201 protein-coding genes, 2 pseudogenes and 1 riboswitch (2 of these 204 only partly in view) are annotated in these 225998 nt (G+C 72.4%); of the genes and pseudogenes, 110 read left to right on the top strand and 93 right to left on the bottom strand.

The features are described 5' to 3' along the window. The 6 genes in view from ACF1G2_RS27295 to ACF1G2_RS27270 are tightly spaced (at most 42 nt apart) and all read right to left on the bottom strand, a layout consistent with a single transcriptional unit that may run on beyond the window. Positions 1–279, bottom strand: partial view of a contact-dependent growth inhibition system immunity protein gene (locus ACF1G2_RS27295; protein ID WP_391800812.1) — the 5' portion only. 360 nt of this gene lie to the left of the window's left edge; the window shows 279 of its 639 coding nt (coding positions 1–279); its start codon is at positions 277–279; its stop codon lies beyond the left edge, outside the window. 9 nt (positions 280–288) lie between these two features. Next, positions 289–648: an RNase A-like domain-containing protein gene (locus ACF1G2_RS27290; protein ID WP_391800811.1), complete on the bottom strand. Its 360-nt coding sequence runs from the start codon at positions 646–648 to the stop codon at positions 289–291. Position 649: 1 nt separating this feature from the next. Further along, positions 650–952: a WXG100 family type VII secretion target gene (locus tag ACF1G2_RS27285; RefSeq protein WP_391800810.1), complete on the bottom strand. Its 303-nt coding sequence runs from the start codon at positions 950–952 to the stop codon at positions 650–652. Positions 953–994: 42 nt separating this feature from the next. Further along, on the bottom strand, positions 995–1405 hold the full coding sequence (locus ACF1G2_RS27280; RefSeq protein WP_391800809.1) for a WXG100 family type VII secretion target: 411 nt from the start codon (positions 1403–1405) through the stop codon (positions 995–997). A gap of 28 nt (positions 1406–1433) precedes the next feature. Then, a complete protein-coding gene (locus tag ACF1G2_RS27275; protein ID WP_391800808.1) occupies positions 1434–2102 on the bottom strand; it encodes a hypothetical protein in 669 nt (222 codons plus the stop codon). 1 nt (position 2103) lies between these two features. Continuing rightward, positions 2104–3816 (bottom strand): RNase A-like domain-containing protein, encoded by a 1713-nt coding sequence (locus ACF1G2_RS27270; RefSeq protein ID WP_391800807.1) that lies wholly within the window; start codon positions 3814–3816, stop codon positions 2104–2106. 628 nt (positions 3817–4444) lie between these two features. Between ACF1G2_RS27270 and ACF1G2_RS27265 the strand changes: the two genes are divergently transcribed. Continuing rightward, a complete protein-coding gene (locus ACF1G2_RS27265; protein ID WP_391800806.1) occupies positions 4445–5812 on the top strand; it encodes an MFS transporter in 1368 nt (455 codons plus the stop codon). A 63-nt stretch (positions 5813–5875) separates the two neighbouring features. On the opposite strand, the gene ACF1G2_RS27260 is transcribed toward ACF1G2_RS27265, so the two are convergent. The 4 genes from ACF1G2_RS27260 to lnt form a co-directional block, all read right to left on the bottom strand. Continuing rightward, positions 5876–7768, bottom strand: a complete 1893-nt coding sequence (locus ACF1G2_RS27260) for a helix-turn-helix domain-containing protein (RefSeq protein ID WP_391800805.1) — start codon at positions 7766–7768, stop codon at positions 5876–5878. Positions 7769–7821: 53 nt separating this feature from the next. After that, on the bottom strand, positions 7822–8688 hold the full coding sequence (locus tag ACF1G2_RS27255; RefSeq protein ID WP_391800804.1) for a 3-hydroxybutyrate dehydrogenase: 867 nt from the start codon (positions 8686–8688) through the stop codon (positions 7822–7824). Positions 8689–8743: 55 nt separating this feature from the next. Then, entirely contained in the window at positions 8744–9226 is a 483-nt protein-coding gene (locus ACF1G2_RS27250) for an NUDIX domain-containing protein (protein WP_391800803.1), read from the bottom strand. A 137-nt stretch (positions 9227–9363) separates the two neighbouring features. Continuing rightward, on the bottom strand, positions 9364–10965 hold the full coding sequence (gene lnt / locus ACF1G2_RS27245) for an apolipoprotein N-acyltransferase (protein ID WP_391800802.1): 1602 nt from the start codon (positions 10963–10965) through the stop codon (positions 9364–9366). Between the two features lie 229 nt (positions 10966–11194). Here lnt and ACF1G2_RS27240 point away from each other — a divergent pair, with 229 nt between their 5' ends. Continuing rightward, a complete protein-coding gene (locus ACF1G2_RS27240) occupies positions 11195–12286 on the top strand; it encodes an O-antigen ligase family protein (RefSeq protein ID WP_391800801.1) in 1092 nt (363 codons plus the stop codon). Between the two features lie 17 nt (positions 12287–12303). On the opposite strand, the gene ACF1G2_RS27235 is transcribed toward ACF1G2_RS27240, so the two are convergent. Continuing rightward, positions 12304–12891: a hypothetical protein gene (locus tag ACF1G2_RS27235; protein ID WP_391800800.1), complete on the bottom strand. Its 588-nt coding sequence runs from the start codon at positions 12889–12891 to the stop codon at positions 12304–12306. Positions 12892–12952: 61 nt separating this feature from the next. Then, on the bottom strand, positions 12953–13738 hold the full coding sequence (locus tag ACF1G2_RS27230) for a glutamate racemase (RefSeq protein ID WP_391800799.1): 786 nt from the start codon (positions 13736–13738) through the stop codon (positions 12953–12955). A gap of 58 nt (positions 13739–13796) precedes the next feature. On the opposite strand from ACF1G2_RS27230, the gene ACF1G2_RS27225 reads away from it, so the two are divergent. Beyond that, the gene (locus tag ACF1G2_RS27225) at positions 13797–15110 is read left to right on the top strand and encodes a glycosyltransferase (RefSeq protein ID WP_391800798.1); all 1314 of its coding nucleotides are present in this window, start codon (positions 13797–13799) and stop codon (positions 15108–15110) included. 79 nt (positions 15111–15189) lie between these two features. Here the strand turns inward: ACF1G2_RS27225 and ACF1G2_RS27220 are convergent, their stop codons facing one another. After that, positions 15190–16521, bottom strand: coding sequence for a TerD family protein (locus tag ACF1G2_RS27220; RefSeq protein ID WP_391800797.1), 1332 nt, complete (start codon positions 16519–16521; stop codon positions 15190–15192). Positions 16522–16780: 259 nt separating this feature from the next. On the opposite strand from ACF1G2_RS27220, the gene ACF1G2_RS27215 reads away from it, so the two are divergent. From ACF1G2_RS27215 to ACF1G2_RS27200, 4 genes are all read left to right on the top strand, one after another. Next, positions 16781–17251 carry a DUF6643 family protein gene (locus tag ACF1G2_RS27215; protein ID WP_391800796.1) on the top strand — a complete coding sequence of 157 codons (471 nt, stop codon included), beginning with the start codon at positions 16781–16783 and terminating at the stop codon, positions 17249–17251. Positions 17252–17287: 36 nt separating this feature from the next. Further along, positions 17288–18112: an MOSC domain-containing protein gene (locus ACF1G2_RS27210; RefSeq protein ID WP_391800795.1), complete on the top strand. Its 825-nt coding sequence runs from the start codon at positions 17288–17290 to the stop codon at positions 18110–18112. Between the two features lie 158 nt (positions 18113–18270). Beyond that, complete coding sequence (locus tag ACF1G2_RS27205) at positions 18271–18879, top strand: hypothetical protein (protein ID WP_391800794.1); 609 nt, start codon at positions 18271–18273, stop codon at positions 18877–18879. Positions 18880–18960: 81 nt separating this feature from the next. Beyond that, positions 18961–21375, top strand: coding sequence for a right-handed parallel beta-helix repeat-containing protein (locus ACF1G2_RS27200; RefSeq protein WP_391800793.1), 2415 nt, complete (start codon positions 18961–18963; stop codon positions 21373–21375). Here the strand turns inward: ACF1G2_RS27200 and ACF1G2_RS27195 are convergent. Continuing rightward, positions 21345–23828, bottom strand: a complete 2484-nt coding sequence (locus ACF1G2_RS27195) for a hypothetical protein (RefSeq protein WP_391800792.1) — start codon at positions 23826–23828, stop codon at positions 21345–21347. The genes ACF1G2_RS27200 and ACF1G2_RS27195 overlap by 31 nt on opposite strands. Positions 23829–23963: 135 nt before the next feature. Here ACF1G2_RS27195 and ACF1G2_RS27190 point away from each other — a divergent pair, with 135 nt between their 5' ends. Genes ACF1G2_RS27190 through ACF1G2_RS27180 form a run of 3 tightly spaced genes read left to right on the top strand, consistent with a single transcriptional unit; the run spans position 23964 to position 25875 of the window. Beyond that, positions 23964–24884, top strand: a complete 921-nt coding sequence (locus ACF1G2_RS27190; protein WP_391800791.1) for a DeoR/GlpR family DNA-binding transcription regulator — start codon at positions 23964–23966, stop codon at positions 24882–24884. Then, the gene (locus ACF1G2_RS27185; RefSeq protein WP_391800790.1) at positions 24881–25318 is read left to right on the top strand and encodes an SRPBCC family protein; all 438 of its coding nucleotides are present in this window, start codon (positions 24881–24883) and stop codon (positions 25316–25318) included. The genes ACF1G2_RS27190 and ACF1G2_RS27185 overlap by 4 nt, the downstream gene beginning before the upstream one ends. A gap of 56 nt (positions 25319–25374) precedes the next feature. Then, the gene (locus tag ACF1G2_RS27180) at positions 25375–25875 is read left to right on the top strand and encodes an SRPBCC family protein (RefSeq protein WP_391800789.1); all 501 of its coding nucleotides are present in this window, start codon (positions 25375–25377) and stop codon (positions 25873–25875) included. Here the strand turns inward: ACF1G2_RS27180 and ACF1G2_RS27175 are convergent. Further along, positions 25835–26971, bottom strand: coding sequence for a PLP-dependent cysteine synthase family protein (locus ACF1G2_RS27175; protein ID WP_391800788.1), 1137 nt, complete (start codon positions 26969–26971; stop codon positions 25835–25837). The genes ACF1G2_RS27180 and ACF1G2_RS27175 overlap by 41 nt on opposite strands. A 176-nt stretch (positions 26972–27147) precedes the next feature. Here ACF1G2_RS27175 and ACF1G2_RS27170 point away from each other — a divergent pair, with 176 nt between their 5' ends. Both ACF1G2_RS27170 and ACF1G2_RS27165 read left to right on the top strand, forming a co-directional pair. Next, on the top strand, positions 27148–27507 hold the full coding sequence (locus ACF1G2_RS27170) for a hypothetical protein (RefSeq protein WP_391800787.1): 360 nt from the start codon (positions 27148–27150) through the stop codon (positions 27505–27507). Between the two features lie 206 nt (positions 27508–27713). Continuing rightward, positions 27714–28313: an ATP-binding protein gene (locus ACF1G2_RS27165; RefSeq protein WP_391800786.1), complete on the top strand. Its 600-nt coding sequence runs from the start codon at positions 27714–27716 to the stop codon at positions 28311–28313. A gap of 131 nt (positions 28314–28444) precedes the next feature. Here the strand turns inward: ACF1G2_RS27165 and ACF1G2_RS27160 are convergent, their stop codons facing one another. From ACF1G2_RS27160 to ACF1G2_RS27150, 3 genes are read right to left on the bottom strand one after another with little or no spacing between them, the layout of a single operon-like run. Continuing rightward, complete coding sequence (locus ACF1G2_RS27160; RefSeq protein ID WP_391800785.1) at positions 28445–30997, bottom strand: ABC transporter permease; 2553 nt, start codon at positions 30995–30997, stop codon at positions 28445–28447. After that, entirely contained in the window at positions 30994–31785 is a 792-nt protein-coding gene (locus ACF1G2_RS27155) for an ABC transporter ATP-binding protein (protein WP_391800784.1), read from the bottom strand. The genes ACF1G2_RS27160 and ACF1G2_RS27155 overlap by 4 nt, the downstream gene beginning before the upstream one ends. Further along, a complete protein-coding gene (locus ACF1G2_RS27150; protein WP_391800783.1) occupies positions 31782–32063 on the bottom strand; it encodes an SHOCT domain-containing protein in 282 nt (93 codons plus the stop codon). The genes ACF1G2_RS27155 and ACF1G2_RS27150 overlap by 4 nt, the downstream gene beginning before the upstream one ends. Before the next feature lie 170 nt (positions 32064–32233). Between ACF1G2_RS27150 and ACF1G2_RS27145 the strand changes: the two genes are divergently transcribed. Together ACF1G2_RS27145 and ACF1G2_RS27140 are read left to right on the top strand one after the other, a co-directional pair. Beyond that, positions 32234–32797, top strand: a complete 564-nt coding sequence (locus ACF1G2_RS27145) for a TetR/AcrR family transcriptional regulator (RefSeq protein WP_391800782.1) — start codon at positions 32234–32236, stop codon at positions 32795–32797. A gap of 40 nt (positions 32798–32837) precedes the next feature. Next, positions 32838–33422: a DUF4865 family protein gene (locus ACF1G2_RS27140; RefSeq protein WP_391800781.1), complete on the top strand. Its 585-nt coding sequence runs from the start codon at positions 32838–32840 to the stop codon at positions 33420–33422. A gap of 85 nt (positions 33423–33507) precedes the next feature. Here the strand turns inward: ACF1G2_RS27140 and ACF1G2_RS27135 are convergent, their stop codons facing one another. Continuing rightward, positions 33508–34734, bottom strand: a complete 1227-nt coding sequence (locus ACF1G2_RS27135) for an ROK family protein (RefSeq protein ID WP_391800780.1) — start codon at positions 34732–34734, stop codon at positions 33508–33510. An 84-nt stretch (positions 34735–34818) separates the two neighbouring features. Here ACF1G2_RS27135 and ACF1G2_RS27130 point away from each other — a divergent pair, with 84 nt between their 5' ends. The 3 genes from ACF1G2_RS27130 to ACF1G2_RS27120 are packed head-to-tail and all read left to right on the top strand — an operon-like array spanning position 34819 to position 37546. Next, a complete protein-coding gene (locus tag ACF1G2_RS27130) occupies positions 34819–35490 on the top strand; it encodes an endonuclease (RefSeq protein ID WP_391800779.1) in 672 nt (223 codons plus the stop codon). 32 nt (positions 35491–35522) lie between these two features. Continuing rightward, positions 35523–36740: an MFS transporter gene (locus ACF1G2_RS27125; protein WP_391800778.1), complete on the top strand. Its 1218-nt coding sequence runs from the start codon at positions 35523–35525 to the stop codon at positions 36738–36740. Between the two features lie 47 nt (positions 36741–36787). Next, entirely contained in the window at positions 36788–37546 is a 759-nt protein-coding gene (locus ACF1G2_RS27120; RefSeq protein ID WP_391800828.1) for a maleylpyruvate isomerase family mycothiol-dependent enzyme, read from the top strand. Positions 37547–37650: 104 nt separating this feature from the next. On the opposite strand, the gene ACF1G2_RS27115 is transcribed toward ACF1G2_RS27120, so the two are convergent. From ACF1G2_RS27115 to ACF1G2_RS27105, 3 genes are read right to left on the bottom strand one after another with little or no spacing between them, the layout of a single operon-like run. Further along, on the bottom strand, positions 37651–38316 hold the full coding sequence (locus ACF1G2_RS27115) for a response regulator (RefSeq protein WP_391800777.1): 666 nt from the start codon (positions 38314–38316) through the stop codon (positions 37651–37653). Next, entirely contained in the window at positions 38313–39551 is a 1239-nt protein-coding gene (locus ACF1G2_RS27110; RefSeq protein WP_391800776.1) for a sensor histidine kinase, read from the bottom strand. Before ACF1G2_RS27110 ends, ACF1G2_RS27115 begins: the two co-directional genes overlap by 4 nt. Positions 39552–39587: 36 nt before the next feature. Continuing rightward, the gene (locus tag ACF1G2_RS27105) at positions 39588–40046 is read right to left on the bottom strand and encodes a winged helix-turn-helix transcriptional regulator (RefSeq protein ID WP_391800775.1); all 459 of its coding nucleotides are present in this window, start codon (positions 40044–40046) and stop codon (positions 39588–39590) included. Between ACF1G2_RS27105 and ACF1G2_RS27100 the strand changes: the two genes are divergently transcribed. Beyond that, entirely contained in the window at positions 39928–40812 is an 885-nt protein-coding gene (locus ACF1G2_RS27100; protein WP_391800774.1) for an NADPH-dependent F420 reductase, read from the top strand. The genes ACF1G2_RS27105 and ACF1G2_RS27100 overlap by 119 nt on opposite strands. 233 nt (positions 40813–41045) lie before the next feature. Here the strand turns inward: ACF1G2_RS27100 and ACF1G2_RS27095 are convergent, their stop codons facing one another. Further along, a complete protein-coding gene (locus ACF1G2_RS27095; RefSeq protein WP_391800773.1) occupies positions 41046–41816 on the bottom strand; it encodes a transposase family protein in 771 nt (256 codons plus the stop codon). Between the two features lie 99 nt (positions 41817–41915). Further along, positions 41916–42617, bottom strand: a complete 702-nt coding sequence (locus ACF1G2_RS27090; protein ID WP_391800772.1) for a TetR/AcrR family transcriptional regulator — start codon at positions 42615–42617, stop codon at positions 41916–41918. A gap of 146 nt (positions 42618–42763) precedes the next feature. Between ACF1G2_RS27090 and ACF1G2_RS27085 the strand changes: the two genes are divergently transcribed. Continuing rightward, positions 42764–43225, top strand: coding sequence for a nitroreductase family deazaflavin-dependent oxidoreductase (locus ACF1G2_RS27085; RefSeq protein ID WP_391800771.1), 462 nt, complete (start codon positions 42764–42766; stop codon positions 43223–43225). Here the strand turns inward: ACF1G2_RS27085 and ACF1G2_RS27080 are convergent. After that, positions 43209–44822: a geranylgeranyl reductase family protein gene (locus ACF1G2_RS27080; protein ID WP_391800770.1), complete on the bottom strand. Its 1614-nt coding sequence runs from the start codon at positions 44820–44822 to the stop codon at positions 43209–43211. The genes ACF1G2_RS27085 and ACF1G2_RS27080 overlap by 17 nt on opposite strands. Positions 44823–44931: 109 nt before the next feature. Between ACF1G2_RS27080 and ACF1G2_RS27075 the strand changes: the two genes are divergently transcribed. Next, positions 44932–46296, top strand: a complete 1365-nt coding sequence (locus tag ACF1G2_RS27075) for a dipeptidase (protein WP_391800769.1) — start codon at positions 44932–44934, stop codon at positions 46294–46296. A gap of 117 nt (positions 46297–46413) precedes the next feature. After that, positions 46414–46647, top strand: coding sequence for an MBL fold metallo-hydrolase (locus tag ACF1G2_RS27070; RefSeq protein ID WP_391800768.1), 234 nt, complete (start codon positions 46414–46416; stop codon positions 46645–46647). Positions 46648–46703: 56 nt separating this feature from the next. On the opposite strand, the gene ACF1G2_RS27065 is transcribed toward ACF1G2_RS27070, so the two are convergent. Both ACF1G2_RS27065 and ACF1G2_RS27060 read right to left on the bottom strand, forming a co-directional pair. Beyond that, positions 46704–47741 carry an NUDIX domain-containing protein gene (locus ACF1G2_RS27065; RefSeq protein ID WP_391800767.1) on the bottom strand — a complete coding sequence of 346 codons (1038 nt, stop codon included), beginning with the start codon at positions 47739–47741 and terminating at the stop codon, positions 46704–46706. A 585-nt stretch (positions 47742–48326) separates the two neighbouring features. After that, entirely contained in the window at positions 48327–49256 is a 930-nt protein-coding gene (locus ACF1G2_RS27060) for an ROK family protein (protein ID WP_391800766.1), read from the bottom strand. A gap of 181 nt (positions 49257–49437) precedes the next feature. Here ACF1G2_RS27060 and ACF1G2_RS27055 point away from each other — a divergent pair, with 181 nt between their 5' ends. Continuing rightward, complete coding sequence (locus ACF1G2_RS27055) at positions 49438–50421, top strand: LacI family DNA-binding transcriptional regulator (RefSeq protein WP_391800827.1); 984 nt, start codon at positions 49438–49440, stop codon at positions 50419–50421. 111 nt (positions 50422–50532) lie between these two features. Here the strand turns inward: ACF1G2_RS27055 and ACF1G2_RS27050 are convergent, their stop codons facing one another. The 5 genes from ACF1G2_RS27050 to ACF1G2_RS27030 all read right to left on the bottom strand — a co-directional run bounded on the left by ACF1G2_RS27050 (position 50533) and on the right by ACF1G2_RS27030 (position 55035). Then, positions 50533–51822, bottom strand: a complete 1290-nt coding sequence (locus ACF1G2_RS27050) for a DUF6986 family protein (protein ID WP_391800765.1) — start codon at positions 51820–51822, stop codon at positions 50533–50535. A 152-nt stretch (positions 51823–51974) separates the two neighbouring features. Then, positions 51975–52937 (bottom strand): electron transfer flavoprotein subunit alpha/FixB family protein, encoded by a 963-nt coding sequence (locus tag ACF1G2_RS27045; RefSeq protein ID WP_391800764.1) that lies wholly within the window; start codon positions 52935–52937, stop codon positions 51975–51977. A gap of 56 nt (positions 52938–52993) precedes the next feature. Continuing rightward, positions 52994–53779, bottom strand: a complete 786-nt coding sequence (locus ACF1G2_RS27040) for an electron transfer flavoprotein subunit beta/FixA family protein (protein WP_391800763.1) — start codon at positions 53777–53779, stop codon at positions 52994–52996. Positions 53780–53969: 190 nt separating this feature from the next. Next, positions 53970–54485 carry a flavin reductase family protein gene (locus ACF1G2_RS27035; protein ID WP_391800762.1) on the bottom strand — a complete coding sequence of 172 codons (516 nt, stop codon included), beginning with the start codon at positions 54483–54485 and terminating at the stop codon, positions 53970–53972. Positions 54486–54717: 232 nt separating this feature from the next. Further along, the gene (locus ACF1G2_RS27030) at positions 54718–55035 is read right to left on the bottom strand and encodes a TlpA family protein disulfide reductase (protein ID WP_391800761.1); all 318 of its coding nucleotides are present in this window, start codon (positions 55033–55035) and stop codon (positions 54718–54720) included. Between the two features lie 226 nt (positions 55036–55261). On the opposite strand from ACF1G2_RS27030, the gene ACF1G2_RS27025 reads away from it, so the two are divergent. Continuing rightward, positions 55262–55984 (top strand): lysophospholipid acyltransferase family protein, encoded by a 723-nt coding sequence (locus ACF1G2_RS27025; protein WP_391800760.1) that lies wholly within the window; start codon positions 55262–55264, stop codon positions 55982–55984. A gap of 221 nt (positions 55985–56205) precedes the next feature. On the opposite strand, the gene ACF1G2_RS27020 is transcribed toward ACF1G2_RS27025, so the two are convergent. The 5 genes from ACF1G2_RS27020 to ACF1G2_RS27000 all read right to left on the bottom strand — a co-directional run bounded on the left by ACF1G2_RS27020 (position 56206) and on the right by ACF1G2_RS27000 (position 60886). Continuing rightward, a complete protein-coding gene (locus tag ACF1G2_RS27020) occupies positions 56206–56898 on the bottom strand; it encodes a B3/4 domain-containing protein (protein WP_391800759.1) in 693 nt (230 codons plus the stop codon). Positions 56899–56953: 55 nt separating this feature from the next. Next, on the bottom strand, positions 56954–57532 hold the full coding sequence (locus ACF1G2_RS27015) for a transglutaminase family protein (protein ID WP_391800758.1): 579 nt from the start codon (positions 57530–57532) through the stop codon (positions 56954–56956). An 83-nt stretch (positions 57533–57615) separates the two neighbouring features. Further along, positions 57616–58695 carry a threonine aldolase family protein gene (locus ACF1G2_RS27010; RefSeq protein WP_391800826.1) on the bottom strand — a complete coding sequence of 360 codons (1080 nt, stop codon included), beginning with the start codon at positions 58693–58695 and terminating at the stop codon, positions 57616–57618. Further along, positions 58692–59450, bottom strand: coding sequence for an SDR family NAD(P)-dependent oxidoreductase (locus ACF1G2_RS27005; RefSeq protein WP_391800757.1), 759 nt, complete (start codon positions 59448–59450; stop codon positions 58692–58694). Before ACF1G2_RS27005 ends, ACF1G2_RS27010 begins: the two co-directional genes overlap by 4 nt. A 29-nt stretch (positions 59451–59479) precedes the next feature. After that, the gene (locus tag ACF1G2_RS27000; RefSeq protein WP_391800756.1) at positions 59480–60886 is read right to left on the bottom strand and encodes a DUF6421 family protein; all 1407 of its coding nucleotides are present in this window, start codon (positions 60884–60886) and stop codon (positions 59480–59482) included. A 362-nt stretch (positions 60887–61248) separates the two neighbouring features. On the opposite strand from ACF1G2_RS27000, the gene ACF1G2_RS26995 reads away from it, so the two are divergent. Then, on the top strand, positions 61249–61932 hold the full coding sequence (locus ACF1G2_RS26995; protein WP_391800755.1) for a glycerophosphodiester phosphodiesterase: 684 nt from the start codon (positions 61249–61251) through the stop codon (positions 61930–61932). A gap of 56 nt (positions 61933–61988) precedes the next feature. On the opposite strand, the gene ACF1G2_RS26990 is transcribed toward ACF1G2_RS26995, so the two are convergent. After that, the gene (locus tag ACF1G2_RS26990) at positions 61989–62540 is read right to left on the bottom strand and encodes a GNAT family N-acetyltransferase (protein ID WP_391800754.1); all 552 of its coding nucleotides are present in this window, start codon (positions 62538–62540) and stop codon (positions 61989–61991) included. Between the two features lie 143 nt (positions 62541–62683). On the opposite strand from ACF1G2_RS26990, the gene ACF1G2_RS26985 reads away from it, so the two are divergent. From ACF1G2_RS26985 to ACF1G2_RS26970, 4 genes are all read left to right on the top strand, one after another. Then, positions 62684–63280 (top strand): DUF5134 domain-containing protein, encoded by a 597-nt coding sequence (locus ACF1G2_RS26985; protein ID WP_391800753.1) that lies wholly within the window; start codon positions 62684–62686, stop codon positions 63278–63280. A gap of 86 nt (positions 63281–63366) precedes the next feature. Then, the gene (locus tag ACF1G2_RS26980) at positions 63367–64302 is read left to right on the top strand and encodes a M56 family metallopeptidase (RefSeq protein WP_391800752.1); all 936 of its coding nucleotides are present in this window, start codon (positions 63367–63369) and stop codon (positions 64300–64302) included. 53 nt (positions 64303–64355) lie between these two features. Next, positions 64356–65057, top strand: a complete 702-nt coding sequence (locus ACF1G2_RS26975) for a phosphatase PAP2 family protein (protein WP_391800751.1) — start codon at positions 64356–64358, stop codon at positions 65055–65057. Between the two features lie 129 nt (positions 65058–65186). After that, on the top strand, positions 65187–65861 hold the full coding sequence (locus ACF1G2_RS26970; protein WP_391800750.1) for a TetR/AcrR family transcriptional regulator: 675 nt from the start codon (positions 65187–65189) through the stop codon (positions 65859–65861). On the opposite strand, the gene ACF1G2_RS26965 is transcribed toward ACF1G2_RS26970, so the two are convergent. Further along, positions 65837–67369: an LVIVD repeat-containing protein gene (locus ACF1G2_RS26965; RefSeq protein WP_391800749.1), complete on the bottom strand. Its 1533-nt coding sequence runs from the start codon at positions 67367–67369 to the stop codon at positions 65837–65839. The two genes, ACF1G2_RS26970 and ACF1G2_RS26965, sit on opposite strands and share 25 nt — an antisense overlap. Before the next feature lie 196 nt (positions 67370–67565). Here ACF1G2_RS26965 and ACF1G2_RS26960 point away from each other — a divergent pair, with 196 nt between their 5' ends. From ACF1G2_RS26960 to ACF1G2_RS26935, 6 genes are all read left to right on the top strand, one after another. Continuing rightward, positions 67566–68225, top strand: coding sequence for a DUF305 domain-containing protein (locus ACF1G2_RS26960; RefSeq protein WP_391800748.1), 660 nt, complete (start codon positions 67566–67568; stop codon positions 68223–68225). Between the two features lie 157 nt (positions 68226–68382). Continuing rightward, positions 68383–69762 carry an FAD-dependent oxidoreductase gene (locus ACF1G2_RS26955; protein ID WP_391800747.1) on the top strand — a complete coding sequence of 460 codons (1380 nt, stop codon included), beginning with the start codon at positions 68383–68385 and terminating at the stop codon, positions 69760–69762. Positions 69763–69901: 139 nt separating this feature from the next. Then, positions 69902–71044: a WD40/YVTN/BNR-like repeat-containing protein gene (locus ACF1G2_RS26950; RefSeq protein ID WP_391800746.1), complete on the top strand. Its 1143-nt coding sequence runs from the start codon at positions 69902–69904 to the stop codon at positions 71042–71044. A 34-nt stretch (positions 71045–71078) separates the two neighbouring features. Then, on the top strand, positions 71079–71756 hold the full coding sequence (locus ACF1G2_RS26945; protein WP_391800745.1) for a uracil-DNA glycosylase: 678 nt from the start codon (positions 71079–71081) through the stop codon (positions 71754–71756). Then, complete coding sequence (locus ACF1G2_RS26940; RefSeq protein WP_391800744.1) at positions 71753–72730, top strand: N-acetylglucosamine kinase; 978 nt, start codon at positions 71753–71755, stop codon at positions 72728–72730. The genes ACF1G2_RS26945 and ACF1G2_RS26940 overlap by 4 nt, the downstream gene beginning before the upstream one ends. A gap of 87 nt (positions 72731–72817) precedes the next feature. Beyond that, the gene (locus ACF1G2_RS26935) at positions 72818–73741 is read left to right on the top strand and encodes a sirohydrochlorin chelatase (RefSeq protein ID WP_391800743.1); all 924 of its coding nucleotides are present in this window, start codon (positions 72818–72820) and stop codon (positions 73739–73741) included. An 80-nt stretch (positions 73742–73821) separates the two neighbouring features. Here ACF1G2_RS26935 and ACF1G2_RS26930 read toward each other — a convergent pair whose 3' ends face one another. Both ACF1G2_RS26930 and ACF1G2_RS26925 read right to left on the bottom strand, forming a co-directional pair. Next, entirely contained in the window at positions 73822–74877 is a 1056-nt protein-coding gene (locus ACF1G2_RS26930) for a lactonase family protein (RefSeq protein ID WP_391800742.1), read from the bottom strand. 133 nt (positions 74878–75010) lie between these two features. Next, complete coding sequence (locus ACF1G2_RS26925) at positions 75011–76555, bottom strand: FUSC family protein (RefSeq protein ID WP_391800825.1); 1545 nt, start codon at positions 76553–76555, stop codon at positions 75011–75013. Positions 76556–76825: 270 nt separating this feature from the next. Here ACF1G2_RS26925 and ACF1G2_RS26920 point away from each other — a divergent pair, with 270 nt between their 5' ends. Further along, positions 76826–77308, top strand: coding sequence for an Lrp/AsnC family transcriptional regulator (locus ACF1G2_RS26920; protein ID WP_391800741.1), 483 nt, complete (start codon positions 76826–76828; stop codon positions 77306–77308). 41 nt (positions 77309–77349) lie between these two features. Next, the gene (locus tag ACF1G2_RS26915) at positions 77350–78045 is read left to right on the top strand and encodes an HAD family hydrolase (protein ID WP_391800740.1); all 696 of its coding nucleotides are present in this window, start codon (positions 77350–77352) and stop codon (positions 78043–78045) included. Positions 78046–78370: 325 nt separating this feature from the next. On the opposite strand, the gene ACF1G2_RS26910 is transcribed toward ACF1G2_RS26915, so the two are convergent. Next, positions 78371–80809, bottom strand: coding sequence for a discoidin domain-containing protein (locus ACF1G2_RS26910; RefSeq protein ID WP_391800739.1), 2439 nt, complete (start codon positions 80807–80809; stop codon positions 78371–78373). Between the two features lie 157 nt (positions 80810–80966). Continuing rightward, complete coding sequence (locus ACF1G2_RS26905) at positions 80967–81998, bottom strand: LacI family DNA-binding transcriptional regulator (RefSeq protein ID WP_391800738.1); 1032 nt, start codon at positions 81996–81998, stop codon at positions 80967–80969. Between the two features lie 123 nt (positions 81999–82121). On the opposite strand from ACF1G2_RS26905, the gene ACF1G2_RS26900 reads away from it, so the two are divergent. From ACF1G2_RS26900 to ACF1G2_RS26880, 5 genes are read left to right on the top strand one after another with little or no spacing between them, the layout of a single operon-like run. Continuing rightward, positions 82122–83414, top strand: a complete 1293-nt coding sequence (locus ACF1G2_RS26900) for an ABC transporter substrate-binding protein (RefSeq protein WP_391800737.1) — start codon at positions 82122–82124, stop codon at positions 83412–83414. A gap of 4 nt (positions 83415–83418) precedes the next feature. Then, positions 83419–84291, top strand: a complete 873-nt coding sequence (locus ACF1G2_RS26895; protein ID WP_391800736.1) for a carbohydrate ABC transporter permease — start codon at positions 83419–83421, stop codon at positions 84289–84291. A gap of 2 nt (positions 84292–84293) precedes the next feature. Further along, the gene (locus tag ACF1G2_RS26890; RefSeq protein ID WP_391800735.1) at positions 84294–85148 is read left to right on the top strand and encodes a carbohydrate ABC transporter permease; all 855 of its coding nucleotides are present in this window, start codon (positions 84294–84296) and stop codon (positions 85146–85148) included. Next, positions 85145–86434, top strand: a complete 1290-nt coding sequence (locus ACF1G2_RS26885; RefSeq protein ID WP_391800734.1) for a glycosyl hydrolase — start codon at positions 85145–85147, stop codon at positions 86432–86434. The genes ACF1G2_RS26890 and ACF1G2_RS26885 overlap by 4 nt, the downstream gene beginning before the upstream one ends. 32 nt (positions 86435–86466) lie before the next feature. Next, entirely contained in the window at positions 86467–89520 is a 3054-nt protein-coding gene (locus ACF1G2_RS26880) for an alpha-mannosidase (protein WP_391800733.1), read from the top strand. A gap of 98 nt (positions 89521–89618) precedes the next feature. Here the strand turns inward: ACF1G2_RS26880 and ACF1G2_RS26875 are convergent. The 3 genes and pseudogenes from ACF1G2_RS26875 to ACF1G2_RS26865 form a co-directional block, all read right to left on the bottom strand. Continuing rightward, positions 89619–90824 (bottom strand): annotated as a pseudogene (locus tag ACF1G2_RS26875) (MFS transporter); the annotation flags it as partial. 89 nt (positions 90825–90913) lie between these two features. Further along, positions 90914–91273, bottom strand: coding sequence for a metalloregulator ArsR/SmtB family transcription factor (locus tag ACF1G2_RS26870; RefSeq protein WP_352187616.1), 360 nt, complete (start codon positions 91271–91273; stop codon positions 90914–90916). A gap of 114 nt (positions 91274–91387) precedes the next feature. Continuing rightward, complete coding sequence (locus tag ACF1G2_RS26865) at positions 91388–91609, bottom strand: hypothetical protein (protein ID WP_383223567.1); 222 nt, start codon at positions 91607–91609, stop codon at positions 91388–91390. Between the two features lie 280 nt (positions 91610–91889). Between ACF1G2_RS26865 and ACF1G2_RS26860 the strand changes: the two genes are divergently transcribed. Further along, entirely contained in the window at positions 91890–92024 is a 135-nt protein-coding gene (locus ACF1G2_RS26860) for a hypothetical protein (protein WP_391800732.1), read from the top strand. Positions 92025–92068: 44 nt separating this feature from the next. On the opposite strand, the gene ACF1G2_RS26855 is transcribed toward ACF1G2_RS26860, so the two are convergent. The 3 genes from ACF1G2_RS26855 to ACF1G2_RS26845 all read right to left on the bottom strand — a co-directional run bounded on the left by ACF1G2_RS26855 (position 92069) and on the right by ACF1G2_RS26845 (position 94819). Then, positions 92069–92449: a VOC family protein gene (locus tag ACF1G2_RS26855; RefSeq protein WP_391800731.1), complete on the bottom strand. Its 381-nt coding sequence runs from the start codon at positions 92447–92449 to the stop codon at positions 92069–92071. Between the two features lie 90 nt (positions 92450–92539). Beyond that, complete coding sequence (locus ACF1G2_RS26850; protein ID WP_391800730.1) at positions 92540–93277, bottom strand: hypothetical protein; 738 nt, start codon at positions 93275–93277, stop codon at positions 92540–92542. Positions 93278–93646: 369 nt separating this feature from the next. Beyond that, complete coding sequence (locus tag ACF1G2_RS26845) at positions 93647–94819, bottom strand: BTAD domain-containing putative transcriptional regulator (RefSeq protein WP_391800729.1); 1173 nt, start codon at positions 94817–94819, stop codon at positions 93647–93649. Between the two features lie 485 nt (positions 94820–95304). Between ACF1G2_RS26845 and ACF1G2_RS26840 the strand changes: the two genes are divergently transcribed. Then, positions 95305–96018, top strand: coding sequence for a DUF6338 family protein (locus ACF1G2_RS26840; protein WP_391800728.1), 714 nt, complete (start codon positions 95305–95307; stop codon positions 96016–96018). Then, positions 95990–96157: a hypothetical protein gene (locus ACF1G2_RS26835; RefSeq protein WP_391800727.1), complete on the top strand. Its 168-nt coding sequence runs from the start codon at positions 95990–95992 to the stop codon at positions 96155–96157. The genes ACF1G2_RS26840 and ACF1G2_RS26835 overlap by 29 nt, the downstream gene beginning before the upstream one ends. 20 nt (positions 96158–96177) lie before the next feature. Here ACF1G2_RS26835 and ACF1G2_RS26830 read toward each other — a convergent pair whose 3' ends face one another. Both ACF1G2_RS26830 and ACF1G2_RS26825 read right to left on the bottom strand, forming a co-directional pair. Then, positions 96178–101163 (bottom strand): CHAT domain-containing protein, encoded by a 4986-nt coding sequence (locus ACF1G2_RS26830; protein ID WP_391800726.1) that lies wholly within the window; start codon positions 101161–101163, stop codon positions 96178–96180. Positions 101164–101248: 85 nt separating this feature from the next. After that, on the bottom strand, positions 101249–101944 hold the full coding sequence (locus ACF1G2_RS26825; protein WP_391800725.1) for a TetR/AcrR family transcriptional regulator: 696 nt from the start codon (positions 101942–101944) through the stop codon (positions 101249–101251). A 99-nt stretch (positions 101945–102043) separates the two neighbouring features. Between ACF1G2_RS26825 and ACF1G2_RS26820 the strand changes: the two genes are divergently transcribed. From ACF1G2_RS26820 to ACF1G2_RS26795, 6 genes are all read left to right on the top strand, one after another. Further along, the gene (locus ACF1G2_RS26820; RefSeq protein WP_391800724.1) at positions 102044–103678 is read left to right on the top strand and encodes an amidohydrolase; all 1635 of its coding nucleotides are present in this window, start codon (positions 102044–102046) and stop codon (positions 103676–103678) included. 225 nt (positions 103679–103903) lie between these two features. Next, positions 103904–105538 carry an ABC transporter substrate-binding protein gene (locus ACF1G2_RS26815; protein ID WP_391800723.1) on the top strand — a complete coding sequence of 545 codons (1635 nt, stop codon included), beginning with the start codon at positions 103904–103906 and terminating at the stop codon, positions 105536–105538. After that, positions 105535–106488 carry an ABC transporter permease gene (locus ACF1G2_RS26810; RefSeq protein ID WP_391800722.1) on the top strand — a complete coding sequence of 318 codons (954 nt, stop codon included), beginning with the start codon at positions 105535–105537 and terminating at the stop codon, positions 106486–106488. The genes ACF1G2_RS26815 and ACF1G2_RS26810 overlap by 4 nt, the downstream gene beginning before the upstream one ends. Further along, positions 106485–107363 (top strand): ABC transporter permease, encoded by an 879-nt coding sequence (locus tag ACF1G2_RS26805; RefSeq protein WP_391800721.1) that lies wholly within the window; start codon positions 106485–106487, stop codon positions 107361–107363. The genes ACF1G2_RS26810 and ACF1G2_RS26805 overlap by 4 nt, the downstream gene beginning before the upstream one ends. An 86-nt stretch (positions 107364–107449) precedes the next feature. Then, positions 107450–108448 carry an ABC transporter ATP-binding protein gene (locus ACF1G2_RS26800; protein WP_391800720.1) on the top strand — a complete coding sequence of 333 codons (999 nt, stop codon included), beginning with the start codon at positions 107450–107452 and terminating at the stop codon, positions 108446–108448. A gap of 65 nt (positions 108449–108513) precedes the next feature. Continuing rightward, positions 108514–109272: an ABC transporter ATP-binding protein gene (locus ACF1G2_RS26795; RefSeq protein WP_391800824.1), complete on the top strand. Its 759-nt coding sequence runs from the start codon at positions 108514–108516 to the stop codon at positions 109270–109272. A 39-nt stretch (positions 109273–109311) separates the two neighbouring features. On the opposite strand, the gene ACF1G2_RS26790 is transcribed toward ACF1G2_RS26795, so the two are convergent. The 3 genes from ACF1G2_RS26790 to ACF1G2_RS26780 all read right to left on the bottom strand — a co-directional run bounded on the left by ACF1G2_RS26790 (position 109312) and on the right by ACF1G2_RS26780 (position 112166). Then, a complete protein-coding gene (locus ACF1G2_RS26790) occupies positions 109312–110433 on the bottom strand; it encodes a hypothetical protein (protein ID WP_391800719.1) in 1122 nt (373 codons plus the stop codon). Positions 110434–110618: 185 nt separating this feature from the next. Continuing rightward, positions 110619–111035 (bottom strand): hypothetical protein, encoded by a 417-nt coding sequence (locus ACF1G2_RS26785; RefSeq protein WP_391800718.1) that lies wholly within the window; start codon positions 111033–111035, stop codon positions 110619–110621. 177 nt (positions 111036–111212) lie between these two features. Next, entirely contained in the window at positions 111213–112166 is a 954-nt protein-coding gene (locus tag ACF1G2_RS26780) for a hypothetical protein (protein ID WP_391800717.1), read from the bottom strand. An 816-nt stretch (positions 112167–112982) separates the two neighbouring features. On the opposite strand from ACF1G2_RS26780, the gene ACF1G2_RS26775 reads away from it, so the two are divergent. Genes ACF1G2_RS26775 through ACF1G2_RS26765 form a run of 3 tightly spaced genes read left to right on the top strand, consistent with a single transcriptional unit; the run spans position 112983 to position 115818 of the window. Next, positions 112983–113738 carry a (Fe-S)-binding protein gene (locus tag ACF1G2_RS26775; RefSeq protein ID WP_391800716.1) on the top strand — a complete coding sequence of 252 codons (756 nt, stop codon included), beginning with the start codon at positions 112983–112985 and terminating at the stop codon, positions 113736–113738. Continuing rightward, positions 113735–115168 (top strand): LutB/LldF family L-lactate oxidation iron-sulfur protein, encoded by a 1434-nt coding sequence (locus ACF1G2_RS26770; RefSeq protein WP_391800715.1) that lies wholly within the window; start codon positions 113735–113737, stop codon positions 115166–115168. The genes ACF1G2_RS26775 and ACF1G2_RS26770 overlap by 4 nt, the downstream gene beginning before the upstream one ends. Further along, the gene (locus ACF1G2_RS26765) at positions 115165–115818 is read left to right on the top strand and encodes a lactate utilization protein C (protein ID WP_391800714.1); all 654 of its coding nucleotides are present in this window, start codon (positions 115165–115167) and stop codon (positions 115816–115818) included. Before ACF1G2_RS26770 ends, ACF1G2_RS26765 begins: the two co-directional genes overlap by 4 nt. Positions 115819–115854: 36 nt before the next feature. On the opposite strand, the gene ACF1G2_RS26760 is transcribed toward ACF1G2_RS26765, so the two are convergent. Beyond that, positions 115855–116172 carry a hypothetical protein gene (locus tag ACF1G2_RS26760; protein WP_391800713.1) on the bottom strand — a complete coding sequence of 106 codons (318 nt, stop codon included), beginning with the start codon at positions 116170–116172 and terminating at the stop codon, positions 115855–115857. Between the two features lie 353 nt (positions 116173–116525). Here ACF1G2_RS26760 and ACF1G2_RS26755 point away from each other — a divergent pair, with 353 nt between their 5' ends. The 6 genes from ACF1G2_RS26755 to ACF1G2_RS26730 all read left to right on the top strand — a co-directional run bounded on the left by ACF1G2_RS26755 (position 116526) and on the right by ACF1G2_RS26730 (position 123620). Then, a complete protein-coding gene (locus ACF1G2_RS26755) occupies positions 116526–117293 on the top strand; it encodes a GntR family transcriptional regulator (RefSeq protein WP_391800712.1) in 768 nt (255 codons plus the stop codon). Positions 117294–117340: 47 nt separating this feature from the next. Next, positions 117341–117568, top strand: a complete 228-nt coding sequence (locus ACF1G2_RS26750) for a ferredoxin family protein (RefSeq protein WP_125741086.1) — start codon at positions 117341–117343, stop codon at positions 117566–117568. Between the two features lie 14 nt (positions 117569–117582). Next, complete coding sequence (locus ACF1G2_RS26745; protein WP_391800711.1) at positions 117583–118956, top strand: ABC transporter substrate-binding protein; 1374 nt, start codon at positions 117583–117585, stop codon at positions 118954–118956. Next, positions 118953–119864, top strand: coding sequence for an ABC transporter permease (locus ACF1G2_RS26740; RefSeq protein WP_391800710.1), 912 nt, complete (start codon positions 118953–118955; stop codon positions 119862–119864). The genes ACF1G2_RS26745 and ACF1G2_RS26740 overlap by 4 nt, the downstream gene beginning before the upstream one ends. Further along, positions 119861–120616, top strand: coding sequence for an ABC transporter ATP-binding protein (locus ACF1G2_RS26735; protein ID WP_391800709.1), 756 nt, complete (start codon positions 119861–119863; stop codon positions 120614–120616). Before ACF1G2_RS26740 ends, ACF1G2_RS26735 begins: the two co-directional genes overlap by 4 nt. 202 nt (positions 120617–120818) lie before the next feature. Continuing rightward, entirely contained in the window at positions 120819–123620 is a 2802-nt protein-coding gene (locus ACF1G2_RS26730) for a fumarate reductase/succinate dehydrogenase flavoprotein subunit (protein ID WP_391800708.1), read from the top strand. Here the strand turns inward: ACF1G2_RS26730 and ACF1G2_RS26725 are convergent. Both ACF1G2_RS26725 and ACF1G2_RS26720 read right to left on the bottom strand, forming a co-directional pair. After that, the gene (locus ACF1G2_RS26725) at positions 123617–124390 is read right to left on the bottom strand and encodes a class E sortase (RefSeq protein ID WP_391800707.1); all 774 of its coding nucleotides are present in this window, start codon (positions 124388–124390) and stop codon (positions 123617–123619) included. The two genes, ACF1G2_RS26730 and ACF1G2_RS26725, sit on opposite strands and share 4 nt — an antisense overlap. 110 nt (positions 124391–124500) lie before the next feature. After that, positions 124501–125676, bottom strand: coding sequence for an ABC transporter substrate-binding protein (locus ACF1G2_RS26720; protein WP_391800706.1), 1176 nt, complete (start codon positions 125674–125676; stop codon positions 124501–124503). A gap of 247 nt (positions 125677–125923) precedes the next feature. Here ACF1G2_RS26720 and ACF1G2_RS26715 point away from each other — a divergent pair, with 247 nt between their 5' ends. The 9 genes from ACF1G2_RS26715 (at position 125924) to ACF1G2_RS26675 (ending at position 139411) form a co-directional block, all read left to right on the top strand. Further along, entirely contained in the window at positions 125924–126967 is a 1044-nt protein-coding gene (locus tag ACF1G2_RS26715; RefSeq protein ID WP_391800705.1) for an iron-containing redox enzyme family protein, read from the top strand. A 56-nt stretch (positions 126968–127023) separates the two neighbouring features. Then, positions 127024–127710, top strand: a complete 687-nt coding sequence (locus tag ACF1G2_RS26710; RefSeq protein WP_391800704.1) for a 2OG-Fe dioxygenase family protein — start codon at positions 127024–127026, stop codon at positions 127708–127710. A 75-nt stretch (positions 127711–127785) separates the two neighbouring features. After that, positions 127786–128706 (top strand): diaminopimelate epimerase, encoded by a 921-nt coding sequence (gene dapF / locus ACF1G2_RS26705; RefSeq protein WP_391800703.1) that lies wholly within the window; start codon positions 127786–127788, stop codon positions 128704–128706. Then, positions 128703–129821, top strand: a complete 1119-nt coding sequence (locus tag ACF1G2_RS26700) for a pyridoxal phosphate-dependent aminotransferase (RefSeq protein ID WP_391800702.1) — start codon at positions 128703–128705, stop codon at positions 129819–129821. Before dapF ends, ACF1G2_RS26700 begins: the two co-directional genes overlap by 4 nt. Positions 129822–130191: 370 nt before the next feature. Continuing rightward, positions 130192–133365 (top strand): amino acid adenylation domain-containing protein, encoded by a 3174-nt coding sequence (locus ACF1G2_RS26695; RefSeq protein ID WP_391800701.1) that lies wholly within the window; start codon positions 130192–130194, stop codon positions 133363–133365. Continuing rightward, positions 133358–134815: a serine hydroxymethyltransferase gene (gene glyA, locus ACF1G2_RS26690; RefSeq protein WP_391800700.1), complete on the top strand. Its 1458-nt coding sequence runs from the start codon at positions 133358–133360 to the stop codon at positions 134813–134815. The genes ACF1G2_RS26695 and glyA overlap by 8 nt, the downstream gene beginning before the upstream one ends. Continuing rightward, on the top strand, positions 134812–137283 hold the full coding sequence (locus tag ACF1G2_RS26685; RefSeq protein ID WP_391800699.1) for an amino acid adenylation domain-containing protein: 2472 nt from the start codon (positions 134812–134814) through the stop codon (positions 137281–137283). The genes glyA and ACF1G2_RS26685 overlap by 4 nt, the downstream gene beginning before the upstream one ends. After that, positions 137280–138095 carry an alpha/beta fold hydrolase gene (locus tag ACF1G2_RS26680; RefSeq protein WP_391800698.1) on the top strand — a complete coding sequence of 272 codons (816 nt, stop codon included), beginning with the start codon at positions 137280–137282 and terminating at the stop codon, positions 138093–138095. Before ACF1G2_RS26685 ends, ACF1G2_RS26680 begins: the two co-directional genes overlap by 4 nt. Next, positions 138092–139411 (top strand): MFS transporter, encoded by a 1320-nt coding sequence (locus ACF1G2_RS26675; protein WP_391800697.1) that lies wholly within the window; start codon positions 138092–138094, stop codon positions 139409–139411. Before ACF1G2_RS26680 ends, ACF1G2_RS26675 begins: the two co-directional genes overlap by 4 nt. Here ACF1G2_RS26675 and ACF1G2_RS26670 read toward each other — a convergent pair. The 3 genes from ACF1G2_RS26670 to ACF1G2_RS26660 all read right to left on the bottom strand — a co-directional run bounded on the left by ACF1G2_RS26670 (position 139398) and on the right by ACF1G2_RS26660 (position 143372). After that, positions 139398–141368: a BTAD domain-containing putative transcriptional regulator gene (locus ACF1G2_RS26670; protein WP_391800696.1), complete on the bottom strand. Its 1971-nt coding sequence runs from the start codon at positions 141366–141368 to the stop codon at positions 139398–139400. The two genes, ACF1G2_RS26675 and ACF1G2_RS26670, sit on opposite strands and share 14 nt — an antisense overlap. Positions 141369–141844: 476 nt before the next feature. After that, on the bottom strand, positions 141845–142570 hold the full coding sequence (locus ACF1G2_RS26665) for a LuxR C-terminal-related transcriptional regulator (RefSeq protein ID WP_391800695.1): 726 nt from the start codon (positions 142568–142570) through the stop codon (positions 141845–141847). Beyond that, positions 142554–143372, bottom strand: coding sequence for a sensor histidine kinase (locus ACF1G2_RS26660; protein WP_391800694.1), 819 nt, complete (start codon positions 143370–143372; stop codon positions 142554–142556). The genes ACF1G2_RS26665 and ACF1G2_RS26660 overlap by 17 nt, the downstream gene beginning before the upstream one ends. Before the next feature lie 906 nt (positions 143373–144278). On the opposite strand from ACF1G2_RS26660, the gene ACF1G2_RS26655 reads away from it, so the two are divergent. The 3 genes from ACF1G2_RS26655 to ACF1G2_RS26645 all read left to right on the top strand — a co-directional run bounded on the left by ACF1G2_RS26655 (position 144279) and on the right by ACF1G2_RS26645 (position 148073). Further along, complete coding sequence (locus tag ACF1G2_RS26655; RefSeq protein ID WP_391800693.1) at positions 144279–145013, top strand: MerR family transcriptional regulator; 735 nt, start codon at positions 144279–144281, stop codon at positions 145011–145013. Between the two features lie 79 nt (positions 145014–145092). After that, positions 145093–146685, top strand: coding sequence for a M28 family peptidase (locus ACF1G2_RS26650; RefSeq protein ID WP_391800692.1), 1593 nt, complete (start codon positions 145093–145095; stop codon positions 146683–146685). A gap of 188 nt (positions 146686–146873) precedes the next feature. After that, positions 146874–148073 (top strand): cysteine desulfurase-like protein, encoded by a 1200-nt coding sequence (locus ACF1G2_RS26645; RefSeq protein ID WP_391800691.1) that lies wholly within the window; start codon positions 146874–146876, stop codon positions 148071–148073. Positions 148074–148276: 203 nt separating this feature from the next. On the opposite strand, the gene ACF1G2_RS26640 is transcribed toward ACF1G2_RS26645, so the two are convergent. Next, positions 148277–149203 (bottom strand): MurR/RpiR family transcriptional regulator, encoded by a 927-nt coding sequence (locus ACF1G2_RS26640; RefSeq protein WP_391800690.1) that lies wholly within the window; start codon positions 149201–149203, stop codon positions 148277–148279. A gap of 177 nt (positions 149204–149380) precedes the next feature. Between ACF1G2_RS26640 and ACF1G2_RS26635 the strand changes: the two genes are divergently transcribed. Both ACF1G2_RS26635 and ACF1G2_RS26630 read left to right on the top strand, forming a co-directional pair. Beyond that, the gene (locus ACF1G2_RS26635; RefSeq protein ID WP_391800689.1) at positions 149381–150157 is read left to right on the top strand and encodes a hypothetical protein; all 777 of its coding nucleotides are present in this window, start codon (positions 149381–149383) and stop codon (positions 150155–150157) included. Between the two features lie 54 nt (positions 150158–150211). Then, positions 150212–151030: an SDR family NAD(P)-dependent oxidoreductase gene (locus ACF1G2_RS26630; protein WP_391800688.1), complete on the top strand. Its 819-nt coding sequence runs from the start codon at positions 150212–150214 to the stop codon at positions 151028–151030. A gap of 33 nt (positions 151031–151063) precedes the next feature. Here ACF1G2_RS26630 and ACF1G2_RS26625 read toward each other — a convergent pair whose 3' ends face one another. Beyond that, entirely contained in the window at positions 151064–151606 is a 543-nt protein-coding gene (locus ACF1G2_RS26625; RefSeq protein WP_391800687.1) for an FABP family protein, read from the bottom strand. 199 nt (positions 151607–151805) lie between these two features. Here ACF1G2_RS26625 and ACF1G2_RS26620 point away from each other — a divergent pair, with 199 nt between their 5' ends. The 4 genes from ACF1G2_RS26620 to ACF1G2_RS26605 all read left to right on the top strand — a co-directional run bounded on the left by ACF1G2_RS26620 (position 151806) and on the right by ACF1G2_RS26605 (position 156954). Further along, positions 151806–153965, top strand: a complete 2160-nt coding sequence (locus ACF1G2_RS26620) for a DUF4139 domain-containing protein (protein WP_391800686.1) — start codon at positions 151806–151808, stop codon at positions 153963–153965. A gap of 6 nt (positions 153966–153971) precedes the next feature. Further along, positions 153972–155597: a DUF4139 domain-containing protein gene (locus ACF1G2_RS26615; protein ID WP_391800685.1), complete on the top strand. Its 1626-nt coding sequence runs from the start codon at positions 153972–153974 to the stop codon at positions 155595–155597. Positions 155598–155716: 119 nt separating this feature from the next. Beyond that, positions 155717–156190 carry a VOC family protein gene (locus ACF1G2_RS26610; RefSeq protein ID WP_391800684.1) on the top strand — a complete coding sequence of 158 codons (474 nt, stop codon included), beginning with the start codon at positions 155717–155719 and terminating at the stop codon, positions 156188–156190. Positions 156191–156282: 92 nt separating this feature from the next. Next, a complete protein-coding gene (locus ACF1G2_RS26605) occupies positions 156283–156954 on the top strand; it encodes a DUF4389 domain-containing protein (RefSeq protein WP_391800683.1) in 672 nt (223 codons plus the stop codon). 52 nt (positions 156955–157006) lie between these two features. On the opposite strand, the gene ACF1G2_RS26600 is transcribed toward ACF1G2_RS26605, so the two are convergent. Continuing rightward, positions 157007–157594 carry a hypothetical protein gene (locus tag ACF1G2_RS26600; RefSeq protein WP_391800682.1) on the bottom strand — a complete coding sequence of 196 codons (588 nt, stop codon included), beginning with the start codon at positions 157592–157594 and terminating at the stop codon, positions 157007–157009. A 149-nt stretch (positions 157595–157743) separates the two neighbouring features. Between ACF1G2_RS26600 and ACF1G2_RS26595 the strand changes: the two genes are divergently transcribed. Then, positions 157744–159876 carry a SpoIIE family protein phosphatase gene (locus ACF1G2_RS26595; protein ID WP_391800681.1) on the top strand — a complete coding sequence of 711 codons (2133 nt, stop codon included), beginning with the start codon at positions 157744–157746 and terminating at the stop codon, positions 159874–159876. A 24-nt stretch (positions 159877–159900) separates the two neighbouring features. On the opposite strand, the gene ACF1G2_RS26590 is transcribed toward ACF1G2_RS26595, so the two are convergent. After that, complete coding sequence (locus ACF1G2_RS26590; RefSeq protein ID WP_391800680.1) at positions 159901–161100, bottom strand: PP2C family protein-serine/threonine phosphatase; 1200 nt, start codon at positions 161098–161100, stop codon at positions 159901–159903. Positions 161101–161451: 351 nt separating this feature from the next. Here ACF1G2_RS26590 and ACF1G2_RS26585 point away from each other — a divergent pair, with 351 nt between their 5' ends. From ACF1G2_RS26585 to ACF1G2_RS26570, 4 genes are all read left to right on the top strand, one after another. Then, positions 161452–161769: a UBP-type zinc finger domain-containing protein gene (locus tag ACF1G2_RS26585; RefSeq protein WP_391800823.1), complete on the top strand. Its 318-nt coding sequence runs from the start codon at positions 161452–161454 to the stop codon at positions 161767–161769. A gap of 53 nt (positions 161770–161822) precedes the next feature. Further along, positions 161823–162422: a TetR/AcrR family transcriptional regulator gene (locus tag ACF1G2_RS26580; protein WP_391800679.1), complete on the top strand. Its 600-nt coding sequence runs from the start codon at positions 161823–161825 to the stop codon at positions 162420–162422. Continuing rightward, the gene (locus ACF1G2_RS26575; RefSeq protein WP_391800678.1) at positions 162419–163294 is read left to right on the top strand and encodes an oxidoreductase; all 876 of its coding nucleotides are present in this window, start codon (positions 162419–162421) and stop codon (positions 163292–163294) included. Before ACF1G2_RS26580 ends, ACF1G2_RS26575 begins: the two co-directional genes overlap by 4 nt. 176 nt (positions 163295–163470) lie before the next feature. Continuing rightward, entirely contained in the window at positions 163471–163977 is a 507-nt protein-coding gene (locus ACF1G2_RS26570) for a TspO/MBR family protein (RefSeq protein ID WP_391800677.1), read from the top strand. A 21-nt stretch (positions 163978–163998) separates the two neighbouring features. Here the strand turns inward: ACF1G2_RS26570 and ACF1G2_RS26565 are convergent. Then, a pseudogene (locus tag ACF1G2_RS26565) lies at positions 163999–164325 on the bottom strand (DUF6479 family protein). 426 nt (positions 164326–164751) lie between these two features. On the opposite strand from ACF1G2_RS26565, the gene ACF1G2_RS26560 reads away from it, so the two are divergent. Next, positions 164752–165201: a VOC family protein gene (locus ACF1G2_RS26560; RefSeq protein ID WP_391800676.1), complete on the top strand. Its 450-nt coding sequence runs from the start codon at positions 164752–164754 to the stop codon at positions 165199–165201. Positions 165202–165965: 764 nt separating this feature from the next. Further along, positions 165966–166844: a MurR/RpiR family transcriptional regulator gene (locus ACF1G2_RS26555; protein ID WP_391800675.1), complete on the top strand. Its 879-nt coding sequence runs from the start codon at positions 165966–165968 to the stop codon at positions 166842–166844. Positions 166845–166926: 82 nt separating this feature from the next. On the opposite strand, the gene ACF1G2_RS26550 is transcribed toward ACF1G2_RS26555, so the two are convergent. From ACF1G2_RS26550 to ACF1G2_RS26530, 5 genes are all read right to left on the bottom strand, one after another. After that, positions 166927–168216, bottom strand: a complete 1290-nt coding sequence (locus ACF1G2_RS26550; RefSeq protein WP_391800674.1) for a cyanophycinase — start codon at positions 168214–168216, stop codon at positions 166927–166929. 133 nt (positions 168217–168349) lie between these two features. Continuing rightward, positions 168350–169567, bottom strand: a complete 1218-nt coding sequence (locus ACF1G2_RS26545; RefSeq protein ID WP_391800673.1) for a M20 family metallopeptidase — start codon at positions 169565–169567, stop codon at positions 168350–168352. Continuing rightward, positions 169564–170328, bottom strand: a complete 765-nt coding sequence (locus ACF1G2_RS26540; protein ID WP_391800672.1) for an amino acid ABC transporter ATP-binding protein — start codon at positions 170326–170328, stop codon at positions 169564–169566. Before ACF1G2_RS26540 ends, ACF1G2_RS26545 begins: the two co-directional genes overlap by 4 nt. Then, the gene (locus tag ACF1G2_RS26535; RefSeq protein ID WP_391800671.1) at positions 170325–171290 is read right to left on the bottom strand and encodes an amino acid ABC transporter permease; all 966 of its coding nucleotides are present in this window, start codon (positions 171288–171290) and stop codon (positions 170325–170327) included. The genes ACF1G2_RS26540 and ACF1G2_RS26535 overlap by 4 nt, the downstream gene beginning before the upstream one ends. Before the next feature lie 2 nt (positions 171291–171292). Further along, complete coding sequence (locus tag ACF1G2_RS26530) at positions 171293–172234, bottom strand: ABC transporter substrate-binding protein (RefSeq protein WP_391800670.1); 942 nt, start codon at positions 172232–172234, stop codon at positions 171293–171295. Positions 172235–172543: 309 nt separating this feature from the next. On the opposite strand from ACF1G2_RS26530, the gene ACF1G2_RS26525 reads away from it, so the two are divergent. Next, a complete protein-coding gene (locus ACF1G2_RS26525; protein ID WP_391800669.1) occupies positions 172544–173974 on the top strand; it encodes a pre-peptidase C-terminal domain-containing protein in 1431 nt (476 codons plus the stop codon). 85 nt (positions 173975–174059) lie between these two features. Here ACF1G2_RS26525 and ACF1G2_RS26520 read toward each other — a convergent pair whose 3' ends face one another. From ACF1G2_RS26520 to ACF1G2_RS26505, 4 genes are all read right to left on the bottom strand, one after another. Beyond that, the gene (locus ACF1G2_RS26520; RefSeq protein WP_391800668.1) at positions 174060–175448 is read right to left on the bottom strand and encodes an aspartate ammonia-lyase; all 1389 of its coding nucleotides are present in this window, start codon (positions 175446–175448) and stop codon (positions 174060–174062) included. 96 nt (positions 175449–175544) lie between these two features. Further along, positions 175545–175745 (bottom strand): hypothetical protein, encoded by a 201-nt coding sequence (locus ACF1G2_RS26515; protein WP_391800667.1) that lies wholly within the window; start codon positions 175743–175745, stop codon positions 175545–175547. 271 nt (positions 175746–176016) lie between these two features. Beyond that, positions 176017–176694, bottom strand: a complete 678-nt coding sequence (locus ACF1G2_RS26510) for a response regulator (RefSeq protein WP_391800666.1) — start codon at positions 176692–176694, stop codon at positions 176017–176019. Next, positions 176691–177953, bottom strand: a complete 1263-nt coding sequence (locus ACF1G2_RS26505; RefSeq protein ID WP_391800665.1) for a sensor histidine kinase — start codon at positions 177951–177953, stop codon at positions 176691–176693. The genes ACF1G2_RS26510 and ACF1G2_RS26505 overlap by 4 nt, the downstream gene beginning before the upstream one ends. A 325-nt stretch (positions 177954–178278) precedes the next feature. Between ACF1G2_RS26505 and ACF1G2_RS26500 the strand changes: the two genes are divergently transcribed. Then, complete coding sequence (locus ACF1G2_RS26500; protein WP_391800664.1) at positions 178279–180444, top strand: MMPL family transporter; 2166 nt, start codon at positions 178279–178281, stop codon at positions 180442–180444. Between the two features lie 373 nt (positions 180445–180817). Here ACF1G2_RS26500 and ACF1G2_RS26495 read toward each other — a convergent pair whose 3' ends face one another. Further along, positions 180818–181237 carry a YjbQ family protein gene (locus ACF1G2_RS26495; protein ID WP_391800663.1) on the bottom strand — a complete coding sequence of 140 codons (420 nt, stop codon included), beginning with the start codon at positions 181235–181237 and terminating at the stop codon, positions 180818–180820. Positions 181238–181331: 94 nt separating this feature from the next. Between ACF1G2_RS26495 and ACF1G2_RS26490 the strand changes: the two genes are divergently transcribed. Further along, a complete protein-coding gene (locus ACF1G2_RS26490) occupies positions 181332–182438 on the top strand; it encodes an NAD(P)-binding domain-containing protein (RefSeq protein ID WP_391800662.1) in 1107 nt (368 codons plus the stop codon). A 77-nt stretch (positions 182439–182515) separates the two neighbouring features. Here ACF1G2_RS26490 and mltG read toward each other — a convergent pair whose 3' ends face one another. Next, positions 182516–183388, bottom strand: a complete 873-nt coding sequence (gene mltG, locus ACF1G2_RS26485) for an endolytic transglycosylase MltG (RefSeq protein WP_391800661.1) — start codon at positions 183386–183388, stop codon at positions 182516–182518. Between the two features lie 320 nt (positions 183389–183708). Beyond that, positions 183709–185544: an ABC transporter ATP-binding protein gene (locus tag ACF1G2_RS26480; protein ID WP_391800660.1), complete on the bottom strand. Its 1836-nt coding sequence runs from the start codon at positions 185542–185544 to the stop codon at positions 183709–183711. Between the two features lie 96 nt (positions 185545–185640). Here ACF1G2_RS26480 and ACF1G2_RS26475 point away from each other — a divergent pair, with 96 nt between their 5' ends. From ACF1G2_RS26475 to ACF1G2_RS26465, 3 genes are all read left to right on the top strand, one after another. Continuing rightward, positions 185641–186084, top strand: coding sequence for a MarR family transcriptional regulator (locus ACF1G2_RS26475; RefSeq protein ID WP_352190974.1), 444 nt, complete (start codon positions 185641–185643; stop codon positions 186082–186084). Between the two features lie 36 nt (positions 186085–186120). Further along, positions 186121–189048 carry an FAD-binding and (Fe-S)-binding domain-containing protein gene (locus tag ACF1G2_RS26470; protein WP_391800659.1) on the top strand — a complete coding sequence of 976 codons (2928 nt, stop codon included), beginning with the start codon at positions 186121–186123 and terminating at the stop codon, positions 189046–189048. 213 nt (positions 189049–189261) lie between these two features. After that, entirely contained in the window at positions 189262–190677 is a 1416-nt protein-coding gene (locus ACF1G2_RS26465) for a Gfo/Idh/MocA family protein (protein WP_391800658.1), read from the top strand. Positions 190678–190702: 25 nt separating this feature from the next. Here the strand turns inward: ACF1G2_RS26465 and ACF1G2_RS26460 are convergent, their stop codons facing one another. Beyond that, on the bottom strand, positions 190703–192331 hold the full coding sequence (locus tag ACF1G2_RS26460; protein WP_391800657.1) for a peptide-N4-asparagine amidase: 1629 nt from the start codon (positions 192329–192331) through the stop codon (positions 190703–190705). Between the two features lie 168 nt (positions 192332–192499). Here ACF1G2_RS26460 and ACF1G2_RS26455 point away from each other — a divergent pair, with 168 nt between their 5' ends. After that, entirely contained in the window at positions 192500–194308 is a 1809-nt protein-coding gene (locus ACF1G2_RS26455) for an ABC transporter transmembrane domain-containing protein (RefSeq protein ID WP_391800656.1), read from the top strand. Beyond that, a complete protein-coding gene (locus tag ACF1G2_RS26450; RefSeq protein WP_391800655.1) occupies positions 194305–196086 on the top strand; it encodes an ABC transporter ATP-binding protein in 1782 nt (593 codons plus the stop codon). The genes ACF1G2_RS26455 and ACF1G2_RS26450 overlap by 4 nt, the downstream gene beginning before the upstream one ends. A gap of 50 nt (positions 196087–196136) precedes the next feature. On the opposite strand, the gene ACF1G2_RS26445 is transcribed toward ACF1G2_RS26450, so the two are convergent. Beyond that, positions 196137–196928, bottom strand: a complete 792-nt coding sequence (locus ACF1G2_RS26445) for a metal-dependent hydrolase (protein WP_383297180.1) — start codon at positions 196926–196928, stop codon at positions 196137–196139. 71 nt (positions 196929–196999) lie between these two features. On the opposite strand from ACF1G2_RS26445, the gene ACF1G2_RS26440 reads away from it, so the two are divergent. From ACF1G2_RS26440 to ACF1G2_RS26425, 4 genes are all read left to right on the top strand, one after another. Then, positions 197000–199573, top strand: a complete 2574-nt coding sequence (locus tag ACF1G2_RS26440) for a DEAD/DEAH box helicase (protein ID WP_391800654.1) — start codon at positions 197000–197002, stop codon at positions 199571–199573. Positions 199574–199611: 38 nt separating this feature from the next. Beyond that, a complete protein-coding gene (locus ACF1G2_RS26435; protein WP_391800653.1) occupies positions 199612–200475 on the top strand; it encodes an acyl-CoA thioesterase in 864 nt (287 codons plus the stop codon). 50 nt (positions 200476–200525) lie between these two features. Then, positions 200526–201011 (top strand): glutathione peroxidase, encoded by a 486-nt coding sequence (locus ACF1G2_RS26430; RefSeq protein ID WP_391800652.1) that lies wholly within the window; start codon positions 200526–200528, stop codon positions 201009–201011. A gap of 181 nt (positions 201012–201192) precedes the next feature. Beyond that, positions 201193–202002 (top strand): putative protein N(5)-glutamine methyltransferase, encoded by an 810-nt coding sequence (locus ACF1G2_RS26425; protein WP_391800651.1) that lies wholly within the window; start codon positions 201193–201195, stop codon positions 202000–202002. 43 nt (positions 202003–202045) lie between these two features. Here ACF1G2_RS26425 and ACF1G2_RS26420 read toward each other — a convergent pair whose 3' ends face one another. Beyond that, positions 202046–203440: a cytochrome P450 gene (locus tag ACF1G2_RS26420; RefSeq protein ID WP_391800650.1), complete on the bottom strand. Its 1395-nt coding sequence runs from the start codon at positions 203438–203440 to the stop codon at positions 202046–202048. A 303-nt stretch (positions 203441–203743) separates the two neighbouring features. Between ACF1G2_RS26420 and ACF1G2_RS26415 the strand changes: the two genes are divergently transcribed. Next, positions 203744–204211 (top strand): DUF6325 family protein, encoded by a 468-nt coding sequence (locus ACF1G2_RS26415; RefSeq protein WP_391800649.1) that lies wholly within the window; start codon positions 203744–203746, stop codon positions 204209–204211. Between the two features lie 51 nt (positions 204212–204262). Then, a complete protein-coding gene (locus ACF1G2_RS26410; RefSeq protein ID WP_391800648.1) occupies positions 204263–204556 on the top strand; it encodes an SHOCT domain-containing protein in 294 nt (97 codons plus the stop codon). Between the two features lie 92 nt (positions 204557–204648). Here the strand turns inward: ACF1G2_RS26410 and ACF1G2_RS26405 are convergent, their stop codons facing one another. Further along, positions 204649–205878: an acyl-CoA dehydrogenase family protein gene (locus tag ACF1G2_RS26405; RefSeq protein WP_391800647.1), complete on the bottom strand. Its 1230-nt coding sequence runs from the start codon at positions 205876–205878 to the stop codon at positions 204649–204651. 163 nt (positions 205879–206041) lie between these two features. On the opposite strand from ACF1G2_RS26405, the gene ACF1G2_RS26400 reads away from it, so the two are divergent. Further along, positions 206042–206689, top strand: coding sequence for a TetR family transcriptional regulator (locus ACF1G2_RS26400; RefSeq protein ID WP_391800646.1), 648 nt, complete (start codon positions 206042–206044; stop codon positions 206687–206689). 124 nt (positions 206690–206813) lie between these two features. Here the strand turns inward: ACF1G2_RS26400 and def are convergent, their stop codons facing one another. Then, entirely contained in the window at positions 206814–207371 is a 558-nt protein-coding gene (gene def / locus ACF1G2_RS26395; RefSeq protein ID WP_391800645.1) for a peptide deformylase, read from the bottom strand. A gap of 126 nt (positions 207372–207497) precedes the next feature. On the opposite strand from def, the gene ACF1G2_RS26390 reads away from it, so the two are divergent. From ACF1G2_RS26390 to ACF1G2_RS26370, 5 genes are all read left to right on the top strand, one after another. Continuing rightward, positions 207498–208745, top strand: a complete 1248-nt coding sequence (locus tag ACF1G2_RS26390) for a MurT ligase domain-containing protein (protein WP_361437717.1) — start codon at positions 207498–207500, stop codon at positions 208743–208745. Between the two features lie 19 nt (positions 208746–208764). Then, on the top strand, positions 208765–209493 hold the full coding sequence (locus ACF1G2_RS26385; protein ID WP_391800644.1) for a type 1 glutamine amidotransferase: 729 nt from the start codon (positions 208765–208767) through the stop codon (positions 209491–209493). 176 nt (positions 209494–209669) lie between these two features. Beyond that, on the top strand, positions 209670–210695 hold the full coding sequence (locus ACF1G2_RS26380; RefSeq protein ID WP_391800643.1) for a 6-phosphofructokinase: 1026 nt from the start codon (positions 209670–209672) through the stop codon (positions 210693–210695). A 104-nt stretch (positions 210696–210799) separates the two neighbouring features. Further along, positions 210800–211768 carry a cytochrome c oxidase assembly protein gene (locus tag ACF1G2_RS26375; protein WP_391800642.1) on the top strand — a complete coding sequence of 323 codons (969 nt, stop codon included), beginning with the start codon at positions 210800–210802 and terminating at the stop codon, positions 211766–211768. Positions 211769–211827: 59 nt separating this feature from the next. Next, positions 211828–212034: a hypothetical protein gene (locus ACF1G2_RS26370; RefSeq protein WP_391800829.1), complete on the top strand. Its 207-nt coding sequence runs from the start codon at positions 211828–211830 to the stop codon at positions 212032–212034. A gap of 44 nt (positions 212035–212078) precedes the next feature. Here ACF1G2_RS26370 and ACF1G2_RS26365 read toward each other — a convergent pair whose 3' ends face one another. After that, positions 212079–213107, bottom strand: coding sequence for a DUF3048 domain-containing protein (locus tag ACF1G2_RS26365; protein WP_391800641.1), 1029 nt, complete (start codon positions 213105–213107; stop codon positions 212079–212081). Positions 213108–213193: 86 nt separating this feature from the next. On the opposite strand from ACF1G2_RS26365, the gene ACF1G2_RS26360 reads away from it, so the two are divergent. After that, positions 213194–213925, top strand: coding sequence for a lysophospholipid acyltransferase family protein (locus ACF1G2_RS26360; protein WP_391800640.1), 732 nt, complete (start codon positions 213194–213196; stop codon positions 213923–213925). A gap of 65 nt (positions 213926–213990) precedes the next feature. Then, a complete protein-coding gene (locus ACF1G2_RS26355; protein WP_391800639.1) occupies positions 213991–215025 on the top strand; it encodes an NAD-dependent epimerase/dehydratase family protein in 1035 nt (344 codons plus the stop codon). 50 nt (positions 215026–215075) lie between these two features. Here the strand turns inward: ACF1G2_RS26355 and ACF1G2_RS26350 are convergent, their stop codons facing one another. The 8 genes from ACF1G2_RS26350 to ACF1G2_RS26315 all read right to left on the bottom strand — a co-directional run bounded on the left by ACF1G2_RS26350 (position 215076) and on the right by ACF1G2_RS26315 (position 222054). Continuing rightward, complete coding sequence (locus ACF1G2_RS26350) at positions 215076–216653, bottom strand: alpha/beta hydrolase (RefSeq protein ID WP_391800638.1); 1578 nt, start codon at positions 216651–216653, stop codon at positions 215076–215078. A 128-nt stretch (positions 216654–216781) separates the two neighbouring features. Next, positions 216782–217525 (bottom strand): urease accessory protein UreD, encoded by a 744-nt coding sequence (locus ACF1G2_RS26345; RefSeq protein ID WP_391800637.1) that lies wholly within the window; start codon positions 217523–217525, stop codon positions 216782–216784. Continuing rightward, positions 217522–218211 (bottom strand): urease accessory protein UreG, encoded by a 690-nt coding sequence (gene ureG / locus ACF1G2_RS26340; protein WP_391800636.1) that lies wholly within the window; start codon positions 218209–218211, stop codon positions 217522–217524. The genes ACF1G2_RS26345 and ureG overlap by 4 nt, the downstream gene beginning before the upstream one ends. A 33-nt stretch (positions 218212–218244) precedes the next feature. Further along, the gene (locus tag ACF1G2_RS26335; protein ID WP_391800635.1) at positions 218245–218934 is read right to left on the bottom strand and encodes an urease accessory protein UreF; all 690 of its coding nucleotides are present in this window, start codon (positions 218932–218934) and stop codon (positions 218245–218247) included. Continuing rightward, complete coding sequence (locus ACF1G2_RS26330; protein ID WP_391800634.1) at positions 218934–220655, bottom strand: urease subunit alpha; 1722 nt, start codon at positions 220653–220655, stop codon at positions 218934–218936. The genes ACF1G2_RS26335 and ACF1G2_RS26330 overlap by 1 nt, the downstream gene beginning before the upstream one ends. After that, complete coding sequence (locus tag ACF1G2_RS26325) at positions 220648–220977, bottom strand: urease subunit beta (protein WP_391800633.1); 330 nt, start codon at positions 220975–220977, stop codon at positions 220648–220650. The genes ACF1G2_RS26330 and ACF1G2_RS26325 overlap by 8 nt, the downstream gene beginning before the upstream one ends. 16 nt (positions 220978–220993) lie before the next feature. Beyond that, the gene (locus ACF1G2_RS26320) at positions 220994–221296 is read right to left on the bottom strand and encodes an urease subunit gamma (protein WP_383226920.1); all 303 of its coding nucleotides are present in this window, start codon (positions 221294–221296) and stop codon (positions 220994–220996) included. Between the two features lie 137 nt (positions 221297–221433). After that, a complete protein-coding gene (locus ACF1G2_RS26315) occupies positions 221434–222054 on the bottom strand; it encodes a TetR/AcrR family transcriptional regulator (RefSeq protein ID WP_391800632.1) in 621 nt (206 codons plus the stop codon). A 104-nt stretch (positions 222055–222158) separates the two neighbouring features. Between ACF1G2_RS26315 and ACF1G2_RS26310 the strand changes: the two genes are divergently transcribed. Beyond that, entirely contained in the window at positions 222159–223154 is a 996-nt protein-coding gene (locus ACF1G2_RS26310; protein WP_391800631.1) for an ABC transporter permease, read from the top strand. Between the two features lie 169 nt (positions 223155–223323). Here the strand turns inward: ACF1G2_RS26310 and ACF1G2_RS26305 are convergent, their stop codons facing one another. Further along, the gene (locus ACF1G2_RS26305) at positions 223324–223608 is read right to left on the bottom strand and encodes a type II toxin-antitoxin system Phd/YefM family antitoxin (RefSeq protein ID WP_391800630.1); all 285 of its coding nucleotides are present in this window, start codon (positions 223606–223608) and stop codon (positions 223324–223326) included. Positions 223609–223663: 55 nt separating this feature from the next. Here ACF1G2_RS26305 and ACF1G2_RS26300 point away from each other — a divergent pair, with 55 nt between their 5' ends. From ACF1G2_RS26300 to ACF1G2_RS26290, 3 genes are all read left to right on the top strand, one after another. Beyond that, positions 223664–224287, top strand: coding sequence for a ClpP family protease (locus tag ACF1G2_RS26300; RefSeq protein ID WP_391800629.1), 624 nt, complete (start codon positions 223664–223666; stop codon positions 224285–224287). 7 nt (positions 224288–224294) lie between these two features. Further along, entirely contained in the window at positions 224295–224600 is a 306-nt protein-coding gene (locus ACF1G2_RS26295) for a hypothetical protein (RefSeq protein WP_391800628.1), read from the top strand. Between the two features lie 314 nt (positions 224601–224914). Beyond that, positions 224915–225112: riboswitch (cyclic di-AMP (ydaO/yuaA leader) on the top strand. 3 nt (positions 225113–225115) lie between these two features. Then, positions 225116–225592, top strand: a complete 477-nt coding sequence (locus tag ACF1G2_RS26290; RefSeq protein WP_391800627.1) for a C40 family peptidase — start codon at positions 225116–225118, stop codon at positions 225590–225592. A 58-nt stretch (positions 225593–225650) separates the two neighbouring features. Here the strand turns inward: ACF1G2_RS26290 and ACF1G2_RS26285 are convergent, their stop codons facing one another. Beyond that, positions 225651–225998, bottom strand: partial view of an ATP-binding protein gene (locus ACF1G2_RS26285; RefSeq protein ID WP_391800626.1) — the 3' portion only. 111 nt of this gene lie beyond the right edge of the window; 348 of the gene's 459 nt are visible here — the last part of the coding sequence; its start codon lies off the right edge, out of view; its stop codon occupies positions 225651–225653.

The following is a 225998-nucleotide window of genomic DNA, read 5'->3' as shown; positions in this document are numbered from 1 at the left end:
GAGGCCCGTGAGCCAGTCCCGGATCTCCTCCGGCGGCAGCCCCACGTCGGGCAGCCGGTAGTACTCGCCGAGCCGCAACCGGAGCCGCCCCGGCGGATTGTCGGCGTAGACGCGTAGCTGCTCGGCCGCGACGGCGATGGCCCAGGGCCGGGTGCGCCAGGTCTGCCTCAGATAGCCGGCCACCGCGTCGGGAGCGTTCGGGCCGAGGCCGAGGTGGGCGCGGACGACCTGGTCGAGCTCGCCGTACTTGCGGTCGTGCTCGGCAGGGTTCAGGGACACGCATGCCTCTTACAGGTCGACGGGCAGGGAGGAGTGCACGGTGAAGGGATACGCGCCGGGCTCGCCGGACACGGTCCGGCGGAGCACGACCCGGGCGGCGCGCACCGGGATCGGCTCCTGGCCGGCCAGCGCCATCCCGGTGGTGAGCAGCGTGCCCACCGGATCGGGCCGCGAGGGCCAGGCGGCCTCGATCACGAGCCGCTGCCGCGTGGACTGGGCGAGCCAGCGGTGGATGACCTGCTCGTTCAGCGCGATCACCTGCTGGGTGGCCCACTGGGCGGTCACCCGGTCCGGGTACGTCGCGGCGCGGTCGGCGCGGGCCGGGACGGGCGACGCGGGGGGTACGGGAGGTGTGGGAGGTGTCGTCATGTCACGCCCCGCCCCAGCCGCGCAGCGTGGCCCGCTGGGCGGCGGAGTAGTTGGCCTGCCCGGTGGTGACGACGGCGTGCAGCCACTTCTGCGCGGCCTGCAGGTCCTCCATCCGCCGGTCCCAGCGGTCGAGTTCGTCCACGAACACTTCGCGGGCCTCACCCTCCCAGGCGAGGACGACTGGCACCGTACGGTCGTACAGCACGCTCAGTCGCTCGTTGAGCTTCTTCACGATGTCCTCGAGGTCGCCTGCAATCTCGCGCAGCGCTACCACGTCGACGGATATCGAGCCGTCGTCGTTCACGTTTCCCCCTGCCTCACGACTGTTTCAGTTTCAGGTACGCCTTCAGATGTCGTTGATCCTGCTGGTCGGCGCCGCTCCGCCGGCCGGGCCCGCGCCGCTCGGTCTCTCGCCGGACAGTTCGCGTACCTCGGCGTCGATGTCGACCTTCCTCATCGCGGCCCGGAACCCCCTCAGGATGTCCAGCTCCTGGCGCGTGAACCCGTCCCGGCTCATCCGGACGGCGTTCGCCAGCACGCCCAGGATCTCCCGGACCCGCACGGCGTCGGCCCCGGCCTCGCGATGCAGCTTCCGGTACGCCGTCGCCGCCTCACTGCGCCACCGCGCCTCGGCCCGGTCCACGAGCGCGTCCATCCGGCGCACCACCCCGTCGATGTGCGTCCGAATGGCGTCCAGGTCGTCGGCGAGACGCTTCAGGTCCTCGTCCGACACGGCGAGGGTCGGCTCGATGGGCATGACGGAGGCTCCTTCCGGGGTTGGGGGGTCAGTGCTGTTCTGCGAAGTGGGCGTGGACGGCGTCGAGGAGGAGGCGGACGCGTGCCTGGGTCACATAGGGCATGACGGTGGCGAAGGCGGCGTCCAACTCGGCGGGGGTGCGGAACAGGTACAGGATGCGCTGCAGCTCGCCGGCGAGGTTGCCGAGTCGCTCATGGCAGTCCTCCGGGTGCTCGCTGGTAAGGATCTCCTCCAGGGCCTCGTCCACGTCGTCGTACTCGCCCGAGAACATCAACGAGAGGAAGTGCGATGTCTGCGAGAAGCGTCCGCGCGCCTCCCAGAAGGAGAGCGGCAATTCTGTCATGTCCGGGTAGGAGCGGAGCTGGCTGTCGCGGACGAGCGCGGCCAGCGATCGCAGGAAGTCCGCCGGCGTATCGTCTTCTGCCGCGCGCGCCAGCCTCTGGCGATACACGACGGGCCTTGCCTCGAAAGCCTCCGTGCCGACCTCGTCGGCGAGGAGGTCGAGCAGCGAGGCCAAGGCCACGAGTGGCATCACGTCGGTGATCGCCCTGGAGTCTTGCAGGAACCGGGACAGCCGCTGGAGTTCGTCCTCCAGCGGCGCGGCCCCCGGGTTGCGCGACGTGGCGGCGATGTCCAGCAGAAGCCCCACCGCGCCCTCGGTGAGGAACTCTTCGTGTTTCGTGGTCACGTGGCGCATGCTACGGGGGCGTGGGGAAGGCGGTCCGGACGTAGAACGTCCCGGACTCCGGCGAGTAGTTGAGGACCAGCTTGACACTGTGGACCTGGGTCGGCTGGGCGTTGAAGCCATGGGAGGCGAAATCGGACTGCGAGACGGAGGCTCCCGTCACTACATTGTTCCCGTTCGCGTCCCTCACGGTGAAAGCACGAATGTCCGGCGAGGAGGCCGGGCTGAACGTCCCGTTGGCCACCCTTCGCTTCTGCTTCTCCATCCAGTCTTCGATCGTCCGGATGTTGGCGGGGTCGTTGAGTGCGGCCTGCACGTGCTTCTGGGCGGCGGGCAGGTCCCGGAAGGCCGAGGCGTCGACGCCCTGGTCCCGTACGCGCATCCGCAACTGGTCCGGGGTGAGGCCGACGTGCCGGTCGATCGTGTGGGCGTCCTTCCCCGGCCTCAGCGGGTCGTTCGGGGTGGCCTGGTAGGGGTTGGTCTCCCACTCCATCGACGCGAGGTCGATACCGAACCGGTTGTTCGGGTCCCGTGACTGCTCGTTGAGCGGGACGATCGAGCGGTCGAACTCGAACAGAGAGCGTGCCCCGAACGCCTCCGCCCGCGCCGACTGCGACTGGAAGGCCGGTACCGCGCGCGAGGCCTCGCGCAGGGGTTCGAGCAGGGCTTTCACCTTCTGGATCTGGGCCCGCAACTCGGTCTCGTAGGTGTCGACCGCCGCGTTGACCGCGTCCGTGTCGATGGCGATGAGTACCGCCGCGCCCAGGCCCTTCCATATCTTCTTGAGGCGCTCGACGAAGTCCCCCAAGCTCTTGATGTCGGTGACGTCGAGGATTGCCAGGGCGTCCTTGATGGCCTTGTACAAGATCTCGCGCAGCTCGGTGCGTACCTTCTCCGCGGCCTCCGCGTACGAGCGGACGGCCTGGGCCAGGATCTGGGCCGTGGTGCTGAGGACGCCGAAGACCGGAAGGCTCGTGCCCGCGCCCGTCGGCGGCTTGTGCGCCCACTCGTAGCCGGCCGTGCTCTTGCCCCAGGCTGTCGTGCCCCACAGCGACGACACGAACTGCAGCATCGCCCCGTGCCAGTCCCCGTTGGCATTGTCCGTGATGGTGTCGATGGTGCCGGTGAGCTGGCCCTGGATGGTGCCGATGTTCGTCTGGTACGGCAGCCAGGCCTGTGAGAGCTCGTTGACCCTGAAGTAGTTCGGGAGCGGCAGGATCTCCAGGGCGCGGCCGGTGCGCAGCGCCTCCTCGATCACGGTGCGCATCAGGGAGCCGGGGATGTCGCCGTCGAAGACGTCGGCGAAGTCGTCGACGGGGTTGCCGTCGCGCACGCCGAAGGGTGGCGGGGCCGGGTACGCCGGCGGGGCGGTGATGACCTGCGGGGGCGGCTGTGGTGTGAAGGGCGGGTTGAGCGGGTGGGTCGCCGCGTCCGCCTGCCGGAAGTTGTTGGCCGTGGTGGTGAAGCCGACCGCCGCGCCGCCGACAGCGACCACGGCCTTGCCGTGCACCTCCAGGAGGAGGGTGACGACCGCGGCGTACTGGGTGGCGAACTCGGCTGTGACGGTGCCGGATCCGCCGACCTTGGAGTAGCCGGCGTGGACGTCGAGGAACTGCACGAGCGCCTTGTGGAACGACTGCTGCTCGACGGCGAGGGCCGCCGACACCTGGTACAGGTGGAACGGCTGTACGTCGAAGCCGCCGGGGGCCGTCCACGGGTTGGTCACCGAGGGCGGAGCCGACGGAGGCAGTTGGGGCGGCGGACCGGAGGTCGGCGGGGTCGGTGACGCGTTCGGGCTCGGTGACGGCGTCGGCTGGGGGCTGGACGTGTCCGACGGCTGACTCGGCGACGGCAGGTGCGTCGTGCCGGGCGTCGGTGTCGTACCGGGCGTGGGTGTCGTGGTGGGCTGCGGGCTCGGGCTGGTACTCGGTGACGCCGTGCCGGTCGGGCTCGGTGTGGGCGTACTCATCGGCGCGTACCGCCCGTTATGCCCGTTCCGCACGCCGCGCTCGCCACACCTGGGTACGCGTACGCACCCCTGCCCCGCCCCCGCACCATGAGTCCCCCGACTCCGTCTTCCTGGACCCGAAACTAACATCACGGCTCGTCAAACCTTTTGCTGAGCAGCACAGTTGACGGAAAGACGACGCTACCGACCGCCCGGCGCACCGAGTGACAGCCTTCTTCCCGGCCTCGCAGAAGCCGTCACGGAGCCCCCGAAACCGCCCTCATGGTGGCCGCGCGCACCCCAGCCCCCTGAACTATGGTGTCCCACCACATACGCCGGTGACCTGCATGTTTCTACGGTGTGGCGACACGAACACGTCCCCGTCACACGCCAGGAAGTGGTGCCGATGTCCTCCCCCGCGACCGCTCCACCCGCCGAGTCGAATCTCAGGCGCATCGTCGCCGCGAGTCTCATCGGCACCACCATCGAGTGGTACGACTTCTTCCTCTACGGATCCGCCGCCGCGCTGGTCTTCAACAAGCTCTTCTTCCCCGACTCCGACCCGCTCGTCGGCACCCTTCTCTCCTTCCTCACCTACGCCGTCGGGTTCGCCGCGCGGCCCCTCGGCGCCCTCGTGTTCGGGCACTACGGCGACCGGCTCGGGCGGAAGAAGCTCCTCGTCCTCAGTCTGCTGCTGATGGGCGGGGCGACGTTCGCGATCGGTCTGCTGCCGACGCACGCGACCGTCGGATCGGCCGCTCCCCTGCTGCTCACCGCGCTCCGGCTGGTGCAGGGCTTCGCGCTCGGTGGTGAGTGGGGCGGGGCCGTGCTCCTCGTCTCGGAGCACGGGGACGCGCGGCGCCGCGGGTTCTGGGCCTCGTGGCCGCAGACCGGGGCGCCCGCCGGGCAGCTGCTCGCGACCGGTGTGCTCTCCGCGCTGACCGCGCTGCTCTCCGACGCCGCGTTCCTGTCATGGGGCTGGCGCGTACCGTTCCTGCTCTCCGGTGTGCTCGTGATCGTCGGCCTGTGGATCCGGCTCTCCGTCGACGAGTCGCCCGTGTTCAAGGCCGCCCTGGCCGCCGCCGAGGAGCGCAAGGCGGCCGCCGGCCAGGTCGAGAAGATGCCGCTGGTCGCCGTGTTGAAGCACCACTGGCGGGACGTGCTGATCGCGATGGGCGCCCGCATGGCCGAGAACATCTCGTACTACGTGATCACCGCGTTCATCCTCGTCTACGCGACGACCCAGGTGGGCCTCTCCAAGCAGACCGCGCTCAACGCCGTCCTCATCGCCTCCGCCGTCCACTTCGCCGTGATCCCCGCCTGGGGCGCGCTCTCGGACCGGATCGGCCGCCGGCCGGTCTACCTGATCGGCGCCGTCGGTGTCGGCGCCTGGATGTTCCCGTTCTTCATGCTCATCGACTCCGGCACCTTCGGTGCGCTGCTCCTCGCCGTCACCGTCGGCCTGGTCCTGCACGGGGCGATGTACGCGCCGCAGGCCGCGTTCTTCTCCGAGATGTTCGCGACCCGGATGCGCTACTCGGGTGCCTCCATCGGCGCGCAGTTCTCCTCGGTCGCCGCCGGTGCGCCCGCGCCGCTGATCGCGACCGCGCTGCTCTCCGACTACGGCTCCTCCACCCCGATCTCCCTCTATGTGATCGCCGCCGCGCTTCTCACGGTCGTCGCGATCGCGTGCGCCCGCGAGACCCGGAACCGCGATCTGTCGGAGGTCGAGGACTCCGCCCAGGCCCCGGCCCCCGTGCGCGCCGACGCCTGAGCCCCGCAGCGCACCACACGCCGAAGGCGCCGGTCCCGGAAGGGGCCGGCGCCTTCGGCGTGTTCAGCGGGCGACCGCCGCCGACATCGCGTGGAGCCGCAGCGCCAGCTGGATCTCCAGAGCGCGGGACGGGGACTGCCAGTCGGTGCCGAGGAGGCGGCCGATCCGCTCGATGCGCTGCGCCACGGTGTTCACGTGGACGTGGAGGTCGTCCTTCGTACGCGCCGGGCTCATCCCGCTCGCGAAGTACGCGTCCATCGTGCGCACCAGGTCCGTGCCGCGGCGGCGGTCGTACGCCACGACCTGGCCGATCGTGCGGTCGACGAAGCCCTCGATGTCCCGGGTGTCGGCGAGGAGCAGGCCGAGGAAGCCCAGGTCCTCGGCCGCTGCGCCCTCGCCCGAGCGGTGCAGCAGGCGCAGGGCGTCCAGGCAGCGGCGGGCCTCCTCGTACGCGGTGGCCACCTGGCCGGGCTGGGCGAGGGGGGAGGTCACGGGGGCGGAGGCGCCCACGGTGACGGGCTCGCGCAGAGCGCCACCGAGGTGCTTGGCGGTCTGCCGGGCCACCTCGGCGGCGTCCTCACCGGGGCCGAGGGGCAGCAGCAGGACCGTTCCGCCGTCGCGGGCGGAGGCCAGGCCCTGCCGGGTGGCGGCCAGGTGCGAGGCCGCCGACCACAGGCGCTGCCGGTCGGCGCTCTCCCGCACGCCGGCGTGGTCCGTCTCTCCCCCGGTCCCGCCGCGGTCCATCCGGGCGGCGAGGACGACATGGGGCGCGTCGACGTCGGTACGGAGTCGGGCGGCGCGCTCGCGCAGCAGTCCGCGGTCGCGGTCGGGGGCGTCGAGGAGGTCGTCGAGCAGCTCGCCCCGTACGCGCTGTTCGGCCTCGCCCGCCGAGCGGCGGGCGAGCAGCAGGAGCGAGGTCACCAGGGCGGCGCGTTCCAGGGTGCGCTGGTCGACGGGGTCGAGGTCGGGCTGCCCGTGCAGGACGAGGGCGCCGAAGGATTCGCCGCCGGCCGAGACGGCCGCCACCCAGCGGTCGCCGTCACGCAGGGCATGGCCGTCGGCGAGCCGGCCCGCTTCGAGGCCGCTGTCGACGAACTCGACTCTCCCTCCGAGGACTTCGGAGACGGCCTCCGCCACGTCGTGGACGCCGCCGCCGTGCAGGACCAGTTCGGTGAGCCGGTCGTGGACGTCGGACGCCCGCTCGATGACGCCGCTGTGCTCCCGGATGATGTCGTTGGCCCGCTCCAGCTCCGCGAGCGCCGAGCGCGTCTCGGCGAGCAGGTTCGCGGTGTCGATGGCGACGGCGGCGTGTGCGGCGAGGGAGGCCAGCAGCGCGACCTGTTCCCGCTCGAAGACCCGGGCGCGCCGGTCCGCGGCGAACAGGACGCCGATCACCTGGCTGCCGAGGCTGAGCGGCACGCCGAGGATGGCGACGAGGCCCTCGTCGCGCACGGCGGAGTCGATGGTGGCGGTGTGCTGGAAGCGGGGGTCGTCGAAGTAGTTCTCGGTGACGTACGGCCTGGCGGTCTGGGCGACGAGACCGCCGAGCCCCTCGCCCATGCCGAGCCGGACCTGCTGGAAGCGCGCCGAGACCGAGCCCTCGGTGACGCGCATGTACGTGTCCCCCGCGCTCGGGTCGTTGAGGCTGAGGTAGGCGACCTCGGTGCCGAGGAGGGAGCGGGCACGCTGGACGATGGCCCGGAGCACCGCGTCGAGGTCGCGCAGTCCCGCGAGGTCGTGGGCGGTCTCGAAGAGGGCGGAGAGCTCCGCCTCGCGCCGCCGCCGCCCCTCCAGCTCGGCGCGGACGCGCAGGGCGTGCTGCTTGGCCCGCTCCAGTTCGGCCAGCGCCTCCGGGCCCGCGCCGCTCGCACGGGCGAGCAGCACGGGCCGGTCGTACGCCTCCGCCGCGGCGCCTCGTGCGAGGAGCTCCAGGTAGGAGACCTGTTCTTGGGACATGGACACAGGGATACCTGCCGAACGGGTGGGAGCACCACCCCTGTGGAAAACCGTCAGTGCGCGGTCCAGCCGCCGTCGAGGGCCAGGGACGTGCCGGTGATGAAGGAGGCCTGCGGGGTGCAGAGGTAGAGCACCGCCTCCGCGACCTCCTCCGGCTCGATCAGCCGCTTGAGTGCGGAGTCCTTGAGGAGGACCTCGGCCAGGACCCGCTCGGCGGGGATGCCGTGAGCGGTGGCCTGGTCGGTGATCTGGCGCTCGACGAGAGGGGTACGCACATAGCCGGGGTTGACGCAGTTGGAGGTGACTCCGTGCGGGGCGCCCTCGAGGGCGGCGGTCTTGGAGAGCCCTTCGAGGCCGTGCTTGGCGGCCACGTACGCGGACTTGAAGGCGGAGGCGCGCAGTCCGTGGACGGAGGAGAGGTTCACGATCCGGCCCCAGCCCTGGGCGTACATGTGCGGCAGGGCGCCCCTGATCAGCCGGAAGGGCGCCTCCAGCATCACGGTCAGGACGGTGTGGAAGACGTCCGGCGGGAACTCCTCGATGGGGCGGACGAGCTGGATCCCGGCGTTGTTGACGAGGATGTCGGTGCCGGCGGCCGCCTGTTCGGCTGCGTCGAGGTCCGTCAGGTCCAGGGTCTGCGGTTCGACCGCGCCCGGGAGTCCGTCGGCCGCCGCGGCGAGCTCCTCCAGCCCTTCGGCGGCCCGGTCGACGGCTCTGACCCGGGCCCCCGCCGCCGCGAGCCGGAGCGCGCAGGCCCGGCCGATGCCTCCGGCGGCGCCGGTGACGAGCGCCGTGCGGCCGGCGAGGTCGAGCAGCACGGAGCCGGGCGCGGGGACCGCTGCGGGGCCCTGCGCAGGAGCCTGGACGGGTGGTGCCGGTACCTGCGCCGGTACGGGCCCTGATGTGGTGGGGGCGCTCATGCTCCGCACCTTATGAAGCGCCTCACCCTCAACCGATGTGTTCCGAACCCACACTTCAGCTGCTGGGCATGGGGTCGAACCATGTGGGTTCGTCGAGGAGTGCCTGTTCGATCCGGAAGTGCGCGAACCGCTTCATCGGGGGCAGGTCGTTCACGTCGAACCAGGCGACCTCGGTCGACTCCTCGTCGTTGACCCGTGCCTCGCCGCCGACGGCGCGGCAGCGGAAGGAGACGTCCATGAACTGGCACCGGTCGCCGTTGGGGTAGACGACGGGCCTCCGCAGCGTCTGGACGATCACGACGCGCTCGACCTCGCAGCGGACGCCGGTCTCCTCGTACACCTCGCGCACGGCACAGGCGGCCGGCTGCTCTCCCGGTTCCACGATGCCGCCGATGACGGACCAGAGGCCGTTGTCGGCGCGTCTGCCGAGCAGCACCCGGCCCCGGTCGTCGAAGACGACGGCACTCGCGCCCGGGAGGAAGAGCAGCCGGTGGCCGATGTCGACCCGGAGTTCGCGGATGAAGTCAGGTGTGCCCATGCCCCGACCCTATGTCCCTGTGGATCAAGCTCCGACGGTCGCAGGCGTCGGGTCGTCGCGGTCGCGGCCCGGCGAACCAAGGCTTCGCCGTTCCGGGGCCGCCTGACCCGGGCGTCGCGGCTCCCGGAGCGGCAGACTCAGGCTTCCCGGCTCCGGCGGGCGCGGACCGCACGCAGCAGCGACCAGCCCAGCCCCGCGGCCGCCACGGCCACCAGGAGCGCCTCGGGCAGCGTGCCCATACGCGTCGCGGGGGTGAGGGAGGAGCGCAGCGGCACCTTCTCGACGAGGACGTCCGGGGTGAACATCCGCGTCTGCTCCACGATCCGGCCGTCCGGCGCGATGATCGCGCTGACCCCGCTGGTCACCGGCACGACCACGGCGCGGCTGTGCTCGACCGCGCGGACCCGCGACATGGCGAGCTGCTGGTACGTCATCTCGCTGCGGCCGAAGGTGGCGTTGTTGCTGGGGACGGAGATCAGCTGGGCGCCATGGGTGACGGTGTCGCGCACGGCCCAGTCGAAGGCCGCCTCGTAGCAGGTGGCGAGGCCGACCTTCGTACCGGCGAGGTCGAAGACGCCGATCTTGTCACCGGGGCCGAAGTCGCGGCTGACACGGTCCACGTTGCTGTTGAAGATCCGTACGAAGGACCGCATCGGGATGTACTCGCCGAACGGCTGGACGTGCCGCTTGTCGTAGGTCGTGACGGGGCCCTTCTGCGGGTCCCACTCGATGAGGGTGTTGCGCAGCTTGCCCGTCGGAGGAGCGACGACGGCGCCGATCACGGTGGGCACGCCGATCTTCCTCACGGCCCGGTCGATGGCGTCCGCGGCGTCCGGGTTCGCGTACGGGTCGATGTCCGAGGAGTTCTCCGGCCACAGGACGAAGTCCGGCTGCGGCTCCTTCTTCTGCTTCACCGCCTCGGCCAGCTCTTCCGTACGGGCGACGTGGTTGTCGAGGACCGCCCGCCGCTGCGCGTTGAAGTCGAGTCCGAGACGCGGCACGTTCCCCTGGACGGCGGCGACGGTCGCCGTGCCGTCCTCGGCGGAGTCGTCGACGAGCGGCAGGGCGGCGAGGGCGCCGGTGACCGGGACGAGGACGGTGAGGGCCGCCGCGGCGAGCGGGCCGCGCGGGACGGTGCCGGTCGCGCGGTAGGCGCGGACCTGGCGGATCACCTCGTACAGTCCGAAGCCGCAGAGGGCGATGGCGAAGCCGAGCACCGGGGTGCCGCCGACCGCGGCGAGGGGCAGGAAGACGCCGTCGGCCTGACCGAAGGCGATCTTGCCCCACGGGAAGCCGCCGAACGGGACACGCGCGCGTGCCGCCTCGGCGAGGATCCACACCGCCGCGGCGAACACCGGCCACGCGGGCAGCCGGGAGACGGCCGCGATCCCGAGTCCGGCCGCGGCGATGAACAGCGCCTCGACGGCCGACAGGGCGATCCACGGGAACCGGCCGACCTCGGCTCCGGTCCAGATCAGCAGCGGCAGCAGGAAGCCGAGCCCGGCGAGGTAGCCGAGGCCGAAGCCGGCGCGCGCCCGGCGGTCGCGCAGGGTCCAGCCGAGGAGGGCGAAGCCCGGCAGCGCGAGCCACCACAGCGGGCGGGGCGGGAAGCTCAGGAAGAGCAGAACTCCGGCCAGCACGGCGGCGCCGGGCCGCACCAGGCGTCGCAGCCGGGCGGGGCCGGGCTCGGGAGTGGCGGCGGGGCCGGAGGCGTCGACGGGCGTCATGGTGGTGCTCACGTTGCGGAGTCTACGGCGCGCGCCCACGCCCCCAGCATGCCGGGCGGAGGCCCGGGCGGCGCGGCCCGTACGGCGGGGCGGGGCGTCCGTGGGGCTCCTCCGCCATCCACGCCCGCGCCTGCGGCCCTCACGTGTTCTTCACTTCTGCCGCAACGTTTCTGCGCATGTGCTCCCCAAATCGCCGCCCCGCCGTTAGCGTGTCCGCCAGACGAAGCGGGGGTCCAGGGGGATGGCTGCAACTGCGGCTCAGGTGGCCGTCGTGCGCGAGCGCGGCCGCGCCGCGGACGTGGCCGGAGTTCTGGTCCTCGGCGCCTGCGTGCTCTGGTCGCTGGTCAGCGCCACGGGGCGGGACGCGCGCCCCGAGGGCGTGCTGCTCGCCGTCCTGGCGCTCAGTGCCGGGTACGCCTGCGGGCGGATCTCCGGCACGCTGCTTCCGGTCTCCGCCGCCGCGGTGGCGTCCCTCGCCGCCCTCGGCCTCGCGCTGGCCTCCGGGCCCGGTGTCCCGGGCGCCACGCCCTCCGGCTCCGTACGCCCCGGAGACACGGGAGCGACCGTGGCCCTGCTCGTGCTCGCCGCCGGCGCGGCCTGCTGCGCGGCCTCGGCGGCCCGGCCCGGCCCCGGCCGGCTCGCGCTCAGGGCCCTCACCCTGGCCGTTGCGGGGTCGGCGCTGGTGCTGGGTTCCGTGGCCGGTTTCGTGGCCGCGATCGGCGTCCTGCTCTGCTCGCTCGCGGCGGTATGGATGCGGCGCCGGCTCCTGGGGCTCGCGGGGCTCGCCCTGGCGACCGGTCTGGCCGTGGGCGCCACGTGGGCCGTGGCGGAGGAGAGGCTGCCCGAGGGGCTCGCGGTCTCGCTGGAGGGGCAGCTGACCCCGCACCGGGTCCACTTGTGGGAGGACGCGGTCGCGCTCGCGGAGGAGAACCCCGTCCTGGGGGTCGGCCCCGACCGGTTCGGCGCGCTGAGCCCCACGGCGCGGGAGACGTTCTCCTCCGACGGCAAGCCCCACTCGGCCGTGCTCCAGCAGGCGGCCGAGCAGGGGGTGCCCGGGGTCGTCCTCCTGGGGGCGGCGTACGGCTGGCTGCTCTGGGGCCTGTGGTCCTCGCCCCGCACGACGGCGATCGTGCTCACGGCGGGTGCCGGCCTGGCCGCGCTCGCCGCGGTGGCCACGGTCGGCAACGCGCTGAGCTTCACACCGGTGACGGCGGGCGCGGGGCTCCTCGCGGGTCTCGCAGCGGCGCGCGCCACCCCGGCCCAGGCTCTAGCAGCGGCGTATCCGACGGCGGACCCGGCGGCAGGCGGAGACCCGGCGGAACGGAGGGACTGACGTCCGGTGGGCCCGCCTCAGGCGCTCGTCGGCTCCGTCGGCGCCCCGGGGTGGAGGAGCCGGTCGCGGATGACGCGTACGCCGAACTCGGCGTCGTCGACGGTCACCGTGAACGTACGGCCGTCCGCCATCCGGAGGATCAGGGCCTCGCCGCGGCGGACGATGACCCCCTTGCCCTTCTCGGGCCGCCAGCGGTACCCCCAGCCGCCCCACTCGTGCGGGGTGACTCTCGGGATGTAGTCGGCGCCGACCACCTGGGCGAGGAGGATGCGACACCGCGGTACGCCGATGTGGCCGCAGCGGACCACCATGGCCTCGTCGTCCACCTTCACCTCGACATGGACGAAGGCGAGCGTGCCGAAGAGCACCAGCAGCCCCGCCGCCACACAGCCGATCACAGCCATGAGCAGCGCGGCGATGCCGGAGGTCCACGCCGAGTCGACCGCGATGGTGATGCCCAGGGCCATGCAGGCGGCGCCTGCGACGGCCGCGACCCACTGCATGCGGTTGGTGGCGCGGCCGATCCACACCTCCGGTACCGGGGCACCCGTGTCCGGGTGCCGGTGGTGTCGGGGATGCCGTGGATGTCGGGAATCGTCCCTCATGGGTCGCAGCCTACTCACGATCCGCTCGTACGGCGCCTCTTCGGCGCCGTCCCGGACGCCGTCAGCGGGCGGCGGCCGCGGCCCGCAGGAGTCGCCCTTCGGCGTACTCCAGAGCGGCGGCCGTCAGTTCCCCGGTCCGCCCGCTGAGCAGGACCGTCAGACCGCCGGACGGGGCCGCGTCGGGCTTGGGCTCGGCACCGATTCGACGCAGCGCCTGTGCTGCGACTGCCCCTGCGGAGCCGTGGAAAACCACCGGCGGCAGATCGGCGGACTGCACGGCCGCGCGGATCTGCTCGGCGACGAGTTCGTAATGCGTGCACCCGAGGACCAGGGCGCGGACATCGCGCGGGGTGAGCTTCGCGGCGGCCTCCACGGCCCGCCGCACGGCGTCCGCGTCCGCGTGCTCCACCGCGTCGGCCAGGCCGGGGCAGGGCACCTCGGTGACCTCGGCGCCGTCGGCGAAGTCGCGGATCAGTCCGCGCTGGTACGGGCTCCCGGTGGTGGCCGGGGTCGCCCAGATGGCGACCTTGCCGCCACCCGAGGCGGCGGGCTTGATCGCGGGCACGGTGCCGATGACCGGGATACGGGGCTCGAGCGCGGCGCGCAGGGCGGGGAGGGCGTGCACGGTGGCGGTGTTGCAGCCGACGATCAGCGCGTCGGGCTCCAGGGCGGCGGCCGCGCGGGCGACGGCCAGGGCACGCTCGGTGAGGTCCTCGGGGGTGCGGGGGCCCCAGGGCATCCCGTCGGGGTCGCTGGAGAGGACCAGATCCGCGTCCGGCCGCAGCCGGCGAACCGCGGCCGCTGCCGGGAGCAGGCCGATTCCGGAGTCCATGAGCGCGATCTTCACCCGGTCACCCTAGCCGACCACCCTTGCGTCCCCGCCGATCTGGGGCAGACTGCGGCGAATGAGCGCCATTGCCTGGATCGCCATGGGTTCGCTGGCCGCCTGGGGGTGGCTGCTGTTGGGTCAGGGGTTCTTCTGGCGTACCGACCAGCGGCTGCCGTCACCGCCCGGCCACGCGCGCGTGGAGCCTGGGGCGTGGCCTCGGGTCGCCGTCGTCGTACCGGCGCGGGACGAGGCGGAGGTGCTCCCCCTGAGCCTGCCGTCGCTCCTCGCGCAGGACTATCCGGGCGAGGCGGAGATCCTGCTCGTGGACGACGGCAGCACGGACGGGACGGGGAAGCTGGCCGAGGAGCTGGCCCAGCGGTACGGCGGGCTGCCACTGACGGTCACGTCCCCGGGCGAGCCGGAGCCGGGCTGGACGGGCAAGCTCTGGGCCCTGCGCCACGGCATCACCCTGGCCCGCACCCGCGGCCCGGACCTCCATGATCCGGACGTCTCCGCCCCGGCGGCCCCGGGGACGGAACACGGCGACGACGGCACCGGTCTCCCCGCGGCCGGCGGCACGGAAGAGGGGCCTCCGGCCGGGCCGTGCCGGCCGGAGTTCCTGCTCCTGACGGACGCGGACATCGCTCACGAGCCGGACAGTCTGCGCCGACTGGTGGAGGCGGCGCTGGCGTGCGAGCTGGATCTGGTGTCCCAGATGGCCAGGCTCCGGGTCGCGAGCGCATGGGAGCGGCTCGTCGTGCCCGCCTTCGTCTACTTCTTCGCCCAGCTCTATCCGTTCCGCTGGATCAACCGCCGTCACCGTCCGCGCGCCACCGCCGCGGCCGGAGGCTGTGTGCTGCTGCGCACCGGGGCGGCCGAGCGGGCGCGGGTGCCCGAGTCGATCCGGCAGGCCGTGATCGACGACGTGTCCCTGGCCCGTGCCGTACGGCGGGCAGGCGGCCGGATCTGGCTGGGGCTCGCCGAGCGGGTGGACTCCGTCCGCCCCTACCCGCACCTCTCCGACCTCTGGCGGATGGTCTCGCGCAGCGCGTACGCCCAGCTCCGGCACAACCCCCTCGTGCTCGCCGGAACGGTCGTCGGGCTCGCCGTCGTCTATCTGGTCCCCCCGGTCGCGCTGGCGGTCGGGCTGTCCGGCGGGGACGCGGCCGCAGGCTGGGCGGGCGGGATCGCGTGGGCGGTGATGACGGGGACGTACCTCCCCATGCTCCGTTACTACCGGCAGCCCCTCTGGCTCGCGCCCACGCTCCCCCTCACCGCCCTGCTCTACCTCTTCATGACCGTGGACTCGGCGGTGCAGCACTACCGGGGCCGGGGCGCCGCCTGGAAGGGGCGGACCTACGCCCGCCCCGAGGCGGCACCCGACCGCTGACGCCCGGCGAGCGGACGCCTCCGCCGCTCACGCGCGGGAGCTGGACGCCTTCACCAGCGACGCCCGGGAGGCAGCCGCCTCACTTGACGGCGGGGGTCCAGGTGAGTCCCCAGCCGTAGGCCTCGTCCGCGGTCTGCTGCATGGAGATCCCCGGCGCGTTGACCAGGAACCGGGCCTCGCGCCGCACGACCAGGTCGCCGTCCTCCCGGGTGATGAGCGCGAGGGCGCACGTCCGCGCGGGAACAGTGCACTCGTCGAGCGCGAACTCGATGGGAGCGCCTTCGTGCGGCTGGAGGGTCACGGTCGCGTGCAGGCCCCCGAAGTCGCTCGCGCCCTGGTAGATGACGACGAAGAAGAGGAGCCGGCGGAACTGGTCCTTGTGGTCGAGGTTGACGGTGAGGTTCTCGCCCTCGGCGCGGGCACCCGTGCGGTCGTCCGCGTCGAGCTGGATGTACGGCGGCTCATGGAGCGCGCCGAACCCTTCGAGCGCCTGCACCACGCCCTTCCGGCCGTCCGCCAACTCGTAGAGCACGCACAGGTCGAGATCGAGGCCGCCCGCGGCCGGCGCCCCCGCCGCCCGGCGGCGGCCGAGGCCCCAGCGCCGGGCGGGAGCGTCTTCCGTCCTCTCCGCGCGCAGCTCCCAGTTGAGGTTCACCCGCATCACGCCGCCGGTCGTGCCGGTGCCCTTCGTGAGGGAGACCGTCGGCGAGTCCTTCGTGAGGGTGACCTTGGTGAGCCGTACCGGCTGCCCGGCGGCGACGGGTGCGGGCGCCGTCGGAGTCGCGGCGCCCGGCGCCACGACCACCGCGGCCGGTGCCGGTGCCGGTGCCGGTGCCGGTGCCGGTGCCGGTGCCGCGACGGCGGGTTCCACGCTTTCCGGCTCGTCGACCGATATCCCGTAGTCCGTGGCCAGGCCCGCGAGGCCGGATTCGTAGCCCTGCCCCACCGCCCGGAACTTCCAGCCGCCGTCGCGGCGGTAGAGGTCCCCGAGGACGAACGCGGTCTCGACGGTCGCGTCCGTACTCTCGTAGCGGGCCAGCTCCGCCCCGCCGTCCGCGTCCAGCAACCGGACGAACAGTCCGGGGACGCCTCCGAAGTCGCCGCCGTCCGCCGAGGCCGCGACGACGATCCGCTCGACCTCCGGCTCCACGGCGTCCAGGTCCACGGCGAGCACGTCCGTGACGAGGCCGCCGGGGCCCGCCGCCGAGGTCTTCCCTTCGTGCCGTACCGCACCTGAGGCATGCGTCTGCTGGTTGTAGAAAACGAAGTCGGCGTCGGAGCGCACTTTCCCCGACACAAGGAGTAGCGCCGACGCGTCCACGTCCGGCACTCCGTTCCCTGAACGCCAGCCCAATTCCACGCGCACCCCGCGCGCCGACACCGGAACATTGGCCCCTTTAAGCATGAACATGCTCGCCCCCCGACCCGGCTTCCGCGTATCAAGATTTCTTTACGTCAAGCTAATGGCGGACACGTCGACCCGTCGGGGCGACCCGTGGGTAACCCCCTCCCCAGCTCGCCTTTTCAAGATCGACGACCCTTCGGGCCTTCTGAGCGCGACCGTTTTTGTCACGTTCGCTCGCATTGTGGATCGACAGTCACTCAGAACCCGTCAAACAACCCTCTTATCGGTCTCCCCAACCAGCACATCGTGGGCTTAACTTATGGCCATGACCTCCCCCCGCTCCACCTACGGAGGCGGTTACTACACCGCGCCGTCGTTCCCCGACACCCCGATCTACGACTCCCTGGTCGCGGAGCGGGGCACGCCTCAGATCGCCCCGATCCGAGTGCCTGCCGCGTACGACACCGGCAACAGCTACCTGCCGGCCCTGCCCGCGGCTCTGCCCGCCCTTCCGGCGGCACCCAGCCCCTCCCCCACCTACGGCGGCGGCGGTTCGTACGGCTACCCCCAGCCGGCGCCGCAGATGGCCCCCGTGCCGCTGCAGCACGCCCCCGCTCCGTACATCCCGCAGCAGCCCGCCGCACCGCGCGGCTACCCGGGGATGCAGCAGCCGCAGCCGCAGCGGCCGATGTCCACCGGGTACGAGGCGATGCGCCCGGCGGCCGCCCGGCCCGCCCCGTCCCCCGCGCCGTACCAGGACCCCTACAACCGTCCCTACCAGGGCCAGGGGTACTGACAGACGCGTGCGCGGAGCGACTGGCAGGATGGCCACATGCCGAATCCTCGCCTGCGCTCCGTCCACATCCACCCGGTCAAGGCGCTGCGCGGCATCGCGCCCGCCGAGGCGGAGGTCGAGCCATGGGGACTGGCCGGTGACCGCCGCTGGACCGTCGTGGACGCGTCCGGCAAGGTCGTGACCCAACGCCGTCACGCACGGATGACGTTGGCCTCGGCCGAGCCGCTGCCCGGCGGTGGCATCACGGTGTCCGCGCCCGGGCTGGCCGCACTGGTGGTCGAGGTGCCACGGCCGGCCTCCACGATCCGCGTGGAGGTCTTCGACACTCCGGTGGAGGCGGTCCCGGCCGGGCCGGAGGCCGACGCGTGGTTCAGCGCGTTCCTGGAGACGGAGGTCCGTCTCGTCCACATGGACGACCCGGCGAGCCGGCGTCCGATCGACCCGGACCACGCCCTGCCCGGCGAGACGGTGAGCTTCGCGGACGGCTATCCGCTCCTCGCCACCACCACCTCCTCGCTCGACGCGCTCAACTCGCTGATCGCCCAGGGGGATCACGCCGACGAGGGTCCGCTGCCGATGAACCGCTTCCGGCCGAACGTGGTCATCGAGGGGACGGCGCCGTGGGCCGAGGACGGCTGGACCCGGCTGGCGATCGGCGAGGTCACGTTCCGGGCGGCCAAGGCCTCCGGCCGCTGCGTCGTGACCACCACCGACCAGCTCACCGGCGAGCGCGGCAAGGAGCCCCTGCGGACGCTCGCGGAGCACCGCAGGCAGGGAAGCAAGCTGATCTTCGGCCAGAACCTCGTCCCGGAACACCCCGGCACGATCCGCGTCGGCGACGAGGTCAAGTTCCTCGACTGAGCGCTCCCGCCCCGCACCCCGCGCCGCCGACCTCCCTCACGCAGCGTCACCGACCCGTACGCGTGCGCGATCGCGTCACACTTCCGCGTCCCGGCGGGCGGGGAACCCGCCCCGGGGGCAGACTCGTTGGGAGACCGGGAACGACGAGGGGGTGTGGCATGCGGGCAGCCATCGGAGTCTGGCGCTGGCGGCGCAACCCCCTGCGCCGGACCACAGACCTCGTGGAGGCCTGGGTCGCGCTCGTCGCGGTCGCGCTCCTCGTGCTCGCCGTCCCCGCCGCGGGCTGGATCTCCGGCACCCGGACCGACGCCTCCCTCCAGCGCGCGGTCCAGGCCCAGACCCGGCAGCGGCCCGTCACGACGGCCCGGGTGGTGCGGCTCGCCGAGGCTCCGGCCCCGGGCACGCAGAGTCCCGAGTCCGCGGGCGAGCAGCCCGCCCGCCGCGCCGTCGTCGCGACCTGGAGCGCCCCGGACGGCACGACCCGTACGGGCACGGTGGCCACCCGGCGTGAACTGTCCGATCCGGGCGACACCTTCCGGCTCTGGACCGATCTCGACGGGCGGCCGGTGACCGCTCCGATGCGGCCCGAGACCGCCCACGCCCACGCGACCATCGTCGGTCTGCTCACGGCGGCCCTGGCGGCGGTCTTCGTGGAGGCGGCGAGGAGACTGGTCGTACGCCGCCTCACACACCGGCGGTACCGGCGTCTCGACCGCGCGTGGGCCGAGGCCGGTCCCGACTGGGGCCGTACGGGCGCGGGCAGCTGACCCGTCAACCCGGCGGCGCCGCGCGCGCTACGGTGGGGCATCGGATCAGCAGCACGCATGAGGCGGGGGCAGAACACACCCATGGCACAGGGCACGGTCCAGGTGACGCACACCGGCACATCGCGGTGGCGACGCCGCACGGGCGAGTACGCCTCCCTCGCCGCGGCCCTGGAGGCGGCCGGCGACGGCGACGTCCTCACCGTCGCCCCCGGCACGTACCGGGAGAACCTCGTCATCCAACGTGCCGTCACCCTGCGGGGTCCCGAGGGCGGGATCGGTTCGGTCCGGATCGCGCCCGTGGACGGCGTACCGCTGACGGTCCGGGCGTCGGCGACGGTCCAGGATCTGCATGTGGAGGGGCAGGACTCCGCCGCGCCTGCGCTGCTGGTCGAGGACGGCACACCCGAGCTGCTCGATCTGCGGATCGTGACCCGCTCGGCCGCCGGCCTGGAGGTCCGCGGCGCGGCCCGTCCCACGGTCCGCCGCTGCACGGTCGACAACCCGGCGGGCGTCGGCATCGCCGTACTCGACGGCGCGGGCGGGGTGTTCGAGGAGTGCGAGATCGTCGCGGCGGGTCAGTCCGGGGTCTCCGTGCGCGGCGGCGCTCATCCGCGCCTGGAGCGCTGCCGGGTCCACCACGCCTCCGGCGCGGGGATCTCCGTGACCGGTGAGGGCAGCGGCCTGGAGGGCATCGGCTGCGAGGTGTACGAGATCAAGGGCGCCGGCCTCCAGATCGCGTCGCGCGCCACCGCGCACCTCACCGACTCCTCGGTGCACCGCACCTCGGCCGACGGCATCACGCTCGACACGGATGCCGTGCTCACCCTCTCCGACTGCGACATCCACGACATTCCCGAGAACGCGGTCGACCTGCGTTCCCGTTCGGTGCTGACGCTGACCCGCTCGACCGTGCGCCGCTTCGGCCGCAACGGGCTCTCGGTGTGGGACCCGGGGACGCGCGTGGACGCCAACCAGTGCGAGATCCACGACAGTACGGGCGACTATCCGGCGGTCTGGATCAGCGACGGCGCGACCGGCGTCCTCGACGCGTGCCGGGTGCACGACGTGCCGGACGCGCTCTTCGTCCTCGACCGCGGGTCGCGCGTGGACGTCGTCGACAGCGATCTGTCGCAGGTGCGGAACACGGCGGTGTCGGTCAGCGACGGCGCGACGGCGCAGCTCGACGACTGCCGGATCCGCGAGGCGTCGACCGGCGCCTGGTTCCGCGACCACGGCAGCGGCGGCACGCTCGGGGGGTGCACGATCGACTCCGTGCAGACCGGCGTGATCGTCACCAAGGGCGCGGACCCGACGATCGAGCGGTGCACGGTCACCTCGCCCGCCGAGGCCGGGTTCTACGTGTCCGCGGAGGGGCGGGGCTCCTTCCACGGCTGCCGGGTGACCGGGAGCGGCGGCTACGGCTTCCATGTGATGGAGGGCTGCCGCACCAGCCTGCGCACGTGCCGTACGGAGCGGTGCGCGCGCGGCGGGTACGAGTTGCCGGAGGACGGCCCGGTCGCGGAGGACTGCACGAGCGACGAGAGCGCGGTGCGTACGCCTCCGGCCGCCGACACCGGCACGGTGCTGACGGCGACGCAGTCGTCGGGGCTGCTCGGCACGGTTCCCCCGCCGCGCTCGCCGGTCGTCCCGCCGGTCGCGCCGGCGCCCGAACCCGATCCCGGGGCACGCTCCTCGCAGGACGTGCTCGGCGAACTGGACGCGCTGGTGGGCCTGGAGAGCGTCAAGCACGAGGTGCGGACGCTCACGAACATGATCGAGGTCGGGCGCAGACGCCAGGAGGCCGGCCTGAAGGCGGCCTCGGTCCGCCGCCATCTGGTCTTCACCGGCAATCCGGGCACGGGCAAGACGACGGTGGCCCGGCTGTACGGCGAGATCCTCGCCTCGCTCGGGGTCCTTGAGCGGGGTCATCTGGTCGAGGTCTCCCGGGTCGACCTGGTCGGCGAGCACATCGGCTCGACCGCGATCCGTACGCAGGAGGCCTTCGACCGGGCGCGCGGGGGCGTGCTCTTCGTCGACGAGGCGTACGCGCTGTCGCCGGAGGACTCCGGGCGGGACTTCGGGCGCGAGGCGATCGACACGCTGGTGAAGCTGATGGAGGACCACCGGGACGCGGTGGTGGTCATCGTCGCCGGGTACACCGCGGAGATGGAACGCTTCCTGACGGTCAACCCCGGCGTGGCGTCCCGGTTCTCACGGACCATCACCTTCAGCGACTACGTACCGGACGAGCTGCTGCGGATCGTGGAGCAGCAGGCGGACGAGCACGAGTACCGGCTTGCCGACGGCACGGGCGAGGCTCTGCGGAAGTACTTCACCGAGCTGCCGAAGGGACCGGCGTTCGGCAACGGCCGTACGGCCCGGCAGACGTTCGAGTCGATGGTGGAGCGGCACGCGGGCCGGGTCGCCGTGCTCGCCGACGCGAGCACGGACGACCTGACGCTCCTCTATCCGGAGGACCTGCCGGAACTCCCCTGATCCGCCTGCTCGTTCGCGTCGTTACACCCTTCGCCGCCGCGCTGGCGTGGCAGTGCCGGCGGCAACCGATCGAGGAGGAGGGAGCGCTGCGCGGCGAACACGGGGTCGGCCTGGTAGTCGGAGTGCCCCAGAATCGGTTCGGGCAGCGGGTGTTGAGGGGTCCTGCCGTAGGCGACCGGGTCGAGCAGCGGGGGGTTGTCGACGGCCGGTTTCTCCCCGGAGGCGGGTACTCGTACGGGCCCGCCTATGGGGTCGGTGGCCCGGTAGAGGTTGCTCCAGCAGTGGATCGTTCCGTACAGGGCGCGCAGCGGGCCGGGGCCGAAGTATGCGGGGAACCAGCGTCCGTACAGCCGTTCCAGCGGCGATCCGTACGTCAGCAGCGCCACGCGGCTCCGGGTCGCGGGCGGCAGCTGCCAGACGGCGGCCGCGGCGAGCACGCTGCCCTGGGAGTGGCCGGAGATGACGAGCCGGCCGCCGGTGTGCCGGGTCCAGGAGCTCATGCGCCAGGTGAGGTCGGGGACGGCCCGTTCGGCGTAACAGGGTGGGGCGAAGGGGTGAGCGGCGCGCGGCCAGAAGGTGCCGACGTCCCAGAGGATTCCGATGGTACGGCGGGCGGAGGCGTCCTTGTACGCGCGGCGGCCCCAGGTGACGAAGAGGAGGAAACCGAAGCCGATCATCCAGGAGCCGAGGGCCTGGGCGGTGGCGGCCGTGGAGGCGAGCACGGGGTGGGCGCCGTCGAACGCCCGGCCGGGGACGTTGCCGCTGGCCCACGCGCCCGCGACGGAACCCGCGCCGAGCAGCAGGGTGGCGCCGGACACCGTCCCGACGAGCGCGGGGGCGGCGTCGGTGAGGGAGGCGGTGGCACGGGTGGCGGCGATCCGTCCGGTACGGACCGGGTCCGGGTCCTGCGTGCCGTAGTCGGCCTCGACGACGGGTCCGAGGCGGCGGGCGGCGCGGGCGGTCCGTAGGACCAGGAGGACGACGGGGGCGAGGAGCAGCAGGAGCAGGACGGGGATGACGGACGCCTGCCAGCTGAGGAGCACGGGCGGGGCGACGGTCGAGCCCGCGCCCATACCGGGGGTGGGTTTGCCGTCCAGCCAGTCGGCGACGCGCTGGGCGACGCCGCCTGACATCACACCGCCCAGCGCGCAGGCGAGCATGGCGACCGCGGGGCCGCCGAGGCCGTGCAGCGCGGTGCGCGGATCGTGGCGGCGGCGGTGCAGGAGGACGGCGACCGCGCCCAGCGCCACGACCAGTCCGCCCTGGGCGAGGGTCAGAACGCCGAAGGTGGCGTTGCCGGGCAGCGTGCCGCTGGAGCGCCAGCCGGGCCGGGACCAGCCGGCGTGCACGAAGGCGAGGGCGAGCAGCAGTAACGACGTGCAGGGGAGCCAGGAGACCAGGGCCCGTTCGAGGCGCAGATCGAGGCGTTTCTCGCTGCGGCCCCGGCGGCAGACCACCCAGAGGACGACGGCGGCGAGGACGACGTAGGCCGCCTGGAGGGACCGGCCGAAGGCGTCGAGCAGGACGCCGGTGGTTTCGCGGTCGTGGCGGGCGGCGGCTCCGGTGACGGCGGCGGCGACGGTCAGGAACCCGGCGGCGGTGTGCGCGGCACGGAGTCGGGCGACGAGGCGCCGGCCGAACCAGAACCCGGGCCGGCCGAGGGCGGGTCGGACCTCGGGAGCGGGAGCGCCGGCGTCCACGTCCTGGGGCTCGACGTCCGCGTCCTCGGGCTCCGCTTCCGCGTCCTGGGGCTCCGTGCCGGCTGCCGCGGCCTCGGGCCCGGGCGCTTCGGCCGGGTCCTGGTACGCGTCCTCGTCGTAGCCGGTGGGCGGGCGCTGGGCCTCGTACGCGCTCCAGGTCCGGTTGGAGAGGTACCAGAGCAGTCCGACCAGCGCGGCCGGGATCACGGCGGCGAGCGCGAGCCTGCGGCCGGGCTGCGACCACCAGCCGCCCCGCTCGGCCGAGAGGAAGCCGAGCCACGAGCGGTCCTCCGCGCAGACGGCAGAACCCGCGCACTGCCAGGCGGTCAGATCGAGCGCGACCTCGCAGGCGGCGGCCGTGAGCAGCACCGTGAGGGTGAGCGCCACGAGCCGCACCAGCATCCCGTACGCCCGCACCAGCCGGGGGTGGCCCTTCGCCGGCGGGCGCATCCAGTGGGCGAGGTTGGCGACCATGAACGGCAGGAGCAGCAGCCACAGGGCACGCGCGCCGTTGCCGGAGGTGAGGTTGGACCAGACGTACGCCTCCGCGACCGGCCGTTCGGCGTAGCGCTCGGGGTGGTCCTCTGCGTCGGCGTCGTCGGTGCGGCGGTGCACGGCGGCGGTCGTGTCGCCGGTCACCCGTACCGTACGCGGATCGCCCAGCATGTCCTGGGGCGTGGCTCCGCCGACCCCGTGGACGAGGAGTTCGAGCGCCGCGCCACCGCTCTTCGGGGCGGGAGTGGCAGGGGGCACTTCGGTGTCTCACTCTCTGGGTGGGAGGATTCGACGGCAGGCAACCAGGATCGCGGAAGGCCGTGCGCCGGGCACGGGCTCTCACGGAATCCGCCCGCCATCCCCCAGTTCCCTTCGGAAGGACCGGCCCCTGTGGTGAGCGACCATCAGAATCTTCTCGCTGAGCAGCGGCGCGCACTCATTCTGGACGAGGTGCGGCGGCGCGGCGGTGTACGCGTCAATGAGCTGACGCGGCGGCTCAACGTCTCGGACATGACGATCCGCCGGGACCTGGACGCGCTGGCCCGCCAGGGTGTGGTCGAGAAGGTGCACGGCGGTGCGGTGCCGTTGGTCGAGACCAGTTCTCACGAGCCGGGGTTCGAGGCCAAGTCGGCGCTCGAACTGGGGGCGAAGGAGGAGATCGCCCGGACGGCGGCGCGGATGGTGGCGCCGGGTTCGGCGATCGCTCTCTCGGGCGGTACGACGACGTTCGCGCTGGCCCAGCACCTGCTCGACGTGCCGGATCTGACGGTCGTGACCAACTCGGTCCGGGTCGCCGACGTCTTCCACACCGCGCAGCCGACCGGCGCGGCTGGTGAGGCGGCACGGCCGGGCACGGCGACGGTGGTGCTCACCGGTGGGGTGCGGACCCCGTCGGACGCTCTGGTGGGGCCGGTGGCCGACCAGGCGATCGGCTCGCTCCACTTCGACGTGCTGTTCCTGGGGGTGCACGGCATCTCGGTGGAGGCGGGGCTCTCGACGCCCAATCTCGCGGAGGCGGAGACGAACCGGCGTCTGATGCGCTCGGCCCGCCGGGTGGTGGTGGTCGCGGACCACACGAAGTGGGGGACGGTGGGGCTGAGTTCGTTCGCGCGGCTCGACGAGGTGGGCACGCTGGTGACGGACGCGGGCCTGTCGGCGCAGACCCGGGCGGAGATGGCGGAGCATCTGCCGGACCTGATGGTGGCCGGTGAGGACCCGGACGAGCACGAGGACGGGGACCACCGCGGCGAGAACGCCGGGGACGGGCGCGCCGAAGGCTCGGCGGGCGGGAACTCGGCGGGCGGGCGGACGTGAGCGACTTCCGCGTCGAGCGCCTGACGGAGCTTCCGGTGGAGGAGGCGTGGCGGCGGCTCACCGACTTCGCGGCGCACGGCCGGCTGGTTCCGCTGACTCGGAGCCGGGTGCTCTCCCCCGGACCGACGGGGGTGGGGACGCGGTTCGTCGCCCGTACCGGCATCGGGCGTCTCTCCTTCGACGACCCGATGGAGGTCGTGGCCTGGGAGCCGCCCGGGCCCGGCAGGCCGGGGCGGTGCCGACTGGAGAAGCGGGGGCGTGTGGTGCTCGGCCGGGCGGCGATCGAGGTGTACGAGAACCCTGGCGGGGGTGCCCGCGCCGTGTGGGTGGAGGAGCTGCGCCTGCGTGGACTCCCCGGCGCGCTGGATCCCGTACTGGCGGCGGCCGGGCGCCGGGTGTTCGGCCGGGCGCTGGACGGACTGCTGGGCAACTGACGGTACGTCAGCTAGGGTGTGCGGGCCTCAGATCTCCGCTCCGGGAGGGACGGTCCATGACGCACCGACTCAGGCTCGTGGAGCTCGACTTCGCCTCGACTGCGCCCGTACGGCTGGTGTTCACGACCGAGCTGGCGGCGCCGCCCTCCGCCGTGTTCCGCTCGCTCGCCGTGGAACTGGGCTCCATGCCCTCCTGGTTCAGGGCGGTCGCCTCCGCGGCCCCGACCGGCGGCGGCGCGGGGCGCGCGGTCCGGCTGCGGGGCGGGGTCGTGTTCCAGGAGACGATCCTCGCCCACGATCCGGACACCCGCTACGCGTACCGCATCGACGAGACCAACGCACCGGGCGTCGCCGCCATGGTGGAGGACTGGGCCCTCTCCCCCGCCGGCTCGGGTACCCGGGTCCGCTGGACGATGGCGGCCGACGGCACGGCGCCGTACCTGTTCGCGATGCGGCTGGCCCGCCCGGGCGTGGGCAGGTCCTTCCGCGACGCGATGCGCCGCCTCGACCTCCGGCTCACTCCGGCCAGGCACCCGTCTCCAGGAACCGGTCGATAGCGGCGGCGTACGGCGCGATGTCCAGGCCCTGTTCGGCCAGCCAGGCGTCGGAGTAGTACTTGTCGAGGTAGCGGTCGCCCGGGTCGCAGAGCAGCGTCACGACGCTGCCGGTGCGGCCCTGTTCGACCATCTCGGCGACGATCTTCAGCGCGCTCCACAGGCCCGTGCCGGTGGAGCCGCCCGCCTTACGGCCGATGGCTCCCTCCAGGGCGCGGACGGCGGCCACGCTGGCGGCGTCCGGGACCTTCATCATCCGGTCGATGGCGCCGGGCACGAAGCTGGGCTCCATCCGGGGTCTGCCGATGCCCTCGATGCGCGATCCGCAGTCGGAGGTCGCGTCGGGGTCGTTCTTCGTCCAGCCGTCGAAGAAGCAGGAGTTCTCCGGGTCGGCGACACAGATACGGGTGTCGTGCTGCATGTAGTGCACGTACCGGGCGATGGTCGCGGACGTGCCGCCGGTGCCGGCCGTGGCGACGATCCACGCGGGCTCGGGGTACCGCTCCATCCTCAGCTGCTGGTACATCGATTCGGCGATGTTGTTGTTGCCGCGCCAGTCGGTGGCCCGCTCGGCGTACGTGAACTGGTCCATGTAGTGCCCGCCGGTCCGCTCGGCGAGGGCCGCGGACTCCTCGTACATCGTGCGCGAGTCGTCGACGAAGTGACACTGACCGCCGTGGAACTCGATCAGCCGGCACTTCTCGGCGCTCGTCGTGCGGGGCATCACGGCGATGAACGGCACGCCGATCAGCTTGGCGAAGTACGCCTCGGAGACGGCGGTCGAGCCGCTGGACGCCTCGATGACGGGCTTGCCCGGCCGGATCCAGCCGTTGCACAGACCGTAGAGGAAGAGGGAGCGGGCGAGGCGGTGCTTGAGGCTGCCCGTGGGGTGGGTCGACTCGTCCTTGAGGTAGAGGTCGATGCCCCACGAGTCGGGCAGCGGGAAGCGCAGCAGGTGGGTGTCGGCGGAGCGGTTGGCGTCGGCCTGGACCTTCCGGACCGCCTCTTTCAGCCAGGCGCGGTACGCCGGGTCGCTGTGGTCGATGTCGACGGTCGCGACCGCGACCGCGGCTCGCGCCGTCTTCTCCGTGGTGCTCACAGGTGCTTCTCCTCGTCCGGCCCAGCAGATCTCCCACTGCCGACGATAACTCCCTCACCTGCACAAACGTTCACTTTGGGGGTCCATAGGAGTCCCTTGCAGCAGGGGGCTCTGGTGCCGTCGCGGCCCGCCCGGCACACTGGAGGGAACAACCGGTGCGAAGGGGGCGGATCGAGATGGCGGAGCGCGAGGCGTCCTGGCCCGAGGCGACGGAGCCCGGGACGGCGAAGCCTGAGTTCACGGCCACGGGCGTACGGATCGAGCGCTGGCCGCGGTCGTTGACCCGGGCCGGCGAGGTCCGCATCGAGGACGGCCGACTCTCCCTCTTGACGAGTTACGGCAGCGAGATCGACAGCGCCCCGGTGACTTCGGTGCGGGCCGGGCGCCCCTGGTTCGCGAAACCGGACGAGACCGTCGCGACCGTGAACGGCACGCGTTACCGGCTGACCATGGACGGCCCCGCCCACGGGCCGCGCGACCGGGTGTCCGGGCCCGGGGGCTTCCTCGAAGCCCTGAAGCGGGCGGCCAGGCGTTGACGACGGCGCCTTCGAGGCGCCGAGACGCCGGTGACCTGCGGGAGGTCTCCGCGAGTTGCGGGCCGGTCACCGCTGGCTCACCCTGGAACCACCTCACTGAGGGTTCACCGGCGGTGACGCTGTGATCCAGCCCACCGCCCTGCTCTACGCATGTCAGATCCGCATCTTCGTCTTCTTCCGGAACTCAACTTCGGGGAGTCGCAGCCGTGATCAGCGAGCCAAGCAGGCACTGCACGGTGGAGCTCCAGGCCCTGCCGTCGCGGATCGGTCAGGTCCGCAGGATCGTATCGGCGCATCTGCGCTACTGGCATCTCGATGCCTTGATCGACCATGCGGCGCTCGGTGTCACCGAGCTGCTGACCAATGTTCACCGGCACGCACAGCCGGACAAGATGTGCACCGTCGAGATCGAGCTGCTGCTCGATCGTCTCACCGTCTCCGTCCATGACCACGACCCGCGGATACCGGACGTCGACTGCCGGTCGGGGCGCACGAACCCCGACAACGTCGAGGACTTCGCCACGTCGGGGCGTGGGCTGGCCATCATCGAGGCCGTCAGCGAGAGCTGGGGCATCCGTCCGCACGACAGCGGGAAGATCATCTGGTTCACCCTGCCGGCGCCCCTGCCCGCGGTCGCCGTGCCGGCGCGCTCGCACGCCGTCTACGGCGCGACCACCGACGGCCCGTTCGCCGGCCACACCCGCTTCCGCGGTGCGCACGCCACAAGTCTGGAGGGTGTGCCCTTCGGCGCGCCCCAGGCACCGGCCCGCACCCCGGCGGTCGCCCGTTCGGCCCTGGCGGGCTGAGCGGACGACCGCGGGGCGGAGATCGGATGCCGGAGATCGGATCCCGGATACCTGATCCTGGATATCTGATCCTGGATCATGGATAGCGGATCCGATTCGAGCGATCGGGCACACCGGATCCGATGTCGGAGTCACTCGGTCGCGACCGCCCGCAGCACGTCCAGGCGGGCCGCCCGCCGCGCCGGGCGCCAGGCCGCCACCACGCCCGCCGCCAGGCCGACCAGGGCCGCGATCACGAGCTGTGCCGGAGGCACGGCGAAGGCGAACGCGCTGTCGCTCGCCCCGTCGGAGGCCTTGACCAGGACCCAGCCGAGGAAGCCCCCGAGCGCGAGGCCGCCGACCGTGCCGAACGCGGCGACCAGGACGGACTCCCATCGGACCATGGCTCTGAGCTGGGCCCGGGTCTGTCCCACCGCGCGCAGCAGGCCGAGTTCACGGGTGCGCTCGTGGACCGCGAGGGTCAGGGTGTTGGCGATCCCGAGCAGCGCGATCAGGACGGCGAGGGCGAGCAGCGCGTAGACGAGGGTGAGCATCATGTCGATGCCGCCGGCCGAGGCCTCGGCGTACTCGTCGCGTGTCTGCACCTCCGGGTTGCCGTACTCCCCGGTGACGTTCTCCACGGCCGCCCTGCCGTCCTCCGTGGCGACACCGTCCGCGAAGGTCACGGCGACGAGTGTGTCGGAGTCCTGGGTGCGGTGCGGCGCCCAGGCCTCCCGCGTGACGACGTAGTCGCCCGCCAGTTCGGACTGCTCGTAGACGGCCTTGACCGTGAAGGTGTGCCGACTGCCGTCGGTGAAGGCCAGTTCGGTCCTGCTGCCGGGTGCGAGACCGGACTTGTCCGCCTCCGTGTCGGCGACGGCGATGCCGTCCGTGCCGAGTCCGTCGAGCGAGCCCTGGACGTCTCCGAGGTCGAAGGAGCGGGCGAGGGCGGTCGGGTCGGTGACGGTCAGCGCCCGGCCCTCGCCGTCGACCTCGGCCACGCCCTGGCCGAGCCCGACGGCCGTCTCCACCTCGGGCAGTTCGGCGAGCGCCGGGGCGAGCCGCGGACTGAGCCCGCTGCCGCCGGCGCCGAAGGCCGGCGTGCTGACGGCGACGTCACCGGCGAACGACCGCGAGACCGTCCGGTCCATGGTCGCCTTCAGCGAGGCGCCGAAGACCGTGAAGAGCGAGACGACGGCGACGCCGATCATCAGCGCGCTGGCGGTCGCGGCGGTCCGCCTGGGGCTGCGGAGGGCGTTGCGCCGGGCGAGCGCCCGGTTGACCCCGCGGAGCGGCCCTCCGAGGATCCGTACGGCGTACGAAGCGGCGACCGGGCCGAGGACGACGAACGCGGCGAGCGCGAGCACGGCGCCGGCGGAGGCGAGCCAGAGGGAGGGGGCGGCGAGGACTCCGGTGAGCACCACGGCGACAGCGGCGAGCAGCAGCCCGACGCCGGACAGCGCCCGGGCCCGCGAGGCGCCCGACTCGTCCACGGCGGTCTCACGCAGCGCGGCGAGCGGCGCGGTGCGCCCCGCCTTCACGGCGGGCAGCAGCGCGGAGCCGACGCAGACCACCAGGCCGACCGCGAACGGCAGCGCCAGGGAGAGGCCGCTGACGACCAGGGCGCCTTCGGGGAAGGGGAAGCCGATCGCCGGGAAGAGCCCCTGGAGTCCGGCCGCCACGCCGATGCCGCCGAGGAGTCCGGCAGCGGAGGCGACGATGCCGACGGCCACGGCCTCGACGAGGGTCGATCCGACGACCTGGCGGCGGGATGCGCCGAGCGCGCGCAGCAGCGCGTTCTCACGGGTTCGCTGGGCGACGACGATGGCGAAGGTGTTGTGGATGGAGAAGACGGAGACCAGCAGCGCCACCCCGCTGAACACCAGCAGGAACGTGGTGAAGAGGGTGAGGAACCGACCGGAGATCATGTCGGTGTTCTCCTGCGCCGACTGCTCTCCGGTGATCGCCTCGGTGCCCTCGGGGAGTACGGGCGCGAGCGCGTCGACGAGCTCCTGCTGCGACGTGCCGGGACCGGCCCGCACGAGGACGGCGGACGCGTCGCCGGGCTTGGGCGTCAGGTACTTCTCCGCGTCGGCGCGGGTCATGCCGGTGTAGGTGACCTGGCCCATCCCGTCCTCACCGCCGAAGGTGGCCAGACCCACGACCGTGACCTTCACCGGGTCGGGGGTGCGCAGCACCGTCGAGTCGCCCACCGCCAGATCGCCCGTCTTCGCGGCGCCGCGGTTCACGACGACCTCGCCGGACCTCTCCGGCGTCCGGCCTTCGGCCAGGGTGTAGGGATTGAGTTCTGGATCCTGGATCCAATATCCGGCGAGTGTGGGCGGGCCCTGACCACCGACCGGATCACCGTCGGCGCCGACCAGTTGCCCCGCGCCCTCGATCCGGGGAACGGCCGCGGCGACGCCGGGCACCTGGGCGATCCGGTCGGCGAGCGTGGCCTCGACGGAGCGCCGGGTGCCCTGGCTCTCCCCCTCGACCGTCACGACGCTCGTACTGCGCACCACCGCGTCCGTGCCACTGGTGGCGTTGCCGAAGAGCGAGTCGAAACTCGATCGCAGGGTGTCGCCCATGACGAGGGTGCCGGTCAGGAAGGCGACCCCGAGCAGGATCGCGGTGAACGTGCCGACGAACCGCCGCTTGTGGGCACGCAGCCCGGAGAGACTGAGCTTGAGGGAGGCGTTCATGACGGCACCGGCCCCTCGGTCCGTGGCCTGCCGTCGAAGGCCTTCATCCGGTCGAGGACCCGTTCGGCGGTCGGCTCCTCCATGCGGTCGACGAGCCGGCCGTCGGCGAGGAAGACCACCTCGTCGGCGTGGGCCGCGGCGACCGGGTCGTGGGTGACCATGACGACCGTGCGGCCGGTCTGCCGGACGGTGCGGCCGAGCAGCCGCAGCACCTCCTCCCCGGAGCGGGAGTCGAGGTTGCCGGTCGGCTCGTCGGCGAAGACGACGTCAGGGGCGCCGGCGAAGGCCCGGGCCACGGCGACGCGCTGCTGCTGGCCGCCGGAGAGCTGTCCGGGCCGGTGGTGCAGCCGGTCGCGCAGCCCGACGGTGTCGACGAGCGCGTCCAGCCACGCCCGGTCCGGGGCGGCTCCGGCGAGGTCGAGAGGCAGGGTGATGTTCTCGGCGACGGTGAGCGTGGGCAGCAGGTTGTACGCCTGGAAGACGAATCCGATCCGTTCACGGCGCAGCAGCGTCAGCCGACGGTCGTCGAGCGTGGACAGATCGGTGTCGCCGACGAGCGCGGAGCCCGAGGTGAGGGTGTCGAGGCCGGCGGCGCAGTGCATGAGCGTGGACTTGCCGGACCCCGAGGGGCCCATGATGGCGGTGAAACGGCCGGCCGGGAAGCCGACGCTCACCCCGTCCAGGGCCCTGACCTCGGTGTCCCCACCGCCGTAGACCTTGACGGCGTCCACGACCCGGGCGGCGGCACGGGCGGTAGGCGGGAGGGTGCCGCGGGCGGTGCCCGTCATGACGCACGCCCCTTGGGCCCGGCGGCGCGGCCGAACTGCTCCTCGAGGACCGTCAGCCGGCGCCAGTACTCGTCCTCGTCGATCTCCCCCGCGGCGAAACGGTGGCCGAGGAGCGCGATCGGCGACTGCTCGTCGTAGGCGGGGCGGGGTCCGGGGCCACGCCTGCCGCGCCATCCGGTGCGGCGCGCGACGGTGACCACGGTGAGGATCACGGCCGCCCAGACGACGGGGAAGAACAGGACCCACGGGCCGGGGCCCGTGTGGGCGAGTGTGTTCATGACTCTCAGCTCCTCGTGCGTGTGTATCGCGTGTCGATGCTTCGAGCCTCGCCCGCGAGGGGGGTCCGGGTCGTCGTACAGCCAGCGGCTCCGTCCGTACGACGTGGGGAGTACGGGTCCTCCCGCCGGGCACTCGCTCTTCTGTACCTACTGGTATGTACACTCGCCGTATGACGACGTCCGAGCGACTGATCGAGGCCACCAGGGAGCTGCTCTGGGAGCGCGGGTACGTGGGGACGAGCCCCAAGGCGATCCAGCAGGCCGCCGGCGCGGGTCAGGGCAGCATGTACCACCACTTCGCCGGGAAGCCGGATCTGGCGCTGGCCGCGATCCGCCGCACGGCGGAGGAGATGCGGGCGACGGCCGAGTCGGTCCTGAGCGGCGGAGGAACGGCGTACGCGCGCGTGGAGGCGTATCTGCTGCGTGAGCGCGCGGTGTTGCGCGGCTGCCCGGTCGGCCGTCTGACGATGGACCCGGACGTCATGGGGAGCGAGGAACTGCGCGCCCCGGTCGACGAGACCCTCGACTGGCTGCGAGGGCGACTGGCGGGGATCGTCCAGGAGGGTCTGGACAGCGGGGAGTTGACGGGCCCCCTGGACCCGGCCGAGCTCGCGGCCACGATCGTGGCGACCGTGCAGGGCGGCTACGTGCTGGCCCGCGCCTCCGGCTCCCCCGCCGCCTTCGACGCGGCGGCACGGGGCCTGCTGGCGCTGCTGTCGCCCCGTACGGCCTGAGCAGGCGAGCCCTCGGACCACCAGAGACCGGAGATTCCCGATGCATGCGATGCAGTACGAGATCACCCTCCCCGCCGGCTACGACATGGAGATCATCCGCAGTCGGGTGGCGACCAGGGGACATCTGCTGGACGACTTCCCAGGGCTCGGCCTCAAGGCGTATCTGATCCGCGAGCGCGCGGACGGCTCTCCGGTGAACCAGTACGCGCCGTTCTATCTGTGGGCGACGCCGGAAGGCATGCACTCCTTCCTCTGGGGTCCCGGTTTCCAGGGCATCGTGAACGACTTCGGCCGGCCCGTCGTGCAGCACTGGACAGGGCTCGCGTACGACGAGGGGCCGGCGGCCCCGGCCGTGCCGCACACCGCGACGCGCCGCAAGGAGCGGCTCGGGGACTTCGACGCGCCGGGCGCCGCCGTCGCGGAGGCGCGCGCCCGCCACGCGCGCGTGGCGGGCGGGGACGGCGTGGTGGCGAGCGCGCTCGCGATCGACCCGCGCCACTGGGAGCTGCTCTTCTTCACGCTGTGGGCCGAGGGCGCCGAGCCGCCGGCGGGCGCGGGCGACCGTTTCCAGGTGCTGCACGTGTCCGCGCCGCAGCGGGCGTCGCTGGCCGGCCGACCGGAATGACGGCGGGGCTGGACCGGCCGCGTGATCAGATCGCCGGGCAGGGCCGGCCGCGCGATCAGATCGCCGGACTGGGCCGGCCGCGCGATCAGATCGCCGGGCGGCCCAGGGCCGACAGAGGGTCGTCCAGGACCGGCTGCCAGGCCAGCTCCGCCGCGCCCACCAGGCTGTTGTGGTCCAGGGTGCAGGCGAGGATCGGTACACCGCCGCTGCGCCCCCACAGGCTGCGGTCGGCGACGACCGCGCGCAGTCGGTCCGGGTCCGCGTCGAGCAGTTCGCGGTGCAGGCCGCCGAGGATGATCCGGTCGGGGTTGAGGATGTTCACCAGGCCCGCGAGGCCGAGGCCCAGACGGTCGATCAGCTCCGCGGTCGCGACGCGCACCCCCGGGTCGTCGGGGCTGGTGCGGAGCAGGTCGCGGGACTGCTGCAGCAGCGACACCTCTGGCCCCGGGTCACGGCCCGCCACGGTGAGGAAGGCGAGCGGGTCGGTCTCCACGTCGAGGCAGCCGCGGCTGCCGCAGTGACAGGGGCGGCCCTCGGGGTTGACCGTGACGTGTCCGACCTCCAGGGCGAGGCCCGAACTGCCCGTGTGCAGGCGCCCGTCGAGGACGAGGGCGCCGCCGACGCCCCGGTGGCCGGTGGCCACGCACAGCAGGTCCCTGGCGCCGCGGCCGGCGCCGTGCCGGTGCTCGGCGAGGGCGGCGAGGTTGACGTCGTTGCCGGTGAAGGCGGGGCCTTCGATGCCTGCGGCCCGTACGCGCTCGGCGAAGATCTCCCGTACCGGCGCTCCGGCCGGCCAGGCGAGGTGGAGCGGGTTGAGGGCGGTGCCCTCGGGTTCGGCGACCGCCGAGGGGGCGGCGAGGCCGGCTCCCACGCAGCGGCGCCCGCTCTCGCGGAGCAGGGCGGCGCCCGCGTCGACGACGGCGCCGAGTACCTGCGCGGGGTCGGCGGAGACGGTGACGCAGCCGGGCGCCGTGGCGACGATCGTGCCGCCGAGCCCGACGAGCGCGGCGCGGAAGCCGTCGGCGTGGACCTGGGCGGCGAGGGCGACAGGGCCCTTCTCGTCGACGGCGAGCCGGTGCGAGGGGCGGCCCTGTGATCCGGCTGCGGCGCCGGGGTTGGAGTCGACGCGGATGAGGCCGAGCGCCTCGAGTTCGGCGGCGACGGCACCGGCCGTGGCGCGGGTGACGCCCAGTTCGGCGGTGAGCACGGCACGGGTCGGCGCACGGCCGGTGTGCACCAGTTCCAGCGCGGGCCCGAGCGCGCCGCGCCCTCTGTCCAGCCGTGTCTTGGTGGTGGTCGCCTTGCCGTTCATGTGGGCGAGTCTCCCATGATCGGGCGGTGCACCCGTTTGCGCGGTCCGAGGGCGGGTAGCGGCGCGGCGGAATCGGGAGGTGCCATGACGCGCACCGCGACGACGGGCCGTGTGCGGGAGCTACTGGAGGACGAGGGCTCCCGGACGTACGCACAGGAGGCCGGCATACGACTGAAGGACACCCCGCAGCCGTTGTACCAGCTGCTGGTCCTGGCCCATCTGCTGAGCGCCAGGATCCGCGCGGAGACGGCCGTCGCGGCGGCCGAGGCTCTGTTCGAGGCCGGGATGCGCACCCCGCGGAGGATGCGCGAGGCGACCTGGCAGCAGCGGGTGGACGCCCTGGGCGAGGGCGGATACCGCCGGTACGACGAGCGGACGGCGACGCAGCTCGGCGAGGAGGCGGAGCTCGTCCTGGAGAGGTACGGCGGTGATCTGCGCCGGATGCGGGAGTCGGCACAGGGCGACGTGGACGCGATGCGCGAGGCACTCCAGGAGATGCCCGGTATCGGCCCGGCGGGCGCGGACATCTTCCTCCGCGAGGCACAGGGAATCTGGCCGGAACTGGCCCCCTACCTCGACGATCGCGTTCTGGAGGGCGCCCGCCGCACCGGTCTGCCCACCGACGCCGCCGCGCTCGCCCGGCTTGTGCCCCGCGAGGAGCTTCCGACCGTGGCGGCGGCCCTGGTCCGCGCCTCGGCGGGCAAGGTCCGCACCTCGGCGGGCAAGGCGGGACGGGGCCGCCCGGGCTCCGGTTGAAATCCGTACCGGCAGACCCCTATCCTGAGTTTGTGCCGCTACTAAACAAAGTACGGACGGCCGTTCCGGGGGGACCTGGCGGAGACACCGCCCCCTCCCTGTCCCGCCTCCGCACCGCCCTCACCCTCTTCTTCGCCCTCGACGGCTTCCTCTTCGCCGGCTGGGTGGTCCGCATCCCGGCCATCAAGCAGCAGACCGGCGCCTCCGCCAGCGACCTCGGCCTCGCGCTACTCGGCGTGTCCGCGGGAGCCGTGGTCACCATGACCCTGACCGGACGGCTCTGCCGGCGCCACGGCAGCCACGCCGTCACCGTCGCCACCGCCGTCCTGCTCTCCCTCTCCATCGCCCTGCCCGCCCTCACCCGCTCCCCGCTCGCCCTGGGGCTCGTGCTGCTCGTCTTCGGCGCGGCGTACGGCGGTATCAACGTGGCCATGAACAGCGCCGCCGTCGACCTCGTCGCCGCTCTGCGCCGCCCCGTGATGCCCTCCTTCCACGCGGCCTTCAGCCTCGGCGGAATGCTCGGCGCGGGTCTCGGAGGTCTCGTGGCCGGGGGCCTGTCCCCCACGGCGCATCTCCTCGGCCTCACGGTCGTCGGGCTTCTCCTGACGGCCGCGGCCGGTCCCGTGCTGCTCCGGCACCCGTCCCCCGCCCCTCCGGAGGCGGTCCCGGCCGCCGCCCGGAGCCGGAGCAGGGCCGGCTCGCGCGGGCTGGTCGTCGTCTTCGGGGTGATCGCGCTCTGCACGGCGTACGGCGAGGGCGCCCTGGCCGACTGGGGCGCGCTCCACCTGGAGCAGGACCTCGACGCGCACCCCGGCGTCGCCGCCGCCGGCTACGCGCTCTTCGCGCTGACGATGACCGTCGGACGGCTGTCGGGCACCGCGCTGCTCGAACGGCTCGGGCAGACCCGCACCCTCGTCGCGGGCGGGGCGACGGCCGCCGCCGGCATGCTTCTCGGCGCCCTCGCCCCGAGCGTCTGGGCCGCCCTGCTCGGCTTCGCGGTGACCGGGCTCGGCCTGGCCAACATCTTCCCCGTCGCGGTGGCTCGGGCGGGCGCGCTCGCCGGCCCCAGCGGAGTCGCCACGGCCTCCACCCTCGGCTACGGCGGCATGCTGCTCGGCCCGCCGTCGATCGGCTTCCTGGCCGACTGGTTCTCGCTGCCCGTCGCGCTCACCACGGTCGCCGTCCTCGCCGCGGGCGCCGCGGTGATCGGCTACGCCGCCCGGAACGTCCAGGCCTCGACGTCCGGTTGACGGGACGGTGGTCCGGAGGACGGGGCAGAATCCGCCTCATGGGGATCATGACGATCGACGAGCACATCAGGGCACTGGACGCGGCGGGCCGGATGCTCGGGGACGCCGCGGCCGAGGCGGGGACGGACGCGGAGGTGCCGACCTGTCCGGGCTGGCGGGTACGGGACCTCCTGCGGCACACGACGATGGTGCACCGCTGGGCGACGGGTTTCGTCGCCGAGGGCCGCACCGCCTACCACCCCGACGGCGGCGAGCCCGATCTCGACGGCGAGGCCCTCCTCGCCCACTTCCGTGAGGGCCACGCCGGTCTCGTCGACGCCCTGCGGGCGGCGCCCGGGTCGCTGGAGTGCTGGACGTTCCTGCCCGCGCCCTCCCCGCTGGCCTTCTGGGCGCGGCGGCAGGCGCACGAGACGGCCGTGCACCGCGCGGACGCCGAGTCAGCCCTGACCCCGTCCGGGCGCCCCGGGACGGTGGACCCCGCACTCGCCGCGGACGGGATCGACGAGCTGCTGCTCTCCTTCCACACCCGTGAGCGCAGCCGGGTGCGCACGCGGGAGCCGCGGATCCTGAGTGTCCGGGCCACGGACACCGGTGACGTGTGGACCGTACGGCTGTCACCGGAGCCGCCGCGCGCGGAGCGGGGCAAGGAGGATCCCGGGATCACCGCCGACTGCGAGCTGAGCGGCCCCGCCGACCGGCTCTACCTGACGCTCTGGAACCGTCTCCCCGAGGGGGACGTGACCGTGGCGGGCGATCCGTCGCTCGCCCGGCTCTGGCGCGAGAAGTCGGCGATCACCTGGTCGTGACGGGTACCTGATCCCGGCGGGCATCCGGCCGTAACGGGCATCTGGCCGTGACGGCAGTGCTCCTCGCGTGCCGCGACGCGCCCGGCACCGGTGCGGTGGGGCGGTCAGCCCAGCCAGCCGGGGCGCACCAGGCCCGACTCGTAGGCGAGGACGACCAGTTGGGCACGGTCGCGGGCACCGAGCTTCACCATGGTGCGGCTCACGTGCGTCTTCGCGGTCAGCGGGCTGACCACGAGGCGCCGCGCGATCTCCTCGTTCGACAGGCCGATGCCCACCAGGGCCATCACCTCCCGCTCCCGCTCGGTGAGTTCGTCGAGCCCGGAGACCGCCGCCGGAGGCTTCGAGCGGGCCGCGAACTCCTCGATCAGCCGCCGCGTCACTCCCGGCGAGAGCAGGGCGTCGCCGTGGACGACGGCCCGGACGGCCCGGAGCAGCTCCTCCGGTTCGGTGTCCTTGACGAGAAACCCCGAGGCACCGGAGCGGATGGCTTCGAAGACGTACTCGTCGAGCTCGAACGTGGTCAGCATGACCACCCTCACCGCTCCGAGGCCGGGATCGCCGGTGATCCTGCGGGTGGCGGCGAGACCGTCGAGCAGCGGCATCCGGATGTCCATGAGGACGACGTCCGGCCGCAGTTCACGGGTCATGGCCGCCGCCGCCTCACCGTCGGCGGCCTCGCCCGCCACCTCGATGTCCGGCTGGGCGTCCAGGAGCGCGCGGAATCCCGCCCGTACCAGCGACTGGTCGTCTGCGAGCAGCACACGGATCACGGGGTCTCCTTCGGTCGGGCGGGAAGGACGGCGCGAACCCGGAATCCGCCGTCCTGGCGGGTGCCCGCCTCGATCGTGCCACCGAGCGCCCCGGCCCGCTCCCGCATTCCGGCGAGCCCGTTGCCGCTGCCGCCGGCGTCGCCGCCGGTCGCCGGTCCGTCGTCGTCGATGCACAGCTCCACGGCGCCGAGCCGGTACCGGACGACGACGCGCGCGGCGCGCGAACCCGAGTGGCGGACCACGTTGGTCAACGCCTCCTGCACGATCCGGAAGGCGGCGAGATCTGCGCCGGGCGGGAGCGCCACGGGCTCGCCCTCGGTCGAGGTCTCCACTGTCAGACCCGCGGACGCCGCCTGGTCGACGAGCTCCGGGAGCCGGTCGAGGCCGGGCGCGGGCGTGCGCGGGGCCTCGCCCGGGGCGCGCAGGGTGTCGAGCACCTGCCGCACCTCGCCCAGCGCCTCCTTGCTGGCCGCCTTGATGGTGGTGAGCGCGGTGCGGGCCTGCTCGGGGTCGGTGTCGAGCAGCGCGAGGCCGACGCCGGCCTGGACGTTGATGACCGAGATCGAGTGGGCGAGGACGTCGTGCAGTTCACGGGCGATCCGCAGCCGCTCCTCGTCGGCGCGGCGCCGTTCGGCCGCGGCGCGTTCGGCGCGCTGCTGCGCCCACTGCTCACGGCGGACGCGGACCATCTCGGAGGCGGCGAGGATCGCGACGACGAAGCAGGCGACCGGGATCTCCTGCCCCCACGGCGCGGCGGAGTCGCCGTCAGGGGGGAGGTGGGCGTACAGCCAGTGGGCGAACAGCAGATGCCCCAGCCAGAGCAGCCCCAGCGCCCACCAGGCGGCGCGCCGGTGGCCGTGGACGATCGCCGCGTAGCAGGCGACGGCGATGAGGAGGAAAACCGGGCCGTACGGGTATCCGGCGGCGAAGTAGCCGAGGGTGATCGCCGCCGTCCCGAGGACCACGGGCACGGGGTGGCGGTGGCGCAGCAGGAGCAGCGCGGACCCGAGGAGGAGCAGCGACCGGCCGAGGGCGTCCAGCGACTCCCGGTCGGGCTGGTTGCGCGCCGCGAAGCCGGAGCCGACCATCACGAAGACGGCGAGGAGGAGCGTGGACCGCCAGGGCAGGCCGGTGCCCGTATCGCGGTCGGCCCAGCGCAGCGCCCAGGGCGGCCCGCCGGACCCGCCCCGCTCCCGGGGCGGACCGCCGTACCCGTCTCTGCGCTGTTCGTCCATGCCCGCCACGCTAGACGCGCCGGGCCCGCGGGGTCGTCAGCCGGGCGTGGCGATCCCACCTACTCCCGCGGGAGTACCCCTGCTACCCGGACCGCCCTGCGCACGGGCGCCCTCAGGTCCGAGACGGGTCTGGGCCTCCAGGACGGCTTCGGCGTAGCGTCCCGCCCACGCACCCATCGCGCGGATCGGTGCCAGCAGCGCGGTGCCCGCCTCGGTGAGGGAGTAGTCGACGCGCGGTGGGGCTTCGGCGTACGCCTGGCGTACGACCAGGCCGTTGTACTCGAGACGGCGCAGGGCTTCATTGAGAACTTTGGCACTGATACCGCCGATGCGGGTGCGCAGCGCGCGCGGCCTCATGGGTCCGCTCTCGCCAAGGATGTACACGATCACGCTGTCCCAGCGGTTCGACAGCACCTCGAAGGCCACCCTCGCCTGGCAGTCCGCGGCGTATTCGCCACCGCCCAGGTCCCTTTTCTCTTCCACTGCGTCGGCCATGCGCCCATCCTGCCCGGCCGATGCACACCATGTGGTGCGCATCGGCGCGCCTAGCGTCCCTTCCGTCGCACCTCACACATTCCGCGACACGGACGACAGGAGCAGGCACATGCGCATCGGGATTCTGGGAACAGGGGCGATGGCCACGGCCCTGGGCGCGGCCTGGGTACGGGCGGGCCACGACGTACGCGTGGGCGGTCGGGACACCGAGGCGGCCTCCCGCACCGCCCGGCGGACCGGTGCCTCCGGGCATGGCGGCCTCGCCGAGGCGGCGGCCCACGGGGAGGTGGTTCTGGCCGCCGTACCCGCGGCTGCCGCACCGCGGTTGGCCGGTGACCTGGCTCACCTGCTCGTGGGGCGGACGTTGATCGACTGCACCGTTCCGATGGCTCCGGGCCCGGACGGCCCGGCCCTGACCACGGGCGGCGCCACCTCCGTCGCCCGGCTCGTCGCGGAAGCCGCCCCCGGCGCCCATGTGGTGAAGGCGTTCGGCGTGTGCCACGAGAGCATCTGGACCCTGGACCGGCCGGCCTTCGAAGGGACCCCGCTGGCGGTGCCGTTCTGCACCGACCGGCCGGGCGCCGCCGCGCGGGTGTCGGAGCTCATCGCGTCCATGGGCTGCACGCCGCTGCCCTGCGGCGGGCTCGGTCGTGCCGCCCTGCTGGAGGCCACGGCCGTCTTCGCTGTCGGAGTCTGGTGGTCGGGCGCCGACGCCCGCTTCGTATTCCCGGCCCCGGCTCTGGCCCCGGGGGCGGTCGACGACTAGGGCGTGTTGCGAAAGTAGCGCCGTCCGCCCGAAGGGCGGGCCCCGCGGCGTCTGGTGCGTGCGATCGCAAGGCGGAGGGTCGTCCTCGTACCGGGCGTACTCGGACGATCCCGACAACGCAGCGAGCGTGCGTGCCAGGCGTCGCGGGGCAGGCGGGACTTTCGCAACACGCCCTAAAGGGTGTTGCAGAAGGTCCGGTTTCGGCAGGCCGAAGTGGTGCTTGACCTGCTGTTTCATCGTGTCATGGCGAGGTTGTGCATGGTGGCGACGGCCTGGACGGCGTGGTGAAGGCCGTCTCCTTTCTGGCGGCAGTCGCGGAGGATCTTCCAGTTCTTCATGCGGGCGAAGGTGTGCTCGACCCGAGCGCAAACGCGTCGGTGTTCGGCGTTGTCCTCTTCCTGGCCCCGCAGGAGGGGCCGTCCAGCCCTTCTGCGGTGCGGGACGATCAGGCCGGTGCCCAGGTAGGCGCCGTCGGCAATGACCGTCGTGCCGGCTGCCGCGGCTGGCAGATCGGACTCGCGCCAGACGTGGGCGTCCGCCTTGTTGCCCGGCGCCGGGCGTGCGCTCGCGACGACCAGCCGGCTGTCCGCGTCGATGATGACCTGCACGTTCGCCGAGAACCGGTAGTTCCTCGACGAAGCGCCCACGCTGCGGTCGCGGACGGGGATGAGGGTTCCGTCCACGATCCACAGCCGGTCCACGTCGGCGACCGGCCGTGGGGCCGGCTCCAGTGCCAGCAGTGGCCGCAGGCGCTGGATGACCCGGCAGGCGGTGGCCGGGGAGATCCCGAAGAGTGGGGCGAGCTGGCGCATGGTGAGATTCGTGCGGTAGTAGACGGCCACCAGCAGGACCCGGTCGGGCAGTGGCAGGCACCAGGGCCTGCCCCCACCGGGACCGTTTCCACCCCGCTCCCGCACCACCTTCACCAGCTTGGCGAACCGGTCCGTTCGCAAGCCCGTGAACGTCTCCACCCACACCGGCTCAGCCCGCAACACCCCACCCATACGGGCAAAATGCCCATGACTGAGCCTTCTGCAACACCCTTTAGGCCGTGCCTGGCAGGCGTCGCGAGGCCGGCATGATCCGAAGGTCAGGCCCTGGGTCTACGGGCGGGGCAGGAGGCCGATGTCGCGGCCCAGGCGGGTGGCGGCCGCGGTGAAGAAGTGCTCTCGGTCCTCGACGACCCGGTTGAACTGGCCGAACACCTCGAACGAGACCAGTCCGAAGAGCTGCGACCAGACGGCGACCATCGCGACGGCGAGGGCGGGCGGCAGATCGGGGGCGAAGTCGGCGGCCATCCGTTCCGCCTCGGGCCGCAGGCCCTCGGGGACCGGCGGCGGGGCGATGCCGTCGGCGGTGTAGGCGTCGCGGACGATGCCGATCAGGACGAGAGCGACGCGTGAGGCGGGGCCGATGGTGTCCTGCGGGGCGGAGTAACCGGGGACCGGGGAGCCGTAGATCAGGGCGTACTCGTGGGGGTGGGAGAGGGCCCAGGTGCGGACGGCCCGGCAGACGGCCGTCCAGCGGGCGAGGTGGTCCGCCTTTGCGGGGCCCGGAGCGCCGAGCGCCTGCTCGGCGGCCGTGCCGACCGCGTCGTACGCGTCGACGATGAGGGCGGTGAGGAGGTCGTCGCGGCTGGGGAAGTACCGGTAGAGCGCGGACGACACCATGCCGACCTCACGGGCGACGGCACGCAGGGAGAGCTTGGCGGCGCCTTCGGCGGCGAGCTGCCTGCGGGCCTCGTCCTTGATGGCGGCGGTGATCTCGATCCGGGCGCGGGCGCGGGCTCCTTGGACGCTGGTCATGGAGCTCAGTGTGCCACCTCTCGGAGCACTGCACCGAAACGAGAGCGGCGCAATGAAAAGAGAGCAGCGCTCTTGCTTCGGAGCGTCGATCCGTGCACACTGATCTCAAGCGAGAGCAGTGCTCACAGTTTCATTTGGAGGATGCGATGTCCGCTCAGCCCCACGCCCACGTCATGAAGCCCGGCTGGTTCACGGTGAACGTGATGAACCGGAGCGTCGCCTGGCTGACCCGCCGGGGCATCAGCATCTGGGGCTCCCGCGTCCTCGCCGTCCGGGGCCGCAAGAGCGGCGAGTGGCGCACCACCCCCGTCAACCTGCTGACCCTGGACGGCGCCGAGTACCTGGTGGCGCCGCGCGGCCACGTCCAGTGGACCCGCAACATGCGCGCTGCCGGCGGGGGCGAGCTGCGCCTGGGCAAGCACGTGCGGCCCTTCACCGCCGTCGAGCTGTCCGACGACGAGAAGCCCGCGCTGCTCCGCGCCTACCTGAAGCGGTGGAAGGCGGAGGTCGGCATCTTCTTCGGCGGAGTCGGCCCCGACTCCACGGACGCCGAACTGCGCGCCATCGCCCCCAAGCACCCGGTCTTCCGGATCACTCCGACCGCGTGACCCCGGAGTCCGTCGTATCCGTCGCGCCCTTCGCGCCCTTCGTATCCCTCGCGTCCGCCGTATCCGTCGCGTCCGCCGTATCCGTCGCGCCCGTCGGGTCCTCGGCCCTCGTCGGGTCAGCCGCGACCGTCGATTCCTCGGCCTTCGTCGGGTCCGCTGCCGCCGTCCTGACCGTGGAGGCCCCGGTCTCGGCCACATCCGTGGCCTCCGTCGTGCCGTCCGCGGTCGCGCCCTCCGGGCCGTCCGGCAGCTCGACCGGAGCCGCCGACGGCACGGACCGTGCGACTCCCCGCAGCGTCGTCCCGTCCATCGGTCCCATCCGGCGGTCCAGGACGTCCAGCGCCCGTCGCGCGATCCCGTTCGAGCGGACCAGGCCGGCCAGTGTGGTCGAGCCCCGCGTGATGTCCGTGAAGGCGTTCCAGGCAGGGCGGAGACCCGTGATCGTCGCGTGCAGCAGCCCCGGCCGGCGCTCGAACAGCGCGAGCATCCGCCGCCCGACCGCCATCTCGACGCCCAGTCCCGCCTTGATGGCGAAGGCGTAGTTCAGCGCCTGACGCCGCGCGTCCACGGCGTCGTGCGACTCGGCGATCCGTACCGCCCACTCCCCCGCGAGCCTGCCCGAGCGCAACGCGAAGGAGATGCCCTCACGCGTCCACGGCTCCAGCAGGCCGGCCGCGTCACCGCAGACGAGCACCCGGCCGCGCGAGAGCGGCGAGTCGTCGCTCCGGCAACGCGTCAGGTGCCCGGAGGAAATCTCCGGCTCGAAGCCCGCAAGCCCGAGCCGGGCGATGAAGTCCTCCAGATACCGCTTGGTGGCCGCGCCCTCGCCGCGCGCCGAGATGACGCCGACGGTGAGGGTCTCGCCCTTGGGGAAGACCCAGCCGTAGCTGCCGGGCATCGGACCCCAGTCGATCAGGACCCGCCCCTTCCAGTCCTCGGCCACCGACGCCGGAACCGGGATCTCCGCCTCCAGGCCGAGGTCCACCTGGTCGAGCTTCACCCCGACGTGGGCTCCTATCCGGCCGGCGCTGCCGTCCGCACCGACGACCGCCCTGGCCAGCACCGTCTCGCCGTCCGCGAGCACGACGGCGACCGTACGCCGGTCGGGCACGGCCGGGCCGTGCTGCTCGACCCGGGAGACGGTGACGCCCGTACGGAGCTCCGCTCCCGCCTTCTGCGCCTGCTCGACGAGACCGGCGTCGAACTCGGGCCGGTTGATCAGCCCGAAGAGCATCCGGCGCGAACGGCGCGTCCGCGCGAACCGGCCGTTCAGGGAGAAGGTGACGGCGTGCACCCGGTCCTGCAGGGGCAGTTCGAAGCCGGGCGGCAGCGCGTCCCGCGACGGGCCGATGATGCCGCCGCCGCAGGTCTTGTACCGCGGCAGTTCGGCCTTCTCCAGGAGCAGCACCCTGCGGCCGGCGACCGCGGCCGCGTACGCCGCCGACGCGCCCGCCGGGCCGGCGCCGACGACCACCACGTCCCACACGGTCGCGGTCTGCTCCGACTCTTCCGCACGTACCTCTTCGGCGTCTGCGTTCTCGCTGCTCACGATGGGCTTCTGCTCCTGATCCGGACGTTGATCCAACTCTTCGGGCATCCTACGGCGCCGCCCTCGGGGGCCCGCGCCGTAGGATCGGCGATACGTTCGCCGTACAACCGACATACGGCAACATCCTGACAACGTCGCACCCACCAGGAGCGTGCCCATGACCGCGAATCCGATCGCCGAGACCGTCGCAGAGCTGATGCCCCGTGCCAAGGCGGAGCTCACGGAGCTCGTGGCCTTCGAGTCGGTGGCGGACGAGGCCGTGGCTCCGCGGAGCGAGTGCGAGGGCGCCGCGAACTGGGTCGCGGACGCGCTGCGCGGCGAGGGCTTCCAGGACGTGGCGCTGCTCGACACCCCCGACGGTTCGCAGTCGGTGTACGGCATACTCCCCGGCCCGGCCGGCGCGCCGACCGTCCTCCTCTACGCGCACTACGACGTGCAGCCGAAGCTGGACGAGTCGGCGTGGGTCACCCCGCCGTTCGTCCTGACCGAGCGGGACGGCCGCTGGTACGGGCGGGGCGCGGCCGACTGCAAGGGCGGGTTCATCATGCACCTGCTCGCGCTGCGCGCGCTGCAGGCGAACGGCGGTGTGCCCGTCACGGTCAAGATGATCGTGGAGGGTTCGGAGGAGCAGGGCACGGGCGGTCTGGAGCGGTACGCGGAGGCGCACCCCGGGCTCCTCGCCTCCGACGCCGTCGTGATCGGCGACACCGGTAACTTCCGGCTCGGTCTGCCGACGGTCACGGCGACCCTGCGCGGCATGACGATGATCCGCGTCCAGATCGACACCCTCGAAGGCAACCTGCACTCCGGCATGTTCGGCGGCGCCGCGCCGGACGCGCTGGCGGCGCTGATCCGCGTTCTGGACACCCTCCGCGCGGAGGACGGCTCGACGGTCATCGACGGTCTGCCCGCGGACGCGGTGTGGGAGGGCCTGCAGTACCCGGAGGACGACTTCCGCGCGGACGCGAAGGTGCTGGCGGGCGTCGGCCTGCCGGGCAACGGCACGGTGGCCGACCGTATCTGGGCCCGTCCGGCCGTCACCGTCATCGGCATCGACTGCCACCCGGTGGCGGGCGCGACGCCGTCGATCCCGTCGACGGCGCGGGCGCAGATCAGCCTGCGCGTGCCGCCGGGCCAGGACGCGGCCGAGGCGACGAAGCTGCTGTACGCGCACATCGAGAAGCGTGTGCCGTGGAACGCGCGGGTCTCCTTCGAGCAGGTCGGCCAGGGCCAGGCGTTCCGGGCGGACGTGACCAGCCCGGCGTACGTCTCGATGGCCGAGGCGATGGCGGTGGCGTACCCCGGGCAGGAGATGCAGACCTCCGGCATGGGCGGTTCGATCCCGCTCTGCAACACGCTGGCGTCGCTCTACCCCGAGGCGGAGATCCTGCTCATCGGTCTGAGCGAGCCTGAGGCGCAGATCCACGCGGTGAACGAGTCGGTGTCGCCGGAGGAGCTGGAGCGCCTCGCGGTGGCGGAGGCGCACTTCCTGGTGAACTACGCCCGCTCGAAGCAGGGTTGAGCGTTCGGCGAAGCTCTCCGAGAGCACAGAACCGTACGGCGGACCCGCGTGGATACGTAGGTTCGCCGTACGGACCTCATCGCGATCACGCCTCGGCTGCCCATACTGCACTTCTCCATGGGCCAGGCCTGTCTGTGGCGGGACGACGAGGGGTCGACCCTGATCGACGCCGGATCGGCGGACTCGGCGCACGAGATCGAGACGGTGGTACGGGAAGTGGGCCTGGACCCGGCCCGAATCCGCCGGATCGTGCTCACCCACGGCCACCTTGCCGTCGATCCTGTGCGCCGCGGCCACGGCGATCCGGTGACGCGCGACACGGCCCGCCAGTTGACGGAGGCGGCCGGCTAGCGGCGCCCTGCGAGGACCCGCGAAAGCCCGGGCCCCGCGGGGCCCGGGCTTTCGCGTCAGCCGACGGGGACGCCGGCCTCCAGGTTGAGCACCGTGCCTCTCTCCCGGGCGCGGAGGGCCCAGCGGAGGCGGCGGTAGCGGACGGGCGGCAGCAGTTCGGCGGCCTCGTCCTCCGTCACGAACCGCCAGCCGCGCAGTTCGGCGCCGGGCAGCAGGAGCCGGTCCGCCTCGGCCGTGGGCAGCAGACCGCCGTCGAAGAGGAGACGCAGGCCGCCGTAGCCGGGCGGCTGCGGGCGTTCCCAGTCGACGAGCAAGAGCCGTGGTACGACGTCGAGTTCTATCCCTATCTCCTCGGCGACCTCGCGCATCCCCGCGCGGGCGGGCGGCTCGCCGGGTTCGACGACGCCGCCGGGGAACTCCCAGCCGGGCTTGTAGGTGGGGTCGACGAGAAGGAACCGGTCGTGTTCGTCGAAGAGGAGGACGCCCGCGGCCAGCGTCTCGCCGGTGGGTTCGGGGGTCTGCACGATGCCGCAGGGAGCGGCGAGTCCGGCGCGCATGGCCTCGACGACGGCGGCCGCGGTCCGGGCGGGCGTCAGCGTCGTGTTGTCGACGGTGAAGGCGTCGGCGGAGAGCCAGTCGAGGGCGGTACGGAAGGGTTCGACGTGGTCGTGGCACCACTGGCGGGCGCGCTCGGCCCCCTCCGTGTCCTCGTCGTGGGCCGCGCGACGGTCGATCCGGGTCCGCAGGATCGTTTCATCTTGGACGAGCACCACGTGGCGCACCTCGATCCGCCGCGCCGCGAGACCGCCGAAGATCTCGTCGCGGTACTCCTGCCGCGTCAGCGTCATCGGGACGACGAGGACGCCGCCGACCTCGGCGAGCAGGGCGGCGGCCGTGTCGACCACCAGGCGGCGCCAGATCGGCAGGTCCTGGAAGTCGTCGACCTCGTCGAGCCGCTTCCGCGGCAGCAGGCGGTTCAGCCCCCCGCCGGTGAGCTCGGGGTCGTACAGCGTGCTGTTCGGGATCAGCTCGACCAGCTCGCGCGCGGTGCTGGACTTGCCCGCGCCGAACGCACCGTTGATCCAGACGATCACGATTCCCCCTCTTCGGTAGCCCACAGTGGCTTGCCCGCAACAGCCTGCCATGGAAACCCCCGCGCGAACGGGCGTGCGGACGTCTGCGTAACACTTCGGCACGGACTCTCGTTGGACCGGCGAGGCAAGGGGGTGCGGAGATGAGCCGTACGGTATTGCAGAGGTTTCCCGCGGGAGGACCGCGGGGCAGCTGGCCCGCCGAGGAGTTCGCGAGGGCGCGCCGCGACGAGGGGCTCCCGGCGGAGGTCGTGATGGACCTCGACTCGGACGCGTTCCTGGTCATCGTGGAGCAGAGGACCCCGGACAGGGTGAGGGCGGCGCACTTGGTGGAGGCCGTGGTCAGGGCGGGGACGCCGACCAGGGCTGTACCGCGGCCGGCGCCGCCTGCGGCTGCGGCGGCTGCCGGGAGTGCGGCGAGAACGGCGGCGGTGGCGAGCATCTGACGGTGCGTGGAGCGAGCGCGGCCGCCGGGCGCCGTGCCCGACGCGCCGCCTTCGGCACGCGAACCCGGCCTGCCGCGCGCGCACCGACCGCGGCCCACCGAACCCGCCCGCCGTCGAACCCGCCCGCCGTCGAGGCCGGGTGTCAGGCCACCTTGCGCGCCGCCGCCGCCGCGCCGAGCAGGCCTGCGTCCGTTCCCGTGAGCGCGGGGACGACGGCGAGGTCGCGGACGAAGGACAGCGTCGCGTACTCGCGCAGGCTGCGCCTCAGCGGTGTGAAGAGCACATCCCCCGCGCCGGCCACACCGCCGCCCACGACGGCGATGTCGATCTCGACCAGGGTCGCCGTGGCGGCGATCCCCGCGGCCAGCGCCCGCGCGGCGCGCTCGAACGACGCGACGGCGACGGGCTCCCCCGCCTGCGCCGCCGCCGCCACCGCCGCGGCCGAGGTGTCGCCGTCCGGGCCGGGCCGCCAGCCGTTCTCCAGGGCGCGGCGGGCGATCTGCGGCCCGCTGGCGATGCGTTCGACGCAGCCGCGGCCGCCGCAGGCGCACGGGTCGCCGTCCAGGTCGACGCTGATGTGCCCGATGTGACCCGCGTTGCCGGTGGGGCCGGGGTGCACCCGGCCGTCGAGCACCAGGCCACCGCCGACGCCCGTCGAGACGACCAGGCAGAGCGCGTTGTCGTGGCCGCGGGCGGCGCCCTGCCAGTGCTCGGCGGCCGTCATGGCGACGCCGTCGCCGACGAGTGTCACGGGCCGCCCGCCCGTCGCCCGGTGAACGCGCTCGACCAGTGGAAAGCCGCGCCAGCCTGGGACGTTGACCGGGCTGACCGTGCCCGCCGAGGCGTCCACGGGGCCCGCGCTGCCGATGCCGACCGTGTGCGCCGCGTGCCACAGGGGCGAGGCCGCCAGGTCCGCGAGCACCGCCTCGACCGCCCGCATCACCGTCTCGCCGTCCTCCCGCGCGGGCGTGGGCCGCTGCGCCCGGACGAGAATGCCGCCGGCGCCGTCCACCAGCGCACCGGCGATCTTGGTACCGCCGAAGTCCAGGGCGGCAACGAGGTCAGTCTGCATGTGCGCGGTGTCTCCAGAGGGGCGAGAGCGTGTAGATCGCTGCGACGTACAGTCTCTCCCGCGCTGACAACGTTGTCCAGGGCCTATGCTCGGACGAGACAGAGACGAGACCCGAGGAGATTCGCGCACAGTGGCCGACACCGCCCGCCTCCCCGAGCACCGTTACGGCAATCGGCCCACCATGAAGGACGTCGCCGCGCTGGCCGGCGTCGGGCTCAAAACGGTCTCCCGCGTCGTCAACGGCGAACCGGGAGTCACTCCCGACACCGAGCGCCGGGTGCAGGAGGCCATCGACTCGCTCGGCTTCCGCCGCAACGACAGTGCGCGCGTGCTCCGCAAGGGGCGTACGGCATCCGTGGGTCTGGTCCTCGAAGACCTCGCCGACCCCTTCTACGGTCCGCTCAGCCGCGCCGTGGAGGAGGTCGCCCGCGCCCACGGGGCCCTGCTCATCAACGGGTCCAGCGCGGAGGATCCGGAGCGCGAGCAGGAGCTGGCCCTCGCGCTGTGCGCGCGGCGGGTGGACGGACTGATCGTCATCCCCGCCGGTACGGACCACCGTTACCTCGAACCCGAGATCAAGGCGGGCGTCGCCACGGTCTTCGTGGACCGCCCAGCGGGCGGCATCGACGCCGATGTCGTCCTGTCGGACAGCTTCGGCGGCTCGCGCGACGGTGTGGCGCATCTGATCGCGCACGGGCACCGCCGGATCGGTTTCATCGGCGACCAGCCCCGCATCCACACGGCGACGGAGCGCCTGCGGGGATACCGGGCGGCGATGGAGGACGCGGGGCTCGACGTCGACCCCTCGTGGGTCTCGCTGGGACCGACGGCCCCCGACCGGGTCCGGGAGGCGGTGACCGCGATGGTCTCCGGCCCGGAGCCGGTGACGGCGCTCTTCGCGGGCAACAACCGGGTCACGGTCACGGCGGTCCGCACCCTGGCCGGCCGCGACCGTCCGGTGGCCCTCGTGGGCTTCGACGACATCGAGCTGGCCGATCTCCTCGGCATCACCGTGATCGCCCAGGACGCGGCGGCCCTGGGCCGCACGGCGGCCGAGCGGCTCTTCCGCCGTCTGGACGGCTTCGACGACGAGCCGGCCCGTGTCGTCCTGGACACCCGCCTGATCCCGCGCGGCTCGGGCGAGATCCCGCCGCCGCCCGCGTAGCGGGGGCCCGGGCCGGGGCGCAGCGGAACCGCCCCGCCCTCCGTACGGGTACGGAGGGCGGGGCGGTGTGTCACGCGTCGCCGGGTGGGTGCGCGAACGGCCCGGGGGCCGTTACTGCGCCGTCGCCGTGAGGTCGCCGCGGCGCGGGGCCGCGAAGCGGTCGAGGTCGGCGCGGGAGAGGCCGGTGAGGGCGTCGACCTCGGCGGTGTCCAGGGCGCCGCAGTCGATGCCGCGCAGGAGGTAGGAGCTGAGCGCCTTGGCCGTGGCGGGCTCGTCCATGACGTCGCCGCCCGCGTGGTTGGCGTAGGCCGAGAGGCGCTTGGCGGCGGCCTCGAAGCCCTCGCGGTAGAAGGCGAAGACGGCGGCGTACCGGGTCGGGATGTGGCCCGGGTGCATGTCCCAGCCCTGGTAGTAGGCGCGGGCGAGCGCACGGCGGGTCAGGCCGTAGTGCAGGCGCCAGGCCTCGTGCACGTGCTCGGTGGAGCCGACCGGGAGGACGTTGGTGGAGCCGTCGGAGACCCGTACGCCCGTACCGGCGGCGGCGACCTGCATGATCGCCTTGGCGTGGTCGGCCGCCGGGTGGTCGCTGGCCTGGTAGGCGGCGGAGACGCCGAGGCAGGCGCTGTAGTCGAAGGTGCCGTAGTGCAGGCCGGTCGCGCGGCCCTCGGCTGCGCCGATCATGCGGGCGACGGCGGCGGTGCCGTCGGTGGCGAGGATGGACTGGCTGGTCTCGATCTGGATCTCGAAGCCGAGGCGGCCCTCGTCCAGGCCGTGGGCCTTCTCGAAGGCCTCCAGGAGGCGGACGAAGGCGGAGACCTGCTCGGGGTAGGTCACCTTGGGAAGCGTGAGGACGAGGCCGTCGGGCAGGCCGCCGTTCTCGATGAGACCGGTGAGGAAGATGTCGGTGGTGCGGATGCCGCGGTCGCGTACGGCGGCCTCCATGCACTTCATCCGGATGCCCATGTACGGGGCGGCGGTCCCCTTCGCGTACGCCTCCGAGATCAGGCGGGCGGCGCGGGCGGCGTCGGCGTCCTCGTCCTGACCCGTGTATCCGTCCTCGAAGTCGACCCTGAGGTCTTCGATCGGCTCGCGCTCCAGCTTGGCGCGCACGCGGCCGTAGACGTCCTCGGCGAGCTCGTGGGAGAGGCCGAGGACCTCGGCGAAGGAGTCGGCGTCCCGGGCGTGCTCGTCGAGGGCGGCGAGGGCCTGGTCGCCCCAGGAGCGGATGGTTCCGGCGTCGAAGACGTTGCCGGGGACGTAGACGGTGTGGACGGGCTGGCGGGTGCCCGGGTCGCCCGGGTAGCGCCGGTCGAGCTCGGCGTCCACCGCTGCGAGGGAGGCGCTGATGCCCTCGCTGACCGCTCCGGCGAGGCTCGTCGACACCTTCTCCTGCTGACCCATCCCACATCCTCCTGTTTTCCGCTTCACGGAATCAACAATCCGTATAGCGAAGTTAGTAGCCGGTCGGGACCTGCGTCAATGGGTGTCCGAAACGGCCGGGGGCCGCGTGGTGATCATCACCACGCGGCCCCCGGACCGAACAGAACCGCAGGTCAGCCCTTACGGGTCTGAATCTCCTCGGTCAGCTGCGGGACGACGTCGAAGAGGTCGCCGACCACGCCGTAGTCGACGAGGTCGAAGATCGGGGCCTCGGCGTCCTTGTTGATGGCCACGATGGTCTTCGAGGTCTGCATACCCGCGCGGTGCTGGATCGCACCGGAGATGCCGGAGGCGATGTACAGCTGCGGAGAGACCGACTTGCCGGTCTGGCCGACCTGGTTGGAGTGCGGGTACCAGCCGGCGTCGACGGCGGCACGGGAGGCGCCGACGGCGGCACCGAGCGAGTCGGCGAGCTTCTCGATGACCGAGAAGTTCTCGGCGCCGTTGACGCCACGCCCGCCGGAGACCACGATCGCGGCCTCGGTCAGCTCCGGGCGCCCGGTCGACTCGCGCGGGGTGCGCGCGGTGACCTTGGTGCCGGTGGCCAGCTCGCCGAAGGAGACCGTGAGGGCCTCGACGGCACCGGCGGCCGGGGCGGCCTCGACGGGAGCCGAGTTCGGCTTGACCGTGATGACCGGGGTGCCCTTGGAGACACGGGACTTGGTGGTGAAGGAGGCGGCGAACGCGGACTGCGTCGCGACCGGGCCCTCGTCACCGGCCTCCAGGTCGACGGCGTCGGTGATGATGCCGGAGCCGATGCGGACCGCGAGGCGGGCCGCGATCTCCTTGCCCTCCGCGGAGGACGGGACGAGCACGGCGGCCGGAGAGACGGCCTCGTACGCGGCCTGCAGCGCGTCGACCTTCGGGACGACGAGGTACTCGGCGAACTCCGGGGCGTCGGCGGTCAGGACCTTCACGGCGCCGTGCTCGGCGAGCACGGCGGCGGTCTCGGCCGCACCGGTGCCGAGGGCGACGGCGACGGGCTCGCCCAGACGGCGGGCGAGCGTCAGCAGCTCCAGGGTGGGCTTGCGGACGGCTCCGTCGACGTGGTCGACGTAGACGAGAATCTCAGCCATGGGGATTCAATCTCCTGCGAACGAAAAGGGGGCGGGTCAGGTGGCTCGCGCGAGCCCTAGATGAACTTCTGGCTCGCGAGGTACTCGGCCAGCTGCTTGCCGCCCTCGCCCTCGTCCTTGACGATCGTGCCGGCCGTGCGGGCCGGACGCTCGGAGGCGGAGTCGACCGCGGTCCACGCGCCCTCCAGGCCGACCTCGTCGGCCTCGAGCTCGAGGTCCTCCAGGTCCAGGGACTCCACCGGCTTCTTCTTGGCGGCCATGATGCCCTTGAAGGACGGGTAGCGGGCCTCGCCCGACTGGTCCGTCACCGACACGACGGCCGGAAGCGACGCCTCCAGCTGCTCCGACGCGGTGTCGCCGTCGCGGCGGCCGGTCACCTTGCCGTCCTCGATCTTCACCTCGGAGAGCAGCGTGACCTGCGGAACGCCCAGGCGCTCGGCCAGGATCGCCGGGAGGACGCCCATGGTGCCGTCGGTGGAGGCCATACCGGCGATGACGACGTCGTAGCCGGTCTTCTCGATCGCCTTCGCCAGGACCAGCGAGGTGCCCATGACGTCGGAGCCGTGCAGGTCGTCGTCCTCGACGTGGACGGCCTTGTCGGCGCCCATCGACAGCGCCTTGCGCAGCGCATCCTTGGCGTCCTCGGGGCCGACGGTGAGGACGGTGACCTCGGCGTCGTCGGCCTCCTCGGCGATCTGGAGCGCCTGCTCGACCGCGTACTCGTCGAGCTCCGACAGCAGGCCGTCGACGTCGTCGCGGTCGACGGTCAGGTCATCGGCGAAGTGCCGGTCGCCGGTGGCGTCGGGCACGTACTTCACACAGACAACGATCCTCAAGCTCACGCCGGCTCTCCTACTGCATCGTCATAACTGGGCTGCCTTGTTGCTCGCAGCATAGGCGCCTGAAGGGCGGGTTTCCGGTCGGGGCGTCCGACCACTCCCACCGGAATATTACTCGTCAGTACACCCAGTCCGTTACCAGTAAGCAAGCGCTCAGGCATGTGACCTTGCCAACGCCGAGGGAAGGGAACCCTCAGTCGCGCAGGGCGTTGAAGCGCCCCTGGTGGTAGAGCAGCGGCCGGCCCGCTCCGGCCGGGTCGCCGGCGACGGCCTGGGCGATCACGATCCGATGATCCCCGGCCGGGACACGGGCCACAACGCGGCACACCAGCCAGGCGAGGACGCCGTCCAGGACCGGGACCCCCTCGGGGCCCTCGCTCCAGCGCGTCGGGTGACCGAACCGGTCGGCCCCGCTGCGGGCGAAGGTGTCCGCCAGCTCGCGCTGGTGCTCGCCGAGTATGTGGACGCCGACGTGCTCCGCCTCGGCGAGCACCGGCCAGCTGGACGACGAGGTGCCGACACCGAAGGAGAGGAGCGGAGGGTCGGCGGCGACGGAGCTGAGGGAGGTGGCGGTGAAGCCGACCGGGCGTTCGCCCCGGGCGGTGATGACCGCGACACCCGCCGCGTGCTGCCGGAAGACGGAGCGGAGGAGGTCGGGTGAGGCCGGGTGAGGTGCGCCGACGGTGCGGAGTTCGGGCGAAACCGTCATCGAGTCGTCCTTCTGCGAGGGGAGCGTACGAGGGGTCCTGGGGTTCTCAGACACCCGGACAGCGCGCGCTCGCGTGACGGGCCAGGTCGACGTGGGCCCGCCCGTGGAGAAGGAGTTCTGAAGGCACATCGTCAGACTGGCGATCGATGGCAGGTGCAGTCAAGCGGGTACCGGGATGTGGGAGATGTGTCACCGCGTCAGACCACCGCCCGGAGCGCCCCGTCGGACCCCGTCACACCGCCCGCCCCAGCGCGGCGATCACGTCCGCGCGGCGGGGCTGTCCGGAGGCGCGGACGACGACCCGTCCGGCGCGGTCGAGCACGAGCACGGTCGGAGTGCGGACGATGTCGTACTTCCGTGCGAGATCGAGCCGTTCCTCGGCGTCTATCTCGACGTGACCCACGCCCTCGACCATCCGGGCGACCTCGGCGAGGGTGCGGCGCGTGGCGCGACAGGGCTGGCAGAAAGCGGTGGAGAACTGGACGAGCGTGGCCCGCTCGCCCAGCTCGACGCCGTCCTCGCCGCCCAACCTCTCGGACTGTGCCGCCATGTCTCCGTCTCCCTCTCGCCCGTCACTCCCCCGGTGCAGCGCCCCACGCCGCCGATCGATTCCCGTCACGGCCACCGGGCGTGACGATTATCTCTCCGTACGAAGCCGTCAGGACTGGTCACGGGGGCCCACATGGGGCACGATCTGCCCAAAGCCGAAAACCTACGGCTGCGTAACTTCCGCCGGGAGAACCCTCCCCAGGCACAGAAGAAGGGGTTCCTCTCAGATGGCAGAACTCGTGTATCGGCCGGTCATCGGTGCCGCACTGACCTTGTTCAAGGCACTGGACCTCAAGATCGACACGCAGGGTTCGGAGCACATCCCGCGCACGGGTGGCGCGGTGCTCGTCAGCAACCACATCAGCTATCTGGACTTCATCTTCACGGGCCTGGCCGCGCTGCCGCAGAAGCGTCTCGTGCGCTTCATGGCCAAGGACTCGGTCTTCCGGCACAAGGTCTCGGGCCCGCTGATGCGCGGCATGAAGCACATCCCGGTGGACCGCTCCCAGGGCGAGCACGCCTACAAGCACGCACTGGAGTCGCTGAAGGCCGGGGAGATCATCGGCGTCTTCCCCGAGGCGACCATCTCGCAGTCCTTCACGCTGAAGAGCTTCAAGTCGGGTGCGGCGCGGCTGGCGCAGGAGGCCGGGGTGCCGCTGATCCCGATGGCCCTCTGGGGCACGCAGCGGATCTGGACCAAGGGCCGGCCGCGGAACTTCAAGCGCAGCCACATCCCGGTGACGATCCGGGTGGGCGAGCCGGTGGAGGCTCCCACCGACCAGTACGCGGGCGCCATCACCCGCCGTCTGCGCGAGCGCTGCCAGGAGCTCCTGGAGGCCGCGCAGCGCGCGTATCCCGTACGCCCCAAGGACGCGAGCGACACCTGGTGGGTCCCCGCACACCTCGGGGGCACGGCGCCGACCCCGGCCGAGGTGAAGGACGCCGGCTGACGCCGGCCCCCGCCCGGCGCCGACCCGCCGACATCGGGCTCACGGGTGGGCGGGCGCAGCCGGCCGGGTCGTCCACCGACCTGAGGAAACGTCACTCCGGCTGTCCGGCGGTGAGCCGACGCCGGTGACGCTGTTGCGATGCGCCGCCCCTGGTGCGCAGTCCGCAGAACGCCGCCCCCGTTACGCCCTCCGCGGTACGCCGACCCGACCCGTGACGACGTCTACTCCGGGTCGCGGACGGTGATCCGCGCCCCGGGGCTCAGCTTCTCCAGCGACTCGGCGAGCTCCGAGCCGGCCGCGAGGAGCTCGTCGCGCGTCATGGGCGTCAGCGACTCCAGCAGGAAGACCGCGTCGACGGTGTCGTCGTCGATCCGCGTGCGCGGCCCCTGGCGCCAGTTCCAGCGGCGGCAGGTGACCCCCGCCTCGTCACGCCAGACGATCTCGCCCGGCTCCGGGTGCTCCACCGTCTCCTCGCCGCCCGCCATGGTCACGAAGGGCTCGTCGCCGGTGGCCCGCACGAGGCTCATGCCGCCCTGGATGCGGTCGAGGTCCTCGCCGCCGGCCGGGACGAGGTACGCGACGCTGATGGCGTTGTAGGCGTCGACCAGCCGGTTGATCCGGGGGAGCCCGCCGTCGGCGAGGGCCCGCCTGGCCAGCGCCTCCGCGGAGTTGCGCGTACGGGAGGGCTTGGCGCCGAACGCGGAGTACGCCGCGCGCCAGGCCGCGATGTGCGGGTCCTGGTCCGGGGTCCGGCCCGCGAGCCGCTCGGCGAGACGGCGGGCCGCGTCGTCGAGCAGGGCCGAACTGGCTTCGTCACTGGGGCCGTTGACGAGTGCGTGGGCCTCGACGGCGAGGTGGGTGAAGCCGGGCACGAGGGCACGCACCTCGTCGGAGACCGTCAGGGTGAGGGGCATCGTCGTCCTTGCGTCAGAGGTCGGTGCGTCGGCGGCCGGTGCGTCGGCTGCGGCGTCAGAGGTCGGCCGGAAGGGTCCTGAGGAGTTCCAGACTGTCCGGCGCGGACCGCATGGCGCTCAGCACTCCCGCATGCGGTACAGAATACAGCACCGGATAGTCCACCTCATTGAACTCCGGGTCGGGCAGGAAGGCCAGCCGCTCCCGCTCCAGCGAAAACTCCGCCTCCTGACCCGGCAGGCCCCCGCGCGGATCCTGCCGGTGCCAGGTCTCCGTACCGGGCAGCCTGATCGCGACCAGCCCGTGCAGCACGTCGAACTTCTGGTAGCAGAGCGCCGCCGGAATCGACTCGGCACGCAGCAGCGCGACGAGCGCGTGCGCCTTGGCGTGGCAGATGCCGGTGCGCTGCGCGAGGACGTCGGAGGCGCGCCAGGTGACGCGCGGGTCCCCGGTGTCGCTCGAGTGCGGGATCTCGTCCCGCACGTACGCGAAGGCGGCCCGGGCGTATGCGTATACGTCAGGGTTCCGGGCCCGCAGCGCGGCGACCGTCTCGCGCACGACGGGGTGCTCATGGTCGACGACCTCGTCCGCGACGAGGTACGAGGAGAGTTCGGGGTGCTCCTGGATCAGCTCCATAGCCGGGGACCCTAGGAAGAGGACCGGCCGGAAGTCAATGACTTTCCGGCCGGTCGCATACCTATGCTATTCGAGAGAAAGCGCTACCGCGCCATCTCCTCCTTCAGCGCCTGGAGGAAGGCATCGACGTCGTCCTCCGTGGTGTCGAAGGAGCACATCCAGCGCACGTCACCCGCGGCCTCGTCCCAGAAGTAGAAGCGGAACCGCTTCTGCAGGCGGGTGCTCACCTCGTGCGGGAGCCGCGCGAAGACCGCGTTGGCCTGCACCGGGTAGAGGATCTCGACCCCGTCCACCTCGCGCACGCCGGCGGCGAGGCGCTGCGCCATCGCGTTGGCGTGCGAGGCGTTGCGCAGCCACAGGTCCTTGGCGAGCAGCGCCTCCAGCTGCACCGACACGAAGCGCATCTTGGACGCGAGCTGCATGGACAGCTTCCGCAGATGCTTCATGTGGCTGACCGCGTCCGGGTTCAGGACGACGACCGCCTCGCCGAACAGCATGCCGTTCTTGGTGCCGCCGTACGAGATCACGTCCACGCCCGCCGCGTTGGTGAACGCCCGCATCGGGACGTTCAGGGACGCGGCGGCGTTGGCTATCCGGGCGCCGTCGAGGTGCACCTTCATGCCCTTGGCGTGGGCGTGCTCCACGATGGCCCGGATCTCGTCCACGGTGTAGACGGTGCCCAGCTCGGTGTTCTGGGTGATCGAGACGACCTGCGGCATGGCGCGGTGCTCGTCCTCCCAGCCCCAGGCCTGCCGGTCGATCAGCTCGGGGGTGAGCTTGCCGTCCGGGGTGGGCACGGTGAGCAGCTTGAGGCCGCCCATCCGCTCCGGGGCGCCGCCCTCGTCCACGTTGATGTGCGCGGACTCGGCGCAGATCACGGCTCCCCAGCGGTCGGTCAGCGCCTGGAGGGCGGTGACGTTCGCGCCGGTGCCGTTGAACACCGGGAAGGCCTCGGCGCTCGGGCCGAAGTGGCTGTGCATGATGCGCTGGAGGTGCTCGGTGTAGTCGTCCTCGCCGTAGGCGATCTGATGACCGCCGTTGGCGAGCGCGATGGCCGCGAGCACCTCCGGGTGAGCGCCGGCGTAGTTGTCGCTGGCGAAGCCCCGGACCGACGGGTCGTGGTGACGACGGGCGTCGGTCCTGGGGGGCAGGGCCGGGGTCACGGCTTGGGGGTCAGCCACAGACGCTGTCCATTCACTTCCTGTGCGGGCCGGTCCCAGACGGCGACGATCTCGGCGGCCAGATCGTCGACGTCGGTGAAGCCCGCGAACTTCGCATTCGGGCGCTCGGCGCGCATGGCGTCGTGCACCAGTGCCTTGATCACCAGGATGGCAGCCGCGGCCTGGGGGCCCTCGTCGCCCCCCGCCTTGCGGAAGTCGTCGCCCATGGCGAGCGTCCACGCCTCGGCCGCCGCCTTGGCCGCGGCGTAGGCCGCGTTCCCGGCGGTGGGCTTCGAGGCGCCCGCGGCGCTGATCAGCAGATAGCGGCCCCGGTCGCTGCGGCCCAGCGCGTCGCGGAAGGCGAGGGAGGTGGACTGGACCGTGCGGATGAGGAGCTTCTCCAGGAAGTTCCAGTCGGCGAGGTCGGTCTCACCGAAGGAGGCGCTGCCGCGCCAGCCCCCGACGAGGTGGACGAGCCCGTCGATCCGGCCGAACTCCTTCTCGGTCTTGTCGGCCCACTCCCGGGCCGCGCCGAGATCGAAGAGGTCGACCGTGTCGCCGACGACCGTGGCGCCGCCGTGGGCGTACCGTGCGGCGTCGACCGCCTCGGCCAGGCGGGCCGGGTCGGCGTCGGCTCCTACGACGATGGCGCCGGCGTCGGCGAGGCGCATCAGCGTCGCCCGCCCGGCAGGTCCGGCCGCTCCCGCGACCGCGACGACGGCACCCTCCAGCGGCCCGCCGTTCCCGTTGCCGTTCATGGTCGTCCCCTCCTCCTCCGTGACTGGGTTCACGCGGCAGCCTGCTCGGTCCGCGAAGCGTTCGCGGCGGTGATGCCCTTGGTGGAGGCGATCACGTCCTTCAGCTTCTTGGACAGGGCCTCATAGAACATGCTGAGCGGAAACTCGTCCGGAAGCACGTCGTCGACGAGCTTGCGGGGCGGGAGGGTCAGGTCCAGGGCGTCGGGGCCCTTGGCCCACTTCGATCCGGGGTGCGGGGCGAGGTAGGTGGAGACCAGGTCGTACGCCTTGAACCAGTGGACCAGCTTCGGGCGGTCGATGCCGTCGCGGTACAGCTTCTCGATCTCGGCGCAGAGCTGGTTGGTGACCTCGGGGGCACGGTTCCAGTCGATCTTGAGCTTGTTGTCGGTCCAGCGCACGACCTCGTGCTTGTGGAGGTACGCGAAGAGGAGCTGGCCGCCCAGACCGTCGTAGTTCCGGTTGCGGTCACCGGTGACCGGGAAACGGAACATCCGGTCGAAGAGGACGGCGTACTGGACGTCACGGCCGTGGGCGTTGCCCTCGGCCTCCAGCTTCACGGCCTCCTTGAAGGCGGTGAGGTCGCAGCGCAGCTCCTCCAGGCCGTACATCCAGAACGGCTGGCGCTGCTTGATCATGAACGGGTCGAACGGCAGGTCGCCGTGGCTGTGGGTGCGGTCGTGGACCATGTCCCAGAGCACGAACGCGGCCTCGCAGCGCTGCTGGTCCTCGATCATGGCCGCGATGTCCTCGGGCAGCTCGATCCCCAGGATGTCGACGGAGGCCTCGGTGACCTTGCGGAAGCGGGCGGCCTCGCGGTCGCAGAAGATGCCGCCCCAGCTGAAGCGCTCGGGGGCCTCGCGCACGGCGATGGTCTCGGGGAAGAGGACGGCCGAGTTGGTGTCGTAGCCCGGCGTGAAGTCCTCGAAGGTGATGCCGCAGAAGAGCGGGTTGTCGTAGCGGGTGCGCTCCAGCTCGGAGAGCCACTCCGGCCACACCATGCGGAGCACGACCGCTTCGAGGTTGCGGTCCGGGTTGCCGTTCTGGGTGTACATCGGGAAGAGCGCCAGGTGCTGGAGCCCGTCCTGACGGTCCGCGGCGGGCTGGAACGCCAGCAGGGAGTCGAGGAAGTCGGGGACCTCGAAGCCGCCGTCGGCCCACGTGCGCAGGTCGGCGACGAGCGCGCGGTGGTAGGCGGCGTCGTGCGGGAGCAGCGGGGAGAGCCGCTCGACCGCGTCCACGATCCGCTCGACCGCGCTCTCGGCCTGGGCGCGGGACGGTGCGCCCTCGGCCTCGAAGTCGATGGAGCCGTCCTTGCTCTGCCAGGGGCGGATCTCCTCCACGGCATTCTTGAGCTCGGGCCAGGCAGGGTGCTCGATCACCGGGGCAGCGGTGAGTATCCCCCCACCGGTCACGTCCTGCACAAGAATTTCCGTCATGTCACTTCCTCCACAGGAGAACCTCGCGTCAAGCCACCGTATCCGGCGGCGCTTCCTCCGGACAAGAGGGGGAAGAGAAAATATCCTGCGCGACCCCCATGGTCACCGCTGTTTTTCCTGTGCGACGAGGTTTGAGCGCTCGCATCCCCTGCTCTGGCGGTCGAGCGCCGGGCCCCGACGCACCGGACGCCGGCACGGTCGCGCGAAGGCGAGGATCGGGGAACCGATCCGCCGGAGGAGGGCCTTCCGACGGCACGCGCGCATGCGCTTCCTTCTTGCGGTGAAGTCATTAGGCTGCGCCCCGAGCCGCACCGGGAGCCCGGAGGGACCCGGGCCCGGACATCGACGGAAGCGAGAAGATCTTGAGTTTCCTCACCATCGGTCACCGCGGTGTCATGGGCGTCGAGCCCGAGAACACCCTGCGTTCCTTCGTCCGCGCCGAACGGTCCGGTATGGACGTCATCGAGCTGGACCTCCATCTGAGCAAGGACGGCGCCCTCGTCGTCATGCACGACGCCGACGTCGGCCGTACCACCGACGGCAGCGGCCCGATCGCCGAGAAGACCCTGGCGGAGCTGCGCGAGCTCGACGCGGGGCACGGGGAGCGCGTCCCCGTCTTCGAAGAGGTCCTGGACGCGGTGCGGTCCCCGCTCCAGGCGGAGATCAAGGACGTGGCGGCGGCCAGGACGCTCGCCGAGGTGATGAACCGGCGCGACCTGGTCGGCCGTGTGGAGGTCCTCTCCTTCCACGACGAGGCGCTCGCCGAGGTGGCCCGGCTGGTCCCCGGAGCCCGTACCGCGCTGGTCGCCGAGGAGTGGGACGCGGACATCGTGGACCGGGCGAAGGCCGTCGGGGCCGGCGCGCTCGTCCTGAGCATCCAGCACCTGACCCTGGAGACGGTCGAGCACGCCCACCGTGAGGGACTGCGGGTGATCGGCTGGGTGGTGAACACGCAGGACCATCTGCGGCTGGTCCGCGCCCTGGAGCTGGACGGTGCGACGACCGACTATCCGGAGATCCGCCGCACCGGCCGCTTCACGGCCTGAGCCGCGGGCCGAGGCCCGCGAGCGGAGGGCCGCGAGCCGAGAGCCGGGCCCCGGCCTCAGACCAGCGGCTTCACCAGGAGCTCGAACTGCAGGTCGTCCCGCTGCGGGACGCCGAAGCGCTCGTCGCCGTACGGGAACGGCGTCATCCGTCCCGTACGGCGGTAGCCGCGCCGCTCGTACCAGGCGATGAGCTCCTCGCGCACCGAGATCACGGTCATGTGCATCTCGCTCACGCCCCAGATCTCCCGCACCCGGCGCTCGGCCTCTTCGATGATGCGCCGGCCGAGGCCCGCGCCCTGGAGCTCGGGGCGGACGGCGAACATGCCGAAGTAGGCGGCGTCACCCCGGTGTTCGAGCTGGCAGCAGGCGACGATCCCGCCGTCCCTCTCCACCACCATCAGCCGGCTGCCCGGGGTGGTGATGACGGCCCGCACACCCTCGGCGTCGGTCCGCCGGCCCTGCAGGATGTCCGCCTCGGTGGTCCAGCCGGCCCGGCTGGAGTCGCCGCGGTACGCCGATTCGACGAGCGGCACGAGGGCCGCGACGTCGTCCTCCACCGCGTCGCGGTAGGTGATCCGGCCGGTGTCCTGCGACGTGGCGGTGTCCATGCTGTTCGGGTCTCCCCTCGGAGGCGCTGGCGATCCCCCCGAGCGTAGCGCCCCGGCGTGTGCTCCCCACGTACGCCTGTGCGCTCGCGTGCGCCCGGCCGGGGGTGGGCATCGACGGGGAGGGAGACCTGGGGAGGTGTGCCGTGCACGGACCGGCCTTGTCGGCCTGGCTGATGCTGACGCTGTGCGGGGCGAGCGGGGCGTACTGCCTGCTGCGCGCGCGTCGCTGCGCGGGCGAGGAGCGCAGGACGGCGGCGGGCGAGGCGGTGATGGGATTCGGGATGGCCGCGATGGCGCTGCCCGCCGCGGTCGTGACGCCTCCGGCGTGGTGGTGGTCGGTGTACGCGGCGGTGTTCGGGGCGGCGGCGGTGCACGCGCTGATGTCGGTACGGCGCGGCGGTCACCACCTGCACCACCTGGTGGGGTCGCTGGCGATGGTCTACATGGCGTGGCCCGTCCAGGGCGCGGCGCACGGCGCGCACGGCAGCGGCGGCGGAGGAAGCGCCCCGGCGGTGACGGCGGCGCTGCTCCTCTACTACGTCGCGTACGTGCTCCGCTCGGGCGCCCGACTGGTGCCGGTGGCGGCCTCGATGGGGACGCCGGCGGTGGCCTCGGCGACGGCCTCGACGGCTCTGTCCGCGGGCGGACCCGCGCCGGCGTGGGTCGTGCGGCCCGAGTTCACGCTCGTGTGCCGGCTGTCCATGGCCCTCGCGATGCTGGCGATGCTCGTCGCGCTGTGAGCGGGCGCGCCGGGCACGGCCGTGGCGTACGTCACTTGGCGCGCCCGGCCGTACCCGGGCGTAGCACGGCCTCATAGTCTTGCGTCATGTTGGTCTCCCTCGCGTTGCTCGCGCTCGGCGTCCTGACGGCCGCCGTGGCCCCGCGACTGCTGTCGCGGTCCGACTGGGCGGAACGCGAGCCCGTGGTGGCGTTGTGGATGTGGCAGTGCGTGGTGGCGGCGGTGCTGCTGTGTTTCGCGCTGTCGATGACGTTCAGCGCGGCGGCGGCCTGGCAGGGGGTGCGGGGCCACGTCTTCGTCGGCGCGCCGAGCCGGGTGGTCGAGGCGTACGAACTGGGCACCCACCAGCCGTGGTCGGGGGCCCTCGCAGTGATCCTCGCCTGTGGCGGGCTGTGGACCGGCGCGATGCTGACGCGGGAGATCCGGGGGGCGCGGGCCCGCCGCCGACGGCGGCGCGGCGAACTGCTCGTCCGCTCCCCGCTGTTGCCCGGTGAGGAGCCGGGAAGCGGGCGGCTGGTCGTCCTGGAGGGGGAGCGCCCCGACGCCTGGTGGCTGCCGGGCACCACGCCGCAGTTGGTCATCACGACGGCGGCGCTGCGCCGGCTGAAGGGGCGCCAGCTCGACGCCGTCCTCGCCCACGAGCAGGGACACGCCCGGGCGCGCCACGACTGGCTGCTGCACTGCTCGGGCGCGCTCGCGGGCGGTTTCCCGGGGATTCCGGTCTTCGCGGCCTTCCGTGACCAGATGCACCGGCTCGTGGAGCTGGCGGCCGACGATGTCGCGTCCCGTCGGTTCGGACGGCTCACGATCGCGCTGGCACTGGTCGAACTCAACGAGGAGCGTGGGGTGTTCGGCCCCGGCTCGACATCCGGCGCGGACCTCCCCGGACGGGTGAACCGTCTCCTGACGGCCGCGCCCCGGCTCACCGCTGGGCGGCGGCTGCGGCTGACGGCCGCCGCGGCGCTGGTGCCGGTGGTGCCGGTCCTGGTGGCGTTCGTCCCCGCCCTGAAGGCGCTCGGGTAGCGCGGACGGCGCGGACGCGGTGTGCCGGCGTGAACGTCGGGGAAGATCGGCCCATGCGCTCCTCCGCCCTGGTCTCCGCTGCCCTCGCCGTGCTGCTGCTCGTCCTTGTGGTGGTGGGCTGGCCCCCGCTTCTCTCCCTGGACCGATCGGTCGCCGACGGGCTGCACCGCAGCGCGCTGGCCGAGCCCGGGTTCACACATGCCAACCGGATCCTGACGGACTGGGTGTGGGACCCGTGGACGATGCGCGCGCTGATCACCGTCACCGTCCTCGTGCTGTGGTGGCGCCGCGAGCGGTGGCTGGCGCTGTGGGTGGCGGCCGCGACACTCCTCGCGTCGGGGGTGCAGCAGGGGCTGAAGGCGGCGGTCGGCAGGCCGCGGCCCGGCTGGCCCGACCCGGTCGACTCGGCGCAGTACGCGGCCTTCCCGTCCGGGCACGCGATGACCGAGACGGTGGGCTGGGGCCTGCTGCTCTGGGTCTTCGCCCTGCACTGGCGGGAGACCTGGCGTGGCTGGAGCCTGCTCGCCGTGGCCGCGCTGGTGTCGGTGCTCGGGGTGGGGTGGACCCGGATCTACCTGGGCGTGCACTGGCTGTCGGACGTCGTGGCCGGCTGGCTCCTGGGCTGGTGCGTCGTCGCCGGGGCGATCGTCACGTACCGCCGTTACGGCGCCGTGTGGCACGAGAGGGCCGCGAGGAGCACCGACCGCGCGGATCCTCCGGGGACAGGCGGGGGCAGAATGGGAGAGACAACGTGAAGCCGCCTGTTCTGGACGATCCCCCGCGTCGCCCAGAACAGACGGCAAACCCACTGACCAGCCATGAAGGCGCGGCAGCAGACTGCGCTGAGTATATTGGCTGCGAGCCAGTCAACGCAGGAGTCCAGCATGTCCCCGCGTAGCCCAGAGGTCAATGAAGAGCTTCGGCGACGCTCACGTGAGCGACTTCTCCAGGCCACGGTCGAGCTTGTGTCGGAGCGCGGGTACGAGGCGACGACCCTGGGCGACATCGCCGAGCGGGCCGGTTCGGCCCGCGGTCTGATCTCGTACTACTTCCCCGGCAAGCGGCATCTGCTGCAGTCGGCGGTGCACCGGCTGATGCACCTGACCCTGGAGGAGGCGCTGGAGCGCGAGCCGCGCACGGAGGACGGGCGTGAGCGGATGGCGCGCGCCATCGACGCCGTGCTCGGCCTGGCCGTGGATCATCCGGTGCTGATGCGGACGCACATGGCGGGCATCCTTCAGGCCGAGGGTTTCGTGCAGTGCCCGGAACAGCAGCGGCTGGCGCTCCTGCTGCGGGACACGATGGCGCGGTACGGCTCCGCGAACGTGGACGCGGACTATCCGCTGCTGCGGGCGCTGCTGATGGGCGCGGTCGTGGCGGTGCTGCTGCCGGGGGCGCCGATGCCGGTGACGCGGCTGCGGGGGGAGCTGTTCCAGCGGTACGGACTGGACTGGGAGCAGGGCATGCCGCCGGACGGGGGTCCGCCCGACGGCATGCCGTTCACGGCCTCGGTGTTACCGGTCCGTGTGCCGCGTCAGTCCTCGAAGTCGTCGAAGTAGTCCGGCTGGGTCTGGACGTTGAGGGCGTCCATCCGTACCCGCTTCGCCGGGTCCGTACGACGGTCGTCGAGCTTCAGGACGTCGAAGCCCTTGGCGATGTCGTTCGAGTAGATGTAGCCGTTGTAGTAGTACGCGGACCACGAACCGCCCGTGCTGATGGTGGTGGCGGAGAGCGGACCGCGCTCGAAGTAGGCGATCTCCTTCGGCTTGCGGGAGTCGGTGAAGTCCCAGACGGAGACACCGCCCTGGTACCACGCCTGGACCATGAGGTCCTTGCCCTTGACCGGGATCAGCGAGCCGTTGTGGGCGACGCAGTTCTCGGTGTCGGCCTGGTGGCGCGGGATCTTGAAGTAGCTGCGGAAGACGAGTTCGCGGTGCTTGCCCCTGCCGACGATGTCGTAGATGCCGTCCGCGCCGCGGTTCGGGCCCACGGCCTCGTTGCAGGTCGCGCCGGAGCCGCCGCCGAGCTCGTCGGTGAAGACGACCTTGTTCGCCTTCTGGTTGAAGGTCGCCGAGTGCCAGAACGCGAAGTTGACGTTGTCCTGGACGCGGTCGATGACCTTCGGACGCTCGGGGTCCTCGATGTCGAAGAGGATGCCGTCGCCCATGCAGGCGCCGGCCGCGAGGTCCTTGCCCGGCAGCACGGTGATGTCGTGGCAGCCGGTGGTCTTGGAGACGCCCGGGTTGGTCGGGCCGCCGGGGTTGCCGCCGCCGTCCGGGCCCTCACCGGGGAAGAGGACGGGGAAGGAGACGATCGCGGCCTTCTCCGGGGCCTTGCGCGGCACCTTGATGACCGAGATGCCGTCGTGCGGCGGCTGGCAGTCCGGGAACGCCGCGTTGGGCGAGTAGGACGAGACGTAGACGTACACGTCCCGCTTCTCCGGCACCAGCGTGTGGGTGTGCGAACCGCAGGCGGTCTCGACGGCGGCGACGTACCTCGGGTTCCTGATGTCGCTGATGTCGAAGATCTTCATGCCCTCCCAGGAGGACTTCTCCGTGGCGGGCTGGCTGACGCTGGCACAGGAGTTGTCGCTGCGGGAGGAGTCGGTGGAGAGGAAGACGAGGTTGCCGGAGACGGAGATGTCGTTCTGCGAGCCGGGGCACAGCACCTGGGCGACCGTCTTCGGCTCGCGCGGGTTGCTGATGTCGAAGATCCGGAAGCCGTCGTAGTTGCCCGCGAAGGCGTACCTGCCCTGGAAGGCCAGGTCGGAGTTGGTGCCCGCGAGAGCGTCCTTGGGGATGTTCACGAGGTGCTGGATGTTGTCGCTGTGCACGATCTCGTCCACGCCGGGTATCTCGCCGCTCTGGATGGCGGACCGGGCTTCGGCCGCCTGTTCCGCGGAGACGGTGCCCTGCGACGCGGGGGCGTCACCCGGGTCGGGTGTGGCGGCCGCGGGACCTGCGGCGAGCAGGCTGACCAGCAGTCCGGCCGCGGCGGTCGCCACACCCAGGCCTCTGATCCGAGCACGCGGGGTGCGCGTGATGCGGGTGGTTCGCAACGAAGTCACTCCGTCCTCCCTTGTATCCGTTCGTAGTTGAACGGTTGATGGACCCCGGCAGTATCGTCCTTAGCGTGCACATCTCAACAGATGGCAACACACATGTCATGAAGGTTTTTGATCGACTTCTCGTGGAAGCGTGCTAGGAACAGTCCCCCCGGCCATGTTTCGGCCCCTGCCCCCGGAACCATCCCTGGAGGTCGCCTTGTTGAACCGCCGTAACCGCGGAGCCGTCGCCGTGGCGCTCACCGCCGTCGCCGTGCTGGCGCTCGCCGCCTGCGACTCGGGCTCGGGCTCCGGCTCGGGAGGCGAGCCGCAGAGCCAGGGCTCCACCGGGCCCGCGGTCGTGGCACCGGGGAAGCCGGGCGAGCCGGCGCGGAGGATATCCCCCGCCGAGGCGTCCAAGCTGCTGCCCGACGGCAAGCCCAACGCGGCGGACTTCTCCTACGCCCAGATGATGGTCGTCCATCACCGGCAGGCGCTCACGATGACCGCTCTCGTACCGGACCGGGCCGGGTCCGAGCAGATCAAGAAGCTGGCGGAGCGGATCACGGCGGCGCAGAAGCCGGAGATCGGCGCGATGGAGGGTTGGCTGAAAACCAACGGCGGCCCGCGCGAGCAGCCCGGGCACGACCACCACACGATGCCGGGGATGGCGACCGAGGCTCAGCTCGCGTCCCTCAGGAACGCCAAGGGCAAGGCCTTCGACGAGCTGTTCCTGAAGCTGATGATCACGCACCACGACGGCGCGGTGACGATGGCGGCGGAGGTGCTGGGCAACGGGAACAACGTGCTCGTGGAGGAGATGGCGAACGACGTGATCGCGCAGCAGACGGCGGAGATCAACCGGATGCGGTCGATGTAGGCCCGGGCCTCGGGTCGAGGACCGGGCCCGGGTCGAGGACCGGGCCCGGCGTCGCGGACCGGGCCCGGGTCGTGTCGCGCATCTCCCCTCCGGGGGCTTCCGGTGGGATGCTGGAAGCCTCTCGGCGGGCTTTCCCGCGGCGGGAAGGAGTACGGACGTGCTTCGTGTCGCTGTCGTCGGTTCCGGGCCCAGCGGGGTCTACACGGCCCAGTCGCTGGTCCAGCAGTCGGCGGTGCCCGGGATCCGGGTCGACGTCCTGGACCGGCTGCCGTGCCCCTACGGCCTGGTCCGCTACGGCGTCGCGCCCGACCACGAGAAGATCAAGTCGCTGCAGCAGAACCTCCGCGCGGTCCTGGAGGACGAGCGGATCGCCTTCGTCGGCGACGTCGAGATCGGCACGCGAGGGCTGACCCCGGCCCGCCTCCTGGAGCTGTACCACGCGGTCGTGTACTGCGTGGGCGCGGCACGGGACCGGCGCCTCGGAGTGCCCGGCGAGGACCTGGAGGGCAGCTGCTCGGCCACGGACTTCGTCTCCTGGTACAGCGCGCACCCCGACGCCTCGGCCAACGGTTTCACCGGCTCCGGGACCGGCCTGGACGGCCGTTCCGCGGTCGTCATCGGCGTGGGCAACGTGGCGGTGGACGTCACCAGGATCCTGGCGCGGGGCGTGGACGAGCTGCGGCCGACGGACGTGCCCGAGGGCGCGCTCAGGGCGCTGGAGGCCAGCCGGGTGCGCGAGGTGCACATGGTGGGCCGGCGCGGGCCCGGGCAGGCGAAGTTCACGACGAAGGAGCTGCGGGAGCTGGGCGGACTGCCGGGTGTGCGGGTGGGGGTGGAGGCGGGCGACCTGGCCCTGGATCCGTCGTTCGCCGATCCTTCGGGCCTGCCCGCGGTGAACCGGCGGAACCTGGAGGTCGTCCGGGGCTGGGCGGCCGGCGACGCCGAAGGGGACGACGTGGCGCGCGGGATCCGGTTGCGGTTCTTCCTCCGCCCCGTGGAGCTGCTCGGCGAGAACGGCCGTGTGACCGCGGTCCGTTTCGAGCGGACCGAGCCGGACGGCGCCGGGGGTGTGCGGGGCACCGGCCGCTTCGAGGAGATCGAGGCCCAACTGGTCCTGCGGGCCGTCGGGTACAAGGGGGTTCCGCTGCCCGGGCTGCCCTTCGACGAGGCCCGGGGCACGGTTCCGAACGAGGCGGGACGGGTGCTGCGGGACGGCTCCCCGTCGCTCGGAGAGTACGTGGCCGGCTGGATCAAGCGCGGCCCGACGGGCGTCATCGGCACGAACCGCCCGTGCGCGAAGGAGACGGTGGCGTCGCTGCTGGCCGACGTGGCGGAGCTGGCGGGCCGCGAGGTGGCGGGAGACCCGCTCGGCGCGCTGCGCGACCTGGGTCACGAGCCGGTCGCCTGGCGGGGCTGGCTGTCGATCGAGGAGGCGGAGTCGGCACTCGGGCACGCGCTGGGTCGTGGGCGGGTGAAGATCCCCGACTGGGCGGGGCTGCGGGCCGCGGCCCGCGACGACGCGGCCGGGCACGGCTGAGACCGGCGCCCGCCGCCTCCGACTCCGTGCCGCCCCCCCCGCTCTCCGAGCTCGCCCCTCCGTCCTCCGGGCCCGCCTCCCCCCACGGCCGAAACACGCCGTTGACCTGGGGAGACGCCTGTTCCGGGAGCCACTGTCAGTGGTCGGGTGCAGACTGGCCCGTATCCGCGACAACGGCGTCCTGGAGGTGTCGGCCATGCCCGACGTAGTACTGACCGTAGGTACCCGCAAGGGTCTGTTCGTCGGCCGACGGCGCGACGGCCGGTGGGAGTTCGACGAACCCCACTTCAACGCGCAGGCGATCTATTCGGTCGCCATCGACACGCGCCGCGCGACCCCGCGGCTGCTCGTCGGCGGGGACAGTTCGCACTGGGGTCCGTCCGTCTTCCACTCCGACGACTTCGGCGCGACGTGGACCGAGCCCACGAAGCCCGCCGTCAAGTTCCCCCAGGACACGGGCGCTTCGCTGGAGCGCGTCTGGCAGCTGCACCCGGCGCCCGCGCACTCCCCCGACGTCGTCTACGCCGGGACGGAGCCGGCCGCCCTGTTCAGATCCGAGGACGGCGGGGAGTCGTTCGAGCTGGTCCGTCCGCTCTGGGAGCACCCCACCCGCTCCCAGTGGGTGCCGGGTGGTGGCGGTGAGGCCGTGCACACGATCGTCACCGACCGGCGCGACCCCGAGGCCGTGACGGTGGCGGTCTCGACGGCCGGGGTGTTCCGCTCCCGGGACGGCGGGGCGAGCTGGGCCCCCTCCAACCAGGGTGTGTCGGCGGTCTTCCTGCCCGATCCCGACCCCGAGTTCGGCCAGTGCGTGCACAAGATCGCGCAGGACGCCGGCGATCTGGACCGGCTCTACCTGCAGAACCACTGGGGGGTGTACCGCAGCGACGACGCGGGCGGGAAGTGGACCGACATCGGCGCGGGTCTGCCCTCCGACTTCGGCTTCGCCGTGGCCGCGCATCCCCATCGGGCCGATGTGGCCTACGTGTTCCCCATCAACGCCGACGCGGACCGGGTGCCCGCCGGCCACCGCTGTCGGGTCTACCGTACGAGTGACGCCGGGGAGCACTGGGAGCCGCTGAGCGCCGGTCTCCCCGAGGGCGACCACTACGGCACGGTGCTGCGGGACGCGATGTGCACGGACGACGGGGACCCGGCCGGCGTCTACTTCGGCAACCGCAACGGCGAGGTGTACGCGAGCGCCGACGACGGGGACAGCTGGCGGCTCCTCGCCGAGCATCTGCCCGACGTGCTCTGTGTACGGGCGGCGGTGATCGGGTGAGAGGACCCGGCACTGCGCCAGTAGAGTGACGGCCGTGGCAGCACGACCGTTGAATGAGATCGTCGAGCCGGGCTGGGCGCACGCGCTCGCGCCGGTGGCCGACAACATCGCCGCGATGGGCGACTTCCTGCGCCGGGAGATCGCCTCCGGGCGCACCTACCTGCCCGCCGGAGCGAACGTCCTGCGCGCCTTCCAGCAGCCCTTCGACGAGGTGCGGGTCCTGATCGTCGGACAGGACCCCTACCCGACGCCGGGACACGCCGTGGGGCTGAGCTTCTCGGTGGCGCCGGAGGTGAGTCCGCTGCCACCGAGCCTGGAGAACATCTTCCGGGAGATGCACACCGATATGGGGCTTCCGCGGCCCTCGAACGGTGATCTGACCCCGTGGACCCGCCAGGGGGTGCTGCTGCTCAACAGGGCGCTCACCACGGCGCCGAGAAAGCCCGGGGCGCACCGCGACAAGGGCTGGGAGGCGGTGACCGAGCAGGCCATTCGCGCGCTGGCCTCGCGGGGCAAGCCGCTGGTGTCCGTGCTGTGGGGGCGAGACGCGCGCAATCTGCGTCCGCTGCTCGGCGACCTGCCGGCGATCGAGTCCTCGCACCCCTCCCCCATGTCCGCGGACCGCGGCTTCTTCGGGTCGCGGCCCTTCAGCCGCACCAACGAACTGCTTCTGCGTCAGGGGGCGCAGGAGGTGGACTGGCGGCTGCCGTGACGGCCGGCGCCGAGGGCTGGGTCGTCGGGGTCGACTCGGGGGGTTCCGGGCTGCGGACCGCCCTGGCGCGTGCCTCGGACGGGCGGGCCGTGGAGACCGTGGAGTCCCGTGAGCCGGTGCGGACGGGCCCGGGCGGGATCGAGGCGGCTCATCTGCTCGGGCAGTTGCTGCCCGCCGTGGAGTCGCTGCGGGGCCGCGCGGGGGCCGGACCCGTGATCGCCCTCGCCGTGGGCGCCGCCGGTATGGCGACGCTCGGCGAGGAGCTGCGGGCGGTCCTGCCCGGCGCGTTGGAGCAGGCCCTCGGCGTAGGGCGCCTGGCCCTGGCGGCCGACGCCGTCACGGCGTACGCGGGAGCGCTCGGGCAGCGCCCCGGCGCCGTCGTCGCGGGAGGCACGGGCCTCATCGCGCTCGGTACGGACCTGAGGGCCTGGCGCCGTGCCGACGGCTGGGGTCATCTGCTGGGCGACTGCGGGGGCGGTGCCTGGGTCGGCCGTGCCGGTCTGGAGGCCGCGATGCGGGCGCACGACGGCCGGCGTGGCGGTTCGGCCGCGCTGCTCGCCCGCGCCGAGGCGCGGTTCGGCCCGGCGGCCGGTCTGCCGGGCGCGCTGTACCCCCGGACCGACCGTCCTGCCGTGCTCGCGTCGTTCGCGCCCGACGTGGCCGGCTGCGCGGCGGACGGCGACCCGGTGGCGACGGAGATCCTGCGGCTCGCGGCCGGGCACGTGGCCGAGGCCGCGGCAGCCGTGTGCCCGGCTCCGGGTGCGTACGAAGTCGCTCTGACGGGTGGTCTGTTCAAGCTGGGTGAGCCTCTGCTCGCACCGCTGCGCGAGGAGCTGGCGGAGCAACTGCCGCACGCCCGGCAGACGTCGGCGGCCGGGGATCCGCTGTCGGGGGCGCTCGCCCTCGCGACCGCGCTGGCGACGGATTCACTACGGCTGCCGGTGGACCCGAAGTTGTTGCATGTAACCGCGTAAGCCGCGGTTCGGACAAAGAGGGGCAGATAACGCTCTGCTGCACCTCACCGCAGTGCTCGGCGGGCAAAACCAGTAGCATGCGGCGCCATGAGCTCCCCCACTGGGCCTGCTTCCGGCCTGCCTGTACGAATGCCGCGACCCCGCCAGCCCGGACGACACCGTCGCCCCGAACCCGTGGCGGCGCCCGAGGGCGCTCCCGCGCTGGTTCTCGCTGTTCCCGGTGTGCCGTCGGCCGCCATACGCTCGCTGGCCGAAGAGGTCGTGAGCATCGCCCGTTCCGAGCTGCCCGGCCTGGAGGCCGCGATCGGCTACCTCGACGGGGACGACGCCGAGTACCCCACCCTCGGAAGCGTGCTGGCGCGCGCCGAGGCGCTCCGCACCGAGCGGTACCAGCTGGCGCTGGCGGCCGGCCGTGAGGCCAGCGCCCCGGAGGGTGCCGCCGCGGTCGTCGTTCCGCTGCTCGCCGGCCCGGACAGCGCGCTGATGCGCCAGATCCGCCAGGCCGTGATGGACAGCGGCAACGTTGCCGAGCTGACCGACGTCCTCGGTCCGCACCCGCTGCTCGCCGAGGCGCTGCACGTGCGCCTGTCGGAGGCCGGTCTGGCCCGCGCGGACCGCGCGCGTCTCTTCACGGTCGCCACGGCCGCCGACGGCATCGTCCTCGCGACGGTCGGCGGCGAGGAGGCCGTGCAGGCCGCCGGCATCACCGGCATGCTGCTGGCCGCGCGCCTGGCCGTCCCGGTGATGGCCGCCGCGCTCGACCAGGAGGGTTCGATCACCGCGATCGCCGAGCAGCTGCGCGGCTCCGGCTCGGAGCAGCTGGCGCTGGCCCCGTACCTCATCGGCCCCGAGCTGGCCGACGGCCTGCTCGACGCCGCCGCCAAGGAGGCCGGCTGCGCCGCCGCCGAGCCGCTGGGCGCGTACCCGGCGATCGGCAAGCTGGTGCTGTCGCAGTACACGGCGGCGCTGGGCATCGCGCCGCAGCAGCCGCAGGGTGCTCAGGCGCACTGAGCGGATACGGCGAAGGGCCCGCACCGGACGTGTCCGGTGGCGGGCCCTTCGCCGTGTCGCCGTACGCCCCTGGCGCCGGGTCAGGCGTGACGGCGGAAGACCACGCAGGAGGCCGCCGGGGCGTCGATGGAGCCGGCGCGGTGCGGGATGCCGGTCTCCGGGTCGAGGTCGAACCAGGTCACGTCGCCGGAGCGCTCGTTCGCCGCGTACAGCCGCCGGCCGGCGGGGTCGAGGGCCAGGTCGCGCGGCCAGCGGCCGCCGCAGGGCACGGTGGTGCGGAGTTCGGCCTTCTCGCCGCCCGGGTCGAGGGCGAGGACCGCGATGAGGTCGCCACCTCGGACGGCGGCCCACAGGAAGCGGCCGTCGGGGGAGACGACGATCGCGGAGGGGTAGTCCGGCCCGGCGCCTCCTCCGGCGACCACGGGGGTCTCGCCGAGCGGGTCCAGGGTGCCCGTCACGGCGTCCCAGCGGCAGACCGTCAGGGTGGTCTCCAGCTCGTTCAGGACGTACGCGTGCGTCCCGGCGGGGTGGAAGGCCAGGTGGCGCGGGCCCGTGCCGGGGCGGAGCGCGGCCTCGCCGTGCGGCTCGGGCGCCCCCGAGACGGCGTCGAGGGCGTAGATCCGCACGGAGTCGGTGCCGAGGTCCACAGCGGCCGCCCAGGGCCCGCCCGGGGCCGGGAGGACCTGATGGGCGTGCGGGGCGCTCTGGCGGTCCGAGACGGGCCCCGAGCCCTCGTGCAGGGCGACGACGGCGGGGTCGCCGAGGGACCCGTCCGAGGCGATGGGCAGGGCGGTGACGCTGCCGGAGGTGTAGTTCGCGGTGAGGACGTGACCCGCGGCGACGGAGAGGTGCGTCGGTCCTCCGCCGCGCACGGCCACGGGAGCGCCCAGGGGCCGGAGCACGCCGTCCGAGACGTCGAAGGCGGCCACGGCGCCTTCCTCGGCCTCGGAGACGGCGTACAGGACCGGGTCGGCGAGGGCGAGGTAGGAGGGGTCGGGGAGCGCGTCCGTCGCGCCGGTGACGGTGAGGGCGCCGGTGTACGGGTCGACCTCGGCGGCTAGGATGCCGCGGCCCCCCGCGGACGTGAAGGAGCCGATGAAGGCCCGGCCCGGTCCGCGCACGTCTGTCCCACTCATGGCGTCTCCCCTCGCTGCTGGGGGCGCTCGTCCGACGGCCCCGCGGTAGGGGCCGACGTTAGCAGGCGGTCTAGACCAAGTTGGATCATGCGGCGACCACCGGGCCGAAGCGGCGCCGCCCGGCAGTGGCCTCTCAGGCGGCCGGAACCAGGGGGGCGCCCGGAGAGGTGCGGACCGGGGCCTTCAGGGCCACCAGGGCCTCTTCCAGGCCGTGGAGGTGACCGAGGGCCGCCTCGGCGCCCGGGTGGTGGGTCGGGGCGCCCTGCGCCTCGACCGTGGACCGGTGCGCCGGGGCGGCCGGGGGGACGAGCGCGTGCACGGCGGCCTCGACCCGCCAGGCCGCCGCCGCGAGCCGGGCGTCGTGCGAGGCGTCCGGGTCCGTGGCGACCGCCGCCAGACCCCTGATCTCGCGGGCGCAGTCGTCGAGCAGCGCGAGCACCCGGCGGGCGCGCGCCTTGCGGGCCCGCAGCGGGCTCAGCGGGTGGAGCAGCGGCGCCAGCGAGAGCCGGGCGCGGCCCAGCAGGACCTCCAGCTCGGCTGCGAGCGGGGCCGGGTCGGCCTCCGGGTCGCCGGCGAGCCGCCGCGCCGCCGCGGTGGTGCAGGCGTGGACGCAGGTCACGGCCCGCTCGATCCACGCGTTGGTGGCCGCGTGCGTGGTCACCGGCAGGAGCGCCACGCCGAGGGCCGCGCCGAGGGCGCCCACCGCGGTCTCCTCGAAGCGGAGCACCAGGAGCCCCGGGTGCAGCACACCGAGGAGCCCGTACAGCAGCCCGGCCATGACGGTCACGAAGAACATCATCCAGCTGTACGAGAGGGGGGCCGTGTAGAAGATCCCGAAGACGCAGACGGCGACCAGCGCGGCGGTCGGAGCGGGCGCGCCCGCCAGCGGGATCGCGATCAGGAAGCCGGCGGCGATGCCGGTCACCGTTCCGACGACCCGGCGGAAGCCGCGGACCAGCGTCTCGCCGCGCGAGGCGGTGTTGACGAAGATCCACCACGCGGTGCCGACGGCCCAGTACCAGCGCTCGTGCGAGATGAACTGGCCCGCGGCGAGCGCGACCGCGCAGGCCACCGTCGCCTGGAACGCCTGCCGAGTGGTGGGCCGCTCCAGACCCCGGCCGGGCAGCTGGGCGGGCGCGGCGGGCGGCGGCACGCGCCGCTCGATGCACCAGGCCACGAAGCGCACCGCCCCCGCCGCGGCGAGAGCCAGGGCCACCGCCCCGTACAGCTCCGGCAGCTGCGCGGGAAGCGCGTGCAGGAACTGGGTGACGAAGAACATCATGAACGCAAAGATGCCCAGCGCGTGGCCGCGCGGCCCCCAGCGGCGCGCGTACACGCCCGCGAAGATCACAAGGAGCCAGGAGGCGTCACGCAGCAGCGGCGCGCCGTGCAGCGTGGTCGCGAGGGCCAGGACGGGGAAGCCGACCGCGGGAAGCAGCGCCGTCGTCACGGCCTGGCGGCGGACGGTGGGGTCGGCGACGGTGAAGAGCGCGAGCAGAGCCGCGAGACCGCCGGTGATCGAGGCGGTGAGGGAGAGTCCGCACAGTTCGGCCGCCGCGACGGCGAGGCCGATGGCGAGGACGGCCCGCGAGGAGACGCGCAGCCGGACGCGGCCCGGATCGGGGGCCACGAACACGAGCCTGACCAGTCGGCGACCGGTCGCCCGCAGGTTCTTCACGACGGTGGTTCCGCCCCCGCTGCCGTACACACACCCTCTTCGCGTCTTCTCGTGCCCCGGCCTGCTTGTGGCGGCCCCAGGACATGGGAAAGGCGCCGCGGTCCGGTCACCGGCCTCGTCGCCGGTCCGGCGCTCGCGCGGCGCCATGTCTTCACTGCTGTAATCAGAGGAAAGCACCTGGACACCCACTGGCTCAACCGAGCCGCCGAGCACCGAGCCATTGGTACAGTCGAGGAAGAAGGAGAACGGCCAGAAGGGAGCCAACGGACCATGGCGGTGGACGAGCTCGACACCCGGATCCTGCGCCTCCTGATCGAGCAGCCGCGCACCAGCGTGCGCGAGTACGCGCGGATCCTCGGTGTGGCGCGCGGAACGGTGCAGGCCCGGATCGACCGGCTGGAGCGGGACGGCGTGATCACCGCGACCGGTCCGGTCCTGTCCCCCGCGGCCCTCGGTCACCCCGTCCTCGCGTTCGTGCACATCGAGGTCACCCAGGGACACCTGGACGAGGTCGGCGACGCGCTCGCCGCCGTGCCGGAGATCGTCGAGGCGTTCTCGATCACCGGGGGCGGAGATCTCCTGACGCGGGTGGTGGCGCGGGACAACGGGCACCTGGAGGACGTGATCCAGCGCCTGATCCAGCTGCCGGGCGTGGTCAGGACCCGTACGGAGATGGCGTTGCGCGAGCGCGTGCCGCACCGGCTGCTGCCACTCGTGGAGTCGGTGGGGCGGGCCTCGGCCCGCCGAGGCTGAGGCCGCACCGGACCCTGCCGCCGCGTTGAGATGCTTGATCCATGAGCACCTCCCCCACCTCGGTCATCTTCGATCTCGACGGCACGCTGGTGGACAGCGAGCCGAACTACTACGAGGCCACCCGGCGGACGCTCACGGCCTTCGCCGGTGCGACGGACTTCGACTGGGAGCGGCATACCCGGTTCATCGGGATCGGGACCCGCGAGACGCTGGAGATCCTGGCCGAGCGGTACGGGATCGACACGGACGTCGACACGCTGCTCGACGCCGCCAACCGGAGCTATCTGGAGCTGGCGCGGGCCTCGACGCCGGTCTATCCGGAGATGCGGACGTTCGTGGAGCGCCTCCACGCGGCAGGCGTGCCGATGGCCGTGGCCTCCGGTTCGTCCCGCGCCGCGATCGAGGCGGTCCTCGCCGGTACCGGGCTGGACGCCTTCCTGACCACGCTCGTCTCCGCGGAGGAGGTCGTGCGGGGCAAGCCGGAGCCGGACGTCTTCCTGGAGGCCGCGCGGCGGCTCGGCGCGGAGCCGGGGCGGTGCGTGGTGTTCGAGGACGCGGCGCCGGGCGCGCTGGCGGCGCGCGCGGCGGGCATGCGGTGCGTGGCGCTGCCGTACGTGAGGGCGACCGCGGACGATCCGGCGTTCCTCAAGGCCGATCTGCTCTTCCGGGGCGGCCAGACGGAGTTCACGGCGCACGCGGCGCTTGACTGGCTGGACCTGCCGGCCAGGACGCGCTGAGACGCGCTCGCCGGACCGGCGGTCCACCTCTGCCCGCGGAAACGATCAACCATGTCCAGGAGAGTGAGTACACCGTCGATGCCGGTCAGCGCCGCTTCGATGCCGGGCACGGGGAGGAAGCTCCACACATGCAGTCCCCGGTAGTCCGTCTCCGCACTCGGACGTCTCGGTCGTCGCCGAGAGGCCTGAGTTCCGGGAGGATCTGCCGGGGGCCTGGCCAGAGCCAGCGAGTGGGTCACGCGGGTCGGCGAACGTCTTCGCCGTCGGGTGCGGCTCGCTCTGGTTTTCTGGTGTATTAGGGATTTTCCTCCTTATTTCTCCCTCGTCAAGACCCCCAGGCCTCGAGCTCGTAGATCCGTGCGGCGGGGTCGCTCGTCTGTGTGGGCCGGGTGATCTGCAGACGTACGTAGCGTGCCGTGGCGCTCACCGGGTGCGTCGTCGTGGCCGCCGTGTTGCCGGTGACGGTCGCGACGGTCGTCCAGGGGTCGGCGGTGGACCCCCGGACCTGGAGGGTGAAGTCCCGGGTGTTCCAGGACGCGCCCTCCCCGCCCGCCTCCGCGTGCTTCACGGTGAGCCGGTCGACGCCCCGGGCCGCACCGAGGTCGACCTCCAGCCACTTGGCCGAGGTCGTGGTGCACCACTTGTCGGTCGTGCCGGCGGAGACGGAGCCGTTCACCGCCTTGGCCGGCGTCTCGCTCGCGTTGCACTGGCCGGAGGCGGTCGCCGGGCGGCCCAGGGCGAGGTTGGACTCGGTGACCGGGGACCAGCCGACGGTGGTGTTCGCGGCGGGCGAGCGGCCGTACTCGGTGGAGACCGCCTCGACCTCCAGCGTCGTCGACGTCTCCGTACCGGCGCGGTCGAGGCGGGGGAGGAAGAGGGCGTCGTTGGGTGTGGCGCCGAGGAAGGTACGGCTGGAGTCGGCGTTGCGCCGGTAGACCTCGTAGTGGTGGACGGAGCCGGATGCCGAGGGAGTCCAGGCGATCCGCAGGGACTTGGCACCGGCGCTCACGTCGGTGGCACCGAGGACGGTCACCCCGCTCGGGGCGGCGGCGGTGTCCACGGCCCCGTCGTGGACGGCGAGCTGGCCGACCCGGATGTCGTACGAGGGGGTGGAGCCGGCGGCCTGCAGTCCGATCTGCGCGATGGTCCGGCCCGCGAACGCCGACAGGTCGAGGTTCCTGCGCTCCCAGCCGGTGGTGGTGGTCGAGCCGAGGTCGAGGGTGGTGAAGGCGGTCGGCGCGTCGGTGAAGGAGACCGCGGCCTTCAGACGGGTGGGTCCCGCGGCCGGGGTCTTCAGGACCACCGACAGCCTCGTGTCGGCGGCGACCGGCAGCCTGGTCTGGTACAGCCGGACGGTGTTCACGGCGTCGAGCGTGCCCGTCAGACGCAGCGAGGACCCGCCCTCGTAGGCGTCGGAGAAGTCGATGGACGGGGTCAGCCTGGAGCCGGTGGAGGTGACGAGCCAGCGGTAGGTGGGCGGTACGTCCTGGAGGGAGAGGTTGTTCCAGCCTGCCGACGAGACCCGTACGCCGCCGGAGTGGAAGAAGTCGCCCTGGCCGGCGCCGAAGGAGGTGACGAACGGCTTGGCGGTGACGGGGGACGACTCGGGGACATAGTGCGCGAGGCCCTTCCAGGCCGAGGTCGTCGTGGTGTCCGACGGGTCGCCGTTGGCGCCGTCCCAGTAACGGGCCTCGCGGGCATGGGAGTCGGCGCGGCCGGTGGAGGAGGTGAAGGTCCACTCCGGCCGGTAGATGCCGAGCGACGTGACGTGCGGCTGCCCCGCGGGGAAGACCGATCCCCAGGGGACGGAGGTGTTGTGTCCGTTCGCCTCGGTGTCGATGCCGGAGTAGAGCTCGTACTCGCTCCTGCCGAGGCTCCGGGCGAGGGTACGGGAGGAGCCGAGACCGGCGGCGCTCCAGCCGAAGTCGAGGAACATCGAGTCGGCGGTCCGCTGCGAACCCTCCTGCAGGAACGAGTCGTTGGCGGAGGTCAGCGAGTCCTGCCAGGTCACGGCGCCGGACTCGGTCATCGCGTCGTACCACATGAACTCGACGGGCCCGAGGGAGCGGGCGTACCGCATCTCGTTGCGCAGTTCGGTGGCGAGGGCCGCGTCGCCGCCCGCCGTCTCCTGGTTGATGAACCAGCCGTCGAAGCCGTAGTACTGCGCCACTTGGGCGAGCTTGTCGGCGACCGGGTACGTGGAGCCGGACTTGCGGGCGAAGTCGCGCACCCACTGGATCTGGCCGCCATAGGCGGTCGGCGGGAAGAAGACGGTGCCGTAGACCTTGACGCCGTTGCGGTGCGCGGCGTCGATCACGGTCGCGTTGGGAGCGAGGATCAGGCCCTCGCTCGCCGAACCGCCCCAGAAGACCAGCTTGTCGACGTACTGCCAGTGGCCGAAGGCGTAGTAGTGCGGGTTGGCGGAGCCCTGCGAGGGGTTGTTCGAGGTGGGACCGAACGAGACGAGCGCGGCGATCTTCCCTTCACCCGCCCGGGCGTTGGCGTTGGCCTTGAGCGCCGGGTCGGAGACACGGGGCCGCAGCGGGACGCGGGAGCGGTTGAACCGCGCGTCGGGGTCGGTGGCCGGATCCCAGTCCAGGAGGGTGTCGGGGTGCCAGTACGAGGCGTAGGGCTGGTCGCCGGCCGCGGCGGCCCGGGCCGGGGCGGCGGCACGCGCCTCGGACGTGTGGGGGGTGAGGGGGGTGAGGCCGAGCAGGGCGGCGAGGAGCGCCGCGACCGTCAGCAGGGGGAGATGTCGTCTCATCCGGTACTCCGGTCCAGCGGGAGGGGTGGGGGTGCTGGGCGTACGGGAGGTGCGGCGGTACGAGCGTGCGGCGATGCGGGGCGAGCGCGGTGCGATGAGTGTGCGCGGTGCGACGGGCGGCGGGGGGCCGCGGTCTCGCCGGGGAGGCTAAACGGCTTTAGTCGGCCGGGTCAAGGGCGGGCGGCGCCGTGGACTCGCGGACCGTGAGCCGCGGAGTGGGGTTCTTGATGTCCCGCGCCGCCGCCGGGTCGTCGACGACGGCGAGGAGCGCCCGCGCGACCTGCTCGCCGAGGGCGAAGGTGTCGCGGGAGAGCGCCGTGAGCGAGGGGTGGACGATCCGGGTGAGAGCGGAGTCGTCGAAGGAGACGACGGACAGTTCGCCGGGGACGGCCACACCCATCTCCATGGCGACGCCGAGCCCGGCCACGGCCATCACGTCGCTGTCGTAGATGATCGCCGTCGGCCGCTTCGGCCGGGCGAGCAGGGCGCGGGTCGCGGCCGCCCCCTCGGCGTCGCTGAAGTCGGTCGGCAGCGAGACGGCCTCGGTGAGGCCGAGGCGCCGGGCGCTGTCCCGTACCGCCCGGATCCGGCGCTGGGTGTGCTGGAAGGCCGGGAGTCCGGCGAGGTGCGCGATCCGCCGGTGACCGAGGGCGGCGAGGTAGTCGACGATCGAGATCATCGCCTCGCGGTCGTCGGCCCAGACGCTCGGCAGGCTGCCGTGCCGTCCGGGCCCGCCGAGCACCGTCGTGGGCACCCCGAGCTCTTCGAGCACGGGGATCCGAGGGTCGCGGACCTGGAGGTCGACGAGGACGAAACCGTCCACCCGGTGTTCGGAGGTCCAGCGCCGGTAGACCTCGATCTCGGCCGCCGTGTCCTCGACGACCAGCAGGTTCAGGGCCGTACCGCGCACGGAGAGTCCGGCCTGGAGGCCACTGAGGAGGTGGCTGAAGAAGGGTTCGAGGCCTATGGTCCGCGCGGGCCGGGCCAGGACGAGGCCGACGGCGCCCGCCCGGGCGCCGCCCAGGGCGCGCGCGGCGCTGTGGGGGCGCCAGTTCATCTCCTCCGCGACCCGCAGGATGCGCTCGCGGGTCGCGTCGCTCACGCCCGGCCTGCCGTTGAGCGCGAAGGACACGGCGCCCTTGGACACCCCGGCCCGGCGGGCGATGTCGGCGATCGTCGGTCTGGCCACGGGCGACCCTTCCTTCGTGCGCGCTGTCTTGACAGCGGAGTGTAGCGGGAGCATAGTCCCCCATCGCTAGACCGGTTTAGTAACTCTGCCTAGTCCGCCAGAACAGACCGGGAGACCTCTCATATGCGCACAAGCAGCCACTGGATACGGCTGGCCGTGGCCGCGGTCGCCGCGGTGACCCTCGCCGGCTGCGGCCTCGGCGATCCGAACGGACCGGACGGCGATGCCGCCGGAGGCTCCGGCGGGGGCGAGGTGAAGGGCCGGGTCTCGCTCCAGACCTGGGCCCTGAAGCCGAAGTTCACCGCGTACATGGAGGGCGTGATCGACGCCTTCGAGAAGAAGCACCCGGGGGTCGAGGTGGAGTGGCTCGACCAGCCGGGCGACGGCTACTCCGAGAAGGTGCTCAGCCAGGCGGCGGGCGGCACGCTGCCCGATGTGGTCAACCTGCCGCCGGACTTCGCTCTCCCGCTGGTGAAGCAGAACATGCTGCTCGACGTGGCGGGCGCGGACCCGGAGCTGGACGGCGACTACGTCGAGGGCGGCACCGCCGCCTACCGCTTCGCGGGCCACGACGGTACGTACGGCTATCCCTGGTACCTCAACACCGACGTCAACTACTGGAACTCCGAGCTGCTCACGCGGTACGGCCTCGACCCGGAGAAGCCGCCGGCCACCCTGGACGAGCTGATCACGGCGGCCAGGACCGTCAAGGCGAAGTCCGGCGGGAAGGTCTACCTCATGAGCCGCAAGCCGGGGCTGATGGACTTCGCCAACGCCGGGGTGAAGCTCATGTCCGACGACGGCACGTCCTTCACCTTCAACACCCCCGAGGCCGCCGCGCTCCTGGACACCTATCGCGCCGCGTTCAAGGAGGGGCTGCTGCCCAAGGACGTGCTGACGGAGACGTACGCGGGCAACACGAAGCTCTTCTCCTCCGGCACCGCCGCCTGGACGACGGCGGGCGGCAACTACATCACCTCACTGGCCACCGACAACCCCAGCCTCGCGCCCAAGGTGGTCTCCTCCCCCGCGATGGGGACACCGCCGCTGTACGTCCAGGGCCTGTCGGTCTCCCGGGCGACGAAGAACCGCGCCACCGCGCTCGCGCTCGCCCGCTGGGTCACCGACGCCGAGAACCAGGCCGACTTCGCCCACCTCACCAGTATCTTCCCGTCCACCAAGGCCTCGGCCTCGGACTCCTTCTTCAGCAGGAGCGACGGGACGAACGCCGGGGACGCCAAGGCCACGGCCTTCACGTCATTGGCGACGGCGAAGATGCTGGAGCCCGTCCAGGCCAACGACGCGATCAAGACCGTCGTCAACCAGCAGATCGCCCTCGCCCTCAACGGCCAGGCGAGCTCCAAGGAGGCGCTGGACACGGCCGTGGAGCGCGCCGACCGGATGCTGAAGGACTGAGCACATGACTCACCGGCGCTGGTTCACCCCATGGCTGCTCGCCGGACCGGCCGTCGTCTGGCTCGCCGTCTTCAACCTGTGGCCGGCGGTGAACACCGTGATCCTGTCGTTCACCAATGCCAAACCGCTGGGCGGCGGCCGCTTCACGGGCTTCGACAACTACGAACGTGCCCTGAACGACGACCAGTTGACCGACGCCCTGATCAACAGCATCGTCTATCTGCTCATCTGCCTGCCCCTGCTGACCCTGCTGCCGCTGCTGCTCGCCCTGCTGGTGGAGCGGAGGCTGCCGGGCATCACCTTCTTCCGCACCGCGTTCTACACACCGGTGGTCGCCTCCGCCGTCGTGGTCGCCCTGATCTGGGGATGGCTCCTGGACGACCGCGGCCTCCTCAACGGCGTGCTCGGCCGCCTCGGTCTCACGGACCGGCCGGTCGACTTCCTCACCGACCGCTGGCTGCTGCTGTTCAGCGCCATCGGCCTGACCGTGTGGAAGGGCCTCGGGTACTACATGGTGATCTATCTCTCCGCGCTCGGGAACGTCGGCCGCGAGCTGCACGAGGCCGCCGCCGTCGACGGGGCGTCCGCGGTGCGCCGCTTCTGGCACGTCACCCTGCCCGGCGTACGGACCACGATGATGCTGGTCTCCGTCCTGATATCGGTCTCCGCCCTGCGCGTCTTCTCCGAGCTGTACGTCCTCTCCCACGGCACGGGCGGCCCGGGCGGCCGGGACATGTCGGTGGTCATGCTCATCCAGATGTACAGCCGCGGCTTCACCGGGCACATCGGCTACGCCTCCGCCCTGAGCCTGCTGCTCTTCGTGATCACCGTCGGCCCGATGCTGCTCCTCGCCCGGCTGAACCGGAAGGCGGCCTGACCATGCCCGTACGAGCGTCCCGGGGTTTCGGGACCCCCGGCCCGGCCGCGCAGGCGGCCCGGTACGCGCTGCTCGCCGTCGTCCTGCTGCTGACGATCGGGCCGTTCCTGTGGCAGCTGTCCACGTCCCTCAAGGGCCCGGGCGAGGACGTCTACTCCCGTACGCCGGACTTCCTGCCGCGCGACCCGACGTTCGCCAACTACGCGCAGGTCGCCGACGCCGTCCCGGTGTGGACGTACGCGCTCAACTCGCTGACCGTGGCGGCGATCGCCGTGGCCGGGAACGTGGTCGGGGCCACCCTCGCGGGCTTCGCCCTCTCCCGGCTGCGGTTCCGCGGCGGCCGGCTCGTGCTCGGCCTCTTCGTCGCCACTCTGGTCCTGCCGGGGGAGGTCACGATCGTCTCCCAGTACGTGACGGTCCGCAGCATGGGTCTGACCGACACCCTGCTCGGGGTGGCGCTGCCGGGGGCGATCGCCATGCTCAACGTGCTGCTGATGTACACGGCGTTCCAGGCCGTTCCACCCGAGCTCGACGCCGCCGCGCTCGTCGACGGGGCGAACGTGTGGCAGCGGCTGGTCCATGTGGGGCTGCCGAACGTACGGGGCATGCTGAGCGTGGTCGTGATCTTCACCTTCATCGGCGCCTGGGACGACTTCCTGTGGCCGCTGATCGTGCTCAACGATCCCGCGCGGTACACCCTCACCGTGGGACTCCAGTACCTCGACGGCACGTTCACCGCCAACCCGCGGCTGATCGCGGCCGGAACCATGATCGCCTTCCTGCCGATCGTGGCCGTGTTCGCCGCGCTCCAGCGGTTCTTCTTCCGGGGCGTCGAGGAAGGCGCCATCAAGGGATGACCAACGCAGAGGACGTGATGGGGAGAATGACCCCGCTGCCCGCCGCCCCTCGCTTCGGCGTCAACTACACGCCGAGCCAGGGCTGGTTCCACCACTGGCTGGACTTCGATCTCGACGCCGCCCGCAGGGATCTGGACTCGATCGCCGCCCTCGGCCTCGACCACGTCCGGGTCTTCCCGCTGTGGCCCGTCTTCCAGCCGAACCGCACCCTGATCCGCCCGCGCGCCGTCGCCCAGCTGGTCGCCCTGGTGGACGCGGCGGCGGAACGGGGTCTGGACGTGGCCGTGGACGGGCTGCAGGGCCATCTCTCCAGCTTCGACTTCCGCCCCTCCTGGACGCTCACCTGGCACCGGCGCAACCTCTTCACCGATCCGGACGTACTCGACGGCCAGGCCGCCTATCTGCGCACCCTCGCCTCGGCCCTCGCGGACCGCCCCAACTTCCTCGGCATGACGCTAGGCAACGAGATCAACCAGTTCTCCGGCGATCCGCACCCCGATCCGGACCGGATCACCCCGGGCGAGGCGGAGAGCTGGCTGCGGCGCATGCTCGCGGAGTGCGAACGGGCGGCTCCCGGACGGCTGCATCTGCACGCGGAGTACGACGCCGCCTGGTACCTGGACGAGCACCCCTTCACACCCGCCCACGCGGCCAGGATCGGTGCGGTGACGGCCGTCCACTCCTGGGTCTTCAACGGCACCGCCCAGCGCTACGGCGCCGAGTCCCTCGCAACCGGGCAGCACGCCGCGTATCTGATCGAGCTGTCGAAGGCCTGGGCGGAGGATCCGGGGCGCCCGGTGTGGCTCCAGGAGGTGGGCGCTCCCGCCCCGCACATCGCGCCCGAGCGGGCCGCGGCCTTCACCCGTACGACCGTGGCGGCGGCGCTCGACTGTCCGGACCTCTGGGGCGTCACCTGGTGGTGCTCGCACGACGTCGACCGTTCCCTCGCCGACTTCCCCGAACTTGAGTACAGCCTGGGCCTGTTGACCGGGGACGGTGCGGTGAAGCCGGCCGGGCGGGCGCTCGCGGACACCGTGGCGGAGTTCCGCGGCCTCGCCCACCGGCCCCGCACGAGGACCACGGCCCTCGTGCTCGATCTGCCGGACGAGGCGGCGAAACGTTCGACGTGCGCGCCGGGCGGGGCGTTCTTCGAGGCGTTCATGCGGCTTGCCGCGGACGGCGCGCGGCCGGCCGTCGTGCTGGCGTCGCGGGCGTCGGACCGCGATCATCTCACCGCACGCGGGATCACCGAGACGGTCACCGTCGACGACGTCGACAGGCCCTGACGACCACCCTCTTACGTGATGGAGCGACTGGCATGCATGACGACCGCACCCTGATCGAGTCCCGGCTCAAGCGCGTCCTGGAGGAGCGCATCCGGCCGGCGATCCATCCGGAGTCCGTGCCCCTGGAGGTGGGGATCTGGACCGCGCCGGACGAGCCGGTGCCGGTGGGCGAGGGGATCGCCGCGCCGCGTACGCCGATCGCGGCGGGCGAGGCGTGGGGCGCTCCCTGGGGTACGAGCTGGCTCACGGTCTCCGGTCGGGTTCCGGACGCGTGGGCGGGGCGGACGGTGGAGGCCCTGATCGACCTCGGTTTCGACGCGAACATGCCCGGCTTCCAGTGCGAGGGGCTGGTCTACCTGCCGGACGGCTCGCCGGTGAAGGGGCTCAATCCGCGCAACCAGTGGGTGCGGATCGCCGACCCGGCGGTCGGGGGCGAGGAGGTGCTGCTGCATGTGGAGGCCGCGTCCAATCCGGTGATCCTGGACTACCACCCCTTCCTGCCGACCGGGCTGGGCGAGAAGGAGACGGCGGGCGACGCACCTCAGTACCGCCTGGCGCGGATGGACCTGGCGGTCTTCGACGAGACCGTGTGGCAGCTGGTGATCGACCTGGAGGTGCTCGGGGAGCTGATGGCGGAGCTGCCGGTGGACGGCGCGCGGCGCTGGGACATCCTGCGGGCCGTGGAAAGCTCGCTGGACGCGATCGACCTCCAGGACGTCAACGGTACGGCCGAGGCAGCCCGTTCACGTCTCGCCGAGGCGCTCGCCTCGCCGGCCGAGCCGTCGGCTCACCGGATCAGCGCGGTCGGCCATGCCCATATCGACTCGGCCTGGCTGTGGCCGCTGCGCGAGACGGTCCGCAAGGTGGCCAGGACGACCGCGAACATGACGGCGCTCCTGGAGGACGAGCCGGACTTCGTCTACACGATGTCGCAGGCCCAGCAGTACGCGTGGATCAAGGAGCACCGCCCCGAGGTCTACGCGCGGGTGAAGAAGGCGGTGTCGGAGGGCCGGTTCGTCCCGGCGGGGGGCATGTGGGTGGAGTCCGACACCAACATGCCGGGTTCGGAGGCGATGGCCCGTCAGTTCGTGTACGGCAAACGGTTCTTCCTGGAGGAGTTCGGCGTCGAGAACGAGGAGGCGTGGCTGCCGGACACGTTCGGCTTCGCGGGCGGGCTGCCGCAGATCATCAAGGCTGCCGGGTCGAAGTGGCTGCTGACGCAGAAGATCTCCTGGAGCCAGGTCAACTCCTTCCCGCACCACACGTTCTGGTGGGAGGGCATCGACGGGACGCGGATCTTCACGCACTTCCCGCCGATCGACACGTACAACTGCTCGATGCGGGGCAAGGAGATCGCCCACGCGGTCCGCAACTTCAAGGACAAGGGCCGGGCGCGGCACTCGATCGCTCCGACGGGCTGGGGCGACGGAGGGGGCGGCACGACCCGCGAGATGGTCGCGAAGGCGGCCCGGCTGCGGGATCTGGAGGGTTCGGCCAGGGTGCGCTGGGAGCGGCCCGCGGAGTTCTTCGCGAAGGCGGAGGCGGAGTATCCGCACGCGCCCGTCTGGGTGGGCGAGCTGTATCTGGAGCTGCACCGGGCGACGCTGACGAGTCAGGCGCGGACCAAGCAGGGCAACAGGGCGAGCGAGAACCTGCTGCGCGAGGCCGAGCTGTGGGCGGCCACGGCCGCCGTGCGGTCCGGAGTCCCCTATCCGCACGAGGAGTTGGACCGGATCTGGAAGACGGTGCTGCTGCACCAGTTCCACGACATCCTGCCGGGCTCCTCGATCGCGTGGGTGCACCGCGAGGCGGAGCGGACGTACGCGGGGGTCGCCGAGGAGCTGAACGGCATCATCGGCCGGGCGCAGCGGGTGCTCGCCGGTGACCCGGCGGAGGGCGGCGAGACGGTCTTCAACGCGGCCCCGCACGCGCGCGCGGGGGTGCCGGCGGGCGGGGCGAGGGTGGCCGCGGGTGCCACGTCCGGCTGCACCGCGGAAGAGCGGCCCGGCGGCGGGTTCGTCCTGGACAACGGGCTGCTGCGGGTGACGGTGGACGGGCGCGGCCTGGTGGTGTCGGTGCTCGACCTGGTGGCCGGGCGGGAGACGCTCGCGCCGGGGGCCGCGGGCAACCTGCTCCAGATCCATCCCGACTTCCCGAACATGTGGGACGCCTGGGACGTCGACCAGTTCTACCGGAACACGGTGACGGACCTGACCGGCGTGGACGAGGTGACGCTCGCCGACGCGGACCCGCGTTCCGTGTCCGTACGGGTGACGCGGTCGTTCGGGGCCTCGCGCGCCGTGCAGACGCTGACGCTCGCCGCGGGAGCGGGGCGGCTCGACCTGGACACCGAGGTCGACTGGCACGAGACGGAGAAGTTCCTCAAGGTGGCCTTCCCGCTCGACCTCCACACGGATCGGTACGCGGCGGAGACCCAGTTCGGCCATCTGTACCGGCCCACGCACACCAACACCAGTTGGGAGGCGGCCAAGTTCGAGGCGTGCAACCACCGCTTCGTCCACTTCGAGGAGCCCGGCTGGGGCGTCGCCGTGGTGACGGCGTCGACGTACGGGCACGACGTGACCCGTACCGTACGGCCCGAGGACGGCGGTACGACGACGACCGTACGGATGTCCCTGCTGCGCGCTCCGCGCTTCCCCGATCCGCACACGGACCAGGGGGTCCACCGCTTCCGCCACGCGCTGGTGCCGGGCGCCTCGGTCGGGGACGCGGTCCGTGAGGGATACCTGATCAACCTGCCGGAGCGCCGGGTCCCCGGGGGTGCGGAGGTCGCCCCGCTGGTCGTCGTGGACGACGAGGCGGTCGTGGTGAGCGCCGTGAAGCTGGCCGACGACCGGGGCGGTGACGTGGTGGTCCGGGTCTACGAGTCCCGGGGCGGCCGGGCGCGGGCGCGCCTGACCACCGACTTCGCCTGGGACGGGGTGACGGTGTGCGACCTGCTGGAGCGGCCGCTCGCCGACGTACCGCCCGGCACGGCGCGTGCGGAGGACGGCGCCGTGGCGCTGGCCCTGCGCCCGTTCGAGCTGGTCACGCTGCGCTTCACGGGGGCCGGCCAGCGCGGGTGAAGGGCGTCTATCCGGAAGTCGTGGACGTGGCACCGGCCGGCGCCCGCCAGGTGCGGATGGTCGGTGGCCAGTTCGGGGTGGCGGTGCTCCAGCTCGGCCGGGTCCGTGCGGGGCCAGAGCCGTAGGGCGGCGACGGCCGCGAGGAGGGCGAGGAGGCCCAGCGCGCCGGCGGCGGCCGTGAGGCCGGCGCGCGCGGCCGTCCAACCGGCCAGCGGGTAGGCGAGCAGCCAGCAGCCGTGGGCGAGGGAGAACCGGGCTGCGAAGACGGCGGGCAGGTCCGCGCTGCCCGCCGAGCGCCGTAGCAGCCGCCCGCCGGGGGTCAGGACGGCGGAGGTGGCGGCGCCGAGGACGAGCCAGGCGGCGAGCAGGGCGGGCCAGGCCCAGGGACCGGGACCCGCCGCCAGCAGGGCCGGGAGGAGGACCAGGACCCCGGCCGTCACGAAGGCCGCGGGGAGCATCAGGGCCCGGTCGCCGGTCCGGTCCAGGACGCGGGGCAGCACCAGCGCCGCGGCCATCGAGCCCGCTCCGTACACGGCGAGGGCGAGCGTCACCTCGCCGACGGGGCGTCCGAGGACCTCGCGGACCAGGACGACGGTGTTGACGAGGACCATCGCGCCGCCGGCGGCGACGACGAGATCGAGCGCGAGTAGGGCGCGCAGCCGCGGGGTCGCCAGGACGAGCCGGATGCCGAAGGCGGCCCGGGCGTACGCGCCGCCGGTCCGCTCGGATGGTGCGGGGGTGGGCAGGAGGACGGACGCGACCAGGGCGGCGGAGGCGAGGAAGCCCACCGCAGTACCCGTGAAGAGCAGGCCGGACGGGACGAGGACGAGCAGGGCTGCGGCGAGCGCCGGGCTGAACAGGTTCTCCAGGTCGTAGGCGAGACGGGAGAGCGAGAGGGCACGGGTGTAGGCGTCCTCGTCGGGCAGGATGTCGGGGATCGTCGCCTGGAAGGTCGGGGTGAAGGCGGCGGAGGCGGCCTGGAGCAGCAGGATCAGGACGTACACCTGCCAGACCTCGGTGACGAAGGGCAGGGCGAGGGCGGCCGCGGCGCGGGTGAGGTCCATGGCGACGAGCAGCGCGCGGCGGGGTATCCGGTCCGCGAACGCGCTGATCAGGGGGGCGATTCCGACATAGGCGACCATCTTGATCGCGAGTGCCGTCCCGAGGACGGCGGAGGCGTCGGCGCCCGCGAGGTCGTACGCGAGGAGACTCAGGGCGACGGTCGCGAGGCCCGTACCGGCGAGGGCGACGAGCTGGGCGGTGAAGAGGCGGCGGTAGGTGCGGTGACGCAACACGGACAGCATGAGGCCCGCCCTCGTTCGGCTCCGGGGGTCGTGACCACGGTAGCGGACATGTGCATAGTTGCGCACATGTCATATGCGGAGGGATCCGTTCAGTCGTGCCAGGGTTCGCCGGTCACCTGGTGGTCCGCGTGGTTGATCGCCTCGACCACGAGGCGCCGCAGATGACCGTCCGGGAGCGTGTACACGACCCGGCGGCCGTCCTTGCGGTGCTGGACGAGCCCGCCGAGCCGCAGCTTCGCCAAGTGCTGGCTCACCGCCGGCCGGGCAGCACCACACGCCTCCGCGAGGGCGGTGACGTCCGACTCGGCGCGCGACAGCAGCCACACCAGATGCAGCCGGGTGGGGTCCGCCAGGAGCGCGAACACCCCGGCCGCGGCGGCGAGCTCAGGGGCGCCGGGCGTGCGCTGATGCACGACGCTCGCAGGTGAGGATCCCTCGCGTTCAGCCATGGGGCCATCGTAGGCACGGCCACGGGCACGGAAGCCGCCCCGGCGTGGAACGGAGACCGCCCCGGCGCGACAGGCGGCGCCGGGGCGGGTCCGTGAAAGCTGTTCGGAGCTCTGTCAGAGCTTGTGCATGCCCTTGTAGGGGCTGAGGACTCGGACCTGGGAGGCCCCGAAGTCGACGAGCAGCGCACCCGTCGGCTCCTGGCCGATGATCTTCCCGAGGCCGTGACGATCGTGGGAGACGCGGTCACCGACGGCGAACTCCTTGATCACGGGATCGACGGGAGCCGCGAAGGGGCTGGTGGACAGGTGGCGCCGGGGCGCGGATCGGTTCGTCATCGTCCCGCCAGTATGCCCTTCGGGAGGCCGGGGGCACAGACGCGAACGGCCCCGGGATCCCCCGGGCGGTGATCACCGGTGACCGCGCTCCGGCGACTGGCCACGCCAACGACCGGACGGCGCATCGGTGTTGGCCGGCTCACGGGGCCGAAAGAACCGGAAGGCCCGGCTCGGCAGATGTCGTGATCCAGCCGTGCGCTCCCGCTGTCACCCGACGATCAGCGTGCTGTCAGCGCCGCCGCACACCGTGTGACGTGCCGGTCGAGCACGAGGAGAGACGATGACCTACGCCATCCGGGCCGAAGGCCTGGTCAAGAGGTACGGGACCACGGCCGCCGTGGACGGTCTGGACCTGGACGTCCGGATCGCCCTCGTCGCACTCGCGCACCGGCCCACCGCAGACCGGGCGGAGTGACGGCCCGCCCCGTCGGGGGGAGGGGGAAGGCGGACCGCCGTGGGTCAGAGGGCGGGCCGGACCCGGGAGCGCAGGAGGCAGAACGCGTTGCCCTCGGGGTCGGCCAGGACGTGCCAGCTCTCGGCGCCGCTCTGACCGACGTCGGCGGGGCGGGCGCCGAGGGCGAGCAGCCGCTCCAGCTCGGCCTCCTGGTCGCGGTCGGTGGCGTTGACGTCGAAGTGCAGGGGGAGCTTCCCGGTCCGCGGGTCGGAGCTCGGGCTGAGGACGAGGGTGGGCCCCGCCCCGTCCGGGTCGGGAGGCCCGATCTCGATGCTCCCGTCGTCCTCGCGGGCGCGTTCGACGTAGCCGAGGACCTCGCTCCAGAACGCGGCGAGCCGCTCCGGATCCGCGCAGTCGATGACGAGCTCAGTGATGCGGCATGCCATGCCCGTCAGTGTACGGAGCGGGCCGCCGTTCCGGCCGGACGGCAGGGGGCCGCGAGCATGCCTTCCCGTGATGTCCTCGGCCCCCTTCCGTCACGCGCCGTCCGCGCCCTCCTCGGTCACGAGCGCCAGCGCCTGCGGCCTCGGGAGGGCCGCGCCACGGCCGTAGGCCTCGGTGTACGCGGCCTCGCCCAGCGTCTGCGTCAGTTGGGTGGCCAGGGCGCGCAACTCCGGATCACCGAAGTCGAACGCGCCTCGGATCGCCCTCGTCATCCCCAGGGCCGTGGCCGCGCCGACCGGATCGCCCTCCAGGGCGATCAGCAGCGCGCGTTGCTCCGCGACCCATGTGATCCCGTCGGTGTCGCCTCGCGCGACGTAACCGCGCACCGCCCTGGGCAGCATGGCCCTGGCCCGCTCGGGCGCTCCGGCGGTGATCAGGTTCGCCATCCTGCCGGCGGTGACGATGTCCCGGCTCGTCTGCTCCGGATACGGGAGCCGGTGCACGACGGCCTCCATCCGGTCCAGGGCCTCATCGGCCAGGTCCAACTCGCCGGCGACGCGGTGAGCGTAGGCGAGTTGGGGCAGGAGGCCGACCTCCATGCGGCGAAGCCCGCGATCCCTGGCCAGGCGCTGGGCGGCGTGGACGTCGCGCACGGCGCCCTCGTGGTCACCTGAGCGCGACCGCTCCTGCGAGAGACGGAACTTGGTCCAGGTGAGGTGTTCCTCCGTGCCCAGCTCCGAACTGATCGCCACGGCCCGTTCGAACACCGCGAGGGCGGGCCCGTACTCGGCACGCAGCGAATGGTCGCGGCCGAGCGGGAGCAGGCTCATCAGCAGCCCCCAGCGGTCCCCGACCTCCTCGAAGCCGCGCAGGGCCGCGGCGCGTGCCGCGGCTCCGCTCTCCAGGTCTCCCTGCTCGGTGAGGGATCACGAGCGACTTCTCGACGAGGGCGCCGAGTACGTACACCACGTCCTCGGCCGGGAGGGCGTCGTCGGCGCAGACTCCCTCGAGGGCGGCGACGGTGGCTCCGCCGGGGAAGAACGACAGCCTGCGGGCCAGAAGCCGTTCGGGCTCGTCGAGGAGGTCCCAGCTCCATTCGACGAGGGCGAGGAGGGTGCGCTGCCGGGGCAGGGCGGTGCGGCTTCCCGAGGTGAGGAGCCGGAAGCGGTCGTCGAGGCGGCGCGCGATCTGGTCCACGCTCATCGAGCGCAGCTTGGCCGCGGCCAGTTCGAGAGCGAGGGGCATGCCGTCGAGGCGGCGGCAGATCTCGACGGCGGCGTCCGCCGTGGCGTCGTCGAGCGTGAAGTCGGGTCGGACTCCGACGGCCCGGTCGACGAAGAGCCGCACCGCGGCCGCGTCGCGGGCCTCGGCCGTCTCCTGGGAGGGGTCCGGAAGGTCCAGCGGCCGAGCGGGCAGAGGGCCTCGCCGGTGATGGCGAGGGCCTCGCGGCTGGTGGCGAGGATCCTCAGCAGCGGCAGCCGTTCGAGGAGTTCCCCGGCGAGTCCGGCAGCCGCCTCGACGACGTGCTCGCAGTTGTCGAGGACGAGGAGGGCCTCGCCGCCTTCGAAGAGCTCGGCGAGCCGGTCGACGGGCGTCGCGCCCCCGCCGCGCACTCCGCCGTAGACGCGGCCGTCCTTGGAGCCGAGGGTGCCGAGCACCGCGTCGGCCAGCCGGCCCCCCGGGCTCACACGGGCGAGCGGCGCGAACCAGACCCGGCCGCGCTCGTGGGCGCGGTGGCGGGCCGCGGCCTCCAGGGAGAGCCGGGTCTTGCCGGCGCCGCCGAAGCCGACGACGGTGACGAGCCGGGAGGAGGACAACAGGGCGGCGACGCGGTCCAGTTCGCGGTCGCGGCCGACGAAGCTCGTCAGCCGGGCCGGAAGGCGGCTCGGCGCCGCGCTCTCGGAACGGCCGGCGGGGCAGGTCAACTCGCCTCGCAGGAGCGCCATATGGACGTCCTGGAGTTCGGCGGACGGATCGACGCCGAGCTCCTCGCCGAGCCGGCCGCGGATCTCCTCGTACACGGCGAGCGCGTCGGACTGACGGCCTGCGGCCGACAGCGCCTTCATCCGCAGACCGGCGATGCGCTCGCTCAACGGGCGCTCGGCACCGGCTGATTCGAGGTCGCTGAGGACCTCGGCGTACCGTCCGAGACGCAGTTCGGCCTCGAAGCGGTCCTCGGCCGCAGCGGCCCGCACGTCGTCGAGACGGACGGCGACGGTACGGGCGAAGGGGGCGTCCAGGACGTCGGCGAGCGCCGGACCCCGCCACAGAGCGAGGGCCTCACCGAGCCGTGCGGCGGCCTCGTCGGCACGCCCGGCCGCCAGTGCGCGCCTGCCGCGTGCGGCCAGCTCCTCGAAGCGGTGGGCGTCCACGTCCTCGTCGCGTACGACAGGCGGTAGCCGCCCGCGACGGACTCCAGCGTGGCGACGCCCCGCAGGGCCTTGCGCAGCCGGGACACCAGCGCCTGGAGGGCGTTGCCCACCTCGGCCGGGGAGTCGGCCCCCCACAGGCCGTCGACGAGCGTGTCCGCCAGCACGGGCCGGCCGCCCTCCAGGGCGAGCCGGGCCAGCAGCATCCGCAGCCGGAGTCCTCCGATGTCGACCGACGACGCGTAATCGGTCAGGGCCTCGACGGGACCGAGCAGGACGATCTTCACGACGGTGGTCTCCCCCGGGCGCAGCGAACCCCCGTCATCCTAGCGATCTTGACCGACCCGGGTCTCCCGGAATACCCACGCCTCACGACCACTTCGACACGGCGGGGCGGACCGTGGCCGGATCGACGTGTCGCGCGATGGATCACCGACGTACGGTGTGAGCCGGGGAGTTCGTGGAGCGGCGGACGGGAGGAGGGAGCGATGGTTCCGGGGACGGTGCAGCAGCTGACGATCCTGCTGGTCCTGGTGCTGCCCGGGGTCTTCTACCAGGCCGTACGGGAGCATCTGCGCGGGGCGGTCGCGGCGGAGCAGGAGCCGCAGAACCGGATCGTGCGGGCCATCGCGGCCGGGGCGCTCCTCGACGCCGTCTACGCGGTGGCCGCGGGCCCGTGGCTGGTGCGGCTGCTCACGGGGGACGGCCGGGGCCCGGTCGCCGGGATGCTCGAACGCCCCCGGGAGGCCGGTGTGGCCGCGTTGCTTCTCGTGGTCGTGGTGCCGTCGGGGATCGCCTGGGCGGAGGCGGTACGGGACCGGCGACGGCGGCGGGCGCGGTACGAGCCGACGCCGACGGCCTGGGACGCGCTCTTCCGCGACCGGGGCTCATGCTTCGTCCGGGCCCGCCTCAAGAACGGTCTGTGGGTCGGTGGTTGGCTGGGATCCGGATCGGCGGTCTCCGCGTACCCGCAGCCGGGCGACGTCTATCTCCAGTCGCAGTACCGGATGGCGCCCGACGGCACGTTCCTCGGGAAGGTCCCCGACACCGGCGGGGTCTATCTGCGGGCCGCCGACATCGACGTACTGGAAGTGCTGCTGCCGCCCTCGGCACGGTCGACACCGCCGGTCGCGCCGGAGCAGCGGACACGGGAGCAGAGGGAAGGAACGGAAGATGACGCAGCCTCACCGACCGTCGGATGAGCAGGACTGGGAGGACGTGATCGCCGAGTTCTCCGGGCGTCGGACGTACCGGCCGTCCGACGAGGCGCCGGAGCCCGACGACGTGCCGCAGGCGCCGTCGGGCACGGCGGTGGGCGACGGGGCGACGGCGCAGGACTGAGCCGCGTCGCCGCACCTCCGTCACGGCCCGGTGTGGATGTGCGCGGCCCACAGGTGCGGGGCGCGGGCGAGGCGCCGGCGCAGCTCGCGCACCGGGCGGTGCAGCGCCGTCGCGGGGTCGATCGGGCGGCCGCGCGTGAGGTCGTCGGCAAGGGCCGTGTACAGCTCCTCCGTCAGCCGGGTCGCCACCTTGTCCGCGACGGGCCACAGCGTGCCGATCACATGCGGGTACCCGGCCAGTTGGAACGAGGAGGCCAGCTGCACCGACTCGTCGGGCAGCGTGAGTCCGCCCTGGGAGGTGGAGCAGGCCGACAGGACGGCGAGGACGGCCTCGCGCGGGCGCTGCTCGGCGGCGTCGCGGACGGTGAGCCGCCCGTCGTGGAGGATCAGGCCGCTCTCGGACGGCCTGTCCGGCTCGCTGACCCCGTGGCAGCTGAAGTGGACCCACGGGTGGGCGGGCAGCGCCTGCCGCACCGCGTCGACCGTGGCGGCGGGACCGGCGAGTTCGAGGTGCGCCGGAAACAGCTTCCGCAGCAGCTTCGCCTCCTGGGAGGCACCGGGCAGGGACGGGGCTCCGGGGGTGTCCGCGAGGGTGACGATCAGCGGAACAGGCGTTGCCGGGGCGGTGCCCGAGGGCGCCTGCCGGGCGCGGTCCAGCGCGCGCAGCGTCGGGGTGTACGAGGAGACGACCCGGTCCATGACGCTCTCGCCGGCGCCCGGTCCCGACCGGGTTCCGGCGTCGGAGCGGCCCGCCGCGTGGAGGGGCAGCAGCGCCAGCCATCCGGTGGGGCACCACCACAGCCGGCTCCACGACGCGTCGTCGGGCGGCGCGGCGTGCAGGCCGAGACGGTGGAGGACCGGCTTCGCGACGGCGGTCCACAGCCACTCCAGGGTCTCCGACAGCGACCCCATCGCGGAGAAGGCCTGGCGGTTCCCCTGGTCGCCGTAGGCGTCGTCGACGGCCGTGAGGAACGCCGTGGCCCGGTCGAGGACGTCGGCCGGGGTGAGGGCGGGCAGCGGGACGACCTCGATGCCCCGGTCGGCGGTGACCACGAGTGCGTCGGAGCGGTACCGGCTGACGTTGACCACCACGACCGGGCCCCCGGAGGCCGCGCGGATCAGCTCCGTCACGCGCGGCGCGGCCAGGAAGTCTCCGAGGCCGGGCAGCCGGCGGATCCGGTCGAGGAGCTCGTCCCAGGTCCGGGCGAGGGAGTGCCGTGACTCGGCGAGCAGCCCGGCCTCGTGCCCGGTGTACGTGGGTTCGGCGGGTCCGAGACCGGTGGACGACGCGGGGCGGGGCGGTCCGGCGCTCAGGGAGTCCCGGACACGTTCGAACTCGGCGGCCAGGGCGGGGTCGGCCGTTCGCAGCCGGGAGAGGTCGCCTCGCGCCTCCAGGTTCTGGGCGAGCAGCACGCCACGCCCCTGTTCGAGGAGCGTGAGCGCCGCCTCCGGGTCGTCCTGCCGCAGCGCGAGCGCGGCCGCGTCGGAGGCGAGTCCCGTGCCGGCGACCAGCCGGTCCTCCTGGTCGGCGCGTTCGAGACCGCGCGGCGCGAGGCGGGGCAGGAGACCGACGGCGTACGTGTAGCCGCCGAGCGCCTCGGCGTCCTGGCCGGCCGCGACGGCCGCCTCGCCCCAGGTGCGGGCGGCGAGCAGACGCTTGGCCACGGAGGCGACCGGGTTCCGGGCGGCCTGCCGGGCGAGGCGGACGGCCTCGGCGAGCTCCTGCGGGCCGACGCTCGCGTCGGCGAGGCGGCTCCGCGCCAACTGGGTACGGGCCAGGACCCATTGGACGTGGGCCTGGTGGGGGTGGTCCTCGGGAAGCCGGTCGAGTGCCTCCCGGGCCGCCTCCGCCCCGCGGGCGAGTACGGGCGCGAGCGCCGGATCGGCCGGGTCCTCGGCCACCTCCGCGGTGATCATGCTCGTGGCGGCCAGGTTGATCAGGGCCACGGTCCGCCGGGGGTGGCGGTCGTCGAGCCCGGCGACGGCCTCCTCCAGGACGCGCCTCGCCTCGGCGAGCAGCCCCGGGTCCGTGGCGTCGCTCGGGCCGCCGAGTGCGGTGCGGTGCAGCAGGACACCGAGGTTCACGCGTGCGATGTCCCTGCCGTGCCGCTCGCCGTCCGCGAGGGAGACCGCCTCGCGCAGCAGCCCCGCCGCCTCGTCGGCGGCGGTCCGGTCGTGCGTGGCCTCGTACCGGATCCGTAGCGCCTCGGCGAGGTTGGAGAGGTGGGCGGCGCGCTCGAAGGAGGTCGGCGGGCTCTGCCGGACGGCGTGGCGCAGGACGTCCACGCCCTCGTCGAGCCATCGGCGGTCGCCGGTGAGCCGGGAGCGACGGGTGAGGGCGAAGCCCAGGTTGGTGAGGACGCCCGCCCGCCCCTTGTGGTCGGCCGGGACGACGGCGGCGGCTTCCCGCAGGATGCCGATCGCGGTGCCCATGAGCGTGTCGTCGGCGGTGTCGGCGGCCCGGCCGCACAGCGCGGTGCCGTAGCTGGTGAGAAGGGCGTGGCGCTCGCCGGGATCGTGGGGGCTCGCGAGCGCGGCGCGGTACTGGGCCAGGGCCTCGTCGCGCAGGTCCTCGTCGTAGGTGCGCAGGTGCAGTTCGGCGAGTGCGTTGGCGAGGCCGGAGCGGGCGCGCGCCTCGGAGGTGTGGCGTGTGCCCGTTCCGTACGTGTCGGTCCGGTGGGGGCCGGTCTCCTCGGCGACGGCGACCGCCTGGCGGTGCCAGTGGACGGCCTCTTCGAGCGGGGCGCCGTCGCCGGTGAAGCGGGAGAGGGAGCGCAGGGCGGCGCCCAGGCGGGAGAAGTTCTCGCCCCTGCCGGGTGTGGTGGGCCCCGAGATCCGTACCGCCTCGCGCAGCACGTCGACGGCCTCCGTGACGAGGCCGGAGTCCGAGCGGATCTGGCCGAGGTCCTCCAGGGCGTCGCCCAGGTTCCCGAGGCGGTGTGCGCGGTAGTGGTCGTCGGGTGCGGTCGCGGTGAGGGCGTCCCGGTGCGCCCGCACCCCCTCGGCCAGCAGCGCCTCGTCGGTGGTGAGGGCGCCGAGGCTCACCAGGGCGACGCCGAGGTTGGAGCTGGCCACCACCCTGTCGTGGCCACCGGGGTGCGCCGCGGCCGCCACGGCCAGGCGCAGGACGCGCACGGCCTCCGCGTGCCCGTCCGGGTCCCGCGTCGTGGTGGCGCGCTGCAGGTGGATGCCGCCGAGGGCGGACAGGTACTCGGCGCGTCGCGGGTCGTCGTCGCCCAGCAGGTCGAGGGCCCGCCGGATCAGGGCGATGCCCTCGCTCCGCTTCTCCTCGGCGCCCGGGTCGGGGGCGCCGTCCGCCCGGGCGCGGTCGGTGAAGCGCCAGGCGAGGGCGTGCCCGAGGGCGTAGGTCACGCCCGTCGTGTCCCCTTCGGCCGCCTCCGTGAGGGCGAGGGCCTCCCGGAAGGTCCGTTCCGCCTCCGCCGCGGCGGCTTCGGCGGTCTCCCCCGTCCCGTCCGCAGACGCGTCCAGGGTCCTGGCCAGTTCGAGCAGGACCCGGGCCCGTTCGGCCGACCGCGGCGGGGTGTCCGCGGCGAGCCCGCGCAGCAGAGCGAGCGGTTCGGCGAGCGCGCCGGACAGGCCGCCGAGCGCACCGGACGGTTCGCCGAGATCGCCCCACGGGCCGCCGAGCGCGTCGGCGCGCAGGCGCAGCAGGGCGGCGAGCTCCAGGGCGCGGCCCGTGTGGTGCCGGTCGTCGCTCCCGGTGGCGTCCAGCGCACCGCGTGCGAACCCGATCGCGGCCTCCAGCTCGGCGAGGACCCCGGTCTCGGCGTACCGGGAGCGCAGGACCTCGGCCAGGACGAACTGGGCGTGGGTGTGGGCCGGGTGACCGGGCGGGGCCGCGGCCAGGGCGTCACGCGCGGCGCTGTGCGCGTCGTCGAGGGCAGAGAGGTTCCGGGCGCTGACGGTGCTGCCGTTGAGGGCGTGGGCCAGGTTGGCGAGGTAGAGGGAGCCCTCGACGGGGTTGTCCGCCACCGCGGCCGCGCGTCGGCAGGTGGCGATGCCCTCCTCGTGGAGCGCGGTGCGGTCCTGCCCGCCGAGAGCGTCCCCGGGCGCCATCGAGAGGGTGACGAGCGCCATCCCGAGATCGTTCAGGTGGGCGGCCGGCGGCGGCTGGTCCGGGGCAGCGGCGGTGGAGCGGCGCAGGGCGTCCACCGCCTCGGGGAGGAGAGCGGGGTCGCGGAGCTGTGCGGCGGCGTTCAGCAGTGCGGTGCCCAGCAGGGCGAGGTGCAGGGCGTGGTGCGGATCGCCCGGTCGGCTCCCTTGCACGGTCCGGCGCAGCACGTCGACGCTCTCCCGCGCGACGGCGGAGTCCCCCGTGGCCTCCGCCGCGTGGTTCAGGACGAGCCCCAGGTTGCCTGCCCTGCGGGCCTGTTCGACCCGCTCACCGGGCGCTGCGGACACGGCGGCGCGGCTGTGCCGGACGGCCTCGGCGAGGATCTCGGGACCGCCGCCGTCCCGGAATCCGTACAGCATCGTCAGACCGAGGTCGGAGAGGCAGGTGCCCTGTTCCGCGCTGCCGTCGGGGAATCCGGCGACGGCGTGGCGCAGCAGCGCGGCCGCGGCGGGCAGCGGCCCGGGGTGGCGGTGGCGGGTGTAGAGGGCGAGGATTCCGGCGCCCGCCTGGTACGCGTCGCCGGGGTCCGCCTCCGCTCCGCCGGGCTCGCCCGCGAGCAGCGCGAGGACCGGGCCGAGGACGGGCGGTACGTGGGTGGGCGAGGCGCGGTGGACGTCGAGGAAGCAGAGGACGGCGGAGCCGAGGGCCGCCATGTCCGCGCCCTCGCCGGCGAGGTGGCGGCACCATTCGTAGTATCCGATCGCGTTGACGGCCACGAGCGGGACGTTCCCGTCCGGCAGCGTCCCGGCGCGGCGTATGTCGTCGGCCGTCGCGGCGGCCTCGTCGGTCAGGAACCAGCGCAACGCGCCGGGGTCGTGGTCGACCCGTAAGACCCGGTCCATCATCCGCTGAGCCGTCGCTTCGACGTTCATCGCTGGTCGCCGCTCCCCCGTCGGAGTTCTCGTCCTCGGAGGCCAACGTAGCCCAGCGGAGGGGGAGTTCCCCGGGCGACCACGGCTACGGAAGCCGGGCCGCCGCCGCGTCCAGCATCAGGTCCAGGGCGAAGGGGTAGCCGCTGCCGCGCATGTCGGCGGCGAGCAGCGGAAAGGTCGCCGCGATGTGCGGGTGGGTCTCCGGCGGCAGCCTCCCGTACGAGGCGCGCCACACCTCCTCGTCGGCCACGCGCGCGGGGTCCGGCAGGGCGAGCGCGGCGGCGTCCAGCGCCGCGAAGGCCAGGGCCTGGTCGACGAAGGCGTGGTAGAGCGGCACGGCCGTCGCGTCGGGGAAGCCGGCCCCGCGCAGGATGCCGAGGATCGTCTCCACCGCCGCCGTCTCGTGGGCGCGGCCCGTCGTCCGGTGTGCGGCGAGCAGCGCCGCCTGCGGGTTGGCGAGGTAGACGGCGTGGATCCGCAGCCCCATGTCGCGGAGGTCCGCCCGCCAGTCGCCGGTCGCCCGCCAGCCCTCCTGCGCCCGTCCGACGAACTCGTCGGCCAGGGCGAGCAGCAGGTCGTCGGTGTTGCGGAAGTAGCGGTAGAGGGAGCTGGGGTCGGCCCCGAGGGCGGCGCCGAGCCGCCGTACGGACAGGGCGTCCGCGCCGTGCTCACCGACGAGCCGCAGCGCGGTCTCGATGATCAGCCGTTCCGAGAGGACGGCGCCTTGTCTGGTGGGCCTGCGGCGCCGCCGCTGCCCTTCCGGGACCACTCGCTCGACCATGCGGCCACCTTATGACAACACCATTGACGTGTAAACGGCTCGCCCAGTTCCATGTGCGTTCACCAGGCACCCCTCCTTCTCCCGTTCTGGAGCATCCCCATGACCAAGGCCGATCTGGTCTTCACCCAGGGACCCGTCCACACCGGCGATCCCGCCCGCACCCGGGCGAGCAGTCTCGCCGTCACCGGCGAGCGCATCACCGCCGTCGGACATGACGAGGTGCGCGAACTCATCGGGCCGGGCACCGAAGTCGTCGACCTGCGGGGGAAGCTGCTCCTTCCCGGCTTCCAGGACGCGCACGTCCACGCCGTGTTCGCCGGGACGGAGCTGGCCGAGTGCGATCTGACCGGCACGGTCGGCGTCGAGGACTACCTGACCCGGATCCGGGAGTTCGCCGAGACCCACCCGGACCGGCCGTGGATCACCGGCGGCGGCTGGTCGATGGAGAGCTTCGAAGGGGGCCTGCCCACCCGGCAGCTGCTCGACTCGGTCGTCCCCGACCGGCCGGTCTACCTCGTCAACCGCGACCACCACGGCGCGTGGGCGAACACCCGCGCCCTCGAACTCGCCGGGCTCACCCGGGAGACCCCCGACCCCGCCGACGGGCGGATCGAGCGCGAGCCCGACGGCACCCCGAGCGGCACACTGCAGGAGGGCGCCACCGGGCTGGTCTCCCGGCTCGTCCCGCCGAGCTCCGCCGCCGACCGGCTCGCCGGGCTGCTGCGCGCGCAGAGGCTGCTCCACTCGCTCGGCATCACCGGCTGGCAGGACGCCATGCTCGGGATGTACGGCGGCCACCCCGACCCCTCCGACGCCTATCTCGCGGCAGCCCGCGCCGGGACGCTCACCGCCCGCGTCGCCGGGGCGCTGTGGTGGGACCGCGAACGGGGGGACGAGCAGATCGACGACCTCGTCACCCGCCGCAAGGAGCTGACCCACGGGCGGTTCCGGGCCGGCTCCGTCAAGATCATGCAGGACGGCGTCGCCGAGAACTTCACGGCCGCGATGACGACTCCGTACCTCGACGGATGCGGCTGCGCCACGGCCAACTCGGGGCTCAGCTTCGTCGACCCGGTCGCGCTGCGCTCGTACGTGACCCGTCTGGACGCCCTCGACTTCCAGGTGCACTTCCACGCGCTCGGCGACCGCGCGGTACGGGAGGCCCTCGACGCCGTCGAGGCCGCGGTGGAGGCGAACGGCCGGCGCGGCAACCGGCACCACCTCGCCCATCTGCAGGTGGTCCACCCCGACGACCTGGACCGGTTCGCCCACCTGGGGGCCATCGCCAACATCCAGCCCCTGTGGGCCGCGCACGAGCCGCAGATGGACGAGTTGACGATCCCGTTCCTCGGGCCCGAACGGACCTCCTGGCAGTACCCGTTCGGCTCCCTGCTGCGCGCCGGGGCCACCCTGGCGGCCGGCAGCGACTGGCCCGTCTCCAGCCCCGACCCGATCGCGGGCATCCATGTCGCGGTGAACCGGAAGGAGCCCGGCACGACCGACGAGCGGGTCTTCCTGCCGGAGCAGCGCCTCGACCTGGCCTCCGCCGTCGCCGCCTACACAGCCGGTTCCGCGCACGTGAACCGGCTCGACGAGACCGGCGCGCTGCTCCCGGGCATGCTCGCCGACCTGGTCGTCCTCGACCGCGACATCTTCACCGCGCCGCCGGAGGAGATCGCCGAGGCGCGGGTCCTGAGCACGTACGTCGGCGGCACGCCGGTCCACACGGCCTGACGGCACCCGGCGGCCCGCCGCCCTCACGCCCTCCCGTCACGGTCCGTCGGCCCTTCGCCATCCGGCCCGTCGGCCCGGCGCCCCGCACAGCCTCACCGAGCTCCACCAGCCCCACGCCGCTCCACCACCCCCACGCCGCTCCACCGCAGCCCCGCACCACACCGTGCTCCGCACCACGCTCCATCCCCCAGCGCCCGTCACTACACCCGTAAGGGGTGGGTCTCCTTGCGCATCTCCAGAGCCACCGCACTGCTCGTCTGCACCGCCGCCGTCGCGGCCGTCACCGCCGGCTGTTCCGGCGCGACCGGATCCGGATCCGGCGGCGGCGCCGCCTACACCGTCACCCCCACCTCCCCCGCCGCGAAGGGCGCGATCGGCGCGCTCACCTGGTCGCTGTACGCCGAGCCGTACACCCTCGACTACGCCCTCGCGTACGACTACCCGCCCAACACCGTGCTCGCCAACGTGTGCGAGCAGCTCCTTCGGGTCACCCCCGACCTGAAGATCGAGCCCGGGCTCGCCGTGAAGTACGACAACCCCGATCCGAAGACCTGGGTGTACACCCTGCGTCCGGGCGTGACGTTCCACGACGGCACGAGCATGACCGCCGACGACGTGGTCGCCTCCCTCAAGCGCCACATGGACCCGGCGACCGGCTCGCCCTGGGGGTCGGCGTTCCGGAACGTCGCCTCCATCACCAGCAGCGGTCCGCTGGAGGTGACCATCCGGCTCTCCCGGCCCGACGTCCTCCTCAACGAGCTGATGGCGGCCTCCCCCGGCACCGTCGAGAGCGCGGCCTTCCTGACGAAGGCCGGCAAGGACTACGGCGGCCCCAAGGGGAAGGTCAACTGCACCGGCCCGTACGCCCTGGACGGCTGGGCCCAGGGCGAGAGCGTCACGCTCAAGAAGTACCCGGGGTACTGGGACACCACCCTGGCCCCGAAGAACGACACGGTGACCTTCACGTTCGTCGAGGACCCGGCCGCGCGCACCAACGCCTTCCTGTCGGGCACGGCCGACGGCGGCTACATGGTGCCCGCCACCTCGCTGACCCAGCTGCGGTCCACCACGAAGGGGAAGGTGTACTTCGGCCCCAACACGGCTGCCGCCGACCTCTCCGTCCTCGACTTCAAGGGCCCGCTCGGCGACCTGAAGGTCCGGCGGGCGCTCTCCATGGCCCTCGACCGGAAGAACATCGTCAAGGCGGCGGCCGGCGGCGTCGGTGTCCCGGCGAAGGCGCCCACCGCACGCGGCGCGTGGGCGCTCGTGCCGGAGAAGACCGACGCCTACTTCGACGCCCTGCCCGAGCCGGTGTACGACGTGGCCGCCGCGAAGAAGCTGGTCGAGGAGGCCGGTGCCACCGGGCGGAGGATCACGCTCGTCACCAGTTCGCTCGCGCCGGAGATCAGTGTCGTCGCCAACGCCGTCCAGGCGGCGGGGCGGCAGATCGGGCTCGACGTCCGGCTGAGGTCCGTCGCCCCGGAGGCGTACAGCAGCATCTTCGTCGACCCCGAGGCGCGCAAGGGCCTGGACCTGGTCATCACCAACGGGTACGACAACACGCCCGATCCGCTGGAGTTCTACCAGTACCTGAGCACCGGCCATGTCGGGAACTACGGCAACTGGTCGAACGCCGAGTACGACGCGGCCTTCGACCGGGCGAACGCCGAGCCCGACCCGGCCCGCCGGGCGGACCTGACGGCCGAGCTGCAGAGGATCGCCGTACGCGAGCTCCCCGTCATCCCGCTGTACGAAGCCCCCTACTCGGTCTTCCTGGGCAGCGGGGTCACCGGCGCGCCCACCGGGATCGCGCAGCTGTACTACCCCTGGGCCGCGACGATCGGGGCCGCACGGTCATGACGCGCTATCTCGCGGGCCGGCTCCTCGGCCTGGTGACGGTCCTGCTCGTCACGTCGGTCCTGGTCTTCGCCGCCGTGCACCTCGCCCCCGGCGACCCGGTGTCCTTCCTGCTGCACGGCCGTCCCGCGACACCGGAGGCGGTGGCGGCACTGCGCAGCCAGTACCACCTGGACGACCCGCTTCCGCTCCAGTACGCGAAATGGCTGGGAGGTGTCCTGCACGGCGACTTCGGCCGCTCCGCGCAGTTCCACCAGGAGGTCGGCCCGCTCATCGGCTCGCGCCTGCCGGGCACGGCCGTGCTCGTGGGGTACGCGGCGCTGCTCGTCGCCGTCCTCGGGGTGTCCGCGGGCGTCCTGGCGGCGCTGCGGCCCGGGGCCGTGGACCGGACCGTGCTGCTCGGCACCGGTGTGGCGACGGCGACCCCCTCGTTCGTGAGCACCATCGCGCTCGTCTCGCTCTTCTCCGTCCAACTGGGCTGGTTCCCCGGCCCCGGTGGCACTCCGGAGGGCTTCACCGACCGGGTGTACCACCTCACGCTGCCGGCGTTCGCCCTGGCGATCACCTTCGCCGGGATGCTCGCCCGGGTCACCCGGTCGGCCATGCTCGACGAGATGGGGCGCGAGCACGTCGAGGTGGCGCGGGCGCGCGGGGTCGCGGGCGCCTCCGTGGTCCGCCGGCATGTGCTCCGCAACGCCCTGGGGCCGATCGTGACCGTCGGCGGCACGATGCTCGCCGGACTGCTGATCAGCACGTCGATCGTGGAGACCGCCTTCAACGTGTCCGGCATCGGTTCGCTGCTCGTGCAGTCGGTGACGGCCAAGGACTTCGCCGTCGTCCAGGCGATCACCCTGCTGAGCGTGACGGCGTTCGTCGTCGTCAATCTCGTCGTCGACCTGCTCGTACCGCTGATCGACCCCCGGCTGTCCGTCCACGGGGAGGCATCCCGATGACCACCACTGTCTCCCCCGCGCCGGGCGCGCTGCGCCGCCGCCCGGGTCTGCGCGCCCTGCGCGTCCTCGGCCAGGGGCCGCTCTTCACGGCCGCCGTCGTCGTGCTGGCCGGGCTCGTCCTGGTCGCCGTGCTCGCGACCGTACTCGCGCCGTACGACCCCGAGGCGCTCGACCTGTCGGCGAGCCTGGTGGGCACCGGCGGCGACCACCTCCTCGGCACCGACCAGTCGGGCCGGGACATCCTGTCGCGACTGCTGCACGGTGCGCGGACGGGACTGCTCGGACCGCTGCTCGTGGTCGGCGTCTCGACGCTCCTGGGCACCCTGCTCGGCCTGGTCGCCGCATGGCGCGGCGGCTGGGCGGACGTGCTGCTGTCCCGGTCGATGGACCTGGCCTTCGCGATTCCCGGGCTGCTGTTCGCGATCCTCCTCGTGGCCGTGCTCGGTTCGGGCATGACCGCGCCGGTGATCGCCATGGCGGTGGCGTACACGCCGTACGTGGGACGGCTCGTGCGGGGCATAGCCCGCCAGGAGAAGGCCCGGCCGTACATCGAGTCGTACCGCGTGCAGGGCTGGTCGGGCTGGACGATCTGCCTTCGGCACCTGCTGCCCAACATCGCCCCGACGGTGTTCGCGCAGTCCGCGATGAACTTCGGGTACGCCCTGATGGACCTCGCCGCGCTGTCGTTCCTCGGCTTCGGCGTACAGCCGCCCACGGCGGACTGGGGCGCCATGATCAACGAAGGCCAGGCGGCACTCCAGCAGGGGGCGATGCTGCCCGCGCTCGCGCCGTCGTTCTGCGTGGTCCTGGCCGTGGTGGCGTTCGGCATCGTCGGCGAGGGCCTCGCCGACCGGATCGCGAAGCGGGAGCGGTGAACCCCATGAACACCTCGAACCACACAGGTCCTATGGGGCCCATGGGTCCCAGGAACCCTACGAACCCCAGGGACAACGTGGGCCACGTGGATCCTGTCGGACTCACGAAGACGCGGCGGTCACCCGTGCTGGAGATCGACGGCCTGGGAGTCCGGCTGCCGGACGGGCAGGCGGCCCGGCCGCTCCTCGACGGCGTCACGCTCCGGGTCGCCGCGGGCGAGACCGTCGGTCTGGTCGGCGAGTCCGGCTCGGGCAAGTCGGTCGCGTGCCGCAGCGTGCTCGGACTGCTGCCGGCCAGGGCGCGGACGGCCGGCGCCGTACGGGTGGGAGGCGGTGACGTCCTGACGATGGACCGCGCTGAGCTGGCCAGGCTGCGCGCCCGGCGGGTCGCCATGATCTATCAGGACCCCCGCGCCTCCGTGAACCCGCTGCGCCGGATCGGCGACTTCCTCACCGAGGGCCTGCGTGCCGCCGGTACCCCCGCCTCGACAGCGCTCGCGCGGGCGGAGGAGCTCCTCGACGCCGTCGGCATCCGCGATCCGCGAGGCGCGCTGCGCCGCCACCCGCACCAGTTCTCCGGCGGGATGCTCCAACGGGTGGTGATCGCGGCGGCCCTGGCGGGCGAGCCGGAGCTGCTCGTGGCCGACGAGCCGACCACGGCGCTCGACGTCACCACGCAGGCCGAGATCATCGCGATCCTCACCCGGCTCCAGGCCGAACGCGGCACGGGTCTGCTCTTCGTCACCCACGACCTGGAACTGGCGTCGGCGATCTGCGACCGCGTGTACGTGATGTACGCGGGCCGGATCGTCGAGACGGCGGACACCGACGCCCTGTTCGACCGGCCGCTCCACCCGTACACGGCGGGGCTGCTGGCCTGCACGCCCCGGATCGAGGCCGGCGCCCCCGCTCCGCGCCCCATCCCCGGCCGGCCCGTCTCGCTCGCCGAGGCCCCGCCCGGGTGCGCCTTCGCGGCGCGCTGCGCCCACGCGCAGGCGCGGTGCACGGAGGAGACACCCGTACTGGCACGCCACGGCGACGGTCTGGCCGCCTGCCACCGCGCCGACGAAGGGATCACACGGTGAGCGGAACCACGAACGGCCCGGAAGAGCTGGTGGTGGAGGGGCTGCGCAAGCGGTACGGGGACCACATGGCCGTGCACGACGTGTCGTTCACCCTCGCGCCGGGCGCCTCGCTCGGCATCGTCGGCGAGTCGGGCAGCGGCAAGACGACGACCGTGCGGATGCTCGTCGGCCTGGAGCGGCCCGACGGCGGCACGGTCCAGGTCGGGGGCCGGGACCGCTCGGCGCGGGCCCGCGGCCGGGCCGAGCGCCTGGCGCGGGCCCGCGAGATCCAGATGGTCTTCCAGGACCCGTACCTCTCCCTCGACCCGCGCGTACCGGTGGCACGGTGTGTGGAGGAGGTGCTGCGCCTCCACGTCCCCTCGGACGCGGCGGCACGGCGGGTCCGCGTCGCCGAACTCCTCGACCAGGTGGGCCTCGGCGAGCGGGAGGCGGCGGCGCTGCCCGGCAGGCTCTCGGGCGGTCAGCGCCAGCGTGTGGCGATCGCCCGCGCGCTGGCGGCCGAGCCGAGGTTCCTCGTCCTCGACGAGGCGGTGGCGGCGCTGGACGTGTCGATCCAGGCGCAGGTGCTCGAACTACTCGGCCGGATCCGGCGCGAGACGGGAATCGGCTTCCTCTTCGTGACGCACGACCTGGCCGTGGTCCGGCACGTCACGGACGAGGTGATGGTCCTCAGGCAGGGCCGCGTGGTGGAGAGGGGCACCACGTCGGCCCTCCTGGACGCACCCGCCGACCCCTACACCCGCCTGCTGCGCGACTCGGTCCCCCGTCGCGGCTGGAACCCTGGGTCAGGAGGGCCGCTGCCTCACGACACGCCCGACTCCTAGGGGCATTGCCGAGGTTCAGCCCCCGTCGAGGCCGCGGTATCAGGTGATGCCGGCGCGGATGTGGGCGTGGATGTAGTGGTCGAAGGGATGGGCCTTCTTGCGGGACAGGTCGGGGTGCGGGTTCTGGAACTCGCCCCCGAGGAACTCCGGGTCGGCCGCGTACCAACGGTCGACGATGGTCGCCTGTTGTTCGATTCCGTACGCCGACCACGGCGTGCCCGGGTCGCCGCCGGGTTCGTAGGTGCTCTCGAAAATGCCCTGGCAGAAGTACGTCGTGGCAGGCCATCGGCTGGCCTGCCATACGTGCGTCAGTTCGTGGATCAGCATCTGCCCGCGCTCGGTGTATTTCCCGCCCTTGGCTGCCATCGGGTCGTCGAAGTCGTCGCCCAGATTGACCAAATACGAGCCGCCGGCACCTGGGACGACGAAGGCTCGATCGTCCAGCCCACTGAGGTTGGTCAGGATGATCTGCTCCCGATCGGGAAGCGTGGGCCCGAAGACCTTCGCGGCGAACGCCGCCTCCTCCTCGAACAGCGGCCGGTGATCGACAAGACCCTCGGCAGCAGCCCCCGCTGCCAGGGCCGGGACGATCGCCGCCGGGCCGAAGACCAGCAGCACGCCGGAGGCGATCGTCACTCCGACGGGCAGGGCCGGGAACGGCCAGGGCTCTCCCGCCGCCTCGCCGAGCTGGGAACCGATGACCAGCGCCGCGGCCATGCCTCCGGCGCCCGTGACGGCAGCGACGCCGACCACCTGGGCGACCGCCGTGGCGATGTCTCCCAGCGTTCCGAGGACCCCGTCCACTTCCCATTCCTTGCGGACCGTGAGCCGGGCATCGCGGGCGAAGGTGAGCCAGTTCTGCCGGATGGCCTCATTACGCCCGTCCTCTGCCCAGTTCTTCTGACGGTCGCCAGGGGTGTCTGTGCCGAAGACACGCCCCTGGTGCACCGCCAGGGCACGGAATCGACCTTCGCCACCCTCCACGGTGGGGTAGACGAGGAAGGAAAACGACGGGAATCCGGTGGCGCGCATGTGTCCGATCGAGCTGTATGTGCCGTCGCTGCGCAGGACCATTTCAACGCGCCCGCCCAGCGCCGTTTCGGTAGTGACGGGTTCGGCCATGCGCAGTTCGACCGGCACCTCGTCGAGGCGGCGCAGCACGTCGCGTACAGCGACGGGCTGTTCGACCCCGAGGCTGTCGGCGACTTCGCGGAGGCTGATGACCCGCGGGGCCGCGTAGAGGTTGAACCTGCGGAGACTCTGAGTCAGTGATGTCATGGCGTGCCTCGATTTGTCGGGCCGGCCCGACAAAGGCGGGCCCGGGACCCCCCAAGTGGGGAAGGGGCCTATGGACAGGGGAGCGTGACGGTATTGCTCCACAGAACACCCGTGAGATCGTTTCGGTCCGGTCGACTGTCCGTCGCCGAGATGTGCAACGGGAGACCGGATAGGCACGGAATGCTCTGGCGCATATGCATCTCCCCTGCGGAGTCGGCCGTTTGCTGGAAGTTTCGCTGCGCCAGATTGTCGTCGACCACTCGCACCGTCACGGTGGCATTGGCGGCGAACCGAGTGCCGTCGATGAGGAAAACAGCGGAATCGCCGGACCCTTCGGTCTCCACCCTGATCGCCGGGGGCTCCGGACGTACTCCATCGGGACGATTCTCAGGCTCTCCCACGACGTGGAGGCTGTCCAGGAACATGACGAGGTGGCGCGTGGAGATGGGTGCCAGCATATCGAGCCGGCGCACAAGTTGACGCACGTTTCCATCCGGCCTGTACTGAGGTAGCACTCCTCTGTCTCGGGCGCTGTGAATTGCCGTTCGCAGTTTTGGCATTTCGGCTGTCCCGTCACTCGACACGGATCTAGAACACAACGGTGATGGGCTCCGAGCGTCGCCCGCTGGAGCGGCGGCGCTCGAGACCTCGTTCGGACGTTCTCAGCCCAGGCCGACGAGGACCAGGACCATGCCGGTACCCGACGCCAGAGGAGTGAGGGCCTTGCCCAGGACCGCGCCGAACGCAGCTTCCCTGTCGGTAGCAGCCATGGTGTGCCCGGGAGTTGAGGAGGTCGTCAGCAGGTCGCCGACGCGAATGGAGCGCGATGAGGCGTCCGCGCGGCACCAGACCTTTCCGACGACGGCGATGGCTCGACGGCAGGCGCTCTCGCTGCCCGACGCGGGCGCCCGTCGGTCCAGGACGAGAGCCGGAACGCGGTCTCCCGCACCTGACACCACACCCGCCACACACGAGTCGTAGACCTGTGTGCAGGGTGCCAGCGCACCCTCGTCGTCGAGGACGACGACTGCGCCCGGGACCATCTCACCAGCGCCGTCTCTGTCTGCGACGTCGAATTGTTCGGCCACATCCCCGCCTGTGAGCACGAGATCACCTGTGACTTCAAGATCTCCCTCGAAGAAGCCGGCGAGGCGGCCTCCCCGGGCGTGCACACCGACGCCTTCCGCGCTGAAGCCGATAGTGCCGGTACCGGCACCCTTGTGCTCTCCCCAGACGCCACTACCGCCGGTGGTGCTCGTCGACTCCCCGTAAACCCCCACCCAGTTCTTGGACTTGCCTGCCGCGCCGGCACCGTTCTCAGCCTCGCCGAGTACTCCTTGGCCTTCCGTGCCGCTGTGCTTGCCGTACACGGCAGGGTTGAAGCGGCCCGAGGTCTCGCCGACCACACCGGCGCCGCCGGCGGAATTGGCGCCGTAGACCCCGGCGCCTCCGATGGTGCTGGTACTCAGGCCCTCGACACCGTGCCAACGTTCGCCCCTGCCCTGGACGCCTACGGAGTCTCCCCGCCCTCCGACTCCGACGGTTCGCTCGCCCGGGGTGGCAGTCCCTGTAATTGCCACGCTGTCGTTGCCCGTCACTGATTCGTTGATGGCCATAGCGGTTCCCGTCTGCCCGGGCCCGGTCAAGCGTGATCGGGCCGCGTCGGATGAGGTCCTTGCACGTGGATGAGGATCGATGTGAAGTGGGCGCGATGCGCTCCTCCTTCAACTCTCGTGCGCCAGGCGGAAAGGCGCAAACCGGGACGAAGGCACCCACACGGAGGCCAGAGGCCAAGCAACGCGGAGAAGCATCCGCACTGGTGTCGTCCGGGAGGCCCAAAGCGCCGGAACAGACGATCGCGATCGGACGCCGGCACCTGTGCCCATTCAGCTGCAGACGATCTGGTCCCAACAGTCGGACTTCTATGCGGTGTTCGTCGAACGTGGTGTCCATAGGACCTCGCGGGCCGCGGCAAACAGTTGATCGAGCAACTGGCACGGCGATCGACAGCCCACCGGTCGGCCTCAGCTCGGCTTGCGCCGGACGGAGATCCACTTCGCCGGGCTCTGGAGGAACGGTGTCCGTCCGAGTCCGCGACGCGACATTCGAGTCGAGCCCGGCGATCCGTGCCATCAGGGCGTGAACCCGCCGGGCGGGCCCTGGCGGCAACGCCCCCGGCAGCCGCGGGGAGTGCGTCCTCGTCGGACTTGCGCCGCGGTCACTTCCTCGGACCAGCGCTCGTCTCCGCTGTGCTCCACAGCTGACTGCTCGTCAGAGCGGCGACGCTGCTCGGGGGATCGAGGGCTGTGGTCGACGCGGTTGCGCTTCGGCGGCGGGTCGCGTGCAGGCCCGGGCGAAGGCTACGTTCGGAGAACGAACCGATCCCCGACCTCTCGTTCCCCACGCCACCTCCGATAGTCCAAGGAGCCGCGATGCGTGTCGCTCTCTTCCTGACCTGTGTCAACGACACGCTCTATCCGGACACGGGCCGCGCCGTCGTGCGGCTGCTGACCCGGCTGGGCGTCGACGTCGACTTCCCGACGGGTCAGACCTGTTGCGGGCAGCCGCAGTACAACACCGGCTACCGGCGGCAGGCCGAACCGCTCGCCCGTCGCTTCGCCGAGGTCTTCGGCGGGTACGACGCGATCGTCACCCCCTCCGGGTCGTGCGGCGCCATGGTCCGCGAGCTCTATCCGCGCATGGGCGAGCGGGCCCGTGCGGAGGGCCGGGGCGACGGGCTCGCCCTCGCCGTGGCGCCGGTCGTGCCGAAGACGTACGAGCTGACCGAGTTCCTGGTCGACGTCCTCGGCGTGACGGACGTCGGCGCCTCCTACCCCCACAAGGTCACCTACCACCCCACCTGTCACGGTCTGCGCGGCCTCGGCCTGGCCGACCGGCCGCACCGTCTGCTCTCGGCGGTCAAGGGCCTCGAGCTGGTGGAGCTGCCGGGCGAGGAGGAGTGCTGCGGTTTCGGCGGCACCTTCGCAGTGAAGAACCCGGACGTCTCGGCGGCGATGGGCGCCGACAAGGTCCGCAACGCCGTCTCGACCGGGGCCGACGTCCTGTGCGCGGCGGACAACTCGTGTCTGATGCACCTCGGCGGCACGATGAGCCGGCTCCGGGTCGGCGTCAGGCCCGTCCACATCGCCGAGATCCTGGCGAGCACGGAAGAGGAGCCGACGGCGTGAGCGGTACGTTCCTGGGCATGCCGGCCTTCCCGGAGGCCGCGCGCGAGGCGGTGCGGAACACCACCCTGCGGGCGAACCTGCGGCACGCCACCCACACGATCCGTGACAAGCGGGCCAGGGCCGTCGCCGAGCTGGACGACTGGGCCGAGCTGCGCGAGGCAGGCAAGCGGATCAAGGACCACACGCTCCGCCATCTCGACCGCTACCTGCTCCAGTTGGAGGAGTCGGTGGTCCGGGCCGGCGGCACCGTCCACTGGGCGGCGGACGCGGCCGAGGCGAACCGGATCGTGACCGGTCTGGTGCGGGCCACGGGCGAGAGCGAGGTCGTCAAGGTCAAGTCGATGGCCACGCAGGAGATCGGGCTCAACGAGGCGCTGGAGGCCGAGGGCATCGCCGCGTACGAGACCGACCTCGCCGAACTGATCGTGCAGCTCGGCCACGACCGGCCCTCGCACATCCTCGTACCCGCCATCCACCGCAACCGGGGCGAGATCCGTGACATCTTCAGGTCCGAGATGGGCCGTTGGGGCCGTCCGGCGCCGGAGAACCTGACCGACCGCCCCGCCGAGCTGGCCGAGGCCGCCCGGCTCCACCTCCGCGAGAAGTTCCTGCGCGCCAAGGTCGGGATCTCGGGCGCGAACTTCATGGTCGCCGAGACCGGCACACTGGTCGTCGTCGAGTCCGAGGGCAACGGCAGGATGTGCCTCACCCTCCCCGAGACCCTGATCTCCGTCGTCGGCATCGAGAAGGTCGTGCCCACCTGGCGGGACCTGGAGGTCTTCCTGCAGACCCTCCCGCGCTCCTCGACCGCCGAGCGCATGAATCCGTACACCTCCATGTGGACCGGCACGACGGAGGGGGACGGGCCGCGGACCTTCCACCTCGTCCTGCTCGACAACGGCCGCACCGACACCCTCGCGGACGAGGTCGGCCGCCAGGCACTGCGCTGTATCCGCTGCTCGGCCTGTCTGAACGTCTGCCCTGTCTACGAGAGGGCCGGCGGCCATGCCTACGGCTCCGTCTACCCGGGGCCGATCGGGGCCATCCTGAGCCCTCAGCTGCGGGGCACCGCGAGCGAGATCGACGCCTCGCTGCCGTACGCCTCCACCCTCTGCGGCGCCTGTTACGACGTATGCCCGGTCGCGATCGACATCCCCGAAGTCCTCGTCCACCTCCGTGAGAAGGTCGCCGAGGGCGGGGGCCACCGTCTGGAGAAGGCCGCCATGGGAGCGGCCGCATGGGCATTCGGCCGGCCCGGCGTCTACGCGGCCGGTCAGCGCCTCGCCTCCCTCACCCGGAGGCTCCATCCCTCGCGCCTGCCCGGTCCCGGTCGGGCGTGGACGGACAGCCGTGACCTGCCCGAGGTCCCGGCGGACGGCTTCCGCGGCTGGTGGAAGCGTGAGCACGAGCGCAAGGAGGGCTCCGAGTGAGCGGCAGGGAACTGGTCCTGCGCCGGATCCGCGAGGCACTGACCGACGTACCCGCGGCGGACGCGCCCTACGACCGGGCCGTCGAGCGGAACTACGCGCGTGAGCACGGGGATCGGGACACGGAGGCGACCGTCGCCCTGCTGGCCGAGAACCTGGCGGACTACCGGGCCGTCGTCCACCGCTGCCACCCCGAGGCGCTCCCGGAGCTGATCGGACGCCTGCTGGCCGAGCGGGACGCGCGCCGGGTGCTGGCGCCCGTGGGGCTGCCCCGCGCGCTCCTGAGCCGTACGGACGCGGCGGTCGTGGACGACCGGCCCGAACTCACCCCGTACGACCTCGACGGGGTCGACAGTGTCGTGACGGGCTGCGCCGTCGCCGTCGCGGAGACCGGCACCGTCGTCCTCGACGCCGGACCCGACCAGGGCGGCCGCCGCATCACCCTCGTGCCCGACCACCACATCTGTCTCGTGCGTGTCCCCGGACAGGTCGTCGCCTCCGTACCGCAGGCACTCGGACGCCTCGACCCCGCACGTCCCCTGACCTGGATCTCGGGCCCGTCGGCGACGAGCGACATCGAACTCGACCGCGTCGAGGGGGTCCACGGCCCGAGACGACTGGACGTGGTCCTCGTCGACGACACCCCTGCCTGACCGCCTCCGGGCACGCTCCGTAGGGCGGGGGCCCGGTCAGCCCTCGGCCACCGCGCCGTACGCGAGGGGTTCACGCGGGCCCGTCGTGCGCTCGGGCCGCTCTCGGGCCGCCGTGCCGTCGACCAGCGTCAGCGGGACGGAGAGGCTGTCGCACATCCGCTTCGCGCGCGCGACCGCGCTCAGTGTCGCGGCGGTCGGGGGGCCGGCGGGCAGTTCCAGGACGACCCCCGCCGGACGGTGGGAGTCGACGAGGGCCTGGAGCAGCAGGGCCGCCGCCGCCCGGTTCGTGACGTCGAGGTCCTCATGCAGCGTGACGTACAGCGTTCCTGCGTCGATGTGGTGGCTGAGCAGCATCGCGACCTCCAGACAGAACCTCGGGTACGCCCCGGCCGCCGCGCGGGCGGGACGATGGGCAAAAGGGCAGGTTCCCGGCATTCGGCTCGGGAAAACCCTGGTCAGGCGCTGTTCCCGCGTGTGGCCGCGTCATCGTGACCGGCGAGCTCCCCGAGCGGCCCCGGCCACGAGCCGCACAACGAGGGTGAGCCGCCCGCATGCTGGGCACATGGTGTCCACCTGGTGGGCCGCCCGGTGGCGGATCTGCTCACCTCGCCGAGGAAGCCGCAGGTCACAGCGGTGCATTCGGAGCGTCAGGTGGCGCAATGTGGCCGCAACACCATCCGCGCGACTCCCCCGGTACGTTCCCGGACATGCCAGCCGAACCCGCCCCCGCATCCCTCCCGGTCGCCGCCGCGCGCCGTCGGCGACTCCGCGCGGACCGGGCCCGGGAACTCGCCGACCTGCTGCGCCACCAGATCCTGGCGGGCGGCTTCCCAGGCGGTGTCCTCCCCCTGGAGGACACCATCGCCGCCGACTACCGGGCCAGCCGCAACACCGTCCGCCAGGCCCTGGACCTGCTGCGCGGCGAGCAACTCGTCGAACGGCAGCCGGGGGTCGGCACGGTCGTGGTGTGCGAGAAGTACCCGCACGGCCTGGACCGGCTCCAGGGCCTGGCGGAGACCCTGCACGAGCACGGCCGGGTCACCAACGAGGTACGCACCGTCGGACCGGTCGCCGCCTCCGGCCCGGTGGCGCACCGGCTGGGCCTGCCCGAGCACACGGACGTCCTCTGCATCGAGCGGCTGCGGCGGCTGAACGGGCTGCCGCTCTCGCTCGACCTGTCGTATCTGCCGATGGACATCGGCGGTGAACTCCTCGGCTGCGACCTGGAGAACACCGACGTGTTCCGGCTGCTCGAATCGCTGACCGGCGGTCCGCTGGGCCATGCCGAGATCACCCTCGAGGCCGTCAACGCCGACGCCCACTCCGCCGCCGTGCTCCAGGCTCCCCGCGGGGCCGCCGTCCTGATGCTGGAGCGGCTGACGTGTCTGCCCGACGGGCGCCCCGTGGACCTGGAGTTCATCCGGTTCCGCGGCGACCGCATCACCATGAGCGGCCTCCTGCACCGCTCCGTCTGAACACCCTCACCGCCGACGCTCTTTCACCACCTTCCCGGGAGACAGCCATGCCTCTGGTGCCGCAACGCGCCGACGTGCCCGTGACCATCGACGAGTCCAAGTGCATCGACGGCTGCACCCTCTGCGTCGACATGTGTCCGCTCGACTCGCTCGCGATCCGCGAGGACAACGGCAAGGCGTACATGCACGTGGACGAGTGCTGGTACTGCGGCCCCTGCGCGGCCCGGTGTCCCACCGGCGCGGTCACCGTCAACATGCCCTATCTGCTCCGGTGAAAGGCCCGACTCCCATGCCCGGCACCACAGCTTCCCCGACCCGGTCACCCGTCCGGCTCGTCCCCCTCTCCCTCGCACTGCTCCTCGTCTCCGCCTGTGGCGGCGCGGCGGGCGCCGACGACACGGCCGGCGCGCGCACCGTCACGGTGACCGTCGGCTACCAGTCGAAGACCATCAACACCGTCACCGCAGGCACCCTGCTGCGCTCGCTCGGCTACTTCGAGGAGGAGCTCGCGGCGCGCGGGAAGAAGGACGGCGTCACCTACAAGGTCGCGTGGCAGGACTACGCGACCGGCGCCCCGATCACCGCGCAGATGACCGCGGGGAAGATCGACATCGGTTCGATGGGCGACTTCCCGCTGCTCATCAACGCGGCCCGGGGCAAGCAGCTGCGGCAGCCCACCCGGCTGGTCGCGGTCACCGGTTACAACCTCCGGGGCGGCCTCAACACCGTGGTCGCAGCGCCCGGTTCGTCTCTGCGGTCGCTCGCCGACCTGCGGGGCAAGAAGGTGTCGACGAGCGTCGGCTCGGCCGCCGACGGGACGCTCGTACGGGCCCTGCAGCGTGCGGGCCTCGACCCCGACAAGGACATACGGAAGCTGAATCAGCAGCCCAGCGTCGGCGCGTCCGCGCTGGCCGCCGGAAGCGCCGACGCCCTGTCGCAGTTCGTGGCCTGGCCCGGGCTGCTGGCGTACCAGGGCCGTGCCAAGGCGGTGTACGACGGCGCAGAGCTCAACCTGCCGACCTTCCACGGAGTCACCGTCCGGGAGAAGTTCGCCGGCGAACGGCCCGGAATCCTCGACGACTTCCTGAAGGCGCAGCGGCGGGCCACCGACCATCTGCGGGAACAGCCGGTCGCCGCCGCCGAGTCGGTCGCCGCCGAGACCGGACTGCCCGCCGAGGTCGTCTACCTCTACAACGGCGCGAACGGCATCGCCACCTTCGACCCGGAGCTCCGCCCGGAGCTGATCGACGCCCTGAAGAAGGACGTGCCGGTGCTGAAGGCCGCCAAGCTGGTGGGCGACGTCGACGTCGACGCCTTTGTCGACCGGGCCCCGCTGGAGCGGGCCGCGCAGGCTCCTTCGTACCCGAAGGCGGCCGGCGCGAAGGCCGAGCTGTGGCTGAAGGGGCAGAACACCACCCGTACGTTCGACAGCCCGAAGGCCCTGCTGAAGGCGGTCGGGGCGGCGAAGGCGGCGGACGTGCGGGCCGCGTACGTCCCTGACGCGGTGACCGGCACCCTGTGGTTCGCCGACAAGGCGGTGTGGGTCGCCGACGGAGCCGACCTGCGGGCCTTCGTCACCCCGTCCGTTGCGCAGGCGTACGTCGACGCGCACCCGGGATCGCGGGTCGTCGATCACGCGACCGCCGTCGGTCTGGCGTCATGAGCGCGGGACGGTGGCTGCTGCGGGCGGTCTCGCTCGCTGCGGCACTCGGGCTGTGGCAGTTGCTGACCTCCCTGGACGTCAACCTGTGGCTGCGGTTCGAGCAGTTCCCCACGGTCGGCGAGGTGGCCTCCGCCGCGGCCGACCGGGTCGGCACGGACGTGTACTGGCAGGACCTCGGGCACAGCCTGCGCCGGATCACGGCGGGGTTCCTGCTGGCCTCGGTGGCGGGCGTGGCGGTCGGCACGTTCGTCGCCCGGTCCCGGTGGGCCGCCGACCTGTTGGGCCCGGCCCTGGAGGTGGCGCGGCCGGTGCCGGCCATCGCCCTGGTGCCGGTCGCGATCCTGCTGCTGCCCAGCAACGAGCAGGGCATCGTGTTCATCACCTTCACCGCGGGCTTCTTCCCGGTCCTCGTCTCGACCAGGCACGCGGTGCGCGCCCTCACCCCGGTGTGGGAGGAGGCCGTGCTCACCATGGGCGGCGGCCGGGCGCGCGTGCTGTTCTCGGTGGTGCTGCCCGGGGCGCTGCCCGGGATCTTCGGCGGCCTGTCGGTGGGCATCGGCGTCGCGTGGATCTGCGTGATCTCCGCAGAGATGATCTCCGGCGAGTACGGGGTCGGTTACCGCACCTGGCAGGACTACACGGTCGTGGACTATCCGGGTGTCTTCGTCGGCATGGCCACCATCGGCGCCCTGGGCTGGCTCACCTCCACGGCCGTGGAGCTGCTCGGCCGCCGCGTCACCTCCTGGCTGCCACGGCCGGCCGCGCGCCCGGCGTCCGGTGCGGCACGCACGGCGCCCCGCCGCCGTCCCGCCTCCCGAACGGCCGTCGCCTCCGCGCCCGTACCCGCGTCCGCATCCGCATCGGATTCCGCACCCGCGGCCGTCGTCGAGAAGGAGTCGGTCTCATGAGCAGCGCGCCCCCGGGCGTCGCGCCCGCGCAAGCCGGTGCGGAGCTCGCCCTGCACGACGTACGGCTCGGTCATGCCGACGGTACGACGGTCTTCGCAGCCGCCGAACTGCGCGTCGCGCCAGGCGAACTGCTGGCCGTGGTCGGACCGTCCGGCTGCGGCAAGTCGACCCTGCTGCGCACCCTCGCGGGTCTGCTCGCCCCGCTGGCGGGACGGGTGACCCATGACGGCGAGCCGGTCGAGGGACCGGCGGCCGATCGCGCGCTGGTCTTCCAGGACGACGCGCTGCTGCCCTGGCGTACCGTCCGCGCCAACGTGGAGCTGCCCCTGGCGATCCGCCGCGTGCCGCGTGACGAGCGGCGGCGGTCCGCCGCCGACTGGCTGGAACGGGTCGGCCTCGCCGACCACGCCGGCAAGCTGCCGCATCAGCTGTCCGGGGGCCAGCGGCAGCGGGTGCAGCTGGCCCGCGCACTGGTCGGCAGGCCCCGCGCGGTCCTGATGGACGAGCCCTTCGGCGCGCTCGACGCCCACACCCGGGCGGGGATGCAGGACCTCCTCGTGGAGATCCTGCGGGGCACGGGCGCGACGGTCGTCTTCGTCACGCACGACGTCGACGAGGCCCTCCACCTGGGGGACCGGGTCGCCCTCCTGCCCTCCGGCGAGGTGCTCGACGTGCCGGAACCGCGCCGGCGGGACGCGCGGCAGTCGCCCGCCACGGCCGAGCTGCGGCGCCGCGTCCTCGCCTCCCTCTGACCCCGGAGCCTCCCCGGCCCAGAATCCCTCCGGCCCGGAACCACCTCCGGCCCGGAACCCCCTCCGGCCCGGAACCCATCCGGCCCGGACCCCCTCCGGCCCGGAACCCCCTCCGGCCCGGAATCCATCCGGTCCGGCCTCCCCGGGCCTCCCCGGACCCCGGCACCCCCGACCCCGCCCGAAGGCTCCCGAAAGGCTTCCCGTGGACACCCCTCTGGCCATCCCCGACCTCGCCGACGCGACCGAGCTGTCCTGCGACGTCCTCGTCATCGGCGGCGGAACCGCCGGCACCATGGCCGCGCTGACGGCCGCCGGGCGCGGCGCGAACGTGCTGCTCCTGGAGAAGGCTCACGTCCGGCACTCCGGCGCGCTCGCCATGGGCATGGACGGGGTCAACAACGCCGTCGTCCCCGGCCGGGCCGAGCCCGACGACTACGTCGCCGAGATCACCCGTGCCAACGACGGCATCGTCGACCAGTCCACCGTCCGGCAGACCGCGACCCGCGGCTTCGCGATGGTCCAGCGCCTGGAGTCGTACGGGGTGAAGTTCGAGAAGGACGAGCACGGTGAGTACGCGGTCAGGCAGGTGCACCGCTCCGGCTCGTACGTGCTGCCGATGCCGGAGGGCAAGGACGTCAAGAAGGTCCTCTACCGGCAGTTGCGGCGGCGCGAGATGCGGGAGCGGATCCGGATCGAGAACCGGGTGATGCCGGTGCGGGTGCTCACGCACCCGGAGGACGGGCGGGCCATCGGCGCGGCCGGGTTCAACACCCGCACCGGCGAGTTCGTCACCGTACGGGCCGGGGCCGTGATCCTGGCCACGGGTGCCTGCGGGCGGCTCGGACTGCCCGCCTCCGGCTATCTGTACGGGACGTACGAGAACCCCACCAACGCCGGCGACGGCTACGCCATGGCGTACCACGCGGGGGCGGCCCTGACCGGCATCGAGTGCTTCCAGGTCAACCCGCTGATCAAGGACTACAACGGGCCCGCGTGCGCGTACGTGGCGAATCCGTTCGGCGGGTACCAGGTGAACCGGCACGGCGAGCGGTTCGTCGAGTCGGACTACTGGTCGGGGCAGATGATGGCCGAGTTCGCGGCCGAACTCGCCTCGGACCGGGCCCCGGTGTACCTGAAACTCAGTCATCTGCCCGAGGAGACCATCAGCGCCGTCGAATCGATCCTGCACACGACCGAGCGCCCCACCCGCGGCACGTTCCACGAGGGGCGCGGGCACGACTACCGCACGCACGACATCGAGATGCACATCTCGGAGATCGGGCTCTGCGGCGGGCACTCCGCCTCGGGCGTACGGGTGGACGCGCAGGCCCGCACGACCGTGCCCCGGCTGTACGCGGCAGGCGACCTCGCCTGCGTACCGCACAACTACATGATCGGGGCCTTCGTCTTCGGGGACCTGGCCGGTGAGGACGCGGCCCAGTACCGGTCGTACGAGGGCGAGCTGCCGCAGGACCAGCTCACCGCCGCCCACGAACTCGTCTACCGCCCCCTGCGCCACCCCGACGGACCGCCGCAGCCGCAGGTGGAGTACAAGCTGCGGCGGTTCGTGAACGACTACGTGGCGCCGCCGAAGACCGGCGCGAAGCTGTCCCTCGCGGTGGAGGCCTTCGACCGGATGTCGGCGGAGATCGAGGGCCTGGGCGCCCGTACGGCACACGAGTTGATGCGGTGCGCCGAGGTGTCGTTCATCCGTGACTGCGCGGAGATGGCGGCGCGGGCGTCGCTGGCCAGGACCGAGTCCCGCTGGGGGCTGTACCACGAGCGGCTCGACCACCCGGAGCGTGACGACTCGGGCTGGCTGCACCACGTCGACCTGCGCAAGTCTCCCTCCGGGGCGATGGAGTTCACGGCCCGGCCCATCGAGCCGTACGTGGTTCCCGTTCCGGAGTTCGCGCCGGAGGCCGGGCCCGAGCGATGGCTCGGCGAGGTGACGCTGGTGCCGACGGCCACGGCGGGCAGGCGGGACGCCGCTCCGGCGGCGGCCGGGAGGACGGCCCGGTCGGTGGCGGCGGAAACGGCTCCGGCGGCGGGCAGTGCCGCGGGCGGGCCGAGTCCGGCCCTGCTGCGCCTGCTCACCCTCGCCGAGGAGTCGCCCGATCTGGCCGCGCTCGGCCCGTATCTCACCGACGCCGATCCGGCGGTCCGGTCGGCGGCCGTCGCCGCCCTCGGGGAGACCGTGCCGGCCGGGGCGGGGCCCGCGCTCGCGGCACGGCTCCGCGACGCCGCGCCCCAGGTCCGGCACGCCGCCGCGGCCGCCCTGCGCGAGCTGGTCGAAGTGCTGCCCGCGGAAGCCGAGTTGGGCGCGGCGCTGCGGGAGGCGCTCGGCGAGGCCGACCCGGTCGTCCGCTCGGCCGCGCTGGAGGTCCTGCGCGCGCAGCGCCTCGGCGACGCCGCCGTGTACGCCGGAGCGCTCACCGACACCGACATCGACGTACGGATCCACGCCGTCCGCGGTCTGGTCTCGGTGGACGCCGTCCCGGAGCTGGCGGTCGCCGCCGCCGACGCCGCCCGCGAGGTCCGGGTCGCCGTGGCCCGCGGCCTGGCGGCCGTCCGTACCCCCGCCCCCGAGCCGCTGCTCCCGCTGCTGGACGACCCGGACCCACTGGTCAGGGGCGCCGCCTTCGCGGCGCTCGCCGTCACCGGCTGCCCGCCCTCGTACGCGGAGTCGGCCGCCACCGCGCTCGCCGCCACCGCCTGGCAGGTACGGGCCGGAGCCGCGACCGCGCTCCGGGCCGCGGCCGCCGGGCAGGCGGTCCCCGCGCTCGCGAAGGCCGTGGCCGACCCGAACGCGGACGTCCGCAAGGCCGCGGTCCTCTCGCTGCACCCCCATCACGCCGCCCCGGAGGCCCGGGCAGCTCTCGCCACGGCCGTCACCGATCCCGACGCCGACGTCCGCGCCCACGCCTCCCGCGCCCTGTCCCGCCCCGCGACGCCCGCGGCGCCTGCGACGTCCGTGGCACCTGCGGCGGGCGCGACGTCCTAGGCGGGCCGCTCCGAGGTCAGCACGCCTATCTTGTCGATGCGGTGCTCGGGGTTGCCCTGGGCGTCACGCCAGAAGTTGCCCGCGGCGTCGTCCTCCGGCGTCGCGCAGGTGGAGAGGGTGATCATGGCGCGGGTGGGCTTCTCCCCCGGATCGCCCGGTACGGCGGCCCGCTGCTCGGCGAGCGAGCCGGGCGAGCGGAAGGACGTGGACCGCGTCTCGACGATCTCGTACGTGTACACGGTGCCCCGGGCGGTGACGTACACCTTGTCGCCGACGTCGACCGAGGGCAGCGCCCGCAGGGGACCGCCGGCCGAGAGCCGGTGGGCGGTCACCAGGTAGTTGCCGACGTCCCCCGGTCCGACACCGCCCCGATCGCCGTACGGGCTGGCGGCGACCCCGCGGTCCTGGATCCGGGTGCCGGCGGCGTCGTCGGTCGTCCCTTCGTACGGCAGCACGTCCAGGTCCTCGACGCCGATGGCCGGTATGGAAAGCTCGGCGGCGACGGGAGGCCGGGGCGACGGCTCCGACGGCGGCGGTGGCGCGGCCTCGGGGGCCGGGGGGACGGCGGGGACGGCCGGAGCGCGGGCGTCGACTGAGGTGCCCGGGGCGCTGCGGACGTCGGCGGACGTCCCGCCCGCGCCGCCCACGAGCGCGGCGACGGCCGCGACGATCGCGGCGACCACGCCCACGGCGGCGACGGCCAGAGCCCGGTGCACGCCCCGGCCCTTCGGCGGGCCCTTGCTCAGGAGCCCGCGACGTTGGGCACCCATACCCCAAGGATCACCCACGCGCGCCGCCCCGGCACCCCGGGCGCGGACGCTCGGCCGACGCGGTCCGCGGCCACCGCGCGGTGGACGGCCCCGCTCGTCCCGTTCACGCGCTACTCTCCGTCGCCGTCCGTCACGGCCGCCTGGCTGCGGGCGGTGTGGAGGATCCGGAAGCGACCGGGATCCTCCGGGTCCCGGTCGACGACCTGGATCGGCGCCCGGTCCCACTGCCACACCCCGATGCCCGGTGTGCGGGAGAAGCGGATCGTCCCGCGGGTGCCCTCCACCGCGACGCGCGGCCAGGTCTCGATCAGGCGCGCCCGGTCGGCGTCGCCTCCTTGCGTGCCGTTCTCGACGGCGTGCGCGCGGAGCATCCCGGCGAGGACGGTGATCGTGTCGTAGCCCTCGAAGGCGACGAAGGAGGGCGCTTCGCCCAGTCGTTCACGGAGGGCCGCCCCGACACGGGCGCCGAGGGGGCCAAGACGCTCGGGCAGGTAGCGCAGGAACGGGATCGCGGCGCCGTCCCGGCCGAGCAGCCCCGTCCAGCCGGCGAACTCCGGCTGCCCGGCCGGGGCGCCGATCAGGAGGTCGGCGAGACGAGCGTCGCGACGGACGGCCCTCACGATCGGCACGGCCGGCTCCGGGATGCCGACCAGCAGGAGGAGGGCCGTCGCGCGGTGCTCGACGAGCCGGTCGCAGACCGCCGCGGGCGCGAGTGCGCGCGCGTCGAGTTCGACTACGGTGCCGCCGCGCGGAGCGAGGTGGTCCCGCAGGACGTGCGCTCCGGATGCCCAGTAGACGCTCGGCTCGGCCGCCACGGCGATGCGGCTGTGGCCCGCGCCGAGCAGGAACTCCGCGTACATCCGCCAGCCGTGGGACTGCGGCGGTGCCAGGCGCGCGACCCGTTCCGTCGGCTGCTCGGTGAGCGCGTCCAGCACCGCCGACGAGCAGAGGAACGGAACGCCGAGGGCGTCCGCCCGCGCGGCGGCGGCGCGCGCGACGACGCTGTGGTACTCCCCCGCCACGGCGGCCACGCCCAGACGGGCCAGTTCGTCCACGGCCGCCTCGGCCCTCCGCGGATCGGCCGCGGTGTCCCGGACCACCAGCTCGATCGGGCGCCCGTCGATGCCGCCGGCGGCATCGACGTCCTGGACGGCCAGTTCGAGTCCGGCGAGCAGGTGCCGGCCCGCCTCGACCCAGCCGGGCCGGGAGAGCGGTACGAGAGCGCCGATCCGGACGGACGGTCCGCCGGTCCGCCCCGCTCCGGCTCGTGATGATGGCGTGTTCATTGCGGTGGCGTCTCCCGACGGAGGATCCGGTGGGCGTTCGGGCGCCGAGCGTAACCGAGCCGCCCACCGGCCGGTTCCGATGCCCCGTCCGGTCGTACAGAGCGCGTACATATTCCGTCCAGCGGGCCCCTTGCAGAATGGCAACGCCCGCCGCCCACGCGGCCCAGCAAGAACGTATCGCCGCAAGTCTGGTACGGCAGGCCTTCGTCGGAAATCTGATTCGTCCAGTGAATCCAAGGGGAAACACATGCCTGAAGTCGGCGGCTCCAAGGGTCCGACCGTATCCGGTGACCCGTTCCTGTCCACCGTGGACAGGGTGTGCGCATGGCTCGGTTCCGCTCCTGAGAAGGTCGACGCCCTGTCGGGCAGCGAGCGCAGCCGCGTCCTGGGCGAGGTGGCCGACATCAACACCGCCGCTGCCGGGGGTGACATGGGCGCCCTGTACGCGCAGCAGTACCTGCTCGACCGGATCTACCAGCTGTACACGAAGATCCCGCAGCAGCAGAGCGCCGAGGGCTCCGTCGTCGTGTACGAGATAGCCCGCCTCCTGGAGACCGCCACGGCGGCCGCCCAGGACCGGCTGATCGAGCCGGGCCTCCTCGAGGACGCCCCCACGGAGCCGCGGGAGTACCTGACCTGGCTCAAGAACACCGCTCGCGGCCACCGGGTGTACAAGCACCCCTACTACCACGAGTTCATCCGCAACACGGCCACGCACGACGACCTGCGGAACTACGTGATGCAGGAGTCGGTCGTCGACGGTCGCTTCGACGACCTGCTCGCCATGATGCAGGTGGGCACCGCCGGCCCGGCCAAGATGGAGATCGCGGCCAACTTCTGGGACGAGATGGGCAACGGCAAGCCCGAGGAGGTCCACACCCACCTCTTCAACAAGATCTACGAGGTCTTCGAGATCTCCGAGGAGGAGCTCGCCCGCTCGCTCACCGCCACCTCGCTGCTCAACGGCAACCTCGCGGTCATGCTCTGCCGGCACCGCACGCTCTACCCCGAGGCCGTGGGCTTCCTCGGCATGACCGAGTGGATGGCTCCGGACCGCTTCGTCCAGGTCGTGCACGCCTGGGAGCGCCTGGGCCTGCCCGAGGTGGGGATCACCTACCACAAGCTGCACATCACGATCGACTCCCAGCACGCGCAGGGCTGGTTCCACAACGTGGTGCTGCCCGCCGCCGAGTCCGCGGACATGCGGCGTGCCATCGCGCGCGGCATCCTGTGGCGGCTCAACTCCTCTGCCGCCTACCTGGACGAGCGCATGCCTTCCGTCGCCGCCTGACGTCGGACGCCCGACGTCCGACTCCGACGACACCACCCTTTTCTGGAGGAGAGATCATGGCCCTTGGCAGCGAACGCTACGTCATCATCGACCTGCCGGAGGTCTCGGCCGACATCCTGCCGAGCTACGACGACTGCCCGGTCGACGAGTACATGGGGAACGGCACCCGCTTCAAGCGGTTCTCGCAGTACCGCCTCAAGCCGCAGGGCGACGAGGCATGGTCGTTCGAGCGCCTCGCGCACCGCGACTACACGACGTACAAGAAGTTCAACTCGGTCGGCGGCGGCATCCGCCGCGTGTACGAGCCGATCAAGGTGGACTTCACCCCGCTCATCGAGCACGGCGTCCGTGAGCTCGGTCTGGACCGGTCCGAGGACTGGCAGATCAACGTCCACCAGAACCGGACCCGCGCCGACGGCGGCAAGCCCGGCCCCCTCACCCCCGAGGGCGTGCACCACGACGGCCACGAGTTCGTGATGATCGCGGTCCTCAACAAGGTCAACGTGGCCGGCGGCACCACCCGGCTGTGGAACCCCGGCGCCGACGAGCCCTTCTGGAGCGGCACGCTGGAGCCGGGTCAGGCCGTCCTCCTGGACGACCGGGCGCTGGCCCACGACGTCACCGACGTCCTCTCCGCCGACGGTGGCCCCGGCCACCGCGACATCGTGATCATCGCCTTCTCCCGGTGGGCGGAGAAGTGGTACGGCGAGGAGCACGACGCCGCCGCGCTCTCCGAGCAGTGATCCCGGGTGCCGCCCCGAGGTGAGGCACCACGCCTCGGGGCGGCACCGCGCCCAGCAGCCAAGGGAGATCATCCCGTGATCGACTTCTACAAATACCAGGCAGCAGGCAACGACTACTTGGTGATCGACCCCCGCAGCACGGACTTCCCCCTGACCCGGGAGGCGATCCGGCTGGTCTGCGACCGGCACCGGGGAATCGGGGCGGACGGAGTCCTGTACGGGCCGCTGGAGACGCCCCGCCCGGGTGTCCCGGTCCGGCTCGACCTGTACAACTCCGACGGGTCCGACTGCGGCCGAAGCGGCAACGGCCTGCGGATGTTCGCGCTCCACCTCGCCGCGCAGGAGGCCGGCGCCTGGGCCGACGGGCGCGAGTTCACCCTCCGTACGGCCGCCGGCGACTGCCCGGTGCGGGTCGTCGACGCCGCCGAAGGCCGGGTGGAGGTCGGCATGGGCCGCCCCAGCTTCGACGCCGCCGATCTGCCCCTGCTCCGGGAGGACGGCGCCCCGCACGGCGGCCGGGCGGTGCGCGTACCGCTGGCCGTGGACGGCGAGGAGCTGACCGTCACCTCGGTGTACAACGGCAATCCGCACACCGTGGTCCTGGTGGACGCCCCGTCCGCGGACCTCGCCCGGCGACTCGGCCCGAGGATCGCCCGGCACCCGCGGTTCCCGAACGCCACCAACGTGCAGTTCGCACGGATGGCGGACCGGTCCGTGATGGAGCTGGAGGTCTTCGAGCGTGGCGCCGGCTACGTGACGGCGTCCGGCAGCAGTGCCTGCGCCGCGGTGTCGGCCGCCCGCGAACTGGGGCTCTGCGACAGCCGGGTGGAGGTCCGGATGCCCGGCGGCAGCGTGGAGATCACCGTCGCCGAGGACGGCGCGGTCACGATGACCGGCGACGCCGAGCAGGTCGCCGCCGGCTCCTTCGCTCCGGCCCTCCGCGCCCGGCTCGACCGGACCGTTCCGGCGGAAGCGACCTTGGGGACCGTACGGTGACTCTCCCCTCGTACGCGCGCGAGTCGCGCGACTATCCGATCCAGAAGTGGGTCTTCGAGGACGCCGCCGGCCGCTTCGACATCGACCTCGGGGACAGCAACATGGTCCCCGGACGCCTCGACGCGCTCAACGTGCCGCCCGGGCTCGAACTGGACTACGGGCACGACCGGGGCCTCGACTCCCTGCGCACCGCGGTCGCCGGCCTCTACGGCGGCTCTGCCGGGTCGGTCCTCGTCACCGTGGGCGCGCAGCAGGCGCTCTACCTCGTGTACGCCGCGCTGCTGACGCCCGGGTCCCGGGTGATCGCCTTCCGGCCGGGCTGGCAGCAGTCCTGGGACGTGCCGCCCGAGTTCGGCTGCACGGTGGAACTCGTCGGGTTCCGGCCGGATCTCAGCTTCGACATCGAGGCCGCCGAGGCGGCGGCCGGGCCGGACGTGAAGCTGATCGTCGCCAACAGCCCCTGCAACCCCACCGGTCGGCGCATCGCGGACGAGGACCTGCGCGGTCTGCTCGCACTGGCGTCCCGCACGGGGGCGCATCTGCTGCTCGACGAGGAGTACGCGCTCGACCTGTCGCGCTCCGCGGCGGTCGGCGCCGACCGGGTGATCTCGGTGTCGAGCCTGTCCAAGGTGTACGGCTTCCCGGGGCTCCGGGTCGGCTGGCTCTACGGGCCTGCGGACGTCGTGGAGCTCTGTGCCCGGCGCAAGTTCCTGTCCACGATCTCCAACTCGGTGCTGTGCGAGACGCTGGCCGTCGACGTCCTGGCCCACCGCGAGGACCATCTGCGCGCCTACCGCGAGATCACCCGCACGGGTCTCGGACTCGTACGGGACTTCGCCCGGCGCAACGCGGACGCGGTGACCCTCGTGGAACCCGAGGACACCCCGTTCGCCTGGCTCTGGCTCACCACCGGCGAGGAACCGCTGGCGATGTGCCGCAGAGCCCTGGACCTGGGCGTGCTGCTCATGCCCGGCGAGACGCTGGGGGCCAGCGACGGCTTCCGGATCTGCTTCGCGCGCTCCGCGGAGGACGTGGCCGAGGGGCTGGGCCGCGTGGAGCGGGTCCTGAGACCCGCGTCGCCCGTCCCGGGTCAGGCGCCGGCTCCGGCCGCCTGACCGGCTCGTCCGCCCCGCTCCTGCGAAGGCCGCCGCACCACCCGCTGAACCCGAACCGCCCCCTCTGAACGACCGAACCACCGAACCGCCCCACCGCTGAACCACCGAACCGCCCCACCGCTGAACCGCCGGGGCGCCCTCCCGGCCGACCCCGCCGAGGGCCGCCCCGATGCGGGCCGCCTGCCTACGGCCGCCGCACCCGGCCCACCAGGTTCCGGCCCCGCTCCCTCTCCCGTACCGCCACCGCCCTACCCCGTCATGCCCCGACCTGCCCTGCCCGCTTCCTGCCGCACCGGGGCGCGAGGGTCCGGGTCGCTTCCCCGCGCCCGCTGGGCGACCACCGTGAACAGCCGAACGGAGTTCTGTGACGATGAGCATGCACACCGCCGAGTCGCGCATCCAACTGTCCTTCGGACAGGAGCAGTTGTGGTTCCTCGACCAGATGAGCCCCGGTGAGACCACCTACAACGTCCCCCTCGCCTACCGGCTGCGCGGTGCGCTCGACACGGCCGCCCTGGAGGGCGCGCTCAACGTGCTGGTGAAGCGCCACGAGCAGTTGCGGGTGACCTTCCACGCGGCCGACGGCGTCCCCTACCAGGTCGTCTCGCCTGCCGAGGACCGGCCGCTGCCGCTCCGGGACCTGTCCGGGCTCGCGCCCGACGAGGCCGAGAACGAGCTGCGCGAGGCGCTGCAGACCGAGGCGGACACGCCGTTCGACCTGGCCGCCGGCCCGATCTCCCGGTTCCAGCTCTTCCGGCTGGCCGACGACCACCACGTGCTAAGCCTGAGCTTCCACCACATCGTCACCGACGGCTGGTCCGGCGGTGTCGTCAGCCGTGAGATCTCCCAGGCGTACGGAGAGCTCGCCGCGGGCCGGACGCCCGCGCTGCCGGAGCTGTCCATCGGCTACGCCGACCACATCCAGCGCCAGCGCAAGCAGCGCGCCGACGGGGTGTGGGAGGAGGAGCTGAAGTTCTGGGAGGAGCGGCTGGCCGGTCTGGAGGCGCTCGAACTGCCGGCCGACCGGCTGCGGCCGGCCGAGCCCACGCAGAACGGCGAGACCTTCGTGGTCGACTTCCCGGCCGAACTGCTGACGAAGGCCCGGGCCCTCGCGCACGAGCAGGGCGCCTCCCTCTACATGGTGGTCGCCGCGGCGCTGAACGTCGTACTGAGCCGCTACAGCGGGCAGGACGACATCGCCCTCGGCGTGCCGATGCTGGGCCGTACCGACCCCGAACTCGAAGACGTCGTCGGTCTGTTCATCAACATGACGGTGCTGCGCTGCGACCTGTCGGGCGATGTCACCTTCGCCGAGCTCCTGGAGCGCATCGCCGACGCGAACCTCGACATGTACGACAACCAGGACGTGCCGTTCGACCACGTCGTGGACCGTGTGCAGACGACGCGCGACGCGGGGCGCAACCCGCTGTTCCAGATCGCCTGCCAGCTGCTCGGCGAGGCGGCGACGGGCGACTCCCTGGAGCTGGCCGGGCTGACCTCCGAGTCGATCACGCTCGCCACCTCCCGCTCGCGGTTCGACCTCTCCTTCAGCTTCGTGGAGGGCGCCGAACGGCTGCGCCTGATCGTCGAGTTCGCGACCGACCTGTACGACCGCTGGCGCGTCGAGGCCATGATCGGGCACTTCCGGAACGTGCTCGACGCGGCCTCGGACGCCCCGGAGACCCCGGTCGCGGCGCTGCCGCTGCTTGCCGAGTCGGAGCGCGCCGAGCTCCTGGAGGTGGGCCGCGGCGCCGACTTCGACTACCCGACCGAGCCGGTGCACGCGACGATCGCCCGGATCGCGAGGGAGAACCCCGAGCTGGTCGCGGCGGTCTGCCGCGGCAAGGAGATGACGTACGGCGAGCTGATGCGCAGGGCCGGCAAGCTCGCCCGGTACATCCGCGCCCGGGGCGTGCGCCAGGAGGAGGTCGTCGCCATCGCGATGGACCGTGACCTGGACGCGCTGGTGGCGATCCTCGGTGTCATGGTGTCCGGCGCCGCGTACACGATCATCGACCCCTCGCACCCCAACGCCCGCCTGGACCACATGCTGCGGGACACCAAGAGCCCGCTGGTCATCACGCGGGCCGGTTCGGTGGGCGACCTGCCGGAGTCGTGCGGCTGGGCGAGCGTCAACATCGACACCGACTGGGACGCCATCGAGGCGCAGCCGGACGACGAGCCGCTGGAGGAGTGGGCCCAGCCGGACTCCCTGATCTACGTCCTCTACACCTCGGGGTCCACCGGGCGCCCGAAGGGCGTGATGATCGAGCAGCGTGGCCTGCGCATGTTCATCGAGGCGTACCGGCGCAGCTTCGGCGAGTGGACCACCGAGGACCGGCTGCTGCAGCTGCCCGCGCTGACCTTCGACATGTCCCAGGGCGAGATCTTCGCCGGTCTGATCAGCGGTTCGGCCCTGGTGCTCGTGGCGCCGGAGGACGCCTCGTCCCCGGAGTCCCTCGGCTCTCTCATCCGGGACCAGCGGGTGACGTACGCCGGTCTGTCGCCCGCGATCCTGTCGGTGGTGGACGCGGGGCCGTACCCGGACCTGAAGTACATCATGGGCGGTGCGGAGGCGCTGCCGGCCGAACTGGTCAACAAGTGGAACCTGCCGGGGCGCAAGTTCGTGAACCTCTACGGCCCCACCGAGGCGTCGGTGGCGACCACCGAGTACCTCTGCGAGCACAAGGAGTGGCTGTCCTCGCCGCCCATCGGCCGGCCCGAGTTCGGCAGGCTGCACTACGTGGTGGACAAGGAGTTCAACCTGGTGCCGGTCGGTGTCCCCGGTGAGCTGCTGATCGGCGGCGACGAGGGTCTGGCCCGCGGGTACCTCAACCTGCCGGAGATGACGCAGGAGAAGTTCGTCCCGGATCCGTTCCTGGGCGAGGGCCGGGTCTACCGCACGGGCGACCTGGTGCGCTGGACGCGCGATCTGCAGATCGACTTCATCGGGCGGCTCGACAACCAGGTCAAGTTGCGTGGTCTGCGGATCGAGCTCGGCGAGATCGAGTCCGGTCTGCTGACCCACCCGAAGGTGCGGATGGCCCTGGTACTGCTGCGTGAGGACTTCGGGGAGAAGCAGCTCGTCGCGTACTACACGGTCCTCGGCGACACCCCGCCGACGGTGGCGGAGCTCCGCGAGCACCTGGGCAGCACGATGCCGGAGTACATGGTGCCGACGGGCTGGGTGGAGCTGACGGAGTTCCCGCTGACCCCGGCCCGCAAGATCGACCGGGCCAAGCTCCCCGCCCCGGCGTCGGGTTCGGGTGACGGGACGGCCAGTTTCGTCGCCCCGGTGACGGCGACCGAGGAGAAGGTGGCCGAGGTCTTCGGTGCTGTACTGTCCATGACACAGGTCAGCGCGGACGGCAACTTCTTCGAGCTGGGGGGCAATTCGCTGCAGGCGATGCGGGTGGTGAGCCGGCTCAACAAGCACTTCGGCGTCAAGGTCAACGTCCGCTCCCTGTACGGCGGGGCCACCGTCGCCTCCGTCGCCACCGCCATCGACACGCTGGTGGAGTCCAAGGCGGGCGCGCGTGCTTGAGGTCCCACGGGTGGCCATCCCGTCCGCGCAGGCGTACGCCTCCCAGAACGGCTCCGGCTCCGCCCATGACTCCGCGCAGGCCCTGCTGCTGCGCCAGGGTGTGGCGCTGCTGAACCGGACCGACCCCGAACTGGCCCTGCTCCTCGACCGCGAGGTGGAGGAGCAGGCCATGACCCTCGCCATGGTGGCGTCCGCCAGCGTCGCGAACCCGGCCGTCCTGGCCACGGGCGGGGCCGCCCTGTCGAACGTGACGGCCGAGGGCTATCCGGGGGCCCGCTACCACCCCGGCGCCGGGCGGTTCGACGCCGCCGAGCGTCTGGCCGTCGAGCGCGCCAAGCACGCCTTCGGCGCGCGGTACGCCAATGTGCAGCCGCACTCCTGCTCCTCGGCCAACCAGGCCGTGCTGGCGGCGCTGCTGCCCCCGGGCGGGGTCCTGCTCGCCCTCGACCTGGACTCCGGCGGCCACCTGACCCACGGGTCGGCCGCCTCGGTCACCGGGCACCACTACCGGGCCGTCCACTACGGACTCGACGACCAGGGGCTCATCGACTACGACCAGGTGGCCGAACTGGCCCTGGCCCACCGCCCCAAGGTGCTCATCGCGGGAGCCAGCGCCTATCCGCGGACGCTGGACTTCGCCCGGTTCCGCGCCATCGCCGACTCGGTGGGGGCCTACCTGGTGGCCGACATCTCGCACATCGCCGGCCTGGTGGCCGCCGGGGAGCACCCCAGCCCCATCGACCTGGCGCACGTCACCACCACCAGCACGTACAAGCAGCTGGGCGGGCCGCGCGGAGGGCTGATCCTCATGGGCGAGGAGCACCGGGCGCCCGGCCCCGACTCCCGCCGGACCCCGCTCGACCGGCTGATGCAGCGCGCGGTCTTCCCGCAGTCCCAGGGGACGCCGAGCCCTGCGTCGGTCGCCGCCAAGGCACACGCGCTCAAGCTGGTGGCCGAGCCGGAGTTCCGGGCGACCATGCGGCTGGTACGCGACGACGCCGCGGCGCTCTCCGACGCCCTGGCCGAGTACGGCTACCGGGTCCTGACCGGCGGCACCGAGAACCACATGGTGCTCCTGGACATGTTCGACCGCGGCATCACCGGTGTCGTCGCCGAACGCGCCCTGGAGGCGTGCGGAATCCTCACCAACCGCAACCGCATCCCCAAGGACACCAAGGCCCCGCTCGTCGCCAGCGGCCTGCGTCTGGGCACGAACGTGCTGGCGCAACGCGGCATGGGCCCCGCCGAGATGCGGGTCTGCGCGGCTCTGCTGCACGAGGTGCTCATGGCCACCACGGTGCTCGGCGACACCGAGTTCCGTACCGACCCCGGGGTCCGCGACCGTGTGGTGGCCGAGGTGGCCACCCTGTGCCGCGCCCACCCCCTGCCCTTCGGCGCCGGCCTCGGCCCCGCCGAGGGCTCCGACCGCGAGGCAGGAGAGAGGTCTTGAGCCGGAACACCACTCCCGCGTCGCCTCCCGCGCAGGCGACGGCCTCACAGGGACCCGCCCCGCAGCCCGCTCCGGCACCCGTAACGGCGCCGCCCGCGCTGCTGCCGGCGGACCGCCCGCGACTGCCCGGAGCCGCTCCGGACCGCAGCGACTCCGTCCGGCTGGCGCTGGGCCCGTCGGCACGGACCGCCCCGGAGGAGATGCTGCTGGCCGGCTTCACCGCGCTGCTCCACCGCTGGACCGGTCAGGCCGCGTTCGGCTTCCTCGTCACGACCCCCGCTTCGGGGACGGTCCGGCTCGGCCGGACCGTCCCCGGGGCGGCGGCCCTCACCGGGCTGGCCCTCGGCACCGAGGCCGGGCGGGAGTCCGTCGAGGGGTCAGGCCCGCAGGACGAGTTCGAGCTGGTGCTGCACGCGCCGGGCGAGGAGGACGACGGGCTGCCGGGCGCGGAGCTGCGGTACGCCCCCGAACTCTTCGACCGGGACACCGTCCGCCGGTTCCTCGTCTCCTACCGCACGCTCCTGGAGGACGGGCTGACCGACCCGGAGCGTCCGGTGGCGGAGCTGCGGCTGCTCCCGGAGGACGAACTCCGCCGCATGCTCGTCGAGTGGAACGACACCGCGGCCGACCTTCCGCACGGCGTGTGCCTGCACTCCGCCTTCGAGGCCCGCGCCGCCGAGGCCCCCGACGCCCCCGCTCTGCTGGGCAGCGGCGGGACCCGGACGTACCGCGAGGTCAACGAGGCGGCGAACCGGCTCGCCCACCACCTGAGGACGCTGGGTGTCGGCCCGGACCGGCGCGTCGGCATCTGCCTGGACCGGAGCGCCGAGCTTCTGGTCGCCGTGCTCGGCGTGCTCAAGGCGGGCGGCGCCTATGTGCCGCTCGACCCCGACTACCCGCGCGAGCGCCTCGCGACCATGGTCGCGGGGACGTCCTGCGCGGTCGTGGTCAGCAGGACCGGGCCGGCCGAGAGCCTGCCGCTGCCGGACATCGACCCGGCCACTCCCGTGGTGCTCCTGGACCGGGACGAGGCGGTCCTCGCCGCGCTCCCCGCGCACGACCCCGAGGGCGGGGCGACGCCCGAGGATCTCGCGTACATCATCCACACCTCGGGCTCCACCGGCGCTCCCAAGCCGATCGCCCTGCGCCATCGCGGGGTGATGAACAACATCGCGGACCTCAACACCCGCTTCGGCGTGGGTCCCGGTGACCGGGTCCTCGCCCTGTCGTCGCCCAGCTTCGACATGTCGGTGTACGAGTTCCTGGGGCTGACGGCCGCGGGCGGCACGGTGATCCTTCCGGAGCCGGAGCGCGCGAAGGACCCGGAGCACTGGGCCGACCTGCTGGCCGAGCACCGGGTCACCGTGTGGAACTCCGCCCCGGCCCTCCTCGACATGGTCGTCGACCATCTCGAGAGCACCGGCGCCCGGCCGCTGGACGATCTGCGGCTCGCCCTGCTCGGCGGCGACTGGATCCCCGTGTCGCTGCCCGACCGGGCCCGCGCGAAGGCCCCCGCCCTGCGCTTCGTCGCCCTCGGCGGGGCCACCGAGTCGTCCATCCACTCGACGATCTACGAGGTGGTGAAGACCGACCCGCGCTGGACGAGCATCCCGTACGGCCGTCCCATGGCCAACCAGCGCACGTACATCCTCGACGAGAGCCGCAGGCCCGTGCCCCCCGGTGTCCCGGGTGAACTCCATCTGGCGGGGATCGGACTGGCCCGGGACTATCTCGGCCGGCCGGAGCAGACCGCGGAGCGGTTCTTCGACTGGTCCTGCGGCCCGGTGTCGGGCGAGCGGCTCTACCGGACGGGCGACATCGCCCGGCACGGGCCCGACGGCCTGATCGAACTGCTCGGCAGGGCGGACTTCCAGGTCAAGCTGCGCGGTCTGCGGATCGAACTCGGCGAGATCGAGTCCGTGCTGCGCGCCCACGACACCGTGCGGGAGGCGGTCGTCACCGCGCACCCCGACGGGTCGGGCGACCGGCGGCTGGTCGCGTACGTCGTCGCCGAGTCGGGCCGGACCGTGGAGGCGCAGGCGGTCGCCGAGCACGCCGCCCTCTCGCTGCCCCGCTTCATGGTGCCGAGCACCGTGCTGGTCCTGGACGAGCTGCCCCTGACGCCCAACGGGAAGGTCGACCGCAAGGCCCTTCCGGCGCCGCCCGACGACCCGGGCGAGCCCGAGGAGAGCTACGCGCCTCCGGCCACGGAGACCGAGAGGACGGTGGCCGAGATCTTCGCGGCCGTGCTCGGCGTCGCACGGCTCGGGGCGGACAGCGGCTTCTTCGCGGTCGGCGGCAACTCCCTCCAGGCCATGCGCGCGGTCACCCGGCTCAACAAGCACTTCGGGATCAGGGTGAACGTCCGTCTGCTGTACGGCGGGAGCACCGTCCGGAGCATCGCGCTCGTCATCGACGAGCGGCTCGCGCAGCCCGCACCGACCCCGAACGGAGCGTCCGCACCGTGATCGAACCGTCCGTCGGCAGTCTCGTCGCCCTCCGGGCGGAGGGCGACCGGCTCCCGCTCCACTGTGTCCATCCGGTCTCCGGTTCTCCCTTCTGCTACTCGGCGATGGCGCACCGGCTCCGGGACGGACAGCCGGTGTTCGGCTTCGAGGCGCCGGGGTTCGACGGTGCCTCCGAACCCCTCACCTCCATCCGGGCCCTGGCCGAGCTGCACACGGCCTCACTCCGCGCGGCCCGCCCGCACGGTCCGTACCAGCTGCTGGGCTGGTCGCTGGGCGGCGTCGTCGCCTACGAGATGGCGCGGATGCTCGCCGCCGAGGGGGAGGAGGTGCCGCTGCTCGTCATCGTCGACGCGGCGCTTCCCGGGACGCAGTCGGTGCCGCCCGACGACGAGCTGGCCCGCTACTTCCTGTACGACTTCCTCGGCGTGACCCGTGACCGGGCCCCGGGCGTCGACAAGGCGCTGGCCGGTGTGCGTCCGGGGGCGGAGCCGGCCGAGGTCTTCGAGGCGGCCGAGCTCCACGGGGCCGTACCGGAGGAGTTCGACGCGGAGTTCCTGATGGAGCGGTACGCCCTGTTCCGTACGCATGTCGTGGCCATGCGCGAGCACCGTCTCGACGCGGTCCACGACGGTCCGGCGATCCTGATCAAGGCCGAGGACTCGGTGGAGCGGCTGCTCGACTGGAGTCCGTACGTGAGCCGGCTCACCGTGCGCACGGCACCGGGCGACCACCACTCGGTGTGGCAGGGCCCGGGGCTCACGGCCATCAGCGCGATCGTCGACCAGGCTCTCGGGGAGGCGAATCCGGCATGACGGAGCACGGCACACCCACCGCCCCGGCCCCCGCGGCCGAGGCGGAGGGCCCCCCTCGGTCGCTCTGGCGCGACAGGGACTTCATGGTGTTCTGGACGGGCGAGGCGCTCTCCCTCTACGGGACCCAGATCACCCAGCTCGCACTTCCGCTGACCGCGGTCCTGGTCTTCGGGGTGGGTGCCGGGGAGCTGGGCATGCTGCGGTTCGCCCAGCTCGTTCCCTTCCTCGGCCTCGCGCTGCTCTTCGGCGTCTGGGTGGACCGGATACGCAAGCGCCCGGTCATGCTGGGCGCCAACGTGGTCAGGATGGTGCTGATCGGCCTGGTGCCGGTCCTGTACGAGTTCGACCTGCTGACGCTGCCGGCGCTGTACGCCCTGGCGCTCGGCATCGGGGTCGCGACGGTGCTCTTCGACGTCAGCTGGATGTCGTACGTCCCCGTCCTGGTGAAGGACCGGCGCAGCCTGCTGGAGGCCAACACCAAGCTGAACGCCACCCTTTCGTCGGCGGACATCGCCGGCCCGGGACTCGCCGGCACGCTGGTGAGCGCGTTCTCGGCGCCCTTCGCCATGACCGCCAACGCCTTCTCGTACGCCCTGTCGGTGCTGTCGCTGATCCTCATCAGGAAGCCCGAGCCGGCGCCCGAGCCGCCTGCGGAGAAGCGCCGGCTGCGCGCCGAACTCGCCGAGGGCCTGCGGTGGGTGTTCGGCAACCGGTGGCTGCGGGCGATGGGTCTGGTCGGCTGCTCCTGCAACTTCCTGCTCACCATGGTGCAGACGCTGTTCCTGCTGTACGCGGTGCGCGACAAGGAGCTGTCCGCGGCCGCGGTCGGTTTCGTCATGGGCGCGGCGGCCGTGGGCGGACTCCTGGGCGCGCTGGTGTCGGGCATGGTGGTGCGCCGGCTGTCGGTGGGCACCGCCTACCGGGTGTCGGTGTCGATCATCTTCCTCGGTCCGCTGCTCGTCCCGGCGGCGGGCGGTCCGCGCTGGCTCCTCGTGGGCCTGTTCGTGGCCTCCTTCTTCCTGGAGTACTTCGGCGCGAGCGTCTCGAACGTCCTCATCGTGAGTCTGCGTCAGACCATCACGCCGCAGCACCTGATGGGACGGATGACGGCCGCGATGCGCATGCTGCTGTACGGCGGCGGTGCGCTGGGCGGCCCCGTCGGCGGTCTGCTCGCGGCGATGGCGGGGCTGCACGGTGCCCTGTGGATCGGCGGCCTGCTCTCCGCCGCGATGCTGATCCCGATCTTCCTCTCCCCGGTCGGCAGGCTGCGCACCATGCCGACCGGGCCCGAGGACGCCGCCCTCACCTCGCGGTGAGGTCCGTCGGCCGCGTGACGTCGTCGCACCGGCGGAACGCGGCCCTGCGGAGCACCGCGGCGCGGCGCAGCACCACGGCGTAGCTCTCTCCCCGTTCCTTCTCCGCCGGCCGGTCGTCCAGGACGACCGGCCGCGCCTGCGCCAGGCGCGCGAGGGCGGCCCGTCGGTTCAGCATCGGCTCGCTCTGCGCGCACTCCGCCGCGTAGATCCCCAGGAGGTCGTGGAGGCGGTAGCGGTGGCCGTGGTCCTCCAGGAGATGGTGGGCGACGAGCGTGTCGAGCAGCGTCCGGGCGGTGTCACGGTCCGTGTCGGCGAGGGCCGCCGCGACCGTGCCGGTGATCGGGCCGTCCTTGGCCAGGCCCAGGAAGCGGAACATCCGCGCCGCCTCGGCGGGCAGTGCCTGGTACGAGGTCTCGAACGCGTCGCGGACGCTGGCCAGGGCGTCGTCCGCCACCGTGAAGCGGTCGAGCCGGCCGCTCTCCACGGTGTACTGCTCCACCAGCGTCGCCAGCGGGACGTCGGGGTTGGTCGCGATCCCCTCGGCGGTGATGCGCAGGGCGAGCGGCAGTCCGCCGCAGAGCGCCGCCAGTCGGCGTGCGGTCCGGGGCTCGCCGGAGAGCCGGCCTCCGGACAGGGCGGTGAGCAGCTGCGCCGCCTCGTCGACGGCGAGCGGGCGGACGGTGTGCGTGCGTGCCCCGTCGCGGGCGGCGAGTCCGCCGAACCGCTGGCGGCTGGTGGCGACGACGCAGGACGCGCCGCGCGGGATGAGCGGGCGGAGCTGGTCCACGCTCAGCGCGTCGTCGAGGACGATCAGCATCCGTCTGCCGTACAGCAGGCTGCGGTAGAGCGTGGCCCGGCTGGCGAGGTCGCGCGGGATGCGGGTGCTGTCGGCGCCGAGGCTGGTGAGCAGCTGGAGCAGCGCGTCCGAGGCGGTGAGCGGCCTGCCGCGCAGACCGTTGCCGCAGAGGTCGACGTAGAGCTGGCCGTCGGGGAAGCGGTCCGTGAGCCGGTGGGCCAGTTCCAGGACGAGGGCGGACTTCCCGACACCGGCGGGGCCGTCGACGACGATCACCGGAGTGCTCGGCAGGGTCCCGCGGCTCGTGGGCTCGTCGTCGAGGAGACCTTCCAGCTGCTTCAGCTCGGTGTCGCGTCCGGTGAATCCGCGGGCCACCGGCGGGAGCTGCGCGGGTAAGGGGTATCCGGCGCCGAGCCCGTCCCGGGGCCGGGGGGCGAGGCCGCCGCCGGGGAGCCGTAACTCCCGCTGCCCCGCGAGGATCCGCCGGTGGAGGTCCTGCAGTTCGGTCCCCGGCTCGATGCCCAGCTCCGTGCGCAGCAGCTGCCGGGTCTCCGCGTACACCGCGAGGGCGTGCGCCTGGCGGCCCGCGTGGTAGAGCGCCAGCATCAGCAGCCAGCGGAGCTTCTCGCGCAGCGGCTCCTCCGCCGCGGCGCGGGAGAGGGCGTCGACCACCTCGGCGTGCTCGCCCGCCTCGACCATGACCGCCGCCCACTCCTCGACGGCGGTGAGGCGCAGGTCCCGCAGACGGACGCCCTCCATCGCGGCGAAGGGACCGGGCACGCCGGAGTACGCCTCGCCCCGCCAGAGGGCCAGGGCGTCCTCGTACAGCCGTAACGTCGTCTCGGCACTGCCGCCCTCGCGTGATCTGCGGGCGTGGCCGTGGCGTTCGACGAAGAGCGTGGCGTCGACGTCCGTGGGCTCGAGCCGGAGGCAGTACCCTCCGGGTTCCGAGGAGAGCACCGTGCTGGCCGCTCTGTTGCCGCGTCCCGGCTCCAGCGCCCGGCGCAGCCGGGCGACATAGGTGTGGACGCCGTTGGCCGCGGTCTGCGGGGTGTCGCTGCCCCAGAGGGCGCTGGTGATGGTGTCCCCGCTCACCACCTCGCCCGCCCGGCTGGCCAGCAGGCTCAGGACCGCGCGCTGTTTGGGCGAGCCCAGCGCCACTTCCTCCCCGTGCCGCCAGGCACGGATCGGCCCTAAGAGCTGTATGCGAAGAGGTGCCCCCGTGCAGGTCATGTCCCGTTCACCCCTCAGGGTCGCGTGCTGTTCATGTCGGTTCCCGGTGGTGGCCGTTCGGGCCCCGGGGCTGCGCGAAGGCGGCGAGTTGCGCCGCTTATCGCGTTGTTCATGAAGAGCCGGTGTCTCCGCGGGAGGCGGCCGGCGCGGGCAGGTGACCTGCCCGGTCGCTCAGGACGCGCGCGGCGGCCACGAGCGCGGGCCGCAGAGGCCCTTGCTGTGGCCATGACACGCGCCGGACTCCGCATCCGCGCCGCGTGCCGGCAGGTGAGTCTCGCGAGGCGTCACTCGAGGCATGGGCCGAATCTAAACCGGACACCGGTGCGACACCAGGCCTTCAGGGAGCATCGGGCATGCTCCGAAAGGAGTAGGCCGATCACCCTTGTACGGGCCGGTCCTCACGGTCACATGACCCGGCGGCACACCAGCTCCGGGACCGACAGGGACCGTGCGCCCTTCCCGGCGGGGTCGATGAGGCGCGCCTCCACCGCCTTGTTCACGGCACCGATGCGTGAGGCCACGCCCAGCTTCTCGAAGATGTTCCGCAGGTGCCGCTTCACGGTGGCCTCGGTGATGCCCAGCCTGGTCGCGATCTGCCGGTTGCTCAGCGCGCCGGCGACCTGGGTGAGCACCTCCCGTTCGCGGGGCGAGAGGGAGTTCCCGACGCCGCGTATGGCGGTCTCCGGAGTGGCCCTGCCGGGCAGGGCGATCATGACCTGCGGGTCACGCGCCATGGCCCCGCGGATGGCGCAGAGCAGCGAGTCGCGCGGCGAGCTCTTGTGCAGATAGCCGTGGGCCCCGCGGGCGAGCAGCTCGTGCACGAGCGGGCCGTGGTCGTGCATGGACAGCATCAGCACCCGCAGGCGCGGGAAGCGCACGGTCAACTCGCTGACCACACTGGGGGCGTGATGGTGGGGCATCTCCACGTCGAGCAGCACCACGTGTGCTCCGGTGCTGGCCACCAGGTCACCGAGGCCCACGGACGTGTCCGCCTCGGCGACGACGCACAGGTCGTGCTCCGCGTCGAGGAGCTGGCAGAGGGCGTCGCGGAGGAGGGAGTGGTCGTCGACCGCGATGATGCGGATCGGCTCCCCCGGCCACGGCGGCCTGGTCTCATCTGGCGTCCGCATGCCACTCCTCGCCCGCCGGCACCGTGAAGGCGAGGGTCGTGCCCGCGCCGGGAGCGCTGTCGATCTCCATCCGGCCGCCCAGCAGCCGGATCCGTTCGGCCACGGAGGCGAGGCCGTTGCCGAACGCCCACTCCCGGGGAAGACCGACTCCGTCGTCGCTCACCCGGGCGGCCAGCCCCCGGACGTCCCACCGCACGTCGACGGTCACACGGGAGGCGCGGGCGTGCGCCAGGGCGTTGCGCAGGCACTCGCGCAGGACGAGGAAGAGCTCCTCGCCGAGGGTGCCGGGCAGCGGATCGTCGAAGTCGTCGATCCGGATCTCCACGACGGGCCGCTCGACGGCCATGGCGGTGACGAAGGCGGCCAGGGCCCCTTGGAGGGAGCCGGCGGAGTGTGCGCCGGTCCGCAGCTCGGTCACCACGTCCCGCGTGCTGTGCATCGTCTCCAGAATGGCCTGCTTCAGGCTGTCGAGGCGAGGGTCGGTCGCCGAGGAGACGTTCTGGGTGAGTTCGTAGAGTTCCAGCTGACGCAGGGCCAGGCTGGCCGCGCTGCCGATGCGGTCGTGGATCTCCCTCGCCATCGCGTCGCGGCTCTGCCGGGCGGACTCCCGTACGAGGTCGAGGAGATGGAGGTCGGGACCGTCCGCATCACTCTCGAGGGATCGGGTGACCGCCGCCTGGAGCGTCGCCAGGACCCTCGTGGCGTTCAGGTCGCCGGCAGGCCGGCGCGTGAGCGACCGCTCCAGGAACTCGGCGACGACCTGGACGAGTACGGACCCCGCGCGCAGGGCGTGGACCGGCACCGTCCCCCGCTCGCTCCACGCTCCCCCCGGGCGGCGTGGCGTCGGACGCGGCTCGGGTCCGCCGTCGCGGGACGCCGTGGCGCCGCTCCCGAGGACGGCGGCGCATTCTGAGAGGATTCCATGAACCCGCGCACATACGGAATCCCAGACTTCCACATTCGTACCGATCGGATTCCGCTGCTCGACGAGCCTGCTCCGATAGGCTTCGAGCAACTCGGGCTCGCGGGCGACTAATTCCGCGACCAGTCCCCCGTCTTCGTCACAAGGACCTTGGCGTGGCTTTCCCTGCGCCGACGCGTCGGACACGTCTCCCCCTCCCCCATACCTTCCCCCTCCTCCGGCCCCTCGTCGCGCAGTCGGTGCAAAACGGAGAGAAAGGCCGGAGATCGCCATGATCATGCCGTACCGGCAAAAGGACGTCAAGTGCCGCGCCCGCGGAATCCAGCTTTCTCCACGGCTTTGCTCCGCCACGCAAATCCGACGAATGAACTCGGACGGCGACGAACGCCCGGCATATCCACTTCCCAGGAGTACCAGCGGGCGCCGAACATGAACCGAGTGGCGGACGAACGCGCGCCGAACACACCGGCGCGCGCTGCGGCGCCGACGGAGAATCCTCCCGCCCCACACCCTCCCCGCCAGGCGCGTCAACAGTCTTTTCAGGCCGAACCGCGTCCGCGCGGGCGAAGAGGCCGGCCGTCCCGGCCCGTACCCGCCCGGAAGGCTCCGCGACGACACGCATCTCTCACGGGACAGCGAAACTCCCCTTTGAGCCAATTCCCCGGCCGCGACCATCACCATGCTTGTGCCCCTGCATTCGTGCCGCATAAGGTCACCGCGACCGGGAATTCCCAGTCCGGCCGTGAAGCACATCGTCCCCAGTATCCGACCGAATCCCGGTGGAATATGTCACCGCTCTCCGCGCTGAGCCGCAGGACCAACGTCCCGGTTCGCACACTCCGTTCCTATCAGGACCTCGATCTCCTTCCCACACTTCCCGAATACGATGAATCACATGTACGCAGGGTTGCACTGGTAAAGGCGCTGCTGAACATCGGCGGGCTTCCGCACGCCGAGGTACGCCGACTCGTCAGGCACGTCGAGGACGAACGCCCACCGGCGAGCGAATTGCTCCGCATCACGCAGTACGCCTTACCCAGCCCCGGCTCCGCCTCGCACGACGAGGAGTGGGAACGGGCTCAGGCCAGGGTGTCCGACCTGGTCCGGGGCTGGGGCTGGCAGGTGAGCCCGGACAACCCCGCCTGGCAGACGCTCTGCCAGGTGACCGTAGCCTGCACATCGCTCGGTCACCATGAAATTCCACGGTTGTTCCACGCCTATGCCGAACACCTGGAGCGGATCGCACGGCTCGAGGTGCAAATTCTCGGCGAACAGGGCCACCCGGAAAGCGCCGCGACAAGTCTGGTGGCGGTGACCGCACTCGGCGACATCGCCGTGTCCGCCTTGCGCCGGCTCGCCCACGAGCATTTCCTGGCGTCGACGGGGACCGGAACGGAACACTCCTCCGCCCGCGAGGCCGTCCCCGGCAGCCGGGCGGACTCCCCTCCGGTCGGCGCGACGCCGGACGTCCACCCACCTCTCCTCCACGACATCGCCACAACTGTGCATGAAATAAAGTGAGTTCTGGCACATGTGTTCACAGAACGCCCCAGAGATCGCTAGCTTCCCCTCAACATCGTTCGCACCGGGAAGGACCTCTGTGAACGCATCACCTCGCAGAGCCGCGGCCACCCTGGCCGCAGCTGCTCTCGCGACCCCGCTCCTGCTGGGCTCCGCCTCACCCGCCTCCTCCCCACAGGACAGGCCGGCCAAGGACGCCGCCGCGCTCTCGAAGGCGCTCGTCCGCGAGGCATCCGCCAAGGACGCCTACAAGCACCTGCAGAAGTTCCAGGCGATAGCCGACTCGGCCGGCGGCCACCGCGTCGCCGGCTCGCTCGGGCACGACGCCTCGGCGGCCTACGTCTACCAGCAGTTAAAGAAGGCCGGGTACAACGTCTCGTACCAGAAGTTCTCCTTCATCTACACGCAGACGCTGGCCGAAAAGCTCTCCACCGTCACGCCCTCCCCGCGCGACATCGAGATCAAGGCCCTCACGTACACCAGGTCGACACCCGTCGGCGGGGTCGAGGCCGAGCTGGCGGCCGTGCCGGTCGACGCGGACGGCACCACGGGCTGCGAGCCCGGCGACTACGCCCCGGGCACCTTCACCGGCAAGATCGCGCTGATCAAGCGCGGGGGCTGCGCCTTCGCCGTCAAGCAGGAGCAGGCCGCTGCCGCGGGCGCGATCGGCGCCCTCATCTACAACAACATCGACGCCGGCTACGGCCCGCTCTCGGGGACGCTCGGCGACCCCTCCGCCGCGAAGATACCCACCGGCGGTCTCAGCAAGGCCGACGGCGAGAAGCTCACCGCGGACCTGGCAGGCGGACCGGTGAAGCTCTCCCTCGAGATCCGCCAGCTCCAGGAGAATCGTTCCACCAATAACGTCATCGCCGAGACCAAGGGCGGCAACGCGGCCGACACGGTGATGCTCGGCGCCTCCCTGGACTCGGTGGTCACGGGCCCCGGCATCAACGACAACGGCTCCGGCTCCGCCGGACTCCTCGACGTCGCGCTGAAGTTCGCCGCGAAGGAGAAGAGCCCGCGCAACAAGGTCCGCTTCGCCTGGTGGTCGGCCGCCGAGAGCGGCCTGGTCGGCTCCCACCACTACATCGCGAACCTGACGCCGCTCGACAAGCGGGAGATCAAGCTCTACCTGAACTTCGAGCTCATCTCCTCCACCAACGGGGGCATGTTCGTCTACGACGGCGACAACTCGGACGGCGCCAACACGCAGGCCGCCCCGGCGGGCTCCGCCCGGCTCGAGCAGGACATCACCGCGTTCCTCGGCAAGCAGGGCCAGCCGCACGCCGGGACGCCGTTCGTCTTCCGCTTCGACTACGGTCCGTTCCTCGACGCCGGCATCCCCTCGGGCGGCACGTTCTCCGGAGCCGAGGCGCTCAAGACGCAGGCCGAGGCCGAGAAGTTCGGCGGTACCGCGGGGGTCGCGTTCGACCCGAACTACCACGCGGCCGGCGACACCCTCCGGAACGTCGGCATGGCGGTCTTCGACCGCAACATCGACGTCATCGCCAACGCGGTGGGCACGTACGCGCACGACATCAGCGCGCTGAAGCAGCAGCAGCCCGCCGGCGCGCGGACGGCCGCGGAGACGGGCCACGGCCCGGACCACGGCGTCACCGCCGGCGGCTCCGGACCGCGCGGTTCCGGCGCCTTCGGTGTGACGGAGTAGAACGGCGCAGACTCCAGGCCCCCGGTGCCGGCGTCCCGATCGACGGACCCGGCACCGGGCGGCGCCCCACCCCGAGGCGCCACGCACCAGGAGCCGTGCCCCACCGGGCACCCCGCTCCCAGGCACAGCCCACAGCACAGCCGCCCCACCTCGTCGCCCCACCCGTCGCCGGACAGAAAGCAGACGCCATGGCCTTCGACGTCACCGCCCTCCGCGCCCACTTCCCCTCCCTCGACCACGGCCTCGCCTTCTTCGACGGGCCGGGCGGTACGCAGACCCCCCGCCCCGTCGGCGAAGCCGTCGCGGCGACGCTCGTCGGGCCCCTCTCCAACCGGGGGACGGTCAGCCCTTCGGAGCTCAACGCCGAGCAGTCCGTGACGGACTTCCGGGCCGCCTACGCCGACTTCCTCAACATGCCCGCGAACGGCATCGTCCACGGGCGCAGCGCCACCCAGCTCACCTACGACTTCTCCCGCACCCTGGCCAAGGGGTGGAAGGCGGGGGACGAGATCATCGTCAGCCGTCTGGACCACGACACCAACGTCCGCCCCTGGGTCCAGGCCGCCGCGCACGCCGGCGTGACGCTCCGGTGGATCGAGATCGACCCGGAGACGGCGGAGATCGACCTGGAGTCGTACGAGCGCGCCCTCTCCCCCAGGACACGCCTGGTCGCGGTGACGGCGGCCTCGAACGTCCTCGGCACCAAGCCGCCCATCCGCCGGATGGCCGACCTGGCCCACGCGGCCGGCGCCCTGCTGTACGTGGACGGGGTGCACTACGCGGCGCACCACCTCGTGGACGTACCCGCGCTGGGCGCGGACCTGTTCGTCTGCTCGTCGTACAAGTTCCTCGGGCCGCACTGCTCGGTGCTCGCCGCAGCGCCGGAGCTCCTCGACACCCTCCGCCCCGACAAGCTGCTGCCCTCCTCCGACGACGTGCCGGAGCGCTTCGAGTTCGGGACGCTCCCGTACGAGATCCTGGCGGGCGCCCGCGCGGCTGTGGACTTCCTCGCCGAGGTGGACCCGGGCGAGGGGGGCACCCGAAGGGAGCGGCTCACGCACTCCTGGAGCTCCCTGCACGCGCACGAACTGGCGCTCCGTACGAGGCTCGAAGAGGGGCTCCGGACGTTTGGTGACGCCGTCACCCTGCGTTCGAGGGCGCAGGACCGGACGCCGACGCTGCTGATGACGCTCGAAGGACGGAACGAGCGCGAGGCACAGATCCATCTGGCGGCCCGCGACGTCCTGGCCACCGCCGGCCAGTTCTACGCGTACGAGCCGTTCACCGCGCTGAAGCTGGAGGGTCCCGCGCTGCGGGCGGGTCTGGCGCCGTACAACACGGTCGAGGACGTGGACCGTCTGCTCGACGGTCTCGCTTCGTTCCTCTGACATGACGAGTGTGCGGCGGCTCCGGCCCAGGGGTTGACCGGAGCCGCCGTGCCGTTCAAAAACAGGGGGTCTGAGGAGGAGGGGGCGACCCGCATGTTCTGTTCGGGCCCGTGGGGGCTCCCACAGTAAATATATATACCGTCGAGTAAGCAAGGTGCATGAAAAATTACATGCACCGTCAGGGCATGAAAATCAGCCGCCGGTCAGTCGTCCAGGAAGAAATCGTGCTGTTCCGCCGCCTGCTCGTACTTCTCCAGCCGGAGCTGCGTCCGCTCCGGATCCGCGTCCGCCATGGCCTGGAGCAGGGCCGCGGAGAGCACCCCCGGCGCCGCGTACGAGTCGAAGACCAGCCGTGACCCCGTACCGGCGGTGAACACCACGTCGGCCTCGTCGACGAAGGGGCCGAGCGCCAGGTCCGTGATCAGCACGACGCGCAGCCCGGTGCGGCGGGCCGCCCGGACCACGGCGAGGGTCTCTTTCGCGTGCCGGGGCATCGCGAACGCCAGCACCCAGGTCCCGCCCGCCTCGCGCGCCTGGAGCAGCCCGTCGTAGGCGACGCTGCCGCCCCGCGTCACCACCCGCACGTCGGGGTGGATGCGGCGTGCGGCGTACGCGAAGTACTCGGCGAGCGTGACCGAGATGCGCAGGCCGACGACGGTCAGGGGGACGGACCGGGCCAGCTCGCGGCCGATCTCCAGGATCTGGTCGGGGTCGGCGAGCACCCGCCGCAGGGCGGTCAGGTTCTCGATCTCGGCGTCGACCGCGGACTGGAGCTCGTTGCCGAGCCGCTCCTCCGCCTCCTCGGGGGCGCCGGCGATCGCACTGAGCGCGATCGGCTGCAGGGCCTCGCGGAGCGCGGGATATCCGCTGAACCCGAGCGACGTGGCGAACCGGGTCACGGACGGCTGGCTGACACCGACGCGCTCGGCCAGCTCGGTGATCGACAGGAACGCGGCCTCGGTGAGGTGGTCGATGAGGAACTGGGCGATGCGCCGCTGCCCGGGGGACAGCCGATGGCCGCCGAACAGTGCCCGCACCCGCTCGGCGGGAGAGGCGACCTCCGCGTCCGACGAGCGCCTGCCCGGTGTGATCGCGGCTGCCTGTGCGCGCGCCTGCTGCCCAGATGGCACGGGGTGCCTCCTTCTCGTCCCACTGCTGCCCAAGATAGTTCACACGGGCCGGGCTTGACCGGCCCGGACGCGCGAGGGGCATCAAGGGCGACTCCGGGGGAAGGCGCTCGCCTGCGTGCCCACCGACCCCGGTGGGACGAGCGCCCCCACCGGTGTCGTGAAGGGCAGGATTCCACCATGAGACTCACCCTCGACGACGGCTGGACCGCGACGGTGACGGGCGACCCGCTGCGCGTCACCCCGCGCTTCGACTTCGCCGACCAGCGGGTCCGCGTCGCGGCGTACGCGGACGTGGAGGAGCGCGAGCGGTTCCTGACCGACACCTTCGGCAGCGACCCGTTGCTCTGGGACACCCCCGACGAACTCCGGTTCGACGGGCGGAGCCGGGAACTGGTCGGCGCCGAGTTCCGGTTGCCCTCCTGGGTCGCCGACGCCGAGGACTGCGCGCGTATACCTCGCACGCCGTCCGCCCGGCCGGGTGGCCTGCTCGCGGACGAGGCACGGGACTTCCGTCTGGAGGTGACCACGGAGCTCTGCCGCGCGCCCGGCGACACCGTGCTGACCTGTCTGCGCGACCTCGACGTCCTCGACCGGCCGCTGGAGGCCCGCGTCGGCATCGCCCGCGACATGGCGCTGCTGGTCCAGGACGGGACCGTCGTCGGCTGGAGCCTGACCGACCCCGCGACCTATCTGACCACCGGCTTCGCCGCCCCCGACCCGGCACCCGCGACGCCGGCGACCCGGCTCCTGTTCACCGCGTGCATGGACCTGGTCACGTCGCCACTGCTCGACCGGGTGAAGGACCGGGACCCGGACGCCCTGACCGGACTGCGGACGCTCGACCACGCGCTGCGGGAGCAGAGCGAGGACCGCCACCGGGCCGACGCCCTGCACGCGCTCATCGCCGGCCTGGTCGAGGACCACGCCGCCCGCCCGGGCGACCGCAAGCCGTGAAACGATCGTCACGACGGCGGCGGACGACGGCGGACGACGGAGGCTTCGACGACCATGGCTGATCAGCGCGTGTACCTCGTGACCGGCGGCGGGACGGGCATCGGCGCCGCGACCGCCCGCCTCCTGCGGGAGGCCGGCCATCACGTGGCGGTCTCCGGGCGCCGGCCCGAGCCGCTGCGGCTCGTCGCCGAGGAGTACGGAGCGCTTGCCCTTCCCTCGGACATCGGCGACCCCGAGGCCGTGCGCGCGCTCGTCGCGGCGACCGTCGAGGAGTACGGCCGGCTCGACGGGCTCGTCCTCAACGCCGGCATCGGACGCGGCGGCGGTGTGGGCGAGGTGACCTTGGAGGACTGGGACGCGGTGATGCGGACCAACCTCACGGGCCCGTTCCATCTGCTGCGCGCCGCACTCCCTCATCTCCTCGACGCCCGGGGCGCGGTGGTCGCGGTCGCCTCCGTCTCGGCCCTGCGCAACGGCGTGGGCAACGCCGCGTACGCGACCTCCAAGGCGGCCCTGCTCCAGCTCTGCCGGTCGCTCGCGGTCGACTACGGGGCCTCCGGGCTGCGTGCCAACACCGTGTGCCCGAGCTGGGTGCGCACCGACATGGCGGACCGCCGGATGAGCCGGTTCGCCGACGAGGCGGGGCTCGGGACCGGAGGTGTCGACGCGGCGTACGAGGAGGTCACCCGCGTCCTGCCCGCCGGGCGGCCGGGCGAGCCGCGCGAGGTCGCCGAGGCCGTCGCCTGGCTGCTCTCGCCCGCCTCCTCCTTCGTGAACGGCGCGGTGCTCACCGTCGACGGCGGCGTGACCGCCGTCGACCCGGGCACGCTGGCCTTCGACTTCCGCATCGAGCCGCGGGGCCAGCACTCCTGACGTGGCGTCAGGAGTGCTGTCCCTGAGGCGAGGTCAGGAGCGGCGGCGCAGCCGCACCGACAGGTGGTGCTGCAGGGGCTGTCCGACCGCCGCCAGGTCGTGGACGAAGTCGAGCGTGTCCTCGTCCGCCAGGGTGTAGCGGCGGCGCGTCGCGTTCACCTCCTTGGCGGTGGGTGTCAGCGCTACCTCGTGGGTGGCGAGATCGACCGCACCGGCGTCGGCCCGCCCGACGAGGATCTCCGCGATGCCCGTGGGCTGGGTGACCAACGCCTCGACGCGACCCTCGGGTTGGATCCGCCACCAGCCGCTCTCCCGGGCCGACGGCCGCAGCGGGGCGCCGTCCGCGTCGAGCAGCCAGGCACGTGCCTCGTAGTGGAGGAAGGGCCGCCCGTCGTGGCTGAAGGTGACCTCCTGCGCGTACGTGAACTTCTCGTCGAGCGTCGGATACCCGCCCCGGCCCTCGCCGGTCCAGGTACCGAGCAGCCCGGTCACCGGCGCGAGCTGCGGGTGCGGTGCGGGCGCCTCCTCCGGTCGCAGGGCGTCGGGGAACGGATACTTCCGGGCGGGGTCGAACATGATGCGCGCTCCTGGGTCGTGGCGGGTGCCGGCACCGATGCCGGTGCGGGAGCCGGTGCCGGACGGCAGCTTAGGAGGACGCGGCCCATCCGCCGTCGGGGCGCGAGGCGCCGGACGGCGTCTTCCCGGCCGGGGCGGACGTGCGGGGCCGCCCGGGCGTAGGCTGCGACCGGCAGGAACGCGACGGGGGCGGGAGCAGATGACGGCTGAGCCGGTACAGCGGTGGGAATCGACCCTCGATGCGGTCGTGGTGTACGCCCAGGGCGCGCTCTGCCGCCGCCTGGCCAGGGGCGGAGTGCCGGCCGACGGCCGGGTGCGAGTGACGGGACTGCCCCGCTCGCTCGACCCGGGTTCGCTGCGGGCCCGTGTCCTCGGCACCTCCGGGGTGCGCGTGACGGAGGCCCGGGTGGAGGTCGAGGCCGAGCCGCTCGGCGCGGATGCCACGGGCGGCACGGCCGACGAGCTGCGGCGCGAGGTGGAGCGGCTGAGCGACGCGTACGCGGCCGCCCGGGCCCGCCGCGACCGTCAACTGAGCCTGATCGAGGAGATCAAGGCCCTCCACCCGGTCCCGCCCGCCCGTAAGCGCGACGACCCGCACCGCCGCACTCCGGCCGAAGCGTGGCTGGAGCTCGCCGAATTCGTCGACGACCGGCTGACGGGACTGCACAGCCGCCTCGTCGAGCTGGAGGAGACGCTGCGCGACGTCGAGCACGAACTCGACGTCGCGCACGACCGGCACGCCCGCGCCTCCACCGCCGCGTCGTCCGCGTACGTGGAGACGACCGTGTCCGCGGTCCTGAGCCTCGACACCGCCGGCTCCGACGACACGGAGGCGGGCGCCTCGGCGGACGTGGAGGTGGAGCTGGAGTACGGGGTTCCGGGCGCCGTCTGGGTGCCGACGTACCGGCTCACGCACCGTCAGGGCGACGGCGGCGGACGTCTGGTGCTGCGTGCCTCGGTCGCGCAGCGGACCGGCGAGGACTGGACCGGCGTGCGCGTCGCTCTCGCCACGGCCGATCTGCGCCGCCGCACCGACCTGCCGAAGCTGCGCTCCCTCCGCATCGGACGCCGTCAGGCCGCCCCCGCGCCCTCCGGCTGGCGTGAGCCCCCGGCGGGGCTCGCCGACCTGTTCGCGGGGTACCAGTCGGCCGGCCCCCGCCCCGCGCCGCCCGGCGCCTTCGCTGCCGCCGCGGGCGGGGCCGGCGGTGCGGGCGCGGCCGGGACCGTCTCCGTTCCGCTCCCGCCTCCCCCGGTGCCCGCCCCGCAGGGCTACGGCGCGCAGCCGCCCGGAGCGCTCCCGGCGCCCGGCGGCGCGTACGGCTCCTCCCCCGAGACCCTGGGTGCCGGGATGCCCGCGCCCGCTCAGCCGGGAGGGCCGCCGCCGACGGCCCGGTCGCGTTCGGGCGGCGGGTTCGGTGGCGCTCCGGTGCCTCCCCCCATGGCAGCCGCAGCGCCCATGGCGCCCGCCGCGCCCGGTGGGCCCCCGCCGCCGCGGCCCGCCCCTCCGGCGCCGGTGGCAGGTCCGCCGCAGCCGAGCGGCGCCGAGCTCGACTACGCCGCCCTCGTCCTGTGCGGCCCGGACGAGCCGGGCAGTCGCAGGGGCCGGCTGTTCCCCGGCTCCTCCTTCGACCCGAAGGCGGCCGAGTACCGTCGCCGGGCCGAGGCGGTGGCGGCGCTGCCGCTGCCGGGGCACGCCGTTCGCCCCCGCGAGTCGGCGGGCTCCTTCGACCACCGTTTCGACGCCACCGCCCGCGCCGACATCCCCTCGGACGGCACCTGGCACACCGTCACCGTCGGCGAGATCCCGGTAGGTCTGCGGACCGAGTACCTCTGCGTGCCGTCCGTCGAACAGACGGTGTACGGGACGCTGGTGCTCTCCAACGCCACCGGCCAGGCCCTCCTGGCGGGGCCGGTGGAGGTGACCGTCGACGACGAGTTCCTGCTGACCGCCGCCCTGCCCACGCTCGCCCCCGGGGGTGTCCGCCGGGTGGGACTCGGGCCTGCCGAGGGGATCCGGGTCACCCGCCGTACGAGCCTGCAGGAGTCGACCTCCGGCCTGCGCAACAACACCACGGTGCTGGCCCACCAGGTCCACGTGGAGCTGGCCAACCGGCTCGCGCGGCCCGTCACCGTCGAGATCCGCGAGCGGGTGCCGGTCACCTCGGAGACCGACGTACGGATCGAGGAACGGGCCGACTGGACGGCGCCCGGGGAGGACACCGGGCCGGACCGCCACGCACCGGGCACCCGCGTCTGGCGGGTCGACCTGTCGGCGGGCGCCACCGCAGCCCTCGACGGCGGCTACGAGATCCGCATCCCGGCCGGCAAGGCCCTGGCCGGCGGCAACCGCAGGAGCTGACGCATCATGTCCACGGCCCCGAAGCCGATCGCACCCGCCGCGAATGCCGTCCCCACGAGCGCCGTCCCCGCGACCGCCCTCGCCCCGATCGCTCTCCCCGTCACCGCCGTCACCTGCCTCGAAGACCGGGCCCACGTCGAGCGCACCGCCGTGCTCGACCTGGAGGCCGGAGTCCAGCGCCTGCGTCTCGGGCCGGTCAGCGCGCTCGCCGTGGACCGGACCCTCCACGCCGAGCTGACCGCCGACCATCCCGCGAGCGTGCTCGACGTACGGATCGTCCGCAGCTGGACGCCCCGCGGACCGCTGCCCCCGGCCGAGGACGACTCCGCCCTGCGCCACCGTGTCCACGCCCTCGAAGAGGAGCGGCTCACGCTCGGGCAGCGTCGCGAGCGGCTGCACGCCCGCCTCGGCCTGCTCGGCCGCCTCGCCACCGATCTGCTGCGGGACATCGGTGAGGGCGCGGGTTCCGGGGAGACCGAACGGGACCGCTGGACCCGCGAACTGGACCGGGTGGACGCCGAACGCGACGCGCACGGTGAGGAACTCCGCGCGGTCGACGCCAGGCTGGCCGCCCTCGCCGCCGAACTGGGTGCGGCCCAGCGGGCCATGGACCTCTCCGAGGAGGAGCCCGCCGAGCTGGTCGGCCATGTCGAGCTGACCGTGGAGGCCGCGGCCGCGGGGCCTGTGGGGCTCCGGCTGAGCCACCTCACCCCGTGTGCGCTGTGGCGGCCCGCGTACCGGGCCGTGCTCGACGGGGACTCCCTGACGCTGGAGACCGACGCGATGGTCTGGCAGCGCACCGGCGAGGACTGGACGGACGTACGGCTGACCCTGTCGACGGCGCGTTCGGCACTGGCCACGGAGCCGCCGCGGCTCGGCGAGGACCGGCTCACGCTCACGGACCGCTCCGCGGCGGAGCGCCGTACGGTCGACGTGGAGCTGCGCGAGGAGGAGATCGGCGACCTCGGCCCGGCGACCCCGGTGCTCGGTCTGCCGGGGGTCGACGACGGCGGCGAGGCGCGGGTCCTGCGCGCCCCCGCGCCGGTGTCGGTGCCCGGCGACGGCCGCGCCCACCGGGTGCCGCTCTCGGCCTTCACGACGGCCGCGCGCAAGGAGTACGCCTGCTCCCCCGAGCTGTCCCCGCTGGTCACGCAGGTGGTGCGGTGCGACAACCGCTCCGGCCACGTGCTGCTCGCCGGGCCCGTGGACCTGGTCCGCGGCAGCGGGTTCAGCGGGCGCGGAACGCTGGACTTCACGCCGGTCGGCGCCCCGGTGGAGCTGACGTTCGGCTCCAGTGACGACTACCGGGTGGTCCGGCGGTCCGAGGAGTCCCGCGAGACCACCGGTATCTCCCAGCGGACCGTGGTCACCCGCACGGTGCGCCTGCATCTGTCCCGCTTCTCGGCCCCCGGAGAGCAGGGCGAGCACGTGGTCGGCCTGCGTGAACGGCTTCCGGTCTCCGAGGTCTCGGCGGTGGAGGTACGTCTCCACAAGGACGCGTGCTCCCCGCCGCCCGACGCGGTCGACGCCGAGGGCATCGCCCGCTGGGACGTCGCGCTCCCGCCGGGGGGCCGCCGCACGATCACGCTGGTCTACGAACTGTCGGCGAGCGCCAAGGTCACGGGACTCTGACCGGGCGGCGCGGGACGTGGTCGCGCGGATCCGGGCGGCACCGGAGCGATGATTTCCGGGCCGCCCGACGGTCGTACCCGTAAGAGCCGCAGCGCACCCGACGAGACCAGGAGTCCGCGATGCCCAGGATCACCCCCAACCTCTGGTTCGACACGCAGGGCAAGGAGGCCGCGGAGTTCTACTGCTCGGTCTTCCCCAACTCGGAGATCAGGAGGATCTCCTACTACGGCGAGGCGGGACCCCGCGAGGCCGGAAGCGTGATGACCGTCGACTTCGTCCTGGACGGGAAGGACTTCACCGCGCTCAACGGCGGGCCCGACTTCACCTTCAACGAAGCGTTGTCCCTGCTCATCGACTGTGCGGACCAGGACGAGGTCGACCACTACTGGTCCAAGCTGTCCGAGGGCGGCGAGGAGGGCCCCTGCGGCTGGCTGAAGGACCGGTTCGGCGTGAGCTGGCAGGTCGTGCCGTCCGTCCTGGAGGAGCTCATCGCCGACCCGGACGAGGCCCGCGCCCAGCGGGCGATGAAGGCGATGCTGGGCATGGGGAAGCTCGACGTCGCCGCGTTGCTGGCCGCGGCGGACAAGTCCTGACCCGTACAAGACGGGCGGGGCTCCCGGTGGGCCGGAGGGCGGAACGGCGCGATCATGGAGGTGAGGGACGCTGACGCGAGGAAGTGACGATCATGGACGGCTCCCGGTCCTCCTACCCTCCGGTCACGGTGACGGCCCGGCTGGACACCCCGCTGTCGCGCTGGTTGTGGCTGGTCAAGTGGGTCCTGGTGATCCCCCACTGGATCGTCCTGATCTTCCTCTGGATCGCCTTCCTGCTCGTGACCGTGATCGCGTTCTTCGCGATCCTGTTCACCGAGCGCTATCCCCGGGCCCTGTTCGACTTCAATCTGGGGGTGCTGCGCTGGTCCTGGCGGGTGTCCTTCTACTCGTACAGCGCCCTGGCCACCGACCGGTACCCGCCCTTCAGCCTGGGCCCGGAGCCCGGATACCCGGCACGGCTGGACATCGCGTACCCGGAACGCCTCTCGCGCGGGCTGGTCCTCGTCAAGTGGTGGCTGCTCGCCATCCCCCAGTACCTGGTCATCGCCTTCTTCGCCGGCGGGGTGCGGGCAGGCTGGTGGAGCGGCGGCCTGACCGCCCTGCTGGCCCTGTTCGCGGCCGTCGCCCTCGCCTTCACCGGCCGGTACCCGCGGGATCTGTTCGTCCTGGTGGTCGGCCTGAACCGCTGGGTCCTGCGGGTGGCGGCCTACGCCTTCCTGATGACGGACGCCTACCCGCCGTTCCGGCTCGACCAGGGAGGCGAGGAGACCCCCGTCAAACCGTGGCCCGTCGGGGACCGCTGACGACACGGCGCCCGGCCCGGCTCGTGGACGGCGACGGACGTGCATGTACGGCTCAGGAGTAGACGATCGGGCAGCCGCGGCGGATCGCGTGCTGGGCGGCGCGCAGGTACAGCGCGACGTAGAAGGCCGTGTCCAGGTCGCCGCTCCACGGCCCCGGGCGGGCCGTGGCCAGTTCCTTCGCCGCTCCGTCCATGAACCACATGGTGAGGTCGAGGTTGTCGCACATCGAGGGGGTCTCGGCCGGCAGGGCGATGGCCGCCGCCAGTCTCTCCGCGAGGGCCAGCACCTGAGGCGCGCCCGCGATCACGGTCGACTCCGTGTAGCCGGTCTCGACGGGGACCCGGATCTCCTCGTCCAGCGACAGCGGCACCAGCACCGACCAGCCGCAGACCGTGTCGGTCTCCTCGCGTGTCAGGTGCGCCTCGCACAGGGCGCTGAACCCGTCCATGGGAGGGATCAGCTTCTCCTCGAACGACTGCCCCGAGCCGCGCACGAAGTCGACAGCCTCGGGCACGGAGAAATAGGGCGCCAGGCCTCTCTGCCGCAGTTCTCCGTTCAGCGCCGCGGCGACTTCGCCCCACCCGCCCTCGTCCCCACCGAACCACTCCTCCGCGTCGACACTGACCAGGTACATGCCCATGGCCGCAACGTACAGCGCACCGCTGACATCCGGCGGGCCCCCGGACCGGTCGCGATCGCCGGCAGGACCGGTTTCGGCTTCAACTTCCATCAGGTCCGGGGCTGCGGCGCCCGGTGGCATCCGTCCCCGCCCTTCCGCAGACTTTGCGTATGAGGGCCGATGCCGAGGCGTTCCTCCGTCGACTCGCCCGGGAGTTCCGACCACGGGCGGACCGCTCGGTCGATGTGATCCTGGTACGGCTCCAGGAAGAGCTTCCCGAGCTGTGGGAGCACGAGGATCTGGCCGCCATCGCGCTCAGTGAGACGGCCGGACACATCATGACCTTCCTCGACGCCCTCGAGAACGGCCTGGACGCCACCGAGGCCGAGCCACCACCCGAGGGCCTCGAACTCGCCCGGACCTTCGCCCGGCGCGGACTCTCGCTCAGCACGCTGCTGCGCGCGTACCGGATCGGCCACATGAGCGTGCTCCAGCAGCTCCAGACGGAGGCGCTCCGGCTGACGAGGGACGCGGAGCTGGTCAACGCCGCCACGATCAGGATGACCGGGACGGCGTTCGCGTACGTCGACAGGGGCTCCGAGCAGGTGGTCGCCGCGTACCAGGAGGAGCGCGACCGGCGGCTGCGGCGGCGCCTCGCCCTGGCGGCGGAGGCGAGCCTGCGGATCGGCAGCACGCTCGACATGTCCCGTACCGCGGAGGAACTGGCGGAAGTCGGCACCGAGGACTTCGCCGACCTGGTCGTCGTCGATCTCCTGGAGGCGGCACCCTTGCGCGAGGACACCCCGCCCCACCCGGCCGCGGAGGATCCGGTCCTGCGTCGCGTGGCGCAACTTCCCGCCCGGCACGGGTCGTTCGCCGTCGCCCTCGGACGGACGCACCACTTCCCGCCCGGTTCCGCCCCGGCGCGCGCGCTGGCCACGGGCACGCCCGCCCTGTGCGAGGTGAAGGGCACGTCGGCGTGGTGGACCCCGGCGGCGGGCGGCGACGCCGCCTTCCCCTCGGTCCTGCTGCTCCCGCTCCAGGCACGCGGGAGCGTCCTCGGCCTCGTCCAGTTCTTCCGCGGCCCCGACGCGGCCCGGTTCGACGAGGACGACCTGCATCTCGCCCAGGAGATCGCCGCCCGCGCGGCGGTGTCGATCGACAACGCCCGCCAGTACACGCAGGAACATCTGACCGCGCTCACCCTCCAGCGCAGCCTGCTCCCCCGGCACACGGCCGTGCAGTCGGCCGTCTGGGCGGCCTCGCGCTATCTGCCCAGCGGAGCGCGGGCGGGCGTCGGCGGCGACTGGTACGACGTGATCGCGCTGTCGGGTGCCCGTGTCGCGCTCGTCGTGGGCGACGTCGTCGGCCGCGGCCTGCACGCCGCCGCCACCATGGGCCGCCTCCGTATGGCGGTCCGGGCCTTCGCCGACATCGACCTGATGCCCGACGAACTCCTCACCCACCTCGACGACGTGGTCATCCGGATGCAGCGCGAGGAGGGCCGCGAGGACGGCGAACTCAGCGCCACCTGCCTGTACGCGGTGTACGACCCGGTCTCCCGCGTCTTCTCGCTGGCCAGCGCCGGACACGTGCCCCCGGCCGTGGCGCACCCTCCCGGCGCCGGACCCGCCGATCTCCCCGAGGTCCCCGACCTCCCCATCGGCCCACCCCTGGGGATCGGTGGACTGCCCTTCGAGACCGTCCAGCTGACCTTGCCGGAGGGCAGCCTGCTGGCGCTGTACACCGACGGCCTCATCCAGAGCCGTACGTACGACGTGGACACGGCCCGCGCCGCGCTGGGCGACGCCCTCGCCGGAGCGCCGGAGGACCCGGAGGAGGTCTGCGACCGGCTGCTCGCCGCGCTGCTGCCCCAACGCCCCGCGGACGACGTCGCCCTTCTCGTGGCCCGGACCCGCGCGCTCGACCCCGGCCACGTCGCCACCTTGGACGTCACCTCCGACCCGGCGGCCGTGGCCGGGGCCCGCGCCTTCACCGCCGAGCGGCTCGCCGACTGGGGTCTGGAGGAGCTGGCCTTCACCACGGAGCTCGCGGTCAGCGAGCTGGTGACGAACGCGATCCGGTACGGCAAGCCGCCCGTCCGGCTGCGGCTGATCCTCCAGTCCACCCTCATCTGCGAGGTCTTCGACGGCAGCAACACCGCGCCGCACCTGCGCCGTGCCCGGACCTCCGACGAGGGCGGCCGCGGACTGCTGCTCGTCGCCCAGCTGGCCGAGCGCTGGGGCACCCGGCAGGGCCGTGACGGCAAGGTCATCTGGGCCGAGCAGGCCCTCCCGGCATAGCCGAGGCCGCCTTCCTCCCGCCGGCTAGGTGTCGGCGCCGGCGTGCGCGTCGCGCTCGCCGTTGCGGGGGCCGTGCCAGTCGAGGCAGAGGACGGTGGCATCGTCCTGGAGGTGGCCGCCGCAGGACTCGGTGACCGCCTCCGTCATGGCGCGCACCACCTCACGGGGATGCTCGTCCGCGGTCTGCAGGAGGAGGGCGGGCAGGTCGACGGCCTGGGCCCGGCGTTCCTGCATGCCGTCGGTGTAGAGGATGAGCCGGTCGCGGGGGCGCAGGTCCAGGTCCTGGACCCGGTAGTGCCTGTGCGGGGTGATGCCGAACGGCAGATCCACCTGCGGACGGATCTCCTCCACCGTCCCGTCGCGCAGCCGGAGCGGCCACGGATGGCCCGCGTTGACGAAGTGCGCGCCGCCTCCGTCGAGTCCCACGCGGAAGAGCTGCCCGGTGACGAAGCTCCGGCCGTGCTTGTGGAGCGCGGCATTGGTCTCGTAGGCCTGCCGGGACAGATCCGCTCCGTTCCGGCGAGCGCGGCGGGAGGCGTTGACCGCCAGGGTGGCCATGAGGGCGGCCTGGACGTCATGGCCCATGGCGTCGGTCACGGACAGGTGCAGGGTGTCGTGATCGAGGGTGTAGTCGTAGGTGTCGCCGGCGATGGAGTCGGCGGGCACGAGGGAGCAGGCGAGGATGAATTCGGCCGCCTCGCAGGTGGGAGCGGTGGGCAGGAGCTGGCGCTGGATCTCGGCGGCCAGACTCAGCTGGCTGGTGCGCTGGCCGAAGTGGTAGAGGTCGGTGAAGCGGCGATCGGTGACGATCATGTACGCCAGCGCGTGCGCCGCCTCCTCCACCTGCTCCAGCACGTCCTTCGTGGCCTCGGGCAGGGAGAGTTCCAGGATCCCGATGGTGTCCCCGCGGTTGGTGACCGGCGCCAGGACCCGCCGGCCGCTCCCCCGCTCGCGGGGCGCCCGCACCGGCTTCTGGGTGCGCAGCACCTCGTCGTACACGCTGCCGGCCAGGGGAATCTGCTCGGCACCGCGTCTCTCCTCGGTGGTCGTGTGCTCGGTGACCCGTACGACGCGGCGGCCGAGGACGTCGACGAACAGGAAGGACACGTACCGCGCGCCGAACCGGTCGTGCAGATGCCGTGAGACGACGTCGAGCGAGGCCATCGGTGCCGCGTCCTCGGCGGCGGAGAAGATGTCCGCCAGCCCTATCCGCTCGTGCGCCACAACGGCCACCTCCTCGGACCCATGATGCCCATGCACCGACACCGGCGACATCCGGGCGGGCGGAGGAGCCACGGACGCGCCCGGCCTCCGGACGGCCCCGTCAGCCCAGGAAGCTCAAGCGCACCTGGCGCTCCGGGTCGTCACCGGACCTGGCGATCAGCCCGGTACGGCGCGGGGCGGAGCCCCGCATCCACCGGCGCTCCCCGGCCCGAAGACACAGGGCACAGGGCACAGGGCACAGGGCACAGGGCACAGGGCCGGTGCGTGAGGCGAGGTGGCAGGGACATGGAGACAGGTCGGGCAGGCGGAGGCCGCAGGGAGACCGTCACGGGCAGCGAGGCGTCGTGGACGGTGGCTCCCGACCCCGGGCGTCCTTACGACCGTCACTGTGAGCACCTCTCCGGCGTGCCCCGACCGGCCGGACCCGTCGGCGAGGGCTGCGCGGAGTGCCTCGCCGTGGGCTGGTCCTGGTCGAGGCTGCGCTGGTGCACCACGTGCGGGCACGTCGGGTGCTGCGACAGCTCCCGAGGGCGCCACGGTCATGCGCACCACGCGGCGACGGGGCATCCGGTGGTGCTCTCCCTCGACCCCGGCGAGGACTGGGGCTGGTGCTACGTGGACGAACTGTTCCTGGTCGAGGCTTCGCCGCCCGAGGGCGAAGCTCCGTAAGGGCCCGAGGCCACCGGGTTGACTTCGACGGCGACGTGAATGAACATTCATTCATGAGCGACAAGCGGACGCAGATCCTCCAGGCGGCTCTCGTGGTGTTCGCCGAGCACACCGTCGCGGCGACGCCTGTGCCGGTGATCGCGCGTGAGGCGGGCGTCGCCGCAGGCACCCTGTACCGGTACTGGCCGAGCAAGGAAGCCCTCGCCAACGCGGTCTACCAGGAAGCCAAAGGGACGTTCACCTCCTACCTGACGCGCGGTGTCCCGGCCCCGACCACGGCGGAGGACGTCGCCGAGGCGTACAGCAGCATGTGGGCGAACCTCGTCGCCTTCGCCCACGACCACCCCGACGCCCTGGCTTTCCTGGAACACCAGCAACACGCCTCCTACCTCGACGCCACCAGCAAGGCGATGGCCGAGGAAGCCGAGGCTCCGGCCGTCGAGCTGATCCGCTCGGGGCAGCGGCTCGGCGTCCTGCGCGCCGCGGACCCGCAGCTGCTCCTCACCATGATCTTCGGAGCGTTCGTCGGGCTGACGAAGGCCGCCCGGGCCCGCAGCGGCCTCCCCCCGGCCGCCTGGCAGCAGGCGTCCCGGGCCATCTGGTCCATGCTCGCCCTCGCCGAGACCGTTCACCAGGACAAGGAAACGCGATGAATCCCCAGACCGACGGTCCCGTGCTGATCACGGGATGCTCCTCCGGCATCGGCGCGGCCGTGGCCCGCGCCTTCCTGCGCCGCGGCGCGATCGTGTACGCCACGGCACGTCGTCCCGAGACGCTCGCCGATCTCGCCGAGGCCGGAGCCCGGGTGCTCGCCCTGGACGTGACGGACGAGACGTCCATGGAGGAGGCCGTCCGCCGGATCGAGGCGGACCACGGCTTCGTGGAGGTGCTGGTGAACAACGCCGGGTACGGCGAGTACGGCACCATCGAGGAGACCGACCTGGAGCGCGTCCGGAGGCAGTTCGACACCAACGTCTTCGGAGCGGCCCGCCTCATCCAGCTCGTCCTGCCCGGCATGCGCGGCGCGCGCCGCGGCCGAATCGTCAACGTCGGGTCCATGGGAGGCCGGCTGACCTTCCCCGCGGGCGGCTACTACCACGCGTCCAAGTACGCCCTCGAAGCCCTCACCGATGCCCTGCGCGTCGAAGTCGCGCCGTTCGGGATCCGGGTCAGCCTCATCGAGCCGGGACTGATCAAGACCTCCTTCGCCGACACCGCCGCCACGACCCTCACCTCCAGCAGCGCTTCGCGGAGCGGTACAGCGCACGAGAGCGCGTACGCGGAGCTCAACCGCACCGCCGGTGCGGTCATGGCGTCCGGATACCGTAACCGCCTGCTGTCGTCCACCCCCGAACCGGTCGCCGAGGCCGTGCTGCACGCGGCCCGAGCCCGTCGCCCCCGGCACCGGTACGTCATCACCCCGGCCGCGAAGGCGATGGTGCACCTGCGGCGGCTGGCCGGCAGCAGGGTCTTCGACGCCGTCGTCCGCCACCAGTTCGACCTCCCCGGGCCCGCGCGCGCCTGACGCTCGCCTTCCCTTCGGCCGAGGACGGTTTTCCCCGGCGGACGGGGGCACACGTCTCCCGTACGGCACAGGGCCGGCCGACGGCGCGGCCGGAGGTTCCGCCGCCGCCCACCCGTCATCCGGTCGGAGCCGTCGGCCGCGTCGGCCAAGAGGTCACGACAGGCGAGGGTGGAGCGATGAGACTGACGAGCGACGCGTCCCGAACGCCCGGGGCGGGAGGGCGATGGAAGCCGTACGCGGCGGCCGGTGCGGCGGTCGCCGCAGCAGCCGCGGTGGGCACGATCCCCGTCGACCCGGAGAGTTCCTGGTACCGCGGCCTGAGCAAGCCGGCGTGGCAGCCGCCGCCATGGTCGTTCGGCGTGGTGTGGACGCCGTTGTACGCGTCCCTGGCCTTCGCGGCGGGACACGCCCTCGGCATCGCGAAAGGCGCCGACCAGCGGCGCCTCGCCGCACGGTTCGGAGTGAACCTGGCTCTCAACGCGGGTTGGACCTGGCTGTTCTTCCGCTGCCGGAGCCCCCATGCCGGACTCGCCGCCACGCTCCTGCTGGACGTCAGCAACGTCGCGCTGCTGCGTCGTACGAGTCGCGTCGACCCCGCGGCGGCTCGCGCGCTGGTGCCCTACGCGACGTGGTGCGCCTTCGCGACGGCCCTCAACGGCGCCGTCGCCCGGCGCAACACCTGAGGGACGTCCACGGGCGGTCGACTAGGCGTTCAGTCCCCGTGCCCCGTGCCGCCGCTTGCCGAAGCCGCCGCTGGAGATGCCGCCCCACTTGCGCTGCTTCTCACCGGGAGGGGCGTCCGAGGCCTCACCGCAGTTCCTCAGGTGGTAGGGCATGAGGCGGTGTTCGCCGTCGGTGTGCGGCACCTCGGAGGGCTTGCGGTACTCGGACACCACACCGGGGTGCCGGCTGGTCTCCGGCCGGTGCGGTCAGCTCTCCGGGACCGGAGGAGGGAGTTCCCGCCTCGTGACCCGGACGCCGAGGAGGAAGGCACCGATCAGCACGGCGACGACGATCAGGCCGCCGAGCACTTGGGCGAGACCGGACTGCCAGACTCCGGCGGCGAGTTGCTGCTCTGCGAGGGCGAGGGTGTGGATGTTCAAGGAGGTGTCCCCCTTCGTCGGACCGTCGCCGAGGCAGGGCGAGGGCCCGGTCGGGCGGTGCTCGGTCCGACATCCGCAGGACAATGAGAAGCTCCGGCGCGAAGGCACGGAGAAGCCGCGTGAGGGGCGCTGCCGTCTGCCGGGGCGGAACCCGTCCGTGAGGGACCTGGTCGCTTCCGCTGGAGACGCGGGAGCGGATCCTTCGGCACCTTGTCGGCCTCCCTCCGGCAGACCGCGGCGGCGAGTCGCATCGTTGCGTCGCCGACGGGCGATGCGTGCGCCCCGGGGCCCGGCATCGCATCCGCGGAGGTCGGCAGGCCAGAAGGATGGTCACCAGCGGAGGAGGAGGTCACCATGAACACAGCTCGGGCGACCAGGGGCGCCGGGGGCGCGTACCTTTCGGACGACACCGCGCCCGCGGACCTCCACGCCTACCTCAGCTACAAGGACACCGAAGCCGCCCTCGCCTGGCTCTCCGACGTCGGCTTCGAGGTCGTGCGGCGTCAGGACGAGGAGGACGGTTCCCTCGTCCACGCAGAGCTCCGTTTCGGGAACGTCGTCGTGATGGTGTCCGGCGCCCACGCCGCGTACAGCAGGCCCGCCCTGCACGGGGTCAGCACGGGGAGCGGCCTGTACCTGTGCCTCCCCTCGCCTTCGGCGGTCGACCAGTGGTACTTCCACGCGGTGTCCGCGGGCGGGGTCCCGGTGATCGAGCCGGAGGCGACGGAGTGGGGCACGCGGCGCGCCCGGGTCCTCGACCCCGAGGGACACGAGTGGAGCGTGGGAACCTACCGGCCGGGCTGACGCGGCGGTCTTCCCGGCACCCGGCCCCTCGGCCGTGAGCGCCCCCCGGCCGCGAGCGCCCACCCGGCCGTGAGCGACGGAGCCCGGGTGGCGGCGGGCCGGCTGGTCGCCCGCACGGGCGCCACCGGCAACTCCACGGTCCGCGCCTGCACTTCGGCATCTTCCGCCAGGGTGACTCCGTCTGCCCGCAGCAGACGCTGATCTCCCTGTACGACGCTCTCGTCCCGCCGTCTGCGTGGACGCTCCCGGACTCGGGCCGCACCTGCTGAGCCGCTCCGTCCTCCGCGCCCGGCACCCCTGATCCGTCCTCCCCGCGCGGCTCCCGCTCGGGTGAGACCGCAGCGCACCGTCCCTCCTGAGAAGGTGCAGAAGCATGCGCATCCGGTCCGTCCTGACCGCGCCGGCACTTACCCTCGGCGCCCTCTTAGCCTCGGGCGACGGCGTCCTCGCCCCCCGCAAGGGCGCCCCGCCGCCGGCGGCGTCTACGCCGGCGAAAGCAACCACTGGGACAGCTGCGGCGGCTGCTGACCGACGCCCGTCCGTCCGCCAGGCGCCCTGCGTCCGTCGACGTCCCGCACGGTGTGCACCGCGCGGGACGTCACCGTGCGGTCCCTGCCGTGCCGCCCTCCTGGACTGGGCAGATTCCGTAATAGGCGGTACATTCGATCCCTGAAACTCGCTGATCTGAAACGTGGCAAGCCGGAGAACGCGGCCTCGACGGCTGCTGTCCGCCTCGGTGATCCCACCCCGCAGAAGGGAAAGCCATGAGCCCCACGCTGGCCGACGAGATCCGCAGTCGGCTCGGAGAGCTGAGTCCCGCGGAGCGCAAGGTCGCGCGGGTGCTGCTGGCGGGGTATCCGGCCGCGGTCTTCGAGACGGTCGCCACGATCGCGGAGCGGGCGGGCGTGTCGGCACCCACGGTGCTGAGGTGTGCCTCCCGGCTGGGCTACCGGGGCTTCCCCGATCTCCAGGCTGCTCTCCGCTCCGAACTCGACGCCCGCAACGCCTCGCCGATCACCCTCTACACGACCGCGGAGTCGTCGAAGCACGAGCGGACGGAGGCTCCGCAGGACTCCGCCGCCACGCAGCTCGGCGAGCGCTCCTCACTCGTGCGGCAGGCCGTCGCCCAGACGTTCGACGAGGTGGCGGCGCACGAGTTCGAGGACGCCGTCGGCCTCCTCTCCGATCCCCGGCGTCGCGTGCACGTGGCAGGAGGACGGTTCACGCATCTGATGGCCGAGTACCTGGGCCTGCACCTGATGCAGTTCCGCAACCAGGTGAGCTTCCTGCCCCACAAGGACGTGGAACGGACCTCCTTCCTCACGCAGCTGACCCGACGCGACGTCACCGTGCTGTTCGACTACCGGCGTTACGAGGCCGACAAGACGCTGATCGCCGAACTGGCCCGCGAGCGGGGCGGCAAGGTCATCGTGTTCACCGACCCGTGGCTCTCCCCCGCGGCCGCCCACGCGGACGTCGTCCTCATCACCCAGGTCTCCTCGGACTCCCCCTACGACAGCCTCGTACCGGCCCTCGCGGTCGTCGAAGCGCTCGTCGCCGCCGTCCTCGACCGGATCGGCGGCAGCGGCCACGAGCGCATGAAGGAAGCGGAGAGGATCGCCCGGCGCACCGGCCTGCTGTGAGCGGATCGTGCGTCGCGGTCCGGGGGACGACCTGCGAGGAGCCGGCCCCTGTCCCGGGGCCGGCTCCGTACCATGCGGTCGATCAGCGCGGCGCGATGTCGATGCGCAGCGAGAGGAGCGTGCGGGCGTCCGTGCCGTCGCCGGTGAAGGCGGCGAATCCCCGCCCCTTGGTGAACGTCACGGCGAACCGCGGCCCGCTCTCGAACGTGGTCGCGGTCGCGCTGTTCTGCGCGCGCGTCGAGGCGAGCGCCCGCGCGGTGGTCCGGAAGGCGTACGGGGTGCCGTCGGGGTTGGCCGCCGAGTGGAAGACGTCGGTGTTGACGGGCACGGGCGTCGTGCCGAGGGGGATCAGGGGCTGCTTGGCCGGATGGACGCGCGGCGTCCAGGTGCGTGCGTCGTACAGGTCCCCGTCCGTGAGGTAGCTGTACCTTGCCCGGCGGAGGGACCAGCCGTCCGCGGACTCGTAGGCGCGGGCGTCCCGCAGGTCCAGGACGGCGACGCCGTTCGGCCCGAGGACGCTGAGGTGCTCGCGACGGCTGCCCGGCCGGTCGACGACGAGGGCGGTGTTCTCCTCCAGGGCGTAGACACGGTCGTGGCCGGTGTCGGAGGCGAGGCGCAGCGCCCGGCCCTCGCGCCCGTAGGCGCCGGTGTGGGTGTCGACGAGGCCTGACCGGAGGAAGCCGAAGCCGCCCTCGGGGAGGTGGCCGAGGCGCGTCGGATCGTCGTAGTAGCCGGGTGCGCTGCCGTCCCTGAGCCCCTCGTAGGACTCTCCGCCGGTGACCATGTCGGGGCCGGAGGCGATCTGGGCGCCCGCCGAGGACCCGGCGACGACGGCGCCTCGGGAGAGCTTGGCGCGGATGGCGGCGAGGACCTTGGAGTCCTCGTGCCGTTCGCCGCGGAGAAGGGTGGTGACGTAGCGGTACTGGTCGCCTCCGCCGAAGAAGAAGCCGGTCATGGAGTCGACCTGGGCGACGACGGCGTCCGAGTCGGCGTTGGCGACGTGGTCGACGTCGAGGGGGATCCACTGGGCGTCCGCGGCGCCGTGCCGCTTGAAGACCTCGGCGTAGTAGGCGCCGTTGCAGGCGGAGTTGCTGCACCGCTCGGGGTCGCCGGCGTGGGGGTCCTGGCTTTCGGGTACGGAGGCGGCCGTGATGATCCCGATACGGGCGTCGGGGCCGCCGGCCCGCTTGATGATCTCGCCGTAGACCTGGGTGTTGCTCTCCTTCAGGGCTCCGCCGATCAGTACGAGGGACCCCGCCTGGGTCCGGGCCTCCGGTGCGTCGGCGAGGGCGGAGGACGAGACCGAGAGGAGGGAAACTGCGAGGGCGCAGGCGAGGACGGTGCGGCGTGCGGGTGCGGAAGGGGCGCGCATGGTGCCTCCGTTGAGGGGCGGGTGGGTGGCGGGATTGCGTGGGGCCGGGGCCGTGGGGACGCCTCCTGGGGCGCCGACACCGTGCCCACAGCGGAGGAGAGCGGGGCTTCCCTCCGCTGTGCGTCGGCGTCGTTCAGGTGGTGCCGGCCTTGCCCAGGGAGGCGATCAGGTCGGCGAGGAGGGCGATGCGCTGCGGGACGCTGGTGACGTCGAGCCACTCCTGGGGCGTGTGGTCGGCGCCTCCGACGGGGCCAAGGCCGTCGAGGACGGGCACTCCCGTGCCGGCGATGAGGTTGGCGTCCCCCACTCCTCCGGTGGCGGCGGCGCCCAGTTCGATGCCGGTCGCTCGGGCGGCGTTGCGTGCGTGGTCGAACATCCGCCGGGAGGCGGAGGTGTCCTCCATCGGCGGGCACAGGTCGAGCTGCTCCACCTCGACCGTGACGCCAGGGACGCCGGGCTGGTCGGCGGCTTCCCGGATGGCCCGGTCGACGCGCTGGATGTCGGCCCTCGTGGCGGCGCGCACCTCGATGCGCAGATCCGCCTGGGGACAGACGATGTTGGCGCGGGTCCCGGCCCGGACGACGCCGACGTTGACGGTCACGTCGTCCCAGTGGCCGTTGAGGGCCTGGAGGGCGACGGTGAGGTGAGCGGCGGCGAGGGCGGCGTTGGCACCGCGCTCGGGTTCGATGCCGGCGTGTGCGGCCCGGCCGGTGACGGTGAGGCGGAAGTCGGCGACGCCCTTGCGGGCGATGACGAGGTCGCCGTTCTCCCGGGCGCATTCGAGGCCGAGTCCGAAGTGCAGGCCGCCGGCCGTTTCCTCGATCAGCGACCGGCTGGCGGGTGAGCCGATCTCCTCGTCGGGGGTGGCGAGCAGGACCAGCTCGTCGTACGCGTCGATGCCGAGTTCACCGAGGATCTCCAGGGCCGTGAGTCCGGCGAGCAGGCCGCCCTTGTCGTCGCTGACGCCGGGGCCGTACGCCGTGGAGCCGTCGATCCGGAAGGGGCGGGCGGCCGCGGTCCCGTTCTCGAAGACGGTGTCCATGTGGCCGGCGAGGAGGATCCTGCGGCCTCCCGCCGACTCGGGGAGCTTGCCGCGTCGGCGGCCGACGAGGGCGTCACCGGTCCGGTGTCCGTCGGACGTCGGCGGGAAGCGGACGCGTTCCACGGCGAACCCGAGCCGTTCGAGTCTGCGCTCGACCCAGTCGGCGACCCGGTTGACGCCTGCGGCGTCGTAGGAGCCGGAGTCGACGGAGACGAGCTCCTCCAGGTCGCGCAGGTAGCTGCCGTGGCGGGCGCGAGCAAGGTGCAGGAGGTCGTCGAGCCTCTCCTGCAGGCGGGTGGGGGCGGTCACAGGACCTTGGACAGGAAGGCGCGGGTGCGCTCCTGCTCCGGGTCGACGAGCACCTGCCGGGGGTCGCCCGCCTCGACGACGACGCCCTCGTCCATGAAGACGGCGGTGTCGCCGACCTCGCGGGCGAAGCCGATCTCGTGGGTGACGACGACCATGGTCATGCCGTCGGCGGCGAGCTGCCGCATGACGTCCAGGACGTCGCCGACCAGTTCGGGGTCCAGCGCGGAGGTCGGCTCGTCGAAGAGCATCAGCTTGGGCTTCATGGCGAGCGCGCGGGCGATCGCCACGCGCTGCTGCTGACCGCCCGACAGCTCGGCGGGGTAGTGGTGCCCGCGATCGCCGAGACCGACCTGTTCGAGGAGGGCGTGGGCGCGCTCCCGGGCGTCGGTCCGGGAGACGGCGGCGACCTTGACGGGGGCCTCCATCACGTTCTCGACGGCCGTCATGTGCGGGAAGAGGTTGAAGCGCTGGAAGACCATGCCGATGTCGCGGCGGCGGTCCGCGACCTCGCTCTCGCGCAGCTCGTGGAGCTTCGTGCCCTGCTGGCGGTAGCCGACGAGCTCCCCGTCGACGGTCAGCCGGCCGCCGTCGACCTTCTCCAGGTGGTTGATGCATCGCAGGAAGGTGGACTTCCCGGATCCGGAGGGGCCGAGGAGGCAGCAGACCTGGCCGCGCTCCACGGTGAGGTCGATGCCTTTGAGGACCTCCAGATTCCCGAAGTGCTTGCGTACGCCTTCGGCGCGCACCATGGGGGTGCTCATCGGTTCAGCTCCTTGCTGTTCTTGCCGAACCGCTGCACGGTTCCGCCGAGGAGGCGTCGGAACGGCGAGACGTGTCCGGCGCGTGTGGTGCCGCGCCCGTAGCGTCGCTCGAGCCATGCCTGGGGCACGCTGAGGAGGGTGACGAGGGCCAGGTACCAGATGCTGGCCACGACCAGCATGGGGATGACCTGGTAGTTCTGGGCGTACACGTCCTGGATGTTCGACATCAGGTCGTGGGCGGAGATGACCGAGACCAGTGCGGTCATCTTGAGCATGTTGATGGTCTCGTTGCCCATCGGGGGGATGATCACGCGCATGGCCTGCGGCAGGACGATCCGGCGCATGGTGAGCGCCGGCCGCATGCCCAGCGAGTGCGCGGCCTCCGCCTGGCCCGGGTCGACGGACTGGATGCCGGCGCGGACGATCTCCGAGGCGTAGGCCGCCTCGTTCAGGCCGAGGGCCAGGAGGGCGGCGATCGCCGGTGTCAGGAGCGTGTTGGTCTCGGCCTGGAAGAACGTGATGTCGGTGAAGGGGATGCCGATCTCGACGTACTTGTAGAGTGCGGCGGCGTAGCCCCAGAAGATGATCTGGACGAGCAGCGGGGTGCCACGGAAGACCCAGACGAACGCGGTGGCGAGTCCGTACAGCACGGGGCTGGACGAGAGCCGCATGACGGCGATCAGCGTGCCGAGGGACAGACCGAGCAGCATGGCGGCGGCGGTCAGCCAGAGGGTCGTCGCGAGACCGTCGAAGATGAGGTCGGCGAACAGGTAGTCACCGACGACGTCCCAGCGCAGGTTGTCGTTCTTGGCGAGGGAGCCGATCAGCCCGACGAGGGCGAGCACCGAGGCGACGGCCGCGATCCAGCGCCCGTAGTTGCGGGCGGGGACGATCTCGAGTTCCCCGGTGAGCGGCTGGTCGGTGGGGGTCGTGTGGGGCGGGACCTTGGTCGTGCTGGACATCTTCAGTCCACCGCCGCGTTCTTGGTGGCTTCCTTCACCGCGATCGACGGAACGCCGTACTTGTTGTAGATCTTGATCAGGGTGCCGTCGTCGATGAGGGACTGCAGCGCCTTCTGGATCGCGTCCGTCAGCTCGGGCAGCTGCTTGCTGACCGCGATGCCGTTGGGCGAGGCGTTGTAGCCGCCCGGGGCGGCGGGGTCCTCGACGAGGTCGAAAGTCTTGCCGCCGTCCGCCGTCTTGGCCACCCAGCCGGCCGCCGGCTTGGTCAGCACCTGGGCGACGACCTTGCCGGAGCGCAGCGCGAGCTGTGCGTCGGAGTCCTTGGGGAAGGTCTGGATGTCGATCTTGTCCTTGCCCGCGCCGGTACAGGCGGCCTGGTGGGACTTCAGCAGGTCGAGCTGGTTGGTCGCGGTCTGGACGGCGACCTTCCGTCCGCACAGGTCGTCGAGGGTGGTCACGCCCGCCGGGTTGCCGTCGCCGACGAGGATGCCAGAGCCGGACTGGGAGTAGTCGACGAAGTCGACGACCTTCTGGCGCTCCTTGTTGTCCGTGATGGCGGACATCGCCACGTCGAACTTGCCGGCCTGGATGGACGGGACGATGCCGTCGAACTTCTGCGGGGCGAAGGCGAAGGTCACGCCCAGCTTGGCGCCGAGGGCTTGGCCGAGGTCGTAGTCCAGGCCGGTCAGCTGAGCCTCTCCCTCCTTCACGTACATCTCGAAGGGCGGGTACGGGACGTCCGTCGCGACACGCACCTCACCGGCCTTCTTGATCTTCTCGGGCAGCAGGTCGTGCAGCTTCTGGTCCTTCACGATCTCCACGCCGCCGATGACGGCCTTGCCCGACGGGGCGGCGGGCTCGTCGTCGCCACAGGCGGACAGGGACAGGAGCATGGCCGCCGCGACGGCGGCGGCGGCCGTGGGGCGTGCGATCAGAGCGTTCATCGCCGGGAACCTCTCGGTGGTCTTCTGCCGGCGGAGTCTGACCGCCAGGCACTGCTGCGAAGTTACATAGGAACCCATGCGATGACTAGATGTAAGTCTCATTACGTTCATGTAACGAGGGCTCTAGCCTCACTAATGATGCACTTTGGGCCCTTTTGGCGCGCATCCGAGACTCGATTCGCTCCGGCGCGACGGTCTTTTGGGCTTACATCTTCCCCGTCAAAGCCATTACTTGTATGTTCCGCTACCAATCCTGCGGCCCTCGCCCGACGGCCGCGGCATCGAGTACGCCCCCATCCAGGAGTGCACATGACACACCGTCCCCTCAGGGCCCCCGCGGGAGCCGCCGTCGCGCTCGTCGCGCTGGCCTCCGTACTGATGGCGCATCAGCCGGCCCACGCGGCGGCCGACAGGATCCGGCTCGGCAGCGCGTCCGACGTCAGCCGCAGCACGTGGAACGGTCCGGCGTTCACGATGAACGGAGCCGGCGGCATCGTGACGGCCTCGATGACCAGGGCCATCGACGAGATCCGCGGCGGCACCGGCACCCTGGACGTGGTCGTCCTGGCCGGATCGGCGCCGACGTCGGGCAGCAGGACTCCGGAGTGCGACACCATCACGACGTCGGCCGGGGTCAACTCCTGTACGACGTGGACGCTGACGACGGCGGTCGACGGCGACAACAGCCAGATGAACACGGACGTCCGCAACGCCGAGTTCGTCTACTTCGCCGGCGGGGACCAGTGCCGCTACGCCGCCTGGAAGGGAACCGCCCTGGAAGCGTCCGTCGAGTCGGTCGTCGCCAAGGGCGGCGGTTCCGGCGGCGGCAGCGCGGGCCACCACATCAACAGCCCGATCGTCTACGACGCCTGCAACGGCAGCGTCACCAGCGCGGAAGCCCTCGCCAACCCCTACGACCGGTACGTCAGCTTCACCACCGGCATGTTCGAATGGGCGAACTACGGAGCCGTCGTCAACGACTCCCACTTCGTGACCCGCGACCGCATGGGCCGCACCATGTCCTTCCTCGCACGCGCCGTGAAGGACGGCCTCGCCCCCGGGGGCTCCGCCTGGGGCGTCGGGGTGGAGGAGGGCGGCGGGTCCCTGTTCCTCGACCGCAACGGCATGGCGACGCAGTACGGCGCGGACGCCTACGTCGTCCTCGCCGACCACCAGCCGGAGCAGGCCGTCGACAGGAAGCCGCTCACGTACAGCGGCTTCAAGATCTGGCGCCTGACGCCGGGCTCCACCTTCGACTTCAAGAACCGCCCCACCTGCGGCTACTACCTGCGCAGCGTCACGAACGGCGTGGCGGACGCCAACCTCTACAACGGGACCCCCGTGACCGACTGCGGGAGCCAGGGCGGCGGGTCCACGGTCGCGGAGAGCGAGCCCAACGACACACGCGACACGGCCGACGACGCCACCGCCCTCGCCTCTCCCGGCAGGCTCACGGGCAGCATGAAGTCGAATCGCGACCGCGACTACTTCAAGGTCTCCGTGTCGGCCGGACAGACCGTCTCGGTGAACTGCGCCGTCCCCTCCGCCTACGACGCCGACGTGTACTGGCTCGACGCGAACGGCAGCACCCTGACCCGATCCGTGAACGACGGGGCCGGCGCCGACGAATCCCTGTCGTTCACCAGGACCGCGACCGGGACGGGCACCTACTACCTCGACGCGGAGGCCTACAGCGGCTCCGGTTCGGCCACCTACGCCTGCACCCTCACCAGGAGCTGAGGCAGTCGAGTCCCACGGGGCCCTCGCACACGCGACCGGGGGCCCCGCGGAAACCCCGCACCGCGCATGTCGCCCCCGGCCGGGCTCAGCTCGGCCGGGCCAGACGCAACGGATCGAGCAGCTCGTCGAGTTCGCCGTCGGTGAGCAGCCCGTCGCGGGCCGCCAGCTGCCGGACGGGAACCCCCGTCGCCCGGCACTCCCGGGCGAGGGCCGTGGACCGCTGGTAGCCGATCACCGGGTTCAGCGCGGTGGCGAGGCCGGCGCTCCTCTCCACCAGACCGCGCAGGCGCTCCTCGTCGGCCTCGATGCCGGCGACGCAACGCTCGGCCAGGAGCCGGCAGGCGGCGTCGAGCCGGTTCGCGGAGTTGAGCAGGTGGTGGACCATCAGGGGCTCGAAGGCGTTCAGCTGGAGCTGACCCGCCTGGGCCGCCGCGCAGACAGCGGCGTCCGCGCCGAGGACGTCGAAGCAGACCTGGTTCACGGCCTCGGGCATCACCGGATTGACCTTGCCCGGCATGATGCTCGACCCGGCCTGGAGTTCCGGCAGCCGAATCTCGCCGAGCCCCGCCCCCGGGCCCGAGGCCAGCAGCCTGAGGTCGTTGCAGATCTTGGACAGCCGCACGGCGAACTGACGAAGGGCGCCGGAGAGCCGGACGAACCCTCCCACTCCCTGCGTGCTCTCCACCAGGTCACGGGCGGGACGGACCGGCACGGACGCGACGGTTTCGAGGTGGCTGACGGCCAGACGGGCGAAGCCCTCGTCCGCGTTGAGGCCGGTGCCGATCGCCGTGCCGCCCAGGTTCACCTCGAGGAGGGAAGCGGCGGCAAGGCGGACGAGGTCGGCGTCGTCCCGTACGGTGAGGGCGAACGCGTCGAACTCCCGGCCCAGCGTCATCGGCACGGCGTCCTGCAACTGGGTACGCCCGAGCTTCACCGACTTCGCGAAGCGCCCTCCCTGGTCGCCGAAGGCGTCGCGCAGCACGCTCATCGCGTCGAGCAGCCGGCCCGTGGAGGCGTACACCGCCAGCTTGGCCGCCGTGGGATACACGTCGTTGGTGCTCTGGGACCGGTTCACGTCGTCATTCGGGTGCAGGTGCTGGTAGTCGCCGCGCGGGTGCCCCAGGATCTCGAGCGCCCGGTTGGCGATGACCTCGTTGGCGTTCATGTTCGCCGAGGTGCCCGCGCCGCCCTGGAAGACGTCCACGACGAACTGGTCGTGGAGGCGGCCCGCACGGATCTCCCGGCACGCCGCCACGACGGCCCGGGCGCGTTCCCCGGGAAGAGTTCCCAGCTCCAAGTGGGCCAGCGCGGCCGCCTCCTTCACCGCGGCGAGCGCCACGACGAGTTCGGGATGCGACGAGAGGGGGATGCCGGTGAGGGGGAAGTTCTCCTGCGCGCGCAGGGTGTGGATGCCCCAGTACACGTCCTCCGGCACTTCCCGCACACCAATGAGATCACGCTCTTCGCGTCGCATGTCGTCCCTCGCTCTCGGTACGGGCGACTCGCGCCACCCAAGAAGAAGTATCAGGCATTACGGATTGGGCACGCAACAGCTTGTTCGAATCATCTATTACGGTACGGACAACCGGCTGGTCGGGCGCCGAGCCGTACGGGGGCACCCTGCGTAGGCGCCTCGGACGAGACGTTCACCGGAGTGGTCCGGCTTGCCGTTGCAGAGCTGGTCGGAGACGTCCACTTTGACCCGCGACAGCCGGCGTACTCCGGGCAGGCCCTTTCCGCAGCCGTCGTACGCCCGGTCGATCTCGTCCATGGTGGTACCGCGCCTCTCGCTCCCGTTTCACCGGAGCGTGAGGAGAATCGGCGGCCACACCCAGGACGGTCTCGACGGGCTCGGTCAGCCCAGGAAGCTCAACCGGACCTGGCGCTCCGGGTTGTCCTTGTCGTGTCCGCCGACCTCCGTCGAGGCAACCCTCGGACTGGCTGTGAGAACGCGCTGTTCGGCGTGGCGTGCAGGTGGGCGCGAAGATGGGCGGAGACGGTGCGGCTCGCGTCGGCGAACCGTTCTGTCCCGGCCCGGTGGCTCATGCCTCCCGTCGTGCCGTCACCAGGCCCGTCTCGTACGCGGCGATGACCGCTTGGGCCCGGTCGCGGACCCGGAGCTTCGCGAAGAGGCCGGTGATGTGGTTCTTCACGGTAGAGGCGCTCACTCCGAGGCGGTCGGCGATCTCCGTGTTGTCCGAGCCCCCGGCGATCAGCCGCCACACCTCCCGCTCGCGCGGGGTGAGCCCCTCGGTGTCGGAGGGCGCAGGGTGCGCCGTCAGGTGGCCGGGGGCCGTGACGTGCGTGGAGATGAGCCGGGTCAGGAGCCGCGGGGCGAGAATCGCCTCCCCGTCGCGGACGACGTGCAGGGCGGTCACGAGATCCTCGGGCGAGATGTCCTTGGGCAGGAAGCCGCACGCCCCGGCCCTCAGGGCGCCCACGACGTGCTCGTCCATGTCGAAGGTGCTCAGGGCCAGGACCCGGCAGCCCGGCAGTTCGGCGGTGAGCCGTTCGGTGGCGGCGATGCCGTCCAGAACCGGCATACGGATGTCCATGATGACCACGTCGGGTCGGTACTCGTGCGCGAGGCGGACCGCCTCGGCACCGTCCGGGGCCTCGGCGACGACCTCGAAACCCGGTTCGGGGGCGAGCATCAGGGCGAGGCCGCGGCGGACGAGGGGCTGGTCGTCGGCGATGAGGACCTTCACGGTCTCGCTCACGCGTACGCCTCCTGACAGTCGGTGGGCAGGGGCAGTCGGGCGCGGACGGCGAACCCCCCGCCCTCCGGCCCGGTCTGCAGGGTGCCGCCGTGGAGGGCGACGCGTTCACGCATCCCCACGAGCCCGTAGCCCGATCCGCGCGCGACGGGACGGCCGGGACGCGGACCGCCGTCGGTGACGGCGACCCGCACCTCGCGGGCCTCGAAGGCGAGCCGCACGTCGACGTGGGTGCCGTCGCCCGCGTGCCTGCGGGCGTTGGTGAGTGCCTCCTGGACGATGCGGAAGACGGTGAGCGCTACACCGGGCGGAAGCGAGCACGGGTCACCGTCGGTGGTGAGGGTGGTGGGGAGGCCCGCGCGGCGACTGTCCTCGACGATGCGGTCGAGGTCGCCGATGCCCGGCTGCGGTGCGGTCGACTCGCCCTCGTCGCCCTCGTCGCCGGCCCGCAGCACGTCGAGCAGGTGGCGCATCTCGCGCAGGGCGGTGCGACCGGAGCCTTCAAGGGTGACGAGTGCCTCGCGGGCCGTGTCCGGGGACCGGTCGAGGTTGGCCCGGGCCCCTCCGGCGAGCAGCTGCATCGTGGTCAGGTGGTGGGCGACGATGTCGTGCAGCTCCCGGGCGATGCGACGCCGTTCGTCGGAGACGGACCGCTCGGCGAGCAACCGCCGCTGGGTCTCGGCGTTGCGTTGCCAGCGGCCGACGGTGACGGCGGCGCCCACCACGAACAGCGCGGACGCGACATTGGCGGCGAACTCAGTCAGGGACGGCGCGGGGAGTCCCGGGTGGACGAACTGGAGCACCGCGACGCAGCCGGCCACCGCCACCGCGCCGACCGCGGCGTTGTGGTGACGTACGGCCGTGTAGAGGGCGACGACGGTGGCGGCTCCGTAGTGCTGACCCAGGGAGCTGAACCAGTTGAGCGACAGGTTGACCGCGAGGACGCACGCGAGAACGCCAAGGGGTGCTTGACGGCGTGCCAGGAGGAACAGCGCGGCGACGACCACGACCAGGCACCCGGCCACGGGCACGTGGCCCTGGTCCATCTGGCTGGTGATGGTGAAGCCCACGAGATCGAGGGCCGCGGCGCCGGCGGCGACGAGTCCGTCGTGCTGACTCCACAGCCCCCGCGCACCGTGCCGGCTCTCCGTCCCGGCCCCACGGGGACGCGTCCCCGTCACGCGGCCCGGAAGCCCGGCTCCGGACTCGCCCGCCCCGTCCCGTGACCGGCCGGGGCGCGATTCGTCCGCGCGCCGTTCCATCTCCGCCCCCCGTGCGCATCAACGTTTCCTTCAGGCCGCCGCAGCGGCCCGATGACCTGCGGTTCGTCCGCCGAGTCTCCCATGGTGCCGGTGCGGCGCGGACATGGCGTCGGGCTCCGGCGGGAGCGGGGGCTGGGAGCAGGCTCCCAGAGGCCCGACGGTTCGGGGCCGTGCTCCCAGCGGGTTTCTCGTCCGCTGCTCCGAGGTGCGGGCCCGGCGCCGCTGATGTGCTGGGCATGTGCCGGGACCGCCCGGCGCGGGGGGCCGTCTCGGACGTCCACGGTCTCGTGGCCCCCGTTCACCCGTACCCTTCCGGAGGCTTTCCGTGATCCGTGCCCTGACCGGATTCTCGACCCGCAGACCATGGCGGGTCATCGCCGTGTGGGCGGTGGTCGGCGTCTTCGTGGCGATCATGGGCCAGGCGCTCGTCTTCCGCGTCACGCACACCGACAGCGCCGATTTCCTGCCCCAGGAATACGACGCGGCCGCGGCGCTGCGGATCGCCCGGGAGGAGTTCGGCGCGGAGCCTGACGCCGACGCCGTGACGGTGCTTGTGGCCCGGCGCGACGGCAAGCCGCTGAAGGACGCGGACAAGAAGCGAGTACAGGACGTGGCGCGTGAACTGAGCGCCACGCGCGTGGAGATGCCGTGGACGGACGAGCAGATACCGGGGCTCTCCGAGGACTACTCCCAGGTACCCGGCGTCGCACCGGCGATGACCGCTCCCGACGGGTCGTTCGCCCTGCTCGGCGCACGGCTGCGGGGCAACTCCACCGACCCTGGTATGCACTCCCTGTACCGGGCCTTCCAGAACCGTGCCCAGCAGGAGTTCGACGAAGCCGGGCTGCGCACGGGGTTCACCGGGGGCCTGGCGGACGTGGTGGACCGCGCCGACGCGGAGAAGACCACGCAGACGGTGGTCGGTCTGGCGATGGTCGGTCTGATCGTGCTGATCAACGTACTCGTGTTCCGCAGTGTCCTGGCCGCGATCGTCCCGCTGATCGCGGTGTCCGTGGTGGGCGGCGCCGCCGCCGGCACGGTCGTGGGAGCGGCCCTGCTGACCGGTTTCGACCTGGACCCGGGCACCCCGAGCATGATCGGGACCGTCCTGATCGGCATCGGCGTCGACTACTTCCTCTTCCTCCTGTTCCGTTTCCGTGAGGAACTGCGACGCCGACCGGAGGAGGACCACCGCCTGGTCGCCGCGGACGTGGCCGGACGGGTGGGCACCGCGGTGACCTCGGCGGCACTGACGATCGTGGCGGCCTTCGCGACGCTCGGCGTGGCGACGTTCGGCCAGTTCCGGGTACTCGGTCCCTCGGTGGCGGTGTCGGTGCTGGTGATGCTGGTGGCGAGCCTGACCCTGATGCCGGCGCTGCTGGCGGTGACCGGGCGGAAGATGTTCTGGCCGTCGCGGACTCTCGCGAAGGCCGAGCGGACCGGGCCGGCGGGCCGTACCGGCGAGCTGGTGGCGCGCCGTCCACTGCCGGTGCTCGTCGCGTCGGTCGCCCTTCTCGGCTCGCTCGCGGTCGGCGTGGCGGGCGTCCGCATGGACTTCGGCACCGGCGGCACCCCGCGCGACACGGCTGCCGCCGCGACGGCGCGGGAGATCGCCGGCGCCCTGCCGCCGGGGGTGTCCGACCCGACGACGGTGTACGTCACAGCCGACGACGGACGGACCCTGGACCCCGCCGGGCTGGACGTCCTGCACCGGGCCCTGTCCAAGGCGGCCGGAGTGGGCACGGTGGCGGCCCCCGTGCTCGACGCCGACGGCACCGCCGCCCGGCTGGACGCCTACCTGACCGTGGACGCCCAGTCGCAGCACGCCCGGGACATCGTGGCGGGGCCCCTGCGCCAGGCCGTACGGGAAGCGACGCCTGCCGGACTGACCGCGCACGTGGGCGGCACGGCGGCCGTGTTCGCCGATGTGGCGACTGCGGTCGACCGAGACCTGCGTACGGTGTTCCCGGTGGCCGCGGCACTGATCGCGCTGATCCTGATGGTGCTGCTGCGCAGCCTGGCGGCCCCGGTTGTGCTGATGCTCGCGGTCGGCCTGTGCTTCGCGGCGACGTTCGGCGCCTCCGCCCTGGTCTTCCAGCACATCGGCGGGGAGCCGGGCGTGAACTTCGTCCTGCCGTTGGTGCTGTTCCTGTTCGTCGTGGCGCTGGGCACCGACTACAACATCCTCATCAGCGACCGCCTGCGCGAGGAGATGGCGCGTGGGGGCCCGGCCCGCGCCGCCGTGTCCCGCGCTGTACGGCACACGGCGCCGGCCATCGCCACGGCCGGCGCGGTCCTCGCCGCCTCCTTCGGCAGCCTCGCGGTGAACGCCGAACCCTCCACCCGTCAGCTGGGCTTCGCCACGGCCCTGGGCATTCTGCTGTCCGCCTTCGTCCTGTCGCTCCTGCTGGTCCCGGCTGCCGCGGCACTGCTGGGCCGGGGAATGTGGTGGCCGGTGCGCGGAGCACGAGGCCGGCGGGACGAGACCTGACCCACGGCCCGGCGCCGAGCCGGGCCCCTCCGCTGCTCCACGAGGCGATCCGGAGAACGTGGCCCCGACACCGATGCCGCCCCGTTTCCGCCCGGGACGGTTCGAGCGGCCGTCGCGAGCCCGTGCCGGCGTCCCGTGGTGCGAACGGAAGCCAGCGCTGGCACGCGGACCTCAGCGGTCGCCGGCGTCCACACGGGTACGGTCGTCAGTCATCGTCCCCCCGGGTTCTCCGGCAGGAGCCTCCGCCTGACGTCACCCACGAGCGGCGCACGGTCGCCATCCGCGGATCACAGCCCCCGGCATCGGGCGCGCGGACGGGCCCCCACCGGCTGACCGGCAGCGACTCCCCCGACCCGATCGCGCCGCAGCCGGTTCAGCCCAGGAAGCTCAAGCGCACCTGGCGCTCCGGGTTGTCCTTGTTGGTGTCCACCAGGCAGATCGACTGCCAGGTGCCCAGTTCCAGACGTCCCGCGATCACCGGGAGCGTCACATGGGGTGGGACCAGGGCCGGGAGGACGTGGTCGCGGCCGTGGCCCGGGGAGCCGTGGCGGTGCTGCCAGCGGTCGTCGGCCGGGAGGAGGTGGTGGAGCGCCGTCAGGAGGTCGCTGTCGCTTCCCGCGCCCGTCTCGAGGATCGCCAGGCCGGCCGTGGCGTGGGGGACGAAGAGGTTCAGGAGGCCGTCGCTGCCCGGGGCCGTCTGCGTGAGGAAGTCCGTACAGGCCTTGGTGAGGTCGGTGACCGTCTCCGTGCCGCCGGTGGTGAGCGTGAGCACGCGGGTGGTGAAGGTGGACATGAGGCCATCCTGCCGGTCATGGGGCGGGATCGCGCCTCCACGCTCCGCCGGGCCTGTCGGGAAGAACCCCGGCCGCTCGCCGGTTGGTGGAATCGTGAACGATTTCGGGGTGGAGAGCAGCGGGCAGGGCGTCCGGGACGTCGACGTGGTCGTGATCGGCGCCGGGCAGGCGGGGCTCTCCGCCGCCTATCACCTGCGCCGCACGGGTCTCGTGCCCGATCGCGACTTCGTCGTCCTCGACCACGCCCCGCGCCCCGGCGGCGCGTGGCAGTTCCGCTGGCCCTCGCTCACGTACGGCAAGGTCCACGGGATGCACGCGCTGCCCGGGATGGAACTGACCGGCGCGGACGGGCGCCGGCCGTCGTCCGAGGTGATCGGCGAGTACTTCACGGCGTACGAGGAGCGTTTCGACCTGCGCGTCCACCGGCCGGTGGAGGTGAGCGCCGTCCGCGAGGGCGAGGGCGGGCGACTGCTGGTGGAGACCTCGGAGGGGACGTACGCGACCCGCGCCCTGATCAACGCGACCGGCACCTGGGACCGGCCCTTCTGGCCGCGCTACCAGGGCCAGGAGACCTTCCGGGGCCGTCAGCTGCACACCGCGGACTACCCCGGCCCCGAGGAGTTCGCCGGCCTGCGGGTGATCGTGGTCGGTGGCGGGGCCTCGGGTACGCAGCATCTGATGGAGATCGCCGAGGTCGCGGCCGGGACGACCTGGGTGACCCGGCGCGAGCCCGTCTACCGCGAGGGGCCGTTCGGCGAGATGCAGGGCCGCGCGGCGGTCGCGCTGGTCGAGGAGCGGGTACGGCGCGGGCTGCCGCCGCAGAGCGTCGTCTCCGTCACCGGGCTCCCGCTCACCGACGCGATCCGCGACGCACGGGAGCGCGGCGTCCTGGACCGCAACCCGATGTTCGACCGGATCACGCCGACCGGGGTGGCCTGGGCGGACGGCCGGACCGTCGACGCCGACGTGATCCTCTGGGCGACCGGCTTCCGCGCCGCCATCGACCACCTCGCGCCGCTCAGGCTCCGCGAGCCGGGTGGCGGCATCCGGGTGGAGGGCACGCGGGCGGTACGGGACGAGCGCGTCCACCTCGTGGGCTACGGGCCCTCGGCCTCGACGATCGGAGCCAACCGGGCCGGGCGCGCCGCCGTCGCCGAGATCCGGCGCCTCCTGGAACGGGAGCCCGTCGCGGCCCGGTAGCTCAACCCGGCCCAGCCGGGTGGACGGGTCGGCCGGTTCGGCCGGGCCGGCCAGGGCACGGGCGGCGGAAGTCCAGGTCAGCCTGTCGTGGCCGCGCGGCGGTTGGCGTTGAACTCCTCGACGTTCGCCTGGTGTTCGGCGTAGTCGGCGGTGAACCGGGTGTCCCCCGGCTTCACGGTCACGAAGTAGAGCCAGTCGCCCTTGGCGGGCTGGATCGCCGCCGCCATCGCCTGCTCGCCCGGGTTGCCGATCGGGGTCGGCGGCAGCCCGGGGCGCTCGTAGGTGTTGAACGGGCTGTCGATCTTGGTGTCGGCGTGGGTGGTGTCGACGGTGGAACGCCCCATGGCGTAGTTCAGCGTGGAGTCCATCTGGAGCGCCATGCCCTGGGCGAGCCGGTTGTAGACGACGCGGGCGACCTTGCCCATGTCCTCGCCGGTGTCGGCCTCCGCCTGCACGATGCTGGCGATGATCACCGTCTGGTGCACGCTCACCTTGTTGCGCTGGGCCCCGGCGGTGATGTGGTCGGCGCCGAAGCGTTTCCCCGCCGTCTGGACCATGTACCGGAGCAGGCTCTCCGGGGTCGTCGCGGCGGCCACCGGGTACGTCGCCGGGAAGAGATACCCCTCGGGGTTCCCCTGGGCGGCGGCGGGCAGCCCGAGGGCCGTGGCCGGGGCGTCCGCGACGTTGCGGGTGGTGCCTTCGGCGAGGCCCAGGGAGCGGTCGACCGCCGCGTACACCTGGCCCGCCCGCCAGCCTTCGGGGACGAGCAGGGTCCGCCGCTTCTCGGGTACGGGGACGGGCGGACGCCCGTCGTCGCCGAGCAGGAGCAGGGGGACGGCGATCGCCGCGGCCACGACGAGGGCCGCACCGCTCAGGAGCAGGGCGAGCCGGCCGCGGCGGGTGAGCCGGGAGCGGCGACGGTGTTCGGGCTGCCAGGACCGGTACGTCATGGGCGCACGCTAACCCGCGCCGCAGTCGAAACCGGGGAGCCCGCACATGCGGCGGCGCCGCCGGTCCCCTGGGACGGGGAACCGACGGCGCCGCTTTCCTGCCGGGCGTGAGGGTCAGACGAGCCAGCCCAGGAAGTGGAAGACGCCGGCGAGCAGGTTGGTGATGACGTTCATGGTGGTGCGTTCTCCTTGTGCAGGTACAGCGTGGGACGTCTGTACGACATCCGCGGGACAGTGCGCGGTGACGGTCTGCAGCCCGTCGCTTGCGCACCGTAATCATCTGCTGTCACACGGGAGTTGGGCAACGGAATCGGGAACGATCACACGTTCTGGGGAACAACCGATCCCGCGTTCGTGTGTTCGTCACGGCGCACGAGCGCTGCGTACCGGCCGTCGCGCGCGAGGAGTTCCTCGTGGGTGCCACGCTCGGCGATCCGGCCGGCCTCGAGGACCATGATCTGATCCGCGTCCCGGACGGTGGAGAGCCGGTGGGCGATGGTGATGGTGGTCCGTCCGGCGGAGAGGGCGTCTATCGCCTGCTGCACCGCGTGTTCGGTACGGGTGTCCAGCGCGCTGGTCGCCTCGTCGAGGATGAGCACCGGCGGGTCGCGCAGGATGGTCCGGGCGATGGCGAGGCGCTGCTTCTCGCCGCCCGAGAAGCGGTAGCCGCGCTCGCCGACGAGGGTGTCGTACCCCTCGGGCAGGCCGGCGATGTGGTCGTCGATCTGCGCGGCGCGGGCGGCGGCGCGGATCTCCTCGTCCGTGGCGTCGGGTTTGGCGAAGCGCAGGTTGTCGGCGACGGAGGCGTGGAAGAGGTACGTCTCCTGGGAGACCACGCCGACGGCCCGGGCGAGGCTGTCGAAGTCGAGGTCGCGGACGTCGACGCCGTCGATCAGGACCCTGCCGCCGGTCACGTCGTAGAGCCGGGGCACCAGATAGCTGAGCGTGGACTTGCCGGACCCGGTCGGTCCGACGACGGCGAGGCTCCCGCCGGCCGGGACGGTCAGGTCGATGGAGTCGAGCGTCGGACGGCCGGGACCCTCGGGGTCGTAGCGGAAGTCGACGTTCTCGAACGTCACCTCGCCGCTGATCTTCTCCAGGCGGACCGGGTCCGCGGGCTCGGTGATGTCGACGGGGAGGTCGAGATACTCGAAGATCCGCTGGAAGAGGGCGAGGGAGGTCTGCATCTGGACGCCGGTGGACAGCAGGCTCACGGCCGGCCGGAACAGGCCCTGCTGGAGCGAGACGAAGGCGACGAGGGTGCCCAGCGAGATGGCCGGGCCTCCGGCCTGGAGGGCGAAGCCCGCGGCCCAGTAGATCAGCGCGGGCATGGCGGCCATGACGATGCCTATCGTCGACATCCGCCAGCGTCCGGCCATGGAGGAGCGTACTTCGAGGTCGACGAGACGCTCGGACTCCTCGGCGAAGGACTTGGTCAGCGAGTCGGAGCGGCCCATGGTGCGGCCGAGCAGGATGCCGCTGACGGAGAGCGACTCGGTGACGGTCGCGGCCATGACGGCCATCTGCTTCTGCCGCTGCGTGGTGATCTTCTTACGCTCGCGGCCGACGCGGCGGCTGATCCATACGAAGAGCGGCAGCAGGAGCAGCGAGACGACGGTGAGCCGCCAGTCGAGCGCGAGCATCGCCACGACGGTGGCGACCACGGCGGTGAGGTTCGAGACGAGGGAGGTGGCGGTCGAGGTGACCGTCGCCTGCATGCCGCCGATGTCGTTGGCGATCCGGGACTGGACCTCGCCCGTGCGCGTCCGGGTGAAGAAGGCGAGCGGCATCCGCTGCAGCTGGGCGTAGACCGCGGTCCGCAGATCATGCATGACCCGCTGGCCGACGGTGGTGGAGATGAGGGTCTGGAGCACGCCGAAGACGCTCGTCATGACGGCGGTGACGATCATGCCGAGGGCGAGCAGGCTCAGCAGCCCTGTACGGCCCTGCGGGATCGCGGTGTCCAGGATCTCCTTGAGAAGGAACGGCGACGCCACCGTCACCAGGGACGAGGCGCCGACGAGCAGGCCGACGACGGCGAGCCGGCCGCGATAGGGCCGGAAGAGCCGCAGGATGCGCCGCGTCTGGGCGGGCTCCTTCGGCTGCGCGGGATCGCGCGGTGGGGGTGTCCATTCGGACTCTTCATGGTGACGCATGGGCTCCTACGAGGGGTGTGAGCAGTCAAGTCGATCAGAGCATAGCTCACTGTTACCTATACTCACAATGAACAAGGTCCTGATATCGTCTCCCCCATGAACACGCCCGACGCCGACGGCCTTCTCGCCGAGCAGCTGCTGCGCCTCACCCGACGGCTGCAGCGCAGCCAGAAGCGGCTGCTCGAGCCGGTCGGGATCACCCCCGCGCAGTCCCGGCTGCTGCGCACGGTCGCGCACTACGAGCACCCGCCCCGGATGGCCGATCTCGCCGAGCGCCTGGAGGTCGTCCCCCGCGCGGTCACGAGTCTCGTGGACGGTCTGGAGGCCGCCGGACGGGTCCGCCGCGTCCCGGATCCGACGAACCGACGGGTGGTCAGGATCGAGCTCACGGACGACGGACGCGAGACGCTCCGCGCGTTGCGGAGCGCGCGCAGGGCCGCCGCAGAGGACATCCTTGCTCCATTGACCGTCGATCAGCGCGAGGTGCTCGGAGGTCTGCTGTCCGCTCTGGTCGACCACGTACCGGAGCGCCGCTGCTGACCGCGCGGGCACCGGGGCGCCGAGGGGAGCCGTGACATGCCACTGCTGGAGCCGAACCCACGGGCCCTGCGCGCCGGTACGAAGCGGACTCCTGCCCCCGACCGCGTCCCCGCGCTGCAGTCCCGGGGGACGCCGCGCCTGCTGCGGGAGGAGCTGGTCGCGCTCCTCGGCCCCGAGAAGGTCCTCTCGAAGATCTCCGATCTGGTGCGGTACGCCTCCGACGCGAGCCCCTACCGCTTCGTGCCGCAGGTCGTGGTGGTCGCCCAGGACATCGACGACATCTCCGCCGTCCTCTCCTTCGCCCACGGCAAGGGCCGCGAGGTCGTCTTCCGGGCGGCGGGGACGAGCCTGAACGGGCAGGCGCAGGGGGAGGACATCCTCGTCGACGTACGCCGCCACTGGGCGGGGGTCGAGGTCCTCGACGACGGCGCACGCGCCCGGATCCGCCCCGGCACCACGGTCGCCCGCGCCAACGCCGCCCTCGCCCGTCACGGCCGGATCCTCGGGCCCGACCCCGCGAGCGCCGTCGCCTGCACCATCGGCGGGGTCGTCGCCAACAACGCCTCGGGCATGACGGCCGGGACGACCAGGAACTCGTACCGCACGGTCGCCTCCCTCACGTTCGTGCTGCCGAGCGGCACCGTCGTCGACACCGGCGACCCGAACGCCGACGAGGAGCTCGCGCGCGCCGATCCCCGGCTGTGCACCGGGCTGATGGCGCTGAAGGCGGAGATCGAGGCCGATCCGGAACTGGTCGCCCGGATCCGCGCCAAGTACGCCATCAAGAACACCAACGGCTACCGCCTGGACGCCTTCCTCGACGGTGACACGCCGGTGCGGATCCTGCGCGGACTGATGGTCGGCTCGGAGGGGACGTTCGGCTTCATCTCGGAGGTCGTCTTCGACACGCTGCCGCTGGAGCGGCACGTCTCCACGGCGCTGCTGTTCTTCCCCTCGCTGCCCGCCGCGGCCGCCGCCGTGCCGCGTTTCAACGAGGCGGGAGCCGTCGCGGTCGAGCTGATGGACGGCAACACGCTGCGCGCCTCGGTCCGCGTCTCCGGGGTCCCCGCCGACTGGGCGGAGCTGCCCGGTCGGACGGCGGCGCTGCTCGTGGAGTTCCGCGCCGCGGACCCCGCCGCGCAGGAGGCGTACGAGCGGGCGGCCGCCGAGGTCCTGGCGGGGCTCGAACTCGTCGCGCCGGTCGCCTCGGTGGAGAACGCGTTCACCCGCGACCCGGGCACGATCGCCGGGTACTGGAAGGCCCGCAAGGCGTTCGTGACGGCGGTGGGCGGCTCGCGCCCGTCCGGTACGACGCTGATCACCGAGGACTTCGCCGTGCCGCCGGACCGGCTCGCCGAGGCCTGCGCCGACCTGCTCGACCTGCAGTCGCGGCACGGATTCGACGCGGCCGTGGCCGGTCACGCCGCACACGGCAACCTGCACTTCCTGCTGGCCTTCGACGCCGGCGACCCGCAGGACGTGGCGCGGTACGCCGCGTTCATGGACGAGTTCTGCAAACTGACGGTGGAGAGGTACGACGGCTCGCTCAAGGCCGAGCACGCCACCGGACGCAACATCGCCCCCTTCCTGGAGCTGGAGTGGGGCACGACGGCGACGGAACTGATGTGGCGGACCAAGGAGGTCATCGACCCCGACGGGGTGCTCGCGCCACGGATCGTCCTGGACCGCGATCCGCAGGCCCATCTCCGCGGTCTCAAGACGATCCCGAGGGTGGAGTCGATCGCCGACCCGTGCATCGAGTGCGGCTTCTGCGAACCGACCTGCCCCAGTCAGGACCTGACGACGACTCCGCGCCAGCGCATCGTCCTGCGCCGGGAGATGATGCGGCAGAGCGACGGATCCGCGGTGGAGGCGAGCCTGCTGGACGCCTACGGCTACGACGCCGTGGACACCTGCGCCGGCGACTCCACCTGCAAGCTGGCCTGCCCGGTCGGGATCGACACCGGCGCGCTGATGAAGGAGTTCCGCCATCAGCGGCACTCGCCGCGCGAGGAGCGGATCGCGGCCCTCGCGGCCCGGAACTTCCGTGCCGTGGAGGCGTCGGCCCGCCTCGCCGTCGCGGCGGCCGACCGGATCGGCGACCGCGTCCTGGGTGCGGTGACAGGAGCGGCGCGCAGGGCGGTGCGGCCCGATCTCGTACCGGAGTGGGTGCCGGAGATCCCGGGCGCGGCGGCCCGCCGTCTTCCCCGTACGCACCGCCCGGCGGCGGTGGCCGTCTACTACCCGGCCTGTGTGAACCGGATCTTCGGCGCGCCCAAGGGTGTGCGGGGGCCGTCGCTCCCCGATGCCGTGGTGGCTCTCTCCGGCCGGGCGGGCCGGCCGGTGTGGGTCCCGGACGACGTGGCCGGCACGTGCTGCGCCACGATCTGGCACTCGAAGGGGTACGAACGCGGCAACGAGGTGATGGCCAACCGGATCGTCGAGGCGGCCTGGGGCTGGACGGCGGGCGGGCGGCTGCCCCTGGTGGTGGACGCGTCCTCCTGCACGCTCGGGATCGCGCACGAGGTGGTGCCCTATCTCACCGATGAGAACCGGGAGTTGCACGCTGGACTGACGGTCGTCGACTCGCTCGTGTGGGCGGCGGACGAGCTGCTGCCCCGGCTCGAGGTGCGTCGCACAGTGGGCTCCGCCGTGGTGCATCCGACCTGCTCCATGCGGCATCTGGGGGACGAGGAGCACTTGACGGCGCTGGCGCGGGCCTGCGCCGAGGAGGTCGTCGTACCCGCCGACGCGGGCTGCTGCGCCTTCGCGGGAGACCGCGGCATGCTCCATCCGGAGCTGACGGATTCGGCCACCGCGCGCGAGGCCGCGGAGGTGACGGCGCGTCCGTTCGACGTCCATCTGTCGGCCAATCGGATGTGCGAGATCGGCATGGAGCGGGCGACGGGCCGGAGCTACCAGTCGGTGCTCCTGGCGCTGGAGCGGGCGACACGGCCTGCGTGACGCGATTCTGACGCTCCGTCCGGCCTGACGAGGGTCCCTTACCCCATGTGGGTGAGGGACCCTCGTCGTCCGCATGGTCCGGCGATCCGGAATGGAAGAGTCCAACTACCCGTCACAAGAATCCAATCCGCGCCCTTGCGCACTACCAGCTTCATTGTCAGGGTCCTCAGCGGGATTCATGAGCCAGCCGTGCACACAGCTACTGGAGGTTCCATGAACGACAACGCACCGCAGCCCCCCAGCCGCCGCTCCGTCCTGCGGACCACGGCCGGGGTCGCGGGGGCGGGCATCGGCCTCGGCGCCCTCGGCGCCGGCAACGCCGAAGCCGCCTCCTCCGAGGGGGCCGCGGCCGCCGCGGCGGCCGCCCGGGCCCCGCGGCGCAGAGGTGCCACCATGGCCGGTGTCCCCTTCGGGCGGCGCTCCACGGTCCGGGTCGGCATCGTCGGCCTCGGCAACCGGGGCGGCAGCATGATCGACCTCTTCCTCGCCCTTCCCTGGGTGCGGGTGGTCGCGATCTGCGACCCGGTCAAGGACAAGACGGAGCGCGCCGCCGCCAAGGTCGTCGCCGCCGGACAGCCCTCCCCCGCCGTGTACACGAAGGGCGAGGAGGACTACGAGAACCTCTGCAAGCGCTCGGACCTCGACTTCGTCTACGTGGCGACGCCCTGGGACCTCCACTTCGCGATGGCGCGGGCGGCGATGCTGAACGGCAAGCACGTCGGCGTGGAGTGTCCGGTCGCGATGACCATCGACGACCTGTGGGAGCTGGTCGACCTCTCCGAGCAGACCCGCCGCCACTGCATGCAGCTCGAGAACTGCTGCTACGGCCGCAACGAGATGCGGGTTCTGCGGATGGCCCACGCGGGCAGGTTCGGGGACCTGCTGCACGGGGCGGGGGCGTACAACCACGACCTGCGGGAACTGATGTTCTCGCCGACGTACTACGAGGGTCCCTGGCGCCGGATCTGGCACACCAGGCTGCGTGGCGACCTCTACCCGAATCACGGCTTCGGCCCGGTCGCCAACTACATGGACGTCAACCGGGGCGACAGCGTGGTGAGCATCAGCAGCTTCGGCACCCCGGCGCTGGGCCTCGCCCAGTACCGGGCGGAGCACATGCCTCCGGGCGACCCGAGCTGGAAGGAGACCTACATCGAGAGCGACCGGACGATCAGTCTGGTCCAGACGGCGAAGGGGCGCGTGATCCGGCTGGAGCACGACGTCTCCACCCCGCACCCCTACAGCAGGATCAACAGCCTGGGCGGCACCCGGGGCGTGTTCGAGGACTACCCGGCCCGGATCTATCTGGAGCCGGACCACCAGGGACACCAGTGGGGCGACTTCGACGACTACGCCACGGAGTTCGACCACTGGCTCTGGAAGGAGCACGCCAATCCCCCCGGCGGGCACGGCGGGATGGACTACATCATGATCTACCGGCTGATGCAGACCATGCAGCTCGGCCTCGTCCCCGACTTCGACGTCTACGACGCGGCGGTGTGGACGGCGCCGGTGCCGCTGAGCCACGCCTCGATCAAGGCGAAGGGCGCGCCCCAGCCGATCCCGGACTTCACCCGTGGCGAGTGGAAGAAGTCCCGGTCCGGCGTGGACTCGGTCCGTCCGGCCTAGACCGGACGGACCACCGCGGACCGGCTCAGCAGCGCAGCCTGTCCTCCGTGACCGTGCCCTGTGCCGTCTTCACGCTGCGGTCGTAGCAGCCGTCCGAGCCGTGGAGCCGGTAGCGGTCGGACGTCGTCCCGACCGCGTGCCGCTGATCGCGCGGAACGCCGGTGGTGTATGTGGCATCACCGGCGTACGTGTGGTCCAGGCGCGACCACGAGAGCCGCTTGCCGCCCCGTACGAGCTCGGTCCGGGCGCGGTCACCGAGCGTCAGCACGGTCCGCAGGCGGTCGCCCGCGCCGACCGTCGTCTCGCCGTCCATCGTGTACGTGCGGTGGGTGCGGGTGCTCGCGCGGCCGACGGTCACGGTCTCGTCGTCGGTCCACCGCGCGGTGAGCGCGTCCGGGTTCTCGCCGTCGGCCCAGCGGTGCACGGAGGTGTGCGCCAGGGTCCGTGCGACGGTGGTGTCGACGCGGCCGTGCGAGGTGTTCAGATGGCCGGCGACGGTGAGGCCGTGGCCGCCCTCGGTGTCGAGCCTGTGCGGCGAACCCGGCGTGTGCACGGAGGAGTTGCGCGGCGCGCTCTCCTCGTACCGGTCGACCCCTCCGGTGACCACGGCGCGGCCCTCGTCCTGCCAGAGCAGGATGTTGGCCGGGGTGCTCCAGCCGGTCTGCCCCGCGGGGACACCCGCCACCGACACCTCGACCCGGTGGGCACGGCCGTCGTTCAGGATGCCCGCGAAGGGGGTCAGGTCGTAGACGACCGGCGGGACGTCGAAGGCGCGCGGGCCGGGCGAGACGTACCAGAGGAAGGGGTTGGACCAGCCCCCGGTCCACACGGTCGGGAAGGGGGCGGCGATGCCCGCCGTCCGTCCGTCGACGGAGATCCGGACCTCGCGGTACGGACCGTCGGTCGCCTTGCAGGAGTACGGCGCCGCGTCGGGCACGGTCAGGTACCAGTACTCCTCGCAACCGCCGCCGGAGCCCGTCGCGTACACCTCGGCCAGGATGCGTTCGGTGTTGCGCGGGGTGGTCAGGCTCGTCGAGTCGAGCGGTATCACCCGGTCGGGCGTGTCGGCTGCGGGCTTCACCGCGCCCCGGGCGGTGTGGAAGGTGAGCGTGACCCGGACGTCGATGACGCCGGTGTAGGTCTCGTTCACGACATTGCCGATGAGCATCTCGACGGCCTGCGGGCGGGCGAGGGTGTCGCGGTAGCGGGTGACGTCCTTCTCCACCGACCAGCGGATTCCGTCGGGCGAGGGCTGGGGCGTGGAGGTGCGGAGGATCTCCACGCCGCCGACGGAGACATGACCGAGCCGGTCGTACTGACGCCCCTTCACCTCTCCTTCGAGGCGGAGGACGACCTTGCTCCAGCGGGTGCCGCACTCCTTCGGGGGTGCGTAACTCCCCTGGTACGGCGTGAAATCGCGGAACCGGGCCGCGGCGAGCAGGACCTCGCACGACCGTGTGGGCGGCGTGGCCACCGGCGGTGCGGCGGTCAGCGGGTCGTGCCAGTCACTGCCGAACTCGGCGGGGGGCGGGTCGGCCGGGGCCGCCGCGAACCGCTCGGCGGGAGAGAGTCCGGCGGCCGGGTGGGCCGTGAGCAGGGCGCCGGCGGTCAGGACGAGCCCACCGATCATGCTCATGATCTTCTGATGTCTCATGGGTCGTGAGTGAAGCGCGGGGCGCCGGGCCGGTCCAGAGGGGGTCGTGCGACCTTGGCGCGTTCTGTGCGCCTCTGCGAATAAATCGATTGCAGTCGGCCGTCCCGCGGCGCGAACCTTGCACGGTTTGCGCCACTGGAGCGAAGAGACCGGAAGCCCTGGGACGACATGAAGATTCGCGACCTACCGTATGCCGATCCAGGGGTTCCCGATGTCCGCTCGGGCTCCCGGTTCCTCCTCTGGCTCGGCCGCAACCAACTCGGCGGGCAGGTCGGCTCCCTGCTGTGGGGACTGGTGCTGCAGCTCAGCATCGCCGGTCTGTCGCTCGCGGTCGGACTCGCCGTCCAGGCAGTCGTGGACCGCGACGGCGGGCGGCTCGCGCTCGCGGGCGGCCTGCTCGCCCTGCTCGGCGCCGGCATCGCGGTCGGCGACATGATGCTGCACCGCACCGCCGTCACCAACTGGATCACCGCTGCCGCGCGCGTCCAGCAACTGCTCTCCCGCAAGACCGCCGAGCTGGGCTCCGTCCTGACCCGGCGGGTCGCGGCGGGCGAGGTCGTGGCCGTCTCCACCGGAGACGTCGAGAAGATCGGCTGGTTCGTCGAGGCGCTGTCCCGGTTCGCCGCGGCCGCGGTGACGATGGTCGTGGTCTGCGTGGGCCTCGTCGTCTACCAGCCGGCCCTCGGCGTGGTGGTGGCGGTGGGCCTGCCGGTCCTCGCGCTGGCCGTCCTGCCGCTGCTCCCCCGCGCCACCCGCAGGGCCGACGCCCAGCGGGAGAAGGCGGGCCGGGCCACCGAGCTGGCCTCGGACACCGTCGCCGGACTGCGCGTGCTGCGCGGCATCGGCGGCGAGGAGCTGTTCCTCGCCCGCTACCGGGCCGCCTCGCAGGAGGTCCGGCACGCCGCCGTCCGCAGTGCCCGGATGTGGGCGCTGATCGCGGCCGTGCAGGTCCTCCTGCCGGGTCTGCTCCTCGTGGGCGTGCTCGCGTACGGTGCTCGGCTCGCGCTCGAAGGGCGGATCGCGGTCGGCGAACTGGTCACCGTCTACAGCGCGGTGGCGCTGATGCTGCATCCTCTGCGCCACGTGGAGGAGATCGCCATGGCGTACTCCTTCTCCCGGCCCTCCGCCAAGCGCGCGGCCCGGGTGCTCTCGCTGGCCCGTACCACCACCACGACGGCGGACGATCACGGCACGGCCGAGGGCGATCTGTACGACCCCATGACCGGGCTCCTCGCCCCCGCCGGCCTCCTCACCGCGGTCGTCTGCGGCGACCCGGACGCGGCCGGCAGGCTCGCGGACCGGCTCGGCGGCCACCCCACCGAGGCGGGCGAGGGCCACACCTCGGTCCTCCTCGGCGGAGTGCCGCTGGACGAGCTGGAGCTGGACGCGGCCCGGACCGCCGTGCTGGTCCAGGACAAGGACCCGGTCCTGCTCTCCGGCACGCTCCACGAGCTGCTCGACGTGCCCTCCTCGGGCACGGTCCGGCCCGAGGACGCCCTCGCCGCGGCCCAGTGCGGAGACGTGCTCGACGCGCTCACGCAGGCGTCCGTCGACAGCGGGGGCGACCCGATGAGGACCCGGATCACCGAGCGCGGCCGCTCGCTCTCCGGGGGCCAGCGCCAGCGGCTGGCGCTGGCCCGCTCCCTGGTCACCGACCCGGAGGTGCTGGTCCTCGACGAGCCGACCTCGGCGGTCGACTCCCACACCGAGGCGCGTGTCGCCGCGGGTGTGCGGGCGCTGCGCGAGGGCCGTACGACGGTCGTCCTGGCCTCCTCGCCGCTGCTCCTCGACCGCGCCGACCGGGTGGCGCTCGTCCACGACGGCGAGGTGGTGGCCGTGGGAACGCACCGCGACCTGCTCCGTACCGAACCGCGCTACCGGGCCGTCGTCACCCGCGACACCGACGACGAGCGGAGCGTGGACGCGGGACCGCACGAAGCGAAGCTCGAAGCAGAGCTGGAAGGAGAGTCGGCATGACCGGCCTGGCACCACCCGCCTACGACCCGGGTGCCCCGACGTCGGCGACGACCCTGCCCGTGGGCACGGCCGCGACCGTCCGCGGCTACGTACGCGACCTGCTGACGCGTCACCGCGGGGCGTTCGGGCTGCTCGTCGGCGTCAACGCGGTCGCGGTGACGGCCTCGATGGTGGGTCCGTACCTGCTCGGCTCGCTCGTCGAGCGCCTCTCCGAGGGCGCGCGCGACCTCCATCTGGAGCGCACCGTCGCGCTGTTCGCGCTCGCCCTCGTCGTCCAGACCCTGTTCGTACGGATGGTGCGGCTGCACGGCGCGATGCTGGGCGAGGAGATGCTGGCCGATCTGCGCGAGGACTTCCTCGTCCGGTCGGTCGGGCTGCCGCCGGGAGTCCTCGAACGGGCCGGGACCGGCGACCTGCTGTCGCGTATCACCACGGACATCGACCGGCTGGCCAACGCGATGCGCGAGGCCGTGCCGCAGCTCGCCATCGGCGTGGTCTGGGCGGTTCTGCTGATCGGCGGGCTCGCCGCGACCGCGCCGCCGCTCGCGCTCTCCCTGCTGATCGCCGCACCGCTGCTGATCGCCGGCTGCCGGTGGTACTTCAGGCGGGCCCCCTCGGCGTACCGCTCCGAGGCGGCGGGCTACGCGGCGGTCGCCTCCGCGCTCGCCGAGACCGTCGACGCGGGCCGCACCGTGGAGGCGCACCGCCTCGGCGCCCGCCGGGTCGCGCTCTCCGACCGGCGCATCCGGGAGTGGACGGCGTGGGAACGCTACACACTGGTCCTGCGCTCGGTCCTCTTCCCGGTCATCAACCTCACCCACACGCTGGTGCTCGCGGGTGTCCTGATGCTGGGCGGCGTGTTCGTCCTGCGCGGCTGGATCGACGTGGGCCAGCTGACCACGGGCGCGCTGCTCGCCCAGATGCTGGTCGAGCCGGTCGGGATCATCCTGCGCTGGTACGACGAGCTGCAGGTCGCCCAGGTGTCACTGGCCCGGCTCGTCGGCGTCCGTGACATCGAGCCGGACGCCGGCGACGGGGCGCTGCGCCCCGAGGGCCGGGACGTCCGGGCGGACGAGGTGCGCTTCGGTTACCGCGAGGGCGTCGACGTGCTGCACCGGGTGTCGATGGACGTCGCCCCGGGCACCCGGCTCGCCCTCGTCGGCCCCTCCGGCGCGGGCAAGTCGACGCTCGGCCGGCTGCTCGCGGGGATCTACGCACCGCGGACCGGTTCGGTCACGCTCGGCGCTGCCGAGCTGGCGAAGATGCCCGCCGAGCGCGTCCGGGAGCATGTGGCGCTGGTCAACCAGGAGCACCACGTCTTCGTCGGGTCGCTCCGCGACAACCTGCGGCTCGCGCGGACGGGCGCGGAGGACGCCGAGCTGTGGGCGGCGCTCGGCGCGGTCGACGCGGACGGCTGGGCACGGGGGCTCGACAAGGGCCTCGACACCGAGGTGGGCTCGGGCGGACTCGCGCTCACCCCGGCCCAGGCCCAGCAGATCGCCCTCGCCCGGCTGGTCCTCGCGGACCCGCACACCCTGGTCCTGGACGAGGCGACCTCGCTCCTGGACCCGCGGGCGGCCCGCCATCTGGAACGCTCGCTCGCCCGGGTCCTGGACGGCCGCACGGTCGTCGCGATCGCCCACCGTCTGCACACCGCGCACGACGCGGACGTGATCGCGGTGGTCGAGGAGGGCCGCATCAGCGAGCTGGGCAGCCACGACGAACTGGTGGCGGCGGACGGTGCGTACGCGGCCCTCTGGCGGTCGTGGCACGGCTGACAACGCGGTGGGCCCGCCCCTGAGGGGGCGGGCCCACCGTCGTACGCTTGTCAGAGGTAGCCGAGCGCCGAGGCCCCGCCCACACCGCCGAGCAGCATGAAGGCCGGCATGAGCACCTTCAGCTCCACCCAGCTGCCGGCGCGGAACCGCATCCCCTTCGGCGGCCCGACCGGGTACCAGCGCTTGCGGCCCACCGGGATCGGCCACAGGATCGGGCAGCCCGAGACCGTCAGGGCGTCGCCGATGTCGTGCACCAGGGCGCCCAGGACGATGGGCAGGCCCAGCCAGAGGTATTCCTGCCCGGGGGCGGTGAAGAGCCAGTCCGCGCCGTTGCCCGGCTGGTCGAGGACGCCCGCGAGGATCCAGGCGCTGGTGGCGCCGAGCAGCCAGACCAGGACGTCGCTGGACATCCGGGCCGCCCGCCACAGCAGGCCTTCCACGGCGAGGACGAGGTGGACGAAGAGGATCGCGAGGACGGCCCAGCGGCCGCCGGTGATCGCCAGGACCGAGGCTCCGGCGCCGATGAGGACCGCCCAGAGCCAGGTGTGGGTGAGCGTCCGGTGGCCGCCCGACCGGCGGGGGTCGGCGGTGGAGCGGGTGGCCTTGTAGACGGCGTACGAGAGCTTGTCGACGATCTCGCACAGGCCCTTGGAAATCGGACCGAAGGCCCGCGAGATGGTCGCGGACTTGTGATCGAGGTCGGGGGCGAGCGCCGCGCCCGCGCAGATGAGCGCTCCGACCACGACGACCGGCCACGGCATCGGGTGGCCCGCTGCGGCCGCCGCCGCTCCGACGCCCAGCCAGGCCGCCGCTCCGGACAGCGAGTGCGCCGGTCCCATCATGCTTGTCCCCGCCCCATTCCTCCGGTGCCGGCGCTCAGTTGACGGCCGGTCGACGCGACAGCGTATCGTCCGTGATCTTCGCCCCGACGGCCGGTTCCCTCATCCGGGCGGAATCCAGGCAAGATGGGGGCGTGACCCTTATCGATCAGCTGCCGCCGAACGCCGACCCCGACGCCCTCTTCGAGGCTTTCTCCTCATGGGCGGAGGACCGGGGCATCACGCTCTACCCGGCCCAGGAGGAGGCGCTGATCGAGGTGGTCTCCGGAGCGAACGTGATCTTGTCGACCCCCACCGGGTCGGGAAAGTCCCTGGTCGCGGCGGGGGCGCACTTCGCGGCCCTGGCCAATGACCAGGTGACCTTCTACACCGCGCCGATCAAGGCCCTGGTGTCGGAGAAGTTCTTCGACCTGTGCAAGCTCTTCGGCACCGAGAACGTCGGCATGCTGACCGGCGACGCCTCGGTGAACGCCGACGCGCCCATCATCTGCTGCACGGCGGAGGTGCTGGCCTCGATCGCGCTGCGCGACGGCAAGTACGCCGACATCGGCCAGGTCGTGATGGACGAGTTCCACTTCTACGCGGAGCCGGACCGCGGCTGGGCCTGGCAGATCCCGCTCCTGGAACTGCCGCAGGCACAGTTCGTCCTCATGTCGGCGACGCTCGGCGACGTGTCGATGTTCGAGAAGGACCTCACCCGGCGCACGGGCCGCCCGACCTCGGTGGTCCGCTCGGCGACCCGGCCGGTGCCGCTGTCGTACGAGTACCGGCTCACGCCGATCACGGACACGCTGACCGAGCTCCTGGAGACCAGGCAGGCTCCCGTCTACATCGTCCACTTCACCCAGGCGCAGGCCGTCGAACGCGCACAGTCGCTGATGAGCATCAACATGTGCTCGCGCGAGGAGAAGGACAAGATCGCCGAGCTGATCGGCAACTTCCGCTTCACCACCAAGTTCGGCCAGAACCTCTCGCGTTACGTGCGCCACGGCATCGGTGTGCACCACGCCGGCATGCTGCCGAAGTACCGGCGCCTGGTGGAGAAGCTGGCGCAGGCCGGTCTGCTGAAGGTGATCTGCGGGACGGACACGCTCGGCGTCGGCGTCAACGTGCCGATCCGTACGGTGCTGTTCACGGCGCTGACCAAGTACGACGGAAACCGGGTGCGCACGCTCCGCGCGCGCGAGTTCCACCAGATCGCGGGCCGGGCCGGCCGGGCCGGCTTCGACACGGCCGGTTTCGTGGTGGCACAGGCCCCCGAGCACGTCATCGAGAACGAGAAGGCGCTCGCCAAGGCGGGCGACGACCCGAAGAAGCGCCGCAAGGTGGTGCGCAAGAAGGCTCCGGAGGGCTTCGTCGCCTGGAGCGACACCACCTTCGAGAAGCTGATCGCCGCCGAGCCCGAGCCGCTGACCTCGCGCTTCAAGGTCACCAACATCATGCTGCTCTCGGTGATCGCCCGGCCGGGCAACGCCTTCGAGGCGATGCGCAAGCTCCTGGAGGACAACCACGAGCCCCGCAAGGCCCAGCTGCGGCACATCCGCCGGGCCATCGCCATCTACCGCTCGCTGCTCGACGGCGGTGTGGTGGAGCAGCTGGACACCCCGGACGCCGAGGGCCGCACGATCCGGCTGACGGTCGACCTCCAGCAGGACTTCGCGCTGAACCAGCCGCTGTCGACGTTCGCGCTCGCCGCGTTCGACCTGCTCGACCCCGAATCCCCTTCGTACGCACTGGACATGGTCTCGGTCGTCGAGTCGACGCTCGACGACCCCCGCCAGATCCTGGCCGCCATGCAGAACAAGGCGCGCGGCGAGGCCGTCGGGCGGATGAAGGCCGACGGCGTCGAGTACGAGGAGCGCATGGAGCGGCTCCAGGAGATCTCGTACCCGAAGCCGCTGGAGGAGCTGCTCTGGCACGCGTACAACGTGTACCGGAAGTCCCACCCGTGGGTGGGCGACCACCCGGTCTCGCCGAAGTCCGTCATCCGTGACATGTACGAACGGGCGCTGTCCTTCACGGAGTTCACGTCCTGGTACGAGCTGGCGCGGACCGAGGGCATCGTGCTCCGCTACCTGGCGAGCGCGTACAAGGCGCTGGACCACACGATCCCGGACGACCTGAAGACCGAGGACCTGCAGGATCTGATCGAGTGGCTGGGCGAGATGGTGCGCCAGGTGGACTCCTCGCTCCTCGACGAGTGGGAGCAGCTGGCCAACCCCGAGGTCCAGACGGCCGAGGAGGCGCAGGAGAAGGCCGACCAGGTCAAGCCGGTCACCTCGAACGCCCGCGCCTTCCGGGTCCTGGTCCGCAACGCGATGTTCCGCCGTGTGGAGCTCGCGGCCCTGGACAACGTGGACGCGCTGGGCGAGCTGGACGCCGAGTCGGGCTGGGACGCGGACGCGTGGGGCGAGGCGATGGACGCGTACTGGGACGAGTACGAGGACCTCGGCACCGGCCCCGACGCGCGCGGACCGAAGCTGCTGAGCATCGAGGAGGACCCGGCGCACGGCCTGTGGCGCGTCCGGCAGACCTTCGCCGACCCGAACGGCGACCATGACTGGGGCATCAGCGCGGAGGTGGATCTCGCGGCCTCCGACGAGGAGGGCCGGGCGGTCGTCCGCGTGACGTCCGTGGGACAGCTCTGACGGCTCTGAGGACTGACGGTTCTAAGGAGAAGAAGACGGTGACCAATCCCGCCGAGAGCCTCGTCGGCCTGCTCGATCTGGAGCGGATCGAGGACGACATCTTCCGCGGCCAGAGCCCGCAGGAGTCGCTGCAACGGGTCTTCGGCGGGCAGGTCGCCGGACAGGCGCTGGTGGCCGCCGGGCGCACCACGGAGGGCGACCGGCCGGTGCACTCGCTGCACTCCTACTTCCTGCGCCCGGGACGCCCGGGCGTCCCGATCGTCTACCAGGTGGAGCGGGTACGGGACGGGCGTTCCTTCACCACCCGCCGGGTCACCGCGATCCAGCAGGGCCGGACGATCTTCAACCTGACCGCCTCCTTCCACCTCCCGGAGGAGGCCGGGTTCGAGCACCAGCTGCCGCCGCGCCACATGACGGACCCGGAGACCCTTCCGCGGCTCGCGGACGAGATCCGCGACCACCTGGGCACCCTTCCGGAGGCTCTGGAGCGGATGGCCCGCCGCCAGCCGTTCGACATCCGCTACGTGGACCGGCTGCGCTGGACGAAGGACGAGGTCAAGGACGCGGACCCGCGCAGCGCGGTCTGGATGCGCGCGGTGGGCCCGCTCGGCGACGATCCGCTCGTCCACACCTGCGCGCTGACGTACGCCTCGGACATGACGCTCCTGGACGCGGTCCGGATCCCGGTCGAGCCGCTCTGGGGCCCGCGGGGCTTCGACATGGCGTCCCTGGACCACGCGATGTGGTTCCACCGCCCCTTCCGAGCGGACGAGTGGTTCCTCTACGACCAGGAGTCCCCCATCGCGACGGGCGGCCGGGGTCTGGCCCGCGGCCGCATCTACGACCGTGAGGGCAGGCTGCTGGTCTCGGTGGTCCAGGAGGGACTGTTCCGGAAGCTGTAGCGCGGGATCGTAGGGTGAAGGGACACGCCCGGTCTCGACGAGGAGCTTCCATGAGCCTGTACGACATTCCCCTGCGCACCCTGTCCGGCGAGCCGATCTCGCTGGCCGACTACCGGGATCGGGCCGTCCTGGTCGTCAACGTGGCCTCCCAGTGCGGTCTGACGCCGCAGTACGCGGGGCTTGAGAGGCTGCAGAAGGAGTACGGGGACCGTGGATTCACCGTGCTCGGTGTGCCGTGCAACCAGTTCCTCGGGCAGGAGCCTGGGAGCGCGGAGGAGATCCAGACCTTCTGCTCCACGTCGTACGGCGTGACGTTCCCGCTCCTGGAGAAGACGGACGTGAACGGCGACGCCCGTCACCCCCTCTACGCGGAGCTGACGCGGACCGCGGACGCGGAGGGCGAGGCCGGGGACGTGCAGTGGAACTTCGAGAAGTTCCTGGTCGGCCGGGACGGGCAGGTCACGCGCTTCCGTCCGCGCACCGAGCCGGAGGCCCCGGAGGTCGTCGCGGCCATCGAGGCGGTCCTGCCCGCCTGAGCCGGCGCGGCCGGTCGAGCCGCACGGTGTCGATCATGTAATCTTTGCGGCTCCAGCAGAGAACGACCGAGGAGGTGGGATCCATCAACGCCATGCAGGCAGGGTGCTCCCCCTCCACGACCGTGTGGTCCGCCCGACAGAGGTGACCACGGGAGTGCCCCTCGGCTTCCCGGAAGGTTCCATGTCGATCGACCCCTCTTTCACCCTTCGTTCCACCACCGTCTCCCGGCTCCGCGCCGCCGGCTGCGTGTTCGCCGAGGACGAGGCGGAGCTCCTCTTCTCCTCGGCGCACAGCGGCCGCGAACTCGACTCGATGGTCGAGCGGCGGAGCGCCGGTCTGCCCATCGAACACGTCGTGGGCTGGGCCGCCTTCGCCGGGCTGCGCATCACCGTCGACCCGGGTGTCTTCGTTCCCCGGCGGCGTACGGAGTTCCTCGTCGAGCACGCCGTGGCCCTGGCCGGGCCCGGGGCCCTGTGCGTCGATCTGTGCTGCGGGTCCGGCGCGGCGGGAGCGGTGCTGCTCTCGGCCGTCGACGGCGCCGAGGTGTACGCCTCGGACATCGAGCCCGCCGCCGTGCGGTGCGCACGGCGCAACATCGAGCCGCTCGGCGGCCGGGTCCTCGAGGGCGACCTCTTCGCCCCGCTGCCGGAGGTCCTGCGCGGCCGGGTGGAGGTACTGGTCGCCAACGTGCCGTACGTACCGACCGAGGACCTCGGGCTGCTGCCGCCCGAGGCACGCGAGCACGAACCGCTGGTCGCGCTCGACGGCGGCTCGGACGGCCTCGACGTCCTGCGCAGGGTGGCCGCCGAGGCTCCCGACTGGCTGGCGCCCGGCGGTCATCTGCTGGTCGAGACGTCCGAGCGGCAGGCCGCCCGGGCCGTCGAGACCGTCTCCGGGTGCGGCCTGACACCGCGGGTGATCACGTCCGAGGAGCTGTACGCGACGGTCGTGGTCGCCACCCGCGGGGCGACGGGACGGGCTCTTTCCTAAGGGTGTCTCGTCGATCAGCCCGGCATGATCGGCGAGACACCCCCTAGGCCGTACGGGGCCGGACCCGGCAGCGTGCCGGGCCGGTCGCGCGGAGAGTGATCGCCGAGGTGACCGGCACTTCGGCGTCGACCGCCTCCAGGTCGTAGGCCTGGAGGATCATCGCCAGCGCGACCACCGACTCCAGCATCGAGAAGTGCTGGCCGATGCAGGCGCGCGGGCCGCCGCCGAAGGGGAACCAGGCGTAGCGGGGGCGGCTCGCCTCGGCCTCGGGCGTGAAGCGGTCGGGGTCGAAGCGCTCCGGGTCCTCCCAGTACGCGGGGTGCCGGTGGGTGACCCACGGGGCGACGACCACATCGGCGCCGGCCGGGATGGTGTGCCCGTCGATCTCGGTGGCGGCGACCGCGCGCCGGCCGATGACCGGCCCGGCGGGGAAGAGGCGCATGGCCTCCTTGAGGACCTGGGTCAGGTACGGCAGGGCGTCGAGGTCGGCGGCGCCGGGGGTACGGCCGGCCAGGACGCGGTCGACCTCCTCGTGCGCGCGCTTGCGCTCCTCGGGGTGCAGGGCGAGGAGGTGGAGGGCGAAGCCGAGCGAGGTGGCCGTCGTCTCGTGCCCGGCGAGCAGGAAGATGAGGACCTGCTCGCGCAGCTCGGCGGCGTCGAAGCTGCCGTCCTCCGCGCTCCCGGCCTCGGCGAGGAGGGTCAGCAGGTCCTGCGCGCCGCCACCGTCGCCGTCGCTCCCCGCGGCCGCGGCCGCCCCGGCCGCCGCGCGCCGCTCGGCGATGATCCGGTCGCAGACGGCGTACAGCTCGTCGCACGCGGCCGCGGCGCGACGGTTGGCGGGGGTGGGCCAGTCACGGGGGATGTTGAGGGGCGAGAAGCCGCGGCGCAGGACGTAGTCGCCCATCACCGGGAAGGCGCGCTCGACGATCTCGACGGCGGCCTCGACGTCGGTGCCGAAGAGGATGCGGGCGACGGCACCCAGGGCGAGCCGGGTCATCTCGTCGAGGACGTCGACGGTGGAGCGCTCCGCGGTGCGCCATTCCTCGGTGACGGTCGCGACCTCGGCGGCGATGGCCTCGGCGTAGCTGTCGACGCGGCGGCGGGTGAAGAGCGGCTGGACCAGCCGGCGCTGCCGCAGGTAGTCCTCGTCCTGGCTGGTCAGCAGGCCGTTGCCGAAGGACTCGCGGACCTCCTGGTAGAAGGCGTTGTCCTTGCGGAAGTTGGCTGACTGGGTGGCGAGGACCTGCTGGGCCCCCTCGGCGGAGAAGACCCCGTAGACCGTGGCGCGCACTCCGGGCGGCCCCGCGGTGATCCGTACGACGTCTCCGTGGGCGCGCTGGGACGCGAGGAAGGTGCCGAGCGCGTCGTTCCTGAGGTCGAACATCGAGCCGAGCAGCGGCAGCCCCGCGTGGCCCGGAATCCCGTCGGTGGTGGTCATGCGTGGTTACCCCCTTGATCGTCACCGGCACGGCGATTCTCCACCACCGCCCGACCCACCGGTAGCCATGGCGAACACCCGGCCGGAACAGGGCTGTTGGCGTGGTCTCCGGTGGGACCCGGCCGGCCGGTTCCCAGGAGTCCGTGGCGGGCTCGTCCGCGCCGCGGCCCTCCGGCGGCGGCCACGACGTGCGGGGAGCCCCGGGCGGTGCTGGAATGGCTGAGCGGCCACCTGTCGCCGGCGGGGCCGCCCGCAACCCGGTCCGGTCGAGGCGGGAACCCCGAGCGCTTGGAGGAAGTGGCCATGAGCGACGACCTGTCGGAAGTCGAGGACATGGGCCCCGTCGACTACCTGATCCTGGAGTTCCCGGGCAACCGGATGACGGGTGAGGGTTTCCCCCTGCTCGTCGACCTGGTGGAGCGGGGCGTCATCCGCATCCTCGACCTGCAGTTCATCCGCAAGGACGAGGACGGGTCGGTCACCGCGGTGGAGCTGACGGACTTCGGCGGCGAGGTGGATCTCACCGTGTTCGAGGGTGCCTCCTCCGGTCTGCTGGACCAGAGCGACGTCGACGACGCCGGTTCCGCGCTGGAGCCGGGCAACTCCGCCGGGGTCATCGTGTACGAGAACGTGTGGGCCGCCCCCTTCGCACGCGCCATGCGCCGCAGCGGCGCGCAGATCGTGGCGAGCGGCCGGATTCCCGTCCAGGCGCTCCTGGCCTCGCTGGACGCCGTCGATGGCGCCGGCCCGGGCGGCGGGGCCGCGGCCTGACCCCTCCCGATCGCATCCGGCATCCGAGCACACCCTGGGAGATGACTGATCATGCCCGGACTCCTCCGCGGCGTCGCCCGCACCGCCGTCGTCGCCGGCACCGCCACCGCGGTGTCCAACCGCGTGTCACGGCGCCAGGCGGGCCGCTGGGCCCAGCAGGACTACGACCAGCAACAGCAGTCCCAGCAGCAGTACCAGCAGCCGCCCCCGCCGGCTCCGGAACCCGCCGGGGACGACATGAGCACCAAGATCGACCAGCTCAAGCAGCTGGGGGAGCTGAAGGCCCAGGGCGTACTGACCGAGGCGGAGTTCGAGGCCCAGAAGCGCGCGCTCCTCGGCACCTGACCCGCGCGCCTTCGGCATGTGACCTGGCACGACTCGCACAGCGGCCCGCACCCCCGTCAGGGGGCGCGGGCCGGCGCGTGCGGGCCGCCGGGCTAGCGGATCGGCATCCCGGAGAGGGTGCGGGCGATCACCAGGCGCTGGATCTCGCTGGTGCCCTCGAAGATCGTGTAGATCGCCGCGTCGCGGTGCATGCGCTCCACGGGGTACTCGCGGGTGTAGCCGTTGCCGCCCAGGATCTGGATGGCCTGGCCGGTGACCTTCTTGGCGACCTCGCTCGCGTACAGCTTGGACATCGAGCCCTCGGCCGAGGTGAACGGCTTTCCGGCGGTCGCCATCCAGGAGGCGCGCCAGACGAGGAGCCGGGCGGCGTCGATCTGGGTCCGCATGTCGGCGAGCTGGAAGGCGACGCCCTGGTTGTCGATGATCGGGCGGCCGAACTGCTCGCGGGTCTTGGCGTAGTCGAGGGCGACCTCGTACGCCGCGCGCGCCGTGCCCACGGCCATGGCGCCGACGGCGGGGCGGGAGGCCTCGAAGGTGGCCATGGCCGCGTTCTTCACGCGCTCGCCACCGCCCGCCCTGGCCTTCTCGCGAGCCCGGGCCAGGCGCTCGTCCAGCTTCTCCTTGCCGCCGAGGAGGCAGTGGCCGGGGACGCGGACGTTCTCCAGGACGACCTCGGCGGTGTGCGAGGCGCGGATGCCGTGCTTCTGGAACTTCTGCCCCTGGGAGAGACCGGGGGTGTTCGGCGGCACGATGAAGGAGGCGTGCCCCTTGGAGCCGAGCTCGGGGTCCACGGCGGCGACGACCACGTGGACGTTGGCGATGCCGCCGTTGGTCGCCCAGGTCTTGGTGCCGTTGAGGACCCACTCGTCCTTGGCCTCGTCGTACACGGCCCGGGTGCGCATGGAGGCGACGTCGGAGCCGGCGTCGGGCTCGGAGGAGCAGAAGGCGGCGACCTTCACGTCGTCCACGTCGCCGTACATCTGCGGGATCCAGGTGCCGATCTGCTCCTCGGTGCCGTTGGCGAGGACGCCGACGGCGGCGAGGCCGGTGCCGACGATGGAGAGGGCGATGCCGGCGTCGCCCCAGAAGAGCTCCTCCATCGCCATCGGGATGCCCAGCCCGGTGGGGTCGAAGAACTGCTGGGCGTAGAAGTCGAGGGAGTAGATGCCGATCTTGGCGGCTTCCTGGATGATCGGCCAGGGAGTCTCCTCACGCTCGTCCCACTCGGCGGCGGCGGGGCGCATCACGTCCTCGGCGAATCCGTGCAGCCAGTCACGGACCTGCTTCTGGTCGTCGTTGAGTTCGAGCGTGAACTCGGCCATGTTCCCTCCCAGCAGTACATTACTTGCGGTAACAGCAGTCTGTTACCGGCGGGTAGATGCTGTCAACCTGCGGCGAAGCGGAACGGGCGGCGCGGCACCGGATGCCGGTCTGGTGTTACGTTGCGACAGCCTCACGGAATTCGCACGGGCGGGGAGACACGCTATGGAGACCACACACCGGACCACCGACCAGCAGAAGCCGGCCGACCAGCGGCGCCGCGAACTGCTGGAGGCGGCGGACCGGGTGGTGCTCCGGGACGGGCCCAAGGCCTCGATGAACGCGATCGCCGCCGAGGCGGGGATCACGAAGCCGATCCTGTACCGGCACTTCGGCGACAAGGGCGGGCTCTACCGGGCCCTGGCCACCCGGCACACCGACGCGCTGCTCGCCGCGCTGCGGGCCGCGCTCGACGCGCCGGCCGACCGGCGCCGGCGGGTCGAGTCCACCCTCGACACCTACCTCGCCTCGATCGAGGCGCTGCCACAGGTCTACCGCTTCCTCATGCACCCGGCCGAGGAGACGCACCAGGCCGAGCAGGGCTTCGACGTGGGCCGCCACTCGGCGCCGGTGCTGCGGCGGATGGGCGAGGAGCTCGGCCAGGTCATCGCGGAACGCATCGACCTCGGCGAGGCCGGCGAGGCCCAGGCACGGATCTGGGGCCACGGCATCGTCGGCATGATGCACGCGGCGGGCGACTGGTGGCTGGGCGAACGGCCCTGCTCGCGGGGCGAGTTGGTGCGGGCTCTGGCGGACCTGCTGTGGGGCCGTCTGGCGGAGGCGGGCGACCGCGAAGGGGCTCCCGGGTTCTAGCCCCCGGGCACCCCGGGTGAACGGCCCCGGACGCCGGGCGCCGCAGCGGGCCGGGCCGCCGGACTCCGCCCAGCGGCCTCACCCGCTCTGTGGAACGTACGTCCTCAGCGGCAGGGCGGGGGCGTCAGCCCAGCACGTCCGACCTCGTCCCCCACGGCTCCTTGCGGATCGCTCGCAGCAGGCGTGACCTGCGCCACCCCGTCACATGGTCCGCGTAGACCCCGCCCTCCAGATGGTCGGCCTCGTGCTGGAGGCACCGGGCGAAGAATCCGGTGCCCTCGACGCGCGCCGGGGTGCCGTCGAGGAGCACGCCCTCGACGACCGCGCGGTCGAACCGCGGCGTCGGGGCCTCCAGACCCGGCAGGGACAGACAGCCCTCCGCACCCCGGATCACGTCGCCGTCCGCCTCCACGAGACGCGGGTTGACCAGGTGCCCGAGGTGGCGCACCTCCTCGTCGTCCGGGCAGTCGTACACGAAGACCCGCAGCCCCACGCCCACCTGGTTCGCCGCGAGGCCGACGCCGTTCGCCGCGTACATCGTCGCGAACATGTCCTCGATCAGCCGGGCGAGCTCCGGGCCGAAGTCGCTGACGGGTTCACAGGGGGCGTGCAGCACCGGGTCGCCGAGCAGGGTCATCGCTCGGACGTGGCCGGAACTGCCGGGGATCGGCCGGTTTCGCATGGGCGTAAGGGTACGGTCCGCCGTGACCTCGTCGTTTCGCCGAGGGGCGCAGGGGTGCCGCAGTTCGGGTCCCTGGCCTGATCTCGATAGGCTGAGCCCGGACCGACGCAAGGAGGAACAAGGAAGATGTCAGGACACCCCGGTAATCCAGAGCCGCTGTCGCCACGCGCCAAGCTGGCCGTGACGGCGGGCAAGGCCGCGGCGGCGGTGTCGCGCGCGGCGGGACGCGGCAGCGGATCGGTGATCGGCGGCAAGGTGGCGCTGAGGCTCGACCCGGACCTGCTGGGTCGGCTCGCGCAGCATCTGGACGTCGTCCTGGTGTCCGCGACCAACGGCAAGACCACCACGACCCGGCTGATCGCCGAGGCGCTGCGGGCGAGCGGCCCGGTCGTCTCCAACGCGCTGGGCGCCAACATGCCCGCGGGCATCACCTCGGCGCTGGCCGGCGGCTCGGACGCCAAGTACGGCGTGATCGAGGTCGACGAGAAGTACCTCGCCGGAGTCGCCCGGGACACCACGCCGAAGGCGATCGCGCTGCTCAACCTCTCCCGCGACCAGCTCGACCGCGCCGCCGAGACCCGGATGCTCGCCGAGAAGTGGCGCGAGGGTCTGAGCGGCACGAAGGCGGTCGTCATCGCCAACGCCGACGACCCGCTGATCGTCTGGGCCGCCTCCTCCTCCCCCAACGTGGTGTGGGTCGCCGTCGGCCAGGAGTGGAAGGACGACGCCTGGTCGTGCCCCTCCTGCGGCGGTGTCATGCAGCGTCCGGGCGACGACTGGTTCTGCGGCGAGTGCGGTTTCCGCCGCCCCGCGCCGAGTTGGGCGCTCAACGGCGACCACGTCCTGGACCCGCACGGTTCGGCCTGGCCGATCCACCTCCAGCTGCCCGGCCGCGCGAACAAGGCCAACGCCGCGACCTCGGCCGCCGTCGCCGCCGTCTTCGGTGTCCCGCCGCAGGTCGCCCTGGAACGGATGTACCAGGTGCAGGCCGTGGCCGGCCGCTACGACGTGGTCTCCTTCCAGGGCCGCGACCTGCGCCTGCTGCTGGCGAAGAACCCGGCGGGGTGGCTCGAAACGTTTTCCCTGATCGACCAGCCCCCGACCCCGGTCATCCTCTCCGTCAACGCGCGCGGCGCCGACGGCACGGACACCTCCTGGCTATGGGACGTCGACTACGGACGGCTCGCCGGCCACCCGATCATGGTCATCGGCGACCGCAAGCTGGACCTCGCGGTCCGCCTGGAGGTCGCGGGTGTGGAGTTCCGCGTCTGCGAGACGCTCGACGAGGCGGTCCAGCTCGCCCCGCCCGGCCAGATCGAGCTGATCGCCAACTACACCGCCTTCCAGGACGTCCGCCGCCGCGTCGGCAACTGACCCGTAGAGGACTTGCAGCATGAGTGACAGCAGCCTGCGCCTGGTCTGGGTCTACCCGGACCTGCTCAGCACGTACGGCGACCAGGGCAACGCCCTCGTCGTCGAGCGCCGCGCCCGCCAGCGCGGTCTGGACGTCCAGCGCGTCGACGTCCGCAGCGACCAGCCGGTGCCGACCTCCGGCGACATCTACCTGATCGGCGGTGGCGAGGACCGGCCGCAGCGGCTCGCCGCCGAGCGGCTGCGCCGCGACGGCGGGCTGGAGCGGGCCGCGTCCAACGGCGCGATCATCTTCTCGGTCTGCGCCGGCTACCAGATCCTGGGCCACGAGTTCATCAACGACCTCGGCGAGCGCGAGCCCGGCCTCGGTCTGATCGACGTCATCTCCACCCGCGGCGAGGGCGAGCGGTGCGTCGGCGACGTCCTCGCCGACATCGACCCGCGCCTGGGCCTCCCCCAGCTCACCGGGTTCGAGAACCACCAGGGCATCACCCATCTCGGCCCGACGGCCCGCCCGTTCGCGCGGACCGTCCTGGGCAAGGGCAACGGCACGGGCGACGGCACCGAGGGCGCGTACAACGACACCGTCTTCGGTACGTACATGCACGGCCCGGTCATGGCCCGCAACCCGCAGATCGCGGACCTGCTCCTGAAGCTGGCCCTGGACGTGAACGCGCTGCCGCCGACCGACGACCGGTGGTACGAGGCGCTGCGCGCCGAGCGCATCGCGGCGGCGACCCAGCCCGCCTGACCGCCCCGCGGGCTGCACGTCTGAGCGCCCTTACGCCCATTGGATTCGTAAGTAAATACGGTGTCCAAACTGCGGACATCGGGTTCGGCCCCGCCACTCGGCACCGATAGGGTGGCGGGGATCCAACCGGACGACGTGGTCCGGAAGTCGGCCCACGTTGCAAAGGTATTCGGGCTATGCGCATTGGTGTGCTCACCTCCGGAGGCGACTGCCCCGGTCTGAACGCCGTCATCCGTTCCGTCGTGCACCGCGCCGTCGTCGACCACGGCGACGAGGTCATCGGCTTCCACGACGGGTGGAAGGGCCTCCTCGAGTGCGACTACCGCAAGCTCGACCTCGACGCGGTCGCCGGCATCCTCGCCCGCGGCGGCACCATCCTCGGCTCCTCCCGGGTCCAGCCCGCGCATCTGGTCGACGGCGTCGAGCGTGCCCGGGGCCATGTCGCCGAGCTGGGGCTCGACGCGATCATCCCGATCGGCGGCGAGGGCACGCTGAAGGCTGCCAACCTGCTCTCCCAGGCCGGGCTGCCGATCGTCGGCGTGCCGAAGACGATCGACAACGACATCGCCTCGACCGACGTCACCTTCGGCTTCGACACGGCGGTCGGGGTGGCGACCGAGGCCCTGGACCGTCTGAAGACCACCGCCGAGTCGCACCAGCGTGTGCTCATCGTCGAGGTCATGGGCCGCCACACCGGCTGGATCGCCCTGCACTCCGGCATGGCCGCCGGCGCGCACGCGATCGTCGTGCCCGAGCGCCCCTTCGACATCGACGAGCTGACCGCCCGCGTCGGCGAGCGCTTCGAGGCCGGCAAGCGCTTCGCGATCGTGGTCGTCGCCGAGGGCGCGAAGCCGCGCGAGGGCTCGATGAACTTCGAGGTCGGCGCCAAGGACCAGTACGGACACGAGCGCTTCACCGGCATCGCCAACCAGCTCTCCGTGGAGCTGGAGCGGCGGCTCGGCAAGGAGGCCCGCCCGGTGATCCTCGGTCACGTCCAGCGCGGCGGCACGCCGACCGCGTACGACCGGGTCCTCGCCACCCGCTTCGGCTGGCACGCGGTGGAGGCGGCGCACCGCGGCGAGTTCGGCATGCTGACCGCGCTGCGCGGCACGGACATCACGATGGTGCCGCTGGCCCAGGCCGTGGAGGCCCTCAAGACGGTCCCGGCCGAGCGCTACGCCGAGGCCGAGTGCGTGCTCTGACCTCCGAACCGACACCCTGAGCCGCCCCCGGTCGCATCCGCGAACGGGGGCGGTTCTAGTCTGGTGCGGACATCAAGCGCGAATCGGGCTCCAGGAGTACACACATGGATCACAGCGGGCACGGCATGACCATGGATCTGCCGCCGTTCACGCTGGGACGGGGGCTCGAGTTCTCGCCGAACCTGTTCTTCCTCATCGGCAGTGTCGTGGGGCTCGCGCTGTACGGCTGGGGCGTGGCGCGGCTGCGCGGTCGCGGTGACAGCTGGCCGGTGAGCCGGACGGTCTTCTTCGCGGTGGGCGTGCTCTCCGTGGCGCTGATGATGTGCACCAAGCTGAACGACTACGGCATGGTCATGTTCAGCGTGCACATGGTGCAGCACATGGTCATCTCGATGCTCTCGCCGATCCTGCTGCTGCTCGGCGCGCCGGTGACCCTGGCGCTGCGCGCGCTCCCGGTCGCCCCGCGGGGGGACAAGGGCCCGCGCGAGCTGCTCCTGATGCTGCTGCACAGCCGCTACATGCGGATCGTCACGCATCCCGCGTTCACCATCCCGCTCTTCATCGCGAGCCTGTACGGCTTCTACTTCACGCCGCTCTTCGACACCCTCATGGGATCGAAGATCGGGCACATCGCGATGATGGTGCACTTCCTCGCCGTGGGTCTGGTCTTCTTCTGGCCGATCATGGGCGTCGACCCGGGGCCGCACCGACCCGGCTATGTGATGCGGATGCTGGAGCTCTTCGCGGGCATGCCGTTCCATGCCTTCTTCGGCATCGCCCTGATGATGGCGAGCCAGCCGATGATCAAGGCGTACGAGAACCCGCCGGCCTCACTCGGGATCGACGCCCTCGCCGACCAGAACGCGGCGGGCGGCATCGCCTGGGCGTTCAGCGAGATCCCGTCGGTGCTGGTGCTGATCGCGCTGGTCTACCAGTGGTACCACTCCGAGCAGCGGCAGGCCGTCCGCAAGGACCGGGCCGCCGACCGCGACGGGGACAAGGAGCTGGAGGCGTACAACGCGTATCTCGCCTCGCTCCGCGGTGGCGGGCCTCGGGTATCGACGCGGGAGTAGCGCTCCCCCCGCCTCAGGGGTCACGATGAACAGGATGGCCCCGTCGGGAGGAGGGACCCATGTCCGGTCCCACGAAGGCGATGTGCGTGACGACCGTCGCGGCCCTGGTGCTGACGACGGCGTACACGGTGGCGCTCGGCAGCAGCGGCTGGCTGTGGTTCGGCTGGGTGGTGCTCGGAGTGGTCACCATCGGCATGGCGGCCGCCGACAGCTCCGTCCCCTCGGGCCCGCGCCGCGGCCCTGGCCGCCCGGGCCCCCAGCCGTAGCCCCCAGCCGTAGCCCCCGCCGTGACGAAGCCCCGCAGCCCCGGCTAGCCGCGCGGTGCCAGCACGACCCAGGTCCGGCCCGGCGCGAAGTTCAGCGGCGTGCCGTCGGGGGTCGTGAAGGCGGTGCCGTCGTCGGCGTCGGGGCGGCTCCAGCGGGCGTCGTAGGCGCGGCCGTCCCGGAGGACGAGGGCGCTGCCGCTGCCGACGGTCTCGGTGTACGGGGAGACGCTGCCGAGGACGTCGTGGAAGCGCGACGCTCGTATGGTCACGTACTGCAGCACGACGGTCGACGCCGTGACCTGGCCTTCGTCGGTGGTGCGGGCGGGCCTGCCGTCCATCGCGACCCGCCAGTTCTTCTCGGTCGCGTTCCAGGTGAAGGTGTAGCGGGAGGCCGGGAAGCGCACGGTGCGTTCGTTGACCCGTTCGCCGCCCGAGGGGGCCGGCCCGAAGCGGAATCCGATGTCCTTGGCGTCCTGCGCGTCCGGCGCGGCGGCGAGGGCCCGTCCGGGCAGCACGTAGAGGTTGTGGGGAGCGGCCCTCCCCCGGTCGCGGACGTAGGCGCCGGGGGCGTCCTCGGGCGGCAGGGGATAGAGCGGAGCGGCTTTGAGCAGCGGTTTCAGGGCGGTCTGCGAGCCGGAGTAGGCGAGCGCCGGGCGGCCGAACTGGGCGAGGAGCTCGATGTCGGACTCGCGGGCGCTGCGCACGGGGCCGATCCGCTCGGGGAGGTCCGTGGAGTAGACGGCGAGCAGCCGGGTCTGGCCGCCTTCCACCTGCTCCACGTAGACGAGGTCGGCCGCGCCGAGACCGGTGTGCGGGCGGGCCGGCGGCACGTTGTCGATCTTGACGGCGAGGACGGGTGCGGGCCGGGCGGGCAGCCCCGTGAAGGGCGAGAGCCCTTGCGGGACGGGGGTGGACGGCGGGGTGGGCGGGGGCGGCGTCGAGGTCGGCGCCGGTTCCGGGGTGCCGGAGTCGGCGCATCCGTACAACCCGGCGGTCATCACCGCGCACAGCAGCACGGTGACGGCTGCGCCGGGTCTTCCGCGTGGCGGTTCGTGTCGGCGTTCGGCAGCCATCGGGCCCCACTCTCCGTCTCCAGTGTGGACCAGGGTCGCGCAAGTGGTTACAAATAATCATCGCTCTACCGAGACGGGGGCCACAGTTGTTCTATTACGTCCTGAAGTACGTCCTGCTCGGTCCGATCCTGCGGCTGGTCTTCCGGCCGCGCACGGAAGGCCTCGAACACATCCCGGAGGAGGGCGCGGCGATCGTCGCGGGAAACCACCTGTCGTTCTCGGACCACTTCCTCATGCCGGCCGTCCTCAGGCGGCGGATCACGTTCCTGGCCAAACAGGAGTACTTCACCGGGCCGGGGCTCAAGGGCCGGCTGACCGCCGCGTTCTTCCGCAGCGCCGGTCAGATCCCGGTCGACCGCTCCGGCAAGGAGGCCGGGCAGGCGGCGATCCGCGAGGGGCTCGGGGTGCTGTCCAAGGGCGAGCTGCTCGGCATCTATCCCGAGGGGACGCGCTCGCACGACGGCCGGCTCTACAAGGGCAAGGTGGGTGTCGCGATCATGGCGATCACGGCCGGTGTGCCGGTCATCCCCTGCGCGATGGTGGGGACCTTCGAGATCCAGCCGCCCGGCAAGGTGGTGCCCAGGGTCAAGCGGGTCACCATCCGGTTCGGGGAGCCGCTCGACTTCTCCCGGTTCGCGGGCATGGAGGGCGAGAAGGCCGCGGTCCGGGCGGTGACGGACGAGATCATGTACGAGATCCTCGCGCTGTCCGGACAGGAGTACGTCGACGACTACGCGGCCAAGGTGAAGGCCGCCGAGGAGGAGGCGAAGGCCGGCGACGGCGGGTCGCGGAGGAAGTTCCCCCGCGGCGGACGCTGACAGCGGATCAGCTCACGGCGAAAGGGCCTGGGCCCGCAGGCCCGCGTCGCCCTAGCGTCCCGCCCATGGGACAGGGAAACGCACTGGTACTCGGAGCGACAGGACAAGTGGGACGGGCGGCCGTGCGGGCGCTCGTCGCGGACGGCTGGGAGGTGACGGCCGCCTCGCGGGGCGGCCGACGGGACGGGACATGGCCGGCGGAGGTCCGGTCGGTGGCCTTCGACCGGAACGAGGAGGGCGCGCTGGCCGACGCGCTCGGCACCGGCACCGACGTCCTGGTGGACATCGTCGCCTACCACGCGGGCCACGGAAGGCAGTTGACGGCGCTGGCCGACCGGATCGGCTCGGCGGTGGTGGTCTCCAGCGCCGCGGTCTACGAGGACGACCGGGGCCGCAGCTTCGACACGCAGGACGAGCCGGACGGCTTCCCCGCCTATCCGGTGCCGATCCCGGAGTCGTGGCGGACGGTCGCCCCGGGTGAGGCGTCGTACGGGACACGGAAGGTGGCGCTGGAGCGGGAGCTGCTCGCGGCGGGCGAGACCCTGCCGACGACGGTGCTGCGGGCGGGCGCGATCCACGGGCCGTACTGCCCGGGTCCGAGGGAGCTGTGGTTCGTGAAGCGCGCGCTCGACGGACGGCCGGTGCGCGTCCTCTCGTACGACGGCGCGTCCCGGTTCCACCCGGTGCACGTGGACAACCTCGGGGAGCTGGTGCGGCTCGCCGCGGCGAAGCCGGGGACCCGGGTGCTCAACGGCGGCGATCCCGAGGCTCCGGCGGTCGCGGAGATCGGGGCGGCGATCGACGCCGTGATCGGGGTGGAGAGCGAGACGGTGCTGATGGCCGGCGAGCCGGAGGGCACGGTGGGACTCACTCCGTGGACCGCTGCCCACCCGGTCGTCTACGACATGGGCGCGGCGGAACAGGAGCTCGGCTACCGGCCGGTCGTGTCGTACGCCGAGTCCCTGCCGGCGACGGTCGCGGATCTGACCCGGCGACTGGCGGAGGGCGAGTGGCGGGAGGTGTTCCCGGGCCTGGCGAAGTACGGGGTGGACTTCTTCGACTACGCCGCCGAGGACGCCTGGCTCGCCGCCCGGGCATGAGCGAGGGGCGGCCGTGGTGCGGCGGCCGCCCCTCGGTCGTCACCCCGTGGCTACGGCTGGGGTGTGGCGTGCGGTGCGCACGTCACGTCCCGGCTGTCGAGCTTCCCGGTGAGGAGGTAGGCCTCCACACGGGTGTTGAGGCACGGGTTGGCGAGGCTGGTGATGCCGTGCGAGCCGGCGTCCCGCTCGGTGACGAGGCGCGAGCCCTTGAACCGCTTGTGCAGTTCGACCGCTCCGGCGTACGGCGTGGCCGCGTCGCGCTCCGCCTGGGTGATGAGCACGGGCGGCAGGCCCTTGCCCGTACGGACCTCGGTCGGCCGCTGACGCGGGGTGGACCAGGTGGCACAGGGCAGGTTCATCCAGGCGTTGGCCCACGTCATGAACGAGTACCGCTCGTGGAGCCGGCTGTTGTCCCGGTCCCACTTCTTCCAGCTGGTCGGCCAGGGGGCGTCCGCGCACTCGACGGCGGTGTAGACGGCGTTGCCGTTCTCGGAGGCGGCGTTGCCGGCCGTGTCGGTGGGGTCGGAGGCCGCCGCGTCGATCAGCGGCTGCGGGTCGCCCGCGGCGTAGGCGCTGAAGGCCTCGGCGACCGGCGCCCACATCGAGTCGTAGTACGGCGCGTTCTGGAAGAAGCCGATGAGTTCGGCCGGTCCGACCTTGCCGCCGAGGGGGTTCTTCTTCGCGTCGGCGCGCAGGGTCTCCCACTGCCGGCGGACCTCGGGATAGGTGTCGCCGAGGTGGTAGGCGGCGTCGTTCCGGGCGACCCAGGTCATCCAGTCCTTGAGCCGGCCCTCGAAGGCGATGTCCTGGTCGAGGTTGGCCTCGTACCAGATCTTGCGCGTCGACGGGTTGACGACGCTGTCGAGAACCATGCGACGGACGTGCGACGGGAAGAGGGTGCCGTAGACGGCGCCGAGGTAGGTGCCGTAGGAGACGCCGACGAAGTTGAGCTTCTTCTCGCCGAGGGCGGCCCGGATGACGTCGAGGTCACGGGCGGTGTTGAGGGTGTTGATGTACGGCAGGACGTCGCCGCTCTTCTCCGCGCATCCCTCGGCGTACTCGGCGGCGAGCTTGCGCTGGGCGCGCTTGTCGGCCTCGCTGTCGGGGACCGGGTCGAGCTTGGGGCCCTTGACGAACTCGGCCGGGTCGACGCAGGAGATGGGGGCCGAGTGGCCGACACCGCGCGGGTCGAAGCCGACGAAGTCGTACGCCTTCGCGGCGCCCGCCCAGATCGTGTTCTTGGTGGTGACCCGGCGCGGGAAGCGCAGGCCGGAGCCGCCGGGGCCGCCGGGGTTGTAGAGCAGCGCGCCCTGGCGCTCGGCCGGGGTGCCGGTGGAGCCGATGCGGTCGACGGCGATCTTGATCTTCTTGCCGTTCGGCTTCGCGTAGTCGACGGGGACGGTGACCCAGCCGCACTGGATGGGCTTCTCCAGGCCCCAGTCAGCCGGGCAGTCCTGCCAGTCGATGCCCTGATCGGCGGCGCGCTGGGCGGCGACGGCCGTTCCGCGCGCCTCCGCGTCCGGCCGGTGGCGGTCATGGGCGCCGGCGGCCGGGGCGGCAAGCGCGCCGGCCACGAGCGTGCCCGCTATCAGAGTGCCGGCCGAACCGAGCACTGCCGTGCGTCTCACGTGGTCTCCCCTGTGGATGTCGGTTGTCCGGGGGATCCTTTCGTCAGCGGGGCACAGGACGGAAGGTCGTACTGGTGTTTCTTTGCCGAACCAATAACCGGACAGCCGTGTACCGCTGAGCGGTGAACTCACCACACGGCAAGGCCTTCCAGCGCCTCGTCGAGGGCGCGGCGGAGCTGGAGCGCGTCGGGGGCGACGGCGGTGACCAGGGCCGCAGGGCCGGCGAGCGGGGCGAGGAAGGCGTTCTCGGCGAGCGGGCGTGGCTCCACCGGCTTGTCCTCGAACTCGGGGTCCACGAGCAGAAGTTGGCCCGTCGCCCGATGCCCGTCGAGGACAGCGCCGCCGTCCCAGCCGCCGGGGGCGCCGGGTCCGTAAGCCAGCTCCTGGTCGAGCAGCGCACGGCCGGCGCGGTGCACGGTGAGGCGGGTGGTGAGGGTGCCGGTCTCCTCGCCGTGGCGGCCGAGGACCTGCTCCTCCCGGAGCACGAGCCGGGCGGTGGGCGCGAGTTCGACGGTGGTGCGCATCCTCAGGTCGGATCCCCGGGCGGAGACGAGCGGTTCGGGGAGCCAGCGCAGCACCGCCCCGTCGCCGACGCTCATCCGGAGGTCGTACGTGGCGGGTTCGGCGCCGCGGCCGGGCAGAGCGACGGTCGCGGCGGCCGAGTCGACCAGGAGCCGCGCCCCGTCCCGTACCTCCGACTCGATCGCCAGCCGGTCGCCGCCGAGCGGGGCGCTCATCGCGCCGACGACGGTGACGCGGGTGTACGCGCCGGTGGTGCGCGTACGGCGGAGTGCGAGCGGGCCTTCGCCACGGAGGACCGGCAGTCCGCCGTCGGCGTCGGCGACGATGCGGGCGGTGGCGCGCAGGCTCATACGGCGACGGTCGCGGTCCAGGCGGCGAGCCGCTCGCGGACCCAGGCGGCGACGGGGGCGACACCCTCCTCGCCGGTGAGCGAGGTGAAGGCGACGGGCAGGCCGCCGCGCTGCGCCTCGGCGTCGCGGGCCATCCGCTCCAGGTCCGATCCGACGTACGGGGCGAGGTCGGTCTTGTTGACGACGAGCAGGTCGGCGGTGGTGACGCCCGGGCCGCCCTTGCGGGGGATGTCGTCGCCGCCCGCGACGTCGATGACGAAGATCTGGGCGTCCACGAGGCCCTTGGAGAAGGTGGCGGTCAGGTTGTCGCCGCCGGACTCGACGAGGATCAGGTCGAGCGGGCCGACCGTGTCCTCCAGCTCCTCCACGGCTTCGAGGTTGGCGGAGATGTCGTCGCGGATCGCGGTGTGCGGACAGGCTCCGGTCTCGACGGCCTGGATGCGCTCGGGCGGCAGGACGGCGTTGCGGAGCAGGAACTCGGCGTCCTCCCTGGTGTAGATGTCGTTGGTGACCACGGCGATCGAGAGCTGGTCGCGCAGCAGTCGGCAGAGCGCGGCGACGGTCGCGGTCTTGCCGGAGCCGACGGGTCCGCCGAGTCCGATCCGCAGGGCGCGCCGGGTTCCGTCGGGGCGGTGGGCGTCGGCCGACACCGCGCCGAGGTGGTCGTGGGAGTGGTCGAGGTGCATGGGACGGCTCCTGTGGTTCTCAGGTCTGAAGTCTCAGGACGCGAAGAGGCGTACGGGCCAGGCCGCGTGTTGTTCGGCGGTGATGTCGAGGAGGGGTGCGGAGGCGGCGGGGAGGGCGTCGACGCCCTGACGTGCCGCGGTGGCGGCCCGCTCGGCGACCCGGTCCATCTCGGGGGCGAGGCGGGCGAGCACGGCGGTGGCCCGGAAGGGGTCGAGGCTGAGCAGCCGTACGGCCGCGGTGGCGGGGCCGCTGACCGTCTCGTACACGACACAGTGCGCGGCGTCCTCGGGGCCGAGCCCCGCCGCGCGTGCGGCGACGCCGAGTACGACGGGCTGGTGCGCGCCGCGCGGGAACGCCGCGGCGAGCGCGTCGAGTTCGGCGCACGGCCAGGTGGCGCGTGCCGCCCGCATCATCTGCCGGCCGAGCTTGCGGGCGACCGTGCGCAGGGCCGGTGAGGGGGTGCGGGCGTCGGCGGCCGCGTCGAGCGTGTGCGGATCGTGGCCGAGGGCGGCCGCGGCGGCGAGACCCGCCGCGGTGAGCCCGGTGGTGTGCAGACGGCCTCTGCAGAAGGACTCCAGGCTCGCCGGGTCCGTGATCCGTCCGGCCTTGACCGCGGCCTCCGCGCCGCCGGAGTGGGCGTGCCCGCCGGCCGGGAAGCGCCCGTCGGAGAGGACGAGGAGCGCGGCCCGGCCGACGCCGTTCGCTGGGGTGGTGGAGGTCATCAGAAGAGGAAGTACCTCTGGGCCATGGGCAGTTCCTCTGCGGGCTCGGGCTCGACCGGTTCGCCGTCGATCGTGACGGTGAAGGTGTCGGCGTCGACTTCGACCCGGGGCAGGGCGTCGTTCTCCCGCATGTCGGCCTTGGTGACCCGGCGGGTGCTCCGGATGGGGGTGAACTCCTTGTGCGCGGCCACCCGTTGCGCGAGGTCGTCCTCGATCGCCGCCTCGGCGACGAAGTTGAACGAGCCTGCGGCGGCGGCCCTTCCGAGCGCTCCGAACATCGGGCGGGGCAGCACGGGCTGCGGGGTCGGGATGGAGGCGTTGGCGTCCCCCATCTGCGCGTACGCGATCTGGCCGCCCTTGAGCACGGTCTGCGGCTTCACTCCGAAGAACGCCGGGTCCCAGAGCACGAGGTCGGCGAGCTTGCCGGGTTCGACCGAGCCGATGAGGTGGTCCATGCCCTGCGCGACGGCGGGGTTGATCGTGTACTTGGCGACATAGCGACGCGCCCGGTGGTTGTCCGCGCGACCGTCGCCGGGCAGGGAGCCGCGACGCCGCTTCATCACGTGCGCGGTCTGCCAGGTGCGCATGATCACCTCACCGACGCGGCCCATCGCCTGGGAGTCGGAGGAGATGATCGAGATGGCGCCGAGGTCGTGCAGGACGTCCTCGGCGGCGATGGTCGAGGGGCGGATGCGGGACTCGGCGAAGGCCAGGTCCTCGGGGACGGCCGGGTTCAGGTGGTGGCAGACCATCAGCATGTCGAGGTGTTCCTCGATGGTGTTGACGGTGTGCGGCCGGGTCGGGTTGGTCGAACTGGGCAGGATGTACGGCTCGGAGACGACGGTGATGATGTCGGGGGCGTGCCCGCCTCCGGCGCCTTCGGTGTGGTACGCGTGGACGGTTCGGCCCGCGATCGCGGCGAGGGTGTCGCCGACGAATCCCGCCTCGTTCAGGGTGTCGGTGTGGATGGCGAGCTGGGCGCCGGTCTCGTCGCAGACGCTCAGACAGGCGTCGATGACGGCCGGGGTCGCGCCCCAGTCCTCGTGGATCTTGAACCCGAGCGCGCCGCCGCGGAGTTGGGAGTGCATGGCCTCCCGGGACATGGTGTTGCCCTTGCCGAGCAGCCCGATGTTCACGGGGAGGGTGTCCAGCGCCTCAAACATCCTGGCCAGGTGCCAGGGGCCGGGGGTGATGGTGGTGGCCTTGGTGCCCTCGGCCGGCCCGGTGCCGCCCCCGACGAGCGTGGTGATCCCCGTGGCGAGGGCCTGTTCGACGACCGTGGGCGAGATGAAGTGGACGTGGGCGTCGACGGCGCCCGCGGTGACGATCTTCCCGTTGCCGACGATCACCTCGGTCTCGGGACCGATGACGAGGTCGGGGTGGACCCCGTCCATGGTGTCGGGGTTGCCCGCCTTGCCGATGCCGGTGATCCGGCCGTCGCGGATGCCGATGTCGGCCTTGACCACGCCCCAGTGGTCGATGATCACGGCACCGGTGATCACGGTGTCGGGCGCGCCTTCCGCCCGGGTGGTCCGGGCCTGGCCCATCGACTCGCGGATGACCTTGCCTCCACCGAACACGGCCTCGTCGCCCGCGCGGCCGGGGCCGCCGGAGCGGTCCTCCTCGATCTCCACGAGCAGGTCGGTGTCGGCGAGCCGGATACGGTCACCGGTGGTGGGGCCGAACAGGTCGGCGTAGACGGCGCGGTGCAGCTCAGGCACGGTCGCCTCCGTTCACGTCGAGGGGGCCGGCCGTCTCGCCGCGCAGGCCGGGGACGACGCGACGGCCCCGGAGGGGGACGAGTTCGACCTCGACCGGGATGCCGGGCTCGAAGCGCACCGCCGTGCCGGCGGCGATGTGCAGCCGCTGCCCGCGCGCGGCGGCGCGGTCGAAGTCCAGACCGGGGTTGGCCTCGGCGAAGTGGTAGTGGGAGCCGACCTGGACGGGCCGGTCGGCGGCGTTCAGGACGGTGAGGCGGGTGACGGGGCTGCCCTGGTTCAGGGCGATGCCACCTTCACCGTAAAGAGTCTCTCCAGGGATCATCGGCTGCGCTCCCCCGTCACACGATCGGGTCATGGACGGTGACGAGCTTGGTGCCGTCGGGGAAGGTGGCCTCGACCTGGACGTCGTGGATCATCTCGGGGATGCCCGTCATCACCTCGTCGCGGGTGAGCACCTTGCGGCCGGAGGCCATCAGCTCGGCGACGGTACGGCCGTCGCGGGCGCCCTCCAGGACATGGGTGGTGATCAGGGCGACGGCCTCGGGGTGGTTGAGCTTCACACCGCGCGCCCGGCGCTTCTGGGCCACGTCGGCGGCCACATGGATGAGCAGGCGTTCCTGCTCGTGCGGCGACAGTTGCACGCTTCCACCTCACAGTCGTCCTCCGGGCAAGTCCCCGGACAGCAGCGGACCTTACCGATCGTCAACACTCTGTTGATCTGCGGTGATGGCCCGCCCGGCCAGACATTGCACGTTAAGGCGGAAGTTTTTCCGGCGCGTTAACTCGGGCTTTGCACGTCCATGGACATCAGCCCGCGCAGGCCGTCTTCCAGGATTTCGACCTCCACGTCCCCGAAGAGCGCCTGCTGCGCGATGAATCCCTGGGCCGTGGCGATGAGGGTGCGGGCGACCCGGTCGGCGGGGACGTCCGCGGCCATGATCCCGCTCGCACGGTAGGCGTCGACGAGCTTCCCCCAGGCCTCGCGCATGCCGTCGTACCCCTCGGAGAGCGTCCGGAAGAGGTGTTCGTTGCGGAGGGTCTCCGACCACACCTGAAGGATCAGCCGTGCGAAGGCCTGCCGATCGGCTCCCTCGATGCGCTCTTCGAGGAAGAGTCGCAGGACGGCGCCGAGCAGCACGTCGGGAGTGGGCGGTGGGGTCGCGCGGGAGGCCTCCTCGAAGGCGCCGCGGATTCCGGCGAACGCCTCCGTCGCGATGGCCGCGATCAGCTCGTCCTTGCCGCTGAAGTAGCGGTAGACGGCACCGGCAGAGAGGCCCACCTCGGTCAGGACGTCCTGCATGGACGTGGCGTGGAAGCCGTTGCGGGCGAAGCAGCGCGCGGCGCCGTCGAGGATCTGACGGCGGCGGGCGTCGAGGTGTTCCTGCGAGACACGGGCCATGCCCGAAATCTAAAACGAACATTCATTCTTGACAAGCGAGCACGTCGGCGGGACAGTGAGGTCACCGTAAAACGAACGATCCTTCTCTTTGAATCGAGAGTGTCATGACCGCCACCCGCAAGACCGCCGCGGTGCTGGTACTGATCCCGGTCGTCGTGGCCCTGGCCCTCTGGGCCTTCGCCTGGCCCGCCGCCCGGACCGCCCCGCGCGACCTGCCCATCGGCGTCGCGGGTCCCGCCACCGCCACCGCCCCGCTGGAACAACGCCTCGCCGAACGCGCCGGAGCCTTCGAGGTGCACCGGTACGAGTCCGAGTCCGCCGCCCGCACGGCGATCGAGAACCGGGCCGTATACGGCGCGGTGGTCGTCACGCCGCAGGGACCGGAACTGCTGACGGCATCCGCCGCGAGCCCGGTCGTCGCCGGGCTGCTGCGCGAGGCCGTCACCGCACAGGCCCCGGCCGGCACCCAGATCAAGGTGACCGACGTCGTCCCGGCCCCGGCGGGCGACCCCCGGGGTGGCGCTTTCGGAGCGGGCCTGTTCCCGCTGATCCTGGCCGGCGCGGCGTCCGGCATCGTGGCGACGGTCCTCGGCCTGCGCGGCGCCCGGGCTGCCGTGACCCTGGTCGGCGCCGCCGCGCTCGCCGGGATCGTCGGCGCGACGCTCGCCCACAGCTGGCTCGGCGTGCTCACGGGCGACTGGTGGGCGGAGGCCGGGGTCCTCGGCCTGACCGTGTTCGCGATCGGCGCGACGATCGCGGGGCTCGCCGCGCTCGTCGGCAGGGCCGGCATCGGCGTGGGGGCTCTTCTGATGATCCTGCTGGGCAATCCGTTCTCGGGTGTGGCGAGCGCACCGGAGCTGCTGCCCGCGCCGGTGGGCGCACTGGGTCAGTGGCTGCCACCGGGCGCGGGCGGCAGCGCGCTGCGCTCGGTCGCCTTCTTCGACGGCGCGGGCGCGGGTCCGGCGCTGCTGGTCCTCGGCATCTGGGCGGCCGCCGGTCTGGCCGCGCTCCTGCTCGGCGGGCGGCGGGACCGCACCGCGGGCGTGGCGGCGGCCGCTCAGGCTCCCGTGCCGGCGCCCTCACCGGCGCCCGTGGGCTGACGCTCGCGGCGACCACCCACGGGGCGACGCCCCGCGCGGACGCCCGCATGGACGCCGCGCACGGACGCCCCGCATGGACGTCCCGCGGACGCCCGCATGGGCGTCCCGGCTGACGCCTTCTCATACGGCCGCGTGCCCCCGCTGTAGCGGACGGGGGCACGCGGCTTCGTCATGCGCCGGGGCTTCCGGGGGCGCGATGGCGCGCCGCGATGCCGAACCGGCCCTGTTCACCCGGAGCGGACGGGAGCGGGCGCACCTCGGAGACCGCGCTGGCCGCCAGGTCCTCCGCCGCCTCGTGCTCCGCTTCGAGTCTGTCCAGGTCAGCGGCCGAGACAAGGGCCACGAGGGGCTTTCCGTGCCGGGTCACGACGACGCGCTCGTTGCCGTACACCACGCGGTTGATCAGGTCGGCGAGCTCTGCACGTGCTTGCGTCACCGGAATCTCGTAGGCCATGCTCCTCATCTTACGGCCTGTACGTCCTGTACATTTTTTACAAGGAGGCGCCGCCATGCACGCTCGCTACGTCCTGCCCGAGTTCACCGAGCGCACGAGCTCGGGAACCCGGACCCTCGACCCGTACTCCAAGCTGCTCGACGAGCGGATCGTCTTCCTGGGCACACCGATCGACGAGACCTCGGCCAACGACGTCATCGCGCAGCTCCTGCACCTGGAGTACGCCGACCCGGACCGGGACATCTCGCTCTACATCAACTCGCCCGGCGGTTCGATCAGCGCCATGTCGGCGATCTACGACACGATGCAGATCGTCACGTGCGACGTGGAGACCACCTGCCTCGGGCAGGCCGTCTCGACCGCCGCCGTGCTGCTCGCGGCCGGCGCGCCGGGGAAGCGGCTCGCTCTGCCCGGCGCCCGGGTCGTGCTCCAGCAGCCCTCGACGGACGAGCCGTTGCAGGGGCAGCCGAGCGATCTCGCCATCCAGGCGGCCGAGTTGATCCGGCTGCGCGCGATGCTGGCCGGCATCCTGGTCACCCACACCGGGCAGACCCGCGAGCGGATCGACGCGGACATCGACCGCGTCACCGTCCTCGACGCGCCCGCCGCGACCGCGTACGGCCTGGTGGACCACGTGGTTCAGAACCGGGGGGCGTCGGGCGGCGTCGGGGCACGGTGAGCCGGACATGGTCCCCGAACTGCCGCCGCTGCCCGCCCTGACGCGTGCCGAGGGCGAGTTCATCGACGCGTATCTCGAAGTCGTCGACCTGCTCGGCCGGATCAATCCATCCAGGGGATCGCATACCTATGGGGCGCTGCGGGCGGCGCAGGCCCTGGTGGGGAAGGCGAGCGCCCTCCGTGACGCGCTGACGGTGATGCATGTCCGCGGGGAGGCCGAGGTCCACGCGGAGACATTGGCCCGTGCGTTGAGGGTGTTGGACGGGGAGCGCCGATCACAGCGGGTCACCGTGCCGGAGGCTCCGACGAGTTGACATTCCGGCGTGTCGTGTCGAGGTCCACTCGGAGCAGCGGAGCCGCAGAATCGCTCCCCCGTTCGGCGTAGTCGACGAATCGACATATGTGCGGGGTGAGTTGCGCAACGGGTGTACGCATCTGGCTGAATCGGGCGTTCAAGCCCTGGTCCGGGACTCGTCGGCGAAACCTCCGAAGATCACGAAACCTGCCTGTCCACCCGAATGGATCAGTCGTGAGGAGCCTCACATAACGTCGTTTCGACTCGGATTTCGCCCTGGTTGTGGGTCAAGATCCCTCACGACGACAAGCCCCCGCCACCGCGGCGGGGCGGTCCGGGCGGACGCCGAGTCCTGCCGCTGTCCCGGATGTCTGGTCGACAGGAGTGGATCGGCAGGAGTGGAGGACCCGAGCAGTACGGGACGGCCGGCCAGTGGGGCCGTTCCTCGGGGTGAAGCCGCAGCCGCGGCCGGGCAACTTCGCCAGCCCGAACCCGACAGGTCATCCTTCACAGGCGGCTGACGAAGGGTTGCGCATGAGTGCGCAGATTCATGTCCCGTCCATGCTGTCCCGGGCCGGAGCCGTCTCGGCTCTCACCCTCGCCGCCCTCGGCGGCACGATGCTGGCGCCAGGCGCAGCACCGGAGGCCCAGGCCGCGACGTCGCACGCCGGCAAGGCGCTGAACGTCGCCGCCTCGAAGAAGGGATCGCCCTACAAGTACGGAGCGGCCGGACCGACCCGGTTCGACTGCTCGGGGCTCACGCTCTACTCGTACAAGAAGGCGGGCAAGTCGCTGCCACGTACCGCGCAGCAGCAGTACAACAAGACCCGGCACATCAAGGCCTCCAGCCGCCAGAAGGGGGACCTGGTGTTCTTCCATTCGAGTGGCAGGGTCTACCACGTGGGGATCTACGCGGGTAGCGGCAAGATCTGGCACTCGCCCAAGACCGGCTCCTGGGTGAAGCTCGACAAGATCTGGTCGTCCAAGGTCTATTACGGCCGGGTCCGCTGACGCCGAGGTGAGCTGATACGGCGCGTGGGTGCGGTGGCGCCGCCGCACCCTCGCGCCCTCAGGAACCGGCCGGCTGGGACGCGAGCACCCGGTCCGGCGAGGCGGTCCAGGGGAGTTCGATCCAGACCGTCTTGCCGCCCTCGCTGGTCGGTGTGACGGAGAGCCGCCCGCCGGCCTCGGCCGCCAGGAAGCGGATGATGACCATCCCCCGGCCGTTGTCCTGCTGCACCGCGGCCGGAAGCCGCTTGGGCCAGCGGGGGTGGCTGTCGGTGACGCCGATGCGGAGCTGCTCCTCGCGCTCCAGGCGGATGTCGACGGTGAAGGTGGGCGACTGCCCGAAGGTGTGCTGGACCGCGTTGGTGGCCAGTTCGGAGACGATGAGCCGGACGGTGTCGGCGGTGTCCCC

Source organism: Streptomyces sp. NPDC013457 (assembly GCF_043089925.1).
In the GTDB taxonomy this organism is placed as follows: domain Bacteria; phylum Actinomycetota; class Actinomycetes; order Streptomycetales; family Streptomycetaceae; genus Streptomyces.
Note: the sequence above shows the minus strand (reverse complement) of the source record. Positions and strands in the feature narration are given on the sequence as shown.

Bases quoted from the DNA above. Each gene is read 5' to 3' on its own strand.
- ACF1G2_RS26665 (WP_391800695.1), bottom strand. From the start codon at position 142,570: ATGCGGACGCCAGATGAGACCAGGCCGCCGTGGCCGGGGGAGCCGATC.
- ACF1G2_RS26570 (WP_391800677.1), top strand. From the start codon at position 163,471: ATGAGACTGACGAGCGACGCGTCCCGAACGCCCGGGGCGGGAGGGCGA.
- ACF1G2_RS26885 (WP_391800734.1), top strand. From the start codon at position 85,145: ATGACCAACGCAGAGGACGTGATGGGGAGAATGACCCCGCTGCCCGCC.
- ACF1G2_RS27155 (WP_391800784.1), bottom strand. From the start codon at position 31,785: ATGACGGGCACCGCCCGCGGCACCCTCCCGCCTACCGCCCGTGCCGCC.
- ACF1G2_RS26645 (WP_391800691.1), top strand. From the start codon at position 146,874: ATGGCCTTCGACGTCACCGCCCTCCGCGCCCACTTCCCCTCCCTCGAC.
- ACF1G2_RS27030 (WP_391800761.1), bottom strand. From the start codon at position 55,035: ATGGCGGCACAGTCCGAGAGGTTGGGCGGCGAGGACGGCGTCGAGCTG.
- mltG (WP_391800661.1), bottom strand. From the start codon at position 183,388: ATGACGTACCGGTCCTGGCAGCCCGAACACCGTCGCCGCTCCCGGCTC.
- ACF1G2_RS27220 (WP_391800797.1), bottom strand. From the start codon at position 16,521: ATGTTCATGCTTAAAGGGGCCAATGTTCCGGTGTCGGCGCGCGGGGTG.
- ACF1G2_RS26335 (WP_391800635.1), bottom strand. From the start codon at position 218,934: ATGACCTCCACCACCCCAGCGAACGGCGTCGGCCGGGCCGCGCTCCTC.
- ACF1G2_RS26515 (WP_391800667.1), bottom strand. From the start codon at position 175,745: ATGGACGAGATCGACCGGGCGTACGACGGCTGCGGAAAGGGCCTGCCC.
- ACF1G2_RS27050 (WP_391800765.1), bottom strand. From the start codon at position 51,822: ATGGGTCAGCAGGAGAAGGTGTCGACGAGCCTCGCCGGAGCGGTCAGC.
- ACF1G2_RS27225 (WP_391800798.1), top strand. From the start codon at position 13,797: ATGAGCGCCATTGCCTGGATCGCCATGGGTTCGCTGGCCGCCTGGGGG.
- ACF1G2_RS26970 (WP_391800750.1), top strand. From the start codon at position 65,187: ATGTCCCCGCGTAGCCCAGAGGTCAATGAAGAGCTTCGGCGACGCTCA.
- ACF1G2_RS26425 (WP_391800651.1), top strand. From the start codon at position 201,193: ATGTCGATCGACCCCTCTTTCACCCTTCGTTCCACCACCGTCTCCCGG.
- ACF1G2_RS26745 (WP_391800711.1), top strand. From the start codon at position 117,583: ATGCCCGGCACCACAGCTTCCCCGACCCGGTCACCCGTCCGGCTCGTC.
- ACF1G2_RS27025 (WP_391800760.1), top strand. From the start codon at position 55,262: ATGGCAGAACTCGTGTATCGGCCGGTCATCGGTGCCGCACTGACCTTG.
- ACF1G2_RS26710 (WP_391800704.1), top strand. From the start codon at position 127,024: ATGGCCCTTGGCAGCGAACGCTACGTCATCATCGACCTGCCGGAGGTC.
- ACF1G2_RS27170 (WP_391800787.1), top strand. From the start codon at position 27,148: ATGGCGGAGCGCGAGGCGTCCTGGCCCGAGGCGACGGAGCCCGGGACG.
- ACF1G2_RS26430 (WP_391800652.1), top strand. From the start codon at position 200,526: ATGAGCCTGTACGACATTCCCCTGCGCACCCTGTCCGGCGAGCCGATC.
- ACF1G2_RS27075 (WP_391800769.1), top strand. From the start codon at position 44,932: ATGACCGCGAATCCGATCGCCGAGACCGTCGCAGAGCTGATGCCCCGT.
- ACF1G2_RS26295 (WP_391800628.1), top strand. From the start codon at position 224,295: ATGGTCCCCGAACTGCCGCCGCTGCCCGCCCTGACGCGTGCCGAGGGC.
- ACF1G2_RS26455 (WP_391800656.1), top strand. From the start codon at position 192,500: ATGAAGATTCGCGACCTACCGTATGCCGATCCAGGGGTTCCCGATGTC.
- ACF1G2_RS26870 (WP_352187616.1), bottom strand. From the start codon at position 91,273: ATGGCTGAACGCGAGGGATCCTCACCTGCGAGCGTCGTGCATCAGCGC.
- ACF1G2_RS26740 (WP_391800710.1), top strand. From the start codon at position 118,953: ATGAGCGCGGGACGGTGGCTGCTGCGGGCGGTCTCGCTCGCTGCGGCA.
- ACF1G2_RS26755 (WP_391800712.1), top strand. From the start codon at position 116,526: ATGCCAGCCGAACCCGCCCCCGCATCCCTCCCGGTCGCCGCCGCGCGC.
- ACF1G2_RS26345 (WP_391800637.1), bottom strand. From the start codon at position 217,525: ATGAGCCTGCGCGCCACCGCCCGCATCGTCGCCGACGCCGACGGCGGA.
- ACF1G2_RS26910 (WP_391800739.1), bottom strand. From the start codon at position 80,809: ATGAGACGACATCTCCCCCTGCTGACGGTCGCGGCGCTCCTCGCCGCC.
- ACF1G2_RS26520 (WP_391800668.1), bottom strand. From the start codon at position 175,448: ATGCGACGCGAAGAGCGTGATCTCATTGGTGTGCGGGAAGTGCCGGAG.
- ACF1G2_RS26480 (WP_391800660.1), bottom strand. From the start codon at position 185,544: ATGCGTCACCATGAAGAGTCCGAATGGACACCCCCACCGCGCGATCCC.
- ACF1G2_RS27005 (WP_391800757.1), bottom strand. From the start codon at position 59,450: ATGAACGGCAACGGGAACGGCGGGCCGCTGGAGGGTGCCGTCGTCGCG.
- ACF1G2_RS26980 (WP_391800752.1), top strand. From the start codon at position 63,367: ATGTTGGTCTCCCTCGCGTTGCTCGCGCTCGGCGTCCTGACGGCCGCC.
- ACF1G2_RS26310 (WP_391800631.1), top strand. From the start codon at position 222,159: ATGACCGCCACCCGCAAGACCGCCGCGGTGCTGGTACTGATCCCGGTC.
- ureG (WP_391800636.1), bottom strand. From the start codon at position 218,211: ATGCACCTCGACCACTCCCACGACCACCTCGGCGCGGTGTCGGCCGAC.
- ACF1G2_RS27200 (WP_391800793.1), top strand. From the start codon at position 18,961: ATGGCACAGGGCACGGTCCAGGTGACGCACACCGGCACATCGCGGTGG.
- ACF1G2_RS26385 (WP_391800644.1), top strand. From the start codon at position 208,765: ATGAGTGACAGCAGCCTGCGCCTGGTCTGGGTCTACCCGGACCTGCTC.
- ACF1G2_RS26935 (WP_391800743.1), top strand. From the start codon at position 72,818: ATGAGCTCCCCCACTGGGCCTGCTTCCGGCCTGCCTGTACGAATGCCG.
- ACF1G2_RS26560 (WP_391800676.1), top strand. From the start codon at position 164,752: ATGAACACAGCTCGGGCGACCAGGGGCGCCGGGGGCGCGTACCTTTCG.
- ACF1G2_RS27120 (WP_391800828.1), top strand. From the start codon at position 36,788: ATGACGATCGACGAGCACATCAGGGCACTGGACGCGGCGGGCCGGATG.
- ACF1G2_RS26370 (WP_391800829.1), top strand. From the start codon at position 211,828: ATGTCCGGTCCCACGAAGGCGATGTGCGTGACGACCGTCGCGGCCCTG.
- ACF1G2_RS26795 (WP_391800824.1), top strand. From the start codon at position 108,514: ATGGCCGTGCACGACGTGTCGTTCACCCTCGCGCCGGGCGCCTCGCTC.
- ACF1G2_RS27105 (WP_391800775.1), bottom strand. From the start codon at position 40,046: ATGGCCGACGCAGTGGAAGAGAAAAGGGACCTGGGCGGTGGCGAATAC.
- ACF1G2_RS26550 (WP_391800674.1), bottom strand. From the start codon at position 168,216: ATGCGCGCCCCTTCCGCACCCGCACGCCGCACCGTCCTCGCCTGCGCC.
- ACF1G2_RS26450 (WP_391800655.1), top strand. From the start codon at position 194,305: ATGACCGGCCTGGCACCACCCGCCTACGACCCGGGTGCCCCGACGTCG.
- ACF1G2_RS27085 (WP_391800771.1), top strand. From the start codon at position 42,764: ATGTCCGCTCAGCCCCACGCCCACGTCATGAAGCCCGGCTGGTTCACG.
- ACF1G2_RS27210 (WP_391800795.1), top strand. From the start codon at position 17,288: ATGCCGAATCCTCGCCTGCGCTCCGTCCACATCCACCCGGTCAAGGCG.
- ACF1G2_RS26610 (WP_391800684.1), top strand. From the start codon at position 155,717: ATGCCCAGGATCACCCCCAACCTCTGGTTCGACACGCAGGGCAAGGAG.
- ACF1G2_RS26780 (WP_391800717.1), bottom strand. From the start codon at position 112,166: ATGGCCATCAACGAATCAGTGACGGGCAACGACAGCGTGGCAATTACA.
- ACF1G2_RS26840 (WP_391800728.1), top strand. From the start codon at position 95,305: ATGGTTCCGGGGACGGTGCAGCAGCTGACGATCCTGCTGGTCCTGGTG.
- ACF1G2_RS26600 (WP_391800682.1), bottom strand. From the start codon at position 157,594: ATGGGCATGTACCTGGTCAGTGTCGACGCGGAGGAGTGGTTCGGTGGG.
- ACF1G2_RS27070 (WP_391800768.1), top strand. From the start codon at position 46,414: ATGGGCCAGGCCTGTCTGTGGCGGGACGACGAGGGGTCGACCCTGATC.
- ACF1G2_RS26810 (WP_391800722.1), top strand. From the start codon at position 105,535: ATGACGCGCTATCTCGCGGGCCGGCTCCTCGGCCTGGTGACGGTCCTG.
- ACF1G2_RS26460 (WP_391800657.1), bottom strand. From the start codon at position 192,331: ATGAGACATCAGAAGATCATGAGCATGATCGGTGGGCTCGTCCTGACC.
- ACF1G2_RS26630 (WP_391800688.1), top strand. From the start codon at position 150,212: ATGGCTGATCAGCGCGTGTACCTCGTGACCGGCGGCGGGACGGGCATC.
- ACF1G2_RS26325 (WP_391800633.1), bottom strand. From the start codon at position 220,977: ATGATCCCTGGAGAGACTCTTTACGGTGAAGGTGGCATCGCCCTGAAC.
- ACF1G2_RS26615 (WP_391800685.1), top strand. From the start codon at position 153,972: ATGTCCACGGCCCCGAAGCCGATCGCACCCGCCGCGAATGCCGTCCCC.
- ACF1G2_RS27035 (WP_391800762.1), bottom strand. From the start codon at position 54,485: ATGACGGTTTCGCCCGAACTCCGCACCGTCGGCGCACCTCACCCGGCC.
- ACF1G2_RS26775 (WP_391800716.1), top strand. From the start codon at position 112,983: ATGCGTGTCGCTCTCTTCCTGACCTGTGTCAACGACACGCTCTATCCG.
- ACF1G2_RS27140 (WP_391800781.1), top strand. From the start codon at position 32,838: ATGCATGCGATGCAGTACGAGATCACCCTCCCCGCCGGCTACGACATG.
- ACF1G2_RS26900 (WP_391800737.1), top strand. From the start codon at position 82,122: ATGCGCACAAGCAGCCACTGGATACGGCTGGCCGTGGCCGCGGTCGCC.
- ACF1G2_RS26580 (WP_391800679.1), top strand. From the start codon at position 161,823: ATGAGCGACAAGCGGACGCAGATCCTCCAGGCGGCTCTCGTGGTGTTC.
- ACF1G2_RS26605 (WP_391800683.1), top strand. From the start codon at position 156,283: ATGGACGGCTCCCGGTCCTCCTACCCTCCGGTCACGGTGACGGCCCGG.
- def (WP_391800645.1), bottom strand. From the start codon at position 207,371: ATGCGAAACCGGCCGATCCCCGGCAGTTCCGGCCACGTCCGAGCGATG.
- ACF1G2_RS27205 (WP_391800794.1), top strand. From the start codon at position 18,271: ATGCGGGCAGCCATCGGAGTCTGGCGCTGGCGGCGCAACCCCCTGCGC.
- ACF1G2_RS27130 (WP_391800779.1), top strand. From the start codon at position 34,819: ATGACGCGCACCGCGACGACGGGCCGTGTGCGGGAGCTACTGGAGGAC.
- ACF1G2_RS26760 (WP_391800713.1), bottom strand. From the start codon at position 116,172: ATGCTGCTCAGCCACCACATCGACGCAGGAACGCTGTACGTCACGCTG.
- ACF1G2_RS27060 (WP_391800766.1), bottom strand. From the start codon at position 49,256: ATGCAGACTGACCTCGTTGCCGCCCTGGACTTCGGCGGTACCAAGATC.
- ACF1G2_RS26300 (WP_391800629.1), top strand. From the start codon at position 223,664: ATGCACGCTCGCTACGTCCTGCCCGAGTTCACCGAGCGCACGAGCTCG.
- ACF1G2_RS26375 (WP_391800642.1), top strand. From the start codon at position 210,800: ATGGATCACAGCGGGCACGGCATGACCATGGATCTGCCGCCGTTCACG.
- ACF1G2_RS26920 (WP_391800741.1), top strand. From the start codon at position 76,826: ATGGCGGTGGACGAGCTCGACACCCGGATCCTGCGCCTCCTGATCGAG.
- ACF1G2_RS26525 (WP_391800669.1), top strand. From the start codon at position 172,544: ATGACACACCGTCCCCTCAGGGCCCCCGCGGGAGCCGCCGTCGCGCTC.
- ACF1G2_RS26290 (WP_391800627.1), top strand. From the start codon at position 225,116: ATGAGTGCGCAGATTCATGTCCCGTCCATGCTGTCCCGGGCCGGAGCC.
- ACF1G2_RS26990 (WP_391800754.1), bottom strand. From the start codon at position 62,540: ATGGACACCGCCACGTCGCAGGACACCGGCCGGATCACCTACCGCGAC.
- ACF1G2_RS27145 (WP_391800782.1), top strand. From the start codon at position 32,234: ATGACGACGTCCGAGCGACTGATCGAGGCCACCAGGGAGCTGCTCTGG.
- ACF1G2_RS27265 (WP_391800806.1), top strand. From the start codon at position 4,445: ATGTCCTCCCCCGCGACCGCTCCACCCGCCGAGTCGAATCTCAGGCGC.
- ACF1G2_RS27240 (WP_391800801.1), top strand. From the start codon at position 11,195: ATGGCTGCAACTGCGGCTCAGGTGGCCGTCGTGCGCGAGCGCGGCCGC.
- ACF1G2_RS26625 (WP_391800687.1), bottom strand. From the start codon at position 151,606: ATGTTCGACCCCGCCCGGAAGTATCCGTTCCCCGACGCCCTGCGACCG.
- ACF1G2_RS27150 (WP_391800783.1), bottom strand. From the start codon at position 32,063: ATGAACACACTCGCCCACACGGGCCCCGGCCCGTGGGTCCTGTTCTTC.
- ACF1G2_RS27020 (WP_391800759.1), bottom strand. From the start codon at position 56,898: ATGCCCCTCACCCTGACGGTCTCCGACGAGGTGCGTGCCCTCGTGCCC.
- ACF1G2_RS27000 (WP_391800756.1), bottom strand. From the start codon at position 60,886: ATGACGGAAATTCTTGTGCAGGACGTGACCGGTGGGGGGATACTCACC.
- ACF1G2_RS26495 (WP_391800663.1), bottom strand. From the start codon at position 181,237: ATGTCCACCTTCACCACCCGCGTGCTCACGCTCACCACCGGCGGCACG.
- ACF1G2_RS26735 (WP_391800709.1), top strand. From the start codon at position 119,861: ATGAGCAGCGCGCCCCCGGGCGTCGCGCCCGCGCAAGCCGGTGCGGAG.
- ACF1G2_RS27045 (WP_391800764.1), bottom strand. From the start codon at position 52,937: ATGGCTGAGATTCTCGTCTACGTCGACCACGTCGACGGAGCCGTCCGC.
- ACF1G2_RS26315 (WP_391800632.1), bottom strand. From the start codon at position 222,054: ATGGCCCGTGTCTCGCAGGAACACCTCGACGCCCGCCGCCGTCAGATC.
- ACF1G2_RS26860 (WP_391800732.1), top strand. From the start codon at position 91,890: ATGACCTACGCCATCCGGGCCGAAGGCCTGGTCAAGAGGTACGGGACC.
- ACF1G2_RS26655 (WP_391800693.1), top strand. From the start codon at position 144,279: ATGTCACCGCTCTCCGCGCTGAGCCGCAGGACCAACGTCCCGGTTCGC.
- ACF1G2_RS27280 (WP_391800809.1), bottom strand. From the start codon at position 1,405: ATGCCCATCGAGCCGACCCTCGCCGTGTCGGACGAGGACCTGAAGCGT.
- ACF1G2_RS26305 (WP_391800630.1), bottom strand. From the start codon at position 223,608: ATGGCCTACGAGATTCCGGTGACGCAAGCACGTGCAGAGCTCGCCGAC.
- ACF1G2_RS26400 (WP_391800646.1), top strand. From the start codon at position 206,042: ATGGAGACCACACACCGGACCACCGACCAGCAGAAGCCGGCCGACCAG.
- ACF1G2_RS27090 (WP_391800772.1), bottom strand. From the start codon at position 42,617: ATGACCAGCGTCCAAGGAGCCCGCGCCCGCGCCCGGATCGAGATCACC.
- ACF1G2_RS27215 (WP_391800796.1), top strand. From the start codon at position 16,781: ATGACCTCCCCCCGCTCCACCTACGGAGGCGGTTACTACACCGCGCCG.
- ACF1G2_RS27015 (WP_391800758.1), bottom strand. From the start codon at position 57,532: ATGGAGCTGATCCAGGAGCACCCCGAACTCTCCTCGTACCTCGTCGCG.
- ACF1G2_RS26890 (WP_391800735.1), top strand. From the start codon at position 84,294: ATGCCCGTACGAGCGTCCCGGGGTTTCGGGACCCCCGGCCCGGCCGCG.
- ACF1G2_RS26635 (WP_391800689.1), top strand. From the start codon at position 149,381: ATGAGACTCACCCTCGACGACGGCTGGACCGCGACGGTGACGGGCGAC.
- ACF1G2_RS26675 (WP_391800697.1), top strand. From the start codon at position 138,092: ATGACGGAGCACGGCACACCCACCGCCCCGGCCCCCGCGGCCGAGGCG.
- ACF1G2_RS26390 (WP_361437717.1), top strand. From the start codon at position 207,498: ATGTCAGGACACCCCGGTAATCCAGAGCCGCTGTCGCCACGCGCCAAG.
- ACF1G2_RS26505 (WP_391800665.1), bottom strand. From the start codon at position 177,953: ATGGAACGGCGCGCGGACGAATCGCGCCCCGGCCGGTCACGGGACGGG.
- ACF1G2_RS27080 (WP_391800770.1), bottom strand. From the start codon at position 44,822: ATGCCCGAAGAGTTGGATCAACGTCCGGATCAGGAGCAGAAGCCCATC.
- ACF1G2_RS27110 (WP_391800776.1), bottom strand. From the start codon at position 39,551: ATGGACGAACAGCGCAGAGACGGGTACGGCGGTCCGCCCCGGGAGCGG.
- ACF1G2_RS26405 (WP_391800647.1), bottom strand. From the start codon at position 205,878: ATGGCCGAGTTCACGCTCGAACTCAACGACGACCAGAAGCAGGTCCGT.
- ACF1G2_RS26445 (WP_383297180.1), bottom strand. From the start codon at position 196,928: ATGATGGGACCGGCGCACTCGCTGTCCGGAGCGGCGGCCTGGCTGGGC.
- ACF1G2_RS26540 (WP_391800672.1), bottom strand. From the start codon at position 170,328: ATGAGCACCCCCATGGTGCGCGCCGAAGGCGTACGCAAGCACTTCGGG.
- ACF1G2_RS26470 (WP_391800659.1), top strand. From the start codon at position 186,121: ATGCCACTGCTGGAGCCGAACCCACGGGCCCTGCGCGCCGGTACGAAG.
- ACF1G2_RS27160 (WP_391800785.1), bottom strand. From the start codon at position 30,997: ATGAACGCCTCCCTCAAGCTCAGTCTCTCCGGGCTGCGTGCCCACAAG.
- ACF1G2_RS26620 (WP_391800686.1), top strand. From the start codon at position 151,806: ATGACGGCTGAGCCGGTACAGCGGTGGGAATCGACCCTCGATGCGGTC.
- ACF1G2_RS27100 (WP_391800774.1), top strand. From the start codon at position 39,928: ATGTACACGATCACGCTGTCCCAGCGGTTCGACAGCACCTCGAAGGCC.
- ACF1G2_RS26530 (WP_391800670.1), bottom strand. From the start codon at position 172,234: ATGAACGCTCTGATCGCACGCCCCACGGCCGCCGCCGCCGTCGCGGCG.
- ACF1G2_RS26975 (WP_391800751.1), top strand. From the start codon at position 64,356: ATGCGCTCCTCCGCCCTGGTCTCCGCTGCCCTCGCCGTGCTGCTGCTC.
- ACF1G2_RS26535 (WP_391800671.1), bottom strand. From the start codon at position 171,290: ATGTCCAGCACGACCAAGGTCCCGCCCCACACGACCCCCACCGACCAG.
- ACF1G2_RS26415 (WP_391800649.1), top strand. From the start codon at position 203,744: ATGAGCGACGACCTGTCGGAAGTCGAGGACATGGGCCCCGTCGACTAC.
- ACF1G2_RS26825 (WP_391800725.1), bottom strand. From the start codon at position 101,944: ATGGTCGAGCGAGTGGTCCCGGAAGGGCAGCGGCGGCGCCGCAGGCCC.
- ACF1G2_RS26695 (WP_391800701.1), top strand. From the start codon at position 130,192: ATGAGCATGCACACCGCCGAGTCGCGCATCCAACTGTCCTTCGGACAG.
- ACF1G2_RS26750 (WP_125741086.1), top strand. From the start codon at position 117,341: ATGCCTCTGGTGCCGCAACGCGCCGACGTGCCCGTGACCATCGACGAG.
- ACF1G2_RS26575 (WP_391800678.1), top strand. From the start codon at position 162,419: ATGAATCCCCAGACCGACGGTCCCGTGCTGATCACGGGATGCTCCTCC.
- ACF1G2_RS27275 (WP_391800808.1), bottom strand. From the start codon at position 2,102: ATGCGCCACGTGACCACGAAACACGAAGAGTTCCTCACCGAGGGCGCG.
- ACF1G2_RS26830 (WP_391800726.1), bottom strand. From the start codon at position 101,163: ATGAACGTCGAAGCGACGGCTCAGCGGATGATGGACCGGGTCTTACGG.
- ACF1G2_RS26850 (WP_391800730.1), bottom strand. From the start codon at position 93,277: ATGAGCCTGCTCCCGCTCGGCCGCGACCATTCGCTGCGTGCCGAGTAC.
- ACF1G2_RS27095 (WP_391800773.1), bottom strand. From the start codon at position 41,816: ATGGGTGGGGTGTTGCGGGCTGAGCCGGTGTGGGTGGAGACGTTCACG.
- ACF1G2_RS27260 (WP_391800805.1), bottom strand. From the start codon at position 7,768: ATGTCCCAAGAACAGGTCTCCTACCTGGAGCTCCTCGCACGAGGCGCC.
- ACF1G2_RS26865 (WP_383223567.1), bottom strand. From the start codon at position 91,609: ATGACGAACCGATCCGCGCCCCGGCGCCACCTGTCCACCAGCCCCTTC.
- ACF1G2_RS26895 (WP_391800736.1), top strand. From the start codon at position 83,419: ATGACTCACCGGCGCTGGTTCACCCCATGGCTGCTCGCCGGACCGGCC.
- ACF1G2_RS27250 (WP_391800803.1), bottom strand. From the start codon at position 9,226: ATGGGCACACCTGACTTCATCCGCGAACTCCGGGTCGACATCGGCCAC.
- ACF1G2_RS27290 (WP_391800811.1), bottom strand. From the start codon at position 648: ATGACGACACCTCCCACACCTCCCGTACCCCCCGCGTCGCCCGTCCCG.
- ACF1G2_RS26930 (WP_391800742.1), bottom strand. From the start codon at position 74,877: ATGAGTGGGACAGACGTGCGCGGACCGGGCCGGGCCTTCATCGGCTCC.
- ACF1G2_RS26410 (WP_391800648.1), top strand. From the start codon at position 204,263: ATGCCCGGACTCCTCCGCGGCGTCGCCCGCACCGCCGTCGTCGCCGGC.
- ACF1G2_RS27180 (WP_391800789.1), top strand. From the start codon at position 25,375: ATGACGCACCGACTCAGGCTCGTGGAGCTCGACTTCGCCTCGACTGCG.
- ACF1G2_RS27055 (WP_391800827.1), top strand. From the start codon at position 49,438: ATGAAGGACGTCGCCGCGCTGGCCGGCGTCGGGCTCAAAACGGTCTCC.
- ACF1G2_RS26715 (WP_391800705.1), top strand. From the start codon at position 125,924: ATGCCTGAAGTCGGCGGCTCCAAGGGTCCGACCGTATCCGGTGACCCG.
- ACF1G2_RS26365 (WP_391800641.1), bottom strand. From the start codon at position 213,107: ATGGCTGCCGAACGCCGACACGAACCGCCACGCGGAAGACCCGGCGCA.
- ACF1G2_RS26355 (WP_391800639.1), top strand. From the start codon at position 213,991: ATGGGACAGGGAAACGCACTGGTACTCGGAGCGACAGGACAAGTGGGA.
- ACF1G2_RS26805 (WP_391800721.1), top strand. From the start codon at position 106,485: ATGACCACCACTGTCTCCCCCGCGCCGGGCGCGCTGCGCCGCCGCCCG.
- ACF1G2_RS26475 (WP_352190974.1), top strand. From the start codon at position 185,641: ATGAACACGCCCGACGCCGACGGCCTTCTCGCCGAGCAGCTGCTGCGC.
- ACF1G2_RS27255 (WP_391800804.1), bottom strand. From the start codon at position 8,688: ATGAGCGCCCCCACCACATCAGGGCCCGTACCGGCGCAGGTACCGGCA.
- ACF1G2_RS26855 (WP_391800731.1), bottom strand. From the start codon at position 92,449: ATGGCATGCCGCATCACTGAGCTCGTCATCGACTGCGCGGATCCGGAG.
- ACF1G2_RS26595 (WP_391800681.1), top strand. From the start codon at position 157,744: ATGAGGGCCGATGCCGAGGCGTTCCTCCGTCGACTCGCCCGGGAGTTC.
- ACF1G2_RS26720 (WP_391800706.1), bottom strand. From the start codon at position 125,676: ATGAACACGCCATCATCACGAGCCGGAGCGGGGCGGACCGGCGGACCG.
- ACF1G2_RS27135 (WP_391800780.1), bottom strand. From the start codon at position 34,734: ATGAACGGCAAGGCGACCACCACCAAGACACGGCTGGACAGAGGGCGC.
- ACF1G2_RS26555 (WP_391800675.1), top strand. From the start codon at position 165,966: ATGAGCCCCACGCTGGCCGACGAGATCCGCAGTCGGCTCGGAGAGCTG.
- ACF1G2_RS26880 (WP_391800733.1), top strand. From the start codon at position 86,467: ATGCATGACGACCGCACCCTGATCGAGTCCCGGCTCAAGCGCGTCCTG.
- ACF1G2_RS26420 (WP_391800650.1), bottom strand. From the start codon at position 203,440: ATGACCACCACCGACGGGATTCCGGGCCACGCGGGGCTGCCGCTGCTC.
- ACF1G2_RS26915 (WP_391800740.1), top strand. From the start codon at position 77,350: ATGAGCACCTCCCCCACCTCGGTCATCTTCGATCTCGACGGCACGCTG.
- ACF1G2_RS27235 (WP_391800800.1), bottom strand. From the start codon at position 12,891: ATGAGGGACGATTCCCGACATCCACGGCATCCCCGACACCACCGGCAC.
- ACF1G2_RS26465 (WP_391800658.1), top strand. From the start codon at position 189,262: ATGAACGACAACGCACCGCAGCCCCCCAGCCGCCGCTCCGTCCTGCGG.
- ACF1G2_RS26725 (WP_391800707.1), bottom strand. From the start codon at position 124,390: ATGGGTGCCCAACGTCGCGGGCTCCTGAGCAAGGGCCCGCCGAAGGGC.
- ACF1G2_RS26835 (WP_391800727.1), top strand. From the start codon at position 95,990: ATGACGCAGCCTCACCGACCGTCGGATGAGCAGGACTGGGAGGACGTG.
- ACF1G2_RS26380 (WP_391800643.1), top strand. From the start codon at position 209,670: ATGCGCATTGGTGTGCTCACCTCCGGAGGCGACTGCCCCGGTCTGAAC.
- ACF1G2_RS26820 (WP_391800724.1), top strand. From the start codon at position 102,044: ATGACCAAGGCCGATCTGGTCTTCACCCAGGGACCCGTCCACACCGGC.